At 60.7% G+C, this 230,686-nt stretch carries 211 protein-coding genes (1 of these 211 cut by a window edge); 54 read left to right on the forward strand and 157 right to left on the reverse strand.

All coding sequences use genetic code 11. The features are described 5' to 3' along the window. Nucleotides 1-278: 278 nt before the first annotated feature. From BM413_RS02970 to BM413_RS02980, 3 genes are all read right to left on the reverse strand, one after another. A complete protein-coding gene (locus tag BM413_RS02970) occupies nt 279-1,508 on the reverse strand; it encodes a type II toxin-antitoxin system HipA family toxin (protein WP_091910366.1) in 1,230 nt (409 codons plus the stop codon). Then, nucleotides 1,501-2,091 carry a helix-turn-helix domain-containing protein gene (locus tag BM413_RS02975; RefSeq protein WP_091910368.1) on the reverse strand — a complete coding sequence of 197 codons (591 nt, stop codon included), beginning with the start codon at nt 2,089-2,091 and terminating at the stop codon, nt 1,501-1,503. The genes BM413_RS02970 and BM413_RS02975 overlap by 8 nt, the downstream gene beginning before the upstream one ends. Before the next feature lie 352 nt (nt 2,092-2,443). Continuing rightward, nucleotides 2,444-3,925, reverse strand: a complete 1,482-nt coding sequence (locus BM413_RS02980) for a MocR-like pyridoxine biosynthesis transcription factor PdxR (protein WP_091910370.1) — start codon at nt 3,923-3,925, stop codon at nt 2,444-2,446. 161 nt (nt 3,926-4,086) lie between these two features. Between BM413_RS02980 and tauA the strand changes: the two genes are divergently transcribed. From tauA to pta, 8 genes are all read left to right on the forward strand, one after another. After that, nucleotides 4,087-5,103, forward strand: a complete 1,017-nt coding sequence (gene tauA, locus BM413_RS02985; protein ID WP_091910372.1) for a taurine ABC transporter substrate-binding protein — start codon at nt 4,087-4,089, stop codon at nt 5,101-5,103. A gap of 79 nt (nt 5,104-5,182) precedes the next feature. Next, on the forward strand, nt 5,183-5,995 hold the full coding sequence (locus tag BM413_RS02990) for a taurine ABC transporter ATP-binding protein (RefSeq protein WP_091910374.1): 813 nt from the start codon (nt 5,183-5,185) through the stop codon (nt 5,993-5,995). Continuing rightward, on the forward strand, nt 5,988-6,815 hold the full coding sequence (locus BM413_RS02995) for an ABC transporter permease subunit (protein WP_091910375.1): 828 nt from the start codon (nt 5,988-5,990) through the stop codon (nt 6,813-6,815). The genes BM413_RS02990 and BM413_RS02995 overlap by 8 nt, the downstream gene beginning before the upstream one ends. A gap of 155 nt (nt 6,816-6,970) precedes the next feature. Then, nucleotides 6,971-7,357 (forward strand): nuclear transport factor 2 family protein, encoded by a 387-nt coding sequence (locus tag BM413_RS03000; RefSeq protein WP_091911067.1) that lies wholly within the window; start codon nt 6,971-6,973, stop codon nt 7,355-7,357. A gap of 23 nt (nt 7,358-7,380) precedes the next feature. Beyond that, on the forward strand, nt 7,381-8,781 hold the full coding sequence (locus BM413_RS03005) for an NAD(P)/FAD-dependent oxidoreductase (protein WP_091910377.1): 1,401 nt from the start codon (nt 7,381-7,383) through the stop codon (nt 8,779-8,781). 45 nt (nt 8,782-8,826) lie between these two features. Beyond that, on the forward strand, nt 8,827-10,602 hold the full coding sequence (gene xsc / locus BM413_RS03010; protein ID WP_091910379.1) for a sulfoacetaldehyde acetyltransferase: 1,776 nt from the start codon (nt 8,827-8,829) through the stop codon (nt 10,600-10,602). Between the two features lie 82 nt (nt 10,603-10,684). Then, nucleotides 10,685-11,722 carry a YeiH family protein gene (locus BM413_RS03015; RefSeq protein WP_091910381.1) on the forward strand — a complete coding sequence of 346 codons (1,038 nt, stop codon included), beginning with the start codon at nt 10,685-10,687 and terminating at the stop codon, nt 11,720-11,722. Then, on the forward strand, nt 11,722-12,756 hold the full coding sequence (pta, locus tag BM413_RS03020; protein ID WP_091910382.1) for a phosphate acetyltransferase: 1,035 nt from the start codon (nt 11,722-11,724) through the stop codon (nt 12,754-12,756). The genes BM413_RS03015 and pta overlap by 1 nt, the downstream gene beginning before the upstream one ends. Before the next feature lie 81 nt (nt 12,757-12,837). On the opposite strand, the gene BM413_RS03025 is transcribed toward pta, so the two are convergent. Together BM413_RS03025 and BM413_RS03030 are read right to left on the reverse strand one after the other, a co-directional pair. Beyond that, nucleotides 12,838-14,124 carry an ATP-binding protein gene (locus BM413_RS03025; protein ID WP_091910384.1) on the reverse strand — a complete coding sequence of 429 codons (1,287 nt, stop codon included), beginning with the start codon at nt 14,122-14,124 and terminating at the stop codon, nt 12,838-12,840. Then, nucleotides 14,121-14,846: a response regulator gene (locus BM413_RS03030; protein WP_091910386.1), complete on the reverse strand. Its 726-nt coding sequence runs from the start codon at nt 14,844-14,846 to the stop codon at nt 14,121-14,123. Before BM413_RS03030 ends, BM413_RS03025 begins: the two co-directional genes overlap by 4 nt. Before the next feature lie 217 nt (nt 14,847-15,063). On the opposite strand from BM413_RS03030, the gene BM413_RS03035 reads away from it, so the two are divergent. The 4 genes from BM413_RS03035 (at nt 15,064) to BM413_RS03050 (ending at nt 20,283) form a co-directional block, all read left to right on the forward strand. Then, complete coding sequence (locus BM413_RS03035) at nt 15,064-15,735, forward strand: hypothetical protein (RefSeq protein ID WP_091911069.1); 672 nt, start codon at nt 15,064-15,066, stop codon at nt 15,733-15,735. Between the two features lie 108 nt (nt 15,736-15,843). Continuing rightward, nucleotides 15,844-16,044: a hypothetical protein gene (locus tag BM413_RS03040; protein WP_139238548.1), complete on the forward strand. Its 201-nt coding sequence runs from the start codon at nt 15,844-15,846 to the stop codon at nt 16,042-16,044. Beyond that, entirely contained in the window at nt 16,022-17,179 is a 1,158-nt protein-coding gene (locus BM413_RS03045; RefSeq protein ID WP_091910390.1) for an efflux RND transporter periplasmic adaptor subunit, read from the forward strand. Before BM413_RS03040 ends, BM413_RS03045 begins: the two co-directional genes overlap by 23 nt. Beyond that, on the forward strand, nt 17,176-20,283 hold the full coding sequence (locus tag BM413_RS03050) for an efflux RND transporter permease subunit (RefSeq protein WP_091910392.1): 3,108 nt from the start codon (nt 17,176-17,178) through the stop codon (nt 20,281-20,283). The genes BM413_RS03045 and BM413_RS03050 overlap by 4 nt, the downstream gene beginning before the upstream one ends. A 42-nt stretch (nt 20,284-20,325) precedes the next feature. On the opposite strand, the gene BM413_RS03055 is transcribed toward BM413_RS03050, so the two are convergent. The 8 genes from BM413_RS03055 to BM413_RS03090 form a co-directional block, all read right to left on the reverse strand. Further along, entirely contained in the window at nt 20,326-21,162 is an 837-nt protein-coding gene (locus BM413_RS03055) for a sulfite exporter TauE/SafE family protein (protein WP_091910394.1), read from the reverse strand. Between the two features lie 151 nt (nt 21,163-21,313). Next, nucleotides 21,314-22,057 carry a pyridoxal 4-dehydrogenase, SDR-type gene (locus BM413_RS03060; protein ID WP_091911070.1) on the reverse strand — a complete coding sequence of 248 codons (744 nt, stop codon included), beginning with the start codon at nt 22,055-22,057 and terminating at the stop codon, nt 21,314-21,316. 39 nt (nt 22,058-22,096) lie between these two features. Further along, nucleotides 22,097-23,275 (reverse strand): pyridoxamine--pyruvate transaminase, encoded by a 1,179-nt coding sequence (locus tag BM413_RS03065; RefSeq protein ID WP_091910396.1) that lies wholly within the window; start codon nt 23,273-23,275, stop codon nt 22,097-22,099. Nucleotides 23,276-23,299: 24 nt separating this feature from the next. Next, nucleotides 23,300-24,106, reverse strand: a complete 807-nt coding sequence (locus tag BM413_RS03070; RefSeq protein ID WP_091911072.1) for a 4-pyridoxolactonase — start codon at nt 24,104-24,106, stop codon at nt 23,300-23,302. A 55-nt stretch (nt 24,107-24,161) separates the two neighbouring features. Beyond that, nucleotides 24,162-25,097: a putative B6 ABC transporter permease subunit 1 gene (locus BM413_RS03075; RefSeq protein WP_091910397.1), complete on the reverse strand. Its 936-nt coding sequence runs from the start codon at nt 25,095-25,097 to the stop codon at nt 24,162-24,164. A gap of 4 nt (nt 25,098-25,101) precedes the next feature. Next, nucleotides 25,102-26,175: a putative B6 ABC transporter permease subunit 2 gene (locus BM413_RS03080; RefSeq protein WP_244537732.1), complete on the reverse strand. Its 1,074-nt coding sequence runs from the start codon at nt 26,173-26,175 to the stop codon at nt 25,102-25,104. Between the two features lie 17 nt (nt 26,176-26,192). Continuing rightward, on the reverse strand, nt 26,193-27,761 hold the full coding sequence (locus BM413_RS03085) for a putative B6 ABC transporter ATP-binding protein (RefSeq protein WP_091910401.1): 1,569 nt from the start codon (nt 27,759-27,761) through the stop codon (nt 26,193-26,195). A gap of 79 nt (nt 27,762-27,840) precedes the next feature. After that, on the reverse strand, nt 27,841-28,869 hold the full coding sequence (locus tag BM413_RS03090) for a putative B6 ABC transporter substrate-binding protein (protein WP_091910403.1): 1,029 nt from the start codon (nt 28,867-28,869) through the stop codon (nt 27,841-27,843). Nucleotides 28,870-28,982: 113 nt separating this feature from the next. Between BM413_RS03090 and BM413_RS03095 the strand changes: the two genes are divergently transcribed. After that, nucleotides 28,983-29,402 carry a hypothetical protein gene (locus BM413_RS03095; protein ID WP_091910405.1) on the forward strand — a complete coding sequence of 140 codons (420 nt, stop codon included), beginning with the start codon at nt 28,983-28,985 and terminating at the stop codon, nt 29,400-29,402. Nucleotides 29,403-29,415: 13 nt separating this feature from the next. Here the strand turns inward: BM413_RS03095 and BM413_RS03100 are convergent, their stop codons facing one another. The 9 genes from BM413_RS03100 to BM413_RS03140 form a co-directional block, all read right to left on the reverse strand. Beyond that, nucleotides 29,416-30,435, reverse strand: a complete 1,020-nt coding sequence (locus BM413_RS03100; RefSeq protein WP_091910407.1) for a TRAP transporter substrate-binding protein — start codon at nt 30,433-30,435, stop codon at nt 29,416-29,418. Nucleotides 30,436-30,455: 20 nt separating this feature from the next. Beyond that, complete coding sequence (locus BM413_RS03105; RefSeq protein WP_091910409.1) at nt 30,456-31,727, reverse strand: TRAP transporter large permease; 1,272 nt, start codon at nt 31,725-31,727, stop codon at nt 30,456-30,458. After that, entirely contained in the window at nt 31,724-32,278 is a 555-nt protein-coding gene (locus tag BM413_RS03110) for a TRAP transporter small permease (RefSeq protein ID WP_091910411.1), read from the reverse strand. The genes BM413_RS03105 and BM413_RS03110 overlap by 4 nt, the downstream gene beginning before the upstream one ends. A gap of 3 nt (nt 32,279-32,281) precedes the next feature. Further along, a complete protein-coding gene (gene fhmpcd1, locus BM413_RS03115) occupies nt 32,282-33,211 on the reverse strand; it encodes a 5-formyl-3-hydroxy-2-methylpyridine 4-carboxylate 5-dehydrogenase (RefSeq protein WP_091911073.1) in 930 nt (309 codons plus the stop codon). Continuing rightward, nucleotides 33,211-33,834, reverse strand: coding sequence for a glutathione S-transferase family protein (locus BM413_RS03120; RefSeq protein WP_091910413.1), 624 nt, complete (start codon nt 33,832-33,834; stop codon nt 33,211-33,213). Before BM413_RS03120 ends, fhmpcd1 begins: the two co-directional genes overlap by 1 nt. Nucleotides 33,835-33,862: 28 nt before the next feature. Continuing rightward, the gene (locus tag BM413_RS03125; protein ID WP_091910414.1) at nt 33,863-34,273 is read right to left on the reverse strand and encodes a RidA family protein; all 411 of its coding nucleotides are present in this window, start codon (nt 34,271-34,273) and stop codon (nt 33,863-33,865) included. Nucleotides 34,274-34,282: 9 nt separating this feature from the next. Beyond that, nucleotides 34,283-35,410, reverse strand: a complete 1,128-nt coding sequence (locus BM413_RS03130; protein ID WP_091910416.1) for an LVIVD repeat-containing protein — start codon at nt 35,408-35,410, stop codon at nt 34,283-34,285. A gap of 79 nt (nt 35,411-35,489) precedes the next feature. Next, nucleotides 35,490-36,641 carry a cupin domain-containing protein gene (locus tag BM413_RS03135; RefSeq protein WP_091910418.1) on the reverse strand — a complete coding sequence of 384 codons (1,152 nt, stop codon included), beginning with the start codon at nt 36,639-36,641 and terminating at the stop codon, nt 35,490-35,492. A 302-nt stretch (nt 36,642-36,943) separates the two neighbouring features. Beyond that, nucleotides 36,944-38,572, reverse strand: coding sequence for a GMC family oxidoreductase (locus BM413_RS03140; RefSeq protein ID WP_091910419.1), 1,629 nt, complete (start codon nt 38,570-38,572; stop codon nt 36,944-36,946). Nucleotides 38,573-38,798: 226 nt separating this feature from the next. Between BM413_RS03140 and BM413_RS03145 the strand changes: the two genes are divergently transcribed. Beyond that, complete coding sequence (locus tag BM413_RS03145; RefSeq protein ID WP_091910421.1) at nt 38,799-39,476, forward strand: FadR/GntR family transcriptional regulator; 678 nt, start codon at nt 38,799-38,801, stop codon at nt 39,474-39,476. A 52-nt stretch (nt 39,477-39,528) separates the two neighbouring features. Next, nucleotides 39,529-41,058 carry a GMC family oxidoreductase gene (locus BM413_RS03150; protein ID WP_091910423.1) on the forward strand — a complete coding sequence of 510 codons (1,530 nt, stop codon included), beginning with the start codon at nt 39,529-39,531 and terminating at the stop codon, nt 41,056-41,058. Here the strand turns inward: BM413_RS03150 and BM413_RS03155 are convergent. The 12 genes from BM413_RS03155 to BM413_RS03210 all read right to left on the reverse strand — a co-directional run bounded on the left by BM413_RS03155 (nt 41,045) and on the right by BM413_RS03210 (nt 50,094). Beyond that, nucleotides 41,045-41,872: a D-glutamate cyclase family protein gene (locus BM413_RS03155; RefSeq protein WP_091910424.1), complete on the reverse strand. Its 828-nt coding sequence runs from the start codon at nt 41,870-41,872 to the stop codon at nt 41,045-41,047. The genes BM413_RS03150 and BM413_RS03155 overlap by 14 nt on opposite strands. A 149-nt stretch (nt 41,873-42,021) precedes the next feature. After that, a complete protein-coding gene (gene sctT / locus BM413_RS03160; RefSeq protein WP_091910426.1) occupies nt 42,022-42,834 on the reverse strand; it encodes a type III secretion system export apparatus subunit SctT in 813 nt (270 codons plus the stop codon). Nucleotides 42,835-42,841: 7 nt separating this feature from the next. Beyond that, a complete protein-coding gene (locus BM413_RS03165; protein WP_091910428.1) occupies nt 42,842-43,111 on the reverse strand; it encodes an EscS/YscS/HrcS family type III secretion system export apparatus protein in 270 nt (89 codons plus the stop codon). 18 nt (nt 43,112-43,129) lie between these two features. Continuing rightward, on the reverse strand, nt 43,130-43,783 hold the full coding sequence (gene sctR, locus BM413_RS03170; protein ID WP_091910429.1) for a type III secretion system export apparatus subunit SctR: 654 nt from the start codon (nt 43,781-43,783) through the stop codon (nt 43,130-43,132). Next, entirely contained in the window at nt 43,776-44,717 is a 942-nt protein-coding gene (sctQ, locus tag BM413_RS03175; protein WP_175544230.1) for a type III secretion system cytoplasmic ring protein SctQ, read from the reverse strand. The genes sctR and sctQ overlap by 8 nt, the downstream gene beginning before the upstream one ends. 190 nt (nt 44,718-44,907) lie before the next feature. Further along, entirely contained in the window at nt 44,908-45,396 is a 489-nt protein-coding gene (locus BM413_RS03180) for a hypothetical protein (protein WP_139238549.1), read from the reverse strand. Then, on the reverse strand, nt 45,383-46,741 hold the full coding sequence (locus tag BM413_RS03185) for a FliI/YscN family ATPase (protein ID WP_091910435.1): 1,359 nt from the start codon (nt 46,739-46,741) through the stop codon (nt 45,383-45,385). Before BM413_RS03185 ends, BM413_RS03180 begins: the two co-directional genes overlap by 14 nt. Continuing rightward, a complete protein-coding gene (gene sctL, locus BM413_RS03190; protein ID WP_091910437.1) occupies nt 46,738-47,358 on the reverse strand; it encodes a type III secretion system stator protein SctL in 621 nt (206 codons plus the stop codon). The genes BM413_RS03185 and sctL overlap by 4 nt, the downstream gene beginning before the upstream one ends. Beyond that, nucleotides 47,355-47,990, reverse strand: a complete 636-nt coding sequence (locus BM413_RS03195; protein WP_091910439.1) for a hypothetical protein — start codon at nt 47,988-47,990, stop codon at nt 47,355-47,357. The genes sctL and BM413_RS03195 overlap by 4 nt, the downstream gene beginning before the upstream one ends. Continuing rightward, complete coding sequence (gene sctJ, locus BM413_RS03200; RefSeq protein ID WP_244537734.1) at nt 47,987-48,757, reverse strand: type III secretion system inner membrane ring lipoprotein SctJ; 771 nt, start codon at nt 48,755-48,757, stop codon at nt 47,987-47,989. Before sctJ ends, BM413_RS03195 begins: the two co-directional genes overlap by 4 nt. Nucleotides 48,758-48,835: 78 nt before the next feature. After that, nucleotides 48,836-49,471 (reverse strand): hypothetical protein, encoded by a 636-nt coding sequence (locus BM413_RS03205; RefSeq protein WP_091910443.1) that lies wholly within the window; start codon nt 49,469-49,471, stop codon nt 48,836-48,838. Between the two features lie 20 nt (nt 49,472-49,491). Beyond that, nucleotides 49,492-50,094 (reverse strand): type III secretion protein, encoded by a 603-nt coding sequence (locus BM413_RS03210; protein WP_244537735.1) that lies wholly within the window; start codon nt 50,092-50,094, stop codon nt 49,492-49,494. A 407-nt stretch (nt 50,095-50,501) separates the two neighbouring features. On the opposite strand from BM413_RS03210, the gene BM413_RS03215 reads away from it, so the two are divergent. Both BM413_RS03215 and BM413_RS03220 read left to right on the forward strand, forming a co-directional pair. Further along, entirely contained in the window at nt 50,502-51,107 is a 606-nt protein-coding gene (locus BM413_RS03215; RefSeq protein WP_091911076.1) for a L,D-transpeptidase, read from the forward strand. A gap of 45 nt (nt 51,108-51,152) precedes the next feature. Beyond that, nucleotides 51,153-52,097 (forward strand): LysR family transcriptional regulator, encoded by a 945-nt coding sequence (locus tag BM413_RS03220; protein WP_091910444.1) that lies wholly within the window; start codon nt 51,153-51,155, stop codon nt 52,095-52,097. Nucleotides 52,098-52,101: 4 nt separating this feature from the next. On the opposite strand, the gene BM413_RS03225 is transcribed toward BM413_RS03220, so the two are convergent. Both BM413_RS03225 and BM413_RS03230 read right to left on the reverse strand, forming a co-directional pair. After that, the gene (locus tag BM413_RS03225; protein ID WP_091910447.1) at nt 52,102-61,338 is read right to left on the reverse strand and encodes a LysM peptidoglycan-binding domain-containing protein; all 9,237 of its coding nucleotides are present in this window, start codon (nt 61,336-61,338) and stop codon (nt 52,102-52,104) included. Nucleotides 61,339-61,410: 72 nt separating this feature from the next. Then, the gene (locus BM413_RS03230; protein ID WP_091910449.1) at nt 61,411-62,271 is read right to left on the reverse strand and encodes a MurR/RpiR family transcriptional regulator; all 861 of its coding nucleotides are present in this window, start codon (nt 62,269-62,271) and stop codon (nt 61,411-61,413) included. A 212-nt stretch (nt 62,272-62,483) separates the two neighbouring features. Between BM413_RS03230 and BM413_RS03235 the strand changes: the two genes are divergently transcribed. The 7 genes from BM413_RS03235 to BM413_RS03265 all read left to right on the forward strand — a co-directional run bounded on the left by BM413_RS03235 (nt 62,484) and on the right by BM413_RS03265 (nt 68,614). Further along, the gene (locus BM413_RS03235) at nt 62,484-62,666 is read left to right on the forward strand and encodes a hypothetical protein (RefSeq protein ID WP_091910450.1); all 183 of its coding nucleotides are present in this window, start codon (nt 62,484-62,486) and stop codon (nt 62,664-62,666) included. Between the two features lie 122 nt (nt 62,667-62,788). After that, nucleotides 62,789-63,796 (forward strand): SctD/MshK family protein, encoded by a 1,008-nt coding sequence (locus BM413_RS03240; protein ID WP_091910452.1) that lies wholly within the window; start codon nt 62,789-62,791, stop codon nt 63,794-63,796. Further along, nucleotides 63,793-64,233 (forward strand): hypothetical protein, encoded by a 441-nt coding sequence (locus BM413_RS03245; RefSeq protein WP_244537736.1) that lies wholly within the window; start codon nt 63,793-63,795, stop codon nt 64,231-64,233. Before BM413_RS03240 ends, BM413_RS03245 begins: the two co-directional genes overlap by 4 nt. A 17-nt stretch (nt 64,234-64,250) precedes the next feature. Beyond that, complete coding sequence (locus BM413_RS03250) at nt 64,251-64,562, forward strand: tetratricopeptide repeat protein (protein WP_244537737.1); 312 nt, start codon at nt 64,251-64,253, stop codon at nt 64,560-64,562. Then, the gene (gene sctV, locus BM413_RS03255; RefSeq protein WP_244537738.1) at nt 64,559-66,703 is read left to right on the forward strand and encodes a type III secretion system export apparatus subunit SctV; all 2,145 of its coding nucleotides are present in this window, start codon (nt 64,559-64,561) and stop codon (nt 66,701-66,703) included. The genes BM413_RS03250 and sctV overlap by 4 nt, the downstream gene beginning before the upstream one ends. 87 nt (nt 66,704-66,790) lie before the next feature. Further along, complete coding sequence (locus BM413_RS03260) at nt 66,791-68,149, forward strand: type II and III secretion system protein family protein (RefSeq protein ID WP_091910453.1); 1,359 nt, start codon at nt 66,791-66,793, stop codon at nt 68,147-68,149. A gap of 15 nt (nt 68,150-68,164) precedes the next feature. Next, complete coding sequence (locus tag BM413_RS03265) at nt 68,165-68,614, forward strand: hypothetical protein (RefSeq protein ID WP_091910455.1); 450 nt, start codon at nt 68,165-68,167, stop codon at nt 68,612-68,614. A gap of 85 nt (nt 68,615-68,699) precedes the next feature. Here BM413_RS03265 and BM413_RS03270 read toward each other — a convergent pair whose 3' ends face one another. After that, a complete protein-coding gene (locus tag BM413_RS03270; protein WP_091910456.1) occupies nt 68,700-69,503 on the reverse strand; it encodes a tetratricopeptide repeat protein in 804 nt (267 codons plus the stop codon). Nucleotides 69,504-69,588: 85 nt separating this feature from the next. On the opposite strand from BM413_RS03270, the gene BM413_RS03275 reads away from it, so the two are divergent. Then, nucleotides 69,589-70,629 (forward strand): EscU/YscU/HrcU family type III secretion system export apparatus switch protein, encoded by a 1,041-nt coding sequence (locus BM413_RS03275; protein ID WP_091910458.1) that lies wholly within the window; start codon nt 69,589-69,591, stop codon nt 70,627-70,629. 20 nt (nt 70,630-70,649) lie between these two features. Here the strand turns inward: BM413_RS03275 and BM413_RS03280 are convergent, their stop codons facing one another. The 10 genes from BM413_RS03280 to BM413_RS03325 all read right to left on the reverse strand — a co-directional run bounded on the left by BM413_RS03280 (nt 70,650) and on the right by BM413_RS03325 (nt 79,487). After that, entirely contained in the window at nt 70,650-72,251 is a 1,602-nt protein-coding gene (locus tag BM413_RS03280; RefSeq protein WP_091910460.1) for a 5-guanidino-2-oxopentanoate decarboxylase, read from the reverse strand. Between the two features lie 23 nt (nt 72,252-72,274). After that, nucleotides 72,275-72,994 (reverse strand): HpcH/HpaI aldolase family protein, encoded by a 720-nt coding sequence (locus tag BM413_RS03285; RefSeq protein WP_175544231.1) that lies wholly within the window; start codon nt 72,992-72,994, stop codon nt 72,275-72,277. Next, nucleotides 72,987-73,682 (reverse strand): RraA family protein, encoded by a 696-nt coding sequence (locus tag BM413_RS03290; RefSeq protein ID WP_091910462.1) that lies wholly within the window; start codon nt 73,680-73,682, stop codon nt 72,987-72,989. The genes BM413_RS03285 and BM413_RS03290 overlap by 8 nt, the downstream gene beginning before the upstream one ends. Further along, nucleotides 73,679-74,812 carry an ABC transporter ATP-binding protein gene (locus BM413_RS03295; protein WP_091910464.1) on the reverse strand — a complete coding sequence of 378 codons (1,134 nt, stop codon included), beginning with the start codon at nt 74,810-74,812 and terminating at the stop codon, nt 73,679-73,681. The genes BM413_RS03290 and BM413_RS03295 overlap by 4 nt, the downstream gene beginning before the upstream one ends. An 84-nt stretch (nt 74,813-74,896) precedes the next feature. Next, complete coding sequence (locus BM413_RS03300) at nt 74,897-75,931, reverse strand: ABC transporter substrate-binding protein (RefSeq protein ID WP_091910466.1); 1,035 nt, start codon at nt 75,929-75,931, stop codon at nt 74,897-74,899. Nucleotides 75,932-75,958: 27 nt separating this feature from the next. After that, nucleotides 75,959-76,756: an ABC transporter permease gene (locus BM413_RS03305; RefSeq protein ID WP_091910467.1), complete on the reverse strand. Its 798-nt coding sequence runs from the start codon at nt 76,754-76,756 to the stop codon at nt 75,959-75,961. Beyond that, nucleotides 76,753-77,589, reverse strand: coding sequence for an ABC transporter permease (locus tag BM413_RS03310; protein WP_244537739.1), 837 nt, complete (start codon nt 77,587-77,589; stop codon nt 76,753-76,755). Before BM413_RS03310 ends, BM413_RS03305 begins: the two co-directional genes overlap by 4 nt. A 22-nt stretch (nt 77,590-77,611) precedes the next feature. Then, complete coding sequence (locus BM413_RS03315) at nt 77,612-78,295, reverse strand: GntR family transcriptional regulator (RefSeq protein WP_091910471.1); 684 nt, start codon at nt 78,293-78,295, stop codon at nt 77,612-77,614. 164 nt (nt 78,296-78,459) lie between these two features. Next, nucleotides 78,460-78,660, reverse strand: a complete 201-nt coding sequence (locus BM413_RS03320) for a hypothetical protein (RefSeq protein ID WP_091910473.1) — start codon at nt 78,658-78,660, stop codon at nt 78,460-78,462. Between the two features lie 8 nt (nt 78,661-78,668). Continuing rightward, nucleotides 78,669-79,487: an alpha/beta fold hydrolase gene (locus BM413_RS03325; RefSeq protein WP_091911085.1), complete on the reverse strand. Its 819-nt coding sequence runs from the start codon at nt 79,485-79,487 to the stop codon at nt 78,669-78,671. Between the two features lie 192 nt (nt 79,488-79,679). Between BM413_RS03325 and BM413_RS03330 the strand changes: the two genes are divergently transcribed. The 5 genes from BM413_RS03330 to BM413_RS03350 are packed head-to-tail and all read left to right on the forward strand — an operon-like array spanning nt 79,680 to nt 84,314. After that, entirely contained in the window at nt 79,680-80,933 is a 1,254-nt protein-coding gene (locus BM413_RS03330) for an ABC transporter substrate-binding protein (protein ID WP_091910475.1), read from the forward strand. 3 nt (nt 80,934-80,936) lie between these two features. Further along, the gene (locus BM413_RS03335) at nt 80,937-81,674 is read left to right on the forward strand and encodes an ABC transporter ATP-binding protein (protein ID WP_091910477.1); all 738 of its coding nucleotides are present in this window, start codon (nt 80,937-80,939) and stop codon (nt 81,672-81,674) included. Continuing rightward, nucleotides 81,671-82,384: an ABC transporter ATP-binding protein gene (locus BM413_RS03340; RefSeq protein ID WP_091910478.1), complete on the forward strand. Its 714-nt coding sequence runs from the start codon at nt 81,671-81,673 to the stop codon at nt 82,382-82,384. The genes BM413_RS03335 and BM413_RS03340 overlap by 4 nt, the downstream gene beginning before the upstream one ends. A gap of 11 nt (nt 82,385-82,395) precedes the next feature. Further along, the gene (locus BM413_RS03345; protein ID WP_091910480.1) at nt 82,396-83,271 is read left to right on the forward strand and encodes a branched-chain amino acid ABC transporter permease; all 876 of its coding nucleotides are present in this window, start codon (nt 82,396-82,398) and stop codon (nt 83,269-83,271) included. Further along, the gene (locus BM413_RS03350; RefSeq protein ID WP_091910481.1) at nt 83,268-84,314 is read left to right on the forward strand and encodes a branched-chain amino acid ABC transporter permease; all 1,047 of its coding nucleotides are present in this window, start codon (nt 83,268-83,270) and stop codon (nt 84,312-84,314) included. The genes BM413_RS03345 and BM413_RS03350 overlap by 4 nt, the downstream gene beginning before the upstream one ends. A 46-nt stretch (nt 84,315-84,360) precedes the next feature. Here BM413_RS03350 and BM413_RS03355 read toward each other — a convergent pair whose 3' ends face one another. From BM413_RS03355 to BM413_RS03385, 7 genes are all read right to left on the reverse strand, one after another. Beyond that, the gene (locus BM413_RS03355; protein ID WP_091910483.1) at nt 84,361-85,677 is read right to left on the reverse strand and encodes a M20 family metallopeptidase; all 1,317 of its coding nucleotides are present in this window, start codon (nt 85,675-85,677) and stop codon (nt 84,361-84,363) included. Nucleotides 85,678-85,761: 84 nt separating this feature from the next. Next, nucleotides 85,762-86,646, reverse strand: a complete 885-nt coding sequence (locus tag BM413_RS03360; protein WP_091910485.1) for a MurR/RpiR family transcriptional regulator — start codon at nt 86,644-86,646, stop codon at nt 85,762-85,764. A 163-nt stretch (nt 86,647-86,809) separates the two neighbouring features. Further along, complete coding sequence (locus BM413_RS03365; RefSeq protein WP_348272871.1) at nt 86,810-88,033, reverse strand: alpha-hydroxy acid oxidase; 1,224 nt, start codon at nt 88,031-88,033, stop codon at nt 86,810-86,812. A 140-nt stretch (nt 88,034-88,173) separates the two neighbouring features. Then, entirely contained in the window at nt 88,174-89,949 is a 1,776-nt protein-coding gene (locus BM413_RS03370) for a dipeptide ABC transporter ATP-binding protein (protein ID WP_091910486.1), read from the reverse strand. A gap of 18 nt (nt 89,950-89,967) precedes the next feature. Beyond that, the gene (locus BM413_RS03375) at nt 89,968-90,903 is read right to left on the reverse strand and encodes an ABC transporter permease (protein ID WP_091910488.1); all 936 of its coding nucleotides are present in this window, start codon (nt 90,901-90,903) and stop codon (nt 89,968-89,970) included. Further along, nucleotides 90,900-91,883, reverse strand: coding sequence for an ABC transporter permease (locus tag BM413_RS03380; RefSeq protein WP_091910490.1), 984 nt, complete (start codon nt 91,881-91,883; stop codon nt 90,900-90,902). The genes BM413_RS03375 and BM413_RS03380 overlap by 4 nt, the downstream gene beginning before the upstream one ends. Before the next feature lie 114 nt (nt 91,884-91,997). Further along, nucleotides 91,998-93,629, reverse strand: coding sequence for an ABC transporter substrate-binding protein (locus BM413_RS03385; protein WP_091910492.1), 1,632 nt, complete (start codon nt 93,627-93,629; stop codon nt 91,998-92,000). Nucleotides 93,630-93,813: 184 nt separating this feature from the next. On the opposite strand from BM413_RS03385, the gene BM413_RS03390 reads away from it, so the two are divergent. Genes BM413_RS03390 through BM413_RS03400 form a run of 3 tightly spaced genes read left to right on the forward strand, consistent with a single transcriptional unit; the run spans nt 93,814 to nt 96,815 of the window. Next, on the forward strand, nt 93,814-94,695 hold the full coding sequence (locus BM413_RS03390; RefSeq protein WP_091911088.1) for a MurR/RpiR family transcriptional regulator: 882 nt from the start codon (nt 93,814-93,816) through the stop codon (nt 94,693-94,695). Next, on the forward strand, nt 94,679-95,524 hold the full coding sequence (locus BM413_RS03395) for an N-formylglutamate amidohydrolase (protein WP_091910494.1): 846 nt from the start codon (nt 94,679-94,681) through the stop codon (nt 95,522-95,524). The genes BM413_RS03390 and BM413_RS03395 overlap by 17 nt, the downstream gene beginning before the upstream one ends. 10 nt (nt 95,525-95,534) lie before the next feature. Beyond that, nucleotides 95,535-96,815: an NAD(P)/FAD-dependent oxidoreductase gene (locus BM413_RS03400; protein ID WP_091910496.1), complete on the forward strand. Its 1,281-nt coding sequence runs from the start codon at nt 95,535-95,537 to the stop codon at nt 96,813-96,815. Between the two features lies 1 nt (nt 96,816). Here BM413_RS03400 and BM413_RS03405 read toward each other — a convergent pair whose 3' ends face one another. From BM413_RS03405 to BM413_RS03520, 24 genes are all read right to left on the reverse strand, one after another. Then, a complete protein-coding gene (locus BM413_RS03405; protein WP_091910497.1) occupies nt 96,817-97,884 on the reverse strand; it encodes an ABC transporter ATP-binding protein in 1,068 nt (355 codons plus the stop codon). Next, complete coding sequence (locus BM413_RS03410; RefSeq protein WP_091910499.1) at nt 97,884-98,672, reverse strand: ABC transporter permease; 789 nt, start codon at nt 98,670-98,672, stop codon at nt 97,884-97,886. Before BM413_RS03410 ends, BM413_RS03405 begins: the two co-directional genes overlap by 1 nt. Then, entirely contained in the window at nt 98,672-99,541 is an 870-nt protein-coding gene (locus tag BM413_RS03415) for an ABC transporter permease (RefSeq protein WP_091910501.1), read from the reverse strand. The genes BM413_RS03410 and BM413_RS03415 overlap by 1 nt, the downstream gene beginning before the upstream one ends. A 23-nt stretch (nt 99,542-99,564) precedes the next feature. Further along, nucleotides 99,565-100,626 carry an extracellular solute-binding protein gene (locus BM413_RS03420; RefSeq protein WP_091910502.1) on the reverse strand — a complete coding sequence of 354 codons (1,062 nt, stop codon included), beginning with the start codon at nt 100,624-100,626 and terminating at the stop codon, nt 99,565-99,567. A 20-nt stretch (nt 100,627-100,646) separates the two neighbouring features. Continuing rightward, a complete protein-coding gene (locus tag BM413_RS03425; RefSeq protein ID WP_091910504.1) occupies nt 100,647-101,615 on the reverse strand; it encodes a PfkB family carbohydrate kinase in 969 nt (322 codons plus the stop codon). Beyond that, on the reverse strand, nt 101,612-102,637 hold the full coding sequence (locus tag BM413_RS03430; protein WP_091910506.1) for an ADP-ribosylglycohydrolase family protein: 1,026 nt from the start codon (nt 102,635-102,637) through the stop codon (nt 101,612-101,614). Before BM413_RS03430 ends, BM413_RS03425 begins: the two co-directional genes overlap by 4 nt. 18 nt (nt 102,638-102,655) lie before the next feature. After that, nucleotides 102,656-103,381, reverse strand: coding sequence for a GntR family transcriptional regulator (locus BM413_RS03435; protein ID WP_091910507.1), 726 nt, complete (start codon nt 103,379-103,381; stop codon nt 102,656-102,658). A 148-nt stretch (nt 103,382-103,529) separates the two neighbouring features. After that, nucleotides 103,530-105,134, reverse strand: coding sequence for an FGGY-family carbohydrate kinase (locus tag BM413_RS03440; protein WP_091910509.1), 1,605 nt, complete (start codon nt 105,132-105,134; stop codon nt 103,530-103,532). Nucleotides 105,135-105,184: 50 nt separating this feature from the next. Then, nucleotides 105,185-105,913 (reverse strand): SDR family oxidoreductase, encoded by a 729-nt coding sequence (locus BM413_RS03445; RefSeq protein WP_091910510.1) that lies wholly within the window; start codon nt 105,911-105,913, stop codon nt 105,185-105,187. A gap of 25 nt (nt 105,914-105,938) precedes the next feature. Continuing rightward, complete coding sequence (locus tag BM413_RS03450) at nt 105,939-107,198, reverse strand: sugar ABC transporter permease (protein ID WP_091910512.1); 1,260 nt, start codon at nt 107,196-107,198, stop codon at nt 105,939-105,941. Beyond that, nucleotides 107,195-108,013 carry an ATP-binding cassette domain-containing protein gene (locus BM413_RS03455; RefSeq protein WP_091910514.1) on the reverse strand — a complete coding sequence of 273 codons (819 nt, stop codon included), beginning with the start codon at nt 108,011-108,013 and terminating at the stop codon, nt 107,195-107,197. The genes BM413_RS03450 and BM413_RS03455 overlap by 4 nt, the downstream gene beginning before the upstream one ends. Nucleotides 108,014-108,085: 72 nt before the next feature. Next, entirely contained in the window at nt 108,086-109,153 is a 1,068-nt protein-coding gene (locus BM413_RS03460) for an ABC transporter substrate-binding protein (RefSeq protein ID WP_175544250.1), read from the reverse strand. Nucleotides 109,154-109,351: 198 nt separating this feature from the next. Further along, complete coding sequence (locus BM413_RS03465; protein ID WP_091910517.1) at nt 109,352-110,236, reverse strand: helix-turn-helix domain-containing protein; 885 nt, start codon at nt 110,234-110,236, stop codon at nt 109,352-109,354. Between the two features lie 229 nt (nt 110,237-110,465). Beyond that, complete coding sequence (locus tag BM413_RS03470) at nt 110,466-111,173, reverse strand: ribonuclease activity regulator RraA (protein ID WP_091910518.1); 708 nt, start codon at nt 111,171-111,173, stop codon at nt 110,466-110,468. Next, nucleotides 111,166-112,107 (reverse strand): aldose epimerase family protein, encoded by a 942-nt coding sequence (locus tag BM413_RS03475; RefSeq protein ID WP_091910520.1) that lies wholly within the window; start codon nt 112,105-112,107, stop codon nt 111,166-111,168. The genes BM413_RS03470 and BM413_RS03475 overlap by 8 nt, the downstream gene beginning before the upstream one ends. After that, on the reverse strand, nt 112,104-112,910 hold the full coding sequence (locus BM413_RS03480; protein WP_091910522.1) for an NAD-dependent epimerase/dehydratase family protein: 807 nt from the start codon (nt 112,908-112,910) through the stop codon (nt 112,104-112,106). Before BM413_RS03480 ends, BM413_RS03475 begins: the two co-directional genes overlap by 4 nt. A 1-nt stretch (nt 112,911) precedes the next feature. Then, complete coding sequence (locus BM413_RS03485) at nt 112,912-113,784, reverse strand: SMP-30/gluconolactonase/LRE family protein (RefSeq protein WP_091910524.1); 873 nt, start codon at nt 113,782-113,784, stop codon at nt 112,912-112,914. Beyond that, on the reverse strand, nt 113,784-114,986 hold the full coding sequence (locus BM413_RS03490) for a mandelate racemase/muconate lactonizing enzyme family protein (protein ID WP_091910526.1): 1,203 nt from the start codon (nt 114,984-114,986) through the stop codon (nt 113,784-113,786). The genes BM413_RS03485 and BM413_RS03490 overlap by 1 nt, the downstream gene beginning before the upstream one ends. A 49-nt stretch (nt 114,987-115,035) precedes the next feature. Beyond that, nucleotides 115,036-115,875 carry an ABC transporter permease gene (locus tag BM413_RS03495; RefSeq protein ID WP_091910527.1) on the reverse strand — a complete coding sequence of 280 codons (840 nt, stop codon included), beginning with the start codon at nt 115,873-115,875 and terminating at the stop codon, nt 115,036-115,038. A gap of 5 nt (nt 115,876-115,880) precedes the next feature. Next, nucleotides 115,881-116,777, reverse strand: coding sequence for an ABC transporter permease (locus tag BM413_RS03500; protein WP_091910529.1), 897 nt, complete (start codon nt 116,775-116,777; stop codon nt 115,881-115,883). Nucleotides 116,778-116,784: 7 nt separating this feature from the next. Continuing rightward, on the reverse strand, nt 116,785-117,852 hold the full coding sequence (locus tag BM413_RS03505; RefSeq protein ID WP_091910530.1) for an ABC transporter ATP-binding protein: 1,068 nt from the start codon (nt 117,850-117,852) through the stop codon (nt 116,785-116,787). A 79-nt stretch (nt 117,853-117,931) separates the two neighbouring features. Further along, on the reverse strand, nt 117,932-119,113 hold the full coding sequence (locus BM413_RS03510) for an extracellular solute-binding protein (protein WP_091910532.1): 1,182 nt from the start codon (nt 119,111-119,113) through the stop codon (nt 117,932-117,934). A 78-nt stretch (nt 119,114-119,191) separates the two neighbouring features. Continuing rightward, nucleotides 119,192-120,103 (reverse strand): dihydrodipicolinate synthase family protein, encoded by a 912-nt coding sequence (locus tag BM413_RS03515; protein ID WP_091910534.1) that lies wholly within the window; start codon nt 120,101-120,103, stop codon nt 119,192-119,194. Next, nucleotides 120,100-120,789 carry a GntR family transcriptional regulator gene (locus BM413_RS03520; protein WP_175544232.1) on the reverse strand — a complete coding sequence of 230 codons (690 nt, stop codon included), beginning with the start codon at nt 120,787-120,789 and terminating at the stop codon, nt 120,100-120,102. The genes BM413_RS03515 and BM413_RS03520 overlap by 4 nt, the downstream gene beginning before the upstream one ends. A 98-nt stretch (nt 120,790-120,887) precedes the next feature. Between BM413_RS03520 and araD the strand changes: the two genes are divergently transcribed. After that, complete coding sequence (gene araD / locus BM413_RS03525; protein WP_091910536.1) at nt 120,888-122,624, forward strand: L-arabinonate dehydratase; 1,737 nt, start codon at nt 120,888-120,890, stop codon at nt 122,622-122,624. Between the two features lie 105 nt (nt 122,625-122,729). Here the strand turns inward: araD and BM413_RS03530 are convergent, their stop codons facing one another. The 8 genes from BM413_RS03530 to BM413_RS03565 form a co-directional block, all read right to left on the reverse strand. Further along, complete coding sequence (locus BM413_RS03530; RefSeq protein ID WP_091910538.1) at nt 122,730-123,974, reverse strand: Gfo/Idh/MocA family protein; 1,245 nt, start codon at nt 123,972-123,974, stop codon at nt 122,730-122,732. A 13-nt stretch (nt 123,975-123,987) separates the two neighbouring features. Further along, nucleotides 123,988-125,013 carry a LacI family DNA-binding transcriptional regulator gene (locus BM413_RS03535; protein ID WP_091910539.1) on the reverse strand — a complete coding sequence of 342 codons (1,026 nt, stop codon included), beginning with the start codon at nt 125,011-125,013 and terminating at the stop codon, nt 123,988-123,990. A 2-nt stretch (nt 125,014-125,015) separates the two neighbouring features. Then, complete coding sequence (locus BM413_RS03540) at nt 125,016-126,008, reverse strand: ABC transporter permease (protein ID WP_091910541.1); 993 nt, start codon at nt 126,006-126,008, stop codon at nt 125,016-125,018. Continuing rightward, entirely contained in the window at nt 126,005-126,991 is a 987-nt protein-coding gene (locus BM413_RS03545; RefSeq protein ID WP_091910543.1) for an ABC transporter permease, read from the reverse strand. Before BM413_RS03545 ends, BM413_RS03540 begins: the two co-directional genes overlap by 4 nt. Beyond that, nucleotides 126,991-128,493 (reverse strand): sugar ABC transporter ATP-binding protein, encoded by a 1,503-nt coding sequence (locus BM413_RS03550; RefSeq protein ID WP_091910545.1) that lies wholly within the window; start codon nt 128,491-128,493, stop codon nt 126,991-126,993. The genes BM413_RS03545 and BM413_RS03550 overlap by 1 nt, the downstream gene beginning before the upstream one ends. Nucleotides 128,494-128,655: 162 nt before the next feature. Continuing rightward, a complete protein-coding gene (locus BM413_RS03555) occupies nt 128,656-129,681 on the reverse strand; it encodes an ABC transporter substrate-binding protein (RefSeq protein ID WP_091910547.1) in 1,026 nt (341 codons plus the stop codon). 280 nt (nt 129,682-129,961) lie between these two features. Beyond that, nucleotides 129,962-131,539 (reverse strand): ABC transporter substrate-binding protein, encoded by a 1,578-nt coding sequence (locus BM413_RS03560; protein WP_091910548.1) that lies wholly within the window; start codon nt 131,537-131,539, stop codon nt 129,962-129,964. A gap of 122 nt (nt 131,540-131,661) precedes the next feature. Further along, nucleotides 131,662-132,807 (reverse strand): serine hydrolase domain-containing protein, encoded by a 1,146-nt coding sequence (locus BM413_RS03565; protein WP_091910550.1) that lies wholly within the window; start codon nt 132,805-132,807, stop codon nt 131,662-131,664. Between the two features lie 218 nt (nt 132,808-133,025). Between BM413_RS03565 and BM413_RS03570 the strand changes: the two genes are divergently transcribed. Beyond that, nucleotides 133,026-134,219, forward strand: coding sequence for a serine hydrolase domain-containing protein (locus tag BM413_RS03570; RefSeq protein WP_091910552.1), 1,194 nt, complete (start codon nt 133,026-133,028; stop codon nt 134,217-134,219). Between the two features lie 53 nt (nt 134,220-134,272). Here the strand turns inward: BM413_RS03570 and BM413_RS03575 are convergent, their stop codons facing one another. The 5 genes from BM413_RS03575 to BM413_RS03595 all read right to left on the reverse strand — a co-directional run bounded on the left by BM413_RS03575 (nt 134,273) and on the right by BM413_RS03595 (nt 139,896). Next, entirely contained in the window at nt 134,273-135,652 is a 1,380-nt protein-coding gene (locus BM413_RS03575) for an aminotransferase (RefSeq protein WP_091910554.1), read from the reverse strand. A gap of 164 nt (nt 135,653-135,816) precedes the next feature. Next, nucleotides 135,817-136,716, reverse strand: coding sequence for a siderophore-interacting protein (locus BM413_RS03580; RefSeq protein WP_091910556.1), 900 nt, complete (start codon nt 136,714-136,716; stop codon nt 135,817-135,819). Beyond that, on the reverse strand, nt 136,713-137,504 hold the full coding sequence (locus tag BM413_RS03585) for a beta-keto acid cleavage family enzyme (protein ID WP_210188897.1): 792 nt from the start codon (nt 137,502-137,504) through the stop codon (nt 136,713-136,715). The genes BM413_RS03580 and BM413_RS03585 overlap by 4 nt, the downstream gene beginning before the upstream one ends. A gap of 3 nt (nt 137,505-137,507) precedes the next feature. Next, on the reverse strand, nt 137,508-138,476 hold the full coding sequence (locus tag BM413_RS03590) for a 3-hydroxyacyl-CoA dehydrogenase NAD-binding domain-containing protein (protein WP_091910558.1): 969 nt from the start codon (nt 138,474-138,476) through the stop codon (nt 137,508-137,510). 4 nt (nt 138,477-138,480) lie between these two features. Continuing rightward, complete coding sequence (locus BM413_RS03595; RefSeq protein WP_091910560.1) at nt 138,481-139,896, reverse strand: aminotransferase family protein; 1,416 nt, start codon at nt 139,894-139,896, stop codon at nt 138,481-138,483. A gap of 244 nt (nt 139,897-140,140) precedes the next feature. Between BM413_RS03595 and BM413_RS03600 the strand changes: the two genes are divergently transcribed. Together BM413_RS03600 and BM413_RS03605 are read left to right on the forward strand one after the other, a co-directional pair. Further along, nucleotides 140,141-141,502: a glutamine synthetase family protein gene (locus BM413_RS03600; RefSeq protein WP_244537741.1), complete on the forward strand. Its 1,362-nt coding sequence runs from the start codon at nt 140,141-140,143 to the stop codon at nt 141,500-141,502. 2 nt (nt 141,503-141,504) lie between these two features. Next, nucleotides 141,505-142,458, forward strand: coding sequence for an alpha/beta hydrolase (locus BM413_RS03605; RefSeq protein WP_091910562.1), 954 nt, complete (start codon nt 141,505-141,507; stop codon nt 142,456-142,458). Here BM413_RS03605 and BM413_RS03610 read toward each other — a convergent pair whose 3' ends face one another. From BM413_RS03610 to BM413_RS03725, 24 genes are all read right to left on the reverse strand, one after another. Further along, nucleotides 142,459-143,163, reverse strand: coding sequence for a GntR family transcriptional regulator (locus tag BM413_RS03610; RefSeq protein ID WP_091910563.1), 705 nt, complete (start codon nt 143,161-143,163; stop codon nt 142,459-142,461). A 16-nt stretch (nt 143,164-143,179) separates the two neighbouring features. Then, a complete protein-coding gene (locus BM413_RS03615; RefSeq protein WP_091910565.1) occupies nt 143,180-144,832 on the reverse strand; it encodes an ABC transporter ATP-binding protein in 1,653 nt (550 codons plus the stop codon). 4 nt (nt 144,833-144,836) lie between these two features. Beyond that, complete coding sequence (locus tag BM413_RS03620; protein WP_091910567.1) at nt 144,837-145,670, reverse strand: ABC transporter permease; 834 nt, start codon at nt 145,668-145,670, stop codon at nt 144,837-144,839. Then, the gene (locus BM413_RS03625) at nt 145,667-146,608 is read right to left on the reverse strand and encodes an ABC transporter permease (protein WP_091910568.1); all 942 of its coding nucleotides are present in this window, start codon (nt 146,606-146,608) and stop codon (nt 145,667-145,669) included. The genes BM413_RS03620 and BM413_RS03625 overlap by 4 nt, the downstream gene beginning before the upstream one ends. A gap of 313 nt (nt 146,609-146,921) precedes the next feature. Further along, nucleotides 146,922-147,239: a hypothetical protein gene (locus BM413_RS03630; protein WP_091910570.1), complete on the reverse strand. Its 318-nt coding sequence runs from the start codon at nt 147,237-147,239 to the stop codon at nt 146,922-146,924. An 83-nt stretch (nt 147,240-147,322) separates the two neighbouring features. Next, nucleotides 147,323-148,156: an alpha/beta fold hydrolase gene (locus BM413_RS03635; protein WP_091910572.1), complete on the reverse strand. Its 834-nt coding sequence runs from the start codon at nt 148,154-148,156 to the stop codon at nt 147,323-147,325. 73 nt (nt 148,157-148,229) lie between these two features. After that, the gene (locus tag BM413_RS03640) at nt 148,230-149,084 is read right to left on the reverse strand and encodes a PCC domain-containing protein (RefSeq protein WP_175544251.1); all 855 of its coding nucleotides are present in this window, start codon (nt 149,082-149,084) and stop codon (nt 148,230-148,232) included. Further along, nucleotides 149,084-149,842: an SDR family NAD(P)-dependent oxidoreductase gene (locus tag BM413_RS03645; RefSeq protein ID WP_091910575.1), complete on the reverse strand. Its 759-nt coding sequence runs from the start codon at nt 149,840-149,842 to the stop codon at nt 149,084-149,086. Before BM413_RS03645 ends, BM413_RS03640 begins: the two co-directional genes overlap by 1 nt. Nucleotides 149,843-149,852: 10 nt before the next feature. After that, nucleotides 149,853-151,487: an acyl-CoA synthetase gene (locus BM413_RS03650; RefSeq protein ID WP_091910577.1), complete on the reverse strand. Its 1,635-nt coding sequence runs from the start codon at nt 151,485-151,487 to the stop codon at nt 149,853-149,855. After that, the gene (locus tag BM413_RS03655) at nt 151,484-152,653 is read right to left on the reverse strand and encodes an acetyl-CoA acetyltransferase (protein ID WP_091910578.1); all 1,170 of its coding nucleotides are present in this window, start codon (nt 152,651-152,653) and stop codon (nt 151,484-151,486) included. Before BM413_RS03655 ends, BM413_RS03650 begins: the two co-directional genes overlap by 4 nt. Beyond that, nucleotides 152,650-153,507, reverse strand: coding sequence for an IclR family transcriptional regulator (locus BM413_RS03660; protein WP_091910580.1), 858 nt, complete (start codon nt 153,505-153,507; stop codon nt 152,650-152,652). The genes BM413_RS03655 and BM413_RS03660 overlap by 4 nt, the downstream gene beginning before the upstream one ends. Before the next feature lies 1 nt (nt 153,508). Beyond that, entirely contained in the window at nt 153,509-154,312 is an 804-nt protein-coding gene (locus tag BM413_RS03665; RefSeq protein ID WP_091911094.1) for an SDR family NAD(P)-dependent oxidoreductase, read from the reverse strand. 79 nt (nt 154,313-154,391) lie between these two features. Beyond that, nucleotides 154,392-155,402 carry a TRAP transporter substrate-binding protein gene (locus BM413_RS03670; RefSeq protein ID WP_091910582.1) on the reverse strand — a complete coding sequence of 337 codons (1,011 nt, stop codon included), beginning with the start codon at nt 155,400-155,402 and terminating at the stop codon, nt 154,392-154,394. Nucleotides 155,403-155,449: 47 nt separating this feature from the next. Further along, a complete protein-coding gene (locus BM413_RS03675) occupies nt 155,450-157,318 on the reverse strand; it encodes a TRAP transporter large permease (RefSeq protein WP_091910584.1) in 1,869 nt (622 codons plus the stop codon). Nucleotides 157,319-157,854: 536 nt separating this feature from the next. After that, on the reverse strand, nt 157,855-159,231 hold the full coding sequence (locus tag BM413_RS03680) for a M20/M25/M40 family metallo-hydrolase (protein WP_091910585.1): 1,377 nt from the start codon (nt 159,229-159,231) through the stop codon (nt 157,855-157,857). Continuing rightward, the gene (locus tag BM413_RS03685; RefSeq protein ID WP_210188898.1) at nt 159,228-161,270 is read right to left on the reverse strand and encodes a hydantoinase/oxoprolinase family protein; all 2,043 of its coding nucleotides are present in this window, start codon (nt 161,268-161,270) and stop codon (nt 159,228-159,230) included. Before BM413_RS03685 ends, BM413_RS03680 begins: the two co-directional genes overlap by 4 nt. Beyond that, nucleotides 161,257-163,086 carry a hydantoinase B/oxoprolinase family protein gene (locus BM413_RS03690; RefSeq protein ID WP_091910590.1) on the reverse strand — a complete coding sequence of 610 codons (1,830 nt, stop codon included), beginning with the start codon at nt 163,084-163,086 and terminating at the stop codon, nt 161,257-161,259. Before BM413_RS03690 ends, BM413_RS03685 begins: the two co-directional genes overlap by 14 nt. A gap of 42 nt (nt 163,087-163,128) precedes the next feature. Then, nucleotides 163,129-164,124, reverse strand: a complete 996-nt coding sequence (locus BM413_RS03695; protein WP_091910591.1) for an NADPH:quinone reductase — start codon at nt 164,122-164,124, stop codon at nt 163,129-163,131. 35 nt (nt 164,125-164,159) lie between these two features. After that, entirely contained in the window at nt 164,160-165,071 is a 912-nt protein-coding gene (locus tag BM413_RS03700; RefSeq protein ID WP_348272883.1) for an ABC transporter ATP-binding protein, read from the reverse strand. Nucleotides 165,072-165,148: 77 nt separating this feature from the next. Beyond that, nucleotides 165,149-166,168: an ABC transporter ATP-binding protein gene (locus tag BM413_RS03705; RefSeq protein WP_091910595.1), complete on the reverse strand. Its 1,020-nt coding sequence runs from the start codon at nt 166,166-166,168 to the stop codon at nt 165,149-165,151. Further along, entirely contained in the window at nt 166,165-167,061 is an 897-nt protein-coding gene (locus tag BM413_RS03710; RefSeq protein ID WP_091910597.1) for an ABC transporter permease, read from the reverse strand. Before BM413_RS03710 ends, BM413_RS03705 begins: the two co-directional genes overlap by 4 nt. Then, nucleotides 167,054-168,031, reverse strand: coding sequence for an ABC transporter permease (locus BM413_RS03715; RefSeq protein ID WP_091910599.1), 978 nt, complete (start codon nt 168,029-168,031; stop codon nt 167,054-167,056). The genes BM413_RS03710 and BM413_RS03715 overlap by 8 nt, the downstream gene beginning before the upstream one ends. 114 nt (nt 168,032-168,145) lie before the next feature. Continuing rightward, nucleotides 168,146-169,801: an ABC transporter substrate-binding protein gene (locus tag BM413_RS03720; RefSeq protein WP_091910601.1), complete on the reverse strand. Its 1,656-nt coding sequence runs from the start codon at nt 169,799-169,801 to the stop codon at nt 168,146-168,148. A gap of 48 nt (nt 169,802-169,849) precedes the next feature. Beyond that, the gene (locus BM413_RS03725; RefSeq protein ID WP_139238550.1) at nt 169,850-170,605 is read right to left on the reverse strand and encodes an aspartate/glutamate racemase family protein; all 756 of its coding nucleotides are present in this window, start codon (nt 170,603-170,605) and stop codon (nt 169,850-169,852) included. A gap of 124 nt (nt 170,606-170,729) precedes the next feature. On the opposite strand from BM413_RS03725, the gene BM413_RS03730 reads away from it, so the two are divergent. Then, nucleotides 170,730-171,533: an IclR family transcriptional regulator gene (locus tag BM413_RS03730; protein WP_091910605.1), complete on the forward strand. Its 804-nt coding sequence runs from the start codon at nt 170,730-170,732 to the stop codon at nt 171,531-171,533. A gap of 245 nt (nt 171,534-171,778) precedes the next feature. Next, the gene (locus BM413_RS03735; protein ID WP_091911096.1) at nt 171,779-173,506 is read left to right on the forward strand and encodes a M28 family peptidase; all 1,728 of its coding nucleotides are present in this window, start codon (nt 171,779-171,781) and stop codon (nt 173,504-173,506) included. Between the two features lie 61 nt (nt 173,507-173,567). On the opposite strand, the gene paaG is transcribed toward BM413_RS03735, so the two are convergent. The 10 genes from paaG to BM413_RS03785 all read right to left on the reverse strand — a co-directional run bounded on the left by paaG (nt 173,568) and on the right by BM413_RS03785 (nt 184,144). Further along, nucleotides 173,568-174,365 (reverse strand): 2-(1,2-epoxy-1,2-dihydrophenyl)acetyl-CoA isomerase PaaG, encoded by a 798-nt coding sequence (gene paaG, locus BM413_RS03740; RefSeq protein ID WP_091910607.1) that lies wholly within the window; start codon nt 174,363-174,365, stop codon nt 173,568-173,570. Nucleotides 174,366-174,402: 37 nt separating this feature from the next. Next, the gene (locus BM413_RS03745) at nt 174,403-174,702 is read right to left on the reverse strand and encodes a hypothetical protein (protein WP_091910609.1); all 300 of its coding nucleotides are present in this window, start codon (nt 174,700-174,702) and stop codon (nt 174,403-174,405) included. Then, nucleotides 174,699-176,303, reverse strand: coding sequence for an SDR family oxidoreductase (locus BM413_RS03750; protein ID WP_091910611.1), 1,605 nt, complete (start codon nt 176,301-176,303; stop codon nt 174,699-174,701). Before BM413_RS03750 ends, BM413_RS03745 begins: the two co-directional genes overlap by 4 nt. Before the next feature lie 58 nt (nt 176,304-176,361). Beyond that, entirely contained in the window at nt 176,362-176,958 is a 597-nt protein-coding gene (locus BM413_RS03755; RefSeq protein ID WP_197716961.1) for a flavin reductase family protein, read from the reverse strand. 113 nt (nt 176,959-177,071) lie between these two features. After that, nucleotides 177,072-177,605, reverse strand: a complete 534-nt coding sequence (locus tag BM413_RS03760) for a nuclear transport factor 2 family protein (RefSeq protein WP_091911099.1) — start codon at nt 177,603-177,605, stop codon at nt 177,072-177,074. Between the two features lie 15 nt (nt 177,606-177,620). Continuing rightward, on the reverse strand, nt 177,621-179,729 hold the full coding sequence (locus BM413_RS03765) for an acetate--CoA ligase family protein (RefSeq protein WP_091910613.1): 2,109 nt from the start codon (nt 179,727-179,729) through the stop codon (nt 177,621-177,623). Next, nucleotides 179,729-180,637 (reverse strand): SMP-30/gluconolactonase/LRE family protein, encoded by a 909-nt coding sequence (locus BM413_RS03770; protein WP_091910615.1) that lies wholly within the window; start codon nt 180,635-180,637, stop codon nt 179,729-179,731. The genes BM413_RS03765 and BM413_RS03770 overlap by 1 nt, the downstream gene beginning before the upstream one ends. Before the next feature lie 88 nt (nt 180,638-180,725). Further along, nucleotides 180,726-181,958, reverse strand: coding sequence for an ABC transporter substrate-binding protein (locus BM413_RS03775; RefSeq protein ID WP_348272872.1), 1,233 nt, complete (start codon nt 181,956-181,958; stop codon nt 180,726-180,728). Nucleotides 181,959-182,050: 92 nt separating this feature from the next. Beyond that, nucleotides 182,051-182,806 (reverse strand): SDR family NAD(P)-dependent oxidoreductase, encoded by a 756-nt coding sequence (locus BM413_RS03780; RefSeq protein WP_091910616.1) that lies wholly within the window; start codon nt 182,804-182,806, stop codon nt 182,051-182,053. 24 nt (nt 182,807-182,830) lie between these two features. Next, entirely contained in the window at nt 182,831-184,144 is a 1,314-nt protein-coding gene (locus BM413_RS03785; protein ID WP_091910618.1) for an LLM class flavin-dependent oxidoreductase, read from the reverse strand. A 184-nt stretch (nt 184,145-184,328) separates the two neighbouring features. Here BM413_RS03785 and BM413_RS03790 point away from each other — a divergent pair, with 184 nt between their 5' ends. Then, nucleotides 184,329-185,108, forward strand: coding sequence for an IclR family transcriptional regulator (locus BM413_RS03790; protein WP_091910620.1), 780 nt, complete (start codon nt 184,329-184,331; stop codon nt 185,106-185,108). A gap of 45 nt (nt 185,109-185,153) precedes the next feature. Here the strand turns inward: BM413_RS03790 and BM413_RS03795 are convergent, their stop codons facing one another. From BM413_RS03795 to BM413_RS03835, 9 genes are all read right to left on the reverse strand, one after another. Further along, nucleotides 185,154-186,137, reverse strand: a complete 984-nt coding sequence (locus BM413_RS03795) for a branched-chain amino acid ABC transporter permease (RefSeq protein WP_091910622.1) — start codon at nt 186,135-186,137, stop codon at nt 185,154-185,156. Then, nucleotides 186,134-187,021: a branched-chain amino acid ABC transporter permease gene (locus BM413_RS03800; RefSeq protein ID WP_091910623.1), complete on the reverse strand. Its 888-nt coding sequence runs from the start codon at nt 187,019-187,021 to the stop codon at nt 186,134-186,136. Before BM413_RS03800 ends, BM413_RS03795 begins: the two co-directional genes overlap by 4 nt. A 6-nt stretch (nt 187,022-187,027) precedes the next feature. Further along, the gene (locus tag BM413_RS03805; protein WP_091910625.1) at nt 187,028-187,771 is read right to left on the reverse strand and encodes an ABC transporter ATP-binding protein; all 744 of its coding nucleotides are present in this window, start codon (nt 187,769-187,771) and stop codon (nt 187,028-187,030) included. After that, nucleotides 187,764-188,567, reverse strand: a complete 804-nt coding sequence (locus tag BM413_RS03810) for an ABC transporter ATP-binding protein (RefSeq protein WP_091910626.1) — start codon at nt 188,565-188,567, stop codon at nt 187,764-187,766. Before BM413_RS03810 ends, BM413_RS03805 begins: the two co-directional genes overlap by 8 nt. Nucleotides 188,568-188,633: 66 nt before the next feature. Further along, nucleotides 188,634-189,788 (reverse strand): acyl-CoA dehydrogenase family protein, encoded by a 1,155-nt coding sequence (locus BM413_RS03815; RefSeq protein ID WP_091910628.1) that lies wholly within the window; start codon nt 189,786-189,788, stop codon nt 188,634-188,636. Continuing rightward, nucleotides 189,788-190,564, reverse strand: coding sequence for an enoyl-CoA hydratase/isomerase family protein (locus BM413_RS03820; RefSeq protein ID WP_091910629.1), 777 nt, complete (start codon nt 190,562-190,564; stop codon nt 189,788-189,790). Before BM413_RS03820 ends, BM413_RS03815 begins: the two co-directional genes overlap by 1 nt. 17 nt (nt 190,565-190,581) lie before the next feature. Beyond that, entirely contained in the window at nt 190,582-191,712 is a 1,131-nt protein-coding gene (locus BM413_RS03825; RefSeq protein WP_091910631.1) for an acyl-CoA dehydrogenase family protein, read from the reverse strand. A gap of 101 nt (nt 191,713-191,813) precedes the next feature. After that, nucleotides 191,814-193,445 (reverse strand): 3-(methylthio)propionyl-CoA ligase, encoded by a 1,632-nt coding sequence (locus tag BM413_RS03830; protein WP_091910633.1) that lies wholly within the window; start codon nt 193,443-193,445, stop codon nt 191,814-191,816. A gap of 174 nt (nt 193,446-193,619) precedes the next feature. After that, on the reverse strand, nt 193,620-194,648 hold the full coding sequence (locus BM413_RS03835; protein ID WP_091910634.1) for an NADP-dependent oxidoreductase: 1,029 nt from the start codon (nt 194,646-194,648) through the stop codon (nt 193,620-193,622). A gap of 306 nt (nt 194,649-194,954) precedes the next feature. On the opposite strand from BM413_RS03835, the gene BM413_RS03840 reads away from it, so the two are divergent. Beyond that, the gene (locus BM413_RS03840) at nt 194,955-196,139 is read left to right on the forward strand and encodes an NADH:flavin oxidoreductase/NADH oxidase (protein WP_091910636.1); all 1,185 of its coding nucleotides are present in this window, start codon (nt 194,955-194,957) and stop codon (nt 196,137-196,139) included. A gap of 132 nt (nt 196,140-196,271) precedes the next feature. Here the strand turns inward: BM413_RS03840 and BM413_RS03845 are convergent, their stop codons facing one another. From BM413_RS03845 to BM413_RS03890, 10 genes are all read right to left on the reverse strand, one after another. After that, entirely contained in the window at nt 196,272-197,039 is a 768-nt protein-coding gene (locus BM413_RS03845; protein ID WP_091910638.1) for an amino acid ABC transporter ATP-binding protein, read from the reverse strand. Nucleotides 197,040-197,060: 21 nt separating this feature from the next. Next, nucleotides 197,061-197,759: an amino acid ABC transporter permease gene (locus tag BM413_RS03850; protein ID WP_091910639.1), complete on the reverse strand. Its 699-nt coding sequence runs from the start codon at nt 197,757-197,759 to the stop codon at nt 197,061-197,063. 31 nt (nt 197,760-197,790) lie between these two features. Next, complete coding sequence (locus tag BM413_RS03855) at nt 197,791-198,627, reverse strand: ABC transporter substrate-binding protein (RefSeq protein WP_091910641.1); 837 nt, start codon at nt 198,625-198,627, stop codon at nt 197,791-197,793. A 125-nt stretch (nt 198,628-198,752) separates the two neighbouring features. Further along, complete coding sequence (locus tag BM413_RS03860; RefSeq protein ID WP_091910643.1) at nt 198,753-199,046, reverse strand: DUF4286 family protein; 294 nt, start codon at nt 199,044-199,046, stop codon at nt 198,753-198,755. Beyond that, a complete protein-coding gene (locus tag BM413_RS03865; protein WP_091910644.1) occupies nt 199,043-200,011 on the reverse strand; it encodes a dihydrodipicolinate synthase family protein in 969 nt (322 codons plus the stop codon). Before BM413_RS03865 ends, BM413_RS03860 begins: the two co-directional genes overlap by 4 nt. After that, a complete protein-coding gene (locus tag BM413_RS03870) occupies nt 200,008-200,442 on the reverse strand; it encodes a MaoC family dehydratase (RefSeq protein ID WP_091910646.1) in 435 nt (144 codons plus the stop codon). The genes BM413_RS03865 and BM413_RS03870 overlap by 4 nt, the downstream gene beginning before the upstream one ends. A gap of 4 nt (nt 200,443-200,446) precedes the next feature. Further along, on the reverse strand, nt 200,447-200,860 hold the full coding sequence (locus BM413_RS03875) for a MaoC/PaaZ C-terminal domain-containing protein (protein ID WP_091910647.1): 414 nt from the start codon (nt 200,858-200,860) through the stop codon (nt 200,447-200,449). Between the two features lie 9 nt (nt 200,861-200,869). Beyond that, nucleotides 200,870-202,033 carry an acyl-CoA dehydrogenase family protein gene (locus BM413_RS03880; protein ID WP_091910649.1) on the reverse strand — a complete coding sequence of 388 codons (1,164 nt, stop codon included), beginning with the start codon at nt 202,031-202,033 and terminating at the stop codon, nt 200,870-200,872. A gap of 33 nt (nt 202,034-202,066) precedes the next feature. Then, nucleotides 202,067-203,278 (reverse strand): CaiB/BaiF CoA transferase family protein, encoded by a 1,212-nt coding sequence (locus BM413_RS03885; RefSeq protein ID WP_244537744.1) that lies wholly within the window; start codon nt 203,276-203,278, stop codon nt 202,067-202,069. Next, nucleotides 203,275-204,465 (reverse strand): CaiB/BaiF CoA transferase family protein, encoded by a 1,191-nt coding sequence (locus BM413_RS03890; RefSeq protein ID WP_091910651.1) that lies wholly within the window; start codon nt 204,463-204,465, stop codon nt 203,275-203,277. Before BM413_RS03890 ends, BM413_RS03885 begins: the two co-directional genes overlap by 4 nt. 208 nt (nt 204,466-204,673) lie before the next feature. Here BM413_RS03890 and BM413_RS03895 point away from each other — a divergent pair, with 208 nt between their 5' ends. Together BM413_RS03895 and BM413_RS03900 are read left to right on the forward strand one after the other, a co-directional pair. Beyond that, nucleotides 204,674-205,579: a LysR family transcriptional regulator gene (locus BM413_RS03895; protein ID WP_175544233.1), complete on the forward strand. Its 906-nt coding sequence runs from the start codon at nt 204,674-204,676 to the stop codon at nt 205,577-205,579. 155 nt (nt 205,580-205,734) lie between these two features. Further along, complete coding sequence (locus BM413_RS03900; RefSeq protein WP_091910653.1) at nt 205,735-205,983, forward strand: hypothetical protein; 249 nt, start codon at nt 205,735-205,737, stop codon at nt 205,981-205,983. Between the two features lie 133 nt (nt 205,984-206,116). Here BM413_RS03900 and BM413_RS03905 read toward each other — a convergent pair whose 3' ends face one another. From BM413_RS03905 to BM413_RS03935, 7 genes are all read right to left on the reverse strand, one after another. Beyond that, a complete protein-coding gene (locus tag BM413_RS03905) occupies nt 206,117-206,419 on the reverse strand; it encodes a DUF982 domain-containing protein (protein WP_091910655.1) in 303 nt (100 codons plus the stop codon). Nucleotides 206,420-206,440: 21 nt separating this feature from the next. After that, complete coding sequence (locus BM413_RS03910; protein ID WP_244537745.1) at nt 206,441-206,641, reverse strand: hypothetical protein; 201 nt, start codon at nt 206,639-206,641, stop codon at nt 206,441-206,443. 173 nt (nt 206,642-206,814) lie between these two features. Further along, the gene (locus BM413_RS03915; RefSeq protein ID WP_119921184.1) at nt 206,815-207,078 is read right to left on the reverse strand and encodes a hypothetical protein; all 264 of its coding nucleotides are present in this window, start codon (nt 207,076-207,078) and stop codon (nt 206,815-206,817) included. 65 nt (nt 207,079-207,143) lie between these two features. Then, complete coding sequence (locus tag BM413_RS03920; RefSeq protein ID WP_091910659.1) at nt 207,144-207,482, reverse strand: putative antibiotic biosynthesis monooxygenase; 339 nt, start codon at nt 207,480-207,482, stop codon at nt 207,144-207,146. Continuing rightward, entirely contained in the window at nt 207,479-209,362 is a 1,884-nt protein-coding gene (locus tag BM413_RS03925; RefSeq protein ID WP_091910661.1) for a TRAP transporter large permease, read from the reverse strand. Before BM413_RS03925 ends, BM413_RS03920 begins: the two co-directional genes overlap by 4 nt. Before the next feature lie 26 nt (nt 209,363-209,388). Next, nucleotides 209,389-210,426 carry a TRAP transporter substrate-binding protein gene (locus BM413_RS03930; RefSeq protein WP_091910662.1) on the reverse strand — a complete coding sequence of 346 codons (1,038 nt, stop codon included), beginning with the start codon at nt 210,424-210,426 and terminating at the stop codon, nt 209,389-209,391. Between the two features lie 44 nt (nt 210,427-210,470). After that, complete coding sequence (locus BM413_RS03935; RefSeq protein WP_091910664.1) at nt 210,471-211,907, reverse strand: FAD-binding oxidoreductase; 1,437 nt, start codon at nt 211,905-211,907, stop codon at nt 210,471-210,473. A gap of 157 nt (nt 211,908-212,064) precedes the next feature. Here BM413_RS03935 and BM413_RS03940 point away from each other — a divergent pair, with 157 nt between their 5' ends. After that, nucleotides 212,065-212,832 carry a GntR family transcriptional regulator gene (locus tag BM413_RS03940; protein WP_139238551.1) on the forward strand — a complete coding sequence of 256 codons (768 nt, stop codon included), beginning with the start codon at nt 212,065-212,067 and terminating at the stop codon, nt 212,830-212,832. 20 nt (nt 212,833-212,852) lie between these two features. Here BM413_RS03940 and BM413_RS03945 read toward each other — a convergent pair whose 3' ends face one another. Both BM413_RS03945 and BM413_RS03950 read right to left on the reverse strand, forming a co-directional pair. Beyond that, nucleotides 212,853-213,578, reverse strand: a complete 726-nt coding sequence (locus BM413_RS03945; protein WP_091910667.1) for a GntR family transcriptional regulator — start codon at nt 213,576-213,578, stop codon at nt 212,853-212,855. Between the two features lie 74 nt (nt 213,579-213,652). Continuing rightward, complete coding sequence (locus tag BM413_RS03950) at nt 213,653-214,963, reverse strand: MFS transporter (protein WP_091910668.1); 1,311 nt, start codon at nt 214,961-214,963, stop codon at nt 213,653-213,655. 173 nt (nt 214,964-215,136) lie between these two features. Between BM413_RS03950 and BM413_RS03955 the strand changes: the two genes are divergently transcribed. After that, nucleotides 215,137-215,904 (forward strand): SDR family NAD(P)-dependent oxidoreductase, encoded by a 768-nt coding sequence (locus BM413_RS03955; protein ID WP_091910670.1) that lies wholly within the window; start codon nt 215,137-215,139, stop codon nt 215,902-215,904. Nucleotides 215,905-215,930: 26 nt separating this feature from the next. Further along, nucleotides 215,931-216,806: an isocitrate lyase/PEP mutase family protein gene (locus BM413_RS03960; RefSeq protein WP_091910671.1), complete on the forward strand. Its 876-nt coding sequence runs from the start codon at nt 215,931-215,933 to the stop codon at nt 216,804-216,806. 62 nt (nt 216,807-216,868) lie between these two features. Here BM413_RS03960 and BM413_RS03965 read toward each other — a convergent pair whose 3' ends face one another. From BM413_RS03965 to BM413_RS03980, 4 genes are all read right to left on the reverse strand, one after another. After that, nucleotides 216,869-217,624, reverse strand: coding sequence for an IclR family transcriptional regulator (locus tag BM413_RS03965; protein ID WP_091910673.1), 756 nt, complete (start codon nt 217,622-217,624; stop codon nt 216,869-216,871). A 109-nt stretch (nt 217,625-217,733) separates the two neighbouring features. After that, entirely contained in the window at nt 217,734-218,825 is a 1,092-nt protein-coding gene (locus tag BM413_RS03970) for an extracellular solute-binding protein (protein WP_091910675.1), read from the reverse strand. A gap of 32 nt (nt 218,826-218,857) precedes the next feature. Further along, the gene (locus BM413_RS03975; RefSeq protein ID WP_091910677.1) at nt 218,858-220,651 is read right to left on the reverse strand and encodes an ABC transporter permease subunit; all 1,794 of its coding nucleotides are present in this window, start codon (nt 220,649-220,651) and stop codon (nt 218,858-218,860) included. Beyond that, entirely contained in the window at nt 220,648-221,799 is a 1,152-nt protein-coding gene (locus BM413_RS03980; protein ID WP_091910679.1) for an ABC transporter ATP-binding protein, read from the reverse strand. Before BM413_RS03980 ends, BM413_RS03975 begins: the two co-directional genes overlap by 4 nt. A 296-nt stretch (nt 221,800-222,095) precedes the next feature. Between BM413_RS03980 and BM413_RS03985 the strand changes: the two genes are divergently transcribed. The 8 genes in view from BM413_RS03985 to BM413_RS04020 are tightly spaced (at most 33 nt apart) and all read left to right on the forward strand, a layout consistent with a single transcriptional unit that may run on beyond the window. Continuing rightward, nucleotides 222,096-222,905 (forward strand): CoA transferase subunit A, encoded by an 810-nt coding sequence (locus tag BM413_RS03985; protein ID WP_091910680.1) that lies wholly within the window; start codon nt 222,096-222,098, stop codon nt 222,903-222,905. Further along, nucleotides 222,902-223,669, forward strand: a complete 768-nt coding sequence (locus tag BM413_RS03990) for a CoA transferase (protein ID WP_091910682.1) — start codon at nt 222,902-222,904, stop codon at nt 223,667-223,669. The genes BM413_RS03985 and BM413_RS03990 overlap by 4 nt, the downstream gene beginning before the upstream one ends. Nucleotides 223,670-223,683: 14 nt before the next feature. Continuing rightward, entirely contained in the window at nt 223,684-224,889 is a 1,206-nt protein-coding gene (locus BM413_RS03995) for a CaiB/BaiF CoA transferase family protein (protein WP_091911106.1), read from the forward strand. Between the two features lie 8 nt (nt 224,890-224,897). Continuing rightward, nucleotides 224,898-225,947 (forward strand): 2-hydroxyacid dehydrogenase, encoded by a 1,050-nt coding sequence (locus BM413_RS04000; RefSeq protein WP_091910683.1) that lies wholly within the window; start codon nt 224,898-224,900, stop codon nt 225,945-225,947. An 8-nt stretch (nt 225,948-225,955) separates the two neighbouring features. Further along, complete coding sequence (locus tag BM413_RS04005) at nt 225,956-226,630, forward strand: L-fuculose-phosphate aldolase (protein WP_091910685.1); 675 nt, start codon at nt 225,956-225,958, stop codon at nt 226,628-226,630. Nucleotides 226,631-226,663: 33 nt separating this feature from the next. Then, nucleotides 226,664-228,169, forward strand: coding sequence for an FGGY family carbohydrate kinase (locus BM413_RS04010; protein ID WP_210188902.1), 1,506 nt, complete (start codon nt 226,664-226,666; stop codon nt 228,167-228,169). Further along, complete coding sequence (locus BM413_RS04015) at nt 228,169-229,722, forward strand: acetolactate synthase large subunit (protein ID WP_091911107.1); 1,554 nt, start codon at nt 228,169-228,171, stop codon at nt 229,720-229,722. Before BM413_RS04010 ends, BM413_RS04015 begins: the two co-directional genes overlap by 1 nt. A 28-nt stretch (nt 229,723-229,750) precedes the next feature. Then, nucleotides 229,751-230,686: the 5' portion of a molybdopterin-dependent oxidoreductase gene (locus tag BM413_RS04020; protein ID WP_091910689.1), read on the forward strand. The gene runs 1,374 nt beyond the window's last position; the window shows 936 of its 2,310 coding nt (coding positions 1-936); the start codon lies at nt 229,751-229,753; its stop codon lies off the right edge, out of view.

Here is a 230,686-nt window from a genome sequence, read left to right on the forward strand (position 1 = left end):
AACAACCGACCCATCCAAGCCTCCAATCCGTTGATCGGAAATCCTGAATCTGATTTGCTACGCCAAATCAACGCGATAAATGGGTTTGAACCCTAACCCTTGTCGCATCTCAACCTGGACACTCTGCATCGATATTGCCGCCACCGACAGCAGGCACTGCACAGCGTACAGATGCTGAAAAAGGAAGCCGCGATGTACGGCTTCGATCCGAACAAGCTGGGCCGGATCCAGTACATTGGCTGCTCGCGGCACGGCTTGGGTTAAAACAATCCCTCCGCCTATCCGAGTTCGCTATAGAGCGGCACGGTCGGGGCGTGTGCGTCGATCACCTTGACGACAGCGGCGGCGAGAGGAAGATTCCTCTTCTCAGCCTCCCACGCTTGCCGAAATCGTTGGACAGTTTCGGCGGCGGTGTCGATGACAAGCTTTTCTGGGAGTAGTGCCTTCGCCGCCATATGTCGAAGCTCATCAGCGTTGAGCTCAGCCATCTTCTTTGTTCGCGAGAAATTGAGGGCGGCCGTATCCTCGCCCTCCATGTAACGAATGGTCGACACCAGGTCGTAGGCCGGCGAGAGCGCAGCCGTTCGTCGATCCGGATAGATCAGCGACCAGTTCTTGAGGTGCATGTCGCCATTGCCAATCAGCGCACTGAATACCAAGCGCCGGATAAACTCGGCGGCGCCGGCGTCTCCCGCTTCTGTGCCGATGACGTGTGCGATGTTTGCGTAGCTCGCACGCTTGTACTTGTTGTCTGGAAAGACGCCAAAAACCTGCGCGAAATCCTCGGTGTGGACAGGACCGTCGACGGTTCGGTCGAAGCGGCTGACAGCAAGCGCCTGTCCCTTTAGCTCGCCGATACCGTCTGGAATGCCGGCGATCGCATCGAGATCGATTAGGTTGATGATCGGCACCTCCATGCCGATCATCCCGGCGATCGTCATCATCGAAAACTCGTTTTCGGGAACGCCGGCGAACTGCTGAGACGGCAGCTTCACGATCCAAGAGCCACCGACTCCTTCGGCGGGAATGGTCAGGCCCCCGCCCTTGCCGGCATTCTGGAATGCGGAGAACTTGAGTTGCACGCCAGCGAGCGAAAAGCGCAGCGCATTGGGTTTGGCATTCTCCGGCAAATCCTCGCCGGCGCCAGGTGGCAGGGCGTCATCGGCCGCGGGATGAATCGACAGCGCTCCCGGCAGGTCTAGGCCTAGCACCCAGAGCAAGAAGAATTCGCGTTGCTGATTGACCCCGGCCCGCTCGGCGAGATAACGCCGCAGCCCTCCCTCGGGTAGAAGGTTCGAGAAGAATGGCGGCACAACCCGCTGTGTCGGGCGAATTTTGGTAATGAGGCCGCCCAGATCGTCTTTGAACGAGAGACTGAGGGTCGGCCGGTCCGGGTTTTCGACATAGTGGTCGTTGAAGGCAAAGATCGTCCGGTCGCCCTGCAAATGGGTTAGCGTGCCAATGGGCTCACCGTAGAGCCGCACATCGAGAACCGAGACGTCAGGCATCGTCGTCACCTTCGTCGAGCGAGTAGGCAGGCCTTGGTTCGGTTGAACCGCCATGGGCGATCGAATTGCGTAAGCGTTGCAGGTTCTGCGCGATGTCACGGATGATGGGCGCCGCTTGGTCGCTCGCCTGGTAGCGCTCTAGCCGAGCGATGAGTTCGCGCACGAGCTGCATCTCCTGATCGGCGAGATTCATTCGCCGCAGGAAACGGAGCGTATCCTCGACGCGATCGAGGTCGGCCGAGCTTCCGTAAAATTCCTTCATTTTCTTGACCAGCCGTTCGGCGCGGGCGAAGCGCTTGTCGTTGGGCTGACCGGCATGAATATGCATGTCGGGCGTTGCTTGCGCCTTGACCAGGCCTAGCACTGCGGGCACCAGTTTCTTCGGCACGAGCATGAGTTCGAGATCGAGCGCGCGGGTTATGTCGATGAAACTCGACAGCCCAGGCTCCATCTTTCCGCTCTCGATTTGGGAGATATGGCTCTGCGTCAGCCCGGCGCGCTTACTCAGGGCGCGCTGACTAACCCCGGAGGCCTCACGGACCTCGCGTGTTTGCGCGATCAGGCTTTCGCTTTGGTAGGCCATGATACATAGTCCTAGATCAAATGGTCCGAACGATCAGGATGATGTATCTACCTTGACATACCACCGCCGTCAACGGTTGATTTAGGATAGTGATCATCACACGTCCTCCGATATAGGACTATGCATCACACTACATCCCGTTGGCCGAAATATGCGGCATTCTTCGGACCGGCGAAGGCATCGCTGCCAAGCCAATGGCATGTCGCACCTGAAAATAGAATGTACCTGCTACAACTGTAAGTTGTACATTATGGAACTGTTACGAAACATATCGCTCAATCAAATGTTATGCCTCAATACGCTTCGATCTGCTGGATGAACGATCGATCCATCAGCGCACAAAGCCGGCACTCTATTGCTCGCTTACGCGCTGCATGTGCCTAGCGGTACGCGAAACGCCTTCAGCGATCCGGTTGGCGGGTATCGATGAATAGCCCATTCGAAAGAAGCGGCACGGGCCGTCAGCACCGGGAAAGAATGGAGAACCGGATTCGATCAGCACGCCATCTTGGCGTAACTCGTTCATCAGCAGATCGGCGTCGAGCCCTTCGGGCCCTTCGATCCAAAAGGACGTGCCGCCGAAGGTTGAAGACCCTGCGATGGTGAAGCCGTTCTGCTGCAACGCTTCGGCCATCACGATATGGCGGCGATGATACTCCTGGCGCATCCGATGGATCACCGCGTCATAGTGGCCAAGCGCCAGGAAATAAGCGGCGGTGCGTTGCAGATGACCGGGCGGATGACGCAGCATCAGCGCCCGCAATGCCCGCGCCTCGCGTATCACCGGAGCTGGCGCGACCAGATAGCCCAGCCGCAGGCCCGGAAACAGCGACTTCGAAAAACTGCCGATGTAGAAGACGCGGCCACTGCGATCGAACGCCTTCAGCGCCGGCGATGGCGGCGCCAGAAAACTCATCTCGAACTCATAGTCGTCCTCAACGATGATGAAGTCCTTCGCAGCAGCGGCCTCCAGCAATGCTGTCCGTCTCTCGATCGGCATCGTGGCGCCGGTCGGAGAGTGATGGCTGGGTGTCACAAAGACGGCGTCAACCTCCTGCGGCAGCGAAGCCGGCCGCAAACCTTCCTTGTCGACATCGATGGCCGTCACTTCGGCGCCGCTCAGCCGCAGCGATGCACTCATGTCGGGGTGACACGGGTTTTCGCAAACGGCATGGGCACCCTGCCCCAGCAAGAGCTGGGTGACGATCCACAGAGCGTTCTGGGCACCCACAGTCACCAGAATCTCATCCTGGCTGGCGCGGATGCCCCGGCTGGGCAGTGTGCGCGAGCAGATGTAGTTGACCAGCTGGACATCATCGGCGGCGGCGAAGTCGCCGGCCATCAGCTCGAAATCCTCGCGTCCAAGCGCCCGCCGCGCACAGTCGCGCCACGCACCGAGATCGAACAGCGACGGGTCCATCTGGCCATAGAGGAACGGGTATGGGTAACGACGCCAGTCGAGCGGCTTTTGCATCTGTTTGGCGACGATAAAGGTCGAACGGAGCCGCACAGACCAGTCGATGTGATCAGCCTCTGCCGCCGGCATCGCCGCTTCCAGCGCCAGGGTCGGCGGATTGCCGGCAATACGATAGGCGCTGCGGCTTGCAGTCTCGACATAGCCTTGCGAGGCCAATTCCTGATAGGCCAGCGTCACGGTGATGCGCGAAATGTTCAGGTATTCGGCAAGCTTGCGCGTCGAGGGCAGTTGCGCGCCCGGCAGCAGGCGGCCCGACAAGACGGCCGAGACGATCGTTTCGCGAATCTGCGCCTGCAGGCCGATCCGGCTATTTTGGTCGAGAAAGAAGATCGTTTCCGAAACGGTCGCGTGCGCCATTGGCTCTGCCTGCATCGCTCAAACTGGATTCATTCAACTTCCTATCTGGATATAAGGCAATTGGTCTTACTCAATTATCCCTTTAGACAGAACCAAGACCGGCACCAAAGCCGGCAAATTCCCGGAACAACCGGTGGCACAAAAACAAGAGGGAAACGACGATGCATTTTATGTCTTTCAAATATATGGCCGGCACCGCAACGGTAGTCGCCGGTCTGTTCAGTTCCACGTTAGCTTTCGCTGAAACCACGGTTGTGGTCGGCTATCAGCAGATCGTGGGTCCATTCATCACCGCAATCGCCGACGGCCGCTTCGATGCGGCGGCCAAGGAAGCCGGTTACACCATCGACTGGCGTCAGTTCAGCTCGGGCGGCGACATCTCGACCGCTCTGGCTTCCGGCAATGTGCCGATTGGGGTCATCGGCTCCACCGGCACCACCGCCGCCGCCACACGCGGCGTCGACCTCGAACTGTTCTGGATCCTCGACAATATCGGCAAGTCGGAAGCACTGGTTGCCCGCGAGGGTTCCGGCATCGAAAAGCCGGAAGACCTCAAGGGCAAGAATGTCGGCGTGCCTTTCGTCTCGACGTCGCATTTCCATCTGCTGGTCGGTCTCGAACAAGTGTGGAAGGTCGATCCGCGCGAGGTCAACATCCTTAACATGAAGCCGCCGCAGATCATCGCCGCCTGGCAGCGCGGCGACATCGATGCCGCCTATGTCTGGCCACCTGCTCTGTCCGAGCTCATGAAGAACGGCAAGGTCATCGCCGACTCCGAAACCATCGGCGCCGCCAGCGTGCCGACTTTCGACGGCCTCGTCGCCGACAAGAACTGGGCCGCCGAGAACCCGAAATTCATGACCGCCTTCACCAAGGTGCTGGCCCAGGCCTATTCCGACTACAACACCAACAAGGCGGCGTGGACCCCAGACTCCGCGCAGGTTCAGGGCATCGTCAAGCTTATCGGCGGTGACGGCGCCGGTGCAGTCGAAGCGCTCAATCTCCTTTCCTTCCCGAACGCTGCCGAGCAGGCTTCAGACCTCTGGCTGGGTGGCGGCGCAACCCGCGCCCTGGTCGAAAGCGCCAAGTTCCTTGCCGCTCAGAAGCAGATCGACAAGGCACTCGACGACTATGCGCCCTTCGTCAACGGTAGCTACGCCAAGGCCGCGTCCGAGTGACGTAGGAAGCGCTGCCGCCAGTGTCCTGGCGGCGGCGCGTCTTGTCATTCGAGTGAACAGTCTTTCGAAAGGTCGCGAGATGGAAACCCTCAACGTCAGTAATGTCAGCCTGACTTATCCAGGCCTCTATTCAGATCAGGCGGTCATCGCGCTCAAGGGCGTCAACCTTGAGATCAACAGCGGCGATTTCGTCGTCGCGCTCGGTGCGTCGGGCTGCGGCAAGACCACGCTGCTCAACCTTATGGCCGGCTTCATGGCACCAAGCGCCGGCGACATCACACTGGGCGGCCGCGCCGTCGTCGGCCCAGCAGCCGATCGCGGCGTGGTGTTCCAGAAACATGCACTGCTGCCGTGGCTGAATGTCATCGACAACACCGAATTCGGATTGAAGCTGCGCGGGGTCGACAAGGCCACGCGGCGCGAGATCGCAACCAAGAACCTCGCTTTGGTCGGGTTGCAGGATTTCCACCGCCACATGATCTATCATCTGTCGGGCGGCATGCAGCAACGCGTCGGCATTGCCCGCGCACTGACCTGCGACCCGGCGATGCTGCTGATGGACGAGCCGATGGCGGCGCTCGACGCGCTTACGCGCGAAACCATCCAGGAGCTGCTGCTCAAGGTCTGGCAGCTCACCAACAAGATGTTCTTCTTCATCACCCATAGCGTCGAAGAGGCGCTGTTCCTGGGCTCGCGGTTGATCGTCATGTCGCCACGGCCAGGCCGGATCACCCACACTTATGAGCTCGATTTCAATCGACGCTTCCTGGAGGAGGGAAACGCACGTGCAATCAAATCCAGCCGCGATTTCATCGAGATGCGAGAGCAGATCCTCGGCATTATCTATGGCGACGAACTCCAGTCCGGCAGCCCGGAACACCTCCATGCTTGAGCGCCTCTCGCGAGCCAAGTCCGCAAGCCCGGGCAAGATCTATGGCGCCCCCGGCGAAGGCATGAGCGGCTATATCAGCCTGGTCACCGCGCTCACGCTTTTCGCGCTGTGGCTGCTGGTCACCGAGATGGGCTGGGTCAAGCCGTTGTTCCTGCCCTCGCCGCTCGCCGTCTGGGACAAGTTCGTCATCGCCATGACCGAGGGCGTGTCGAACTCGACCCTGGTGCAGCACACCATGGCCAGCCTCGGGCGCGTGCTCGGCGCTTTCGTCCTGGCACTGCTCACCGCAGTACCGATCGGCATCCTCATGGGCGTCAACCGCGTCGTGCGCGGCCTGTTCGATCCGATCATCGAATTCTACCGGCCACTGCCGCCGCTCGCCTATCTGCCGCTAATCATCATCTGGCTCGGCATCGGCGAATTTCCAAAAGTGTTCCTGATCTACCTGGCCATCTTCGCGCCGATGGCCATCGCCGCCCGCGCCGGGGTGCGCTCGGTGTCGACCGAGCAAATCCACGCCGCCTATGCGATGGGCGCTACCCGCACTCAGGTCATCAGCCAAGTCATCCTCAAGGCCGCATTGCCTGAAATCTTCACCGGCATGCGCATCGGCATCGGCGTCGGCTGGACAACGCTGGTCGCGGCCGAAATGGTCGCCGCCCACCGCGGCCTGGGCTTCATGGTGCTCAATGCCGCCGAATATCTCGCCAGCGATACCGTCATCATGGGCATTATCGTGATCGGCATCTTCGCCTTCGCCTTCGACCTTCTGATCCGCTACCTGGAAAAGGTGCTCATTCCCTGGAAGGGCAAGATCTGATGACAGCGCTCACTCATCCGGCGACATCGCCACCCGGCTGATCCGCCGAACCGACCAGACCAACACATCGTGACGAACAGCCGGCTTGTCCCGGCCACGGCGAAGCTCTGCCTGAATGGCGCCGCCGCGAAAGACATGAGGACCGAGAAATGTCGATGACTACCGAAGATCTTGCCCGTCTCTTCGACGCCTTCAACCGGCACGACATTGACGGCGTCATGGCCTTCTTCGCCGAGGATTGCGTCTTCAACGCGATCGGCGGTCCGGAAGTCTACGGCACTCGATTCGAAGGCCCCGGCCCCATCGCAGCCGCCTTCAGCGGCGTCTGGAAAGCTATGCCTGACGCGCGCTGGGATCATCACAACCACCTGGTCCATGGCGACCGGGCGGTTTCGGAATGGACCTTCTCCGGCACCAATGCCGACGGCAGCCGTGTTGAGGCCGAAGGCTGCGACCTGTTCAAATTACGGGACGGCAAGATCATCGGCAAGCAGGCGTTCCGCAAGAACCGTCCGCTTATTCCGGCGCCGGCCAAGAGCTGAGCAGAAGCAGAAAGGAACGGCAGATGGAACATCAGCTGACACGGCCGACAGCCCAGCGCAAGCCGTTCGACCCGGCCTACGATCCGGTGCATGCGGCCAATCCCGGCGATGGCAAGGATTATGCGCCGACCTACTGGATCGCCACCGCCGGCACGCCGCCGGAAGATGATGGCCCGGTGACGCAGGATGTCGACGTCGATGTCGCCATTGTCGGCTCCGGCTACACCGGCCTGTCCTGCGCCATCCACCTGGCGAAGGAACACGGCATCAAGGCAACCGTGTTGGAGGCCAATGGCGTCGCCTGGGGTTGCAGCACCCGCAATGGCGGCCAGGCCCAGCTTTCGTCCGGCCGGCTGAAGCGCTCGCAATGGATCGAACGCTGGGGTGTCGATGTCGCCAAAAAGCTTCATGTCGAGATCAGCGAGGCGTTCGATGTCTTCCGCGACCTGATCCGTTCGCCCGAAATCGACTGTGACGCGCAGGATGGCGGCCACCTCTACATCGCCCACCGCGACAAGGTGATGCCGGCGCTGGAGAAGGAAACGCGCCTTCTAAACGAAGTATTCGGCTACCCGGCCCGTATCGTCGGTCGCGACGAGGTCTATCAAGACTTCGTCCGTGATGCCGAGGCTAAGGGGGCGATGTTCGAACCGGACGGCATGGGCATCCACGCCGCCAAGCTCGCCTTCGGGTATCTCAAGCTGGCCCGCAAGCTCGGCGCCAAGGTGCATACGTCTAGCCCGGTGCTCGATTGCCAGCTCAAGGGTGGCGTCCATCATCTGCGGACGCCAGGCGGCACGGTGCGCGCCCGCGTCGTCTGCATCGCCACGGCTGGCTACACTTCGCCGGGTCTGCATGCACTCACCAGGCATCGACTGATGCCGATCTTGTCGAACTCGATCGTCACGCGGCCGCTGACCGATAGCGAGCGCGAAACACTGAATTTCCAGACGCGCATCCCGCTCACCGACACCCGCACCCTGCGCCACTATTACCGCATGCTGCCGGACGGCCGGGTGCAGATCGGCAGCCGCAGTGCCATCACCGGCCGCGACGCGACCAACCGCAAGCATCTCGATCTGCTGCTTGAAGGGCTCTACCGCAAGTTTCCGGTGCTGCGTGGCATCGAGGTCGACTACTCCTGGTGGGGCTGGGTCGATGTCAGTCACGACATGATGCCGCGCATCTTCCGGCCCGACCCCAAGCAGCAGCTGTTCTACGCCATGGGCTATGGCGGCAACGGCGTCATGTACTCGGCCCAGGCCGGCCGGCGCATGGCCCAGATGGTCGCCGGCAAGGGTGGCGGCCTCGACCTGCCGATCTTCACCTCGCCATTGCCGAGCCACGGACTGCTGACGCCGTTCAGGCGTCTCGGCCAGTGGGGCATGTACCGCTGGTATTACCTCAAGGACGAAATTCTCTAGCCCGCCAGGGCACGACACCGACCCGAAATCGAAAGGAACAAGACCATGAAGATGACGACGGAAGAAGCATTTGTGAAAGTCCTGCAGATGCATGGCATCGAGCATGCATTCGGGATCATCGGATCGGCGATGATGCCGGTCTCCGATCTGTTCCCGAAAGCCGGGATCAAGTTCTGGGACTGCGCGCACGAGACCAATGCCGGCATGATGTGCGACGGCTTCAGCCGCGCCACCGGTACGATGGCGATGGCGATCGGTCAGAACGGCCCCGGCGTCACGGGCTTCATCACCGCCATGAAGACCGCCTACTGGAACCACACGCCGATGCTGATGGTGACGCCACAGGCGGCCAACAAGACCATCGGACAGGGTGGCTTCCAGGAAGTCGACCAGATGGCGATGTTCGAGGAGATGGTCTGCTACCAGGAAGAGGTGCGCGACCCTTCGCGCATTCCCGAAGTGCTGAACCGGGTGATCGAGAAGGCGTGGCGCGGCTGTGCGCCTGCGCAGATCAACATCCCGCGCGATTACTGGACCCACGTCATCGACGTTGACCTGCCGAGCATCGTGCGGCTGGAACGTCCATCGGGTGGACAGCAGGCGATCGCCGAGGCCGCGAAGCTGCTGTCGCAGGCAAAGTTCCCGGTCATCCTCAACGGCGCCGGCGTGGTGATCGGCGAGGCGATCGCGGAATCGATGGCGCTAGCCGAGCGGCTCGATGCACCGGTCTGCTGCGGTTACCAGCACAATGACGCCTTCCCCGGCAGCCATCGGCTTGCCGCCGGCCCGCTCGGCTACAATGGTTCGAAGGCGGCAATGGAATTGATCGCCAGGGCCGATGTGGTGCTGGCGCTTGGCACCCGCCTCAACCCATTCTCGACGCTGCCGGGCTATGGCATCGACTATTGGCCGAAGAACGCCGCCATCATCCAGGTCGACATCAATGCCGACCGCATCGGCCTGACCAAGAAGGTCTCCGTCGGCATCTGCGGCGATGCCAAGCAGGTGGCGCGGCAGATTCTCGATCAGTTGTCACCATCGGCAGGCAACATCGACCGCGACGCACGCAAGGCGGCGATCCACCAGACCCGTTCGGCCTGGCTGCAGCAGCTGTCGTCGATGGACCACGAGGATGACGACCCGGGCACCGAGTGGAACGCCGGTGCACGCCGCCGTGAGGCGGACCGTATGTCGCCGCGCCAGGCCTGGCGGGCGATCCAGGCAGCGCTGCCGAAGGAGGCGATCATCTCCACCGACATCGGCAACAACTGCGCCATCGGCAATGCCTATCCGAGCTTCGAGAAGGGCCGCAAATACCTGGCGCCCGGCATGTTCGGCCCCTGCGGTTACGGCTTTCCGTCGATCGTCGGCGCCAAGATCGGCCGACCGGATGTGCCCGTTGTCGGCTTCGCCGGGGACGGCGCCTTCGGCATCTCGATGAACGAGATGGGTGCGATCGGCCGCGAGGGCTGGCCGGCCATCACCATGGTGATCTTCCGCAACTATCAATGGGGAGCGGAGAAGCGCAACACGACCCTTTGGTATGACAATAACTTCGTCGGCACCGAGCTTAACCCCAACCTCAGCTATGCCAAGGTGGCCGAAGGCTGTGGGCTGAAGGGCGTCGTCGCGGACACGCCGGCTGCATTGACCGAGGCGCTTGCCAAGGCGCTCGAGGATCAGGCCAAGGGCGTCACCACCTTCGTTGAAGTGATCCTCAACCAGGAACTCGGCGAGCCGTTCCGCCGCGACGCGATGAAGAAGCCGGTGCCGGTCGCCGGCATCGACAGGGCCGACATGCGCACGCAGCAACTGGCCTGAGACACCACGCCTGCACGGCCCGCCCTGCCCGACGGGCGGGCCGCTAGCGCCAGCATCCCATGGCAGTAACTGGAACGAAAACATGAACACAAACGCCGCTGCACAACCGTACCTCCAGGGCCTGCCATCCGTCTTTTCGAACTACTGGCCGGGCCTCGCGGTGACCGCCGCCGTCGCCATCGCGGCGCAGTTCCTCTCCGACCACTACGGCGCACCGGCCATGCTGATGGCGCTACTTCTCGGCATCGCCTTCCACTTCCTGTCCGAAGAGGGCCGCTGCGTCGCCGGCATCGAGTTCTGCGCCAAGAAGGTGCTGCGCATCGGCGTGGCGCTGCTCGGCATGCGCATCAGTGTCGACCTGCTTATCGGGTTAGGCGCCAGCACCATCCTTCTGCTGGTCGCGGCAATCGCCGCTACCGTCGGCTTTGGCCTGATCGCGGCAAAGCTGCTCGGTCGCGGCTGGCGGCTGGCGCTTATCACCAGTGGCTCGGTAGCCATCTGCGGTGCCTCAGCTGCGATGGCCATTGCTGCCGTGCTGCCCAGGAACGAATTCTCCGAGCGCAACCTGATCTTCACGGTATTGTCGGTAACCGTGCTCTCCACGCTTGCGATGATCGCTTATCCGATCATCGCCCAGACCCTGGGACTGGATGCGCGCGCCACCGGCATCTTCTTCGGCGGCACCATCCACGATGTCGCCCAGGTGGTCGGTGCGGGATTCTCGGTCTCGCCGGAAGCGGGCGAAACGGCGACGCTGGTCAAGCTGATCCGCGTTACCATGCTCGCCCCGGTCGTGCTGATCTTCTCCATTGCCCTGCGCAACGTGCCGCAGCAAGGCGGCGAGACCGGCAAGCGTCCACCGTTGCTGCCCGGCTTTGTCGTCGCTTTCCTGATCCTCGCCGCCGTCAACTCCTTCGGCCCCATCCCTGAAGTTGTCGCCAAGGCCGGCATGGAGGCCTCGCGCTGGGCGCTACTCGCCGGCATCGTTGCCGTCGGCATGAAGACCTCGCTGCGCCGCGTGCTCGATGTCGGCGGCGACGCGGTCGCTCTGATCGTCGCCGAGACGATCTTCATCGGCCTGTTCATACTCGCCGGCATCTACTATCTGGGGCATGCCTGATGAAACCGCTCGACCGCATCATCGAAACAGCCCGGCAGGCACCGAAGCGCATCGTGCTGGCAGAGGGAGAGGATCCACGCATCATCGAGGCAGCGATCCGCGCGCAGCGTGAGGGGATTGCCCAGATCATCCTCATCGGCAACCGCCAGATCATCGAAGACAGGCTCGCCGCCGCCGGCGTACAGACAGCGACGTTCCGCATCGAGGATCCAGCGATCTCGCCGCTTGGGCCTCGCCTTGCCGCCGCCTATCATCAGTTGCGCAAGGCCAAGGGCGTCGACGAGGCTGCGGCGACTGAAGCGTTGCGTTCGCCGCTCATCTTCGCTGGAATGATGGTGCGTGAAGACGAAGCTGACGGGACGGTCGGCGGCGCGGTTGCCACCACCGCCGACACCGTGCGTGCGGCCCTGCAGACCATTGGCCGCGCGCCCGGCGTCAGTCTCGTCTCAAGCTTCTTTCTGATGATGCTGTGCGAGCCGCATCATGTGAAGAAAGGGGCTTTCGTCTTCGCCGATTGCGGACTGGTCGTCGACCCGGACGCCGCCGGTCTCGCCGACATCGCCCGCATGTCGGCGCGCTCCTATACGGCGCTGGCCGGCGCGCCGGCCAAGGTAGCGATGTTGTCTTTCTCGACAGCCGGAAGTGCTGCGCATGAGCGCGTTTCCAAGGTGGTCGAGGCGACCCGGCTGGCCCATGCCGCCGACCCCGGTCTCGTCATCGATGGCGAGTTGCAGTTCGATACCGCCTTCGTCGAGGCGGTCAGCACCGCCAAGGCACCCAACTCGGCCCTGCACGGCGAGGCAAATGTCTTCGTCTTCCCCAATCTCGACGCTGCCAATATCGGCTACAAGATCGCCCAGCGCATCGGCGGCGCAACCGCCATCGGACCAATCCTCCAGGGCCTCGCCAAACCGGCCAACGACCTCTCCCGCGGCTGCTCGGCAGATGACGCTTTCCACATGATTGCGGTGACGGTGGTTCAGGCCCGCTCTAGCGTCTCGAAAGGCATCGACGTCCGACTTCTCTCATATTAGCCGCGTCTGCGATTTGAACCGGTCGTTTTCCGCGTTCTGGGTTCCACGGAGCGGCTTCTGTAAACTTCAAGCACGGCAGATTCAGGCGGAAGCAGCTTTGTCAGGCGCCCCGGGACGTTGAGAGACGGCGTCGAAAACGATCCTCTGACAAAGCCCTCCTCCGTCACGGTTTTGCAGGATCACGGTACCGCCGTAGCGCTCGATAATTTCCTTGGCGATGGCGAGACCGAGGCCGGCGCCAGGCACGGACTGTCTGCGTCCGGGATCAACCCGGAAGAACGGCTCGAACGCCTTGTCCAGCAGTTCCGGAGGAATGCCCGGCCCCCGATCGGTCAGGCCAAGCATTGCTTTCCCGTTGGAGGCGGTCAGCGTAACGCTGCAACCGGCTCCATGGGTGGCGGCGTTGATCATAAGGTTGCGAATGGCGCGCCGCAGACCAAGAGCGCCGGCCCGCACCGAAACCGCCTCAAGGCGTTCTATCGTCACGCGATGCCCGAGCGATTCCATTTCGGCGACAATGTCGCGGACCAGTTTCTCAAGCTGGACGGTTTCGACATCATCCTGATCGACTTCCTCACGCACCAGGCGGATAGCGCTGTCGGCAATGCGGTCGAGTTCATCGAGATCGTTGAGCCACTTTTCGCGTTCGTCTTCGTCGAGGAACTCAACGCGCAGGCGCATCCGCGTCATGGGCGTGCGCAGGTCGTGACCGGCGGCTGCAACCAGCCGCATGCGGCTTTCCATGGCTGTCTTCAATCTGGCAGAGAGCTGATTGAGTGCGTGTGCCGTTGCCCTGACCTCGCCTGAGCCATCCTCCGGCAGCGGGGCGAGAACGCCGTCCGGTCCAATCTTGGTTATTGCTGCCTCCAGCATTTCCAGCGGTCTCGTAAGAACTGCCGTAAAATAGAGAGATACCGCCGTCGCACCAAGCACGATCAACGTGATCCAGCCCGCCAGAACAAGCCAGCCACGAGGCGGAGGCGAGAAATTCGGGACATCCACGATCATCCATCGCCTGTCGGGCAGGTTGACCGAAGCCTCCATGCCGCGTTTGCCGATGGCCCGTGTCACCACCGCCTGAAGGTTGAGGCCGTCACGATGCAGAATGTCATTGAGCACGCTCGTGTGCTTCTGGTCTTTGATCCCGTCTGCCGGATGATCGTACAGGTCTATAGGAACACGCTTGATGCCCGGAACCTCATCGGGAATGAGCTGCGCCAGAAGCCGTATCTGGCGCGCGACAGGCTCCATCAGCACTTCCGGACGCGGCCCGCCCATGACGCTGATAGCGGCGGTCGTCGCCAGAGCGACAACGCCGACGATCGAAGCGACCAGCAGCAGTATGAGCCGCTTGCGCAGAGAAGTCATACCGGCTGCTCCGAGGTTTCAACGCGAGCGGTGAGCTGATAACCACCATTGCGGACGGTCTTGAACAACGGTGCGTCTGGGGTTTCGCCAAGCTTGCGGCGCAGCCTGCTCATCAGCACGTCGACGGAGCGATCAAGTGGATCGCGTTCGCGACCCTGGGTCAGATCGAGCAACTGGTCCCGTGACAAAAGCCGGCCGGGCCGTTCCAGAAACACCTGCAGCAGATCGAATTCCGCACCGGTGAGATCGACGGTCGCACCTTGCTCATCGATTACCTCGCGGGTGTCCGGCTCCAGGGTGTGGTTGGCAAACCGGTAGATACGCGCGCGCGGCGCAACGGCTTCTTCCGGCCCCGATCGACGCAGTACGGCCCGGATACGAGCTGTCAATTCTCTTGGGTTGAAGGGCTTACCGAGATAGTCATCGGCGCCAAGTTCCAACCCGATGATGCGATCCACATCCTCCTTGAGCGCCGTCAGCAGAATGACGGGGATATGCGGTTTGCGATCACGCAGGCCGCGGCAGATGTCGAGCCCCGAACCGTCGGGCAGCATGACGTCGAGAACGATCAGGTCGAACTGGCCGGAGCCGAGCTTCTGTTCGCATTCGCGCCGGTCCGCCGCCGTGGTGACCCGGAAACCCTGACCATCGAGATAGCGCCCGAGAAGTGTGCGGATCTCGCGGTCGTCATCAACGACAAGGATGTGAGGTAGTGACTGCATGATATGCCCAGCGCCGTTTGGTGTTCAGTGCTGATTATAGGGAGAGCAGACGGCGAGAGGCACGAAAATTTGCAACTAAGTGTTTCCAGCCTCGAAACGGAAACCTTCGGAAACAAATCTCTCCTTTGCGGAAATCTTCGGCAACACGCCGACGCATAACGGAAAAAAGTACTTCCTATCTTCCTGCCATCCGAAGCACGCAGGAAAGGATTACATCATGCGAAACACGCTTTTTGCGCTCGGTCTCTTCTCCGTCGCTGCCATTCACCCTGCATTGGCGCAGCAGGCCGATTTTGCTCAAGCACCGGACGATGACCTGCCGGTCGTTGCGCTTCAAGGTGGCCTGGACAATTCTCCCATGCATCCGCCTGCGCCAGGGCGACCGATGAGGCATGGACCGGACGGTGCCGACGGTTGGCGCGGTCCGGGGAACGGCCATTTTGGCCCAATGCGTATGGGACCGCCGCGCGAGTTCATGCTTGCAGCAAGGCTTTCGGCGGTTGAGACCCGTATCGGTATCCGGGCCGAACAGCTTGATGCTTGGCGCGATTACACCAGCGCACTACAAACCGTCCTGGCACCGCCGCGCCCCGGCGATTTCGTTCGCGGCCCACAACCGGGAACGGAAGCCCGGAAAGATCCGTTCGCCCGCGACGAAAGGCTGGCCGACGAAATCGGCAAGCGTGCCGCAGCGGCCGAAAAGCTCAAGGCAGCGATCGCAACGTTGCGCACCACTTTGACACCCGAACAGCTCGAACAGCTTGCCTCGGCGAACCGCATGGACCGGCCGCATGGTCCGCGTGCCGGTTTTGCCGAGGGAGCAGCAGGTCGACCGGATGACGGCGGGCCCTCCCCAAGCCCGGTCCCGCCCACCGACGGTCAGCCCTGACCTGCTGCGCCGGCCGGTCCGCGGGGCCATTGGCGGGCCGGCCGGCATCAATCCGAGCCTTCACCATTGGATGGATGAAAGAGGAATCTCCCCATGTGGGAAATGTTCTTGATGCTGCGTCTGCTCATGGCGGTCGCGCCCGGTTCGCCGCGTCGCGGTTCCAGCCGGGCATTTCAGCCTGTGCAGGGTTTTACCGGTGCGACGAGGCTCGCCTTTGGCGCGTGGCGACTTTCACTCGATATATCCAATCACCAGCAGCCCCAATCAGCGGACGGCAACGAGACCCATGACCACAAGATCATCGCGTAAAAGATATCTGGCGCTGGCAGCTGTCGTCCTTGCAGTCGCGATCGTTGCCATCATCAAGGCTTACGGCCGCGGCAACGCCGATGTGACTGAAGTTGCATCGCCAGTTCCGGCCCAGGCAGCATCTCTGACCGTCGCGGTTGAAACGGTGAGCAAGGATAAGATCACCTCGTCCATCACCGCTACCGGTACCGTGCAAGCCTGGCAGGAAGCTATCATCGGCTCGCCGGCCAGCGGCCTGCAACTGGTTGAAGTTCCGGTCAGCGAAGGCGACCAGGTCACCAAGGGCAAGATTATTGCGAAACTGGACGATGCCCTGCTCAAGGCTCAACTTGCCGAGCAAGAGGCCGCGGTTCAGCAGGCGCGCGCGACGCTGGAGGCGGCCAAGAATGCCGAGGCGCGCGGCCAGAAGCTGCTCGCCAGCAAGGCGATCAGTGCCGAAACCGCAGAAGAACGAGCTACCACCGTCAAGACCGCCGCGGCTCAACTCGCGCAGGCAGAGGCCGCAGCCAACCGCATTGCCGTCTCTCTGGCCCAGACGGAAATCCGCGCGCCTTTTGCCGGCACGGTTTCGACACGACCGGCGGTCGCTGGCTCCATTGTACAGTCCGGCACGGAACTGATGAGAATCGTGCGCGACGGCAAGGCTGAGATCGCCGTCCAGGTTCCCGACAAGGACCTGTCCAGGATAGCGGTGAACAATCATGCAACCATAACTGACGCTTCGGGAAACACCCTGTCGGGCACGGTTTCGTCCATTGCGCAGAAGGTCGATGCAACCACGCGGCTAGGTCTCGTCTATGTCACGCCTGGAGACAATTCCGGTCTCAGGCCCGGCATGTTCGCTCGCGTATCGATCACCACATCTTCCACGGAAGGCCTGAATGTTGCTGAAAGCGCGCTGATCTGGCGCGACGGCAAGCCGAACGTCTTCATCGTTGGTGAAGACGGTAAAGTGCTGGCGCGTCAAATCGAAACCGGAAACCACAGGGACGGCCGTGTTGTTGTGACCGATGGTTTGGCTGGCGGGGAGAGCGTCGTCGTCTCCGGTGCGGGCTTCCTCAACGATGGCAATGTTGTCCGCGTCGCAACCATTGACGGGGAACAGATCGCGTCCAGCACCGGAGCAGCCCAATGAACGCCATATCATCCTGGTCGATCCGCAATCCGGTGCCGACCATCGTCCTGTTCCTGTCGCTGACGATCGCCGGGCTCTACGGCTTCATGCAGCTTCGCACCAACAATATGCCCGACATCGACCTGCCGACCGTCACCGTCACTGTTTCCCAATCGGGAGCAGCGCCGAGCGAGATGGAGGTGCAGGTCGCACGCGTCATCGAAAATACGGTGGCGAGCCTGGAAGGCGTGGACGACGTGTCGACCTCGATCAGCGAGGGCTCCTCCACGACGACCATCCAGTTCACCCTCGATACCGATCCCGAGACGGCCACCAACGACGTTCGCAACGCCGTTTCGACCGTGCAGTCCAGCCTCCCGGCGGGCGCGACGGAGCCGGTCGTGTCGAAGGTCAACGCCAGCGGCAGTTCGGTGCTGACCTTCGTGGTCGACGCCCCTGCAATGTCGCCCGACGCATTGAGCTGGTATGTCGACAACGATGTCGCCAAGGCATTACTCGGCGTCGACGGCGTCTCAAAGATCACGCGTTCCGGCGGTGTCGACCGGGTCATCCGTGTCGAACTCGATCCCGACCGATTGGCCGCCCTCGGCATCAGCGCCGGCGATGTCAGCCAGACGCTTGCCTCCATTAACGTCAATCAGCCCGGCGGCCGCACCACCATCGGCAGCCAGGAGCAGTCGGTGCGCACCCTTGGCAGCGTCTCGACTGTCGAGGCACTGGCCGATACCCGCATTCCGCTCACTACGGGCGGCAACGTCAGGCTGGCCGACCTCGGCAAGGTGACCGATAGCTGGGAGAAACCCCGCCAAGCTGCCTATCTCGGCGGCAAGGAGATCGTTGCCTTCAACATCTACCGGTCTGTCGGTTCGAGCGAGGTCGATGTGGTCAAGGCCGCGCGCGCTTCGATCGCCGAGATAGGCAGCGCGAACCCGTCCGTGAAATTCACGGAAGTCACATCCTCCTCCGATTTCGTGCTGGAAAGCTACGATGCCGCGTTTGAAGCCCTGTGGCTCGGCGCGCTGCTGGCGGTGGGCGTGGTCTGGCTGTTCCTGCGCGAAATCCGCGCGACGCTGGTTTCAGCTGTCGCCATGCCGCTGTCGTTGATCCCGACTTTCGCCGTCATGGCGCTCTTCGACATTTCGCTCAACAACATCACGCTGCTGGCGCTTTCGTTGGTGGTCGGCATTCTGGTCGACGATGCCATCGTCGAGATCGAGAACATCGTCCGCCATATGCGAGAGACCGGCCAGAGCGCCTATCAGGCAGCACTTGAGGCCGCCGACGAGATCGGTCTTGCCGTGGTGGCAACAACCGCGACGATCGTCGCCGTGTTTCTGCCGGTTGCCTTCATGCCGGGTATTCCGGGCAAGATATTCTTCAGCTTCGCGGTCGCGGTTTGCGTTTCGGTTCTGTTTTCGCTGCTTGTGGCGCGCACGCTGACGCCGCTGATGGGCGCCTATCTGGTACGTGCCGGCGGCCACAGCGAAGACGATACACCAGCCTGGGTGCCGACCTATATCTGGCTCCTGCGTGCAGCACTCAACCATCGCTGGATCACGCTTATCGCCGGCATCGCCTTCTTCGTTGGATCGATGTCGCTGGCGACGCAACTGCCGACGGAATTCATGGCGGCGACCGATCGCGGCCGTTCGATGATCTCGGTCGAATTGCAGCCAGGCTCTACAATCGAGCAGACCACCGCCGTGGTGAAGGAGATCACCAAGCGTCTCGAGAGCGAGCCGGCAATTGAAAGCATCTTCGCCACGGTAGGCACGGCTGCCGAGTCCGGTGGCGGGCCGAACCGCAGCTCTTCCTCGGCGGAGGTCCGCAGCGCCAATGTGACGGTCAATCTGAAGCCGCGGGACGAACGGAGCGTTTCCCAGCAGCAATTCGAAGCGGAAGCCTCGCCTAAGCTCAACGACATTCCCGGCGCGCGGATCCAGTTCGGAGCCGACGGCTCCTCTGGCGCCAAGGTGTCGATCACACTGGTCGGTGACAATGGCGATGTGCTGCAGAAGACAAGCGATACGCTGATCGACCAGATGAAATCGGTCCCTGGCCTGATGAACCCAACTTCGACGGCTGCCGCGACCAAGCCCGAGCTGATCGTTCGCCCCGACGACGCCCGCACCGCCGAGCTTGGCATTACGGCGACCGAAATTGCCCAGACGGTGAAGATCGCGACGATCGGCGACACCGACACAAGCCTGCCGAAATTCAATCTCGGTGACCGGCAGGTCTCGATCGTGGTCACTTTGCCGGATGGCGCGATAGACAATCCCGCCAAGCTTGCCATGTTGCCGTTGACCGGCACGAAAGGCACCGTGCCACTGGGTTCGGTGGCGGACATCAGCTTCAACGCGGGTCCCAACAGCATCACGCGGGTAGACCGCAGCCGCAGTGCCACCATCGAGGCCGACCTTTCCGGCATCACGCTCGGCGAGGCGACGGTCGCCATCCGCGCGCTGCCGGTGATGCAGAGCCTGCCAGATGGCATTCACGAACTGGCACGCGGCGATGCGGCGCGCATGCAGGAACTGTTCACCGGCTTCGCCACCGCCATTGTTGCCGGCATTCTGCTGATGTATCTGACGCTGGTGCTGCTTTTCCGCAGCTTCGTTCAGCCGGTGACGATCCTTGTTGCGCTGCCGCTGTCTGTTGGCGGTGCGCTCGGCTTCCTGCTGATCGCCGGAAAGGCGCTCGGTCTGTCGGCCCTGATCGGCCTGCTGATGTTGATGGGTATAGCCGCCAAAAACTCGATCCTGCTGGTCGAATACGCGCTGATCGCCGAGAAGGAGCGCGGCATGAGCCGCATCGAAGCACTGCTGGATGCAGCCAGAAAACGGGCACGGCCGATCGTCATGACTTCGATCGCCATGGGTGCCGGCATGCTGCCGATCGCGCTCGGCATCGGCGCCGACGCCGAAACACGCGCGCCGATGGCCATCGCAGTCGTAGGCGGATTGCTATCCTCTACGGTGCTGAGTCTCGTCTACGTGCCGGTGGTCTACACCTTCATGGACGACATCCAGCGTTTCCTCGGCCGGCATCTCGGCAAGCTTCTGGTGGAAAACCCCGGCGAGCCAGTCGAGGGCAATGGCTGACAGGTCTCGGCCAGCGCGGTCCCCTGCCCTCCTGATGTACCCTCAGGAAAGCAACATCCTCGCTGACGTGATCGCCAGGAAGAAAGCGAAGGCAAGCTTCAGGTAACGCGGATTCAGCGCATGAGCGAGGCGGGCGCCCAGCGGAGCAAACAGAAAGCTGACCGGCGCAATGATGGCGACCGCCGGCAGGCTGACATAGCCAAGGCTGAGTGGCGGGCGCCCGGCGATCTCCAGGCCAGCCCAGATGAAGCCCGCGACACCCGGAAGAGCAATCAGCAGCCCAAGTGCTGACGACGTGCCGACGGCGCGGTGGACCGGAAAGGAAAAGCTGGCGAGCGTCGGCACCGAAAGCGTGCCGCCGCCGATACCCATCAGCGATGAGATGAAACCGATGACAGTGGCGATCGCCCGGTTGATCCAGCCGCTCTTGGGAAGATGATCCGAAATCACCAGGGTCTTCGGGATCGCCATGTTGATGGCGACCAATATGCCGACAACACCAAAGACGAAGCGCAGCCCGGAACCGGGGATATACTTCGACATGATGCCGCCGATCAGCGCACCGATGAAGATGGTCGGCCCCCAGAGCCTCAGCAGCGATCTGTCGACGTTGCCGCGCTTGTTGTGCGCCCGCATCGAGGAGATCGAAGTCGGAATGATGACCGCCAACGAAGTGCCAACCGCAAGGTGACTGATGACGGCGGGAGAAAACCCGAAAAGCGTCAGCCCCCAGAATAGCACCGGCACAATCACAATGCCGCCGCCGACACCGAGCAGCCCGGCCAGTATGCCCGAAATCACGCCAGTGGCAGCCAGGCCGGCAATCAGCGCAGCGATGGTCTGGCCGTCGAGCAGTGACGGATCAAGTCCTGTTCCCAAAATGATGTTCCCTAGGCTAGCCGACCGATCTGGACTCTGAAGGCAATAAGCAGGTCCCGTGAAATTGGCAACTGCAGTGATGGATTAAGCAGTTCATGCAAAACATGAACTGCGCAGCACCTGACCCACAAAATCGAGGTCCAGCCTGACGCTAGTGCCGCACCATGCCAGCGTCGACATTCAGTGTCTGACCGGTGATCCAGCGCGCATCGTCGGAAGCGAGAAACGCCACGACATCGGCGATGTGCTCCGGCTGGCCCTTGCCCTTCATGGCCTGAAGCATCTCGACGAAACCGAAGGCCTCGTTGTGCGGGCTGGCCTTGACGCCGTCACTTTCGATGAGGCCCGGTGTCACGGCATTGGCGGTGATATTGTATTTGCCGAGCTCGGTGGCAAGCGCCCGGGTGAAGCCGATGACACCACCCTTGGCCGCGACATAGGCGGCCATGTTCGGCGTGCCGGCAAAGAAGGTATTTGACGAGATGCTGATAACCCTGCCCGCCTTTTCCACCGCACGCATCTGGTCGGTTGCAGCACGCGTGACGATGAAGGTGCCGGTCAGGTTGACGTCGATGATCTTGCGCCAATGATCGAGGTCGACGTCGTCCCAGGCGACAAAGGGAACGATGCTGGCATTGTTGACCAGGATGTCGACACCGCCGAGTTTTTCGATCTCGGCAAATAGTGCTTTTACGGACGCCGGATCCGACACGTCGGCAGCGACCGCTTTAGCCTTGCCACCGATGCCGGCAGCTACCGTCTTGGCGCCTTCGCCATTGATGTCGCTGACGATAACGGTCGCACCGTCGGCGGCCAGTCGCGCCGCGATGGCCTTGCCGATACCTTGCGCGGCCCCGGTAACCAGAGCGATCTTTCCTGCGAGCCGTTCAGTCATCGACATGTCCCCTTTGGTCTTTTGTTTGTGGAATTCATTTCAGGCATCCGCATCGATCACGGCGAGTGCTGCCTCGATACCCTTGCCAACCTGAAGCTTCCGGCCGGCCGCATTCAGCGCACCGCCCAAAGCCGTCAGCGCTGCGATCGCGTAGATCGGCTGGGCCGTTGGCCCCATGTGGCCAATGCGCGTCAGTTTGCCGAGCGTTTCGCCCCGGCCGGAAGAAAACACCACGCCGTAACGCTCACGCGCGGCCTGACGCAGCGCCTTTTCATCGACCCCGTCCGGCGTGCGGATGGCGGTTGTTGTCGGTGAGGCGATCTTTTCATTTGCAGCCCAGATCGACAGGCCCATCGCCTGAGCCCCGGCGCGTGTCGCCTTGGCGGTCAGGGCGTGCCGCGCCCACACCGCTTCCGGCCCCTCGTTGAGATAAAGGTCGAGCGCGACATCCAGGCCGTTCATTTCGGCGACGGACGGCGTAAACGGAAACGGCTTTTCCTTGGACCATGCATGCTCCCAATCGAGAATGCTCAGAACCGATGCGCGAGGTGCTGCAGAGTTCGCTTTCATCCTGGTCCAGGCACGGTCGCTCACGCTCATCAGCGTCAGTCCGGGAGGTGCGCCAAGGCACTTGTTCGGCCCGGTCACATAGATGTCGGCCTTGCAATCCTCGGGATGCGTTTTCATGCCGCCGAAGGACGAAACGGCGTCGACGATCAGATAGCCGCCATGCGCCGAAACGATCGCTCCGATCTCATCGATCGGGTTGATCGTGCCTGACGGCGTGTCGTGATGGCAGACCGAAACGACGGTGATTTCGGGATGCGATTTCAGCATGTCCGCGACGGACTGCGGATCGATCGCCTCATTGTAAGGAACCTCGATCTCCAGCAGGTTCGGCGAATAACGCTTCGCCCAATAGCCGAACCCCTTGCCGTAGACACCCGATGCCAGATTGAGCACCACATCATCCCTAGAGATGAGCGACGCCGCGGCGGCCTCCAGACCCATCACCGGCTCGCCATGCAGGACGACCGGCTTATTCGACAGACGCATGGCCTTCTGCGCCTTGCCGATGACCTTCTCGTAGAAGAGCTGGAACGCCGGGTCGTAGTCGTAAAGCACCGTGCGCCCGAGCCCCCGTAGCACATCGGGATAGGCGTTGACGGGACCGGCGGTGAGTGTGATCACCGGCTCAGTGTGGTCGGGATATCGCATGATCTGCCTCCGAAATGCCGGCCGTCAGCCGTAGAACTGCGTGCCGGTTTTGTAGGTTTTGAAGTTTTCCATGTCGTGGGAGTACATCAACTCGGCCTCGTTCTCCTCGGCCAGCTTCTGCACCCGGCGCATTGAGTTCACGCCCGCCACCGGGTCGATATGGAAGGCCGCCTGACACAGTGTCTCAAGGCTTTTTTGTGTGTAGGCAGCGTCGATCGTGAAAAGGATTGGCTTGCGCTTGGGAAAATTGACCATCAGGCTGTAATGGCCGATGGAATGGCCCGGCGTTGAAATCAGCCTGACGCCCTTGGCGAGTTCGATATCGCCATTGATCCCCTCGAAGGTTGAGTTCGCACGCGTGGTGCCGTCGAGCAGTTGGTCCGTTGCCCCGCGCGCTTCGGCTGCCTCTGCCGAGAAGCTGAGATCCGAATAGCCGAGATGCTCGAAGGGCTGCGGATTGCAGGCCTGCGGCACTTCGGTCTTGTGGCAGATCTTCTTGGCGTGCGGGAAATATTTGTTGCCGCCGCAATGGTCGAAATGGAAATGCGAATTGATGACAACGTCGATGTCTTTCGGCTCCAGCCCCAGAAGCGCCAGCGCGCCGGGTATCGTCTGGTCCTTGCTCTGGATCGGCTTTTCGAAAGGCAGCACCTTCATGACATGGTCATAGTCATAACCGGTGTCGATCAGGAAACGGCCTTCGGCATGTTCGATCAGGATCGAATAGACGGGAAAGCGCACCTCGCCACCCGGACCACGGTTCCAGAACACATGATAGCCGTCGAGAACGAGAGAGCCGCCGTCGAGCAGATAGACCTTTGTGTCCGACATCTTTACCTCCTGTTGTCGCGGCTCCCCATTTGCCGCCTTGAATTCTTGTTCAGCGTCAGCGCGCGCCGCGCTCATATGGAATGCCCAGTGCTGCCGGCAGGCTGGCGCGCCGGCCGAACAGAATGAGCATGATCATAACCGCCAGGAACGGCAGCATCTGAATGACATCGGTCGGGATGTTGATACCGGCAACCTGCATGGCGGTGGTCAGCGACAGGCAAACGCCGAACAGCAGCGCGCCGAACAGTACCCAGACCGGACGGCCCCGCGCGAGCATCGCCAGCACGATGCCAAGGAAGCCGGCGCCATTGGTGATGAACGGAATAAAGATGCCCGCCCCGACATTGGCGAGATAGGCACCACCGAGACCGGCCAGCGCGCCGGTCGTCAGGACTGCGATCGTGCGGGTTCGCACGACATCGATACCGGCCACGTCGAGGGCTGCAGGCTTGTCGCCGGCGGCCTGAAGATTGAGGCCAAGTTGTGTGCGGCGGTAGATGTAGCCCGTCACGAAAACCAGCGCGACGGCCAGATAGACGATAAGATGCTGACGAAAAAGCGCAGGCCCCAATATGGGGATATCCGCGAGAAATGGGATCACGGTCCTGTCCGCCGCCGGCAGGCGCGGATAGCTGCGCGAAAACTGGAAATGATGAAGCAGCGCCGTCAACCCCTCGAGCCCGAGCGTCAACCCGATGCCGATGACGATTTGGTTGAGGCCCAGCCGCACACATAGCAGTGCCATGAGAAGCGCCACCGCCATGCCGCCCACTGCACCGGTGAGAAAGCCGAGCCACAGCGACCCTGAATAAAACGCGCCGACGAAACCGAGATAGGCGCCGAAGATCATCATGCCTTCGATGCCGATGTTGAGCACGCCGGCCTTTTCCGACATCTGCTCACCCAGCCCGGCAAGAAGCAGCGGAATGGCGGCGGTTACGGCGCCGAACAGGAGCGCGCCGAGGAAGACTTCGCTGAACAGGCCCGTCATGACGTCACGCCTTTCGCGACTGGTTGTAGCGGTGGTCGATATATTCGGCGAGCGCCAGCATGATCAGAACGATGGAGACAAGCACGAGGGTGAAGTGATGCGGCACGCCGAGCCGCCGCGCAGCGCTCTCGCCACCGATCGACAGAACTGACAGCATGAACACGAAGCCGATGGCCGCGATACCGTTCATGCGGGCCAGGAAGACGACCGGGATTACCGCCATCGCATAGGCCGGGTTCCAGTCGGCCCGCACATTGCCCTGAACACCGAGGATGTCGACCGCACCGGCCAGGCCGGCCAGACCGGCCGAGATGGCAAAGACGGCGATGGTGAGTTTCGGCACGCCGAGACCGGCATGGACGGCAGCACGCGGATTGGCGCCGACGATCTGCAATTTCAGGCCAAACGCCGTGCGGGTCATGACGAAATGCACGATGAGGATGGCGGCCAACCCGAGCAGGAGCCCGCTGGTGATGGTCGTGTCAAACAAGCGCGGCATTCGGTCCTCCACCGGCAAAGTCCGTGTCTGCGGCACGGTCGTTGTCGGATCGAGGAAAACAAGCTTCACCAGAACATTGGCAAGCGACGTGCCGAGAAATGTCATCATCAGCGTGGTGATGATTTCGTTGACGCCTTGATAGGCGCGCAACAGCGCCGGCACGAGCGACCACAGCATGGCAACTGCCGTTGCGAGCAGGAAGGCGCAAAACAGTGCCAGCCACGCCGGCAGCACCTGCACAAGCAGCGGCCCGCTCGCAGCCGCGGTGACAGCGCCAAGCAGGAATTGGCCGTCGCCACCGAGATTCCACATGCCGGCGCGAAACGCGACGATGAGACCTGCGGCGAGGAAAAGCAGCGGCGCCATGCGCGTCAATGTCTGCTGGACGCCGAGCGGTGACAGCAGCCCGCGCTCGAGGACAAAACCATAATAAGTCAATGGGTTGACGCCGACGGCTAACAGAATGCATCCGGCGATTATCAGAGCGGCCAGGATAGGACCGAGCGTCATGATAATGCGGCGCTGGATATCGCGCCGTGCGGGAGTGTGATTCGACGTATCGAGAGCGGTCGCGCTCATGGCCTGTGTCTCCGCGCTCATGCCGCCAGACCGATCATCAGACGGCCAACCCGTGTGCGGGCATCACCGGTGTTTTCGATCGTACCGACCAGCCGGCCGCTCGAAATCACGGCAATCCGGTCACACATGCTCAGCAGTTCCTCAAGGTCTGTCGAAATGAGCAGGACAGCGAGACCCCGCGCGGCGATTTCACGAATGCGCTGGCGCGTGGCCAAGGTGTTGGCGAGATCGAGCCCATAGGTCGGCTTGTTGAAGATGACGGCCTTGGCGCCTTCAGCCAGTTCGCGCGCCAAAAGCACCTTCTGGATGTTGCCGCCGGATAGGCGGCCAACCGGTGTCTTCAGGCTCGGCGTGCGCACATCGTATTCGCGAACCAGTTCGCCGGCGCGTTTTTCGATCTCGGCGCGCTGCTCGATGCCCGAGCGCCAGAAGGGAGCAGCCCCCACCTGCTTGAGGAAGAAATTGATCGACACGGGGAATGAACCCACGGTGCCCTCGCCCAGCCTGTCGTCGGTCAGGTAACGCAGCCCGCTCTCACGGCGTTCGCCGACGCTCAACCCGTCGAGCCGCCTTCCTTCCAGACTGATCGTTCCGCCGCAAGTCGGAAGCTGGCCGGCCAAGGCTTCTGCGAGTTGCTTCTGGCCGTTGCCGTCGATGCCGGCGATGCCGAGCAGTTCGCCCGGCCGAATGTCGAAGGATATCGCGGAAAGGCCGGGCGTGTTTGCGGTTGCGGGCACTTCGATATCGTGCACCTCCAGCAGAGGTGCAGCGCCAGCAGGCAGCACACGCGGTGCCTTTTCTTCGGCTTCGGGATCGTCTTTGCGCTTGCCGAACATCAACTCAACGATTTCCGAGATGATCTCGTCCTCACCGAGCGCGCGAAAACGTTCCGGCGGAATCTCGCCAACTTTGCGGCCGAGCTTCAGCACCGAAATGCGGTCACCAAAGGCTGCCGCTTCCTTGAGCTTGTGGGTGATGAAGACAATTGCCAGGCCCTGTTCGACAAGGCGGCGCATCAGAGCGCCCAGTTCGTCGATGCCATTCGGCGTCAACATGGAAGTCGATTCATCCAGGATCAGCAGCCGGCTGTTGCGCACCAGTGCGCGCAGGATTTCGACTTGCTGCTGCTCGCCCAGCGAAAGTTCGGATATTCTGGCGTGGAGATTGATCGCGATGCCGAGCGTACGGCTGATCTCGGCGACACGCGCTTCCAACGCCTCGGTCTTGGGACGCTGCCACCACGATCCCCCAAGCAAAAGATTTTCCGCCACCGTCAGCGTCGGCACCAGCATCATGTGCTGGAAGACAGTCCCGACGCCGAGCGAAAGCGCATGGCGCGGTGACGTGATCGGCGTCGGAACGCCATCGACCAGAATGCGTCCCTCGTCCGGCTGCTGGAGGCCTGACAGCATGCCGATAAGCGTAGACTTGCCGGCGCCGTTTTCGCCCAGCAATACGTGGACCTCGCCGGGCCGGATCGCCAGGTCGACACTGTCATTGGCGACGATGCCGGGAAACCGCTTGGTTACCCGATCGAGCACGACGATGTCCGGCGTTGCCGCCGGCGGTATTGAAGCATTGGTCATGATACGCCCAGCATCAGAGCATGAAATCAAACTGGAGGGGCAGCGCGTTGCGCCCCTCCAGCGTCTATGGCGCTCGAGGCTATTCGCTCACATTCGTCATCAGAGCACGGACGGCCGTCGCTTCGAACACCGGCTCGACCTTGATCTTGCTGGAGATGACGTCCTCGCGCAGCGCCTGGACTTCGGTCCAGACATTGTCCGGGATCGCCGCCGTCTTGAGCAGCTTGACGGAATCGTCCTTCAGGCCGATCGAGTAGCTCTTGGTGCCGAAGGTATCGGCCTTCAGGTCGTTGATCATCGCCGTGTAGACGGGCGTGATGTTCCAGACCACCGAGGAGAGCAGGAAGCCCTTGTCGATGGGCGTCTTGTCACCGATCACGTCAATAAAAAAGACCTTGCCGCCATCGGCCGCTTTGGTCGTTTCAACCGCCTGCAGCATGCCGAAGCTGGAGCCGTTGCCCTGACCGAAGATTATGTCGGCACCCGACGCGATCACGCTTTCGGTCACGCGCTTGCCGCCGGCAGCGTCGCTATAGGCGGCAGGTCCGATAACGGCATAGGTGACCTTCACATCCGGGTTCTCAGCCTTGACGCCCTGTGCGAACGCCGCTGACTGCGAATTCCAGGACGGCGGTTCGCCGGAAACGACGATGCCAACGGCTTTGGAACGCGTCATCTTGGCGGCAAGACGGCCGGCGAGATATGCGCCTTCATGGCCGCTCAGCGTATAATCCGCAACGAGGCCCTTCTTGAGCGCCGACGGCGTGTCGACGATCGCCACCGGCACCTTGAGTTCATTGGCGATTTCGGGTGCCGACGTATTGTAGCCGCTGGCATGGGCGATGAGGAGGCTTGCGCCCTCTTCCGCCAATTCGCGAAGCGTCGGGCGAACGTCGCCATAACCGAGACCCTGGGCGACGACGACCTCGACACCGGTCGCGGCAGCCGCTGCCTTGGCCGCATCGACGCCTTGCTGGTTCCAGCCGTAGTCGGTGCCTTCTTCAGGCGTCAGGATAGCAATTGATTTTACATCGGCGGCAATGGCGCCGCTCAACATGAAACCGGTCAATAGAATTACACTTACACTGCTCTTCAGTACGCGTAACATCTTACCCTCCGTTGGTTTATATTTTCCAATCATTCAATAATTATTCTTATTATTGTTGCGCAAAAGCGATATATACTTATAACTCTCCTTGCTGTTGGAGCGAGACAAGATCGATGTTGAAAGTTTTTCTGCCCCTGATGCTGACGCTGGCCACTTCCGCCCAGGCCACCGAGTTGCGGCATATCACCGTCAGAACGGGCACGGACGGGCTCACGCCGGTTTCCTTGACCGTCGCCAACGCAGGCAAGGAAACCCTCGCCTGCAACGCCGACATCGCCCACTGGTATTCGATCGAACTCGCAGCCGTCGCACCCGGCAAAACCGCCAGCCTCGAGCTCTGGTTCGACCCCAAGACCGGCACATATGCGGCTCTCAACGACAAGCGCGAAAACCTGCCGGTAGAGCGCCTGTGGTGCGGCATTGAAGGCCGCGCATATGCCACACGCTCACAGATCGCGCTCGACCACGGCGCGGCACCCGCCACCCGGCAGCTGGCCTGCTCGGACGAAACCGGCCGCCTCGTCTGCGAGTGAGCGGTGGCGCGTTTCATTTCGTCGCCTTCGCATCCACCAGCGTCTTAAGGCGCTGATATTCTTCCTTCACGGCCGGATCGGCATCGACAAGCGTGCCGGCGAGCGTATGGAATTCGCTTTCCATCTTCGCCTGGTCTTCGTCGGACAGCTTGTTGATCACACCGCCATTGTCCGCCCAGACCTGATAGGTCTTCTGGACATTGTCGACGCCCCATTTGAACACCGAAGTCTCGGCGGCGCGACCCGCGTCTATGATAGCCTTCTTGACCTCGTCGCTTTGCGACTGGAACCAGTCCTCGTTGACGACGGTGACCGAGACGATCTCGGCGAAGCGCAGGTCGGTGATGTTCTTGCCGACATCGTAATATTTGAATGCCGTCAGGATCGGCATGCCGACCAGCATGCCGTCGAGGCCGCCGGCCTCGAGCTGCGGAATCACCTCGGTCAGAGCCAGCGGCAGCGGCGTGGCGCCGACCAGTTCCATCGGCTTGATCTGCATCGGCGATGCGAACGTCCGGACCTTGAGGCCCTTCAGACCGTCCAGCGTCGTCACCGGCTTCATCGTGAAAACGACGGTCGGGCTGTTGTAGATCGCGCCAATCACCCGCAAACCCTTGTCAAGGAACATCTCTTCGAGGCGCGCGCGGTATTCCGGATCGTGTATCGCGTTGTCGACATCCTGGGGCGTCTTGAACAGGCCCGGAACATCGAAGGCCTGGAAGCGCGGATCGACATTGGTCATGAACGAGGTTGGCGTGGTGAACGCCTCGATGGTGCCCAGCAGCACGCCCTCGGCCATGCGGGGGATCGCGCCGAGCTGACTTGCCGGATAGATCTCGGTCTTCACCGCATCGCCGACACGGGTTTTCAATTCCTCGGCGAAAACCTTCTGCCATTCATGCTGAACATCGTTGATGGTCGCCGATGCCAGTTTCATCGTGCTTTGTGCGGCAGCCGGCTGAGATGCCATCGCCAGTGGCAGCATGACCAAGGCCGTGGAAAAAGCGGCGGCCTTGAGAAGTTTCGAAAGCATCACGTTCCCCATTTTCTTTTTTAAAGTGATTGGCCGAGCATTAAGGAAAGCGCCGGCACATAGGTGATGATCAAAAGTGCAGCGACCTGCACTGCAACGAAGGGCAGAACTCCTTTGTAGAGCGAGTGAGCGGGCAGACCGGTGACCGACTGCGCGACGAAGATGTTCAGGCCGAAGGGCGGAGTGAACATGCCGATCGCCAGGTTGACTGTCATGATGATGCCGAAATGGACCGGGTCGATGCCGAGCGAAATCGCAATCGGCACCAGAAGCGGCGCGAACACGAGGATCGCGGATGTCGGGTCGAGGAAGCAGCCGATGATCAGCAGCACGACATTGACCGCCAGCAGGAATGTCATCGCGTTCATGTCGAGTGCCTGGATCCAGGCGACGATGGCCTGCGGTACGCCCTGTGTCGTCAGCACCCACGTCATGACGCCGGCAGTGGCAACGATGATGAGGATCTGCGCCGACAGCATCGCCGAGTTTCCGGCAGCGCGGATGATGTCGGCCCAGTCCATGGTGCGGTAGACGAAGCGTGCGACGATGATTGCGTAAAGGCAGGCAAAGCCCCCGGCTTCAGTCGGAGAAAACCATCCATTGTAGATGCCGCCGAGCACCAAGACCGGCATCAGAAGAGCGGCAACAGCGTTCTTCGTCGCGAGCCAGGCTTCCCTGGGATCGAATCGACCGACTACGGGAATTTTCAAAATGACGGCAACCGCTATGACGAAAATGCACATCATCAACGCCATCAGTAGCCCGGGGATAACTCCCGCCATGAACAGCCGCGGTATCGATTGCTCGGCCGCCAACCCGTAGAGGATCATGGCGATGCTGGGCGGTATGACGATGTCGATGGCGCCACTGGAAGCGAGCAATCCGGCGGAGCGCTCCTTACCGTATCCCGAGCTTACCAGCTTGGGATAAAGCGTCTTGCTGAGCGCGGCGACCGCCGCGACACTGGAGCCGGAAATAGCGCCAATGACGGTCGAGGCACCGACAGTGGAAACCGCGAGGCTGCCGGGCAGACGCCCGACCAATGCCAGCACCCAGGTGATCAGCCGCGAGGCGATGCCGCTCGTTCCCATCAATTCGCCGGCAAAGACAAAGAAAGGGATCGCCAGCAGGGCATAATTGTCGAGCCCGCCAAACAAGACCTGATGCAAGGCGACCGGTGGCGTCGGCAGCACGAAGAAGAAGGTGACCGCGACAGCCGCCATGAAGACGAGGAATACCGGCGTGCCGAGCGCCAGGAGAAGAACCGGAAGGATGGCCAGGGAAGCGGTCATACGCCTGGCTCCTTATGCGGATCGTTGCGGACAAACGCATCAAGATCCCGCGCCAACATGATTGCTGCCGTGATCGTCAGCCCGGTAGAACCGACGAGCAGCGCTGCATGCGGGATGGTCATGGGAATGCCGAGCCCCATGCTCGTGGTTCCGAGCCGTCCGATCTTCGTGACGAAACCGTAGGAGGCATAGGTTGCGTAGGCGCAGGCCAGAACGCCGGCAAGGTCATGGATGATGTGAAGCAGATGCCTGAAGCGGCCCTTCGCATAGGACGGCAGGAGATTGACACTGATGTGGTCGCGTTTCGCCAACGACAGGATCGCGCCGGCCATAACCACCCAGATCACGGTATAGACCATGAGCTCGTCGGTGCCTGTCATCGAGAATCCGAACAAATAACGTCCGGTCGCATTGACGACATTGATGCCGACGACGACCAGCAACGCGACGCCGAGAATCCAGTGCAAGGCCTTGCCGGCGCGTTCCGCAGTGTGCGGCAGGCCCTCCCCTAATCTGCTACGGCCATGTGTCTCCCTCACTGCCGATTGCATCGCTCACTCCCGGCCTTCGAGGATGCGCCGCACGGCGACCAGTTTTTTTGCTCTTTCGCCCTGCAAGGCGCTGATCTTCTCGGGCGTGTAGGAGAACATTCCCTCGCCGGACTTGATGCCGAGCTTGGAGGCGCCGGTCCTTTCGAGAACGATGGGCGCAACGTCGTCACGGTTGGACAGGTCGGCGTTGAGGAAAGACGAAACAGACTTGTAGATATCGAGGCCCGCCATATCGAGCAGCGCCATCGGGCCAATGACGGCAATCTTGTAGCCGATACCCCAGGAAACGCAGGTGTCGAGATCTTCCGGCTCGATCACCCCGCGCTCGACCAGATCGACCGCCTCGCGCAACAGCGCATAGAGCACGCGGTTTTCGACGAAGCCGGGAACGTCTTTCTTCACCACCACCGGCAGCAGGCCGATGGAGCGGATCAGGTCGCGGATGGTCGCAACTGTTTCCGGAGCGGTCTTCTCGCCGCCGATCACCTCGATCATCGGCACGATATGCGGAGGGTTCGACCAATGCATGCCAACCATGCGCTCGGGATGCGAAATATGCGCTTGGAGCTTGGTGATCGGAATGCCTGACGTGTCGGACGCGACGATAACGGAGGGGCCGATCAGCGGATCGATCGCGCGATAGGTTTCGGCCTTGATCTCGATGTTTTCCGGTACGTTCTCGATGACGAGATCAGCGCCTTCGACGGCCTCGGCAATGCTGCGCACGAAGCGCACGGCGCCGGTGCCTTCGGCAGGCGCCTGAATGTCGAGACGGTCGAGAACGCCGCCGGCGATATCGAGCATGCCGCGGGCACGCTCGATCGCCGCTTCTGAAATGTCATACGCCGCAACCTCCAGCCCGCCTCGCGAAAGTCGCGCGGCGATGCCGGGGCCCATCGTTCCCAATCCGATGAGGGCGACGCGCTTGATCATCATGCAGCCTTTGTCGACTGTGCCGCACCCGTGGCGACGAGGAACGCCGGACGCTTGGCGATGGCGGCAACCCAGCGCTCCAGATTGGGCAGCGAAGGACGCTCGATCTTGAAATCGACGCAGCGCTTGAGGATCGGGGCGCAGGCGATATCGGCAATGGTCAGCTTGCCGAGCGCCAGGAAGTCCTTGCCCTCGAGATGACCGTCGACGATCTTGAGCTGGGCGACGAGGTCGCGAACCTGCTCCTTGTACTCTGCCGTCTGCTCTTCAGGCGGAAGCTTCGCGCCCTTGAACGCGGCGAGATAGCCCGGATTGACCGCGGCCAGCAGGAAATCCATCCAGCGTTCGACCTCGGTTTTTTCGGCAGGCGTAGCACCCGTCAGATGCTCGCCTCCGAAGGCTGCGAGGTAGCGCAGGATCGTGTTCGATTCCCAGATCACTGCATGGCCATCGACCAGCGTCGGCACCTTCGAAGTCGGATTGAGCGATTTGTATTCGGCCGTCTGGGTGTTCTCGAACTGCCGGCCATAGTCCTCGCGCTTGTAGCGCGCGCCGAGCTCTTCCAGCATGAAAAGCACTTTTTGAACGTTGCCCGAAGTCTGGCGGCCTAGAAGTTTGTACATTGTTGCGTCTCCTCGATGGTTTTTTGGCTTACGCCTTGCCCGCCGCGAGCGGTTTGTAGACGATGGCGTCCATTTCAATCTTGGTGTTGATGACGGCTCTTGCCTCGACCGTCGTGCGAGCCAGCACGGCGTCGCCGATGCCTTCGAGAAAGGCCTTGTTGTAGCGACCGAAGTCGCGCGTATCCTCGAGATAGGTGGTGATCCGCACGATATCCGAGAGCGTTGCGCCCTCATGCGCGATCACGCGCTCGATCGTCTTCAGCGTGGCCAGCGTCTCTTCCTCGATCGTGCCCGAGATCATGTTGTTGTTCTCGTCCTTGGGCACCTGGCCGGACACGAAGATATAGTCGCCGGCGCGCACCGCCGGATGAAACGGCAGGTTCGGGTTCTTCTTGCCGATGGCGTAGTGGGTATCGGATTTTCTTGTGCTGTCGGACACGCAAATCTCCTAGAGAACGCTTGTTTCGATGATGTCGACGCCACGGATGCGGTCGATGAGGTAGACAATGCCGCGATCATCGATCGTCACGTCGTTGGACGAGGCACGATCTGCGCCCGCAGGTGCATCCGGCATGAAATGCCCGACTTCCTTCGGGGCGAACGGGTCGGCGATATCGACCAGCCGAAGCCCCTGCGCAAACCAGGCAAACGGAATGACGGCCCCGTTGAACCTCTCCGAAGGCTGGTGACAACCCGTCATCGGTGGCTGCGGCGCCCCGTCTGGATCGAGACCGGGAACCTGGAAGGTCGAGATCGGCAGCGGATTGGTCTCGTCGGTGATGTCGTAAATCCAGCTGAAGGACGGCGCCGAAGGCCGCAGCTTTGCCACATCCTCATCCGCGACAACCATCACGTTGCGCCCCTTGAGCGGCTGCGGGATCGGCATGCAGGTATGGGTCGGGTGCGGGAAGCTCGGGCTCGAATTCACATGGCTGATGAGCGTTGGACGGCTCATATCCGAGATGTCGAGAATGAACATGCCGTGATGCCAGTAGCTGACATAGAGCCGGTTGCCCATGCGGATGGGGTGATGGCAGCGCGGTGTCACGTAGTCGTGCCACGGGTATTCTTCACCACCACCCGTCCACTGCCCCGGTATCCACCAGCGCCCGACCTCGACCGGATTCACCGGGTCGATCAGATCGAGGATCATGACGATATTGCCGACATAGCCGTCCGCGGTCGGCGAGATATAAGCGTAGCGGCCGTCATAATCGTAACGGTGGACGCCCTTTCCGCCGGTCATCCATTTGGAAATGAGCTTCGGCTGTTCGGGTCGGGTCGTATCGTAGATTGCCAAGCCGCCGCCGAAATTGGCCGGCCCCTCACTGCCGAAACGCTCGTGGTTGATGATCATCAGACCGTCCTGGGCGCGTACTTTGTGCGAATGCCAACCCGGCGGCACATCGACGGTTGCGATCTTCTTCGGATTGCGCGGATCGGAAATGTCGACCAGCGTGGTGCCACTCGGCGGCCGCATGTGTCCGATGTATAGAATGTTGCCGTCGACCCAGACCTGACCGCCGCCGGGACAATCCACATGGCCGATATGCTTGGTGTTGAACGCGGATACCAAATGCGTACGCCTTCTTGCTGGTGCGTCACTTCACTGCCGGCGCGCCGTGACGGGACGGCGCGCGGCTATGCTTACGGGATCAAACGAGGCGCAGCAGATCGCCGGCCTGGTTGCGGCCCCAGCGCTTGTAGAGAAGCAGCGACTTCTGCGTCGGAGCGTCGGTTGCGCCGAAGAAGATTACCGGCTCGGTCGAGGAACCGTTTACATGTTCCACCCAGCAACCGCCGGGAATGGCAATCGTATCGAACTGGTTCCAGTCATAGCGCTTGCCGTCGATGATCGAGTGGCCGTTGCCGCGGAACGGCGCCAGCAACAGGCTGGCGGTCTCCCGCTGAGGCAGCGTCTTTTCGCCGGGGCGCAGCATCTGGACATAGAAATTGATCGTGTGGAAAACCGGCCCGCCGGTGGTCGGATCGACATAGTCGATCACGATGCCCTCATGCGGATCCCCGTCCCAATCCTTGTGGGCATCCAGGATGGCTTCCATCTTTTCCCAGCGATAGACATACATGGGTGACGACAGGCCGCCGCCACGCTTGTGGTCGACAAAGCGCGGCATCAGGCCGCCTTCGCCGTAGATGCGCTGGGAATAATCGCTTGGGAAACGGGCGGTCTGCACCTTCTTCTCGACTTCCTTGCCGTCCACCATCTCGGTGTACTTGTGGTCGAAATGGACTGCATGCAGCGTCTCGACCAGCGGCAGGTCGAGAACGGAGAGGTTGACCGCCTGCTCGCCGCCGACAGTGCCGTGGTTGTGCCAGGCATCGTTCGGGGTCAGGACCATGTCGCCAGGACCGAACACAACGTCCTCACCCTCCACGCCAGTGAAATTGCCCTTGCCGGTGAGGCCAAAGCGGATGGCGCTCGGCGAATGCTTGTGCGGCGGCATGATCTCGTCGGGATCGTTCAACCGATAGGCCGTATACATGGTGCTGACCGAGGCGCGCTTGGGCGCAAGACCCGGATTGACGAGGATCAACGAGCGGCGCTCGCTGTCGTCCATTGTGACGAGTTCGGCGGCGCGCTGCAGCAGCGGTTCGATATCCGTATAGGACCAGACGAAGGGGATGGCCTTTGATGTCGCCATGAGCTGCTTGATCTCGTCGTGGTCGACACCTTCGCTGGTTGCCCAGAAGGGGAACATGTTCTTCGAGTAGAGATCGTCGTAAAGGCCCTTGAGGGCGGCTTTCTTGTTGGTGATGGTATCGTTTGCTGGTTGCGCCACGGACATTTCAGACACCTCGGAACTGGAAGACAGATCGTTTAACCAACTCAACCGTAGTAGGATTGGTTTTCGTCCACAATCCCTAATTTAGCAATTTTCGGATTTTTTGGTTGAGCCAGATATTAATCAGGAGGCCGGTTAAAATACGTGCATGGAGATCAAAAATTTGGCTATTATTGCCAGAAATCGGCGAATTTTTGGAAAAATGCGTGAATCAACGCACGCGCATCAGGCTGCCCTGATGCGCCAACCAAAGAGTCGAATATATCAACCAAAAACACGTTTGGTTGAAAACCAAATACCAACCGCTAGGCTGCGACGCTCTGCTCGACTCGTTGTCGGATCAAATCCGACGCCTTTTCGGCGATCATGATGACCGCTGCATTGATGTTGCCGCAAACGAGATCCGGCATCACCGATGCATCGACCACCCGCAGCCCGCCGATACCGCGAACGCGTAGTTCCGGATCCACGACCGACTGCCGGTCGACGCCCATACGGCAGGTGCCGGCGGGGTGATGCACGGTGATCGACGTCTTGCGGATGTGTTCGTCGATCTCGTCGTCGCTCTGGCAGTTGGGCCCCGGAAAGAACTCGGCTGCGATATATGGCTTCATGCAGGACTGAGCGGCGAGATCGCGCGCGACACGAAAGCCGGCGCGCAACGACTGCCAATCACGCGGCGAAGAGAGGAAATTCTGGTGGATCAGAGGCGCGGCCAACGGGTCAGCCGAAGCGAGTTTTACGCTGCCGCGGCTTTCCGGCTGCACTGCCACGATGCGTGTTGCGAAACCATCGGCAAAAGGCGCCTTGAACGGCGGCATATAAGGCCAGGCGGCGAGCGGCGCGGCCGTGAAGAGCAGTTGCACATCCGGCAAGGGCCGGCTGGCATCGCTTTTCAGGAAGGCGACAACACCACCCGGCACATCTGCTGAAAAGCCTCGTCCGGTCAGATAGGTCTTCACGAAATCCAGGCCGATCCTGTCGGCACGCATCATCTTGAGGAACGGCCCCGGCTCCTTGCGGCGATACATCAGGATGACCGAGACATGATCCTGTAGGTTCTTGCCAACCCCCGGCAGATCGACCTTCGTTTCGATGCCGAAAGAAGAAAGCGCCTCACCGCCTCCAATGCCGGACAGCATAAGGAGTTGCGGCGTGTTGATGACACCACCGGCCAGCAAAACCTCGCGCCGCGCAAAGACCTGGAAATTTGCACCCTCACGGCTATAGGCAATGCCTGCCGCCCTGCCGTCCTTCAGCAGAATTTTCGTCGCCATCGCCTTTGTCAGCACGGTGACATTGCGGCGACGCATGGCTGGACGCAGGTAGGCCGAAGCCGTCGAACAACGGCGGCCGTTCTCGATCGTCATCTGCAGGCGGCCAAAGCCCTCCTGAGTAGCACCATTGTAATCGTCGGTCTGCGGATAGCCAGCTTCGCGGCTGGCCGTTGCGAAGGCTTCGATCAATCCGTCCTTGTAACGGCAGAGCTGGGTGTTCAGCGGGCCATCGCCGCCGCGATAATCGTCCGCGCCGCCCTCCCAGCTCTCCTGCTTCTTGAAATAGGGCAAAACCCGCTCAAAGGACCAGTCGAGCAGGCCGTTCGCAGCCCAGCGATCGTAGTCGCCCCGATTGCCGCGCACATAGGCCATGGCATTGGTGGATGACGAGCCGCCGATGACCTTGCCGCGCGCGCATTCCACCTTGCGTCCGCCGACATTGGCTTCCGGTTCACAGAAATACATCCAGTCATGCCGACGCTCGGTGAGGATCTTGCCCCAGCCGAGCGGGATATGGATCATCGGATCGCGGTCCCAGTCCCCAGCCTCCAGCAGCAGCACAGAAGCCGAGGGATCTTCGCTCAAGCGGTTCGCCAGCACGCAGCCCGCCGACCCCGCTCCCACGATGACATAGTCATAGCTCTCGCCTGCTTGCATGCTTGGTCCCCGAGAATGATTGGATCGCCCTCTTGCCGGGGCGCATCGGCCATTTGCCGACCAAGGCAGTCAACCACTGCTCAACTGAGGTTGTCAACCACAAGATATCCAGCTAATTTGGTTGAATTGGTTGAACAAGGGTTTCCTTCATGTGCCGCGTTATATTATAACCGGAGTGCCTCTTCGCTGGCGGTCGTCCGCACAAACGGATTCAGGAGATTTTGTTTTGACTGCATTTAAGCCAACCATCGTCCCATCCGAGGTCGATGACATCATCGCGGCTATTCGGCAAATTCAGGAAGAGAGCGGCAAGCTGCCTTCTGAGCGCGACCTCGCCGACCTCCTGAACGTTAAACGTCACCAATTGCGCAAGGCGCTCGACGCCATGCGGCGTGCCGGCGACCTGCAGCCGATACGGGCAAGGCGGGCCCCGACCGCGATGCCGAAATATGGCGAGGAACTGGTCCGGGTAACAAATCCGATCGAGGTCATGGAATTACGCCTGATCATGGAGCCCGGCCTGGCGCGACTGGCGTCGCTGCGCGCTTCCGCTTTCGAGATCGCGCGTATCATGGAAGCGGCCACAACGCCGGAGAATGCTTCGTCCGGCCAGATCGACCTGACGTTTCATCTCGCGATCGTCGGGGCTGCACGAAATCATCTGGCCAGCGAATTTTACAAGATGCTGCGGCAGGTCGGCGTCGATGCCCGCATGAAGATCGCCCGCACCGCAGAACCCACCTGCCCCAAGCGTATCGCCCAGCGCGATGCCGAACACCGGTTGATTGCCGAGGCGATTTCCCAGCGCGACCCTGAAGCCGCAGAGACCGCCATGCGCGCGCATCTGCTTTCCGTGCAGAAACAGATCACTGAACGCTCGAACGCCGGCGCCTTCGCCGCATAACCTCATCTCAAGTCTGAAATAGCGATCCGGCTTTCGCGCGGAAGGGAAACTCGTGGCCCAGCACTTCGATGTTTTGGTTATCGGCGCAGGTTCGGCCGGCTCAGTGATCGCCAGCCGGCTGAGCGAAGACGAAACCTGCAAGGTCGGCCTGATCGAGGCAGGGCACATGCCCTCCGATGCCGATATCGCCGACCCGCTGAAGTGGACGATGCTGCAAGGCCGTGACTATGACTGGGCCTATCGCACGGTTCCGCAGCCATATACTGCGAACCGAATTCACGAATGGCCGAGAGGACGGATCGTCGGCGGGTCGAGCTGCCTCCACGCCATGGCCTATGTGCGGGGGCACCCTTTCGATTTTGATGCCTGGAAGGACGCCGGCGGCGAGCGCTGGTCCTATCAAGGCTTGCTTCCCGGTTTCATACGCAGCGAAGCTTTCACCGCCTTCGACGCACCGACGCGTGGTGGCTCCGGCCCGCTCGATGTCTTCCTCCCGGACGAGGAGGTCAGCCCTGTCGTTCGTGCTTATATAGCGGCCGGCAATTCGCTCGGTATCCCCTCGCTTACCGACCACAACAGCGGCGAACTGATCGGCACGACGCCCAACTCTCTCAACATCCGCAACGGCCGTCGTCTCAGCGTTGCAGACGCTTATCTGACAGCCGATGTGCTAGCCCGCAAAAATCTGATGCTGCTGACCAGCTATGAGGTCGAGCATCTGGTCATAGAGGGCGCGCGCGCGAAGGCAGTTGTCTGTGTTGTCGATGGCGTGACGGAAAGGGTATCAGCGGATCGGATCGTGGCCTGCGCTGGCGCGGTCTCAACGCCACTCATCCTGATGCGATCGGGCATCGGTGACCCGGCAGTTCTGAAACAGGCGGGCATCGCCTGCATCAGTGAACGCAGGGAAATCGGCGCCAATTTGCAGGATCATCTCCTGGCGCTCGGCAATGTCTATCGCTCGAAGAAACCGGTGCCACCGTCCCGGCTCCAGCATTCGGAATCGCTGATGTACCTGAACAGCGAGAACCTCTCCGATTCAGCAGGCGTACCGGACATCGTTCTGGGCTGCGTCGTAGCACCATCGGCGGCAGAAGGCCTGAACGCACCAGCTTATGGCGCCGCCTATACGATTCTGTGCGGAGTAACGCATCCTACAAGCCGTGGCCGCATCCTGCCTGGTGGACCCAACCGTACCGCCCGTCCAATCATCGACCCGCATTATCTTGAGACGGAACATGACCGCCTCACTTTCCGTAAAGCGCTGAAGATCGCCCGCCAGGTCGGCAGGCAGCCGGCCCTAGACGAATGGCGCGACGCAGAAGCGCTCCCCGGTTTGGACGTGCAATCGGATGCCGAAATCGACGCATTCATCGCCAAAGCCGCCTCCACCCATCATCATCCCGCCGGCACTTGCCGAATGGGTATGGATCAGGATGCAGTCGTGAATTCCGATCTGCAACTGAACTGCATCGACAATGTCTACATCGTCGACGCTTCGGTAATTCCTCGGATTCCGAGCGGGCCAATTAATGCGGCTGTGGTTGCGATTGCCGAGACGTGGGCTGCTAATAGACTTTGAAAGTCCCCGCGTCCGCTCGTGCATCCACATCGGTAATCATCATGTGCCCTGGAGAAACCATGATGGAAATGGCGAGTTCCGCGCGGGCAAGCGCGTCCTGTGCGGTTATGCTGCTCGCCCAGAAAACCGGCACCTCATTCTCCATGATTTCGACAGCGTCGCCCCAGTCGGGGGCCATCAGATCGTCTATCCCAATAATAGAAGGTTCGCCGACATGAACAGGCGAGCCGTGGGCATGCGGAAAACGCGCAGTGAGGACGCGAACCTTGTCGACATCGCAAAGTCTTATCGGACGCATCGAAACAACCATTTCTCCACCGAAAGGTCCGACGCGGCTGGTCTTGATTCGAGTTCGAAATTTGGGAGAGGCTTTGCCGCGACCAAGGCGGCGGAGTTTCACGCCCTTTTCTGCAAGCGTAGGCTCGACGGTAAGCGAACTGCCAAGTGCAAAGGCCGCAAAATCATCCTGCCACAAATCGATAATATCCGTTTTCTGACGGATCAGTTCCCCGAAATGATAGATATTGTACTGTGGGGCATCCGTTCGGACGTCGATGTCGCCGAGCGCCGGAACCAACGGACTGCCGGCGCGGCTCACGCCGACCAGCGGGCAAGGTTTCGGATTGCGAACGCAGAACTGGTGGAAATCGCAGGCAAAGCTTCGCGGCACGACAACGACATTGGCTTGAAGCTTGCCGCGCGCAAGTCCTCCCGTATGGCCCTCATAGGCACCCATCCTGACCAGCCTGCGCAGCCTGTCCGCATCGACCAGCCGCAAGTCCTCGTGGATCGGTGAAGTTGTATGGCGGGCCATGGCTTCCTGGGATGTCTACATTAGAGAGGAACATCGGGAGGCGTAAGATCGTTGCCAGTCCGGCCGCCTGTCAAATTGTCAGAATCTTCACTCAACGATAAATTGTATTTATTAGCTGACTAAACACGCAATGTTGCATTCAGTAACATTTAGCACCCACGACAACTCAACGCCTCTATCTGCCGTACTGCTTCATTGAGGAAACCCAGATCACGGTTCATGTAAAAAAGCAGGAAAGCTGAGTAAAGTACGAATATCAGGCTGAAAACCAGTGTCTTCACGACCAGCGAGAGGGCGAAGACGTTCAGGTGAGGCGAGGCACGTGCGAGAAAAGCGAGCACGATATCGGACAGCAGCATGGCCACGATAAGCGGAAAGACAAGGGTCAGCGCCATCATGAGAATGCGGTTGAGAAGTCCTAGGAAAATCTCCGCTGCGTCCTTGCTGAAAACAGGCATGAGTTGGTCGATCGGCCAGAGCCCATAGCTGTCATATAGACCGGTCAGGGAGAGTTCGAGCCCGCCGGCTGCGAGATAGATGGTGACCATGATGATGGCAAGAAAGGTACCGGTGGCACTCGTCTCATGCGTCATCATCGGATCGATCAGCGTACCCATCGTCGAGCCGCGCTGCAGGTCCAGAATGTCGCCGGCCGCTTCGGCGGCCCAAAACGGTATCCCCATCGCCAAGCCAAGCGTTACCCCAACGACCACCTCCTTGAGCATGTAGACGACTATCATCGTTGTGGTGATATCAGTGTTTGTCAGTGTGGTCACGATCATCGGAAAGACCGGAACCGCAAGTGCGAGTGCGACGCCATTGCGCAAAAGTCCCGAAAGCGGAACACGCGAGAAAAGCGGCATCAGCAGCATGAAGCCAGTCATGCGGGCGAGCACGAAAGCGCCCGCCAGAAGAAAGAGCTGAAGTTCCTTGAGCGAGGCGAAGAGTGGCTCGACGGGCATCGTCGCCTCAACGCGTGACGACGGGGAATTCGTCCAGCACCGTCGAGGCCTGCTCCGCGATCTGCTGACCGATCAGCGGGCCGAATACGAGAATGACCAGCAGGATCACGACAAGCTTTATCGTCTGCGGCAGCGACTGGTCCTGAATTTGTGTCAGCGCCTGCGCAAGACCAACAAGCAGACCAACGGCAAGGGCCGCGATGATCGCTGGACTGGAGGCGAACAGCACAGTCAGAAGTGCGCTTTGAACCTTGGCCAGGACGAAATCATTGCTCATGCATGCCTCCCGACAACGTCAGACATAGCTCAGGATGAGGCCGTGCATGAGCCGCGACCAACCGTCTATGGCGACAAAAAGGAACAATTTCAGCGGGATCGAAATAAGCACCGGCGAAACCATGATCATGCCGAGCGTCATTAGGATATTGGCAACGACGATGTCGATGATAAGGAAGGGAAGGTAGAGCAGGAAGCCGATTTCGAAGGCCCGGGTCAGCTCTGACGCGACGAAGGCCGGCACGAGTATCGACAGGTCATCATCCCTGAGATTCTGGCGCGCCTGTTCCGGCCAGAGACGGATTGTTCCGTCAAGAAAGAACTGCCGCTCTTCCGGCTGCGTGAATTTGATAAGGTGCTGCTGCAGGGGTTCCTTGACAATCTGTGCCGCCCTAGCAAGGTCGTCGGTGGTCTGGAACTGGACTTGACCTTCCTGCAGGCGGCTCGACATATCACTCAACAACGGTGTTGTGACATATACCGTCAGCACCAGCGCTATGCCGTAAAGCACCAGATTTGGCGGCATCTGCTGGACGCCCAGTGCGTTACGGATAAGGAACAGGACCACCGAGATCTTGAGGAAGCCTGTCATCGTGACAACGGCCAGCGGAAGAAGGCCAACGAAGCCGACGGCTACCAGAATTCCGAGGAGATTTGGCGATCCGTCAAGCATTGTCGAACATGCGGTCAATCCGCACGCCAAGGCTTTCTCCGATACGAACGATTTCGCCGCGGCCGACCCGCTTGCCGTTGGCGACGATATCGACGGTCTCCCGGGTTACATCGGCGAGCTGTACGATAGCGCCGGGCGCAAGCTGCCTCACCTCCCCGAGCGGCATCGCCGTCCGGCCGAGTTCGAAGACCAGTGCGACCGGCAACTCATCCAGGCTGGATTCTTCCAGGGTCTGGCCGGCCGGCGGCGGCGTATTCTGATTCATGGTCCACTCCCATTTCGATCCGGCAATTGCAACCGGAGCAGCAAGCAATTGGGGGCCTTCCGCTGTCAGATCGACAGGGGCGTAGAAACGATCTGCTATGACGAGCATCGTTGCGGCGCCCTGCTCCTCAAAAAGCACCACGTCATTGGGCTGAAGGCTCTGAAGGTCACCGAGGCTGATCATGAGGACGTCGCGCCAAAGGCAAACAGGCAAAGGGAACTCGGCCGGTATCTGCCGCCTTTCTTCACCCAGCTCGTCCAGAAGATGACCCAACCGCACGATGGCGGCAGTGTCTTCGATGTCGACGGCAACGTTCAGTGCGGCCTGGTTGCCCGCAACGACAAACGAGAATGATGGCGCGGCGGCAGAGGCATTTCGTCTTTCGACCGAAGCGATCTCGATTCTCTCCCCAAGCCTGCCTTCCAGCCACTCGAGTTCCTCAGCAAACGCCAACTCCAGCAGCAACGCAGCATGAGCCGGCGTCAGCTGCCGCGCGTCTGCGGCCTCATCAGCCTGTGCGATGCCTGCGTCGATGGCGGAAATTGGAATGCGCAGTTCGCCTGGCACGCCTCCGATGGTGAATGCGACTGTGCCCAGCCGTTGGTCCACAGGATTTGGTGGGGACCAGACTGCGTCGATCGAAAAGGCCTGGCCGGCAATCTCGATCATCGCAGGCGCCCGGCGGCGATAGAGCGCGTTGAATGCCTTGACGCGATCGGACGAAACGAGCTCAAGCGCCAACGGCTCCCCAGCGGCCATTGTCGTTGCGTTACGCCTCGACGGCTTGCTGCGCAGTTTTCTCTTTGCCGATGCCAGGACCTGAGGCATCACACTCCCTAAATCATCGTCTTCGAATGGATTAACGTTCCGCAGGCAGGCGCGCTGGGCCGCGCTCTTCTTCCTCGGAGAGCTCAGCAAGAGCGACCCGACGACGAGCGCTGCGTTTGGCGAGGTTCTCCATCAGCATGTCCAGCTTCATCACAGCCTTCATGCTGGTTTGATGGTCGCTGCGAGCCGAGGACAATTCCAATTTCCGCTGGTGCTCGACGAGGCTGGCCCTTTTCTCCGTTTCCCGCAGCTCATCGGTTTCCCTCGCGCTCACTTCGAACCGACCTTGAAGCCGGTAAAGACTGACGGCCTTCACTGGCTGCCCGACAAGCGAACCGAACGCGGCCTCTTCAGCCTCGGCCGTACGCTGGAGGTGCTCTGACACTGCGGCAGACGCTTCCTCAACCTTCCTCGCAGCGCTGCGGGCCGCGGCGTGGCTGCGCATAACGATCTCCTTAGCGTACTCTTCGCGCCGCCGCCTGAGATCACGCAATCGAGCGATCATGTCACGATCCTTCACTGACGATCTCCCGCATGCGTTCGCGTGTCTTTTCGATGGTCTCGCGGGTAGCGGACGCCTGTTGGAGAAAGGCGTTTATGCTGTCTATCTTCGCCACCGCTTCGTCCGCAGTCGGATCGCTGCCCTTTTGGTACTCCCCAACACGCAGCAGCAGTTCGACATCGGCATAGCGGGCAAGCAGCTCGCGCAGACGGCCGGCGTCGGAACGATGCGCCGGCGGCACGACCGTATCCATGAGGCGGCTTCGGCTGCGAAGTACATCGATGGCGGGAAAATGGTTACGCTGGGCAAGGTCGTTCGAGAGAAATACGTGGCCGTCCAGAAGCGCCTGGATCTCTTCCGCTACAGGATCCAGCGTGCCGTCGCCTTCCAGGAGAACGCTGTAGAGGCTGGTAATCGAGCCGACGCGACCAGGCCCCGAGCGTTCCAGCAATCTTGGAAGAACCGCGAACAACGAAGATGGAAACCCGCGACGCGTCGGGGGTTCGCCGGAAGCCAGGCCGATCTCGCGCTGCGCCCGGGCAAATCGTGTAATGTTGTCCATCGCAAGAAGCACATGCTTGCCCTGGTCGCGAAAATACTCGGCAATGCTGGTCGCCACATAAGCGGCCTTGACGCGCTCGATGGCAGGACGGTCCGATGTCGCGACGACGATGATCGCGCGCGCCAGCCCCTCGGGGCCAAGCTGGTGTTCGACGAACTCGCGCACCTCGCGGCCACGCTCACCTACAAGGGCAACCACCGCGACGTCCGCATCGGTGCCGCTGACGATATCGGAAAGCAGGATCGACTTGCCGACGCCGGGCTCTCCGAAGATTCCAACGCGTTGCCCGCGCGCGCAGGTTAGCAGCCCGTCGAGGGCGCGAATTCCGAGCTGGATCGGTTCGGAGATAAGAGCGCGCTCCAGCGGCGACGGTGGATAGGCGTTGACCGGATAGCTGGCGGCAATGCCGTCGGGCGAAAGCGGCTTTCCATCCAGCGGCTCGCCAAGCGCACTTATCACCCGGCCGAGCAGGCCGGGACCGACAGGCACTTGCTGATCCTTGCCGGTGGGGATGACCTCGGTGAGACTTGAAAGACCGGTCAGGTCACCGAGCGGAACCAGGATCGCCATCTCGTCCATCAAGCCGACGACTTCAGCTTTCGTTGTCCTGCCGGTTCTGGGGTCGATCAGTTCGCATATCTCGCCGAGACGTACCTCTTCGACCGTCGCGTGGATAACCGTTCCTGTTACCCGCCGCACACGGCCTTTCCTCGGCCGACTGGCATCGTCTCGCATGCCGGAGCGCAGGTTCGGGACGATGGACGCCAGACGGCTCTCGATACTGGTAGCGGGACCTGTCATGCCGGCGCCTCGGCCTTTGATGCGATCGCGGCGGCTATCGCATTGAGTTGCGCGTCGATGCTCGCGTCAACGACAGCGATATCGGTAGAAAGGATGCAGGCGCCCGCCAGGAGCGTATCATCGGCATCGATCTCGACAGTCATGCCCAGATCGCTCTCGCGCAAAGCCGCATCCAGCTCGTCCCGAACCTTGGTGATGGAGCCGGGATTGACACGAATCTTGAGATACCTGGCACGCCGGATTTCAGTTATGGCCTGTCTCGCCGCTTTGGCGACAAGCGTGCTCACATCGAACTCCCCGAGCATTCGCCTGACGACATCCAAGGCAAGGTTGACCACCTCGGTCTCCAGCCCGCTCAAATAGCGATCCACCTTGATCGTGGTTTCACTCACCAATCGTGCAGCGTCGGCATCGCCTTGGGCCTTGCCGTCCTCATAGCCCTGCGCATATTCAACCGCGTAGGCTCGCCGCCCGGCATCACGCAATTGCTGCGCATCCTGTCTGGCTTCATCAAGAAAGGCGTATCCGTCCTGCCAGGCACGCGCTTCGGCAGCGCGCAGGATGCGGGCGTAAGGGCGCCTCGACATATCCTTGGCTTCTGTGCCCGCTTCGATCATTCGGTATAGTCCATCGCTCTTCGAACAATTACCGGACCAACCTCGTCGAATGGCGAGACGACGGCGCCGTCGATAATGTCGTGCGGCATCAGCTTCAGGCGAACCCGCATGGCTGTTTCGTCGGGCATCGTCTGACACCAGGCGCTGAGGCAACGCAGGCCGTCCGCATAGACGCGCTCATGAATATCTTCCGCCGCCTCAAACAATTGCATCGAGCCGGCCAAATCACGATTGGCGACAGCGAGGGCGCAAAGATCCGCTCCCAGCGCCGCCTGCAAAGCGGCCGCTTCACGTCCATCGATGACGGCCGCTATTCTGCCAGCCCAGTAGATCGCGCCCGAACGAAGCGCGAGTTCTTCCAGTTCCTCGAGGGACGACAGGACGATCGCCCGATCCACCTTTTCATCAGGTTCATGGGAGACGGCAGAGGCGAGCCCGTAGCGGTCGAATAGAAGCGCTGACACTCGCTGATGCAAGCGTGGCGATCGCAGCATGCGCTCACACGTTGCCTCACTGATCGCGCCGTCAAAACACGCCACAAGCCGGGCAGCGTCCGCGTAGCCGGCAGGATTGGTCATGAAAGCTTGCCAGTCCGTGCTGCCAGGGCTCTTAGCGTCGGCTTGCTGGCTCATGTCTTCTTCACAGGGATTGCTGAAGCATCGAGTGCGTACACACCGGGGCGTCGATACCATTGAAGGTAAGCCAGCCGGGTAAGCAGCGCGAGTATGGCTGCCGCCATTCCGTAAAACAGCCACATAGCGGCAGCGACACTGTCCGGATGCAGCCAGAGGCCGAAGAAGGTTGTGAAACCGGTCTCGCCGGCTCCCTGCTCGGGAGCGGTTGCAGCAACCGGAATGAGCGTCACGGACACATTGTCGTAGGTCAGTCCCGCAATACCTTTGGCCACCAGCATCTTGACCTGCGGGATCAGCTCATTCATCGGAACGGATGCGCGATGCCGGATGAAGACAGAAGCGGACGAAGGCACGAGCCGCTGCCGCAGCGGGTCGTTTTCCGGCAGAACGAGGTGAACGCGCGCCGAAAGCACGCCGTCGATGTCCGAAATCGTCTGCGACAGCTCCTGGCTCAGGCCATAGATCATCGTCGCTCGCTCTTCGACCGGCGAGGATACGAGCCCGTCTCGCTTGAAGACATCGCCGAGCGTCTGGAATTCCTGTTTGGGCAATCCACTTTCGTCGAGGATCGCCATGGCTTCGGCAAACCGGCCTTTCTGGACCGAGACCGACATATTGCCGTCCTTGCCGGCCTCGCGCTGGGCCGGAATTCCATGACGCATCAGCGTCGCAACGATCTCGTTGGCCTGACGCTGGTTGAGATTGGAATAAAGTTCGACCGAGCACGCCTGGAGCATAAGCATGCAGGCGACGACAAGCGTCACCCGGCACCATGAGCCGTATCGATGCAAAACTTCTGACCGCCACTGCAGGGGTAATGTGTGCACGAACACTCCGTATCGCTATTGCTGCTTGATCAGCGTGCTGGTGGAGGAGGTGACGGCGGTCACACTGCTCGTCACCACCTCGAGATTTGCGGCCGCCCACATCACGGAAATGGACCGTTCGAGCAATTGCTCGGCATTCTTGGCCGGGGAATTTTCAGCATCTGTACCGGGAGCAGCCGTGTTGCCGGCGGCGCCATCCTGTACCGCGTCGGTTTCAGCCTTCGCAGACATATTCGCCTTGCCGAGCGCTTCCTGGACCTTTTGCATGGTCCCCTCCAGAGACTGAACAGCGGAACCGAAGAGCGCGGAAGGGTTCGAAATCATTCCGCCTCCCGCCTTCTCGACTTCGGCCAGGTAATCGAAGAGTTTGCGCTCTACGATGGGCTCGGCCTTTTGCGAGCCGGAGGACTGCGTGGCCGTTGCCGAATTTGCATCCGGTGACGCTTGCGCAACTTGCTGGCCGGCTCGTGTCGCGACATCCGTGCGCTCAGGCATGCTTGCCTTTGAAGCGTCGTGCTTTTCCTGCTTGGCGCCCACCATGCGATTGCCTGGCTGAGCAGCCGCACCAGCTGCGATCTGCTGTTGCGAGGTCAGACTGGTGGTCAAGTTTGCAAGCGTTGCCTCCAGGGCTCCAATCGGCGCGATTTGCATGAATCTGCCCTCCTGCTTCTCTAATTTGCTTTGGCGGAGGGGACATTCTGTGCCTCCGCCTGCCTGCCACGGAAAACGCGGACCGGAACGACCTTGCCGTCACCCGGCTTCGCGCCCGGCGCTGCGGGAACGCCTAGCGTCTTCCTGACGAGTTCGACATAGGATGGCGGCCCGGAGACCGACACCACGTCATCCTTTTCCGAAACCTTGACGGGAAACCTCGGATCGATAACGCCCAACCGCGAAAGCCGGTCCTGCGCGCCGGCAGCAGCATTGGCATCCAGCGGGATCATTTCCGTCTGGACTTCCGCCTCAGTTGCCACGTTCATGACGATACCGTCGAAATGCCAGACCAAACCGTAGCGGTTGCATATCTCTTTCAGGAATTCGTGGGCCGTTCCAACCGGCATGCCGGCGCTCAGGCGCCCTTTAACGAGTTTGCTCACGCGTACAGGCACACGCATGTTTCGTCCGAGTTCAACCAGCGCATCGGGTACCGATTGATCGACCGTGATGTATTTATAGGGGCCGGACGGCCAGCGCGGCTCCGCGGCAATGGCCTGCAACGAGGCAAAGCCAAACACCAGGCCAAACGTCAGGGCTGCCGCAAGGTGGCGGGCCAAGAATGCAGCCGACCTAGCTCCCGACAACCGATCCGCATTGCAGGTACCGCGTCCTGTCAACATTGGTCCTATCGCAGAGAGACGCCTGCCTGATGGCCGATGTCGCTCGTGTCATGGTTTGCCCGCCGATTCATTCTATCGCGCACATCACGAAATTGAAAGTCCAATTGGATTTTACATGAGGATTTGGTGCCAAATGTTGCGAACGTCCAGCAAAGCGATATGGTGCGCTGGAATCAGATGATCACTGGTTCGTGATCGCCAGTTCAACGCCTGGATGCGGAAAGGCACCGGTCTCGATGATAGCAAACAAGATCCTGCTAGCGTTACCGGCATTTCCCGGCAGCGTTCCAGGCGGCTTGGTCGCATGCCGTGAGCGTCTCATCCGGCAACTGGTTTTGATTGCAATGGCTTTTACCGTTACCATCGTGCCGGCATGGTCCCAATCGAACAGCGGTTACGACCCGAGAAGCTGGACATACGATCGGGCGACAAATGTGCTGGTTGCCCCCTCCGCCCCCGACCAGCCGTCGAGCAACGAAATCCAGCCGGGATGGTCCGTTATCCCAAGGGAAGTGGTGCTTTTTAGCGAAGCCCAGCCGAAAGGAACGATTGTGATCAACACGACGGAGCGGCGCCTCTACTACGTGCTCGGAGACGGCAAGGCTTTGCGCTATGCGGTGGGGGTCGGAAAGGAAGGCTTCGAATGGTCAGGCCGCGATACGGTGTCGAGCAAGAAGGACTGGCCGGACTGGCGCCCACCAGCCGAAATGCGCAGCAGAGAGGCGGCAAAGGGGCGCTTTCTACCGGCACATGTGAAGGGCGGGCCGAACAATCCGTTGGGAGCACGGGCGCTCTATATCGGCAATACGCTCTACCGGGTCCATGGCACCAATCAACCCTGGACCGTCGGGCAGGCGAATTCTTCCGGTTGCATCCGCATGACCAATGAGGATGTTATCGACCTGTACGATCGAGTAAAGCTCGGAGCACGGGTCATCGTCAGGCATTGATGGGCGGATAACCGTCCGAATGCCGTAGATAAATGGTCGACCATCATGATCCCGTTCAACATCAAGCAACTCGAAACCTTTCTCCTGGTCGCGACCTTCGGAAGCTTTCGAAAGGCTTCCGAGCGGCTGAATACCACGCAGCCCGCCGTATCCACCCGTATTGCCGGGCTGGAAGAGGCCCTAGGCGCCAAGCTGTTCGAACGGCAAAGCAGCACGGTTAGGCTGACCGCCGAAGGACAGCAACTCCTGCCGGCAGCTCAAAGAGTGCTGCGTGTGGCGGAACGGCTTCAATTGACCGCAAACTCGCTTTCAGAAACGACAGGGGTGCTGAGGCTTGGGGTTGCCGAAACCATCGTGCACACTTGGCTTCCGGATTTTCTGAAGGAACTTCAAACCAATTATCCGCTTGTCGACACGGATATCGTCGTCGACGCGACGACGACCCTTCGCAACGAACTCATGTCACATCGGCTCGATCTTGCGGTGCTGATGGGCCCGATCCTGGAGTATAGCATCGAGAATATCGAATTGCCGTCCTATCCGCTTGTTTGGGTCTGTTCGCCGCAGTTGGACCTGCCCAGCCGACGCAAGGCAACGCTGAGCGACCTGATGCGATTTCCAATCATCAGCTATGCGCGCACCACGAGGCCCTATAGCGAGCTCTACCGAAAACTTACCGCCGAATTCGAAGAAACGCCGCGCGTCTTCCCGGCCAATTCGCTTGCCGCATCCATCAAGATGACACTGGATGGAATTGGGATAGCCTCCCTCCCCCAGGAGGTCGTCCAGGATTACACCGCAAGCGGCAAGTTGCGCGTCGTCGAATGCGAATGGCATCCGTCCGACCTGCAATTCACCGCTTCCTATTCGTCCGAACCTTCCAATCCGATAGCCGAGCGGGCAGCCAAGCTGGCTGTCTGCGTTGCGCACGCCTATGCCGCGAGCACCGGCAAGGCCGAGGAAACCTCAGCCTTTAAAGATAGCCGGTGATCTCTCAACCGATCGCGGTGATCGGAAGATAGATGCGGTCGCCTGAAAAGACCATATCCGGACTCACGATGTGATCCATGTTGAGCACCACCGTCTCCGCCACGTCAGCAGAATGCGTCTTGGCGATGAGGCGAATGCTGTCTCCATCCTTGACCTCAACCCACTCGTAGCCGTTCTTCTCCAGGGTCGGGTTCGTCCGACCGTCCGGATTGCTGTCGCCTGCGGGATGAGGCTCGACGTAGTTGCTGGAAACCCAGCCGCCATGCATTTCGCCGTCCGGCCCGAAACCCTCGACAGGTATCCATGCCTCGCCTGACTGATCGGTCGAAGGCTCCGCGGTTTGCTCGACATATGTACCGGGCTGAAGGACCGTCACCACGGTTGCATCCCCGTCGGCTTGCGCTCGCAGATTCAAGCCGTCGTCTGCCATAACGACGAGCTGCGGAAAGTCCGTCGGCGGGGTTTGTGTTCCAGGTTCGGGGGTCTCTGCCTTGTCGTCCGGCGGCGTTTCATTCACACCGGAGGGGTCGTCACCAGGCCTGGTCGGGTCATTATCCGGCGTCGGGCTCGCGACATTCCACGGCTGATCATCCAGTGCATCCCAGGCAAACAGAAACATGCCTACGCCGAAGGTCACGCCAAGGGCGATACGGTCGGCATAACCCCAACGCTTGTCGGATTTGGCACGCGCGCTGACATCCTCGTCCGTTCTCGGAATCGACTGGCGATTGAGCCTGTCAGTGCGGATTGCCGATGCCCAGAATTCCGCGCTTCCGACAGTGAAGAGAACGCCGGCCGAGGCGGCCAGCGGCGAATGCAGATTCTGGACGGTGTAAGCTGCTGAGCCAACCAGATAGCCCGCGTTCCCGATATGATCGGCCATGGTTCGGAAAACCGGCCTGCCCGTGACCGACTGCAGGACCGATTTGGGACCGTAGATGACATTGCCCAAGGCAAATGTGCCGTTCACCACCAGGTTTTCGCCGTGCAGCATACCGACGGTCGAACCCGGAGATGAGAAGATGAACGACGTTCCGCTGGCAGCGTTAAGGGCGCGACCCAGCGGCTTGTGGCTTGCGGTGGCATTCGGGAAGACAGACTGGGCGCTGAAGACCACACCGCGTACACCGAAAGCGACGCCCGCTGCGGTTGCCGCCCAATGTGGTGGCAGCATCTGCCACACCGTGTAGGACGATCCTGCCATCGGCCCGAATGTTGCGACCAGCTGCGCGTTTTCCTTTATCCGGGCGTGAATCAGGGCAGCCTCAACCGCAGCCGCCTGATCCGGCGTCATGGTCTTCTTGTGGGTTGCGCGATAGGTCGTCAGTTGCAGCACCGAAAGCGCATTGGTCTGTTCGGTCGTCATCCAGGCGAACTGCTTCGGCGTGAACTTGCGCAACTGGCCGGGGCTCAGTTCGCCAAGTTGCGTCGGCGTCAGCGCCAATACCTGCTGCTTCGTCAGTGCCTCGATCTGATGAACAGTCAGGGAGCCAAGCTGTTCACGTGTGAGCGCTGCAATGTGGTCCGGCGACAGTTTTGCCGTGGTCACCGGATCACGTGCCGCAACCAGGTCAGGATTCAGCGCTGCGAACTGCGTAGCATCCAGATGGCTGAACTGGGCTGGCCGCATGGCCGCGAACTGCTCGGACGTCAGGGCATTGCGCTGCTCGTCGCTGAGCTTGGCTATCTGGTCGGGAGTCAGCTTGCGCACTTGCTCCGTTGTCAGGGCTGCCAACTGCTCGGGCGAGAAAACCGCCACCTGATCCGGCCGGAGGGCAGTGATGCGGCCCGGCGCAATCGCCTGCAGCCGGCTCGGCCGGATCGCCTGAAGCTGTTCGGCACTCAGCGCCCGCAACTGCTTCGGTTTCAGCCCTGCCAGTTGATCAGATGTAAGCCGCCCGACCTGGTCAGGACCAAGCGCGCCAACCTGTTCCGGCGTCAGCTTGGCGATGTGCTCCGGCCTGATCGCGTGAAGCTGTGCGGAGGTGAGCCCGGAAATCTGCTCCGCCGACAGTGCGTTGACTTCCTTGCCGGTAGGCGCCCGGACTGATTCCGCATATCCCGGCTCGGTCGCGTAGCTTGGCGGAAGTTCGAGACTGACGATCCTGCCGGTCGTTGCGTCGAAGACTGCCCTGCCCCGGTCGGGCGCCGGCGGCCATGTCGCTGCTGAAGGCTGCGTTTCGGCGGCAATGTTCACCACCTGCGGCGTCTCGCCAGTCACAACCGGAGTTTGGTTGCTGACCTTCTCGGTCACCGGCGGGGCTGGCGCTTCGGTTTCCGCTGGCGCGCTGATATCCCAGAAGTCGTCGGCCGGCCTCAGGATGACCTGTGGGCGTTTTGGCGTCGAACCTGGCGCAACCGCATCCGGGTTCAGCGTGAATTCGCCGACGAAATTGCCGTCCGGGTCCATCATCCGCCAGCCATGTACCTCGCTCCACGGTATGCTGCCGTCGACTGCGGTCTCGTCGACACGGGCCATCCTTTCGCCGACCGGCATGCCCATTGCCTCAAATTCGGTCGGGACATGGAGGCGCGGCCTGCTCGGGTTCAGCGTATAAAGGTAGGTATAACCTTGCTGCCGCGCGGCTCGTGACTCTTCCGAAACGAAAGCCTTGGCTCCCGAGATCGACTGGCTGGTGCCGACGAAACGGCCATGGGTATTGCCCATGACATAGTTGCTTAGCGTGATGCCTTGCGGGTCGCCCACCCAGATTCCGGTTGGCGGCGGTGGCGAGAAGCCTCCCGCATCCCTGACCTCGGCCGGTGTGCGGGTATCTGCTCGGAATACGTAGGGACCGACATTGCCGCGCAATGGTCTTGTGGGCTCGCCCGCACCTTGGACAGGTTGATTACCCTCTTCCGGATGCCCGAGGCTTCCCGGCACATGGTCGTCGGAAGCACCGCGTATCCAGGGCAACACCGCGGGTTCGCCCGTATTCGGGTCGTAGACCAGGATATGCGTCTTGTCTGCGATCTCCGGCGCGTCAGCCGGCGCGCGCGGCCCGTCAGCAGGCGGCACGTACACCTGTTCCGGGCTCCTTGGCTCGGTGCCCAGCATCGCAGCGACGATCACCTCGCCGTTCTTGTCCCGGAGTTGAATGGTCCGGCCCGAGCCGGCTTCCAAAACAACAGGCTGCGGCTGCGATTTTGCAGCAGGCGTTTTGTCGTGCCCGAAAATATTCCCGACGATCCGCGCCTTGTCGAGCGCGCTCTGCAGTTCCGCTGACGGTGGTGCATCGAGGAAAACCCAGCGCGGCTCATAAGCTGGGTTTTCGTTCCGCAGCGCTACGTCCTTGTTGATCTGCTCCTGCAGTTTTGGCGTAAGCGGCACTTCGCGCATCTGCGCAACGCCTTTGATCGTCGTCCAGCGATGATAGGTCTTGACCTCGATCGCCTCGATCACGTCGTTGTCCTTGAAAACAGGCGCATCCACGTATCTTCCGCCTTCGCCAAAGACGGGGTGCGGTCCATTCGGGTTGGCTTCAACCGGGAAATACGCTTCGCCAGTCGAACCGTTGAGTTCGCGCGTATAGACCTCGCCGGCCTTCCACTTTTCGGGTTGCCGCAGGTTGCGGACTTGTTGGAGCGTGAAGCTGGTAGGAGGCGCCGGATCGATCATCTTGCGGACGGGAGCTGTTTCCGGCCGCACTGACGCTCCATCGTCATCTCCAAGACTGCCCGGCACATGGTCTTCGGAAGCACCGCGTATCCATGGCAAAACAACGGCCTCGCCGGTGTCGGGGTCGTGCACGAGAATATGCGTCTTGTCTGCCACGCTCGGGTCATCGCCGCGTGCCACCGGCCCGTCGACCGGGGGCACGTATACGTTTTCCACACTGTGCGGAGGAGGTCCGTAGTGGGTAGCGGTCACGAGTTGCCCGTTCTCATCCCTTATCTGCGTATAGCCTGCGCGTGATTGCGCTTCGTCAGACCCATAACCGAGCTGCCCGTCACGATAGACCGGTCCGGTCTGAGAATCCTTACCACTGGTATAGATGTATCCGCTGGTGTCGCGCACCGGCATGCCGGTGAAACTGCGCGTTTCCGGATTCCAGATGAGGCGTATAGAATCCTCCTTCGCAGTAGGCTGTTCCGGTACCACGATGGGATCGCCATCCGCAGGGGCGGTCTCCTCGCGGCTGGTCGAACCGTCCAGGTCGCGGCCGGGTAGCATCGCCGGTCCCTCGCCGCTTGTATCGCGAGCGTTGATCACTTCGCCCGGTATCACAGGATGGTCGGCGTCGTGGAAGACCTGTTCGTTGGTCGCACGGTAGACGCCGTCGTTGCCAGCCGCATAAACGGTCATCGGTCGGGACGATTGTCCGTCACCTGAAGGGTCGCCTTTGCCGCCTGTGGGTGGCGGCTGGTTGGGGCCCTTCGAAACACCGGCCGGCAGCGCGCGCAGGCCAGTTGGACCGCTGCCGTCTTGTGCGCCGTAGGAACCTTCCCGGGCACCGAAGTTAGTTCCCTGCTCGCCGGACGTTTCACCAATCACCTCGCCATCGACGATGATTTCGTCCGGGCTCGGCTTCACATACTCGCCGCTGGGTCTGTAAACACCGTCAGAGCCGGCTTCATACACAGCCCGTGGCCGCGTCGATGAATTTCCATCACCCATTGGAACGGAGCCGGCCCAGGAATGGGTGTTCTCGCCACCATGAGGACCAGCCCGTCCGGGAATGTTATAAAGCAGCCCTCGACCGCCCAGACCTGTGCCGACAGCGCCAGTACCGATGCTCATGATGGTGTTTGCGAGTTCGGCAAATGACATTTCGCCGCCGTGTATGGCCAGATCCTCGGCCGATTTGGCAAGCAGCGGAACACCGGTGACAACGCCCCCGGCATCAAGCCCCCACGCAACGTTGGTCAGCTTGCTGCCGCTTTGCATATAGCTCGCCACCTGCCCGGCATAAGGAGATTGCGTTACGTTTACGCGGAGTTTGCCAACGCCCCAGCTGGCGTCGCTCATGCGCGCCATTCCGAATCCGCCTGCGAACGCCTTGGAGGTGGTCAGGCCGGACCTTGCAAGGCCGAATGTGCGCAGGGCACCAGCTCCGACCGGCAGGAACGCGGTGACACCGGTCGCGATATTCCAAGCCGACTGACTGTCGAAATCGCCGCCCTGTAGAAGGTGCTCGCCTTCCTTGTAGAGAGCTTTGCTGCCAAGTGCTGCGCCGGAAGCGATCGCGATAGGAATGGCCCATTGGCCGCCCGGAACGAACGAGACGATGGTGGCGGCACCGGCTACGATGCCGAGGCCTATGTCGGTGGCCTTGTCCCAGAAATCCACCTTGCGGCCGTCAGCGACCTCCAGTTCATCTAGCGAAAATCCATCGGCGCCGAGCTTCATGTCGCCGCCCTTGGCCATGATCAGCTTGCCGCTGTCGCTGAAGATGCGGTTCTCATGCTGGAATTCGTCGAAGCTGCCGTAGTATTTGCCGGCGCTGTCGACATAGCCGATTTCCTTTTCATCGTCCTTGATCGCGAACAAAGCCGTCGACGATTCCACCCCGCCATCAAGCGAGAAGATCGGCACAACCTTGACCTCGCCGTTTTCGCCTGCACGGTCGATGATTTCATCGGTAACCTTTGTGACCCCTTCGCTCGATTCGTCGAGACCGAGTGTCCTGGCTACAGTGCCGCTGAGTTCGCCAGGCCCGTATTCCTCGTACTCGCCGGTGAAACCGCTGTCGTACAGCTGCTTGAGCTGGACCTGATAGCCGGCCAGCGCCTGATCCTTGTGCTCCTCAAAATATGTGTTTTTGAGACGCGCCTCATGCTCCTCGTTACCATATGTCAGAAGCTTGGGGTTGCTCGCATAGAAGCCATACCAGTCGCGCGCCGCGACCATCGCCGGGCGGACATCCTTTTCCCATGTCTCCAGTTGATTCTTTTCGGTTTCTGCCGAACTCCTGTTGATTTCGGCAGCTGCCACTTCGGGATGTACCCAGAGCAACTGGCCATCGATCTCGATCTGGACCGACTTGCCGCTGGCACCGATCGCACCGGGTCCTTCCTTTTCATAGGCAGCAGCAACCTCCGGTGCGACCCAGAGATCATGGCCGTTCACGGTGATCTTTACCGGCTGCTCACCTGGCTGAAGCGTGCCGGCAGGCGCCTCGACGGTCCCCGTGCCATGCTCGGTGATCGCATTGTCGCGAGCCGTCGTCGCGTCGACGAGCTTGGTTTTCGCATCTTTCAGCTGTGCATCAAACCGCTCGACCTGCACGCCGATGATCTTGGACTTGGCGGCCGCCAGCGCCGATTGCGAGCCTGTTCCATGAGGCGTGCACACCGGTGCCGAAGTCGAGTTTTGCGTCGACGCCAGCAGCTCCTGCCACTGCTTGTTGAGCGGATCGTTGCGGAAATCTTCCCTGATATTCTTGTCGTTGAGATCGTATGTCAGGGCATATTTCAGGACTGGCGTGTCATTACCGTTTTCATCGAGGAAATTATCGTTCTCATAGGTGTTGACGAGATAAAGCTGACCGTTCTCTTCGATCACTTCCTGTGACAGCAGCTTCCCGGTGTAGTCGCCCTCGGCATTCGTGTAACCGTTTGGATCGAAATGATGGGGATTTCTCTCCATCGCCTGCGCAAGCAATGCTTGTTTGATCGGCTCGACATCCACGGCAAGGTCGGCCGCATCCTTTTGCGCAACCCCAAATTCCTCATATGCCTCAGCCAGTGTCACCTGGCTGGCTGCAGCCTCTTGAAGTCCTTTCAACTCCTCGAGTCTGCCATTGATTTCGGTATATTCGGGACTTCCGGGTTCAGCCTCGGCAAGCTCCAGTTCCGTCGCACCGACCATCTGGTCGATTGTGGCCTTGTTGCCGCGTGCGGTGTGCAGCGCAGCGTTGATGAAGAGCCCCGCGACCTCCGCGTGTTCTGACTTGCCCTGCAGGTTGATTTCCGTGCTGCTAGGTCCGCCGCTCTCACCGGCCGACGGCAGGCTCGGATCGCTGAGCCCAGGCAAGGTTGCCTGCTTGCTGATAGCGTCGAGGAGGCTTGTCTCGCCCTGCTCGTATTCGGCCCTCGCATTGCTGGCACTTTCGAGCATGTTGTTGGCGGTGGTCAGCCGTTCTTGTGCATCTGCAAGCGTGCCTTTCGGCTCGGGTGCCTTCCACTCCAGCCCATAAGGCGCCAGGGTGTTGTTGAGTGTCGTTTTGGCGTCCTGCATGGCTCCCTGGTATTCGGGATCCAGCGCATAAACGTCGAGTTGCGCCGCGCTTTGCCCAGGCTGTGCCTGTGCTTCGCCAAGACGCGCTATCACGGCGTTCTCGGCGGCGATCGCTTTGGCGACTTCAGGGTCGAACCACTGCCAACTTCCGTCGACCATCAACGGCACCCATTTGCCACCTGACGGAGCTGTAGCCGATGGAGGCTCGCCGAACGGCCCGACCGATGTGACGTTGCCGTCGAGATTTGGCGTCGCAGCTATGCCGCCGCCATAGGTCTTGATGGCGTCCGATACGGCTTGCTGTTTGTCTATGACTTCTTGGGCAAGTTCGGGACTCGCCCCGCCGAGGACGCCTTCCAGGATAGTCTTGAGAACAGTATCGGCCTTGGCCTGCTCGATATCCTGGCTCTCCGGGTTGATCGCCAGCAGCAATTCGGCCAACGACTGCTGCGCCGTACCGACCTCGATCTTCAGCTCGCTGCCGGTCGTGTTGTTGGTCAGCGTTACCTTGCCGTCAGGATTCGTGGTCAGCGTGTAACCGTTGAAGGTCACCTCGACGGTCGTGCGCGTGCCGTTCTCGATCGTCACAGTCTCGCCGGGGTGAATGAGGTCGGGATCGCGGGGCGATTCGAAAAGCTCGGGATTCGATCCCCTCAGGTCATCCAGCGTGACGCCATATTGCTGCGCAATCAGGGTCAGGTTGTCGCCCGGCTGTACCTCGTATTCGACAGGCTCGCCACCGTTGATGTCCTCGGTGGTCGTCTTGGTGATGCGGCCATCCTTGTCGATGACGATCTTGGTTTCGGTTCCCGCCTTCGGGTCCACGATGGTCGTGGTGGTTTCTCCCGTCTCGAGATTGCGCTCGCTGTTGCGGGTCCTGCCGTTGCCATCCTCGGACACGGTCGTTTCGGTGCCGTCGGAGGTGGTCACTACCGTGCGCTCGTCATGCTGATAGTCATGGTAGTAGACGGTCTTGTCGCCGGTATTCGGATCGACGACCTCGGTCGACTGCACGTCGCCATTGTCGCTTGTCGGCCCGCGCGTCGTGACCTCGTAGCCGGCCGCTTGCAATTCGGCGATCACCTGGTCGCTGGTCAGGCCCCGCTCCTCTGCGATCTGATCAATGCTCTTGCCGTCGGCGAGATCGTCCTGGATGCCTTGCGTGGTCGCACCGCCCGGATCTTGGGAAGCATCGAGAACCACGTTCTCTCCGTTCGGCCCGGTCACGGTGGTGACAGGCAGAGCAGGACCGCCAGACGGCGTCACCGTCTCGACAGTCGTGCGGTTAGGCAAGGCAGTCCGCTCAGTAACGGTGCCGCTGCCAAGATCGTCCTCGTAACGGGTGGTGATGGCGCCTGTGTCGGGATTGTAGCTGCTGGTTTCCTTGCGCCCCAGCCCATCACGGATCGGCGTCGTCGTCGCGGTACCGTTGGGCGTTTGCTGGATTTCCGTATAATAGTTGCCGTGCTCGTAGTCGTAATGTTCCGTAACGGTCCGGCCGGTCGTGTCCGTTATCTCGGTTGATACCCCGACCTCGCTTTCGGTGGTCGACACCGTCATGCCGCCGGATCTTAGGGAAGCAAGCACCTGATCCTTCGTCATGCCGCGGTCGGACGCGATCTGATCGATGCTTTTGCCGCCGGTAACATCGTTGACGATGTTGCGGGCAGCAGTGGCTTCCGCCGGCGTCTCTTCCGCGGCACCGGTATCGAGCTTCACCGGCATCACGGTGGGGCTTGCCAGATTGGATGTATTAAGCGCCGGCGTTACGGTTGTACCGTTGCCCGATGTGCCGTTGCCCGCGTTCACGCTCGGCGTTGTCGACGCCACGGCCGGCGCGGCTGGGGGCTCCTGCAGTGAATTCAGCTGGGTGTTGACCTGGGTCAGTTCCTGGCGAGCTTGCGCCGCCCAGTCGCGCTCGCCCATCCTGTTGGCAAGCCTGATCTGCTCCCTGAGCTTCGTGGCCTGCGCCTCAAGCCGCGCCACCTCTCCGGCATTGGCAGTGGCGTTCACCTTTTGCGGTGGGACCGGTGGCTTGGTGAGCGTAATCGGGCGAACCATCTGGACGACCTCCGGATATCGTTCTTGACGGCAGTCGCCGCCAGGCCCCCTGCCCGATAAGCGCTTCCGATCTTATCGAGGGGGCTTCCAATAGATGCCGAAAGCCGCAAGTTGCTCTTCCGACTGCTTCACTCTGTCTGCAGCATTCACTTCCGAACGCGCGGCGGTCAGTGCCACGAGAATCTCAACAGCGGCAAATGCCGGCGCCATGCTGCGGAAGAACGACTGCGAATTCGACGTAACGATGATCGCTTCCTGGGCGATGCGGGCAAGCGGCGACACATTGCTGTCGGTAATTGCGATCACCGCAACCCCCTGTCGTGCCGATTGCCGCGCTACCTCGATCGTCGTTCGCTCGTAAGGCGGCATGCTTATCGCAAGCAGAACATCGCCTTTGCCTGCGTCCTGCAAGGCATCCAGGCCATGCCCGGTCATATCGCCCACGAGATTCACCTTGCGGCCATCCGCAGCCAAAAACGACATCACATTGACGAAGTGATTTGCGACAGAATGCCCGGAACGAGAGCCGAGGCTGTATATATTGCGCGCCCGGCCAAGGACATCTGCGGCAGCAATGAACTGCGCCGCGTTGCCGTATTCGCCAAGGCTTGAAATCTGGGCCGCGAGCGCGTCGGCCACGATGCCGGCGGTCGAGTATCCCGGATCCCCGTCCTGCTCCCTGCCCTGCCGCACAAGACCGCCAGAGCCAGGTTCACGCAGCGCCTGAGCATAGAGGCTGCGCATGTCCTCATAACCCTCAAGGCCTAGCCAACGCGCCAGCCGCATCATCGTACTGTGCGAGACGCCGGCCTGATGGGCCTGCTCGCGCATCGACATCAGCGCGACATCCTTAGGATGATCCAAAACAAAACGCGCAGCGATGCGTAGCTGCGGCGGCATATTCTCGAACCGTTCGACCAACAGCTCCGCCAACGGACCTTTTTCCATTTTCAAATACCCCATTCACCCCGTTTGAAGATTACCCTGTGACAGCGCGCAATGCAACACTTGGAACTGCATCCTCTCATATGTTCCAAATGGACTTCCATTTTCGTTCCTGCTGCCTTAGAGTGACCCTGCAAGCTGACGGAATCGCATTGCCATTCTGAAGTTTGCAACTTGAATCGTCCCTCAAGGAGACAATCATGGCTACTACCCCTCCCATTACATCCGGCTCTGCGGGATCGCCTGAGCAGAATCTGGATAAGATGATCAAGCATCAGGAACGTATGTTCGGTCTCGAGATCACGAAAGAGATGGCGAAATCACAGCACGATATGCTGATGAGCACGGCGAGAACACTCGGCCAATCGGCTGAAAAGGCCTAAGGCTTGGGATTCTCAATCCCTTGCGCCGCCGAAAGCGACCGGCGGCGTACTCACATGGCGGAATGTTTGCGCGCTGCTGTCAGGCTGCATCTGAAATAGTCATCGGCGGGAGATGAAGTGGTATGACCGCTAATTCTATCGGCAGATTTTGGGATGCGGCGCTCGTGCGCCAGCTTCGGTCGGTCATCATCGGCTCAAACGACCAGGCAGCCGCGCAGGCCATTGCGCTCAGCGTTACGCACGGCTTCCACGCCGGTGCCGAACTCAATCTGACCGAACCTCAATACACAGTTGGCTCCAGCACCGATTCCGATATCGTTCTTAGGGACGAAGGGATTGCGCCGATCCACGCCAGGTTGCGCCGCAAGGGTGGCCAGATTGAAATCGAAGCCGTCGGCGGCGATGTCACACTGGCCAATGGCGAGACCATCCATGAAGGTCATGGCAGCCGCTGCAGGTTGCCGGTCAGGATATCCGTCGGCGATGCCAATATCCAGCTAGTCGGCCCGGAGCGCCCCGCAAGTCGCTGGTCCGTTTCCAATCGCCCATTGCTGATCGCCGGCAGCGTGTTCTTTGCCGTGTTTGCGGTTTCCGTTGCCGCCAACGGACTCTCCTTCGCCAAGCCTGATGGCGGCGGTGAACCTGCCTCCATTAACGCGAAACTGACGAAGGTGGCCTACGCCGGTGAAGCTGGGCAGGATGTGCTGGACGATTCATCGCCGGCACAAATACAGAATGCCGCCGAGGCAGAGAGCCAGCTCAGGCTCCGCCTTGAGCAGTCCGGGATAAGCACACTGGCCGTCGAACGTTCACCTGGACGTCTATTGGTCTCGGGAATGATCCCGAATGAAAAAAGCGGCGTCTGGACGGAAACACAGTCCTGGTTCGATCAGGCTTACGGTGCCCATATTCCCCTTGTCTCAAATGTCATGATCGGCAACGCCGAGCAGGCTCCCCGCCTGACATTGCAGGCAATCTGGTATGGCGAGCGGCCTTACGTCATCGCAGCCGACGGCGCGCGTTACCATGAGGGCGCATTCACGAATGATGGCTGGACCATCAAGCAGATCGGCGAGACGGAACTTCTCCTGACGAAGGGCGGCGCCACGGTCGCGCTGAAATATCCGTGAACCGCCGGCTCGAAGGGCCGAGATTCGATACAGCAAGGTTGGATTCAGCCGGGCGCGAGGTGCGGCAGGCGCAGGATGTCCGCGGCCAGGCGATCAACCGGCGGCGGATGAACGGCATCGACAAGGCCTCGAGCCGCGCACAGGGAACAAAATCAACCGCCAGCGCAGAAAGGCCTGAGACCACAGAATTCCAGCCCTCCCAGGGTTCGACCGGCAAATCGCTTGACGAGATACTCATCGACTTCGTCATGCCAAGCATTCCCGAACCTGCGATCCTGCGCCGCTCCGTGTCTATCCTTCAGCATTTCGTCACGCATCAGGTTCCCGATCTCGATGGCGGTGAGCAACTCAAGACACTCGCCAGAACGCTGATGGAGGATGAAATAGAGCGTCACCGCAATCTGCTGGGCCGTATGCAGGAAGGAATCGAAACCTGACCGACCAGCACGACACGGTGCATCTGCTGCATGTCTTGGGCTATCTCTACGGGTGTCATGGGCAGGCAAAGCGGGGTGCGGCGTACCTGCTTATCGCAGCACAGCTTTCTCCGGGAAATGCCGGCGTCCTGCGGACATTGGCGCATCTGCTCATACTCGATGGCGAAGCCGACAAGGCGCTCGCCACGATTGCCAGGCTGGAAACCTTGGACGGAATGGATCACCCCACGCTTGTATTGCTGAAGAGCCGCGCCTTGCTGGTCGCTGGCCGCAAGGCTGAGGCGCATACCGCTCTACGGAGCTTCCTGTCGCAGAGAGGCGCCGAATGATTGCGTTGTCTGAGCGACTTCTCCAGTTCCTTTCCAAGCTCTCACGGCGCGGCGATCTGGTCATAGCAATCCTGATGCTCGTCGCCGTGGTGATGATGCTCATTCCATTGCCGACATTCCTCGTCGACATTCTCATCACCGCAAACATCGCCATCAGCGTGCTTATCCTGCTGGTTTCGTTTTATGTCTCCCACCCACTTCAGTTTTCGTCGCTACCGTCGGTCATTCTGATCGCCACCCTGTTCAGGCTGGCGATCACGATCACGACCACCCGCCTTATCCTCTTGCAAGCCGATGCCGGCGAGATCATCACCGCGTTTGGCAGTTTCGTCGTTGGCGGCAGTATTGCCGTCGGCCTCGTCGTCTTCCTGATTATCACGCTCGCGCAATTCATCGTGGTGGCGCGAGGCGCAGAGCGTGTTGCGGAAGTGGCCGCGCGGTTCACGCTGGATGCACTGCCGGGCAAGCAGATGAGCATCGATGCGGAACTGCGCAACGGCGATATCGATCAGGCGGAAGCGCGTCGCCTGCGCCAGCAACTCGAACGGGAGAGCCAGTTGTTCGGCGCGATGGACGGGGCGATGAAATTCGTCAAGGGAGACGTCATCGCCGGCATCGTGATTATCCTGGTCAATCTGATCGGCGGCTTTGCGGTCGGAACGCTACAGCACGACATGTCGATGGGTGAAGCCGCATCCACCTACTCCCTTTTGACAGTCGGTGACGGTCTGGTCGCGCAGATACCGGCACTGCTCGTCGCGGTTGCCGCCGGCACGATGGTGACGCGCGTCGGCAGCGCAGACGGCACGACTGACCTTGGCCGCCAGATTACCGGCCAGCTTCTGCGGGACTCCCGCGCGCTGGCGCTCGCCGCTGCGGTGATGGTCGGCCTGGCCATCGTGCCAGGTTTCCCGTCCATTGCGTTCCTGATACTCGGTGCTGCCTTCGGGCTGGGCGCCTACGCCATCAATCGTCGCGCCGGGCAGGAAACGGAGCCAAAAGACATCGGGCAGATCGCAATGCCCGAACAGCCAGGCAATTCCGCACCGCTTTCAGGCACCCCCGTCGGTGCATTGTCTTCTTCCCAGCGTATCGTCGTAAGCTTCGGAACCGATCTCGGAAAGGTAATCCTGGAAACCGATTTCGCTTCACTCGCCGATGGCGTGCGCCGCGAGCTTTTCAGTGACCTCGGCGTCGACGTGCCGGCGATCGGCGTGCAAATCGATGACAAGGCGCTCTCATCGCGAAGCATTCGCATCGATTTGGAAGGCGCACCCATCCTGGATACCGAGATTCCCGCAGACCGCGTTCTGGTCGAGGCGGATGTAACGAATCTCGATCTTCTTGACGTGACTTATGAGAAAGGCGCAGCAATCGCCGGCCAGCGCAAATTCATGTGGGTCGACGACCATCAGATATCGGCGCTGAAAGAAGCCGGCCTCGCCTTTTCGACACCGGCGGAGACGGCTGCCAAATGGATGGGAAATGCGCTTCGGCTCTATGCCGGCCATTTCGTCGGCATACAGGAGACACGCAGGCTGCTGTCGGACATCGAGCCCGATTACGCGGATCTGGTCAGGCAGGCGCAGGAGATCGTGCCGCTGCAGAAGATCGCCGAGGTGCTGCGCCGGCTGGTTGCCGAGAACGTGCCGATCCGCAATCTGCGCCTGATTCTTGAAGCATTGATCGAGTGGGGTCAACGCGAGCAGGACGTCGTCATGCTTACGGAATACGTCCGCACCTCCCTGAAACGCCAGATCAGTTTTCGCTCCGCCGACCGCAACAACATCATCGCTGCCTATGTTCTGCAACGCTCGGCCGAAAACATCCTCAGAGGCGCGGTGCAAAACAACTCGGCCGGCACATTCCTGAACCTGTCGGATGACGATGCGCAGGCTTTGGTTACGGAAATAGAGCGCGCCGTCCTGCAGACGTCAGCCGACGTCTCGCCGGTCGTCCTCGCGGCGATGGATGTGCGCCGCCATATGCGAAGCCTGCTCGCCCACAACGCCATCGAGCTTCCGGTTCTGTCCTTCCAGGAACTCGCACCCGAATTCAATGTCCAGCCTCTGGCCACGATAGCCGGGCGCTCGGACAAGCGCGGCACGCGCAATATCTCTCAATCTCTCCCCGCAGCCTGAGCAGAAGTGGGGCAACAAGCTGCCTCATGACGCTGGCGAGATGGATGGGGACAAAAGGGGAATTTACATGCTCAGGAGAGGGACGGCATGACAATCCACGATAACACAGCAGGCATCCGGGCCACCGCTTTCACCGGGCGGAAGGACGCGCGCTGGCTCGCTGTCGCGGTTGGCTTTTTGCTGGCGCTTTTTTTCACGCTTGCCGATGCGTCAGCGCAGAACGTGTCGCCATTGCCGAGCCAGCCAACTGTGGACCTGCCGGTCGGGCAAGGGCGTATTTTGCGGTTCAATGAACCGGTCGAATCCGTTTTGATCGCCGATACGACGATCGCAGACCTGCAGGTCGTGTCGCCGGGCATGGTCTATGTCTTCGGTCTCAAGCCGGGCCTGACCAATCTCATTGCTGTCACCGCTGACGAGCGGATCGAGGCGACAGCCCAATTTCGCGTCACAGCCGATGTCACGCCTGCCCTCGAAGCCAAGCGCGCAATGCGGCCGAACTCAGCGACAAACCTCTCCATCTTCGGAAACCGCATCGTAGCGACCGGTGAAGCACGCGGCGTCGAGGAAGCGACGGAAGTCGACAATATCGCACGGACCTTCTCGCCGCCGGAACAGCCGCCGATGAACAACATGACCGTGCAAGGCTCGCAGCAGGTCAATATCAGGGTTCGTTTCGCCGAAGTCTCGCGCACGGAGCTGCAATCCTATGGCGTCGACTGGTCCGTCGGCTACCGGAGCGGTGGCTTCGAATTCAACATGTTTCAGGATAATGGCGTGCCTTCCGGCCGCGACGGAAACTTCGGCCTCAGCATGGACCAGACGCATGGCGTCAATTTCGACATTCTGATCGAAGCGCTGCAGCGCAACGGCATCGTCAAGATACTGGCCGAACCGAACCTCACGGCGGTAACCGGCCAGACGGCGAGCTTCCTTGCCGGCGGCGAGATTCCGGTTCCGATTCCGCAAGGGACCGACGTCGTTACCGTCCAGTACAAGCCCTTCGGCGTATCCCTGGGCTTCACGCCCACGCTGATTGGCCGCAATCGCATCGGCCTCCATGTCCAGCCGGAAGTCAGTTCACTGTCGGAAGCAGGATCAGTCAGCGCCAACGGCTTTGCCATGCCGAGCTTCGTCGTGCGCAAGGCAGACACCACGGTTGAGGTAGCGAGCGGACAGACCTTCGCAATCGCCGGGCTCTTTCAGCAGCGAACATCGCGCAACCTGGAAAAGTTTCCGGTTCTCGGCGACGTGCCGGTTCTTGGCGCGCTCTTCCAGTCTCAGCGTTTCCAGCGCGAAGAGACTGAACTGGTCATCCTGATCACGCCCTATCTGGTCGAGCCGGTGCGCGACAGCCTCGCCACGCCGCTCGATCGTCCGGCCGCCAAGCGTCCCCATCGCAAGCGCACCAAGGATGCGTCAGCGATGGGCTTGATCATCAAGTAGCGGGGAAACGAACCCATGACCTTACCCATCGCTTTCCGTTCGCTTCTTCCGATTCTGCTTCTAGCCGGCTGCGCGAACAACCCTCAACAGCGGGCCGACTATTCGCCTGGCTACAGCTATGTCTCTACCGACACGGGTGGGTCCGAAAAGAGCATCGGCGGTTCCGTCCTGGCGCCCAACGCCTGTCTGGCCGAGCCGGTCGACGAAGACAATTCCGCCGCCTCGACCGATCTGACGGTCGTCTCGGGCGTCGGCGCGCATCTGCCGCCCGGTTGCGCCAATGCCTATAACCTCCAGCGCATGGCCGAAAGCCAGCGCGATCTCGTTGAAGGCCGTCGCATGGGACCGGCCCCGGCAGCACCGACCGCACGCGCAGCACGGCGCTATCTCGATGGCGAAGAGGAACCGATGGGCGGTGCCAATAGCGGGCCGTTGACACCGCAGACAACATCACCGATCGAGTAAATCGATGAGGAATTGCCCGCGCGCCCATGAGCAGGCATCGACAGATGGCACCGGGAACAGCGCGCGCGGCCTTGTTTCGCAGCGATTAGCCGAGAATGGAGCCGAGCGCGTTGGCTTTCGCCTGCGTGCTTCCCTTGGCGCGGATGTTTCTGGCACGCGCCAGCAAAGTGTCCACCTCCTTGGTCGTCAAGCCGATCGGCGGCGATGCCTTGACCTGATCGGCCTGGCCGAGAAGTCCGAAGACCACGACTGCATTGCGCTTGTGATGCAACTGCGCGTTAGAAGCTGCCGATATTTTCTGCGCCAGCGGCAGCGCGGTCGCCGCGTTACCCTCCAGAGCCGCCGCCAGCGACATGTTGGTCTCTATATCGAGATCGCCGGGCGCAAGCTTCAGCGCCTTGGTGAAGGTGGCTTGCGCCTCGCCCGTCTGGCCGGCGAAAGTCTGCGCCACGCCCAAGCGGTTGTAGGCACTGCTGGTGTTGACCAGTGGGGCAGCCTGAGCCAACGCGCGCATGCCGGCATCGATGTCACCCGTTTCCATCATGGCCGAGCCGAGCCCCAGCATCGCCTGGCCATCATCGGGAGCTTTCGCCAGTGCGGCCTGGTAGGCTTTGGCGGCTTCCGTCGGATAACCCGCCCGCATATAGGCCTCGCCCGCCTTGACGAGCGCACTCGGCTTGGCGTCGGGCATTGCAGCCGCACGCTGGTAGAGCGCCATTGCAGTGTCGCTTTCGCCGCGCGCGTCAATATCGTCGGCGAGCTTGATCAGACGTTCCGATTGCGTAGACGGGCCCTGGGCTTTCGCCTTTTCGGCATCGGTTTTGGCCGTCTGGCAACCGGCCGTCGCCAACATGGCAACGACTGGCAAGAACACGACATGAAGCCGCATATCCACCTCTCCGTATTCAAGCCCGCCCTCACCTTACACAGGGCATCGGTCCACTGGAACCGCAACAGTGCGGTAAGATTGCAACATGGCCGAAGAAGCTGAGGAAAAGAAATTACCGGCTTCCGAAAAGAAGCTCCGTGACGCCCGTCGTAAAGGCCAAGTTTCGCAGAGCCGTGACCTGGTCACCGGCTTTACGCTTCTCGCGGCACTGGCCTATCTCTATTTCATCTGGCCAACGGTTTCCGGACACCTTTCGGAACTCGTGCAAACGGTCACGGCTTCCAGCGGTTCGTTCCAGCAAATCAGCCTGCGGGCCATCCGCCATTCATTTTCGCTGCTCCTGCTTGTCACGGCACCACTGGTCGGGATCGTGGTCGTTCTCACCGTCGCCTTTGGCATGATCGGAACTTTCGGACCGGTCCTTTCCTTCGAACCGCTCAAGCCGCAGTTCGATCACATAAATCCGGTGAAAGGCCTGCAGAAAATATTCTCGCTCCGCAATGTCGTCGAATTCGTAAAGGGCGTTGCGAAGGTATTTTTGTTGGCAGGTGTTTTCGCATTCATTCTTATGGCGTGGCTCCAGCCGCTCTTCGACACGCCGGGCTGCGGCCCGACATGTATCGAGCCGATGGTAAAGGCTGTGCTGCTCCCGCTGGGCACAGCGGCTGCCCTGGCATTCGTGGTCATCGGCATACTCGACGTTCCGCTGCAGCGCTGGCTGTTCCTGCGCGACATGCGCATGACAACCACCGAGTACAAACGCGAGCATAAGGATCTGGAGGGAGACCCGATGATCCGGCATGAGCAGCAACGGCAACGGCGCGAGGCTGTGATGCAACCTGCCAAGCTAGGCGTGAAAAACGCGGTCATCGTCTTCGCTGCCGGCGACCGCGCGGTGGCGCTGCGTTACGTCAAGGGCGAAACCCCCGTGCCGACTGTTGTCGGCAAGGGTCAGGGCCGTATGGCCCACGATATTCTTGCACAGGCACGCGCGGAAGGCATTCCTGTGGTGGAGGACGCAGCGGTAGCCGAACCACTGTTCGAGACTTCCAACACCGGAACCTACATCGGGCAGGAAATGTTCTCACCTGTTGTTCGCCATCTCGTCCGACATGGCCTCACCTAAGGCAGACTCTCATTTCTGCTTCACGCAAGAAATCCGGCTGACTCCCGCACCTCGATCACGGTTGGCCGATCCGCTGTAAGAGCTGCGGTCACAGCCTTTTCCAGCGCCTCGATGGACTGCGGATTTTCCGTGCGGCAGCCATAAGCTTCGGCGAGCTTGATGAAATCGGGATTATGCTGATTGACGCCGATTGTCGGAATCTTGCGTGAGATCATGCCATCGCGGATTTGCGCGAGGCTGTCGTTGTTCCACAGAATGATTGCCATGGGCAGCTTCTGTTCGACGGCAGTGCCAAGTTCCTGCAGCGTGAACTGGAAACCGCCATCGCCCACGACCACCATGACCGGCCGCTCGGGTGCTGCGATCTTGCCGCCGATCCCCGCCGGCAGCGCATAGCCGAGCGTGCCGTAGCCAGCCGGGAATATCCATTGGCGCGGGCCAACGCAGGGATAGAACGCATAGCCGGTGTAGGCGAGTTGCGTCATATCGGAATAGACAACGCCATCGTCCGGCATGGCGCGCCGAAGGGCGTCCAGCACTTTCACATGCTTGCGCTCCAGCGGCGTCAAGGCTTCGCGTTCCGCCGCGCGTACGCGCGCAACCTGATTGTGGCTTTCTTTGCTCGGTATACTCTCGGGCAGCGCGGCAAGAATATCGGCAAGCGCCAAGGCTGCGTCAGCCTCGATGGCGACGGCGGCATCGTAGTCGCGAACCAGGATCTCAGGATCTATATCGATGCGGATCATCTTGCCGTTCATCGGTAGCAGGCCGTCGAGCCAGATATCGGGTTCGGCAAGTTCGGTGCCGACGCAAAGCACGACATCGGCCTCGGCGATCATCTCCTGCGTGGCCGGGCGGTCGAGCGTGGCTTCCAGCGCAAGCGGATGGGAATCGGGAATTATGCCTTTGCCGGCGATCGTAGGCACAACGGCCGCGCCCAGTCTCTCGGCCAAAGCAACAAGCCCGGCTGAAGCCCGGACACTGCCGCCGCCGGCGATGATCACAGGGCGTTTTGCCCCCGCAAGAAGTTTCGCGGCATCCGCAATTCCGGCGCTGGCGGGCGCACGGCTGCCTTGTGCGGTGCGCCGCGTGACCGGCTTGTCGTCGATCGCGGTCAACACGTCGAGCGGGATCGAGATGTGGACCGGACGAGAGCGACCGGACTCGAAGAGAGCAAAGGCGCGCGCCACATATTCGCGGACCTGATCCGGGCTGGTGGCGATGGCGGAAAATGCCGTCAGCGGCGCTGTCACCTGCGATTGATCAGTGATCTCATGCAGTCGGCCGCGGCCCATGCCGAGATCCTTGGTAGCAGCCACGCTCGAAATCATGAGCATGGGAATGCTGTCGGAGTAGGCCTGACCGAGAGGTGTCGCGGCGTTGGTGACACCAGGTCCGGAGATCAGCAGGCAGACGCCCGGCTTGCCCGACATGCGCGCATAACCGTCGGCCATGAAACCGGCGCCCTGTTCATGGCGCACGCCGATATGGCGCATGCCAGCCACGTCCATGCCGCGATAGGCCTCAAGCGTATGGACGCCGGGCATTCCGAAAAGCGTGTCGACGCCATAAGCGCGCAGCAACTGCATGAGCCGGCTGCCGCATGAGATTTTGTCTGTCATTTCAGGTGCTTCCTTGCATTACTTCAGCGGGCGGCGTCCATCAAACCCGACATAATTGAACCGAATTCATCAGCGACGACGAGCAATGATGCCCCCAACTCCGCAGCATGGCCCCGCTCGGCACGCGTCCAGGCCGGCATGATCCACGGCTTGCCGGCAGCCTTGGCGGCGGAAGCGATGCGGCGAATATCGGCCTTGTCCTCGTCCGTGTTGCGGTAGGCGCCGCGACCGCTGTCGAGCGAGAGATCGCTCGGCCCCACGAACACCCCGTCGACAGTCGGAAGGGCAAGAATGGCTTCGATATCGCGAAGGGCAGCCGCCGATTCAACCATCGGATAGCAGCGCGTGTTGGCGTTCTCGCGCTCATAATAGTCTGGCGAGACGACGTTGTATCGCGCTGGCCGCGTGCCCGAAAAACTGCGGTTGCCGAGCGGCGGGTATTTCGCAGACAGCGTCACGCGCCGTGCATGCTCGAGATCGCCGATATGCGGAATGATGACGCTGTCGCAGCCCATGTCCAGCGCCTGCTGGATCGGGATCGCTTCCGGCCCGAGTACCTTGGCGTGCATTTTCATGCCCAACGCCTTGCCGAGAGCCACAATGCGGTCCGTCGCTTCGAGGTCGAAAAGCCCGTGTTCGATATCCATCACGATATGGCGGAAGCCGATATCGTGGGCGATCTCAAGCATCGCCTGATGCGGTGTCGAAAGCCAGACCATGAAGTTGTCGATGTTGTCAGCCATGGGAAATCTGATCCTGCTTGTTGCGCTCAGCGATCATTGCGGCAACGTCGACGAGATCCTGCAGCTTCTCACCGGCCTCGATGCGCTTGATCCAGCCGCCCTCGTCTTCCTGGTCAGCAAGCGCGACGTCGGTCATGCCCGCCACCTGGTCGGGCGGCAGGACGAGCACACCGCAATCATCGGCAAGCACCGCATCGCCGGGATTGATCGAAATGCCACCGCAGGCGATCGGAATGTTGAAGCCGCCGCCGAAATTCAAGAGCTTGGTGGTGATCGGCGATACACCCCGCGCCCATGTCGGCACGCCTGCGGCGCGGATGGCGGCCGGGTCGGTGATCATCCCGTCGACGATAACGCCGGCCAGACCTCGTACCTTGGCGACCGCCGCCATGAAGCCGCCCCAAGGCGCATGGCGCTCGTCGCCGCAGCGGTCGATGACCAGTACGTCGCCCGGCCGAACGCGATCCATCGCATAATAGAGCAGCGTCGAGTCCGGCCCGGCGATGGAGACGGTTACGGCAGTGCCGGCTATCCGCACGCCATCAATCAGCGGCCGGATGTCCGTGCGCATGAAGCGGTCGTGCAGGTAATGGCCGACGGTCGCTGCTTCGACCTTGGCGAAGCGCGCAAGAAGTGCGGAATCGAGCTGCTCGCAAACATCGCCGATCCGGTAGGAGGTTATGCTCATTTTTTGTCCTGATCTGAGAGAAGATGGATGGCCGACAAAGGACAGAACATGCTGACCTTCTCGCCTATGCGCAGCACGCTGTCGGCCCGGCTGTTGCGGACCCTCACCGTCATTAACTCGCCCGTTTCAAGGCGAATGTTGTAGAGGCGATCCGTACCAACATAGACGGCGCTGTCGACCTTGCCGGAAAAAGCGGCATCGTCGGCGTCATTGCGCATGAAGGTCAGCGCTTCCGGACGCATGGCGATTGTGCAGTCTTTGCCCGCGCGCAGCTCAACATTGCTTTTCAGTTTCAAGCGTGTCTCGGCCGTCAGGACTTCGACGCTGGCATCGTAACGCTCCAGAACTGTCGCAGAAAGCATGTTCATGTCGCCGATGAAGCCAGCAGTGAAGCGATCGGTGGGCCGTTCGTAGATTCCGACGGGATCGTCAATCTGCCGGACCATGCCTGTACTCATCACGGCGATGCGGTCTGACATGGTCAGCGCTTCTTCCTGATCATGCGTGACGAAGATGAAGGTGATGCCAAGCCGGCGTTGCATCTCCTTGACCTCGATCTGCATCTCGCGCCGAAGCTTGAGATCAAGAGCGCCGAAGGGCTCGTCCAGCAAGAGAACGGAGGGCTCGTTGACCAACGCCCGCGCCAGAGCAATGCGCTGCTGCTGGCCGCCGGAAAGTTCCGATGGCTTTCTCCCGGCAGCGTGACGCATGCGCACCAGATCCAGCGCTGCCGCAACGCGGTCACCGCGCTCGCTGCGCGGCACGCGCTTGACCGCGAGGCCGAACGCGACGTTGTCTTCGACGGACAGATGCGGAAACAGTGCATAGCTCTGGAAGACGGTATTGGTGTTACGCATATGGGCCGGCAGCCCGGAAACATCATGACCTTCCAGCAGGATTTTCCCCGCAGTGGGGCTTTCAAAGCCTGCGATCATCCGAAGCGTCGTGGTTTTGCCGCAACCCGAAGGCCCGAGAAAGGTGAAGAACTCACCTGAGGCTATTTTCAGGCTGAGATGGTCGACGGCATAGGCTGGCGGCGTGGCCGAGGTGTCGAACACCTTGCAGACGTCGATCAGTTCCACGGCTGGGCGACCGGTTTTGTCCGGCTCGCTCGTTTTGTCGTTTGGCATTGGGAATGCTGTCCCCGATGGCGGGTCAAAGGAAGCCGCGACAGGTCAGCGGGCAGCCAACCTGTCACTAGCAGATTCAAGAGCTTACTGGGCGGTCTTCACCTTGGTCCAGCCGTCCTGATAGAGCTTCATGGCATCGCCGACATCGAGGATGAAGTCGACCTTCGTCAGCTTGTCTGCCGGCGGATAGATGGCCTGGTTTTCGGCGACTTCCTTCGGCAGAAGTGCCTTGGCCGCATCGACGACGGTGGCGGACTTGCTGAGGTTGGCAGCCTTGGCGGCAACTTCGGGCTTCATGATGTAGTCGATGAATTTGTATGCGGCATCGACATTCTTGGCGTTCTTCGGAATAGCGAAGCCATCGATCCACATCGAACCGCCTTCCTCGGGAATGACGTAGTGGACCTTCGGATTCTCGTCGAGGATCTGGGTGACGTTGGAGTTCCACGCCTGCACGATGCAGGCCTCACCGGAGGCAACGAGTTCACCGAAGTTGCTGCTGTTGTATCCGCCGAGAATTTTCTTCTGCTCGATAAGCGACTGGGTCGCCTTCTCGATTTCCTCTGGCTTGTCGGTGCCGGCATGCAGACCATTGACCTGCAGACCAGCAATATAGGCCGCCAGCATGTTGTCGAGCATATAGACGCGGCCCTCATATTGCGGGTCCCACATCGCCTTCCAGCTGGTTATCGGCTGCTTGACGCAATCCTCGTTGTAGGCAAGCCCGGTGGTGCCCCAGATATAGGGTACGCTGAACTTCTGGCCGGGATCGTAGGAAACGTCCTTGAAGGCCGCACCCAGATTGGCGAGGTTCGGCAGCTTGGCGTGATCGAGTTCCGTCAGCAGGCCCTGCTTGACCAGAACCTGCACCGTGTACTGACTGGGTTCTACGAGATCGTAGCCGGAGGCGCCCGCCGACAGCTTCGCCATCATGGTCTCGTTTGAATCGTAGGTATCCATCGTGACGGCGATGCCGGTTTCCTTGGCAAAATCGTCGACGATTTCCTGAGGCAATTCGCTTGCCCAGGCATAGATATGGAGCTCTTCGGCGGATGCGGTGAGCGCGGTTCCGGCAAGAAGCAGGCTCGTCGTGGCAAGAAGCATTCCGTATTTCAGCATTGCAGTTCCCCTTTTCTTATTGGGTCTTCATTGTCCGGTGCCCCGGACGGTCTTCAGGTAGCGTCCCATGACCAGCAGGATGGCCAGCACGTTGACGCCGATAAGCATCGTTCCAAGCGAGTTGATCTTCGGCGTGAGGCCGGACTTCAGCATTGCGTAGATCTGGATCGGAAGAGGCGTCGTGCCGACGCCCGAGACAAAAGTAGACATCACGAAATTGTCGAAGGAGATGACTGCCGACAACAGCGTTGCCGACAGGATCGCCGGTAAAAGCAGGGGCAGTGTCACCCGCATAAAGGTCTGCCCGCCATTCGCGCCAAGGTCTGCGGCAGCTTCGTCAAGCCGCGGATCGAGGGCGGCGGCGGCCGCTCGAATGATCAGGAATGTAAACGGCACGGAAACGAGCACATGACCGGCTACAAGCGTCAGATAGCCGAGCGCGAGGCCGGACCAGACGGTGGCGACCAGCAGCCCGACTGCCAGCACGATTTCCGGCAGAACAAGCGGCGCAATCAGAATGGTCGAGAACAGGTTCTTGGCCGGAAACGGGCGCTTGATGACGGCGAGCGCCGCACTCGTTCCTATTGCCGTGCTGATGACTGCCGACAGCACCGCAACGAGGGCACTGACCTGAAGGCCGCGCTGCAGGCCCCGGTCGTTCAGGGCTTGTGCATACCAGTCCATCGAGAAGCCAGTCCAGACAACGGTCGAGCGGCCGGCGTTGAAGGAATAGATGACCAGCACAACGAGTGGCGCGAACAGAAAGACGTAGCCAAGGATCGTGACGACGGGCACGTAGAGGCCGGCAAGGCGGGAAAGCTTCATGCGTGCGCCTCCTCGACCCGGCGCAGAACGCGCATGTAGAAGACGATGATGACGGATGACAGCACGAGCATGACGACCGAAACCGCAGCCCCCAGTGGGATGTTTCGGAAATCGAGGAAGAGCTGAACGATCAGGTTGCCGAGTATGAGGCTCTTGCCGCCACCGAGGAGCACGGGAATGGCATAGACGCCCATCGCCGGCACGAACACGAACAGCATCGCCGCCATTACACCCGGCAGCGACAGTGGGAATGTCACGCGCCAGAAGGCCTCGATCGGCCCGGCGCCGAGATCGTCGGCAGCCTCGAGCAGACGCCTGTTGATGCCGCAGAGCGCGGCATAGATCGGCAGCACGGTAGTCGGCAGGAAGGCATAGAGCATGCCGACCATGACGGCGGGATAGGTGCCGATCATCCTGATCGGTTCATCGATTATTCCGGAACCGGTGAGAGCGCCGTTGATCGTGCCGTTTCGGCCCATCAGGACCATCCAGCTCGACATGCGGATCATGAAGTCGATCCAGAAGGGAATAAGCAGCAAAGCAAGCAGTAATCCCGAATGCCGGCCGGCGCGGAAGGCTATAAAATACGCAATGGGATATCCGATGAGGACGCAGACAGCCGTGGACATCGCCGCAATCTTCAGCGAGTTCACGAAGATCGGCAGATAAGCCGGCTGGAACAGCTCGATATAGCTTTCCAGTGTGAAGCCGGTCACCGCGCCGCCATAGGCGTCCCGCCCGGCGAAACTGTAGGCGATCACCACCAGCAACGGGATGGCGAGCAACAGCACTGCCATCACCAGCGAAGGCGCCAGCAGCAAAAGCGTGACCACGTCCTGCCGCCGGTTCCTCATCTCACAGGCCCGCCGTCTTGGAAGAAGGCACGCCCGCCGGCCGAACCATTTGCACGACGCTTACCGTCAGATGGTCGCGCATCGCGATCTCGGCGCGATCGGGATCCCGCGCCGCGAGCGCGTCGCGGATGGCCGCGAAATTCTCGAGTTCATCGAAAATGAGAGTGACCGGCACACGCGCGACGTAAAGGCTGCGCACTGAAAGCGCGTAGAGCCTGTTCAAGGACTGAGCAAGGTATGGATTGCCGCTCGCCCGGGCGACCAGCCGATGCATCCGCTCATCGACGCCGAGATGCCATTCGATCTCCATGCGACGCGCGGCTATGCCTGCGCGCGCCTCGTCCATCAGCGCATCGAATTCCAAGAGCTGAGCATCGTCGATCCGCATCGCAGCCATGCGGGCCGCCAGCGCTTCGGAATGAAGACGGAATTCATTGAGATGGAAAAAATCAGCAGCCGAGGTCGATGAAACGAAATAGCCGCGCTGGGGCACGGCAAGCAGCAGATCTTCCTGCGCAAGCCGCTGCAGCGCTTCGCGCAACGGTGTTCGGCCCACTCCGAGCATCTCCATGCACTGACGTTCATCGATCGCCGCGCCGGGCATCAGCTCAGCCTTGATGATGGCGGCTCTAAGGCCATCATAGGCGGTGTCGCTTTGCCGTTTCTTCGGTTCGCCGAGCTGCATTTCACGCTCATATACGAGAAATATATTTCTAATATTTATCGTCTGCACGCATGAGTCAAGCCTCAAATCCGTCGCCGAAAACGAAAGATTTTACATGGCCCATGAACAGGGATCGAACGGCATCGAACCGATCAGGCACCACTGCATATCGGTGAAGAGTTCGCCTATGCCAGCGGCTCATGCGGTGTCCGCGACACCACGACCGACGGCGCGGCCGAGCGGGCGAGAGTGTTCGATCTCTTGAGAAAATCGAACACTTTCGTTTGCGCAAGTTGCTGTGTTTCGAATGTCCGGTCTGTTCGCGCCTGCGTTTTCAGATCGCCGCCGGAAGGTTCGACGCGACCACTGCCAATCAGCAGCCGCATCCAGATTGCTATTTCTGGTCCACGCTTTCCAGGAAGCGGGCGAAGATAGGATCGAATTTTTCCTGCGCATCCCAGAAGGGCGCATGACCGGAATTTTCGATCAGATGAGTCTCGCCTTCCCACAGATTGGCGTATTTGACCTTTGAAACAAAATCCGTGTTTACGAAAGGCTCGTCTATGCCGTTGACGACGGCCAGTGGCACTGTTGCGGTGGCTGCGACAACGCTTTGGTCCTTGCCGGTCCCGGCCGAGAACTTCTCGAACATAAGGCGTCGCGCCCTGCCGTCAGTGCGCGCAACGGTGTCGAGCATAAAGGGCTCAAAGGGTTCGCCACAGGTGCTGTGCGCATAGTTCTCGACGTCCTCGTCCGTAAAGTCCTGCTTGGCGGCGAGGCCCATATGCGGGCTCGGCTTGAACCCGTCACCGACCTCTGCGGGCGAAACCGGCGGCGTGCCGGTGATCATCAGCCCGAGCATGCCGGGAAAGCGGTCGATCATTTCCAGCCCGATATGCCCGCCAAGCGACCAGCCGAAGACGATCGCCTTCTCTACGCCGAGCTGACCCAGCACCTCGGTCATCGCGTCGGCATAGCCCTCCATGCTGTAGCTGCGATCGGGGTCGATGGCATCGCCGGATTGGCCGTGACCGGGCAGATCGGGCGCAATCATCCGGTAGCGTTCGCCAAGGGCCCCTTCCATCTGATTGCGGAATACAGCGCTCGAGCTGGAGTTGCCGTGAATGAAAAGCACGGGCATTCCAATGCCCGACGTTTCACGGACATGGATGGATCCATGGCTGGTTTCGATTGTCTTCGCCGTCAATGTCATCGCATTCCCCTGATTCTTGCGCTGCGAAAAATGGCAGGTGCACAAAGCATTGTCACTCCTGCCGAAATGCTCACGAAAATCGCCCTTATGAGCACTTTCGAATGAAATTATCTTTTCAAAGAAGATCGTATATGCATAAATTGTCAATCATCAAACGCCGGCAAGCCGGAACAAGAAACAGGGGTTGGCAGTATGAATTCGAGTTTTGTAACGAGTAAGCGCTTCCGTAGCGCGTTGATGGCGACCGCTTTGACGGCCCTTGCCATGTCGCCTGTTTCGGCACTCGCCGATGTCGTCAAGATCGGCCTGCTGGCGCCTCTGACCGGCCCGGCCGCAGCCGACGGGCAGGAATATCAGCGCGGCGCCCAGATGGCGATCGATGAGATGAATGCTGCCGGTGGCGTCGATGGGCATACGTTCGAACTCGTCACCGGCGACGTAAAGGACATGTCGGCCGGCAATGTCACCAGCGCGGTGGAGCGCCTCATCGGCGACCCAGACGTGCATTTCATGCTGACCGGCTATGCCAGCCTGACCAATTTCGAGATCGACAACATGGCCGAGGCGGAGATGCCCTACATGCTGGCCGCGACCTCGCAGCAGACCAAGGACATCATCGCGCCTGAGCCCGACAAGTACAATTGCTGCTGGTCGTGGACGCCGTCCTTCGACGCCTACAACACCGATGTCACATCCTTTGTCGAAAAGCTGGCGGCCGACGGCAAGGTCACGCTGCCAAACAAGAAGGTCGCTATCGTCTCCTCCGACAACGCCTACTCTAAGACCATCTCTGAAGGCATGAAGAAGACCTTCACCGAGAAGGGCTGGACCATCACCGTCGATGAGATCGTGCCATTCGGCGAAGTCACGGACTGGCGCTCGATCCTCGCCAAGGTTCGCGCCGACGTTCCGGATGTGGTCATCAACACCGACTACCTGCCCGGCAATTCGGCTTCCTTCCTCAACCAGTTCCTGGAACAGCCGACGAAGAGCCTCGTTTTCCTGCAATATGCGCCGAGCGTGCCGGAATTCATCCAGCTGACGAAGGAAAAGTCGAACGGCGTCATCTACAACCTGCTTGGTGGTCCGCTGGTTTCGCCGAAGAACCCGAAGGCCGCAGAAGTCGGCAACAAGTTCAAGGAAAAATATGGCGTGGAAAGCGGCACTTACGGCGTTGCGCTCTACGAAATTATGAACGTCTATTTTGACGCGCTGAAAAAGGTCGGCGATCCGAGCGATCACGCCGCAATCATGAAAGCGCTTGGCGAAACCGACAAGCAGACCGTTGCTGGCCGCCTCAAGTTCGATCCGGCAACGCATCTCGCTATGCAGGGCGAGGACTACATCCCGATCACCTTCTTTCAGATCTGGGACGGTGAACGCACGCTGATCTCGCCGGAGAAATACGCGACCGGCGAATTCAAGCTCCAGCCCTGGATGCAGTAGGGTATGGCCCTTCTCGAAGTCGAGGACGTATCGAAGGCCTTCGGTTCGCTGAAGGCCGTCGATGGCGTGTCTTTCAAGGTCGAAGCCGGTGAAATCTTTGGCGTTGCCGGTCCCAACGGCAGCGGCAAAAGCACGCTATTCAACGTTATCACCGGCATTCCTTTCGGTCCTGATCGTGGACGCGTAAGACTCGATGGCGTCGAGATACAGGGCAAGTCGGGCAACGAGATCGCCCGGCTCGGCCTGGCCCGTACCTTTCAGCGCGAAACGAGCTTCGACGGTTTGACTGTGTTCGAAAACGCGCTGATGGGCGCAGGCTATGGCAAGCCCGGCCGAGCTGAAAGCGAGGTGCGTGAGCGCGCCGCCGAAGCGCTTGAATTCGTTGGCCTGACTTCGGCGGGTTTTGGCCGCCTTGCCGGCGAGCTCTCCGTTTTCGATCGCAAATGCCTGATGCTGGCGACAGCCATCGCCATGGAGCCGCGCGTGCTGCTGCTCGACGAACCGGCATCCAGCCTGACCAAGCCTGAAATCGAAATTTCGATTGGCCTGATCCGCCGCACTGCCGAGCGCGGCATCACCATCGTGCTGATCGAGCATGTGCTGACCTTCCTGATGAGCCTGTCGCAGCATCTGATGGTACTGAATCAGGGCCGCGTTCTGGCTGCGGGTGAGCCGAAGACGGTGATTGCCGACGAACGCGTCGTGGAAGCCTATCTGGGAACGCGGAGACCGGCAGCGTGAGTGTCATACTGACTGTCGAGGGCCTGACCGCCGGTTATGGTCGCGTCACCGTTTTGCACGACCTGTCCATGGAGGCTGGGCGCTTCGGCAATGTAGGCCTGTTCGGGCCGAACGGTCACGGCAAATCCACGCTGCTGCGCACCGTCTCGGGCCTGCTGAAGGCGAAGAGCGGCAGCATCACCTTCGATGGCGAGGATATCACGCGCGAAAGCGCACGCGCCATTGTCGGGCGCGGGCTTATCCATGTGCCGCAGGGCAACCGCCTGTTTCCCGATCTCAGCATCGCCGACTGCATGTCCCTCGGCGCTTTCTCGCCCCGCGCCCGGCCGCATGAGGCCGAGAACCGCGAGAAGGTGGTGAAGATCTTTCCAAAACTCGCCGAGCGCTGGCGCCAGCGCGTGCGCACATTGTCGGGCGGCGAGCGCCAGATGGTGTCGATCGCCACGGCTCTGATGAGCCATCCGCGCTTGCTGATCCTCGACGAGCCGACGCTGGGCCTGGCTCCCAAGATCAAGGACGAGCTTTGCGCCTCGGTGCAGGAAATTTCCAAGGGCGGCGTGCCGCTCATCGTGGTCGAGCAGGACATCGAGTTCCTGCTTGAGCTCTGCCCGCAACTCTATCTCGTCAATCACGGCACCGTCGAAACCGAGATCAAGCCCGGCCAGTCGATCGAGCATAGCGAGATCATGTCGATGTATTTCGGACATTAGGATTATTTGAGATGGGCGCATTCGCGGAAATCATGTTCGGCGGCCTGTTCCAGGGCTCGCTCTACGCCATGATGGCGGTGGGGCTGGCACTGGTCTGGACGACGATCGGCGTGTTCAACTTCGCCCACGGCGTCTTCATGATGCTCGGCGCCTATGTCGCCTGGCAGTTCGTGTCGCTCGGCCTGCCGATAGCGGTTGCGCTGCCGGTGGCGGTCGTCGTCATGGCTGGCGTCGGCTGGATCCTTCAGGCCAGCGTCGTGCGGCCTCTGATCGGCCGGCCAAACATCGTGCTCGTTGTCGTCATCACCACATTGGCCGCGGGTTCGCTGATCGAGAATGGCGTGCTGACGCTGTGGGGACCGCGCTCCAAGCAGCTTCCCAGCCTGTTCGAAGGCAACACAGTGATCGGCGGCGTCGGCGTATCGCTGCACCAGATCGCCATCATCGTCATCACCCCGCTCATCCTGGCAGCACTCTGGGCCTTTCTCAACCGCACGCGGCTCGGGCTCGCCTTGCGCGCAGTTGCCCAGAACGAGGATGCCAGCCAGCTTGTCGGGCTGAACGTTACAGCACTTTACGGGCTGGCCTTCGCCATCGCCGCTTCGCTTGCCGGTCTCGCCGGCATCTTCATGGGCGGCTATCGCTTCATGACGCCGGTGATGGGCAGCGACCCGCTTCTGAAGGCGCTGATCGTCGTCGTCTTCGGCGGCATTTCCAGCATTTCAGGCCCAATCTTCGCCGCCTATCTCATCGGCTTCTTCGAAGCCGCCTGCAGTTATTATTTCGGCCTCTACTGGACGCCGGCGCTGCTGTTTGCCGTGCTGATCCTGACGCTGATGGTGCGTCCCGAAGGCATCTTCGCCAGCCAGTCGAGGGGCCTCGCATGACCAGCCTGCCGTCTCCCGTCATCGGCGCGCCGGGCCGCCCTTCGTGGAAGAGCGAGGCGGTGGGCGTGGCTCTCGCCTTCCTGCTGATGGCACTTTTGCCGCTGGTCTTCGGCGATACCTATACGCGCCATATACTGATCATGGTGTTCATCTACGCCATCGTCGCGTCCAACTGGGACCTCAGCCTTGGCTATGGCGGCGTCTTTAATTTCGGCCACCTCGCGCTCTTCGGCATCGGCGTCTATGCCTATGGCTTGCTGACCAAGGTGGCGGGCGTCGATCCCTGGGTGTCGCTGGTGGCCAGTGGGGTCATCGCAACCGCTGCCGCCGTGCTCGTCACCATTCCGATCCTGCGGCTCAAGGGCATCTACATCATTCTCGTCACCTTCGGTTTCGCCCAACTGGTCATGCAGGTCATCCTCAGCCAGTCGGACGTCACCGGCGGCACGCAGGGCATGGTGCGCATCCCTGGCCTCTATCTTTTTGATCACAACATGATCCGCGACGGCAAGATCGGCTATTTCTACATAGCGTTGGCGCTGCTCTTCCTCAGCACTGTGTTCCTGCGCATCATCGTGCGCTCGCGCACCGGCGCCAGCATCGTGGCGCTGCGAGACAACGAGGAATACGCCATCAGCCGCGGCATTTCGCTGGCGCGCCAGCGCATGATCACGCTGGCTGCGAGCGCCTTCTTCACCGGCATAGCCGGCGCTTTCTACGCCGCTTATCAGCGCAACGCCTCGATCGATGTTTTCGGCATGAGCCTTGCGACCATCATCCTGTCGATGGTGCTGCTCGGTGGCACCAGCACGATCTACGGCGCGATCGTCGCGTCCTTCGTGCTGACGATCTTTTCGGAAGCCATGGCCGACTTCGGCCCATGGCGACCGATTATTACGGCAGTGCTTATCATCGTCGTGATGCTCGTCTATCCGAGCGGCCTGTCAGGGATGATCCGCTCGATCTGGAACGCATCGGCTGGCCGACTGAAGCGGCCCGATGCTGCGCTTGCTGGCAAGACGGAAGAACGGCCCGCAGCCTAACGACCGCTACCCTGCCGATCATGTGACCGGCAGGGTAGAAATGACCTCAGCGCACGCCGCACCAATCGATGACCGAGGCGGCGATGACCTTTGTGGTTTCGACCAGGGATTCGATGTCGACATATTCATCGACACCGTGAAATCCGTCGCCTGACGGGCCGAAGATCACGCCGTCAACGCCAGCACCGGCATAATGCGCGGCATCACAGACCGCGACGAAGCCTTTGATTTCAGGCGCTTTTCCTAGGCTGATCTTATGCGAGACGAGCGACTTCACCAGCGGGTGGTCGACGGAAGTGTTCATCGGCGGGAAATGCAGGCCGCCGAGTTCCCACTGGATCGTCGGCGGGTGGTCGCGCAGCCAGGCGTCGGTCTGGGCAAAGTGATGCACAAAGGCCTCGAAGTCGCGGCGATAATCTGCTGAATTCTCGTTCGGCAGGAACTTCATATCGAGATCGATGACAGCCACGTCGGGGATAATTGCCGGATTTGTCATCACCATCGGCAGGCCGTTCTCGCCCAGCCCCGCGCCGCCATGGACGACACCGATGTTGATCGTGTTCATGCCGATCGGCAGCAGCGGATGCGACTGCGCCCGCGTCCGGTCGAGTTCATAAAGCCGAAGGGCGGCGATGAAGCGGCTGGCGATCTCGATGGCGTTGACGCCCGGTTCCAGCCGGCCGGCTTCGTGTCGTTGCGGATAAATTTCGTTGTAGCGCCAGGCCGAATGTGCAGCGCGTCCGCGAATGGTCACGCGCGCCCATTCCAGCCCGCCTGCGGCGGGCAGCACATCGCCCCAGGTCGGCTCGGCTACAAGCACCGCCTTGGCGAGTTTGCCGCGCTTGACGGCGTCCATGGCGCCGAAGCCGCCGGATTCCTCATCGACCACCGAGTGGATCGCCAGCCGTCCGACGAGATCGATGCCGGCCTTGCGGATGGCGCGCGATGCGGCAATACAGGCGGCGACGCCGCTCTTCATGTCGATGGCGCCACGGCCGTAGATGCGGCCGTTCTTGATCTCGCCGCCGAACGGATCGATCGACCAGTCCTTGCGCGCGCCGACCGGTACCACGTCGATATGGCCGCACAGGATCAGGCTGCGCAACTCGTCGCCGGCCTTTTCACCGACGAGATTTGGCCGTCCGGGAAGCGCGTCCCATTGCTCCGTGGCAAAACCTTCTTCCTTTAGCACCGGCTCCAGCATCGCCTGTAAATCGGCTTCGCGGTTGATCGTTGCTCCGGTCTCGAATTTGGGATTGACGGTCGGTATCTGAACCATCTTTTGCGTCAATTCGACAACCCAGTCCCGGTCTGCCTCGATAGCGGATGTTACTGCGGCGATTGCCGTGGCATTTTCAGACATTTCCTGCTTTCTCCGTTTCAAAGCCGCAGGTTCGCTGCGGCCAAACCTTCTGAAAAAATTGTGGCGGCTCGAAGCGGCCGTTGGCTATGACGAGGTCTTGCCGCCTTTCGGCTCGAGCGTGTCCAGCGTGACGGAGTTCTTCGCGCGTATTTGCTCGATCTCCTCGATACGCTTGCGCGCACCTGGGCCATGTTCCGGAAGCGCCTGCGCGACCACGGCTTCCATCTGCGCGACCGCGGTCGCCAGCGTGTCGAAAGGGGAATCGGCGTCGATCGCCGCAGCCATGGACAGTTCCGCGAACTCCGCGATCGGCGACAGCCACGTATCGGTGAAGAGCAGGACCGGCACGCCACGTTCGGAGGCTTGCCGGGCGAAACTGACGACGTCCGATTGATAACGCCGATAGTCGAAGACAATGAGAAGATCGCGTTTGCCAAGGTCGATCAGAAGGTCGAAATCCACCGGTGTCAGCGAGCCGACATCGCGGATACCTGAGCGGAACTGCACGAGATAGCCGGCGAACATCGAGGCGATATGCCGGCTGAAGCGGCCGCCGACCAGCACGACCTGCCCCCTGGTTTCCCAGATCAGTTTTGCGGCGCGGCTGTAGGTCTGCGACGGCACCGACGTCCTGGTATTCTCCATGCTGTTTGAAACGGAATGGAAATAAGCCATCGCCGCGCTGGTGTCGGAACCGCCGGGGCGTTTCGCCTCCATCATCAGCAACGGTGAGTGAAGCCGCGCCTCGACCTCAGCAAGAAGCTTGGTCTGGAAGTCGGCGAAGCCGTCATAGCCGAGCTTGATCATGAGGCGCATGACCGTGGGATCGCTGACCCCTGCCCGGCGCGCCAGCCGCGTCGCCGTGCCCAGGCCCGACATCGGATAATCGGCTAACAATGCCTGGATGATCTTGGCCTCGGCCGAGGTCAACGCTGTGGTGGTATTGGCCAGATTCTCGCGGATCGACATCAGCTCGTCTTGCCTCCTCCCTCAATGGCAAAATACTTACAAGAACAAACTCTTATGTCAAATTTGAAAATCGCATTACAATCGGCAAGCGATCCAAGTACCTTGCACTCCGTTTACCGGACATAGCGAGGAAGCGAGGGTAAAAGGTGCGGCTGAACGAACCTCAGAAGGCGCGCCTGAGGAGGGATGGCGACAGCTCGGCCAATTCACGGACACCGAGCAGAGCCATGTCGCGATCGATCTCTTCAACGAGCAAATTGGCGGCGTGCGTGACGCCGGCCTCGCCGAAGACTGCGGCTGCATAAAGAAAGGGGCGGCCGACAAAAACAAAGCGGGCTCCGAGTGCAAGTGCCTTAAGGATGTCGGTCCCGCGCCGAACACCACTGTCGAGCATCACGGGCATCTCGCCGGATCGTTCGACAATTTCGGCAAGCATTCTCAGCGGCGATATCGCACCGTCGAGTTGGCGGCCGCCATGGTTCGATACGATAATACCGTCGACGCCTGCCTCGCGCGCCAGATGCGCATCTTCCGGTGACAAAATCCCTTTCACTACGAGCTTCCCCTTCCAGCGCGCGCGGATCAGGTCGACATGTTCCCAACCGAGCTGGTCGCGCTTGCCCAGAGCCCGCACCAGATTGCGCGACAGGATCGGCGGTCCACGGCCGGCATCCATGTTCTCGAAATGCGGCATGCCGTGACGTAGCAAGGTGCGAAGCGCGGTCCCAACCAGCCAATGCGGATGGGTGAGGCCCTGCCACGCCAATCCCAGGGAAGGCTCCAACGGAGCGTTAAAGCCGTTGCGGACGTTGTTCTCTCGATTTGCAGCAACCGGCACGTCTACCGTCAGCACAAAGGTCTCGAACCCTGCTGCGGCAACACGGTCGACCATGGCGTCGATTCGCTCGGTTTCGCCCGGAAGATAGGCCTGAAACCAACGGCTGCCCCCTTCCCGCGCAACTCGTTCGAGCTTGGTCAGCGAAGTAGCGCTCAGGATGGAAGGAATCCGCATCGTGCCGGCAGCGCGCGCCAAAGTCACATCACCGTCAAAGGCTGCGAGAGCACTTAGGCCCATCGGGGAAATGCCGAAAGGATGCGCGTAAGAGACATCGAACAATGAAGTCGCCTGCGAACGATTGCCGACATTCCGCAGGATGCGCGGCACGAAACTATGATCGGCGAAGGCCTTGCGATTATCCAGAAACGACGCGCCGGTTTCGCTCGTGCCGGAGACATAGCCGAAGACAGGCCGAGGCAGATATCGGCGTGCGGCCGCTTCGAAATCGTCCAGGGCCAGCATCTGGCGCATGGCGGCGGGAACATGTTTGGCGGCACGCTTCTCGACCGTGACTATGGCAGGCGATGCAACAACTCGATCGGTCTGCACGCGCTTCTCCTATCCTCCACAGCGGTGAGCGTCCTTGGGTGTCACCACCGACAAGTACGCCGCGCTCATACAGCGGTTCAGGACCATCGGCAGAAACGGCAGATTCACTAAAAACCATTAAAGCGGGTAAAGCGCAGCGTCTACTGTAATTGCGAGGACGCACCTATCCCCTTGTCGCGTTCACAGGCTGGAGCGCTGATCTTTGGCATCAGCCGCAGCAATTCGCGCGTATACGGGTGCTGCGGACGCTCAAACAGGTCATCGGTTCGCGCCAGTTCGCACAACTCCCCTTGCTTCATCACGGCCACGCGGTCGCACATCTGCCGCACCACCGGCAGGTCGTGGCTGATGAAAAGGATGGTCAGGCGAAGCGCTTCCTGAAGGTCCTTGAGCAAATTGAGAATCTGCGCCTGTATCGACACATCCAGTGCCGAAGTAGGTTCGTCGCAAATCAGAAATCGCGGGCGCGTGGCCAGCGCTCGGGCGATGGATATGCGTTGCCGCTGGCCACCGGAGAATTCGTGCGGGAACTTCCGCCCCGCGGCCTTGCCGAGGCCCACGAGTTCCAGAAGATCATCGACGATCGATTTTGTTTCCGCCGGACCTGATGCAAGATGGTGATGCCTTATCGGCTCGGCGACGATCGCATCGACGCGCATGCGAGGATTGAGCGACGAATACGGATCCTGAAAGATCATCTGGACCTGCCGGCGGATTGCCTGGCGATCGGAATGCCGGGTAAGGCCGAACACATCCTCACCATCGAAGGTCATGTTTCCCGAGGAAGGCTGATAGAGGCCGGACAGAATTTTGGCGACAGTGGATTTCCCGCTGCCCGATTCTCCCACAAGGCCAAGCACTTCGCCTTCACCGATATCGAGACTGAAATTCTTGACCGCATCGAAGGAAACCCGGTTGCGAGGCAGCAGCGAGCGCCGGACAACAAATCTCATGCCAAGCCCGTCTATCGCGACAAGGGGTTTTCCGGCAGCCACCGTCTTGCCCTGCAGGTCTGCCCGCGTCGTTCCGAGCCAATGGGTCTTCACGTTGAAATCGGGTCGTGTCCCGGCCTCGATGTAGCTGATGCGGGGGAAGCGATGAAGCTTCAGGTCCGCGCGCGGCACGGCACCGATCAGGCTTTTGGTATAGTCGTGACACGGCGCAGTGATGATCTGTTGCGTTTCGCCGGTTTCGACAATGCGCCCGCGATACATGACGGCGACGCGGTTGGTCGTCTCGGCAATCACGCCCATGTCGTGCGTGATCAGCACGACACCGATGTTACGTTCGGCCGCGAGTTTCTTGATCAGATCGAGAATCTGCGCCTGCACCGAGACATCCAGCGCAGTAGTCGGCTCATCTGCGATGATCAGGTCAGGATCGGTGCAGAGCACCAGCGCTATGACGACGCGCTGCCGCATGCCGCCGGAAAACTGGTGCGGGTACTGGCTGATGCGGTGTTCCGGGTCAGGGATTCCAACGGCGCGCAGAAGCTCGATCGCCTCTCGCTTCGCGGCAGTCGCCGACAGCGGCTTGTGTGTGCGGATCGTTTCCACCAGTTGCTGTTCGACCGTATAGAGCGGATTGAGGCTCGTCAGCGGATCCTGGAAAATCATCGACATGCGCTTGCCGCGAATGCTGCGCAAACCATCCGCATCGAGCGCGTCGATGCGTTGCCCTTCAAGATCGATATGGCCGGCGGTGATGCGGCCGGGCGCGTCGAGCAGCCCCATGACGGCACTGCCGATCGTCGATTTTCCGGCTCCGGACTCGCCTACAAGGCCCAGGATTTCACCACGCCGAACGACGAGATCAATATCCTGCACCGCGACAAAAGTGCCTCTGCGTCCTGGATACTCGACCTTCAGGCCGGTTATCTCTAGCAGCGGCGCCTGGTTTTCGGTGTCCCGTTTCATCTGTCAGGATCTCCCGTCTCAGCGCAGCTTCGGGTCGAGGACATCGCGCAACCAGTCGCCGAGCAGGTTGACCGACAGCACCAATAGCGCCAGCATCAAACCCGGAAACAGCACGATCCACCGCTCGCCGGAAAACAGGAAATTATTGCCGATGCGAATCAACGTACCGAGGGAAGGCTCGGATGCCGAAATCCCGACGCCTAGGAAGCTCAACGTAGCCTCGCCAAGGATTGCGACGCCGAGATTGATTGTCGCGATCACCAACACCGGTCCGAGCACGTTCGGCATCACGTGACGCAGCATGATTACCGGTGCTGAACGACCCATCACCCGGGCGGCCTGCACATATTCCCGGTTCTTCTCGACCATTGTCGAGGCGCGAACCGTGCGGGCTATCTGTGGCCAGATTGACAAGCCGAGTGAAAAGATGATGACGAAGATGGCGAGGCTGTCATGCTGATCCTTCGGAAGCATACTGCGGGTAATGCCGTCGACAAGCAAAGCGACCATGATCGCAGGAAACGTCATCTGGATGTCGACGATGCGCATAATGACGGTGTCGAGAACGCCCCCGATATAACCCGAAATCAGCCCCGCCATCAGACCTACGATGACGGCGAAGCCGACCGAGACGAAACCGACAAGGATCGAAATGCGCGCGCCATAGAGAATTGCAGACAAAAGATCACGACCCTGATCGTCGGTGCCGAGAATGAAATCCCAACTTCCATCCGATGACCAGACTGGCGGTATCAGCGAATTCATGAGGTCGATCGATTGCGGATCGAACGGATCATGCGGCGCAATCCAGGGCGCAAGCACAGCACAAACAATCATGGCAAGCGCTATGAGCGCTGCTGCCACCGTCAACGGCGACGCGGTGAATTTATACCAGACGTCGCTGTCGCGCAGCGCAGGCAGGAACTTCAATTTCTGGTTCGCGTCCATTGTCATGCGCCCCTCGCCACGCTGTCGGTGCGCAAGCGTGGGTCGACGACGTAATAGAGCAGGTCGACAATGAGATTGATCACCACGAAGATCAAAGCCACCAGAAGCAGGTAGGTGGACATGATCGGAATGTCTGCGGTGGAAATGGCCTGAAGGAAAAGCAGGCCGATGCCGGGCCACTGGAACACGCTTTCGGTGATGATGCCGAAGGCGATGATCGAGCCCAGTTGCAGGCCGGCGATGGTAATCACCGGCACCAGCGTGTTCTTGAGTGCATGACCGAAATTTATGGAGCGCTCGCTGAGGCCCCTTGCCCGCGCGAACTTGATGAAATCGGCGCGCATCACCTCAAGCATTTCCGATCGTATCAAACGCATGATGAAGGTGAGCTGGAACAGGCCGAGCGTGACAGCCGGCATCAGGATCGACTTCCAGCCGGAAACGCTGAGCAGTCCCGTCGTCCACCAGCCAAGCTGTACCGTCTCCCCACGCCCGAATGTCGGTAGCCAGCCGAGTTCAACGCCAAAGACCAGAATGAACATGATGCCGATGAAGAAAGTCGGCAGCGAAATGCCGGCCAGAGAAATTACCAGAAACAGCCGGCTGAGCCACCGGTCAGGATGAAGGCCGGTGTAGACGCCCATGGGCACACCGACGAGTGCAGCAAACAGCAAGGCCATGAAGCTGAGTTCGAGGGTTGCCGGCAACCGTTCGGCCAGCAGCGAGCCCACCGGTTGTCCCATCTGGTAGGAAAGCCCGAAATTGCCTCGCACGACCTGCCCGACAAAGCGTGCGAACTGCACTGGCACCGCATCGTTGAGACCGAGTTGCTCGCGAAGCTGCGCGCGCTCGGCAAGCGTTGTTTCCTGCCCCACCAACTGGGCAACGGGATCCCCGACGAAACGGAACATGAGAAACGCCAGCATGGCAACCGCCAGCATGACAATGCCGGATTGCATCAACCGGCGCAGGAGGAAACTGACCATTGTGGACCCGCTATTTCACCTCCCTGTGCGTCTCGTGAAGAAAGAGTGCCAGGAAATCAAGAGGCAGAGGCCGCCAGAAGCCTTCATTCGGGCGGCTGCGTGCTGAAGCTGGCGCTACTTCGTGATCTTCACGTAGCGCCAGTCGAAGACATCGTCGGCACGCTGCTTGACCTCGACGCCGTCACGCACGCCCCACGCCAGCCATTGCTGGTGCAGCGGCAGATAGGCGATGTCGCCGGTGGTGATCGTCCAGACCTGCTTGATCAGCGCGTTGCGCTTTTCCTGATCGGTTTCCGCCAGGATCTGACCGGCGAGCTTGTCCACTTCCGGGTTGCAGTAACCGCCGTAGTTCGATTTTCCGTTCGAGACCTTCTCGCGTTCGCCGTCGGCCCAGACCGCCGATTCCGGCGTCACGCGGGGGCATTCATGAAGGGAGTTAATCGGAGCCCAGCTATCGAAACTTGGCGGCGTGGAGCCGACGAGGCCAAGGCTGAAATCCAGATTGGGCGCAAACACCTTCTGGAAGAATTTCGACTTGGTCTGCGCATTGACCTTCACCTTGATGCCGACCTTGGACAGCATGTTGGAGACCGCAATGCAGATGGCTTCATCGTTGACGTAACGATCATTCGGGCAATCCAGGCCGATCTCGAAACCATCGGGATAGCCGGCTTCCTCCAGAAGCGCCTTTGCCTTCTCGACATCGTAGGGGATGCGCTTGAAATCGTCGCTGGCGCCATTAATGCCCGGCGCGACCATCAGCGCCGAAGGCGTGGACATGTCGCGCATGACCTTCTTCTTCAGCGTTTCGATGTCGATCGCGCGGTACAGAGCCTCACGCACCCGATGGTCCTTCAGCGGGTTCTTGCCCTTGACGTTAGAATAGAGCAGTTCATCACGAAACTGATCCATGAAGATATAGATGGTGCGCAGTTCCGGACCGACGATCATCTGCGTTCCGGGATTTGCCTTGATGCGCTCGATATCCTGAACCGGAACCGGGAAGATCACATCGAGCTGGCCTGACAGCATGGCCGCGACGCGGGTAGCCGAGTTCGGTATCGGCGTGAAGACCACTTCGGTGACATTGTCTTCACGGGTGGCTGCGCCCCACCAGTCGGCATTGGCGACCAGCGTGGTCTTGATGCCCGGCTCGCGCGACTTGAGCGTGAACGGACCGGTGCCGTTCTCGTTTAGCGTCGTATAGGCTTCCTTGTCTCCGCCGGCCTTTTGCGGGCCTGCGTCATTGTGCTTTTCGGCCCACGCCTTCGACATCATGTACCAGTTGCCCCACTGGTAATGGATGATCGGGTTGGGCGTGGCGGTGATGAAATCGACCGTGTAGTCGTCCACCTTCACAACCTTGGTGTCCGGTGCGAGCCGGTTCTTCAAATCCGAACCGCCGGAGCGTACGCGATCGGCCGAAAACAGGACGTCATCGGCCGTGAAAGGGCTGCCGTCATGGAATTTCACGCCCTTGCGCAGATGGAAGCGCCAGCGGGTCGGCTCGACCATCTCCCAGCTTTCGGCAAGCGCCGGCTGAATGGAGAGGTCGTTGGCGCGGCGCACCAGGCCTTCATAAACATTTCCGAGAAAACCGGAGCTGAACGTTTCGTCGATGACGTAAGGGTCGAACGAGGCGACGTCGCCCTGGGCGGCGAAGCGTAGCGTTTCAGCATTTGCCACGATCGACGATGCACCGAGCAATGCGGCGGTCAACGTCGTGTAAAGTGTCGCTTTTCGCATCCAGAATTCCCCTTATTGACTGCCGCAAACCGGATGACCGGCTCATTCGGACGGTTTTCTTATAAGCTTTGCGGTCATAGTATGAGAGTTTGAGCAAGCGTCAACGGATTTATGTAGTAAAAGATATCAAATATCATTGACGATGAAGAAATCTATCATATTGTACGGCCATGATGAGGCGAACGTGACGATCAGGGACATACTCGACAGCAGTGCGATCAAGTTGACGTCGGCGGAAAAAAAGGCCGTGCGAACCCTTCTGAGCAACTACCCGTCGGCGGGGCTGGGAACAGTCGCCGGATTTGCGAGCCGGGCCGGCGTCAGCGTCCCGACGATCCTTCGTCTGGTCACCAAGCTCGGCTATGCAGGATATACAGCCTTTCAGAAAGACCTGATCGAGGAAGTCAGCGAGCAACTCAACTCGCCGCTGTCGATGCTGGATACGCGCCGCGCGACCGCCGGAACTGAAAACACCTATGTCGGCATCATGCACAATCTTGCCGACGCGCTTAACCAGACGGCGGCGGCCCATCGCCAGCAGGAGTTCGATGCGATACTCGACCTGCTCGCAGACGAGCGCTCCAACATCTATTGCCTTGGAGGCCGCTTCAGTGCGGTTCTCGCTCTTCGCCTTTGGATGCATCTGAGCCAGTTGCGGCCTGGCGTGGCGGTCATCGAGAACCTGTCGTCGCGGCTGTTCGACCGCGTAGCCGATTTCAACAGCCAGACCACACTCGTCGTATTCGACTATCGCCGCTATCAGAATGATGTCATCGAGTTCGCCCGGCTCGCACATGAGGCGCGCGCCCGGATCATTTTGTTCACCGACCGATGGATGTCGCCGATCAGCAACTTTGCCGATCAGGTTCTGGTTTCCCCGATCGAAACGCTGTCACCTTACGATTCAAAGGTCGTCGCCTTTGCGCAATGCGAGGCAATCATCGCATCGCTCGTCAAACGCAGCCCGGACAAGATTCGCGAGCGCCTGGCCACGATCGAAGCCCTTCGACAGAAGGGCGAGTCCCAAGCCTATCAGACTGAAAATCGGCATGACGATAAAACATGACCTCGAACTCGTTGACAGCTCGGGGGATGATACGAGCGTGGAAGTGCTCAATCCTCAGGGCACGTTTCCGGGAATAATCCTGTGCGATCACGCCAGCAGCGCCATCCCGCCTGAATATGACAACCTCGGCCTCAGCGAGGCTGATCTCAACAAGCATATTGGTATCGATATCGGCATCGCGGAAGTCGTGCGGTTGGTAGCGCACCGGCTGAACGCACCTGCGGTTATGACCCGCTATTCGCGCCTCCTGCTCGACTGCAACCGATGGATCGCCGACCCTCGCCTCATTCTGGCTGAAAGCGACGGAATTGCTGTCCCCGGCAACAGGAACCTGAGCGAGCAGGAGAGGCAATGCCGTCTCGACACCTATTTCTGGCCCTACCATGCGGCGGTCAAAGCGACCATTGCACGACATGCAGCGCGTGAACCCTTTGCCTTCATAATCTCCTTGCACAGTTGCACGCGCCAGCTCGGCGCGGAATTTCGCGACTGGGATGCCGGCACCATCTGGCACGAAGGAGACAGCCTCTCACATGCGTTGCTTTCGGCGCTGGGACACAGAGGCGATCTCAAGCTGGGCGATAATGCTCCCTATTCCGGGATCGGTGGCTCCTTCACCATCGACTATCACAGTTGGGGCACTGGCATCCCTGCCTGCGGGCTTGAGATCGTCAACGATCATCTGGCGACAACTGATGGGCAGGCGAACTGGAGCGGGCGCCTGATCGATGCCTTGTCGAGCCTTGCCGCACAACGCCAGGCGCTCTGGACGCGGCACAACAGCACTTCGGCGGACGAGCCACAGCACGCTGCCGGCATCCGATCATGAAAGCCTGACGATGACGAAGATAGGCAGCCTCTACGAAGACACCGCGCCTGACGCCCCAGCGACCACCCCCCTCACCGGAGCGCAGGAAGCCGACTTCGTGGTGATTGGTGCGGGCTATACGGGCCTTGCGGCGGCAATTCATGCGGCCAAGCGCAACGTCAGGACGATCGTGCTGGAGGCTACCGAAATCGGCCATGGCGGTTCCGGGCGAAACCATGGTCATTGCGTTCCGGTATTCGGCTTCATCAATCCCGAGAAGGCGGTCGAAAAACTTGGAACCGAGCGCGGCAACCGCTTCACGCGCATTCTGGCGGATTCGGGCAATCGCGTCTTTTCGCTCATTCGCGAATATAACATCGCCTGCGAAGCCGCCCCCACTGGCGCGCTGCAACTGGCGCATAGTCCGCAGGCCATGCCGAAGATGGAGCGGCAGCATGCCTTCTATGAACGCCTCGGCACGAAGCCCGCTCTGCTCGACCGCGACCAGGCGATAGCGCTCACTGGTTCGGAATGTTTTTATGGCGGCTGGATGCATTCCGGCGGCGGGCATCTCAACCCACTTGCCTACGTCCGCGGTCTGGCGCGCGCTGCAATGACGGAAGGGGCAGAGGTTCATACAAGCTCGCCGGTTGTCTCTTTGGAAAGGAAAAATGGCGGCTGGCTGGTGACCTGCCCGCAAGGCACCGTGCACGCAAAATGTGTCGCTATCGCCACTAACGCCTATACCGACAAGCTCCTGCCGCCGCTCGGCAAATCCTTCTTCATCATGTCTTCCTACGCGATCGCGTCTGAGCCACTCGATCCCGTACTGCGCGAGACAATCCTGCCCCAGAACCACAATTTCGGCGATACGCGCCCGGACGTCCGCTATGTCCGGTTCGACAAGCAGAACCGATTGATCATGGGCGGGCTGGTAGAGCCCATTATCGGAACCAATTTCGAGAAGACGACGGCCTTTATCGCGAAACGGGTAAGGGAAATGTTTCCCCGGATCGGGAAGATCGACTGGCGCTGGCATTGGTCCGGACAGATCGCCATCAACATGGATCGCGCGCCGCATCTCTACAATCCGGCCGAAGGCTTGTTCGCGCTGGTGGGTTATTCCGGGCGTGGCGTGCCGACCGCGACAGCGCTTGGGGAAGTGCTAGGTGAAGCGGGGTGCGGAATGCCGGCCAACGAACTTCCCATGGAAATTTCGGAGCTGAAATCGCTTGCCGCAGCACCAATCCTTTCAATCATGGTGCCGCGCCTGCGCGGACCTTTCAACCGTCTCCGCGCACGGCTCGAATAGTTCAGGCGGCGCTTATCAGCACGGTGCTTTCCGGCGACCAGTGCAGCACGACGTCGTTGCCCTCTTCGATCTTTGTGGCCCCGCTGTTCTGGACGTGAACCTTGATGATCTCGCCCATGCGATCGACGAAATAGGTGCTGCTGTTGCCGGCAAAAATGCGCTTGGACACCCGGCCTCTGAGCATGTTGCCTTCTGCTGCCAACGGCGATCCCGTGGCCCTGGCGATTTTGATCCGCTCAGGCCGCACGGCGCAGCACGCCTTGACCCCCGTGACATTGGCCAGGCTACCAGCCGCGATGATCGCCGTGCCGTCCGGCAGGCGAATGCCCTCGCCTGTAGCATCACCGCGCAGGATATTGGCGTCGCCGAGGAATGTCGCTGCGAACTCGCTTTTCGGGCTGTTGTAGATGTCTTCAGGCGGGCCCTCTTCTACCAGCCGGCCATCGCGCAGGATGCCGATCCGGTCACTCATCGTCAGTGCTTCCTCCTGATCATGGGTGACGAAAATAGTGGTGATGCCGATTTCGCGCTGGATACGCTTCAGCTCCACCTGCATGTCCACCCGCAGCGCCTTGTCGAGGGCCGAAAGCGGCTCGTCAAGCAACAGCACGCGCGGCTTGGTGACGATAGCCCGGGCGAGTGCGACACGCTGACGTTGGCCGCCGGACAGTTGATGTGGCCGGCGTTCACCGAGCTTGCCCAACTGCACGAGGTCGAGAGCCTGCCGCACTTCTATGGCAATGCTCGCTTTGGGTTCGCCACGAACCGAAAGACCGAAGGCGACATTGTCGGCAACGCTCATATTCGGAAACAGCGCATAGTTCTGGAAGACCATGCCGATGCGGCGTTTTTCGACGGGAACGCGCTCGACGCCCTCCCCACCAATAAAGATCCGGCCACTGTCGGGGAAATCGAAACCAGCGATCAACCGCAGCAAAGTCGTCTTTCCACTGCCCGAGGGACCGAGCAGCGCATAGAACCCTCCGTCCGGAAATGCGATCGAGACATCGTCGAGTGCCTTGTGTGCGCCGAAGCTGCGGGAGACGCTTTCGACCTGAACATCAGCCATTACTTTTCCCCTCCGAACCTGAAGAAGCGTGCGGTAACAAGCATCAGTCCCATCGAGACGGCTATGATGATGGTGGAGACCGCGTTGATTTCCGGCGTGAAGCCTTTGCGGATCGCGGCGTAGATCTCGACTGGAAGTGTCGCCTGGCCCGGAGTGGACAGGAAATACGATACGACGAATTGGTCGAAAGAGACTGCAAAGGCAAAGAGCGCACCTGCGATCACGCCCGGCATGATCCACGGCAGTGTGACACGGGTCGTCACCTGCCATTGATTGGCGCCCAGCGAACGCGCCGCTTCCTCCAGCTCAGGCGCGAAGGTCTGCAGGCGCGCTGAAACGACGACGATCACATACGGCAAAGCCAGCGCGACATGGCCAAGCAGAATGGCATGCAGCCCGCGCCCTATGCCGATGCCAAAGAAGAAGATCAGCATCGCCGTGCCCGTTATCAGCCACGGGATGGCAATCGGAGGAAACAACAGAGCCTGGAGGACTTTCTTGCCGCGAAACTCATATCGGAACAGCGCGAGAGAGGCTGCTGTGCCAAGCAACGTCGAAATGACGGTCGTGATCACTGCGATCTCAAGGCTGTTCCATGTCGCGGCGAGCAACTGCGTATTGCGCGAGAGATTCTCATACCATTTCGTCGTCCATTCGAACGGCAGCTGATAGAACGGTGAGACGTTGAACGACATCAGCGCCATGATGACGATCGGCAAATAGAGGAAGGCCAGCAGCAGGCCGATATAGATGCGGCCAAGCCCTTCGAGAATGCGGGTTGCCGACATCACGTCGCCCTCCTGAGAACCGGCGATGCTGCAGCCAGGATGACCAGAACGACAGCCAGCAGGATGTAGGAAAGTGCGGCTCCCAAAGGCCAGTTGAAGACGGCGACGAACTGATCTTCGATGACCGTGCCATAGAACGTGCCGGTGCGGCCGCCAAGGATGCGGGGCTCCATGAACGAGCCGACGACGGGAACGAATATGAGCACGGCACCGGCAATAAGACCCGGCATTGCGAGCGGGATGATCAACCGGCGTAACACCTGGAGCCTTGAAGCGCCGAGCGAACGGGCCGCCTCGACCAGAGAGTCATCGATCGCCTGCAGCGTCAGGTAACAGGTCAATACCATGTACGGCACATAGGAATGGACCAGCCCGATTATGACCGCCGGATATGAGTACATGAGGTCGACACTGATCTTGAACGGCAGTACGGCGTTCAGCATCACATCAAGAATGCCACCTTCCCGCAGCACCATCGCCCATGAGAAGATGCGCACCAGCCCATTGCTCCAGAACGGCAGGATGACGAGCAGGAAGATCGCCTCGCGGCTCCTGCCCTTCAGCACCTTGGCGAGCACGTAAGCTGCGGGAAATCCGATCAGTGCGCACCAAAGCGTCACCTCCAGCCCCAGCCGCAACGAGGACCAAAGCAGCGTTACATAGAGCCCGCTGGAAAAGAATGCGGCATAGTTCCGGATCGTGAATGACCAGTCCTTGCCCGACAGCGGCAGGTCGGTCATGAAGGAGAAGAAGGCCATGGCCGACAGCGGCAGGAAGATCGCCAGTGTGAGCCAGAGATAGGCCGGCGCCAGAAGCGGCAGCGCAGGCCTTATTCCACTACGCGAACCAGCCGCAGTGTTTCCTGCCATGACCTTCCTCCCTGGACGTGGCGTTACTTCACGTTGACCTTCAACTCCTGCCACAGGGCCAGATATTTCTCGCGCTGCCCATCCGTGATTGGTGCCTGGAATTGAATGCGCTTCGCAACCTCGGGATCGCCCATTACCTTGCGGTTGAAGGACTCTTCGGGAAGTGCAGCTACTGCCTTTTCATTGGCCGAAACCGGCGCCCCCACCTTGGTCACCCACTCGACGTAAAACTTCGGATCGATCATGTAGTTGATGAAGGCTTCGGCCCCCGCAACATTCTTGGAGCCTACCGGAATGGAAAAGGCGTCCAACCACGCCACAGAACCTTCCTGCGGGATGACCAGCGAGACAGGCAGCTTGAATTGGGTTTTGGCGCGGTCGGCCGAGCCGCTCCAGTAAGTGCCGACATCGATCTGGTTCGAGGCAACCATCTGGTTCCAGTCGTTCTCGGAGCTCCAGAATGTCCTGATCTGCGGCATAAGCGATGTCAGCTTCGCCTTGACGGCATCTATATCCTTGATGTCGTTGATGTTCTGTCCGGTGGCGATGGCTCCGAACTGGATCGCCTCCACGGCATCGTCGCGGATAACGACACGCCCCTTGCGGGCTTCGTCCCACATCACAGAAATGCTGGCTGGTGGGGTGTCGAACGACTTGTCGTTTATCGCAAGGGCTGTCAGTCCCCAAACCCATGGCACGCCGTAAGCTTTGCCATCGTGATTGAGCATCGGCGAACTCACCTTGTCGGGGCTGATATCGGCGGCATTCGGAATCTTGGACAGGTCGATGGGCTGGATCAGCTTCTCCGACATGGCCTGGTCATTGAAGGCCGCGTTGATCATGACGACGTCGTAGAGCCCGGGATTGGTCCTGAGCTTGGTCAGCATCTCCTGTTCGGAGTTGAAGAAATCATTGACGACCTTGTTGCCGGTGGCTTTCTCGAAAGCTTCGATGGCCCAAGGCTCGTCGGCGCCATAGCCCTTCCAGTTCAGCACGTGCACTTCATCCGCCTGGGCGGCAAACACGAGTATCGAAGCAAAGACAGTCGTGGCCGTCAGGGTTGCGATCAATCTGGTCATGCGGATGTTCCTCTCTGTTGACGTTGTCAGTCGTTGATCTTTTCTGCTTCCCGCTCTGGTGCTTCTGCGGCCCGCTCAGCGAGGAAGCCTTGAATTTCAAAATGGGTCGGCGCCGATGAACCACCGTGCCGGGTGACGGATATCGCGGCAGCGGCATTGGCGTATCGAACCGCATCGAACGGCGGCATGGCCCGCGCCAGCGCGCTGACGAACGCCCCTATATGCGTGTCGCCTGCACCATTGGTGTCGATGGCATTTACCGCGAAACCGGGAACATCTTGCGACGTGCCGTCGCGCAGACGTAGAAACGCCCCCGCCGCGCCGGATCGGATAACGACGCCTGCTGCGCCCGGGCAGAAGTCGCTCAACAGGCGCTCGGCATTCGTCGCGATCTCTGCTGAACCCGCAATTGCGGTTGCTTCAGTCGTATTGCAGCTCAGCCATGTCGTACGGGACAGGACGCGCGAGAGGATCGCGATAGGAATTTCGGAAACGACCGGAGTCGGATCGAAGACAAAGGGGATCGTCGCCGGCAGCGCCGCGATCCAGTCGGCAAGAGCTTTACGACTACCGGGATAGCTCAGCGTGTAGCCGGAACTGAACACCCAGTCATCGCCCTTGAGCGCAACGGGCTTCATCGCACTTGCATCCAGCCGTCCCTCTGCTCCCGGCCATGAGACGAAAGTGCGCTCGGCATCGTTGGTGATGATCACCACGCAGTTACCCGTGTCCAGTTCGGCCGAACGCGGTGCCAGCGTCTCGATCTCCTCCGCTGCAAGCGCAGCGCGCAGGAAATCGCCGTCGGGTCCGGTGCCGTGCTGTCCGACGAAGACGACGTTCATGCCTGTCCGGGCAGCAGCCACCATCATGTTGAAGCCGCCACCGGCGACGCGGGCATAGCTTGCCGCAACCTTCTCCGCACCCGGCATCGGAAGCGTGTCGATGCGATAGACGTAGTCGACCACCGCACTTCCGGCGTGAACGAGGCGGGTCATTCGGCCGTCTCCCTTTCACCAGAAATTCGTCCGCGTGCTGCCACCAGATCAGCGGCGAGCGATCGCACCTCTTCCATGTCGATGCCCTTCAACCCGGCAACATGATTTGCAGGCAGCCGCGTCATGCCCGCATGCGCTCCGGCCATTCCGGCGGCGATCGCGCCGATGGTATCGGTGTCGCCGCCGAGATTGGCGCCGATGACCGCAGCTTGCCACGGGTCACCCTGCGCGACTTCCAGAACGGCAAAGGCCGCCGGCACGGATTCCTGCGAGGCTACACTGGTGCCGACAAGATCGACGATCAGCCGGATCGCCTCGGCCTGGGTTTTGCCGCGAACCAGATCGCAGGCCCATGCGATCCGTGCCGCGATGTCGGCTCCGACGATCCAATGACCTTGCAGGGCGCCAAGACGTGCCGCTGTTACGGCTCTTGCGCATGCATCGCGCCAGTCACCGCCTTCGACACCGCTGCTGACAGCCGCCGCAACGGCCGCGGCAGAAGCAATGGCAATCGAGGTATTGTGGGTTGCCCGGCAGGTTTCGGCGACCTTGTTGACGAGTGCCTCGACCGGCTGTGTCGGCATCAAGATGCCGACCGGCGCGATGCGCATAGCCGCGCCATTCGTGTCGCCGCTGCGGCCCGCTTCCTCCGGCGGTTCGCCATTGTTGATCGCATCGATCGCACGTTTGGTCGAGGGTCCAAGCAGATCATAACTGCCGCGCGCCTTGACGTCCTTCTCCCAGTCGACCAGCGCGTTCACCCAGCGCCTGTGATCGAAACTGCCGCCGGATTCGAGCAGTATACGGCCAAGCAGAAGTGTCTGTTCCGTGTCGTCGGTAATGGTGCCGGCAGGCAGACCCTTCGACACGGGATGGTCCTCGGAAGGAGAGACAAAGCTATCGACGAAACCGTACGACGCTGCGATCTGGGCCGGCGACAAAAGCTGCGTCGGCATGCCGAGCGCGTCGCCGAGTGCGCCCCCTATAAGCGCGCTCATCGCCCGGTCCAGTTCTTGAGCCATTCCCCTCCCCGGCATGGCTCAGAACTCCAGGTGCAGCGCGAAGTGTGCGGGGTTGAGCAGGCTCGTTACATATTCGATCAACCGCCCATCGCTGGCGCGCGTCAAACGGCGTGTGCGCAGGAAGGGCGTACCTGTCGGGCAAACCAGTATGGCTGCGTCTTGTGCGCTCAGCATCTCGATATCGGCCCACTCCTCGCCATGGTCCGGCACCAGCCCCGCACCCCGAAGCGTTTCGTGCAGCGAGCCCTCCCGCAAGCCCTTCAAGGGCACTTCCTCAAGTTCGGGAGACAGCGGCAGCCGACTGCGTTCGATGGAGATCGCATGGCCATCACTCGCGCTGGTGCGGACACGGTCCACCGCTATGAAAGCCGGACTTTCAACTCCGAGCATTGCAGCAAGCCCGGCGTCTTCAATGACCTCCAGCCGCAATGTGCGCGTGGTAACATTTGCGCCGGCATTGGCGAGCGCACGCGACCAGCCGATGGCATCATCCACCGTCTTGCCGTCAAAGGTCACGAAGGAGCCGATGCCGACCTTAGTGGTTATCAGTCCGCGATTTGAAAGCTCTTCCAGGCCCTTGCGTACGGTATTGCGGCTAACGGAAAACCGCTGAACGAGTTCATTTTCACTTTGAAGCCGGTCGCCAAAGCCAAGCAGGCCGGAGCGGATTTCCTTCTCCAGAACCGTGGCGATCTGCTCTGGCTTGCCTGCTCCAGGCGCCAGACTACCCGCCGGTTTCATCATGTCCTACCTGTTCAGTATACCTGTCTAATCCTGTTCAATATCGGGCGCAACGACGTGAGTCAATAATGTGTGCTGTGTGCGGGTTGAATCGCGGCGGGACGCGGATGCATGCCCATCCTGGTGACGCTGCTTTGCGCGTGAGGACCGTCTAGCCCCTGATGGCCCTGCCGGCGGCCTGGAGGAGTTCGAAAGCTTCGAACCGCCTTGCGTGCCAGACAGCCAATGCCGGCTCGGGATGATATAACTCACCGAGTTCCGACATTGCCGACATGGCAGCTACTGTGTCTTGGTAGTGGCCGGCGGCAACTGCTCCAAGGATAGCCGATCCAAGCAACACCGGTTCCTGCGACGTCGAAGCCGCGACGACCATCCCTGTTGTGTCTGCAAGCAACTGACGAACCAGCGGGCTTTGCCCGGCACCGCCGCTGACAACGATAGTATCGATCGGCACGTTCTTCTCATGCAGGGCCCGCACGATCTGGCGCGCGCCGTAACCCAGCCCGCAAACGCCGGCGAGATAGAGGCCGAGCAGGCTGCCGAAGTCGAGTTCCATGCCGAGCCCGGCAATCAGGCCGCGTGCATCCGGGTCGGCGAATGGCGCACGGTTGCCGAGGAATTCGGGAACGACATGCACATCGCCGATGAGCTTGGGCGCTGACGCCGCGCCACCAAGCCGTTCGGCCTCCAGCGACAGCCAGCTGCTGAGGCTTTGCCCCTTTTCGAGGGCGGTTCCTGCGGCCTGCTCGGCAGCCGGGTGCATGCGCACCAGATGATCGATGGCAGCACCCGCCGCCGACTGGCCACCCTCGTTCAGCCACAAACCCGGGACCATGGCGGAAAAGTATGGCCCCCACACACCTTGCACGAAAACTGGTTCCGTCGTCGTCGACATGGTGCAGGCCGACGTTCCGAACACATAAGCCATGCGTGAGTTCACACTGCCGACGCCGCCGCGCGCACCGACGGTTCCGATGCCGCCGGCATGGGCATCGATCAGGCCGGCTGCGATGGGCGTTCCCACTGTTAATCCAAGGTCCGCCGCAGCTCTTGCGGTCAGGCCGCTGCCCAGCGGCGTCCCGCCGGGAACGACGTCTGTGCCGATGCGCCGGAAAGATTCATCAGCAAGAATGCCCAAACCGATCATCCTAAAATAGCTCTCATCCCAGCGGTTCTCATGCGCGAGATAAGTCCATTTGCATGTCGCGGTGCAAACGGAACGGGCAAGACTGTCCGTGCATCGCCAGGTCAGGAAATCAGTGAGGTCCATGAATTGCCATGCCTCGGCAAAGGTGCCGGGCATGTTCTGGGCAAGCCAGAGCAGCTTTGGGGTCTCCATCTCCGGCGAGATGGAACCGCCGACATAGCGCAGCATATTGTGACCCGCCTGGTTGATCCGGCGGGCCTGTTCGGTGGCGCGATGGTCCATCCACACGATGATGTTGCGCTCAGCGTCGCCCGAGCCGCTTACCGGCAGTGGCTTACCTTTCTCGCCGACCACCACCAGCGAACAGGTGGCGTCGAAGCCGATGCCTGCGACCGATGAGGGATCGACCCCGGATTGCTTGACCGCCTCTCGGACACTTGCGCAGACCGCCCGCCATATGTCGTTGCTCGATTGTTCGACGATGTCGCCGGCCTCTCGCCACACGGCAATGTCGGACTTGGTTGAGGCCAGCAGGACGCCCGTCTGGTCGAAGACGCCGGCCCGGGCGCTGCCCGTACCGACATCGATGCCGAGATAGTGTTTGGGCATGGCTATTCAGTCACTCCGCAATATGTTTCCAGCACCCTGCCGGCGGGGCCTCAGAGGTCGTTGCTCTGCGGCAGGATAACGAGATCACGGATCGTCACATTCCGGGGTCGGGTGAGCATGAACAGCACGGCGGCTGCCACCTCCACCGGTTCGATCAGGTCGCCGGCCGCCAGCGCCTTTTCAAGCTTCTCCTTGGGCCAGTCGCTGATCAGCGCGGTAACGACCGGACCGGGGGCGATGGCGCCGACGCGCAGCCCATGTTTGGCAACCTGGCGCCGAACGGTGTGGACGAAAGCCTGCACGGCATGTTTCGAAGCCGTATAGATCGGCTCCCAGACGACCGGAACGACACCGGCAACCGAGCTGGTGACGATGATATCGCCCGTCTTGCGCTCGACCATATGCGGCAGAACCGCGTGGATGGAGCGGAACACGGCGTTGATGTTCAGGTTCAGCATGCGGTCCCAGGCGTCGGGATCGCCGTCGACCACGTCGCCGCCGATGTAAGAGCCGGCATTTGCGTGGAAGATGTCCAGTTTGCCCGCCTTTTCCAGGATCTGCGGCATCATGGTGGCCACGCTGGCCGGATTGGTCAGGTCGATGACCAGCGGGATCGCCTTGGGGCCGAGTTCGGAGCAAAGCTTCTTCAGCATCTCCTCGGCACGGTCGACAAGCACCACGCTGGCGCCTGCCGCGAGAAGGCTTCTGGCGCATTCGAGGCCGATGCCCGACGCGGCACCCGTAATCGCCGCGACCTTGTCGGATAGATCCTGATCCATTTTCTGCATTTCCCTGTCGATTGATTCAAGCGCGGCCATGGGAGACGCGCGAACGGCGCGCGAGCGAGTCGACGATGACTGCAATGGCCAGTACGGCGCCGGTGATCATATAGCGAAGCGACGATGACAGATCGAGCAGCGTCAGCCCGCTGGCGATCGACTGGATGACGATGATGCCCAGCAACGCCGAATAGGCGCTGCCCCGGCCGCCAAACAGGCTCGTGCCGCCGATCACTGCCGCGGCGATCGCATTGAGATTGACGTCACCGGTGCCGGCCTGCTGGCTTGCAGATGCAAGGCGCGAAGCGGCGAGGATGCCGCCGGCGGCAGCAAGCACCGAACACATCACGAAGGCGCTGGTGTAGGTAAGCCGCACATTGATGCCGGCGCGGCGCGCTGCCTCGCGGTTGCCGCCGACAGCGTTCATCGAGCGGCCCCATTTCGTCCTCGTCAGCAGGTAGTTCATCGCAACGACCAGCCCGACGAAGAGGCCGAACATCCAGGGAATGCCGCGATCCTGATTGAGGTAGAAGACGATCAGTTCCAGCACGACGGTGATGACGATCGCGCGAAGGAGCAGGCTGCCAAGCGATTGCGAGGACAGGCCGGCTTCCTTGCGCCGAGCCGCCGTGCGGAAGCCAGTGATGAACGTCACGATGCCGGCGACGGCTGCCAGCGCGTAGGCGATTGCGTGCGGCATGACCAGCGTCTGGCCGAAGTTCACAACAGGTGAGCCGTAGGGCAGGTTGATCGAGCCGGTCGAGCCGAGGATATAGAGTTGCAGGCCAAGTATGGCGAGCAGTCCCGCCAGCGTCGAGACGAAGCTTGGCATTCCAAAGCGGTTGAACAGCATGGCATAGAGCGAGCCGATCGCCGCGCCGACAGCCAGTGCTGCGAGAATGGCGAGCAATACCGGCCAGCCCTGGTTGACCCAGAGCACGCCGACCATGGCAGAAGCAAAACCGCTGACCGAGCCGACGGACAGGTCGATCTCGCCAACCATCAGGATGCAAACGATCCCGAGTGCAATGACGCCCACCGTCGAGCAGTCGAAGAGCAGGTTGACGAGGTTGTTGCTCGAAAGGAAGATCGGATTGAGGCTCTGGAACACCGTCCAGATGATCACCAGTCCGACGATGACGGGCAGCGATCCGAGGTCGCCCGAGCGGACGCGGTCGAGAAAGGAGCTGACAGCACCCCCAAAGCCGGCCTGGTGCTTCACGCGTTCGTCGCTGCGGTCGAGCAGGGGTGCAGCCAGAGTGCGGTTTTCGATATCGTTGGTCATGGCTGCGTCTCCTGCCCTTGCTCGCGTTGGGCCTGGCGTCGTCCGGCGCGGCGGGAAACGGAATTGTTCGAAGCGCCGGTGATGGCGCTGACCAGATCCTGGTTGGATGCGTCGGGATAGAAAATGCCGTTGTTGCGCCCCAGCCTCAGCACGACGATGCGGTCGGCCACGGCGCGCACGTCTTCCATGTTGTGGCTGATCATGACCACGCCGAGCCCACGGTCGCGGACCCGCTCGATGAGATCCAGCACCTCGGCGGTCTGCGCCACGCCAAGTGCGGCGGTCGGTTCGTCGAGCAGAATGAGCTTCGGGTCGAGCAGCAGCGACCGCGCGATGGCAACCGTCTGGCGCTGGCCGCCGGAAAGCGAGGCCACCGGCTCGCGGACGCTGGGTATGCGGGCTGACAGCTCATTGAGAAGCGTCCAGGCCTTGATTTCCATGGATACCTCGTCGAGCCGCAACGGATTGAGCTCCTTGCCGAGGAAGATGTTGGCGACCACGTCGAGGTTCTCGCACAGGGCCAGATCCTGGAAGACGGTCGCAATTCCGAGCCGCAGCGCAGCACTCGGGTCGGGGAGCGTCACCTCCTTGCCGCGAAACGCGATCGTTCCCGAGCTCGGCTGATGCACGCCGGCGAGTACCTTGACCAGTGTGGATTTGCCGGCGCCGTTGTCGCCGACAAGTGCGACGACCTCGCCCGCATGCACGTCAAGATCGATGTCGGTCAGTGCCGACACCGCGCCGAAATTCTTGGAGATACCGCGCAGGCTGAGCACCAGTTCGCTCGTCGAGGTTCCGTCAGATGGGTCCGTCATGCGGGCAAGCCTTTTTGAGTGAACCGGACGTCTGGCCGCCTTGGGCGGCCAGACGGTGGCAGAGAGGAACGATCAGTTTCCGATGCCGAGCTTCTTGCAGCCCTCGGCGTAGCGGCCCGAGCAAAGCTCTTCGGCGGTCGCGATCTTTTTGTCGATGATCTCGGCCTTCAGGTTCTCAGCAGTGACCACTGCCGGAACGAAAAGCTGGGACGGGGTATCGTACAACGTCGTTTCGGCCTTGGGCGTCTCGCCGGCAAGCAGCTGCACGGCAACGTTTGCCGCAGCCGCAGCCACGATCTCGCTCGGCTTGGAAATGGTGTTGTACTGGTCGCCCGCGATGATGAGCTGCAATGCTGCAAGCGTCGCATCATTGCCGGTCACCGGCGGCACGGGGTCGACGCCAGCCGCCTTGAACGCTGCCACAGCGCCGCCGCCGGTGCCGTCATTGGCGGCAACCACGCCGAGGATTTTCTTGCCGAAGCGCGTAATCTGGCCGCCGGCCCATTGCTGCGCCTTCGGCGGCGCCCATTCCGGGGTGTCGTACTCCGCCAGGATCGGATAGCCGCTGTTGTCGAGCCCGGCGTGAATGCCCTTCTTGATAAGGCCGGCGGCAGCATCGGTAGGCGAGCCGTTGATCTGGAGAACGCCGCCGTCGCCTGCCTCGATGTTCTTCGATTTCAGGTGGGCCACCAGCGATTCCGCGATCGCCTTGCCGATCCCTTCATTGTCGAAGGAGACGTAAAAGTCGGCCGGCGTGGAGGGAATGGGCCGGTCATAGGCGATGACCTTGATGCCCTGGCTCTGGGCCGCCTTGACGAGTGAAGCCGCCGCCGTCGAGTCGACCGGGTCGAGAACGATCACCTTCGCGCCTTGCGAGATCACCGAGTTGAATTGCTGCTGCTGCCGCGAGGCATCCGCATCGGCGTTCTGGTACAGGACCTTGCAGGTGGAACACAGCTTGGTCATTTCGGCGACGAAGCCGGGATGATCATGCTGTTCGTAGCGCGTGGATGCCTGGTCCGGCATCAGAAACGCAACGGTGGCGTCAGAAACCTTCGCGTTTTGTGCAAACGCCGCTGACCCGCTCAACAGCGCCAATGCCAGCGCAGCCAAGCCAGTGGACTTCCATGAATATGTCATCATTTGATCTCCTCCGTTTCGAGATATTGTTGTAATGCTGCCTCGGACTCGCATGTCGCCTACCGGCTATTGCAATTCCTCGGCTTTGCCGCGGATTTGCGGCGGCAGATACAAGACAAAAGGCTCCTCTTCGCAGACCGCATGATGCGTGTCCGCGTTCTGTAATCGGCCTGCGGTGTTCCTCCCCGATCCTCCGTTCTATGCGGCTTTGGCCGCGTTGATATTGTCTGCCAACAGTCGTCTGAACCGGGATGGCGGCATGCCTTTCTCCGCCAGGAATTGCCGGTTGAAATTCGAAAGATTGTTGAACCCGACACCGAAACAAATGTCGGTGATCGAGGCCTGCTCGTCGCTCATCAGAAGCTGACAGGCCAGGTTGATGCGCAGCCGCTTGACGTATTGAACCAGCGACATGCCGGTATGGCGGCGGAAGGCTCGCGAGAAGGCGCTGGTCGATTGTCCCGCAATCGCCGCAAGATCCGCCTCGCCGAACGGCCGCGTGAGGTTCTCGCGGATAAAGGCCAGAGCCTTGTTGATGCCGGCGGACATATAGCCCGACGGATCAGGCAGATAGCCGGCGCTGGCAAGCACCTGCGCTCCCTGCGCGCGACTGAGCAAGCCCACGATCATCATGAACAGTTCGATGCGCCGCACCCCTTGGGCTTGCATCATCTCATCCATCATTGGCGACAATTGTCTGCTGGTTTCGCTGCTAAACAGAACACCACGTCTGGAGGATTCCAGAACCGGTCCCACTCCTGTGAGTTCAGGCAAAACCTTCATGGCATCGGCGATGAAATTCTCGCTGAACTGGATGATGCGTCCACGAAGCGGAATGCTGGATCCTTCCGGAATATCGCTTACCCAATTGTGCGGAAGATTGGGGCCCGTCAGCACCAGATTGCCGGGCTCGAACTCTCCTATGAAGTCGCCAACGAAGTAGCGCCCGCTGGTGGAGACGACCTGGTGGAGTTCATATTCCGGATGAAAGTGCCAGCGCACCGTGTGATACGGATAGCCGTGTGACCACGCCTTGAAGGATTCACCTCGTCGAATCTGGACGACTTCCAGGTCCGGTTCCATGTCCGTTTCCTCCGGGCGAACGCGGTCATTGCCGCAATACGCCCCTGCTCCCGGTCGGCCGAATTCGATCCGGCTCTGCACTTGGAGATAACGGTAACCCTTCGCTACATCGAGCGCCACCACGTTTCGAAGATGACTATGATACTTTTTTGACCGTGTAGGCGCCCATATTTGCGAGATTCGAAATGCGCTCAGCGCTGCCGGAGATGAAACGCCGTGACTGTCTTGCTTATCGGCGGGCCTTCCAGGCCTCAAACTTCGCTACGGCTTCACTGGTAGTCGGCGGATACAGGCCGAGAATGGAATGCCCTTGCAAAACCTGTTCCTGGACGAAGTCCTCAAACATCGTCATGCGAACGGCCTCATCGGCAATCTCACCCGCAAGATGCGCCGGGATGACGACGACGCCTTCTCCATCGCCGACGACGACATCGCCGGGATAGACGGGCACGTCGCCGCAGCCGATCGGATTGTTGATGTCGAGTGCGTGATGAAGCGTTAGGTTGGTCGGCGCCGAGGGCCTGCGGTGATAGGCAGGCATCTGAAGCTGCGCTATTTCGGGCGAGTCGCGAAAGCCGCCGTCCGTCACCACGCCGGCCACGCCGCGCATCATCATTCGCGAGACGAGGATGCCACCGGCTGAGGCGGCGCGTGCGTCCTTGCGGCTGTCGATCACCATGACGGCACCGGGCGGACATTCCTCCACGGCCTTACGCTGGGGATGCTCGCGGTCTTCAAAAACCTGAATGCCATCAAGGTCTTCGCGCGCCGGGATGTAGCGAAGCGTGAAGGCCTCGCCGACCATGTTGGGCAGGCCCGGATTGAGCGGCCGCACATCCTGAATAAACTGATTGCGGAAATTGCGCTTGAACAGGGCTGTCGTCAGCGTCGCGGTGCTGACGCCCTTCAACTTCTCGCGTGTGGCTTCGCTAAGCATTCGCGTCTCCTGTGGAACTGGTTTGGGAAGATTCAAACTGAGAAGCAGCGATCCGCATCAATCCCGAGAGGCTTTCTCCAGGTTCGAGCACGGTCAAATCGCCGAACCGGGCAAAAGCCGGTGTATTGCAGACATTCGGAACGTGGCTGACCGGTTCGATGCAGACCACGGCGCGGTCGTCCGGCGCAAAGACCTGCAGGTTGCCGAGGCAACCCGCTGCCGACAGCGTGATCCTGACGGCCATTTCGGGCAAATCCAGCACAGCCGCTCTGGGCGACCAGTTTGCAAAATGCGCGTCCAGCCAGCGCATGGACCCAAGCGCAACCGGCGCAGAAAAATCGTATATCTCGGCTGAATCGCAGGCAACTTCCGGCAGCCCGCGCTCGCTGCGCGTAAAACTCGTATCGGCGCGAAAGCTTAGCCTCGCCTTCGGCGTCCGCGTGAACCATGGGTGATAGCCGAGCCCGAACCGTAACCTTTTCGCGCTGCGATTGGTGATGGTCAGCGAAAAGTTGACGCCTGAAGCATCGATCTCGATGGTCTGCGTCAGGTCATAGTCATAGCCCGAAGCAGCGTCGCGGCATTCATCGCGTGTTGACAGGCGGGAGGCCGCTCTTTCCGTAAGCACCCACTTACGGTTTCGCGATAGCCCGTGAATTGCATTGTTCTCCGCCGGGCGGTTGACCGGAAAGTGGATAGTCCGCCCATCGAACGGGAACGAGCCGTCTGCGATGCGGTTGGCGAAGGGGGCCATGACGAAGCAGCCTGCCTTGAACGGAACACTGTCTGCAACCGAAGGCACGAGCAGAGCGTGGGACCGTCCGTCCGGTGCAGTCCAGTCGAGAGACAGCACCGAAGAGCCGAGCGTGACATCCATGGCGAGGGCATAGCTGCCATGCCGCAGCAACACTGGATCGAGGCCTATCGAACTCATGGCGTATCCCGTGAGAAACCCTGCGCGCAAAACACGCCGCCCTGATAGCGCTCGGTGATCGCATCGTCGGTTCGGATAGAGGCGATCTTTTCGGCGAAGTCCTCGGCGTTGTCCCGAGGCTCGTAGCCGATGCGTTCGCGGTCGTCCGCTTCCCACCAGGAGCGCGTATTGGCAGACGCTCCCCAGACGACAGCATGGCCAGTCTCGGGAGCATCGATCGCGGCACAGGCAAAACGAAAGAGATCATCGTGGGAGAGCCAGGTCGAAAGATGGCGCGCCTCGACCGGCTCCGGAAGGCATGACCCAATGCGGATATGCACGCTTTCCACGCCATGCTTGTCGAAAAACATCCTGCCAAGGAGCTCGCCATAGGCTTTCGACAGTCCGTAATAGCCGTCGGGCCGATAGGGCATATCGGTGTCCAGCATCGTTCCGCGCTCATAAAAGCCGATCGTGTGGTTGGAGCTGGCGAAGACGACACGCGCCTTCTGCCGGTGCGCGGCTTCAAACAGATTGATGATGCCGACGATGTTGGCCGGCAGAATTTCCTCGAACGGCTTTTCCACGCTAACACCGCCGAAATGCAGGACGCAGCCGATCCCGTCCATGATGCCGGCGACGGCTTGGGCATCGGACAGGTCGGCCCGCACGAACGACGCGTCCTTTGGCAGCGGATCGGGAAAGGGCATAATATCGGAAAGGCGCAAGGCATAGCCGGCAGCGGCCAGCCGCGGGGCCAGCATGCGCCCGAGTGCACCGGAAGCACCGGTCAGCAGGACGTTCTTCCGCGAATTGTCTGTCATTTCAGACGCCTTTCATGCGGAACACTGGTGTTCCGGCCACAGCGGAGCGGGCCGCAAACACACTGCCCGATTGTGGGAAGCGGCCCAGCAACTGCGGGTCGACCGCGCGATGGGAGGTGACGGCCAGCGTCTTCAGGTCCGGGCCGCAGAAGCATGGCATGGTCGGAGCCGGAGCGGGCACTTCGTGACGCTTGATGATGTTTCCGTCGCGATCAAAGCGGTTGAGCACGCCGGCGGAAACGCCGGCGCTCCAGTAGCAGCCGTCCGCATCGCAGGCACCACCATCGGGCCTGCCCGTCGCCTCGTCGAGATCGGCAAAGCGGTGCCGCTTGCCGAGAGCGCCGGCGGCGGGATCGAATTCGTAGCGGTCAATGGAAGGGCCGCGAGAGTCGGAATGATAAAGTGTCCTGCCGTCTGGCGACCAGGCAAGCCCGTTGGAGACCTTGAACCCCTGGGTCATGACCGCGTGGTTGCCTTGAGCATCAATCCTATAGAGGCGGCCCAACGTTTTCTTCTGCGGGCGGTCGTCCATGCTGCCGACCCAGAAGCAACCGTCCGGCCCGACCTTGCCGTCGTTGAGCCTATTGGTTTCCGGCTCGGGACCGGGCGTGCAAAGCACTTGCCGATTGCCGGTTTCGGGGTCGAAAAGGATCACCTCGCGCGCCAGCGCAATCACCAGCCTGCCGCTTTCGCAAAGGCCGAGCGAAGCGACTTCCGTCTCGAAATGCCATTGCCGCGACACGCCCTTTTCCAGATCGATTTCGTAGACTATGCGGTCGAGAATATCGCAGCAGAAGAGCATGCCGCGCCGGTCGTCCCAGACCGGGCTTTCCGTCAACGAACCGCGGATGTCGGCGATACAGTCGAATTGCATCAGGCGCCTTTCGCGTCCGTCTTGCGACGGATCACGTCCTTGTGGTTGAGCACGAATTCGCTCAGTTCCAGCCCCAGTCCGGCACCTGCGAAGGGATAGATCAGGCCATTCTCGATGCGCGGCATGACGGTGACGAGATCGCGGTACCAGGAGGTGTAGTAGGCGCGAACCGATTCCTGGAAGACGGCGTTCGGCACGTTCAGCGAGAGGTGAACGGAGGCGGCGAAGACCACCGGCCCGGTGCAGTCGTGGGGGGCGACGGGACGCTGAAAAGTCTCGGCCAGTGTGGCAATTTTCTTGGCTTCGCTCAATCCGCCGCACCAGGAAATATCGAGCATGACATAGTCGACCGCCTGCTGCCGCAGCACCTCGAGGAACTGCGAACGCGTGGCCAGCGTCTCGCTGGCGCAGACCGGCACGCCGGACCGCTCAGCAAATGTCGCAAGGGCTGCCGGGTCCTGCATCTTCATCGGATCTTCCAGCCAGAATGGGCGGAACTGCTTCAGCTCGCGGGCGATTGCCAGCGCCGATGGCAGGTCCCACATCGAGTGCATCTCGACCATCACCTCCATCCTGTCGCCGACGGCGTCGCGGATCTGGCGGAAGGCGTTGAGCCCTTTGTCGAGATCGCTGCGATGGATGAAATTGCCGCCGCTCGCCACCGCATAAGGGTCGAGCGGCCAGATCTTCATCGCGCTGATGCCTTCCGAAAGCAGGCTTTCAGCCAGCGCACCTGCATCCTTGTGGAAGGCGATCTGGTCTTCGTAGGGGCCTTCGGCGACGTCGTTGTCGCCGACATAGCGGCGCGCGCCCTGCTTGTTGTAGGTATAGCCGGCGCAGGTGTTGTAGGTGCGGATCGACTGCCGCGACAGGCCGCCCAGAAGCTGGTGGATCGGCTGGTTGGTGACCTTGCCGAAGATATCCCACAACGCGATGTCTATTGCCGATGCAGCGCGGATTTCCACGCCTGAAGAGCGGAACCCGACATAGGGTTCGGTCAGCAGCTTGGAGATGCGGTCGATCTCCAGCGGGTTGGTGCCGACGAGCAGATTGGCGACGTCGGAATGCAGATAGGCGGCAACGGCATTGGTGCCGCGAAAGGTCTCGCCGAGGCCGGTGATGCCCTCGTCGGTGTGGACCAGCACCCACAAAATGTTGTTCAGGTGCGGAAGCTGGACGGTTTCGATCGCTGTGATTTTCATGTCGGTATGCCTGCGAAAGGTAAACCCGGCGCCATGCGCCGGGCTTTGTTCAATGTGATATCTGCTTGGGCCGGGCGACGATCTGCGTCGGGTTGACGAAGCGCAACGCGACAAGCAGCCAGACGAGCGTCGTGACCATATAGATTACCGCCATGGCGTCGATCGACTGCACGGCGCGGACACCAGCTGCGAAGACGGAATAGTAGAGCGCGACCACCAGCGTCTGGCTCGTCGGGCCGGCCGTCAGGAAGGTCAGCTCGAACATCGCCACCGTGCGCACCAGCACCAGAAGCAACGAGGCGAGGATGCCGGGCAGAAGCATCGGCAGCAGCACGTGGATGAACAGCCGGAAGGTTCCCGCACCGAAGACGCGCGCTGCAGCTTCCACCTTGGGGTCGATCTGCTCTATGAAGGGTATCATCACCAGGATGACGAAGGGCACGGTAGGCACGAGATTTGCCAGCACCACGCCCCAGAAAGTGCCGCCGACACCGAACTTGTAGAGCACGGTGGCAAGCGGAATACCGAAGGTGATGGGCGGGACCAGAAGCGGCAGCAGGAAGATGAACATCACCAGCCTCTTGCCCGGAAAATTGCGCCGCGCGATGGCGTAGGCCGCCGTGACGCCCAGCAATCCCGACAGGATCACCACCATGAAGACGATCTGGAACGTCACCAGAAGGACGTGGCTGAGCTGGAACTCCTGCCAGGCGGCAAGATACCAGCGCGTCGTGAAGGCTTCCGGCAGCCATGTACCCAGCCAGCGCGTGCCGACCGACGACAGGACGACGGTGGCAATCATCGCCAGAACGTTGATGACGAAGAAGCCGACCACGGCCCAGACAGCGGTGATCCAAAGCTTCGCGCCAAGGGATGTGTCGCGGATCATCAGCCCTACCCTTTTCCGCCAGCGGTCGAGCCGCGATAGAACATGTTTCGGATCGCCAGAACGCCGAGCACCACGAGCAACTGGACGGCGGCCATGATCATGGCGATCGAGGAGGCCATGGAGTCGTCATATTGCTCGAAGGCGGCCTGCGCTGCAGCGATCGAGATCACGCGCGTTGGTCCCGAAGGCGCACCCAGCAGCACCGCTGACGGAAAGACTGCGAAGGCCTGCACGAAGGTCAGGCAGAAGGCGACCGCCAGCCCCGGCACCAGAAGCGGCAGCATGACGTGCCGGAAGCGCTGCCAGCTGCTGGCGCCGTGGGTCGCGGCGGCCTGCTCAAGTGCTGGATCGATGCCGGTGATGTAGGACAGCGTCAGCAGGAAGGTGAACGGGAATACCGTGATGACCAGCGAGACGAAGACGCCCCAGTAATTGTTGGTGAGCTTCAGCGGGCTGTCGACCATGCCGATGAACATCAGCGTTCGACTGAACCAGCCCTGCGGGCCGAGATAGTTGAGCAACCCTTCCGCCACCAGAACGGTGCCAAGCGTCACCGGCAGCACGAGGATGGTGGTGAGCAACCTTTGCCGCTGCAACAGCCTGACACGCAGAGCGATCGGTATGGCGAAGACGAGGCTGATTATCGACACCGGCACCGCAAGCCGCAGCGTGGCGGCGATGGTGTTGTAGAGGAACGGATCGGAGAAGAATTTCCGATAGTTGGCGAGCGCGCCACCACCTTCCAGCGGCTGGAACGACAGCACGAGGCCGTAAAGAAAGGGATAGACGAACACCCCCAGGACGAACAGCAGGGCAGGCAGCAGCATAAGCGTGACACCGTCGATGCCGTGCAAGGCGAGGCGCTGTCGGAGCGAATTTTTGTGGCGGGCAGGATCGGTCATGGCCGCCTCACGCCGCAAAGACCAGCGCGCGGTCGGCGTTCACCGAAAGCGAGATGCCGCTGCCGATTTCGGTGAATGTCGGCGAATGGAAGATCAGTTCGAGCCCGTCCGCAGTGCGCGCCGTGCCGACGAATTCGCGGCCGCGATATTCGATGGTCTCAACAGTGGCGGCCAATGTCTGCGGGCCAGCTTTTGCAGCCGCAATGTCATCGCCGCGCGCCATCAGGATCGCATCGTCGCCCGGTTTCACGTCCTGGCTCGCCATGCCGGCAATCGTCGAGCCGGCTACCGAAAGCGTGACACGGTCGCCTGTGCGGCCCGTCACCTTTCCGGGCATGTGGTTGCGGAAGCCCATGAACTCGGCAACGTCGATATGGGCCGGCTTTTCATAGAGCTCATGCGGCACGCCGACCTGACGGATGCTGCCTTCGCGCAGCACGACCACCCGGTCAGCCAGCGAAAGCGCCTCATCCTGATCGTGCGTGACATAGATGGTGGTCGCGCCCAACTGATTGTGGATGCGGCGGATTTCGGTGCGCATTTCTAGCCGCAGCTTGGCGTCGAGATTGGACAGCGGCTCGTCCATGAGCACCAGCGGCGGCTCAATTACGATGGCGCGGGCGATAGCGACGCGCTGCTGCTGGCCGCCCGAAAGCTGACCAGGAAGCTTGTGCCCCTGCCCCTGCAGCCGGACCAGAGCCAGCGCATTCTCCACCTTCTGGGTGATCTCGACCTTAGGAACGTTGCGCATCCTCAAGCCGAAGCCGACATTCTGGTTGACCGTCATATGCGGAAACAGCGCATAGTTCTGAAACACCATGCCGAAGCCGCGATCCTCCGGCTTGAGCTGATCAATGCGCTTTTCGTCGATGTAGATGCCGCCGTCCGTCGTGGCGAGCAGGCCGGCAATGCAGTTCAACGCGGTGGACTTGCCGCAGCCCGAAGGCCCAAGGAGCGCGATGAACTCGCCCTTGCGAATGGAAAGCGAAACGTCGTGCAGCGCATTGAACGCGCCGAAGGTCCGGCTCATCCTGTCAAGGCGGAGCTCTTTGAAGGGGTGTGATGCAAGCTGCATGATGGGTTATCCCGTCGGGCGGCCCGCGCGAGCGGACCGCCTATCGATGCTGTTATCGGTCGGGTGGGAAAAGGCGCGGTCAGCCCGCGGCCACTTCCTCGTCCCAGCGACGGAAGGCCGTCACCAGTGCTGCCGGTTCGAGCGGCAGTTCGATCGGATTGTTGGCGATCCAGTCCGCATATTCGGGACGCCCGTATTCGGCGATAACGTCCTGGCTTTCCTTCGGCGCCATTTCGAGCGTCACATCCTTCACCGCCGGGCCGGGATAGAAATAACCCTTGTCGTAGGTGTAGGCCTGCTGCTCGGGCTGCAGCGCGAACTTGATCATGTCGAGCATGACCGCGATCTTTTCGTCGGCCACACCCTTGGGAATGCTGAGGTAGTGAGCGTCGCAGACCCAGTGGAAGCCCTTCAACATGCCGACCTTGGCTTCCTTCGGCACGACACCGAGAGCACGCGGATTGATGTCCCACCCCGTCGTGGTGACGGTCATGTCGCGGGTGCCTTCGCCGAATTCCTTCATCAGCGCACCGGTGCCTGCCGGGTAGTATTCGATGTTCTTGTGCATTTCCTTCAGATAGGCCCAGGTCTTTTCCCAGCCATTCGTCGGGTCCGTAGGATCCTTGTCGCCGAGCAGATAGGGCAGGCCCATCAGGAAGGTGCGTCCGGGGCCAGAATTGGCCGGGCGCGCATAGATGAATTTCTGAGGGTTCTCCTTGGTCCAGGTCAGGAGTTCTTCAGCCGTGGTCGGAGCCGTCTTCACCTTTTCCGGCATGTAGGAGATCAACGGGCCGGACGGATAATAGGTGACTGTAACGCCCCTGCCCTTCGACAGGCCCTGCATGCGATAGGCTGGCTCCTGATAGATTTCCTTGAAATCGGGAAGGCCGGTGTCGGTCATCGAGCCGATGTCGACCCAGATATCATCGGCAAGCCCGGCCGAAAGCGCGTCCGGGCCGATGATGACCATGTCGATGTCGACGCGGTTGGCACGCTGCTGCGCCTTGATCTTGCCCGGCAGTTCCGGCGACGGCGCCTTATTGAAGATGATGTTCGATACCAGCTCAGGATGTTTGGCCACGTAATTGTCGAAGATCGGCTGCGTCAGCGCCAGATTACCGGCCGCATCGATGATGTTGAGGGTAACGGGAGACGACGGCAGCTTGAGGCCCTGCGCAAAAGCGGATTTGCCCAATACGGACATGCTGGCAACGGTGGCGGCGCCACCGAGAAAATGACGCCGTGAGATCGGGAATTTCATGTGTTCCTCCACAGTTTCGTTGTTCAAAATCCGACGAAAGTCCTCCCTTCCGCCGGCTCTCCTCCTGGCACTTATGCTTCAGGATGCCTTCCGCTCCTCCCAGCCGGCGAGGATCGCCGTGAGATGCGATCGATCGGCCGGATCGAGAGCGACAAGCCCCGGCAGGCGTACCTGACCGACCGGGAAATTCCGAATTTGCAGCGCTTCCTTCACGACGGTGACGTTGGCGCCATTGTTGTATTTGGTTCTGAGCTTCTCGAATTCGGCGATGGTCGCGACGAGCGCACGCGCCCTCGGATAGTCGCCGGCCTCGAGCGCCCGCCAGATGGCCAGCGAACGATAGGGATCAACATTGACCAGACCCGAGGTGAAGCCACGTCCACCCAGCGCATAGAAGGGTGCTGCCCATCCCTCAGCCAATCCACAAATCCAGATCGCATCGGTGCCCTCGGTCGCGCGCACGCATTCGGAGAACAGCTGGGTGTTTCCGGACGCAAACTTGACGCCCGCGATGTTTTCATGCGTCGCCATGCGGACGAGGTCGGCAAGCGGGATGGCATCTGACCGTACATAGGCGACTACAGGCAGATCGACGGCTTCGGCAATCGAGATGAAGTAATTCGCCTGCGCATGGGGTGCTGCGAAGGGATCGAGCGGATGGTGAACCATCACGCCATCGGCTCCCGCCTTCTTGGCGAGCGATGCGGTGGCGACCGCCTCGCGAATGGAACGGCCCGCTGCCGCGGTCACGGCGGCCTTTCCGTCCACTGCCTGAATGGCGATGGACTGAAGCCGCACCACTTCATCGAAGGTCAGGCTGTAGAACTCGCCCGTGTTGCCGCCCGAGACGATGTTGTGAATGCCTGCAGCCGCAATGTTGGCGACGATGCGCGTCGTCAGGGCCTGATCGATCTCGCCGGCTGTGTCGTAGGCCGTTACATGAACGCCAGAAATGCCCTGCAGCGCCCGACGGTATTCACTAAGGTTCATTTGCGTTTCTCCGCAGGGGTATAGCTGAAGACGGTGATCAGATGCTTCTCGCCGGCGAGCATGACGTGTTCGCGCATGAGGCGTTCGGCCTCGTCTTCATTGCGCTCGGCGATGGCGATCATGATCGCTTCATGCTCGGCGAAGGAGCGCACCCGCTCGTTCTCGTCGGCGAGCACTGTGATGCGCGCGGCGTGATCGTACATGCGCTGTCCGTTTTGCAGCCGGCGCAGATATTCACAGCTGGACGCATCGTGAATGGTGTCGTGGAAAAACTCGTTCAGCTCGATCAGGCGCGCGATATCTGGCGCCTGCAGGGCAGCGCGCATCTGCTCGATATGCGTCTTCATCAATGCGATTTGCGCGTCCGTCGCGTGCCTTGCAGCCTGCTGCGCCATCACGCTTTCAAGCGCGGCGCGGGCAAGCATCATTTCCTCGGCCTGACGCGCATTGAAGGTGACGTAGCTGCCCCGGCGGGCCTCGGTACGGACCAGCCCCTCCGTCTCCAGCTGCCGTAGTGCCTCCTTCAGCGGGGTGGTGCTGATGCCCAGCTCGGCGGCAAGCTGGCGCTCGTTGAGCTTTTCATCGGTACGGAAACGGCCGGATATGATCGCCTCGCGCAGCGTATCGTGGACGTGATCACGCAGGCTTTTCAGATGGATAGGCTCAAGCCGCCTTACGATGCTCACGCGTTTTGCCTCCCGACAGCGCCGAAAACGCCTTGACTTCTATCAGTTGAAATTTGATATATCAAGCTGTGAAATATCAGATTTCAGGGAGGAAATCCATGGCGGGGAAGCGTGACCCGAAGACGCTGCGCAGCTATCGCTGGCTGGGCGTCGACGATCTCCGAGCGTTCGGCCACAGGTCGCGCATGCGCCAGATGGGCTTCGACGCCCAGGACTGGGACCAGAAGCCGGTCATCGCGATCATCAACACATGGTCGGAGATAAACCCGTGCCACGCGCATTTCCCCGAACGTGTAAAATGGATCCGCAAGGGCATCGAGCAGGCAGGCGGCCTTCCCATCGAACTGCCGGCACTCAGCCTGTCCGAACCCTTCGTCAAGCCGACCACCATGCTCTACCGCAACCTCCTCGCCATGGAGTGCGAGGAACTGATCCGCAGCCATCCCATTGACGGCGTAGTGCTGCTCGGGGGCTGCGACAAGACCACGCCGGCCCTGATCATGGGCGGCGTTTCGGCCGGCCTGCCGATGATCTATGTTCCAGCCGGACCGATGCTGCGCGGCAACTGGCGCGGACAGACACTGGGCTCCGGTTCCGACACCTGGAAATACTGGGACGATCGGCGCGCCGGTGTCATCACCGATCGCGACTGGGCCGAGATCGAGAACGGCATCGCTCGTTCGCCCGGCCACTGCATGACGATGGGCACGGCCAGCACAATGACCGCCTTCGCAGAGGCGCTGGGCCTTTCCCTGCCGGGAGCAAGCTCCATCCCCGCCGCCGACGCCAACCATGCTCGCATGGCATCGCAATCGGGACGGCGCATCGTCGACATGGTCTGGGAAGACATCACCCCGGACAAAATCATGACGAAGGCGGCTTTCGAAAATGCACTGATGGTGCAGATGGCGATCGGCGGCTCCACCAATGCCATCGTCCACGCGCTCGCCATGGCGCGCCGCGCCAATGTCGACATGACGCTCGACGACATCGATGCGATCTCGCGCAAGGTGCCGGTCATCGCCAACATCCGGCCATCCGGAAAGACCTACCTGATGGAAGATTTCTACTATGCCGGCGGCATCATGGGGGTCTACAGCCGCCTGAGCGGCGTGCTGCACGCGGAGCCGGTGAATGTCAGCGGCGAGACAATGGGTGAGATCGCGGCGCGCGGCGGCGTCTATGAGGACGACGTCATCCGGCCGCTCGACAACCCCGTCTACAAGGAAGGCGCCACCGTCGTGCTGCGCGGCAACCTCGCTCCCGATGGCTGCGTCATGAAGCCGGCGGCATCGGAGCAGCGCTTTCTGAAACACACCGGCCGCGCCCTGGTCTTCGACAGCTATCCGGAAATGAAGAAGGAGATCGAGCGCGACGATCTGGACGTGACCGTCGACGACATTATCATCTTGCGCAACGCCGGTCCGCAGGGCGGTCCTGGCATGCCCGAATGGGGCATGCTGCCGATCCCGAAGAAACTGGTGAAGCAGGGCGTGCGCGACATGCTGCGCATATCGGATGCCCGCATGTCGGGAACCAGCTACGGTGCCTGCATCCTTCATGTCGCGCCTGAAGCCTATATCGGCGGACCGTTGGCGCTCGTGCGAACCGGCGACACGATCAGCATCGACGTTTCCGAAAGAACCATCCACCTGAATGTCCCGGACGAGGAACTGGCCTCACGCCGCGCAAATTGGAAGGCCCCGCCGCCACGCTATGAACGCGGCTTCGGCTGGCTTTCCGCCGGGCATATCACCCAGGCGAACAAGGGTTGCGATTTCGATTTCCTCGAAACGCAATTCGGTAAAGCCGTTCCGGAACCCGATATCTATTAAGGCCGGTGGAACAGTCGAGTTTGCGCTTGTATGGGTTTGTTCCACCCAAAGCGCAAGGGCATCGTCAATGCACACAAGGCCTCCAATAGACATCCAGGCCCATATCTAACTAACGTGTCGCGCCACGACCGGCACGTAGTCTTCGAGTTCTGGCGCCGGGAAATGCACGGTCTCGCCGATCTCGGCTGAGCGGTAAAGCGCCATCATGATCTCGACCACCGCCAGCCCATCTTCGAAGGTTTCCAAAGGCGTCTTGCCCTTGCGGAAGCACTCGGTCATATGGCGGTTCTCGTCTGTGTAACCATAGACGCCAGCCTCATCTTCCAACACTGGCATCAGGCCCTGTTCGGCATTCTGCTTTTCGACAAGGTCTTCGCCTTCGAAGCCGGTGACCGCGCGCGACATGAATATCTTCAGGCCGGTGTTCAGCGAATTGAACTCCATCGCATATTCGGGTCCGAGCAGTTCAAGCTGGATGCGCAGGCCCGCCCCGACATAGGCCCATGAAGTCGTCGCCTCGATCATCAAGTCGTTACCCTGCTCATCCTCCAACGTGACGGTCGCGCGGGCAAAATCCTCGGAAGGATGGTTGCGATAGTCGACGCCGCTGCCGTAGCGCTGCTTGAGCTGGTCGGCATAATGCGGCCGCGTCCATTTCAGATTGGCGACCGTGCCGTTGACCGACTTGACTGTCAGCGATTTGCGCGGGGCGCCCGGCTCGGTGAGAAGATGCCGAGACACCTCGACCGAATGGCACATCATGTCGGAAAGCACGCCGCCGCCCTGCTTGTCGCCCTGCCAGAACCAGGCTTCGTGCGGGCCGGAATGTTCTTCGGCCGCGCGCGCCAGATAGGGTCTGCCCGTGGCCGATGCAGCGCGGCGCCAGACGATCTCCTTGCCGCGCATCACCGGCGTCGAAAACACCTGGTTTTCGAGATAGCCGTGATTGAGCTTTGCATCGTTGGCGAGCCGCAGCATCTCGCGCGCTTCGGCAACGGTGCGAGCAAGCGGCTTTTCGCAGGCCACCGCGAAGACCTTGCTGCGGCCGGCCGTGACTTCGGCATGGATCGTCCGCATCACATCGAGGCGGGTGTAATTGGGCGAAAGAATCCAGATCGCATCGACGGTTTCGTCGTGCAGCAGGCTTTCCAAGCTGTCATGGCTTTTGCATGCACCGAGCCCAAGCTCTGCCGCCAGCGCCGAAAAATGCGCCCGGTTTTCAGCCTTGCGGCTGTAGACACCAACGACATCGATGTTGCGCACACCGACCAGGGACTTCAGGTGAAACTGGGCGATGAAACCGGTGCCGACGAAGCCGACGCGCAGCCTCTCTCTGGGCAGATTGCTCATGCGTTATTTCCTTTCAATTTTCGGATATCTTGGCCGGGCCGGTGGATCCACGGATTTGCAGCGTCGTCGGCATTTCAACCAGCGCCTCAACGCTGCCTTCGCCATTCATCAGCTTGAGAAGCTGTCCCATCGCCCGCTTGCCTATGTCGGCACGCGGCTGGCTGACGGTGGTCAGCGGCGGATAGAAGAAAGCGCTGAGAAACAAATCGTCGAAGCCGACGACGGAGACATCCTTCGGCACATCGAGACCAAGGCTCCGCAACTCGTTGATGGCGCCGAACGCCATTTCGTCATTGCCGACGAACAGCGCCGTCGGCTTGTTCTTACGGGAGAATAGTTCCCGGCAAAGGGCGGCGCCCGAGGGGATCGTGTAGTCGCCGATCGGCTCATAGCCATCCGGCACATCAAGCCCCGCCTCAGCCATTGCCGCGCGATAACCGTCACGGCGGCGAACGCTCATCACTTCGGGAACAGGCCCGCAAATATGTGCAATTCTTTTGTGGCCGAGCGAGATAAGATGGCGCACGGCATTCTTCGCTGCAGCCACATTGTCGATCTGCACATGCGGCAGGGCGCAATCTTCGATGACTTCCAGCGCCACCACGATCGGCAGCCGAGCTACCCGCTCGCGATCGTTGGCATGGCTCGACGGCAACTTGCCGTTCATCAGGATCATGCCGTCGGCATGGCCGTCGCGCAACATGTCGAAATATTCGAGTTCGCGGTCGGGATGGTTTTCGGTGTTGCCCATCAGCACGGAATAACCGGCCTCGCGCGCTGCCGTTTCCACGCCCTTGAAGATTTCGAGATAGAACGGGTTGCTGACATCGCGCACGACCAGCAGCACGGCCATGGATTTCTGCGTGCGCAGATTGCGCGCGCTGACGTTGGGTCGGTAGTCCAGCGACTGCGCGACTTCGCGTATCCGCGACAGCGTCGGCTCGGCAACAAGTCCGGAATCGGTCAGCGCCCGAGACACCGTCGCCGGAGAAACGCCGGCACGCAACGCGATATCCTTGATCTTGGCCCGGCTGCTCACGATCAGCCCCGCATCGCCCTGCCACGTCCATAAAACAGCATCAGCACCAAAAGCGTGGCGCCGAACACCATCTGCCGGCCGGATTCGTCGATATGGATCGTGGTCAGGATGCTTTGCAGGATGACCAGCAGAACCGCTCCCGCCATTGTGCCGGTGTAGCCGCCCTTGCCGCCGGCAAGCGGCGTTCCGCCGAGCACGACGGCGATGATGGAAGGCAGCATGTATTGCTCGCCGACATTGGAGAAGGACGAGCCGGAATAGCCGAGCAGGCACACGCCGGCGAGTGCCGCAAAAGCGCCCGAGAGCATGAACAGGCCGACGCGGATCGTCTTGACTGGCACGCCGGCCATGAAGGCTGCCTGCTCATTGGAACCAATGGCATAGATGCGGTAGCCGAACACCGTGCGCTTCAAAAGGAACGCCATCAACAGGCCGATCGCGACCCACAGCCAGATGATGCCGGGCAAGCCGAACAGAAACGGCTGCGTGACGAATTGCGACAGGCCGGGCGCTGCACGTCCGGAGGGAATGCCGTTGCGGATGACGACGAGCAGGCCCTGCAGGACACCGAGCATGCCCAACGTCATCACCAGCGGCGGGATGCGCAGCAATGTAACGCCAAGCCCGTTGAACAGGCCGAACAGCGCGCCGACGCCGACGCTGACCAGTATCGCCGGCAGGATGCCGCCATCGGCGCCGTTCATCACATTGCCGGCAAGGATTGCCGCCAGCGAGACGATGCCGCCGACCGACAGATCGATGCCCTCGCGCCCACCGAGGATGACAAGATTCTGGCCGGCTGCGACAATGCCCATGACCGAGGCGACGATCAGCAGCCGCAATATCTGCTGCGCCGAGGCAAACCCCGGCGACAGGGCTTCGCCCAGCGCGAGGAGAAGGACAATCAGGATGAGGGCGACGACCAGCGGCCGCTTCACGAATTCGACCACACGCGACGATGCGCCGTTCGTGGACACTGCGGTTTGAGTGTTCATGAGCGCGCTCCCCGACTGACGAGGATGCCGGCCATCAGCGCGATCAGTATGGCGAGGCCCTGTACGAGGTTCTGCCACTCCGAAGGTGTGCCGACGAAGAACACCAGCGAATTGATGAGGCCGATGATAAGTGCGCCGACCAGCGAGCCGGTGACCGTGCCGGCGCCTCCCGAAAGGGCCGAACCGCCAAGCACCACCGCAGCGACGCTGAACAGCGTCATCTTGCCTCCGACCAATGGGTCGCCGCTCGCCGTGTCTCCGGTGATGCAAAGTGCTGCCAGTGCCGAGAACAGGCCGCACAGCACATAGCCCTTGATGCGGATGAGCGTCACCGGCAGGCCTGTCTGGAAGGCAGCAATCGCATCGTCGCCGACCGACAGCATCTGCGTCGTCAGCCGCGTCCGCGCCAGAATGCCGAGCACGATGGCAACTGCCGCGACCACGTAGAACACGAAGGGAATGCCGAAATAGGTACCGCCATAGGTCAGCCAATAGGCTTCCGGCGCCGGCGTTCCGGCCACCGGCAGCACGTAGAGCGCAAGCCCGGTGAAGAAGATGCTTGTGGCAAAGGTCGCAACGATCGCCTGCAGCCTCAGCCCCGCGATCATGATGCCGTTGATTACCCCGCAAACCACACCGGTCAACACGCCGACCAGACATGCGGTGATGACGGTAAATCCGCTACCACCCCATTTTTCCATGAGGACGATGATGACGACGTTGACCAGCGAGACGATGGCCCCGACGGAAAGATCGATGTCGCCGGCAAACACCACATAGGTCTGCGCCACCGCCAGCAGCATCAATGCCAGATAGGTGCTGAACAGGCCTGTGACCGAACCAAAACTCAGGCTGCGCGGCTCGAAGAAACCGTTAAGCGCAACAAGGGCCACAAGAATGACAAGTGCCGGCACGAAGGGAAAGCGGTGGAGAACGTTTTTAAGGGACACGGCATTTGCGGAGGAGGAAACGGTCTGGTTCATCAGGCGGCCTCGTAGGCTGCGTGGTAGAGATTGTAGCGGGTACGGTCCGCGCCGGACAGTTCGCGCGTCACCGAACCGCTGTTGAACACAAGGATGCGATCGGCATTGTTGAGAAGCTCGGCGTCCTCAGACGAATAGAGAATGATACCCAACCCCTCCGCCGCCAGCTTGCGGATCAGCATGAAAAGATCGATCTTGGCGGCAAGATCGATGCCCTTGGTCGGGTCGTCGAGGAGGAGGATATCAGGCCGGTCGATCAGCCAGCGGGCAATGACTATCTTCTGCTGATTGCCGCCCGACAGCGAATTGATCGGCTGTTCCAGCCCCTGGAATTTTGTCTTGAGCGCCGTCAGCGGCTGCATGGCGCGCTCGCGCAGGCTGGCCGGACGCGCCAGCGCAAGACGGTTGCGCAGGAAGTGGATCGGGGTGACGTTTTCGAGGATCGGCCTTCCTTGCAGGATGCCGTCGCGGCCGCGATCGCCAGAGACATAGGCACAACCATGGCTGATCGCCTCGCGCGGCGACTTCATTGCCAGTTCCTTGCCGTCGAGTGTGATCGTGCCGACCTGATGCGGCGAGGCGCCGAAGATCGAGCGCATCACCGCAGACTGGCCCTGCCCGTGCAGCCCGCCGAAGCCGAGGATTTCGCCCTTGGCAACCTCGAAGCTGATATTGCGAAAACCAGGTCCGCTCAGGTTCCTGATTGAAAGCACGGCGTTGCTCGATGTTTCATGCGCCGGCGGCGCTACCGAAGGTGCAGCAAGATCGTCGCGGTCACCCACCATCTGGCGGATAACCGAAGCCTGATCCGTCTCTGATATCTTCGATGTTGCCACCGTCTCGCCGTCGCGGATGACTGTGACGCGGTCACCGATCGAGAAAATCTCGTCCATGCGGTGAGAAATGAAAACGATTGCGCGGCCCTTATCCTTGAGCCGCCGCAAAATCTCGAAGAAGCGATCGACCTGCGCCCGGTCCAGTGCTGACGTCGGCTCATCGAAGATCAGGATAGAGGCTTCCGTCGCCAGCGCCTTCATGATCTCGACCAGCTGGCGCTGGTCAGCACGCAGGGTGTGAACCGGCGCATCAGCGGAAAACCCCTCACCTGCAACATCCGAGAAATCCGCAATATAGCGCGCCGCTGTCGCTTCAAGTGCTGCGCGATCCACGAACACGCCACCCATCACCGGCAGAGCAGCAAGACAGATGTTCTCTGCCACGGTGCGGCGCGCTGACAGCGAAAGCTCCTGGTAGAAAATGCCGATGCCGAGTGCGCGTGCCTCCTGTGGGCCGTTGACGCTGACGGGCTCGCCGTTGAGTAGCACCTCGCCAGCGTCCGGCTTAACGCTGCCGGCAACGATCTTGCACAGCGTGCTCTTGCCCGAACCGTTCGAGCCGATCAGTACGTGCACCTCGCCGGGAAGAAGATAGAGATCGCCACGGCGCAAGGCGAGCGTCGCGCCATATGCCTTGCGCGCGCCGCGTATCAGCAGCTCGGACATTGTTTCTGGTTCCTATCGAGTGGGTTCATCCCGGTCAGGATGGCCTCATCTCTGTGTGTTGACCATGATCTTTTACGGATGCTCGAGGGCGGTCCGGCTTCACGGTCGTGCGGTCGGGAGAGCGCGTGCCGGACAAACCGGAACGCGCTCCCGAACGCAGGATTACTTGAACAGCGCTTCGGCGTCGCCGATGGAAAGCTGGCTGGTGTAGGAATAGTAACCCGGCTTGCCGTCGACTGCCTTCGACGCCTCTTCGAGGTTCTTGTTGTCAATGAAAGGAATCGGCAGGTACATCGCGTTACCATACTGGCCGGCCGTTGCAGGCTCCTTCAGTTCCTTGCCCTGCAGCATCAGCACGGCAACGTTGAGCGCGCTCGCCATGACGCCGGGAGGGTTGACTGACGCGCCGGAATTCAGCTTATCGGCCTTCCAGATGTCGATGAAGTCCTTGCGGATTTCGCCGGTTGCGGCAATCGACGACTCTCTCTTGGCATCCATGATCGACTTCCAGGCGCCGGCTGCCATGCCGTCCTGCACCCAGACGCCGCTGATGTCGGGATAGGTGGCGAGCAGGTTCTGCATGGCCTGCTGGCCCTGCGCCTGATCCCAATTGGCGTTCACCTCGTTGACGACCTTGATGTCGGGATAGCCCGCAAAGACTTCCTTGTAGCCGGAAACGCGCATCTCGTTGGCCGGATGACCAGCGACGCCGTTGATGGCGACGACATTGCCCTTGCCGCCCAGCGTCTCGGCGAGCCACTTGGCGCCAGCAGCACCCCAGGCCTTCTGGTCGATGCCGACATAGAGCGCATCCTTCGACGAGACTTCAGCATCTGTGGCAATGACGAGGATGCCCTGCGCCTTGGCCTGCTTGAAGATCGGATCGAAGGCCGTCGGGCTGTTCGGATTGATGATGATGGCATTGACGCCCTGGCTCATGAAGTTGCGCACATGGGCGATCTGGCCGGGCACGTCGACATTGGCGCTCTGCACCACGACCTCGACATTTACGCCCTTTTTCTTCCAGGCAGCGGCTGCCGCCTGTGCCTCCTCGATCATCTGGGTGCGCCATTCGCTGCCCACCCAGCCGTTGCTCAGGCCGATCTTGAAATCTTGCGCATGGGTCGAAAATACCGAGACGGCCAAAGCGGCGACGGTGGTCAAGGCAAGTGTCGTGAATTTCGTCATTTATTCCTCCCAGTGAATGACTGAGGCGACATTATCCAAAATGAAATCGATTTCAATAAGTTTTTTTGCCGAATGTTTGACGAAGACGTGACATTCACGGCAGGCGCGCACTTTCCAGCACCGCCACCTCGGTTCTGGGAAATCTGCCGTAGCTGGGTGCCTCGATGGTCTGCGGGACACCTGAACGAGGCGATCCGGCACTCAAACAAGATGCGACGGGCTAAGAAAAAGCCCGGGGCAAATACCCCGGGCCTGAGAAAATAAGTCTTGGGAGTACTATCTACTGCGTCTTGGAAACGCCCCATGCGCGGGGGCGGTCGAGCGGCCAGGATTCATAGCCGGTGATCTTGGTGGAGACGGCCTCGATGACCGGGAAGTAATAGAGACCGAGCATCGGCACCTCTTCGGCCATCAGGTTCTGCAAATCCTTCAGCAGAGCTTTGCGCGCATCGAAATCGGCGGTGTCGACCGCCTTGAGATAAAGCTCCAGCGCCTTCGGATTGCCGAACTGATAATTCGGTGTCTCGGTCTTGTCGCCGGTGAACATGCCGTAGATCACCATCGGATCGGGCCGCGACGAATAGCCGAAGGACTGCATCTGGAATTTACCGGCAAAGAAATTGTCGAGCTGTGCGGCCCAATCAAGCACTTCGAGTTCTACATTGATGCCGGCCGCAGTCAGCATCGCCTGGATAACGACGGCGTTGTCATACATGCCGATGTAACGCTTGTTGGTCTGAAGCTTGATCGGCTCGCCTTTGTAACCTGCCTCCGCAAGCAGTTGCCTGGTCTTTTCGAGATCATAGGCAGGCCAGCTGTCGACGAAGGACTGGTCGAAATAGGCGCTCGATTGGGGGACGCCGGACGGGTTGAATTCCGACATTCCGGCAGTCTGCGCAGTGGCGATCTGCTTGAAGTCGAGCGCATGGGCGATAGCCTGACGCATCTTCACATTGGACAGCAGCGGATCGTTGGTCTGGATCAGCATTGCCGTCAGCGACAGGCCCGGCGACGAAAGGATGGTGGCGCCATTGGCCTTGAGATCTTCCATGCGCGATGGCTGGATGGTCGAGACGACATCGACCTGACCGGCGAACAGCGCAGTCTCGGCCGCCGTCTTGTCGGGGATGATCATGAAGCGCGCCTCGTCGACAAGCGCTGTGCGGTCGCCACTCTGGCCGTCCCGCTTGCCGTTGCCCGGCACATAGCCGTCAAAACGGGCAAGCGAGATATATTGCTCGTTCTTCCACTCCTTGAGCTGGAAGGGGCCGCTGCCGATCGCCGACCCGGCGATCCACTTGCCATCAGCCCCGACATTCTTCGGGCTGGCGATCCAGATATTGCAGACCGGGTCGGCGAGTCGCACCAGGAACAGCGTGCTCGGCGCATCGAGGGTCATGACCAGCGTTCCGTCGTCAGGCGCTTCGACGCTCACGACTTTCAGGCCGCGCGAACCGTCGAAGGTTGGGATGCAGAGCCAAGGTGAGTCGGAACCGTCCTTGGAAGCCATGCGGCGCTCCCAGAGCCATTTGAAATCGCTGGAAACGACCTTGTCACCATTGTGATAGGTCACCCCTTGCTTCAACTTGAACGTATAGGTCTTGCCGTCGGCCGAAACCTCCCAGCTGTCGGCAAGCGCGGGACCGGCGGTCAGGTCGTTCTTGAAGGCGACCAGCGGATCGTAGATGTGGTAGAGGACCGAGTCCGTATTGTTGTCGGTCTTGCTCGCGTCCAGGCTGCGGATGTCGGCGCCAAGCACGATGTTGAGCGTGCCGCCCTTCTCCGGCGCCTGTGCATAGGCAGGCCCACCAGCGAGCATCGCCGCACCCAGCAGGGCTGATAACAGTCTTGATCTCATGGTTTATCTCCGAGTGTTCCTTCCGCATTTTTCCTTTGTGATCGAGCGTGCGGATTTCGCCCAAATTTGTTCCTCCCGGTGGTCTTTGCTTTTAGCCACGGAGCCGAAGAGTCCCTGCGGGATTACGTCGCCGATATTGTTTTCATCATTGCGATGACACGCTGATCGAGTTTGTCATCGATGGGGACGGTCTCCGAGGATTGCCGAACGATGACGGTTTCCGACGCCCGGTCGATCCAGACGCACTGCCCGAAGATCCCCATGCCTGCGAGTGCGCCCGTGCCGGTTTCGTACCAGTAGGCGCGGTAGCTTCCACCGGGATAAAGCAGTCGCTGGTCGCCCTGCGACCACACCTTACGGTCACCGCCGGCCCACAGCGTCTCGATAAAGGCTGCCGGCACGATGCCCTTGCCGCCCTGTCGGACGAGATCGCCGAGCCGCGCAAGGTCTCGCGCCGTGACCGAGATGCCGCCCGACGAGCGTGGATTGCCGGCACGATCAACAGTGATGAACGCGTCCGTGTGCGCGCCCATCGGCTGCCACAACGCGTTGCTGAGAAACTCGGCATAGCGCTGGCCCGATGCAGCTTCCACGACAAGACCCGCCATGTCGGCATTGGGCGAGCGGTAAGCGTGCTTCGATCCATGTGGATGTGGTGCGCGCGGCAATGAACACATGAGTTGGCGAAGCGTCGGCGTCGGATCGTCGGCGCGTTCCGGGTTCCACAGCATGGCGCGGCGGTAGCGATCGAAGTCACCGTTCTTGTCGAGATATACTTCTTCGAAATCGATAGCGACCGTCATGTTGAACAGGTCGCGCACGGTCAGGTCGTCATAAGCTGAACCAACTGCATCAGGGATGTACTTCGTCACGAGATCGGCGAAGGAGAGCTTGCCTTCGGCTTCGAGAATGCCTGCCAACAGGCCGGTAAAGGACTTGGAGATCGAAAAGACGATATGGGGCCGCGAAGGATCAGTGTGCGGCGCATGCCATTCGGCGATAACGTCGCCACCACGCATGATGACCAGGGAGTCGCTATTGCTGTCGCTCAGGAAATCCGGAAGAGCGAGCTCCGCCCCATTGACATTTGTCACTTTCACATCCGCGAACTTGCCCAGCGGTAGCGCGGCTGCCTCCTCCAGACGTGCGCTTCTGGCCTGAGCCGAAGGGACAAATTCCGACACGTTCTGGAAAGTCCAGGTTGAATAGGGCCTCTCGCGCCAGTTGGTCAGGTTGATGTCGGAACGCTTGAAGCTGCTGGCACTCATATGTGTCTCTATCCTTCATCGCAGGAACAACAATTTAATGAGTATATTGCGATCGCAGATCGCGCAATATAAAACCTGATCGTACACTCAATTTTGTCGTAGCGCTTGTGGTTAAACGATAATCCCAAGAAAACCAAAAGGACGAGGCTTTCAAAACTGCCAAATTTGATATCAGATAAAATTTCGTATTATGCCGCGATCATTCGAGGAACCAACCAATGCCCGACCAGCCGCTGAACCCGCGCGACCCGTTGAACCCCGGCGCGCCGATCATTCCGCGCGACACCTGGGACTGCCCGCCCCACAATCGCTGGACCTTCCAGCACATTCGGGAAATGACCGCGACCGCCCAGATATGGCGAGGCACCGACCCAGCGCGCGCCCTGCCCTCTGCAACGCAGGATCTCGGAGCGATCACCTTCGACGTCGGCGGTGAAAAGCGCAGCGTCGCACAATTCCTCGACGGCTCCTTCACCGACGGCTTCCTCGTCCTGCACAAGGGAAAGATCGTCGCAGAAGAGTATCGCAATGGCATGAAACCGCATGGCCAGCACCTCGCCATGTCGGTCACCAAATCCATTACCGGCATCGTGACGGGTATTCTTGCAGGCCGCGGCGTGATCGATGTCGATGCGCCGATCACCGACTATCTGCCCGAGCTTGCGGTCACTGGTTACAAGGGCGCGACTGTCCAGCACATCCTCGACATGACAAGCGGGGTCGTCTTCGACGAATCCTACACGACACCCGGCTCGCATATGCAGAAGATCGGTCAGGCCTGCGGCTGGTCCGTCTATGAGCGGACGGACTGGCCGCGCACCATGTGGCACCTGATCCTGTCGCTTGACGAAAGGGAAAGAGAGCACGGCGCGCTTTTCAAATATCGGTCGATCGAGACGGACGTCCTCGGCTTCGTCCTGGAGCGTGTGACCGCGACTTCGCTTGCCGATCTCATCAGTCGCGAACTCTGGTCACCGATGGGTGCGGCGGAAGACGCCTATATCACCGTCGATGACGGTGGCGCAGCACTTGCCGATGGTGGGCTTTGTGCAACGCTGCTTGATTATGGCCGCTTTGCGCAGTTGCTACTTGACGGCGGTGCGCGAGATGGAAGGCAGATCGTGCCGGCTGCCTGGATCGAAGCGACACGCAACGGCAATGGCGATCTCTATCAGGGTATCTATCGCACGGTTCTTCCGGACGGAGCCTATTCCAACAAATTCTGGATCGAGGACACCAGCCGCCGCGCCATGTGGGCGCGTGGCGTCTTCGGGCAGTCGATTTATATCGATCCCGATTCCGATTTCGCAGTGGTGAAGCTCTCCACCTGGCCGGAGCATTCCAGCCTGGATCGTTCACTGGAGCTGTTGGCAGCGATGCACGCCATTCGCAGTGCGCTCGGAGCGGACTGAGACGAAAGGTGCCGGAGATATCTCCGGCACCCTTGATCCTTCAAGCCGCGACGTCAGCCTGCGCGGCGCAAATCTGCCTCGGCGCTGTCCAGCGCTTTGGCCAGACGATCACAGGCCATGTCTACATGCTCGCGTGTCCAGATCAGCGGTGGCGCCATGATGATGGTGTCGCCCACCGAGCGCACCATGAAGCCGTTGGCTATCGACAGGTCCCGAACCTTGTCGCCTGACGCGCCACCGGCAAAGCGCTCGCGCATGCCTTTGTCCTTGACGATTTCGATCGCGCCCATCAGGCCGATCGCACGCGTCTCGCCGATCAGATCGTGCGTGCCGATACGCTCGGCAAGTGCTGCGGCGAAATAGGGACCGGTGTCGTCCTTCACCCGATCGATCAGGCCTTCGCGCTCAATGATCTCAAGGTTCTTGAGTGCGACAGCGCATGCGACCGGGTGCCCGGAATAGGTGTAGCCATGGTAAAACTCACCACCCTGGTCGACCAGGGTCGAAGCGATGCGGTCGCCCACCAGAAGCGCTGACAAAGGTTGATAGCCCGAGGTCAGCGCCTTTGCAGTCGTGATCGTATCGGCTTTGATCCCATAGGTTTCGGAGGCGAACCAGGCACCGGTGCGACCATAGCCGGTGATGACCTCGTCGATCATCAGAAGCACATCGTATTTGTCGCAGATGCGCTGGATCTCAGGCCAGTAGCTTGCCGGGGGTATCTTCACCCCGCCCGCGCCCAGAACCGGCTCGCCGATGAACGCCGCGACATTTTCCGCGCCAGCATCAAGGATTGCCTGCTCGACGGCGCCAGCCGCCCTGAGCCCAAAGTCATGATCGCTTTCGCCCGGCAAGGCCAGTTCGAAGGAATATGGCGGCATGACATGAACGATGTCCGGCACCGCGCCATAGAGCTGGCTGTGCATGCCATCCATGCCACCAAGCGATGCACCGGCAATCGACGAGCCGTGATAGGCTGACTTGCGTGAGATCACGATGCGCTTCGTCGGTTTTCCTTCCAGTGCCCAATAGTGCCGCACGAGCCGCAGCGCCGTGTCGTTGGCCTCCGAACCGGACGAGCCGTAGAAGACCTGATTGACATTGGCGGGAGCGAGTTCGGCGAGCTTCGCCGCCAGCAGCACCGGCGTCGGCGTGGTGCAACGGAAGAACGAGTTGTAGAAGGGCAGTTCCTTCATCTGGTCATAGGCAGCCTTGGCAAGTTCTTCGCGGCCATAGCCGACATTGACGCACCACAGGCCCGCCATTCCATCGAGGATCTGCGTGCCTTCGCTGTCATAGATGAAGGGGCCTTCTGCCCGTGTGATCATGCGTGCGCCGGTGCCACGGAGTTCCTTGTGATCCGTGAAGGGATGAAGATGATGTGCGGAATCGATCGCCTGAAGCTGTGCCCGGGAGAAATTCTGGTAGGTCATTTTGCTTGTCCTTGTGCGTGAAACAGATGGAGTCTCAGGCAGGTTGAACAGGCGGCGAGTAACCGATCCGGGCGCAAAGCTGCAAAAGCTCAGCGTGACGCGTGCGCGACGACGGGGTGACCGCGCAAAGCGCGACATTGCAGAAATCTGCGATAGCCGGCGGCCTAAGCACGGACCTTCCCGTGCCGCCAGTAGCCCATCATCGTGAGATGTCGGCGGTCTATACGCTTCTCCTTGATGAAGAGCGTTCGGATACGGCTGACGGCGGCGGTTTCACCGGCGATCCAGCCATAGAAGGCATTGTCGATGGTCTCGGCACGATCCCACAGTGTATCGTGATCGACATCGATCGCTTCGAGTTCCATTGTGTCCGCGCCAAGCACAGATGCCGGTATCACGGCAGCTCCCGCCGCCGCGATCATCTGCGCACCGTAAGCGTGATCGTCTTTCCCGCGTGGCAGCCAGGCCAAACTTAGCCCGTCCCATTGCGGCAGGTCGATCACATCGGCTTCACTCGGCACCTCGATGAAGGCCTGCGTGGCAGGCTTCGCGTTCCCGCCGGCAATCTCCTCAAGGATTCCGGCGGCGGCCGGGAGTGCAGTTTCATCGGCTATCAACAGAAGCTGCGACAGGCCCGCCGGTGGCTCCCAGTCAAAGCCGCCGATCACGCCATCGAAACGCCGGTTCGGCGCGGAGATCTGGATGCGATCGCCCGGCTCGGCATACATGGCCCAGCGTGAGGCAGGGCCGTTGTCGCCATGCATGACGAAATCGACGACCAGTTCCCGCGCGCCGGCGTCGAGCGAGCGGATCGTATAGGTCCGCATCGGTGCACGCTCGGCAGGTGATATGGATTTGTAGATCTCGTACCAATCTGCCCGATTCGGGATCGCGGGAGGCGTGCCATCAGCCTTCGGAAAGAAGAGCTTGATGCGCTGGTCCGGCGCGCGCGTCGTCATATCGGCGATCTGCTCGCCACCAAAAGTCAGCCGCGCCATATGCGGTGTCAACATGCGCTTGGAAGCAAGAAAAGCCTCAAATATCCGATAGGGCCGTTCGCTCATGCAGTGCCTCCCATCCGCCTGAGATTGGCAGCGATGCGATGGATTTCCGCGACCCGCTCTTCGTTGGAGGCGGCAGTTCCGCCATCTGCATTCCAGAGGCTGTTCTCGAAGCCGACGCGAACCTTGCCGCCAGCCCGCAGTGCCGCTTCGAGACATGCGGTCTCGCCGCGGCCGAAGGCGCAGACCATCCAGTCCGGCGCTTCGGACAGGTCTTCCGCCGCTGCAAGAAATGACGCAAGGTCGTCCGGCGTGCTCTCCTGATTCACCGAATAGCGCCCAAGCACATAGATCACCGACGGTGCGCCCGCTGGAACAACGCCACGCGCCATCAGCTCGCCGAGCCGCCTGACGTCGGCGGCATCGTAGAGGATGTGCTGCACGTCGATGCCTTCTCGCTCGCACCATGCGTAAAAAACCGCTGCCACCGCCTCGTCGGCCTGGGTAGGACAGAGTTCGCGCAACGCAGCTGAGATTGCTTTCGGCCTGAGCGTTCGCACCAGTTGCATCTGCTGTGGCGCCGAATAAAGCCCGACCGCTTCCGTCGATATCTGCACCACCATATCCGGCACTTTCTCTGCGAGGCGTTCGAGAAGTGCTGCGTAAAGCCCGGCGTCGAGAATATGGCCGCCATCGGCGCCACGCACATGGGCGTGGATCGCGCCGGCTCCGGCGCGTCGGCAGGCCAGCGCTGTCTGGATTATTTCGTCGATCGTCATCGGCAGGGCGGGATGATCTGCCTTGGTGCGGCGGGCGCCGTTCGGCGCGACCATGATGAGCGGAAGAGCCATGGATCACCCATCCTCCCTTGTATCGTCAGCGAGGGCCTTCAGCACGGTGATCATCAGCCGGTCGCGGCGCGACTTGAGTTTGTCGATGGAACGTCCATCCGCTTCGTCCGCGACCCCTTCGACAAGCTTTGTGCGGGTCGCGGCATCCAGCTTCGGTGTGCCCAGCGTTGCCCAACGCGCTTCCTGCGCCGGACCGAGATGGTTCAGATAGGCTTCGATGCCGCCCTCCCCGCCGCCAAGATGGTAAAGCATGTGCGGCCCGTCGATCGCCCAGCGCAGGCCCGGTCCGAAGCGTATCGCGCGGTCGACATCCTCGACGGAGGCGATACCTTCCGCAACGATGTGCACCGCCTCGCGCCAGAGTGCAGCACTCATGCGGTTGGCGAGATGTCCCACAGCCTCCTTCGTGACCCGAACCGGCGCCTTGCCGATCCGCTCGAAAAAGCGATAGGCCGCATCCTGAGCCGCAATGTCGGTGCGCTGTCCACACACGATCTCGACCAGTGGCACCAGATGCGGCGGGTTGAACGGATGTGCGACGACAACGCGCTGTGGGAACGAACAGCCGACCTGCAATTCGCTGGCCGGAAAGGACGAAGTGCTTGACCCGATCACGACATCGCAAGGAGCGACAGCATCGATTTCGCACAGCAACGCCTGCTTCAGCTCGATCTTTTCGGGCGCATTTTCCTGAACATAATCCGCGCCGGCAACAGCCTCGCCAAGTGTCGGGAAATAAGCCAGCGCGCCAGCGCCGCCCTTCGATCTTCCATCGAGCTGTGCGAGATCCGCAAGTGCCTCACGGACGATCTTGCGCAGGCGCGCTTCGCCATCGGGAAGCGGATCATAGGCCCTGATCACCAGCCCCCGGCTCAGGAAATATGCCGCCCATGCGCCGCCGATCAGGCCACATCCGATGATGGCGACAGTTCGGATTTCTTCACTGCGATAGGCAATCGGCGCTGTGCTCATTCGTTCAGATTAGTCCTTCACTGCGGAGTTCCTGCGTCACATCTTCGATCGCGTTGCGCAAGCCCGCGGCGATGAGCGCGACCTCTTGCTCGGTGACGATGAAGGGCGGCGACAGCGCAATGATGTCGGAATTCGGCAGGCCACGCACCAGAACGCCATGCCGTCGGGCGGCTGTTGCAACGCGGCCCGCGATTTTGGCCATGGCAGGCAGCCTGGCTTTGGTGTCCCGGTCGGCAACCAGCTCTACGCCCATCATCAGGCCGGCGCTGCGGATTTCCCCGACAATCGCACAGCCGCCGATCGCAACGTCGAAGGCTGCGCGGAAATCGCCTGCGATCGTGGCGACACGCTCGACAAGGCCCTCGCGTTCGATGATTTCAAGATTGGCGAGTGCGGCAGCAGCACAGGTTGGGTGACCTGAATAGGTGAAGCCGTGAGCGAAGACGCGCCCGTCCTTCGAGGCCTCCTCGAAGGCCGACCAGATTTCATCGCCGACGAAGACTGCCGACAGTGGCAGATAGCCGCTGGTCAGGCCCTTGGCGGTCAGGATCAGGTCAGGCTTCATGCCGCAGGCTTCCGACGCGAACCAGGTGCCGGTGCGCCCGTAACCGGTGATCACCTCGTCCGCGATGAGCCGCACATCGTGCAGATCGAGAACTTTCTGGATCTCCTGGAAATAGCCGCGCGGCGGCGGCAACACGCCGCCCGTTCCCATGACAGGTTCAGCCACGAAACCAGCCACAGTCTCTGCGCCTTCGGCGCGGATCATCCGGTCCAGTTCGTCGGCGAGATAGGCCGAATAGGCTTCCTCGGTGTGACACTGGCGCAATGGGGCATCGCGATAAAGATCAGGCCGCGAAACATGCCGGGCGAAATCGAGCGGAAGGCCGAAATTCTGATGCACCATCGGAATACCGGACAAACTGCCCGAGGCGACGGATACGCCATGATAGGCGTAGTCGCGCGAGATGATCTTGCGCTTTCCCGGCTTGCCCCGGCAGATGTTGTAATACCAGAGCATTTTCACGGCCGTGTCGTTGGCATCGGACCCGGACGAGCCATAGAAGACGCGCCGCATGGATTTCGGTGCCAGCGAAAGCAACTTCTCCGACAGGCGGATACTCGGCTCATTGCTGATGCCGTTGAAGGAATGGAAATATGGCAGCTTCTGTGACTGCGCAGCGATTGCATCGCTGATCTCGCGGCGGCCGTAACCGACATTCACGCACCATAGACCGGCCGCGCCGTCGATGAATTCCTTGCCACTCGCATCAACGATGCGCGAGCCCTTCGCCTCGACCATGACCAGCGCGCCATTTGCCTGCTGATCGGCGATCGCCGTGAAGGGGTGAAAGAAAGAGCCGCGGTCGGAAGCGACCAGAGCTGCATTGTCGAATTCCTGGCCGACATGTTCATTCATGCGCTCAGCGCCTCCCTGATCGTAGAACCCTGCTGCGTGATCATTTTGTCATTTCGATATTGCGATCGCAGATCGCATAATGTATTTCAGAAAAATACCTTTGCTGCCAATAAGAAATTTGATTTCCAACGATAAATTTTTTCGTCAAGCCAAGGCAGAGGGGCATAAACTGCAGTTTTTACAGGCAGTCGTAGGGCAATGCCTGCGCCACGCCTGGGCTAGCTACCACTAATGGGAGAAACAATTGGGATCGACCCAACCAATAGATGACGCTCTGACATGGCTCGCGAAGCATCCCGAGATCGACAGCCTGCGAGTTGCCGTCTGCGATCTGAACGGCGTGCTGCGCGGCAAGCGCATCGCCGCTGATCAGGCCCGCAAAGCGCTCGAAGGTGGCATGCGCATGCCATACTCCCTTGTCGGTCTCGATATCTGGGGCGAGGACATTGAGGGCAATGCACTCGTCTTCAGCAATGGCGATGCCGACGCGATCTGCCACTGGACCGGCAGGCATATTCTGCCGATCGATTGGACGTCGCATCCGACTGCGCTGGTGCCGCTTTCCCTGGCGCATGACGATGGTTCGCCTTTTCTTGGCGATCCGCGCCAAGCGCTTGCCGCGATCCTGAAGCGCTACGCAGAGCTTGGGCTGACGCCGGTCGTGGCGACGGAGCTCGAATTCTATCTCTTCGATCCAACGTCGAAGAAGCCGGTCGGTCCGGTTTCGCCCGTGACGGGCAAGCGGCTGGATTCCGACGCAGCCCTCTCCATCGACGAGATCGACGCGTTCGAATCTTTCATCCACGACGTTTACGCCTCGTGCAGGGCACAAGGCATTCCGGTCGATACGGCGATTGCCGAGAATGGCGTCGGACAATTCGAGATCAACCTCAACCATCTGCCGGACGCCTTGCGGGCTGCTGACGACGCGGTCCTGTTCAAGCGCACCGTCAAGGGCATCGCCCGCAAGCACGGCTTTGCCGCCAGCTTCATGGCCAAGCCTTATGGCGACCGTGCCGGCAACGGGCTGCATGTCCATTTCAGCCTGCTCGACCGTGATGGAAACAACATCTTCAACGACGGAACCGACAAAGGGTCGGATGCGATGCGTTACGCGGTCGGCGGATTGCTCTCCGGCATGGCCGAGAGCACGCTGGTCTTCGCGCCCCATTTCAATTCCTACCGCCGGCTGCGGCCAAACTCCTATGCACCAACGGTTGTCGCCTGGGGCTATGAGAACCGTATGGTCGCAATCCGCATTCCGGGTGGCCCAAACAAGGCACGCCGCATCGAGCATCGCGTCGCCGGCGCTGACGCCAATCCATACCTCGTGCTGGCCACAGTCTTAGGAGCGGCTCTGATCGGCATCGAGCGCAAGCTGGAACCAGGCGAACCAATCGTCAGCGATGTCGGCTCCCACAGCCTGCCCAAGCTGCCGCCGGACTGGGTATCAGGCATCAACGCGTTCGAGGCTGGTCCGTTGATGGCCGAACTCTTCTCGGCTGATTTGCGTGACGCTTTCGTCGCCTGCAAACGGCAGGAACTCAACACTTTTGCCAAAGAGGTGAGCGATTTCGAAATAGACACCTATCTGGAGAGCGTATAGCCGTGTCGCCCGTCGATCCCGAAATCCAGTCGATGCTCGACGCTCTCACGGCGGCACGCACCGATCCTCCGGCGCGCGTTACATTAGAGGAATCCCGCGGCATCTACCGACAGCAATATGTTGAGATGAGCCGTGGTCCGGACGGTCAGGTTGCTGAGGAAATACTGCCGCTACCCGGTGCGGCCACGGATGTAACGCTGACGCTATATCGGCCAGCCAGTGCCTCTGGGCCGCTCCCGCTGATCCTCTATCTCCACGGCGGCGGTTTTGTTCTCGGTGACGCGAAGGCCTACGCCAAGCAGTCAGCGCGGATTGCCGAGAATTGCAACGCCATCGTTGCCTTTCTCGACTATCGACGCGCACCGGAGCATCCGTTTCCAGCTGCACTCGACGATACGCTGCTTGCGGCTCGCTGGTTGACGGAAAATGCCGCCGCAATCGGAGCCGATGCAGGCCGTTTCGCCCTGATGGGCGATAGCGCGGGTGGCAATCTTGCCATCGCTGCCATGTTTCAATTTCGGGCAGAAAAGCACTTCAAGACTGTCACGCTGCTCTATCCCGTCACCGATTTCCGGCCCTATGCCGGGCTCGCCGATCACAGCAGATCGGACCAAAAATACGCCACCGGCTATTATCTGGAACGGCCGGCGATGGAATATTTTGGCCGCTCTTACCTCGGAACAGAAACCGCACTTGCCGCCGATCCTCGTGTCTCGCCTCTTGCCGCAGTAGATGTTTCGGGCCTGCCGCCGGTCGCGATCTATGGCGGTGAATACGATCTGTTGCGCGATCAGGGACGAGACTTTGCCGACAGGCTGAAGGCGGCGGACAATATCGTGAGCTACCGCTGCTTTGACGGGCTCATCCATAATTTCATGCAGCAGGCGGGCATTTCAAAAGCATCCGACGAAGCCTTCCGCATCGTCTGTCAGGAGACAAAGACTGCGCTGGCTTAGCTACGCTGCGGCTGGCGCATCGTGAAAGCGGGCCTTACCGAGAAGATAGGCCGCCCCCTCCCGCAAATCTCGCACGATTGCATCGCGGGCACGCGCGGCATCCTTGGCCTCGAGCGCCGCCACCGCATCCTCGTGATAGTCTATCTCGAGGATACCCAAAAGCGCTCCCTCGAACACACCGGCATAGCTGCGGAGAAATGGGCCGACCTGCATCCACAACGTCTCGATCAAGAAGACCATCTGATCGTTGCCGCAGTGGCGGTAGATGGAGAATTTGAACTCGTAGTTGCTGCGCAGATAAAGCCCGATATCGCTTGCCCGGGCCGCATTGGTAAGATCATTGCAGTTGCGCCTGACGGTACGCAGATTGTTGCCGTTTATCAGGCCTGCAGCCGCCTCGGTTGCCGCGCCTTCAAGCACGATGCGTGCCTCCATTAACTGGCGGAAACGCTCTGCGGTCATAAGCGGCACTTCCATGCTGCCATTGGGCAACGCGCTTAGTGCGCGCAGTGACTGCAGCCGGGACAGCGCGCTGCGCACCGGCATGTCGCTAGTGCCGAGTTCCGCGGCGAGCTTGCGCGACGTCAGCTTTTGACCCGGTGCGAAATGCCCCGACATCAGCGCCTCGACGAGCTCGAGATAAACCTTTTCGTGCAGCGGCACCGCGTCGATGGAAGAGAGGCCAAGGCCAGGTTTATCGGTCATAGCCAGTCTCGTCCCGTCATGCGGCCGGCTGTGCGGCGGCGCCATCGAATTTTCTGTCCAGCAGCATCGCCGCGTCGAGCAGACGGCGCGTATAGGGATGCCGCGGACGGTCGAATATGTCGTCGCGATTGCCCACCTCGACGATCTTGCCGTTTTCCATTACCGCCACTCGGTCCGACACCTGCTCGACCGCGCCGAGATCATGCGACACAAACAGGCAGGCAAAGCCATAGCGTTCCTGCAGTGTACGGATCAGTTCAAGAATCTGCTTCTGCACCGTCATGTCGAGCGCCGAAACCGGTTCATCCGCAACCACGAAAGCCGGTCGCCGAACGATGGCTCGGGCGATAGCAACACGCTGGCGCTGGCCACCGGAAAGCTGATGCGGCAGCCGCCTCAGGAATTCAGGGCCGAGCCCAACCTCTGAGAATACCTCGCGCACGCGCCTTTCGCGTTCGTCCTTCGAGATCGACGGGTCGAGCTTCAGCGGCTCACCGACGATATCTTCCACCCGTTGGCGCGGATTGAGCGAGGAATAGGGATCCTGGAAGATGATCTGGATGTCGGCGCGATGGGCCTTCGCCGTTTCGCCGCGTCCAAATTCGAGTGGCTTGCCGCGGAAGCGGATCGAGCCGGAAGTCGTCTGCATCAGTCCCACGATTGCACGGCCGAGCGTTGTCTTGCCCGATCCCGATGCACCGACAAGAGCCACAGTCTCGCCGCGGCCGACGACCAGGTCGACCGTATCGACCGCCCGTTTTGGCTGGCTGGTCCGGAAGAGATGGCTGCGGCCGGGGTAGTCGATGACGATATCGCGCATTTCAAGCAGTGGTTCCGCACGCGCTGAATTGCGCTTACCACCTGCCTGCCGCTTCGGAAGCGCATCGACGAGGCGCTTGGTGTAGTCGTGTTTCGGAGCGGTGAGCACGTCGTTGCTGAGCCCCTGTTCCACCGCCTTTCCCTTGTGCATCACCACGACATCGCGCGCATAATGCGAAACCATGCCGAGGTCATGGCTGATGAGAAGTACTGCCGTGCCATTCTCCTGGGTCAGTTCCATCATCAGGTCGAGCACATCGCGCTGGACCAGCGTGTCCAGCGCCGTCGTTGGCTCATCGGCGATCAGCAATTCGGGTTTCAGGAGCATGACCGAGGCCAGCATGATGCGCTGGCGCATGCCGCCGGAGAATTCGTGCGGATAGGCAGAAAGGCAACGTTCCGGATCCTTGATCTGGATTCGCTCCAACATGGCCAGCGAGCGATCGCGTATCTCGCTTTTGCCGAGCCTCTGATGAAGGGTCAGTCCTTCCGCCATCTGCTCGCCGATCGTCATGGACGGGTTGAGCGAAACCATCGGCTCTTGGAAAACCATGCCGATACGCGCTCCGCGAATACCGCGCATCACTTTCGACTGCAGACCAATCAGTTCCAAATTGCTGAAGCGGATGCTGCTACCCGCCGCAACGATCAGCGGCGTTGGCAGCAGGCCGAGTACGGCACGCGCCGCCATGGTCTTGCCGGAGCCGGATTCACCGACCAGCGCTAGCATGCCGCCGGAATTGATCGTGAAGTTCAGCCCATCGACGATCTTGGGGCCAACCGGTCCGATCGTGACGGTCAGGTCCTTGGCCGTGACGACCGGTGCCGTGCTGCTCGTGCCTTTGGTCATGTGCTCAGCCCTGCATCTTCGGGTCGAACCAATCTCGGATCGCATCGCCCAGCATGTTTATGCCCAGCAATGTGACCGAGATGCAAAGGCCGGGCAGAATGATGAGATGCGGTGCCTGGGTGATGAAAGGCCGGCCTGTCGCCAGCATGTTGCCCCAGGTTGGCGCCGGTGGAGGAACACCGAGGCCGAGAAAGGAGAGCGCACTCTCCGACAGGATCACCCAACCGAACATGGTGGTCGCCAGCACCGTCATCGGGGCGATGCAGTTAGGCAGGACGTGGCGCAGCATCGTTATCAGTTCGCTGTTGCCCATCACCCGCGATGCCTCGATATATTCGCGTTCGCGGATCGACATCACGCTGGCACGTGCGACGCGCACGACGGCGGGTGTATAGGCCAACCCTAGCGCGACCACGATCGCGTCGCGGCTGGCACCAGCGATTGCCATGATGCCGAGTGCCAGCAGCAGGCCAGGAAAGGCCAGCAGTGCGTCGTTGAAGGTCATGATAATGCGGTCGGTCCAGCCGCGCAGGAAGCCTGCCAGCACTCCGAAGAAAAGCCCGAACACCATGGCGAAGGCGACTGTGGCAAACGAGATCCAGACGCTGGTGCGCGCACCATAAATGAGCCGACTTAGTATGTCGCGACCAAATTCGTCAGTGCCCAGCCAGTGGCTCGCACTCAGCCCCTTCATGCGCGACAAGAGGTCGAGCGCCAGCGGGTCGTAAGGCGCGATCTGCGGCCCGAGCACGGCCAGCACGACCAAGGTAAGGACGATACCGCCGCCGATGGCCGCATTGGCGCTACGTCGCGGCAGGCGAAGGGAAAGGACGCTCATTGCGTGATCCTGGGGTCGAAGAGCGGATAGAGCAGGTCTACGACCAGATTAACCAGAACGTAGATGACAGCGACGAAGAGGATACAGCCCTGTACGACCGGATAGTCGCGCGCATAGATCGCATCGACCAGCAGTCGCCCGAGACCCGGAATGGTGAAGACGGTCTCGATGACGGCTATACCGCCGAGCAGGCTGCCGAGGATGAGACCGATAAGCGTCCAGGTTGGCGCGAATGCGTTCTTGAACGCGTGCCGCCACATCACCGCCGATTCCGACAAACCCTTGGCTCGCGCATGGGTGATGTATTCGAGCCTCGCCACCTCAATCGTGCTTGCCCGCGCCATGCGCACGATCGAGCCGATCTCGACCAGCACCAGCGTTAGCACCGGCATGGCGATGAATGACAAAGCCTTCAGGAAATCTTGGTCAAAGGAGACGAAGCCGACGATGGGGAACCAGTTGAGCTGCAGGCCCAGGAACAGCAGGATCATGAGGCCGAGCCAGAAGCTCGGGATCGACAGGAGCAAGGTCGACAGTGCCACGACGCTCAGGTCGGTCAGGCTGTTTTGCCGCCAGGCCGCGAACATGCCGGCCGGCACGGCAATCATCGCCGCTATTCCCACAGCCACGACCACGATCGTCGCTGAAACCGAAAAGCGCTCCAGCATCAGCGGCAGCACCTGCTGTGCCGAGGTGATGGAATTGCCGAAATCGCCACGGAAGATATTGCCGAGCCAGAGGAAGTATTGCGTGATCACCGGCTGGTCGAGCCCCATGCGATGCCGCAGGGCCTCGACCTGGTCCGGGCGAGCGAGGTCGCCCAGCATGAGCTTGGCCGGATCGCCGGGAATCAGCCGCACCATGACGAAGACTGCAATGGTGACGATGATCAGCGTCGGGATCGCGGAAGCCAGCCGGCCGAGCAGGAACTTTTTCATCGCCGCCCCGCCTCACTTTGAGAACGTGCCAGCGCCTCACCACCAACACTTGGTCGAAAGGGCAAGTGAAAATGCCGTTGCCTTGCGATCACGCGCGATGTTCCCCTTCGTCGCGATTATGGTTTTCCTATTTATTATAGTGCGATCGACGATCGCGCAATTGCAAATATCGAAAGGGTATTTTTATCTCTATTAGCTTGAAATCAATAGGGATTCTTTCTCTATTTCCCACGAGAAACTCAAATTCAGACAAAGTAAATTTCTGTTGCTGTTTTTTAGGCATTCAGCCTAAGCGGCAAGCATCGCAGCGGATCTATGCCGCCCCATGGGTGAAGAGTTCACAGCCTGCGATCGATTGCAGCATCAAGAACCGTGCGAAGGTTTTCGGGTCGAGCGGGGTCGGATTGCCGCCGGCCGATGGGTCCGCCGCCCATTTTGCAGACCCGCTCACGGTCGATATTCGCCAGACCCATTCAGGCAACGTGGCCCGATAAATGCTGCGCCGGACCAGATTGCCCTCAACGTCCTGACCGCACGCGAAATCGAGACAACGTCGCTGATATTGTTCGGCCATTTCAGCGCATCCATCGCAGCAGATATCGAGTGAGTCAGCACTCTTCTCGCCATTCATCAGCCACTTGCAGAAATACTGATTTCGGCAACCGCTCCGGGAGCCGGCACCGATGTCTGTGCCGGCGATAGATCGCCATCCGGTCAAGCCTGTATAAAGCACTCAAGCACCTTGTTGAAGGTGTCCGGAGCCTCGAGGAAGGGGAAATGCGCACCGCCCTCATGTTCCTCGAAGATGACAAGCTCGGAATTCTTCATCTGGGCGTGAATCCACTCCTGCGATCTCGGATCGACGTGGCTGACCCGGCCGCCGATGATGAGAGTGGGTCGGTCGATACGGGCGAAGACTTCGCTCCAGTCAATCGTGCAATGATTGACGAACAGGGCCGCAACATCCTTGGGAGCGACGCGGAGATTTTCAGCCAGAAGCCATGCCTTCAGGTCTTGCGGGATGTTTTTCGTGACCATCGAGTCGAGGAACGCGCCCCGTGCCGCATGACCATTGGGGCCGATGATTTCGGCAGCTATCGACAGCATCGTAGCGCCGTCGAAAAGCGCGCCCGCATTGATCACGTCCTGGTCCGACATGCCCGGCTGACGCATGACAGATGCCGGTTCGTCCACGAAAATCAACTTGTTCAGGCGCCCGGTGCCAAAGAGATCGATATATGCCCACAGAACGGAAGTTCCCATCGACCACCCCAGCATATCAGCCCGCTTGATGTTTTCGCAGTCCATCAGCTCAGCGACATCGGCAGCAAGGCGATAAATCCTGTAGCCGTGCCCGGTATCCGGCGAGGCTCCATGCCCGCGGAAGTCCATGGCGATGACGCGCCTGGACTTGCTGAAATGCTCGATCTGATGACGGAACATCGCCGCTGATTGTGACCAGCCATGCAGAAGGATCAGCACATCGCCCGACCCCTCATCCATGTAGGAAAGCGTCGTCCCGTCCGTCGTGTTGAATGTCTTATTCATTGCACTTCTCCTCCGCTTGTAAAATTACAGTTTCGAGATGGTGTCCGACGAAACAATCACGACAACCTTCGCTTCAGCCTTCGACGATCAGCAATTCGAAGGTAACGCAGACAGAGTTTGCGCCACGGGCAATCTCACCCTCGAAAATGTTTCCGTCGATGTCGACGATGGCGATATCCAGTTTGCTGGCAGGCTTGCCTTCAACGTTTTGCAGCGCCCCATTGCGGATGAAGAGTTCGGACGCGATGGAAGCCATGTGCTGACCCTCGACGAAGTCGCAGCCGACGAGGCTGCCGATGCCGTGAAGCGAGGCTCTTTCGATGCCATGCTCGGCTGCGGTGCGCTCGATCGCGGCATTGATCTCCTCGTTCGGCCGAACGCGGCACAGAACTGCCCGTTGTCCGGAATTCGGATTGGCTGACCGAAGTTCCACCGGCGTGAAGAGCTTGAAATTGGTTTCTGAATCTTCAAGCTGGTCCAAGATCGCGCCCGAGATCGCCCAGACATCAGCCTCCACCGGTTCCGCGAACTGCGCATCATGCGGCATCAGATGACCCGCGCCGCGAAAGCCATCGGCGTGACGCCATATGCCATGACAGTGGAGAAACGGTTCACCGTCGCGGCGGCCGAAAGTCAGCACCAGCTCTTCGATCTCGGCGCGGCCGGCCGGCGAATGCGTATCGCTGTACCAGGCGGCGTGGGTGTCATCGTCCGAGAGAGCCGGCATGACATATACGAGCGGCAGAAATGCCCCGTCCTTGATATGCACCACGGCGCTTTCGTAGCCCCGATCGCGCAGGGCTTCTTCGACAGCCGCCAGGACGCTGACGCCCGACCGCAAGATCAGGCGCATTTTCTCCGCCCGGCAGGGAAGCGAAATCACACGTGGGTCGAGCTTTGCTCCCGGATGCTTGATGGTCCGCATGATCAGCCTTTCAAAGCGAGGCCAGCATTCACAAAGCCACCATCGACGGCCAGCACTTGTCCGTTGATGTAGCTTGCCTCGTCGGAAACGAGGAAGGCGACTGCCGAGGCAATTTCCCTCGACGTGCCATAACGCTGCTGGGGAATGCGCTTGTGCCACTGGGCGCGGACGTCGTCGGTGTGAACCGCGCGCGACATCGGAGTGTCGACCGCGCCCGGTGCGACGGCGTTGACACGAATGTTGTCGGGACCGAGTTCGGTGGAAAGGATTTGGGTCAGCAGATTGACCCCGCCTTTCGAGGACCCATAGGCGCTCCTGCCCTTGTTGCCGATCATGCCGGAGACAGAGGAGATGTTGACGATCGCGCCGGGCGTTTTCATTGCCAGCCAATGTCGGGCTGCAGCACGGGCGACGATGAACGTGCCCGTCAGATTGACGTCGACGATCCTACGAAATTCCTCAACGCTGGTCTCGACTGCCGGTTTGTCCATGCCGATGCCTGCCGAATTGACGACGGCAGCAAGTACGCCGGTTTCTGCAGCCTTTGCTATCGCCGCCTCGACTTCGGCCTCGTCGGTGACGCTGCAGGCAATTCCGCGCGAAGTATCGATAGACAGTGTCTTGCAGGCCTCCGCCAGCGCGTCTGCATTGCGGTCGAGAAGGAATACGGCCCAGCCACGTTCCTGCAAAAGGCTGGCGATTTCAAAGCCTATCCCCGATGCGCCGCCTGTTATGACGGCGCATTTGTTTTCCTCAGTCAAACCATGCCTCCTATGCGCTCAGTTTCTGGCTGTTGCCTTCGATCTCGCCGCGGCGCTCGAGTTCTTCGCGGATGAGTTTCTTGGCGATCTTGCCGTAGGCCGATTTCGGCATCTCTTCCCAGAACAGGATCTTCTTGGGCAGCTTGTAGCGGGAGACCTTGCCATCCAGCCAGGATCGCAGTTCCGCGCCGTCCAATCGTGCATCTGGCTGCAGGACACATATGGCAATGCCGACTTCACCCCAGACGGGGTCCGGCACGCCGACGATCGCCACCTCGCTGACAGCTGGATGCATGAGGAGCTTTTCCTCGATCTCGCGCGGATAGACGTTTGAGCCGCCGGATATGTACATGTCGGAGGCGCGGCCGGTGATGTAGAGGAAGCCCTGCCCGTCGACATGGCCGAGATCGCTGGTGCGGAACCAGCCGTTGCGGAACGACTTCGCATTGGCCTCGGGGTTCTGATAATAGCCGGCGAACACGGCGGGGCCGATCACGCAGATCTCGCCGGTCTCGCCTGGTGCGAGCTCATTGCCGGCGTCATCCTGGATTTGAACCTGCATGCCCGTGCGCTCGAAACCGCAGGTGCCGATCCGCGCCAGTGGGCCGTCCTCGAGGCTGTGGAGGACCGGCGGCAAAACGGTGATGGCGCCTGTGACCTCACCCAGCCCAAAATACTGCACCATCACAGCACCTAGCTTTTTCAAGGCCTTTATCTGGTCGGCCCGGTACATCGGCGCGCCCGCATAGATGACATAGCGCAGGGAGGAGTGATCGTATTGATCGACCACCGGGTCTTCGATCAGCATCTTGACGATGGTCGGAACGGTGAAGAGGTTGGTTACCTTCCACTCTTCCACCAGCGACCAGAACCTGCCGATCTCCAGCTTATCAGACGGCATCAGGATGGTGGTCACGCCATGCGCGACCTGGCAAAGCTGGTGAACGCCGGCGCCATGCGACAGCGGCGCGACGACGATCGAGCGATCTCTTTGGGTCGTGCCCGGAAACAGATCGCCGTGATGATTGTTGATGACGAACGCCATCTGGCCATGTGTGAGAACCGCCGCCTTCGGCCGGCCGGTCGTGCCGGAGGTGAAGAAGTACCAGCAGGGATCGTCCCGGTCGACGGCTTCCGGCTTGAAAACCTTGCCGAGATTGCGCGCAACGATCGCGTCGTAGTCCTCACCTATTTCCGATGTGCCGATCGAGATGAACTTGCGAGGCCCCGTGCTCAGTGTGCTGCATTCGCGGGCGTGATCGGCGAAGGCAGCCTGACAGATCATCAGCGTCGCGCCACTGGCCTCAGCGAGATAGGCAACCTCGCCGGGCGTCTGGCGGAAATTGGTCGGAACCCAGACCGCGCCAACGCGGAAAGTCGCGAACATGGATTCGAACATTTCATTGCAGTTCGAAGACTGCACGAGAATGCGATCGCCCTTTTTGACGCCGAACTCAGTCACCAGCGCATGGGCCATTGCATTGACGCGAGCTTCCATCTCGCTCCAGCGCCATTGTTTCTCACCCCAGACGAGGGCAAGTTCCTGCGGATAGCGTCGCGCCGCCTGCGTGAGAAAATTCGACAGGTTCATCACCCGTATCGAACAGGGTGCCACGCCGCCCTTTGGACTGGCGGCATCGTTCATTTTGCTCGCTCCATGATGGAAACGTAGTTGGCGACGGCAGCACCGCCCATGTTGAAGACGCCGGCAAGATTGGCGCCGGGTATCTGCATGTCGCCGGCATCTCCGGTGAGTTGCATGGCGGAAATGACATGCATGGAAACACCCGTCGCACCGATCGGGTGCCCTTTGGATTTCAAGCCACCCGAAGGGTTGATGGGAAGTTTCCCGGTTTTCGTTGCCGTACCGTCGCGCACGACCTTGTAGCCCTCGCCGGGAGCTGCCAGGCCCATCGCCTCATATTCGATCATCTCGGCAATGGTGAAGCAGTCATGGGTCTCGACGAAGGAGAGGTCGTCGAGCGTGACACCGGCATCCGCCAACGCGGCGCTCCAGGCGCGGCGCGGGCCGTCGAAAGCGACCATGTCGCGGCGGCTGAGGGCGAACACGTCGTTGACATGCTGGCGCGCACGGAAGGCGATCGCCCGCTGCAGGCTGGCTGCTGTTTCGGCATCGGCGAGCACGAGTGCTGCAGCGCCATCCGACACGAGGGAGCAGTCGGTGCGTCGCAGGGGTGCTGCAACCAGCGGGTTCTTCTCTGAGACCGTGTTACAGAAATCGAAGCCGAAATCCTTGCGCATATGGGCGTAGGGATTTGCCACGCCGTTGGCATGGTTCTTGGCGGCAATCATTGCCAGTTCCTCGGAACGGTCGCCATACCGCTGGAAGTAATGCTGGGCGATGCGGCCGAAAATGCCGGCAAAGCCGCCTTCGACATCGGCCTCTTCCTTGCGGTAGCTGCCGCCGAGCAGGATGTCGCCAACCTGAGCGGTGGGAACAGCCGTCATCTTCTCTGCACCAACGACCAGCGCGATACGGCCTCGTCCGGATTCGATGAAATCCATTGCCGTATAGATTGCGGCCGAACCGGTCGCGCAAGCGTTTTCGAGACGCACGGAGGGTGTGTGTGCGAGGTCGCTGCTGCCCATGCCGACCAGCGCACCCTGAAACTCCTGCTTGGAAAATCCGCCATTCATGACGCCAACGAAAATGCCGTCCACGTCCTTCGCCTCCACGCCGGCATGTTCGAGCGCCGGCATTGCAACGGCTGCCATCAACTGCTCGGTGTCTTCATATTCGGTCTTGCCGAACTGCGAGTGGGCCCAGCCCACGATCTGTGCTTTTGTCATCTGGACGATCTCCTGCTGCTTGGCCCCAGAATTGCTGCTTCGCGGGCCTTACCTTTTTCGGCAAACATATCGACGAGCTTGGCCTCGACCTTTGCTGCTTCCTCGCGAAGGATTTTTGAGAGTTCGACCTGCCGGGCTTCCTGCATGCGGCTGTCGATCGCGGCGATGCTGAGCGCGCCGGCGAGCTTGCCATCGGGGAAGCGTATAACGATGCCGAGGCCCCACGAACTGGCGTAGATCAGCCCTGGATTGACCGCATAGCCACGCTCACGGGTAGCGGCCACCTCCCTGCGCAACTGCTCAGGTTGAAGCAGTGGATACTTTTCACGCAGCACTGACGCGTTCTGGTCCAGAACGATTTCTATCTCGTCGTCCGGTAGCGCCGACAGCATGGCGAGCGAGCCCGCACCGACACCAAGCGGATGCTCAAACCCCGCCTGAAGCGCATGCGTGCGAATTGGGAACGTGCCTTCCTCGCGATAGAGACAAACCGAATAGGTGTCGCGGCGAACCGAGAGAAAGCTCGAATCTTCGGTCTTGCGCGAGATGCGGATCAGGCTTTCCATCGAAAGCTGCAGCAGGCCGTAGCGGCGCGATGCCAGCGAACCGAGCACATAGGCCTCTTCGCCGATATAGTATCTGCGTTCGACGGGGTCCTGCTCGACCAGCCCCGCGCGGATCAGCGCGAGCAGCAGGCGCCGGGTCGTCGGCTTGTTGAAACCGCTCTGCTCGACGATTTCGCTGAGCGGCATTCCCCGCTCGGCCTGGCGACCGACAAGCGACAGCAGCTTGAGTGCGCGATCGACACTTTGTGCGCCTGTCAAATCCTTGTCGGGTTCCGCCGCGACGTTCATCTCAGCGCGGTCCCATCACTGTGCAGCTCTGGCCGCCATCGACCGGCAGGCAGACGCCGGTGACGAATTTGGCTTCGTCGGAAGCCAGAAACAGCGCGGCATAGGCGATGTCCCAGGCATCGCCCATCTTGCCGCCGGGAATGGCCGCGTTGCGCGCTGCCACCATTTCTTCGGTCGACGCATACTGGGACGATATCTGCTTGTAGATCAAAGGCGTGTCGATCATGCCGGGCATGACGCAATTCGCGCGTATGCCCTGCCGGGCATATTGCATGGCAATCGCAACGGTCGCCTGGTTCACTGCAGCCTTGGTCGCGTAATAGGCGAAATAGGGATAGCCGGTCCAGCGGATGCCGGCGAGCGAGGAGATGTTAACGATCGCGCCGCCGCCCGCTTCGAGCATATGCGGGATGACGGATTTGGAGGTGCGATAGACAGACCCGATGTTGAGATCGATGGATTGCTGGAACTGGGCCTCGTCGAGTTCCACAGGCCCGCCCATATGCGTGACGCCAACATTGTTATGCAGAACCCCGATCGAGCCGAAGGCGTCAACCGTTTTACCGACTGCCATGTCGATGGATTCGAGCTTCGTGACGTCCGCAGAGACGGCAATGGCTTCGCCGCCTTCCTCGGTGATGATGTGCGCGGTTTCTTCGGCGGCTTCCGCGCTGAGATCGACGCAGGCAACTTTGGCGCCTTCGCGTGCATAGAGGACGGCAGCAGCCTTGCCGTTCCCCCAGCCCGGGCCTGACGAGCCGGCGCCAAAGACGATTGCGGTTTTGCCGTTAAGACGTTCTGGCACTTTCACCTCGGATGCATTCGGAAGGCCGCCTTTTCGCGGCGGCCTTCATTCAGATTTGCGAGCTTGACCCCGCATGGCGTCAGGTCAGGCTGGTGCCAACCGCCTTTTCAAGAATGCCCCAAGCCTCGTCGCCGAACTTGCCCTTCCATTCATTGTAGAAGCCCGCCTGCTTCAGCACTTCGCGGAAGGCTGCCTTGTCCGGATCGGTGAAGGTCATGCCCTGCTTGGTCAGTTCCTCGCGGACCGTGTCGTTCAGCTTTACCGTGTCCGCACGCTGCGCGATGGCCGATTCATTGAGGTGCTTCGCGGTAATCGCGCGAATATCCTCGGGCAGTGCCTCCCAAGCGCGCTTGTTGGCAAGCGGCCAGAAGCCGTCCCACATGTGGTTGGTCATGGCGCAATGCTTCTGCACCTCGTAGAGCTTGGCCGTGGAGGCGATCGCCAGTGGATTTTCCTGGCCATCGACGATGCCGGTGCTCAGGGCCGTATAGACTTCGGCAAAGTTGATCGTGGTCGGAGCCGAGCCGAAGGCAGTGAACATCGACTGCCACAGCGGGCTCGGCGGGACACGGATCTTGAAGCCCTTCAGGTCTTCCGGAGAAGCGATCGGCTTTTCCGAGCTGGTGATCTGGCGGAAGCCGTTGTCCCAGATCTTCTCCATGGGCACGAGGCCCTTCTTTTCGATTTCGCCGCGCGCATAAGCACCAAGCTCGCCGTCCATCGCCTTCCAAACGGCATCGTAATCCGGGAACGCAAAGCCGATGCCGCTGATGGCAGCGTTGGGAACCAGCGTCGACAGGATCAATGGCGACAGCGTGAAGAATTCCGTCGCGCCGCTGCGCAGCTGCGACAGCGTTTCGGTGTCGTTGCCGAGCTGGCTGCTCGGGAAGATGTTGATCTGGAACCGGCCACCCGTCTCCTCAAGAATCCTGTCGGCAGCCTCTTTCAGGCGGATGTTCAGCGGGTGTGTCGTCTGCAGATTGTTCGCAAACTTGTAGGTGAAATCCGCAGCATGGGCTTTCGTCCGGATCGTCGCACCGAGCGCAAGCGCCCCGGTGCCAAGCAACATTGTACGACGGCTGATATTCATTGTTCCAGGTCTCCTCCAGGTTGTTTTGAACAAGCGATTTTGGTCGGTTAAAGAAGCGCGGTTGAGAACCACGGCACGGCGGCGATCGCCAGCAGGCCGAGGATCATGGCGCCGATATAGGGCCAGATGGCGCCCATCGCTTCGTCCGGCGACACGTTGCCGATCTTGCAGGCAATGTAGAAGCCGACGCCGATCGGCGGCGCCATCAGGCCGATATTCATCGCCGTGACGATGACCATCGAATAGTGGATGTCGTTGATGCCCATGGCGTGCGCGATGGGAAACATGATCGGCGCGAGAAGCACGATGGCCGGCAGGCCTTCGAGCACACAGCCGAGCAGCATGAAGAGCACGATGGACACCAGCATGAAGGTGAACCAACCGCCAGGCAGGCCGCTCAGCATGTCGCGAAGCTGGAAGGCAAAACCCGTCTGCGTCAGCGCCCAGGCCATGGCTGCCGCCGTGCCGAGGATAAGCAGGATGGCGCCGCTCATCGCCGCGGTCTCGACCAGCATGCGATAAATCCGGGGCAGGCCGATGCCACCATAGAGCACCACGCCAATGATGAAAGCATAGAGGACCGCGATGGTGGACACTTCCGTTGCCGTTGCGGCGCCGCTGGCAACCGCGCTGCGGATGATGAAGGGCAGGACCAGCGCCGGCGCTGCGACCAGGGCGGTCTTGCCGATCAGCTTGAGCGAAGGGCGCCGGAAGCCGTCGACATTTTCGCGCGACGCCTTGATGCGGGCGAGAATGGCCAGAGCAATGAGCAGGACCATGGCGATCGCGAAGCCGCTGGTGAACAGCGCTGCGATCGATACGCCCGCAACTGAGCCCAGCACGATCAGGACAATGCTCGGTGGAACCGTGTCTGCCATCGCAGCGCCCGTTGCCAGAAGCGCGATCATCTCTTTTGGCTTGTGGCCGCGGCGCTTCATTTCCGGAAATAGTGCAGGCGCAACGGTGGCCATGTCAGACACTTTGGAGCCAGAAATACCCGACACCAGAAACAGCGATCCCAGCAGCACGTAGGACATGCCCGCCTTCACGTGCCCCAGCATGGAAGCCAGAAAATCGACGATCGCCTTGCCCATGCCGGTGGCGTCGAGAATGCAGCCGAGCAACACGAAAACCGGGACGGAAAGCAGGATAAGGCTCGACATGCCTTCATCCATGCGGCTGACCACGACCACCAGCGGCATCGTGGTGGTGAAGCCGAGGAAAAGCAGCGTCGAGATGCCGAAGCAGAACGCAATCGGCACGCCGAGTGCGAGGCATATCGCAGTAGCGCCGACAAGAAAGATCAGGATATTGGCATTGCCAAACGATTTCAGGACAGGCGTCAGGAACCAGAGCGCAGCGACGATCACAATGGCGATCGCCGCTGCAATAATGAAATCGCGGAGCTTTGCCGTCTTGAACAATTGGGTCACGACCAGGCAAAGCATCAGAACCATGCCGATCGCGATGGCTGAAACGCGGTAGCCGACCGGAATGTTCAGCGCTGACGACGTGATGTCCATTTCGCCTAAGGCATATTCATAGGCTGCCGGCAACATAACGAGCAGGAAAGCGGCCATCAGGATCAGGCCGAATGTCTCGGCGAACTCCCGCTTTCGCTCCCCAAGCGTATTCAGGAAAACCGTCAGGCGCAGATGTTCACTACGGTCGATGGCAATCGCCGTCCCGAGCATCGCCAGCCAGAGAAATGCGATCGAAGATGCCTCGTCGATCCAGACGATCGGCCTGGAAAAGATGTAGCGCGATACCACGCCGGCAAGCAGCATGCCGATGATCGACAAAAGCAGTATTGCCGATATGACCTCGATAGGCCGCATCCAGTTCGAACCGGGCTTCGCCTCGAGCGTCTCGGCCGGAACCACGAATTCATGGACCTCGTCGGTGGCAAGGGTCATGCGCTATCCTCCCATTTTCGGCTGGCTCATCGTTTGACATAAGCTTCGGGTGCCTGGTTGCAGAACCAATGCGGCCCAACCCGAACAGCCGCCGATCCACAAGGATCATCCGGCCTGCCGTCACACGGTGAATTCCTCCGAAACTCCTCCAAAATCACCGCGAAATATCCCGACCCTCCAGCCGAAGCGAATTCCGCAGCGTCCTTCACCTACAGGTAACTCTCGAAATCCTGCAGGTTTCTAGCTCCATAATATGGAACAGTTTTTACAATCGCATATTCTGTTACACAGCTCCTCATCATTATCAATAAAAAATTCCCACATTATGATCCATATTGTGGAACTACTATATTCCAGCCTTGAATGCGGTCGGGACAAAACCGATTTTCTTCGATCAGGCGAGCGCCATCGATCTCCAAACGCCTGAATGGAGTTCGCGCAGGATGTGAGGACAATTGCGGGAATCAATTTGGGCAGAGGCCACCCTAGAGCGGCCGTCTGCCCGGATTCGGTCGTCTTGGGTTTACCCCGGAGCGCTAGGCGATCTTCAATTTGCCGAGTTCGGCAAGCAGCGCACAACCCGTCCTTATACCGTCGATGAAACGCTCGATCTCGAGGTTCTCGTTTGGCGCGTGGTTTGCTTCGTCGGCATTGGCGTAGGGAACGACGAAGGCGGGCAATCCCAGGATCTTGGTGAAGACATAGTCCGGCAGACTGCCGCCGACGGTCGGGTAGAGCAGCGGCTCCACGCCGCGCGCAGCGACAACCGCCCTGCGGATAGGCTCGGCGAAGGGCGAGTCCATCGACGTCTTCGATGGCAGCATGCCGTTCAGCGGCACGAACTCGACATCGGGTGCATGGCGCTCGACGTGAGCTGCAACCTTTTCGAACACATAGTCAGGTGTCAGCGGCTCGACGAGACGAATGTCGCATTTGACGAAGGCCTCGCACGGCAGGACGGTTTTCATGCCCGGCCCGCCGTAACCACCATGGAAGCCGTTCACCGTAAGCGTCGGATGGAACATGAGCCGGTCGAAATAGCCACGGTCTTTGGGGGCATCGAGTTCGGCCAAGCCCAGGTCGGCCTTGATCGCGTCCAAGTCGAGCGGGAGCTTCGCCACAGCATCGCGCTCGCGATTGGTGGCAGGTATGACCGGCTCGGTCAGCCCTTCGATGGTGATCTCGCCCTCCGGGTTTTTCATGGTCGCGAGGAGATGGACGAGCTTCCAGATGGCATTCGGAACAACGCCGCCGAAATTGCCGGAATGGACGTCGCGGCTGGCCGTTTGGGCGCGCAGTTCAAACCCGGCAACGCCGCGTACGCCGAAGGTCACGACGGGCAGGCCGGATTCATGAAGGGGCCCGTCGGAGGTAACGACGAGGTCGGCCTTCAGCCGGCCGGCATGTTCGCGCACGAATTCGGCGATATGCGGGCTGCCGATCTCCTCTTCGCCTTCGAGCAAGAAGATAATGTTGCAGGGCAGTTCGCCATGAACCCTGAGATGCGACTCGATCGCCAGCAGTTGCGCGAAATGCTGCCCCTTGTTGTCGCCGACGCCACGGGCATAGATGCGACCGTTGCGAATGGTCGGCTCGAAGGGCGGGCTCTCCCACAGTTCCAGTGGGTCCGGTGGCTGCACGTCATAGTGGCCGTAGAGCAGAACGGTCGGCTTGTCGGGCGAGACATCGCGCCGTCCGAGCACCATCGGATGGTTCTTCGTCGGCACCGTCTCCGCATCCATGCCGAGCCCCTTCAGCATCTCCACCAGCATGGCGGCGACTTCGCCAATGCCCTGATTGTGGGCGCTGATGCTGGGATGACGCACATAGTCCATCAGCCGGGCGACGAAGACGTCGCGGTTTTCCTCGACATGCGCAAAAATCGGGACGAGATCGTTTTCAGCAGCACTCATTGGGCCGCTCCTTCATGACGGGTAAGGATGATGGCGCCAGATTCATGCACGCTGCCGTGCCAGCCCGGCGGCACAAGCGTCGTGGTGTCGAGCTGGGTCAGGATCACCGGACCTTCGAACACAACGCCGCTGCCAAGTCCGGCGCGATCGACAAGCGGCACATTCAGCGTCTCGTCTGCGAAATGCACCGGCGTGCTGTCATAGGGCGCGAAGGCGTTGGACGCTTCGAGCCGGATACTCGGCGGCTGCGCAGTCATGCCTGTTGCCTCAACGCGGAGCGTGACCAGTTCGATCGACGCATCGAGCGTGAAGCCGTAGAGCGCCTGATGCTCGGCGGCGAAGGCCTGTTCCACTGCTTCCCGGGTGCCTGCCCAGGCAATGGCGATCTCACCCCCCTGCCCGTGATAACGCAGCAGCGCGACGCGGGCCTTGCGACGCTTTTCCTCGGCAACGCCCTCGACGACGAGCCAGGCTTCGGCCTGTGCTTCGAGTTCGGCGAAAATTGCATCGGCCGCCTGAACATCGATCGCGCCCGCCTTGGGAAGCGTGCGGCTGAACTCGGCCTTCAGGTCTGCGGCAAGCAGGCCGTCGGCGCACAGCACACCTGGCGCAGGCGGGATCATGATGCTCGATATGCCGAGCAGATCGGCCAATGCGCAGCCGTGAAGCGGGCCGGCTCCCCCGAAGGGCACGAGCGTGAACCGGCGCGGATCGTGGCCGCGCTCGACCGAAACGACGCGCACGGCCCCGACCATGTGATTGTCGACGATAGCAAGAACGCCACGCGCGGCAGCCTCCAGCGACAGCCCGAGCGGCGCTGCCACGCGATCTTCGATGACCCGGCGCGCCGCCCCGACGTCGAGGCTCATGCGCCCGCCGAGAAGCTTTGACGGCAGGTGACCGAGAACGACATGCGCGTCGGTGACGGTCGCCTCCTGGCCACCGTGACCGTAGGCGGCAGGCCCCGGCCGGGCACCGGCACTGCGCGGCCCGACGGTCAGCGTCGCATCCTCGACGGCGGCGATGGAGCCCCCGCCCGCGCCGATCGTAACCATGTCCACCATCGGCAACGGCAACGGCCATTCGCCGACCTTACCGTGTTGGGTCAGGCCGATCTTGCCGTCCTTGATGAGGCAGATATCGGCGCTGGTGCCGCCAATGTCGACGGTGATGAGATCGTGAATACCGCAGGCCGCAGCGATCGCACGCGCGCCGACGACGCCGGCGGCAGGACCGGAAAGCGCCGTCAATGCGGGCGCCTGGCGGATCGCCGACGCACCGGCGACACCGCCATTGGACTGCATCAGCAGAAGTGGGGCGGTGACTTTCTCGGCTTCGAGACGCTGTTCGAGACGACCGACATAAGTGGTCACGCCGGGCATCACCGTGGCGTTGAGCACCGTGGTCAGCGTGCGCTCATATTCGCGCACCACAGGCAGCACGTCGGTCGAGATGGTGACCGCAATGCCGGGAAGTTCGGCACGCAGGATTTCAGCCACGCGCCGCTCGTGGGCGGGGTTGGCGAAGGCATGCAGCAGGCAGATGCCGACAGCCTCGATGTCCATTTGCCGGATCGCCTCGGCGGCCTTGAAAACGCTTTCCTCGTCGAGCGGCGAAAGCACAGCACCTCCGGCAGCCACGCGCTCATCGACCTCGACGATGCGGGACGCAGGCACGGGACGTGCTGGCTTGACCCAGGTGTAAAGATTGGCCTTGCGCGGAATATCCTGCCGGCCGATTTCCAGCACGTGGCGAAAGCCCCGCGTCGTCACCAGCGCAGCGCGCGCGCCCTTGCCTTCGAGGATCATGTTGGTGGCGACGGTGGTACCGTGCAGTACCTGTCCCAGCGCCGATGCCGGCGCGCCGGCATCGGCAAGTGCAAGCTTGATCCCGGCGAGGAAGGCTTCGGAAGGATCGGATGGCACGCTCGGCGTCTTGGCCCGCCAGACCTGCCCGCTGGCACGGTCGAGCAGCGAGATGTCGGTGAAGGTCCCGCCGATATCGACGGCGATCGAGAGGGCGGAATCAAGCGAGGACATCGACATACTCCTGACGATGGAAACGACGGACGGATGGCCGCGAGGCGCGCGCCCTGGCGGTGGCAGCTTCGTCGAGGCTGTTGCCGGCAAGCACGACGCCGTAGAGGCGCTCGGCAGCTTCGCGGCTGACATAGCCGCCAAGCACGTCTTCAACGACGGCCTGTATCGAACGGTCGAAGGGATGGCCATGGCCGCCCCCTCCTCCGGTTTCGATCCGCAGGATATCGCCGCGCACAAGGCGGTTGCCGTCCGACAGCGGTGCAAGCATGCGTTCGCGCTCGGTGCCGGGATTGACGACGGCGCGGCCGGTGCCGCCGGACATGCCGCCGTCGATGCCCCAGGGCGGGTTCTTCACGCTGTCGATGCGCACCGCCAGGATCGCATCCTCGGCCATGACTTCATATTCGCGAATGATGCCGCAGCCACCGCGATAGCGGCCCGCACCGCCAGAATCCTCGACAACGCCGTAGCTTCTTAGACGAACGGGATAACCGACTTCGAGGAACTCGACCGGATAGTTCTCCTGCGCGACGAAATAGACTGCGTCAATGCCATCCGAGTCCGGCCGCGCACCATAGCCGACGCCGATGCCGTCGGCGAGCAGGAAGCGCTCGAGATCGCCTGCCTCATTGCGGAAATTGCCGCGCATGATGCTGATGACATAGGCCGAATTGGCAGCCGGTGCGCCGCCACCGGCGACGTTGACCAGACCGTTCATGGCCGAGATGACGCGCATCGTGGTCAGGCCGCGCATGCCGAGTGGGGCCGGAAAGCGCGGCGCCAGGAACGAGCCTTCGCGCAGGTGCACTTCATCGATGGCGTTGGGGCCGCCGGCATTGCACACCTGCCCCGGGTCGCCGCCGAGATAATAAAGCCCCAACGCCATGCCGGGCACGCCCGGATTCATCAGATAATTAACCGGTCCCGGCGCCTGGTCGTCGCTTTCGGTGGCGTCGAAGATGAAGCGGTCCTCGCCGTCTTTGCCCGCCTCGCGTGTCAGCGCGAAGCGCATCTTGAATGGGCCGTTGCCGTGACCGTCGCCGTCGATCGCGTCGGTAAAACGGTGGGTGCCATAGTCGAAGGTTTCCGCCAGCTTGGAGCGGACCAGGCGGCGCGTGCGGGCGAGCAGTTGGGAGAAGGCGTCGGAGACAACTTCCGCGCTGAACCTGTCGAGGATTTCGCCGACACGCTTCACGCCGAGATCGACGCTTGCCATCAATGCGCGCATGTCGCCATTGCTCTGCGCGGGAAAGCGCGAATTGCGATGGAAGATCGCGAGCGTCGCTTCGTTGGTCTTGCCCTCGTCAACCAGCTTGGTGACGGGAATGATTATACCTTCCTGGAAGATTTCGGTCGCATCCGGGCTGATCGAACCCGGCCGGATGCCGCCGATGTCGGCAAAATGTGCCCAGCTCATGACGAAGGCGCAGCGCTTGCCGTCCTTGAAGACCGGAGCCAACAGCACCTGATCATTGGAATGCGAAACCGCGCCGCGTGAACCGTAGCAGTCGTTGTACCAGTAGAGATCGCCGGGTTTCATCGTGTCGGCGGGAAAACTCTCGAAGACCGGGCTAGTCATGTCGCCGAATATCGGCACCATGGAACCAACTGCCATGACGCCATTTTCATCGAAGAGCGCGGTATAAAAATCCTTCTTCTCGCGGATGAAAGCCGAAATGGCCGTGCGCTCTAGAAGAGCCTCCATTTCCGATTGCGCCGCAGCGATCGCGCCTCTGATTATTTCCAGCGAAACCGGATCGCAAAGCGGCCCTTCGGCGTCTCCCAAGGGAAGAGCATTGGTGATGGATTGAAGCATGGATTCTCTCTTGAAAGTACTCATTTGCAGTCTTGGGATTCGCTAGATGGTGACGACGACGTTGCCGAGACTGCCACGCTCGACGTGCTCATGCGCGCTGGCGATATCGGCGAGCGCGTAAGCTCCGGCGATGGCGACCGAAAGCCGGCCCGCCGCCGCCAGTTCCGCCAGCATCGCCTCACCGGCCCGGCGCGCCTCGGCCGGAATGCAGAAGCCCTGGATGAAACGCAGGTTGGCGCCCTTGTTGGCGAAAGCGTAGTAGGGAAGAACAGGCTCCGGATCGCTGCTCGACGAATAGGAGGCGATGGTTCCGTTGAGCTTCAGCATGGCGATATCGGCCTTATGGTTGGCGCCGAAATCGACTTCGACGATGCGATCGACGCCGACACCGTCGGTCAATTCCAGCACGCGCGCGACAACGTTCTCGGCCTTGCGGTCGATTCTGGCAAAAGCACCTGCCGCACTCGCATGGGCGGCTGCCGCTGCGTTGCCGGCCGTGCCGATGACGCGAGCGCCGCCGGCAACGGCGAGCTGTACCGCGAAATGGCCGACGGCACCTGCCGCGCCATTGACCAGGATCGTCTGTCCCTCGACGGGACCGTCCGAAAAGATCGCCCGGTGCGCCGTCATTGCCGGCACGCCCAGGCAAGCGCCCGCCTCGAAGGGCAACGCATCGTCAAGCCTGACCGCCTGCCCGGCGGGGATGGCGACGAGCTCAGCCGCCGTTCCGAAAGCGCGACCGGCAGTGCCGTAACCACCTTGCGCATTGTAGAGCCAGACGCGTTCACCGACGCGCGAGCGGGCAACGCCTTCGCCGACCTCGACGATCTCGCCCGCGCCGTCGGTGTGGGGTACAACGAGCGGGTGTTCCATCTTCATCCCGCGCCAGCCCGCACGGCGCTTGACGTCGGCAGGGTTGATGCCGGACGCACGCACCCGCACCAGGACCTCGCCGGCGGCGAGACTTGGATCGGGCTGCTTACCGGTTGCGAGCACGTCTCGCGCGGGGCCGGTACGGGTGTAGAAGGCGGCATGCATTGTGTTCGTCCTTGGGCTTCAGGCTGAGCGCTCTTTCAAAAGAGATGGCAGGCGACCTTGCGCGTTCCGACCTGCCGCAGTTGCGGCACCTCGCTCGCACAGCGGTCGAAGGCGCGCGGACAGCGATCACGGAAGACGCAGCCGGACGGCGGATTGCGCGGGTCGGGCGCGCCCCGGCCGATCGGCAGCGGATCGTGGCTCTGGTCGGGATGCGGAACCGGCACGGCGGCGACGAGTGCCTTGGCGTAGGGGTGGAGCGGTTCATGCACGATGTCCTCGGTGGGGCCATCTTCCATGATGCGTCCGAGATACATGACGATGGTGCGCTCGCAGACATAGCGGACCAGCGCCAGGTCGTGACTGATATAGATCGCCGTCAGCCCGAGCCGGTCGCGCACGTCGCGGAAGACGTTGAGCACGCCGGCGCGCACCGAAACGTCGAGCATCGACACCGGCTCGTCGGCCACCACGAAATCCGGCTGGAGGATCAGCGCGCGCGCCATGACGACGCGCTGCAACTGCCCGCCTGACAATTGGTGCGGATAGCGGTCGAGGAATTGCGCCGGCTGCGGCAGCCGCACCAGCTCCAGCGCCGCGATGATCCGCGCCTCGCGCTCGCCAGCGGGAATGCCGGCATTCTCCAGTGGCTCGGCTAGCGTGGCGCGAATGGTGAAGCGCGGGTTCACCGCGTCGAACGGGTTTTGGAAGATGAGCTGGGCCTTTGCCCGGTAGCGCTTCAGCGCAGCGCCCCTGAGGCCCGAGATGGGCTCGCCGGCAAAGACGATCTCGCCCCCGGTCGCCTCCTCGAGTTTCATCAACAGCCGCCCAATCGAGCTCTTGCCGCAACCGGATTCGCCGAGCAGTCCGACGCTCTCGCCGCGATGAATGTCGAAAGAGACCCCGTCGACCGCCTTGACGACGGAGGAACGACCGCGCAATGCCGACAGCGCGCCACCGACACGGTAATGGAGCTCGGCGCTGCGCAGCGAAACCAGCGGTTCGTTCGAATATGTCACGGCGGGTCTCATGCGTGTGCCAGCCATGTCTCGGTCCGGGCAGCGATTTCGCGCAGAACGGGCGCTTCACTGGCGCGATGGCAGGCGACGCGATGGTCCGGCACGATCTCCGCCAGAGGCGGCGATTCAGTCAAGCACAGCTCGATCGCAAACGGACAACGCGGGGCGAAACGGCAGCCGGGCGGCGGCTCGGCAAGATTGGGCGGCGCGCCGTCGATGGGCGTCAGCGTGCCCGAGGCAGCGCCTGCCAGATCCGGGAAGGCGTTGCGCAGGCCCATCGTATAGGGATGGGCGGGACGTGTGAGCACGGCCTCCATCGGCCCTGCTTCAGCAACGCGCCCCGCATACATGACAACGGTGCGGTCGCAGATATAGGCGACGACAGAAATGTCGTGCGTGACCAGGATCACCGAGATGCCGAGCATCGTCTGCAACTCGCGCAGTTGGTCGAGGATCTGCCGCTGCACGATCACGTCAAGCGCTGTCACCGGCTCGTCGGCGATGACCAGCTTGGGGTTGAGAGCGAGAGCAAGCGCGATTGCGACGCGCTGGCGCATGCCGCCCGAAAACTGGTGCGGGTAATCGCGCAGCCGCCCCTTTTCTATGCCGACCATCTCGAACAGAGCCTCGCAGCGCATGCGCGCTTCGCGCGCACTCAGACCGCCGCGGCGGCGGAGCACTTCGTTGAGCTGGTATTCGACGGTGTAGACCGGATCGAGCGAGTTCATCGCACTTTGCGGGATGAAGGCGATATCCCGCCAGCGCAGAGCGTTCATCTGCCGCTCGGGGATGGCAGCGATATCCTTGCCGTCGAAAAGGATCTGGCCACCGGTGATGCGGGCATTGTCGGCGATCACCCGCGTCAGGGCACGCGCCACGGTGGTCTTGCCGCAGCCGGATTCGCCCACGAGCCCGACGATGGAACCACGCGGAACGTCGAAGCTTGCGCCGTCGACGGCATCGATATGGCCGTTGCCGACCTTATAGCTGACCTTGAGGTCGCGCACGGAAAGCAGGTTGGCAGTCATCGACCCAACTTCGGAAAAAGGAGGTTTTCATAACCCCGCGTGATGAAGAACCCGGCGGAGACGACGAGGATGATGCAGATGCCCGGCGGCACGAACCAGTAGTACGCCTGCTTGGCCAGCGCCTGGCTGGCGAAGGCGTCCTGCAGCATGTAACCCCAGCTTATCGACTGCGGATCGCCAAAGCCGAGGAAGGAGATCGACGCCTCGGTCAGGATCGCCCAGCCGATCGCGATCGATCCATAGAGGAAAGAAAGCGGCAGGATGTTGGGTGCGATATGGCGCAGGATGATCTTGAGATCAGACGATCCGCACACACGCGCCGCATCGACATAACCGCGCGAGCGCAGTGTCAGCACCTGGCTTCGGATCACGCGTCCAGTATCGCGCCAGAGCACCAGCGCCATCGCCAGCACCACGTTCCAGATCGAGGGCTCCAGAAACGCCGCCAGCACGATGACGAACGGCAAAAAGGGAATGCCGAAGGCAATATCCGCCAGCCGCATCAGCACCGCATCGACCCAGCCGCCGAAATAGCCCGAAACCAGCCCGACGACCGAGCCGATCAAAGCTACCATGAAAGCCGCCGTGATGCCGATGATAAGTGCCGAGCGCGTGCCGTAGACGATCTGCGAGAAGATATCCCGGCCGAGGCTCGTCGTGCCGAGAATAAAGCCCTGCTCGCCGGGACGCAGGTCGGAGGCAAGCTCATATTCGGGCGTGTAGAGTATCTCCGTCGGGTCGTATGGCGCGATCGCGTCGGCAAAGATCGCCGTCAGAAGGAAGGTCGCGTAGACGGCCAGACCGAAGACGGCAAAGGGGTCGCTGAGCGGCAGCTTGAGACTGCGAAACAGGCGGCCGACGAGGCCGGGTTTCTGGATTGCGAGATCATGCATGGCTGATCCTCGGGTCAAGCAGGGCGTAAAGCATATCGGCGATGAGGTTCATCAGGATCACGACGACGGCGATCATCAGGAACGCACCCTGTGCGAGCGGGTAGTCTGAAGCCGAGACGGCATTGACCAGCTCTCGCCCCAGCCCCGGCCAGGAGAAGATCGACTCCACCACGACATTGCCCTGCAGCTGATAGCCGACCGCAATTGCGAATGAGGTCATGACCGGCAAGAGCGCATTGCGCGCGGCATGGCGCACGACCACGGTCCAGTTGGACAGGCCCTTGATGCGTGCCATGGTGACGAAGTCCTCCTTCATCACATCGAGCATGTTGGAGCGCATCAGCAGCAGCGGCAGGCCCTGGCTGTATATCGCCAGCGTCAGCGCTGGCAGTGCAAGGTAGCTCAGGAAATCGCGCGAGGTGTAAAGCGCCCAGAGGCTGTCATAATCGGCGCCGGCCGGCCGCGTGCCGCCCGCGGGAAACCAGCCGAGCCAGAAGGAAAAGACCGCAAGCAGCACCATGCCCAGCCAGAATTCAGGCATGGCGCGCGTCATCAACACCAGCGGTATGGCCGCGTTTTCCACCGCGCTTCCGCGCCGCCAAGCAAGATAGGCTCCGGCAAGGATGCCAAACGCATAGGCAACGAAGAGCGACGAGAAAGTGAGAATGAGCGTGTTGGGCAGCAGCGCAAAAATGCGCTCGGCAACCGGCTCGCGGTAGCGAAAACTCTGGCCCAGCTCTCCCTGCAGGAGATTGCCGAGATAGATGAAATACTGTTCCCACAAAGGCTTATCCAGCCCGAACTGGGCCATCAGCGCCTGCTGCTGCTCGACCGTGAAAGTCGGGTCGATATAGGCCGCCATGGGGTTGCCGGGCATCAGGCGGAACATCAGGAAAAGTATCGTGACGACCGCCCACAGCACCAGGGCAAGCTGAAGCGTTCGGCTGGCCACCGCCTTCAGATGGGACATGAATTCATATTCCTTGGCCTGACACGAAACGGGATGAACTGCATTCCACGTCAGGCTCTTCAAATGAGTCCTGGACGGGCGGCGCGTGGCATATCCGGCGCGCCGCCCTGCAATCTATTTCGCCAGCGTTTCCTTGGTGTCGCCGGGATAGTGCAGCTTTCCGCCGTCGAGCGTGTAGCCTGCCTCCTCGAGCATCCCGGCTGCAACATCGTGGCCGGTCTTGAGTTCGGCCAGTGTCTTCGGATCGTACCAGAATTCGAGCGACGGCGAGATGACCGAGTTCGACGGCACGGCAAAGCCGCGATAGGCGGCGTTGACGATCAGACGACGATCGACGGCTGCCGACAGGGCACGGCGGAACGCCACGTCGTTGAACGGGGGACGGCGTTCGTTAAAGGCGACATAACGGAAGCCCATCTCGACGGTCGACACGACCTCGAGATCGCCATCCTGTTGGGCCGCATCGATCAGCACCTTCGGATCGCCCGAGAACTCACCGAGAAAGTTGAGTTCGCCCGAACGCAGCATGCCGAGGGCTGCCTCGACATTCGGCACGATGCGCAGGATCCAGCGATCGGCCTTCGGGGCATTGAAATGCTCCTTGTTGGCGCTGAGCACGATCTCCTCATTGGTCAGCCAACGTTCGAACTTGTACGGGCCGGAACCGATCGGCGTCTTTTCCTGATAGCTTTCGGCGTTCGCCTCCTTGGTCTTCAGGTCCTCGATGATCGGCTCCCAAATGTGCTTGGGTATGAGATTGACCTTGGCCAGGCTGGAAGTGACGAAGGATGCGGCAGGCTTCTTGAGCGTGAAAGTGATGACCTGCCCATCGATCGCGATGCTTTCAATGTTGCTGCCGAACGGCGCATACATCGGCGCCTCACCGCTGACGATCGCCTCGAAGGAGAATTTGACGTCTTCGGGCGTGACCGGCTTGCCGTCATGCCACTTCATGCCTTCGCGCAGCTTGACCGCGACGGTCTTGTCGCCCTTCCATTCGTAGCTTTCGGCTACCCATGCCTTCGGCAGGCCGTCCGGCCCGACGCGAATGAGCCGGTCATAGACCAGTTCGAACACCCAGCTGTCGACACCGCCGGAGATATAGAGCGGGTTGATGGCCTTAACATTGTCGCTCGAGTTGAGGACGATGTCCTTCTTTTCGCCCAGAGGTTCAAGCGCCATGAACGTCCAGGTATTGCGGATGCCGATGCCGCTCTGGTCGACGACGGACTCCGGCTTCCACACGGTCTTGTCGAAGGCGAAGGTCTGCTTGGGGTGGACCAGCATCATGTTGGGCTGGTCGCGGGCAAGCAGTTCCTGCGCCTCGAACACCATCGCCTTGCGCTTTTCCGGATCGATCTCACCGCGCTGCGCCTCGGCCACCGCATCATACTCCGGGCTCTGGTAGCCGATGAAGTTGTAGCCCTTCTCTGCCGTCGAGGAATGGAACAGGTTGTAGATGATCTCATCGGGATCAGAACGCTCCGGACGGCCGACCATCTGCCAGGCGGTCGAGTCCCAGTCCGCGCGCTGATACCAGACGACGTCCGACATCTGCTCCCACGGCATGACCCGGACGTCTACAGTGAGACCAAGCTTGCGCCATTCCTGGGCAATGAGCTGGATTGACTGGAATTCCTGCGGCTGGGATGCCTGCGGGCGGCTTAGTATTTCAATGGTTCGGATGGGATCGCCGGCCATGGCCGGCGAAGCGGCGGCGGCAAGCGCCAGAAACGCGGTCGCCATGACCGCCCTGTAGGTGGATTTCATGCGTATTCTCCTCTGGAGTGGTTTCTTGTTTTCTAGTTGGCGCCCGGCTCACGCCACGCGCATTGCCTCGAAAGACTGGCCGGCCAGCATTTTCGCAGGTGTCGGGAAAGCGGTCTTCGAATGGGAAAGCCCCATCGAAACCAGCATCTCAGCTTGTTTGAGCGCGGCCTTGCCGGCATTGACGGCAGGCGCCCCGACGGCCGCAGAAATCTCATCCGCAAGATCGAGGAAGGACATCGTCATGCAGCCGAAAAGAAAAGCGTCCGCGCGGTCCTGCTTCACGCACAGCCCAGCTACCGCGATGAGGCGCGCTTTCGTCTTCTCCGGATCCTTCATCAGCTCCAGCACGGGAATCCCGGTGGCGCGGACGGAGGCTAGCTTGTCACGGACGCCGGCCTTGTAGGCGAGCAGTTCCTGTCCGGCGATCAGACTGTCGAAAACGGTCAGGACGGAGAATTTGTGCCCAAGGCTCGCCGCGAGAAGGAGCGAGCTCTCGCACGGCCCAACGACAGGCATCGTCACGAGTTCGCGCGCCGCCTCAAGGCCCGGATCGCCGAAGCAGCCGATGATGGCGGCATCGAAGCCTTCCCGTTCGCACTTCATGATGAGGTCGATGGTTGCCGGCACGCATAGTGCTTCCTCATAGGCCGACTCGATCGATGCCGGACCGCTCGCCACGTCGACGACCGAGACTTCGGTACCAGTGAAAGCCCAGGAGTTCAGCAGCGCTTCGCGCCTGCGCATCTCCTTGAGGCCCATTGGACCTTTCGACATCGGACCTGGAACCACATAAGCGATGCGCATTGACGACCCCTCATTGTTTTAGTAGGTGAAACAGTGTTTCCTTTTGTAGATTGAGTAAATCACAAATCTGCAATATTGCAACAGCCGAACAGACAACGATAATCAGCCAGGAGGAGCACCATCGATGAATGACACCAGTTCCAACGATTACAAGATCGCGGCCGTCGATCGCGCGCTGCTCGTTCTCGAGGCGCTGGCCGACAAACCGGGTCAGGGAGTCACCTCCTTGTCGAAGTCGATGGGATTGACCAAATCGATCGTTTTCCGCCTGCTGCAGACGCTGGAAGACCGCGGCTTCGTCTTTCGCGATCCCGAACAGGCCGTCTATTCGCTCGGCTATCGCATAGGCGTTCTTGGCGAGCGGGTAGGCCGCGACGGCAGCCTGCTCTTTGCCGCGCGTCCGGTGATGGACATGCTGCGGGACCGCACGTCCGAAAACGTAAATCTCGTCATTCGCGAGGGTTTGCGCTCGCTTGTCCTGGCAACCCGCTCCGGCCATCATTCGATCAGACTCTTCGCCCAGGCCGGCCGCAATGGACCTCTGCATGCCGGAGGTGGATCACTCTGCATCCTCGCCTATTGCGACGAGTCAGTCATCAACGCAGTTCTGGGAAGTCCGCTCGAGGCCTTCACGCCCTACACGATCACGGATCCCGAAAAGCTGCGCCAGACCTTGAGCCGCATCCGTACCAACGGCCACAACATCGCATTGAACGATCTTGACGACGGTGCTTTCTCGGTGGCGGCGCCGATCGTCGGCGCGAACGGCGAAGTGATCGCGGCGATCTCGGTGGCGGGCGCGATGGTGCGCTTCGACGAAGAACGGCGCGAGACTTATATCCGCGCTGCCATGGATGCAGCTGCTGAAATCTCCTCCAAGCTGTCGCTGCATCGCATTGAAACAGCGGCCCTGCCTGTCGCCTCTTAGAACGGCATCAAAGCTACCCGCACTTCTTTTTCGGCTGAAAGCCATCGCGATCGACCCGGTCTCGGCTCTGCCAAGCCCGTGGCCTCGCGCATCCGCGAAGATGATAATCGCTCGTACTCCAGCGCTTTGATGATCGCCCCTGCCGCTTCAACGAGATGCGGCTTGCGAGCCGTAATCTCCTCTGTTAGCTTTCGGCTTCTAGTGAAACACTGTTTCGCTGAGTAAAACAATTGGGAGCCATGCCGATGAACAAACTCGAAACTGAGATTCTTGCAGCCGTATCGCTTGATGAGCCTTGGGCTCTTGTCGAAAGCTTTTCGACCTTCAAGCGCGAACACCCGAACGATGTGAACCGAGGCATGGATGAGGTGGTATCGCGCCTCAGGAAGCATGGCGTCGAAGTGACGGTTCATGAACCGAGCCTCTATCTCAGCCTGCCCGGGCTCGCCCGCGTCGAAGCGAGCGGCAAGACGTTCCGCGCCAAGCCACCGGCATACAGCCTCGATGCCCGCAACGGCCTCGAAGGCCAGATCGTCTATGTCGGCGCGCGCCATAACGTGATGATCACAGACATGTTCGAGCAGAAGGTCGAGTCCACCCTGGAACTGGCCGACCGCGTTCGCGGCAAGATCGTGATGTCCGAAGGCTTCGCCAGTCCCGGCCTGATCTCCCAATACGAAGAACTCGGCGCCATCGGCGTCATCGGCATCAACCCCGGCATCGATGTTCACTGGGGCATCTGCACCACGGTCTGGGGCACGCCCGATCTGGATGATCTGCCACGTAAGCCCAACATCCCGACGGTTGCAGTCAACAAGCCAACAGGCGAAGCGCTGATCGAGATAGCCAATGCTGGCGGCAAGGTTACGATCTTCACCGAGATGGAAGAGGGCTGGTTCACCTCCAAGCTGCCGGAAGTCTTCATCAAGGGCACGGAAGAGCCGGAAAAATATGTCTTCCTGCATGGGCATCTGGATAGCTGGGACGTCGGCGTCGGCGATAATGCGACCGGCGATGCGACAATGCTGGAGATCGCGCGCGTGCTCTGGCAGAACCGCGGCAGCCTGAAGCGCTCGGTGCGCATCTGCTGGTGGCCGGGCCACTCGACGGGACGCTATGCCGGTTCGACCTGGTTCTCCGATGCATTCGCGCTCGATCTGGAGGAAAACGCAATCTCGCAGGTCAATTGCGACAGTCCCGGCTGCCGCTGGGCGAGCGAGTTCATCAATCTTTGCCGGATGAGCGAAACCGAAGATTTTCTCTCCGATGTCATCCAGGAAGTGGCTGGCAAAGTGATCGAAGGCGAACGCCCGCACCGCGCCGGTGACTATTCCTTCAACAATATCGGCATCTCGAGCTACCTGATGCTGTCGTCAACGATGCCGGACGTTCTGCGCGAAGAGAAGGGCTACTACACGGTCGGCGGTTGCGGCGGCAACATTGCCTGGCACACGGAGAACGACATCCTGGAAATCGCGGACAAGGATATTCTTCTGCGCGATATCAAAGTCTATCTCCTGGCTGTACTGCGCAACGCCAATGCGGAGTATCTGCCTTTCGATTGGCGGGCGACCACGCGCGAATTCGCCGACACGGTTGCCGATTATCAGGCGAGAGCCGGCACGCGGTTCGACCTGTCGCTATCCAGCAAGGCTGTTGCCGAACTGTCCCAGGCACTTGAGGCCTTCTATGCTCGCGTAGCAAACAAGAGCATCGACCCGAAGGCAGCCAATACCGTCATACAGGACCTTGCTCGCATCCTCGTGCCGATCAATTTCACGCGGGTGAACCGGTTCCGTCATGACCCGGCACTGACGATCCCGCCGCTGCCTTCCATCGCAGCCGCTGCCGATCTCGACAGCCATGACGAGGTGACGCTCGGCTTCGCCAAGACCCAACTGGTGCGAGGTCAGAACCGCCTGATATCGGCCTTGCGGCAGGCACGCCGCCATATCGAACTCGTGGCAGGTTGATATGCCAGTGGCCCGCCCGTGACAGCGGGCGGGCCACTGATCTCTTCAGAATGATTTGTATCTATCGCCCTTCAAAAACGGGCGACTGCTTCGCCCGAAACGCAGAGACCGCTGTTCGATAATCTTCAGTCCGGCCCGCCTCTCCTTGAAGCTGCGCTTCCAGATCGAGCTGCTGGTCAAACGTTTGAACTGCTGACTGCAGGAAGGCCTTCTTCATCAAGGCGAAGCTGCGGGTCGGCTGACTGGCCAGATGCGCGCACAGTTTTCTCGCTTCCGTATCTAGTAATTCGTCTTCGACCGCTTTCCAGATCATGCCCCATTCAGCAGCAAGTTCGGCATCGATCGGCTCTGCCAGGAAAGCCAGCGCCCGCGCCCGCGCATCGCCTATCAGGCGGGGCAAGGTCCAGGTTCCTCCCGAATCGGGAAGAAGGCCTATCTTGGAGAAGGATTGAATGAAGCGAGCCGATCGCGAGGCGATAACGATATCGCAAGCGAGAGCGATGTTCGCTCCCGCTCCGGCCGCTACGCCGTTGACTGCCGCCAACACCGGCTTTTCGAGCTCCCTGATCGTTCGTACCAGTGGATTGTAGTTTTTCTTGAGGCTCTCGGAGAGATCAGGCGCGACACCATCTTGGAAGACGCGTTCGGAAAGGTCCTGACCTGCCGAGAAGGCGCGCCCTGCCCCGGTCAGCATGACCGCACGGCATTCCGGATCCTCGCCTGCCTTCGTCAGCGCGGCAAGCAGAAGCCGATGCATCTCGCCATTGAAGGAATTGAGCTTGTCGGGCCGATTGAGCGTAATGATGACAACGCTTGCGTCCTGCTCAACCAGAACCGGATCCTGTTCTGTCGTAGCCATCACTGCCCCTCATTTTCCAACGAATGCCTGGACGCAATCAGTCCTGCCGCTCCACATGGGCGCGTATGGCGTTGCTGTCCACATCGATCCAGCCGTGTTTTGCGGCGGCGGCTACCATCTCGTCAAATCGGGTACGCCATTGCACACTCGCCGCCGTGCCAGCCAGCGCCGGAACCACCTCCAATCCGACCAATGCGTTGTCGTCGTCGACAAAGGTCAAGCCGTCGATATAGGGCCGCGTTGTTCCGAAGGCGCCTTTGAGGAGAACCTTGAACTTGCGGAAATCTTCCGGATCCGTCAGGCGTAATCCGTCCCGATTGGAGTACTCGACGATCATTCGGCCGCTCCCTGAAAGTCCTCTTCCGCGATTTCGCTGGCGTCTCCGGCATTGCCAAAGGCAGTCCAGCCACCATCAACATAGAGGATCGAGCCGCTGATGTAGGAAGCTTCGTTGGAAGCCAGGAAATAGGCGGCCTCGGCAATATCCTCCGGCCGGCCCATATCGCCGAGTGGAATGCGCCGGCGGATCGCTTTCGTGTCGATCTTGCCGGCAGCTTCAAGAGCCGCAACCCCCGGAGTGCGAATGTAACCCGGCGCGATCGTTGCGGTGCGGATGCCAACGGGGCCGAGTTCAGCCGCCATGCACCGCGTCAGTATGTCGATTGCCGCTTTTGAAGCGCCATAGGCGTGGCGAGGGGCAAAGGGGAGGAAGGTGTTGATAGAACCGAGATTCAGAATGACGCCGCCGGCATCCCCCATCAGCCTCACCGCTTCGCGCGCGCACAAAAAGGCACCCGTGACATTCACATCCAGTACCTTTTCGAGATCGGCCGAAGTTTGCTCGAGCGCGGGCAGAAAGCCGTCGGCGACTGCGGCATTGTTGACCAGTATGTCGAGCCTGCCGAAGCGCTGCTTTATTGTTGCGAACAGGTCCAGCACCGCCTCTTCGGAGGCGATATCGAGAGCATGGGAAAGATGCTTCGGCCCAAGAGACCGGGCAACGCGTGCTGCACCGTCGGCGTCCTTGTCGGCGACAACAATGGTATCTCCCGAGGCCGCGAACTTTCGCGCCAGTGCCTCGCCTATGCCCTTGGCAGCCCCCGTCACCAGCACGATGCGCTCACGTCGCTCAACTGCAGGCTTCGCAAGTTCGGTCTCAGGCGTGCCGCTGACGGGAGGATGCGCATCGCCAGGTTGATTGAAGGAGAGCCAACCGCCGTCGACCGACAGGATCGAACCGGTCACGTAGCGCGCAGCCGGAGATGCAAGGAACCGAGCAGCGGAAGCAATCTCGTCCGGGCGCGCCATGCGCCCCATCGGCACGCGGCGGCGAACGAGATCGAGATTGGTCTTGCCGGTTCGCTCCAGTTCCGCGACCATCGGCGTGTGCACATAGCCTGGCGCTACTGCTGCGACCCGGATACCTCGCCCAGCCCATTCGCAGGCCAGAGACCGTGTCACCGAAATTAGGCCAGCCTTGGAAGCCGCGTAGGCATTGCGCTTGGGATTGCCGAGCACGCCGGCAAGCGAGGCAATGTTGACGATGACCCCTCCGCCGGTCATCCGCTTCGCGGCCTCTCGCGCCAGCACGAAGGGGCCGAGAAGATTGATGCTCAGCGCCTTTCGGAACGATGTCACATCGGTGTCCACAGTCGCGGCCATGGTGGGCCCAAGTGCTGCATTGTTGACCAATGCGTCTATTTTGCCGAAGCGGGCTTCGATCTCCGCGAAAAGCGCGATGATCTCCGCCTCCGATGAGACGTCGCAGTGAAAGCCGGCATGCTGGGCACCGAGCGCGTTGGCGAGTTCGATTACATTCGTTCCAGCAAGGTCAACTGCCGCGATCGTGTCGCCATCGCGATGGAATGCGTCGAGCAGCGCCTTACCGATACCGCCGGCAGCGCCCGTGATGACAACGACACGCCCCGAATTCTCCATCAAACTACTCCTCCCGCAAATATTCTCGGCCTGGTCTCAGAACGTGTGACGAGCCGGCTCAGCCAACCGCTGCGAGGCGGCGGAACGAACCGTCACGATAGAGAAGCGCATCCTGATCCAGCGACGTTACCGCCAGCACGCGGCCGATATAGATGTGGTGCGTCCCTGACAGGATACGGTCCTCAACTCGGCAATCGAAGCTCGCAACGGCGCCGTCGAGTATCGGCGCACCGGTAACCATGCTCAACCATTTTCCTTCACGAAAGCGCTCGTCCGAGCCCAGTTTCGAGGTCGAGAACAACCGGGCAATGCCGTGCTGTTCCTCGGTCAGGAAATTGATGGCGAAGCTGCCGCTGTCGGCAATGATTCCTTCGGCAGTCGCGCTGCGGTTGACGCAAACCAGCATTGTTGGCGGCTCGGCCGACACCGAACAAACCGCGGTCGCGGTCAGGCCGTTGCGCTGCTTGCCCGCACGCGCCGTGATAACCGCGACTGACGAGACGACCTGCCGCATGACGGTCTTGAATTCCGCGTCGCTGACAAGCCCATTCTCTCTCATCTCGACCATCTCCGCGGATGCTTCAATCGCGCGGGGCATGGCGCTGGCCATCCGTGACTGCGAAAGTTCCGGCGCGTGAGCGTTCTGAACGGCCATGATCTTCAGTCTCCATATCGGCGCTGTCGTTTTGCGCACCGGTTGTGAAGATCATTGTGATGCAACGCTTTCCTGGTTCAACCCCTTCAGTTGTGTGAAGGAGAATTTCACATTCATGAAGCATTGGAGCGACCGAGCAGCTCGTAGATCGGATCGGCAGGGAAGTTCGCGCCGACGGGCTGGCGCACCCCGAAACGGGCCTCCTCGGAGCCTTCCAGTACTGGCTGCTCTTCGACCCAATCATAGGCGACGACACGTTGCGCGACACGCCACTCCCCGTCGCGTTTCTCGAACAGATCGGCGTAACGCCCGGCAAGCAGGAACTGCCGCACAACACCATCCCGCCCGGCTCCACGCTGAAGCGCGTTGAAATAGGTCTCCACCACTGCGGACGTCCTGCCCGTGAACTCGATCAGGATGTTGCTGACCTGATGGATGTTGCGTGGATTGCTCTTGAAGGCTTCCAGCACCCATTGGAAAAAGCCTTCCACAGGCCCCGAATAGGCGCCGTGCCGATCGGTCGCGTCCGGCCAGTAGGAACTGCGCAACGACGCTTCATCGGCACGGTCGATGCCACGGCAATAGCGGTAGATACAGTCGCGGATGGCCTCGCGGTCGAGGAGTTCGGTCAGCCTTTTATCTTCGATCGCCATTATCTTCCCCTAATCTTTGCGCAGAATCAGAAGCGCATCGAGCGGCGCGACACCCTTGCCTTTCGGCATCACCAGCACTGGATTGAGATCGATGCTTTCGATCATATCGGCGTTCGCCGCAGCGAAACGCGACAGCGTGGAAAGCATCTCGGCCAGTGCGTCGACATCGGCAGGAGGCGCACCCCGCACCCCTTCCAGCATGGCAAAGCCCCGGATCTCACGGATCATGCGCTGCGCCTCGACGGCCTCGAAAGGCGCGGCCCGGAAAGTCACATCCTTCAGCACTTCGACGAAGACGCCGCCAAGCCCGAACATAACCACCGGGCCGAAGACAGGATCGCGGACAACGCCGGCAATGGTCTCCACGCCGCCAGTAATCATCGGCGACACAATCAGCCCTTCAATCAACGCGTCCGGACGTTTTTCGCGAACCCGGTCCAGAATGGTTTGGGCCGCCTGGCGCGCTTCGTCCTCGTCCTTCACGCCGACGATAACACCGCCGATTTCCGTCTTGTGGGCGATGTCGGGCGAGGAAATTTTCAGGACAACCGGAAACCCGATTGCAGCGGCGGCCACACCCGCATCCTCGCCCGGCCGCACCAGCGCTTCCCTGGGAAAGGCGATACCGGCCTTCGCCAACACCGACTTTGCGCCATGCTCGCTCAGCGTATCGCCGACGAGCGACAGGCGTGGTGCTTCCTCCAAAGTTTCCGTCACGCGCTTCACCGCATCGAAACTCTTGCGGAAATGGACGAGCGCACCGAGAGCGTTGACCAGCGCGGAACCATCCTCGAAGACTAGAAACCCCTTCTCTTCATAAGAACGGACAACCTCCGGCGAGGCTGACATGGTGAGGGAGAGGATACAACCATCCTGCCCGGCGGTTGCTCCTTCCAGTGCCTGGCGTAGCGAAACAGCAAAGGTCGAACTCGCCGGACCGCTGCCGAAAATTCCGGCGAACATGTCGTAGCCACCTTCTTCCAGCATGGTGCTGATATAGCTCGTCATCAGCGGGAGGTCGGTCAGCGCCTGGGCGGTCGCATCGACCGGATTGCGCGGCGAGGCATAGGGTAGCATCGCCTTCAGCTCTTCCTGCGCTGCATCGGGCATCGGCGAAACATCGAGCCCGGCAAGCGCTGCATCATCTGCCATCTGGATGCCGAAGCCCCCGGAGAGCGTGAAGATGCCGAACTTGTCTCCAGCCGGATAGATGCCACGCGAGCAAGCATAAGCCACATCGAGTTGCTCGGCGGTGGTACTTGCCCGATAGACGCCATACTGGCGGAACACTGCATCGAAGATCGCATCGGAGCCGGCAAGGGCAGCCGTATGCGAACTCACCGCATGCGCACCGACTTCCGACCGACCGACCTTCATGAAGACGATCGCCTTTTCCTTCGCCCGTGCAGTGTCCAGCGCTTCCAGGAAGACATCGCGGTTGCGGATGCCCTCGGCATAGGCAATGACGACATTGGTGTCTGGTTGGTCGACTACCCATTGCAGTGCTTCAGCGACGTCGATGTCGCACTCGTTGCCGGTGGTGATCCAGTGGCTGATGCCAAGACCGCGCTGGCGGGCGAGATGGGCGATGTGCGAGCCATAGGCGCCGCTCTGCGAGACGATGGCAACCGGACCTGGATTGACGAATTCGGTGTCGAGGATCGCTGAGAATGTACCGTAGTAGCCGGACGCCGCATTGAACACGCCAAGGCAGTTCGGGCCGAGCACGCGCATGCCGCTTTCGCGCGCGATCCCGGCAATTTCGTCCTGCATCGCGCGGCCTTCGTCGCCGGTTTCGGCAAAGCCTGCCGAAAAGATGATTGCCGCCTTCACATGACGCTCGGCGCATTCCTTGAGGGCTTGCACGGTGCCGCTGGCCGGAACGGCAAGGATCGCCACATCCGGTGTTTCCGGCAACCCACCGACAGAGGCGTAGGACTTGAAACCCTGCACCGTCTCGCGATTGGGATTGACCGGGTAGACGGCGCCCTTGAACCCCGCCTCGCGCAGATAGCGCAGCGGACGCCCGCCGATGCGTGCTGCATTTTCGGAGGCGCCGATGAGCGCGATGGACCGCGGCGCAAGAAGTGGCGACAGGGAATTGCTGCGGCGAAGCATCACTGAACTTTCATTTCGGTTCGCGCGACGGCGGCACTGCCGAAGCGTGTCTCCCGAATCCCCGAAACGCCGAGGCCTTCGATGGCGAAGAGATATCCTCCGTCAGCGTGACGCGAGATAGCGCGGCCGGAACCGGAATCCTTGATCGAGGTCACATAGAGCGTCGACATGTCGGCGCCTCCGAACGCTACGCAGGAAGGCATGTCGGTCGGCGCATCGATCAAGCGGTCAAGTTCGCCTTGCGGTGTAAAGCGAGCGATCTTGCCGACCTGTACCAATGCCACCCATAGGCAACCGTCGCTGTCGACCGTGGCGCCGTCGGGGCCGGAGTTGAAAGGTTCGGTATCGACCAGGACGCGGGCCTCGCTGATGGTGCCTTCATCCGCGTCATAGCGATAGGCACGGATCGCGCGATCGAGGCTGTCGGCGAAATACATCGTCTCGCCATCAGGGCTTAAGCACAGCGCATTCGAAATGCGAATACCCGTGGCAAGCACGGCACCGGAGCCATCGGCTCCGACGCGGAAGAGCTGACCAAGCGGGTCTGCGTGGACGCCCATGCTGCCGCACAGAAAACGGCCTTGGCGGTCAGTCTTGCCGTCATTGAAGCGAATACGGGCATCTGCCGGTATCGGCTTGAAGACCGGCAACACTTCCCCGGTGGTCAGGTCAAGTACATAGATGCCGTCGGCGAGCCCCACGACCAATGTGTCGCCTTTGCCCAATGCAATGGAGCCCACCATGGACGGCACTGCCCATTCGTCAAATTCGCCCGTCGATGGATCGTAGCTGCGGACAAGCCGCGAGACGCCGTCCACCCAATAAAGACGCTGGCGCTGCCAATCCCAAACCGGGCTTTCGCCCAGCTGATCGGGCCTTGTCGATATTCGACTCACACGCAGCGACATCAATTGTCCTTGAGGGTGGCTTTAGGTTGGCGTGACACCAAGCGGTGCGGCGGAGAAAATGGAACTCTCCGCCGCATTCTTGGGAGGGTTACTGCGATTTCAGGAGGTCACAGGAGCTTTCCGAAACTGGACGCCAGGCGTCTTCGGCAGCAACAGTCTCGGTAATCTCATAGTAGTCGTAAGGATATTTCGACTCATCCGGCGACTTGATGCGGACGGCATAGAGCGGCCGCATCACCTGCCCGTCGGCCCGGATTTTCACATCCTTCATCTCGAAATCATTGACCGGGGTTTCCTTCATCTTGGCCATAACCGCGACGCCCTCGTCGGTGCCTGCCGCGGCAATCGCCTTGAGGTAGTGGTTGACCGCGCTGTAAGTTGCAGCCTGCGCCTCATTGGGGATGCGGTCATTGTAGACAGCTTGAAAACGCTTGGCGAAAGCACGGGTCTCGTCGGTGCGGTCCCAGTAGAAAGGCGTCGTCAGCCGCACGTTCTGCAGGATCTGCAATCCGATGCCGTGGGTCTGGTTGATGAACAAGCCGAGCGGCGCGAGCTTCTGGCCACCTTCCGACAGGCCGAATTCCTGCGCCTGCTTCATGGCATTGGCAAAGTCGGAACCTGAATTGGCGAAGGCGACGACCTTCGCGCCACTCGCCTGCGCCTGCAGCAGATAAGACGAGAAATCTGTGGAGTTCAGCGGATGCAGAACGGAGCCGAGAACTTTGCCGCCGCCTTGCTCGATGAACTTCGTCGTATCCGCCTGCCAGGCTTTGCCGAACGTGTAGTCGACAGTGAGGAAATACCAGGTGTCGAGGCCTTGCCCAAGAAGTGATTTCACGGTCGCCTTGGGAAGCGCATAGGTATCCTGGACCCATTGCGTCGCCATCGGCGAACAGGCGCTGTCGGTCAGGGCCGATGCGGCGGTAGCGACAAGCATGTAGGGCTTCTTGCGCTCCTTCATGATGTCCTGGATGGCGAGCGCGATGGACGAGGCAGAACCGCCAAAGATAGCATCGACACCCTCTTCATCGACCCATTTCAGAGCCGCAGCGACACCGACATCGGGCTTGTTCTGGTCGTCGGCAACAACGATCTCGATCTTCTTGCCATTGACTGTACCACCGGCATCCTCGATCGCCAGGCGCGCGGCAGCCACAGCACCCGGGCCGGCATTGTCGGCATAGGGCCCCGACTGGTCGTTCATGATGCCTATCTTGATGACATCGCCGGAAATGCCGTCCGCATGCGCCGTCAAGGCGGCGAACATCGTCGTTGCCGCAAGAAACGCCGCATAGGCAGTCCGTTTTGTCGATATGACCATGTCTATTCTCCTCCCATTTTTAGCTCCGATGATCCTCCGCGGACCCTCTTCACGGAGCCATTCCTCCCGAATGGCATTCGCGCCGGTTGCAGTCACGAAAATGCGTAGGTGATACCTCCATCGACGAAGAGCATGTCGCCGGTGATGAAACTTGCTTCTTCGCTGGCGAGAAACACGGCGGCGTTGGCGATGTCTTTGGGTTGACCGAGCCGGCCGATTGGAACACGCGCGCGGCGACGCTCCCAGGCCTCTTCGGTCACGACGAGATTTGCGCCATCCGTGGGTGTCGGTCCGGGTGCGATTGCGTTGACACGGATGTTGCGCGGCCCGAATTCGGCAGCACCTGAGCGGGTCACGCCGAGCACGCCGGCCTTTACGCCGCTATACATGATGCCGTGGTTCATCGCGAGAACGGCGGATGGCGAAGCGATGTTGACGATCGCACCGCCGCCGGCCGCCGTCATGCCATCGAGAACGGCCTGATAACCCCAGATCACGCCTTTGAAACCGACGTCGATCATCCGGCCGATCATTTCTTCCGTCTGATCTTGCAGTGGGCCGTATCGGTTCCACATCGCATTGTTGACAAGGATCGTCACGGGACCGAAATAATCCTGCAGCTTGGAAACCGCATCGAACACTTCGACGCGCTTGGCTGCATTGCCGACAAGACCGACTGCCCGCCCACCAGCTTCATTGATGGCGTTCGCAGCCTCCTCGGCGATTTCGGCCTTGAGGTCGAATATGCCGACGGATGCGCCCTCGCGGGCAAAGGCCTCGGAAATGGCGCGGCCAATGCCGCGCCCTCCACCGGTTACGAGCGCGACGCGCCCTTCAAGTCTTCGCATTGCAATCCTCCCGACACCAATCGCTCAGCCTACTTTCGCCGCCTTGGCAAAGGTGGCACGCGACGCCATGGGGATCGCACCACCACGCGTCGGGTCGGCGTAAACGCCGCCGGCCGTCGCATAATCCTTGCCGGCGCGGCGCTCCAGCACAATTCCGATCGATTCGACATTGGGAATTTCTTCTTCAGTGAGTTCGGCCATGCGCGGCTTCCGGGCAAGGGCAGCCTCAATGAAAGGCGCCAGTTCCTCTTCCTTCTTCTTGACGCGCTCGTCTTCCCGCTCCTTCAGCTCAGGCATCACTTCGCTGGCGAAAAGCTCCATCGCCTCGCAGATGTGCTCATGCCTGTTCATGCCGGATTGCTGGATGAAGATCATTTGGTCGACACCGACATCGGCGTAGGTCTTGAGATGCTCACGCACGCTTTTTGGCGTGCCGATGCTGCCCGAGCCCGGGGTTTCCTTCATGTCGTCCTTGATCGTCTGGAAACGCTTCCACAGGTCGGTGCGACCCGGACGATGCTCGCCATAAACCGCGTAGTGGGCGATCGAATAGCCAAAGAAACGGAACCCATCGAGGCCACGGCTTACCGCCTCGTCATGATTTTCGTGCACCATCATACCGTTGAGCGTGGCGAAATTGGCGTTCACCGTATGGCCGATCGGCACGCATTCGTCGGACTTGATGATCGCATAGTACTCATCGCGCCATGCCTTAGCCTGTGACGCCTCAACAAAACCGAATACGAGTGCGCCGACGCCGTTGCGCGCGGCGCGCAGTATGCTCTCGCGGCGCGAGCATGCCATCCAGATCGGCGGGTGCGGCCGCTGCACCGGCTTCGGCACGATATTGCGTACGGGCATGGAGAAGAACTGCCCTTCATAACCCGGGTAGGGGTTCATCGTCATCATATTGGCGGTCTGCTCGACGCCCTCGCGCCACATGGCAGTCTTCTGCTCCGGCTCGATCCCGAAGCCATGCATCTCGATCAGCGAGCCTGATTCACCCGTACCCCATTCGAGCCGGCCGCCTGACAGAATATCGAGCGTCGCCAGACGCTCGGCAACGCGCGCCGGGTGGTTGTAGTTCGGCGAGGACAGGCAGATGCCATGACCGATGCGTATATTCTTGGTCCGCTGGGTGACCGCACCAAGGAAAACCTCAGGTGCGGACGAGTGCGAATATTCTTCGAGGAAATGATGCTCGACCTCCCACATATGGTCAAAACCAAGACGGTCGGCCAGTTCGATCTGGTCGAGCGCGTCGTTGAACAGTTTCTGTTCGCTGCCCTCTTCCCAGGGGCGCGGCAGCTGATGTTCGTAAAAGACTCCAAGCTTCATGAATTTCCTCCTGCAACGCCGGTAGCCGACTAAAGCTCCGCGTCTTCTTTGCCGTGCTTGAGAACTACATCGGCCTTGACTGGAGGCACCATGTCATGCGCAGTTGGAGCGCGCCAAATACATTTCGTACGTGCTGTACAGTTTCACATCCGTGAATAATGGCGACGCTCTGGGAGGAGCTTACATGCAGTTGTCACAGGTCAAGTCGGCGACGCGCGCCGTCGAAATTCTTGAATTTTTCAAAAGGGTTAGGCAGCCACACGCGATGTCTGAGATCGCGCTATCGCTGGGCTATCCGCAGTCTAGCACGACCGTTCTTCTCAAGACGCTGATCGCTCTCGGTTACCTGAATTTCGACCGTCGCGAGCGACTCTATTTTCCGACGCCGAAAGTGACTTCCCTGGGTGACTGGATCCCGCGCGCGCTGTTCGGCACGAGCCGCATTCTGGAGACCATGCACGATGTCCATGCTGCGACCGGCGAGACGGTTTCGATCGGCACCAAGAACGACGTTTACCTGCAATATATCCAGATCATCCAGTCGGTCCACGCCCTGCGTTTTCATGTCGACGAGGGCACGCTGCGTCCCCTCACTCAATCCGCGCTCGGCTGGCTCCTGATGTCGACCATGCCCGACGACAAGATCGACAACATTGTCCGGCGCGCCAATATCGCGACCGAAAAAACGTCGGAACGCGTCAAGATTCCCGAGATGATGGAACACATCCGCCAGATCCGTGGCAAGGGTTATTGCTCGGCCGAGAATGTACCGTTTCTGGGTGGCGGCACCATCTGCGTCCTGTTGCCGGTGACCATACAGAACCAGCCTGTGGTCCTGGGTCTCGGGGGTGCTGCCGAACGGATCCGTCTGAACCACGACCGCTATCTTGCCGTGCTTCAAAGGGCAGTGAAGTCCGTGAAGCCGAACAATCCCTTCGATCAACCGATCGACATCGAATTCTGATCGCAAACTATGCCGTTAAAAATACCCGCGGCAGGGAACCCAACTTCAACCGTTGGGCTCCACCACCGGCTTGGCGGTGACTGGTGCAGATACCGGCCGTTTCCCGCGACGTGCGAGATATTTGACCAGTGCGCCGATCTCGCCGACGAAGCCTCGCCTGAAGAAGACGATGACCACAAGCAGGATGACGCCCTGAGCGATCAGCGCCCACTCACCAAAGCCGGCAAGATGATCGTTCATTAGGATGATGATTGCGGCACCGAACATCGGACCCGTGAGTGTGCCCAGCCCGCCGAGCAGGGTCATCAGGATGACCTCCCCGGAAACCGGCCATGATACGTCGGTCAGGGTTACAAACTGGAAGACAGTCGCCTTCATCGCTCCGGCGAGGCCAGCCATCGTCGCCGACAGCGTGAAGGCGATGAGCTTGAATTTTTCCGGATCGAAGCCGAGCGACTCCACGCGTGCCTCGTTGTCGCGGATAGCCTTCAGCACCTCGCCGAAGGGCGAATGCACGATCCGGTAGAAGGCAAAGACCGCTGCCACCGAAAGACCCAGGATCACATAGTAGAAGCTGAAGCTGTCGCGCACCTCGATGAAGCCGAAGAGCGGATTGCGCGGAATGCCCTGCATGCCGTTTTCGCCGCCGGTGAACTCCATCTGCAGCAGGACGAAGTAGACGAGTTGCGAGAAGGCGAGCGTGATCATTGCAAACTGGATGCCTTGCCGGCGGATCGAAAGCTGGCCGATGACCAGACCGAGCAACCCGGCAGCCAGCGCGCCGCATAGTATGGCAGCTTCCACTGAGACGCTGGTCGTCTTCAGGATTTGCCCGGTGATGTAGGCAGCCCCGCCGAAAAACATGGCATGGCCGAAGCAGAGCAGCCCCGTATAACCCAGCAGCAGGTTGAACGAGCAGGCGAAGATGACGAAGCACAGGATCGTCATCAAAAGAACCGGATAGACGAAAAAGGGTGCCGCGACCGCAAAGGCAGCTGCAACGAGAATTATGATCAGTCTCGGGTTCATCGCGCCCCCTCACTGCGGCCGGAGAAAATGCCCGAGGGTCGCATGAACAGCGCGAAAATCATGAACAGGAAGATCACCACGCTGGCAGCCTCGGGATAGAGAACCTTGGTCAGGCCTTCGACAATTCCGAGCATGTAGCCAGTGGCCATTGCCCCGACGATAGAGCCCATGCCGCCGATGACGACGACGGCGAAGACGACAATCATCACATTCGACCCCATCGATGGAGATACCTGGTAGATTGGTGCGGCAAGCACACCGCTGAGTGCCGCAAGGCCAACGCCGAAGCCGTAGGTGAGCGTCACCATCTTGGGAACGTTGATGCCGAAAGCCTCGACGATGTTCGGGTTCTCGTTGGCCGCCCGCAGATAGGCGCCGAGTTTGGTATGCTCGATCAGAAGCCACGTGCCGATGCAGGTAAAAAGCGAGAACACCACCACCCAGACGCGGTAGTAAGGCAGGAACATGAAGCCGAGATTCATCCCGCCAGGCATGGGATTGTCATAAGGGATGCCGGTAGAGCCATAGCGCTGCCGTATCAGGCCTTCAACGATCAGCGATACGGCGTAGGTGGCAAGCAGGCCGTAGAGATGATCGAGATTCTGCAACCGCCTGAGCAGCAGGCGCTCCATCAGCATGCCGAGAAGTGCCACCGCGATCGGCGCGATGACCAATGCACCCCAATAGGGCACTCCAAGGAATGTCAGCAGCAGCCAGGCGACGAAGGCGCCAAGCATATATTGCGCGCCATGGGCGAAGTTCACGACATTCATCAGACCGAAGATGATCGCCAGGCCCATGCTCAGCATGGCATAGAAGGAGCCGTTGATGAGCCCGAGCAGTATCTGGCCGAACAGAAGCTGCGATGTGATGTTCTCGAACATGATGCCTCACACGCCCAGATAGGATTGAACACGGTCCATGCCGCTTTCGAGGTCGGCGGCGGTCAGCACATCGGCCACCTTGCCGTTCTCCACCACGACATGGCGATCCGCGACCTTTTTGGCGAAGCGTAGATTCTGTTCGACAAGCACGATGGTGAATCCTTGTTGCTTGAGGCGCAGGATAAGCTCGCCGATCTCTTTCACGACCACAGGGGCCAACCCTTCGCTCGGTTCATCGAGCAGCAGCAGCCGCGATCCCGTGCGAAGGATGCGGGCGATCGCCAGCATCTGCTGCTCCCCGCCGGAAAGCTTCGTGCCCTGGCTTGCCGCGCGTACTCGCAGATTGGGGAATGCCTTGAAGAGCTCTTCGTCCGACATGCCGCCTGAACGCAGGACCGGTGGCAGCAGAAGGTTCTCGCTCACCGAGAGCGAGGAAAAGATCGCCCTCTCTTCTGGACAATAGGCAATGCCAGCCCGAGCGATCTCGTAGGTGCGCTTGCCGATAAGTTCTTCCTGACCAAGTCTAATGGAGCCGGTGCGCTTGCGCACCACGCCCATGATGGAGCGTAGCGTGGTTGTCTTGCCGGCGCCGTTACGGCCGATCAGCGTCAGAACCTCGCCTTCGCGAACATCAAACGAGATGCCGTGCAAAACGCGAGACTCGGCATACCAGGCATTCAAATTCTCCACACGAAGCAGCGCTGTCGCCACGCGGTTGTCCTGAATCACAGCGGCAACGGGGCTATTCATCGATGCCTCCCATATAGGCTGAGATCACCGCCGGGTTACCAGACACCTCGGCGTAGGAGCCCTCGGCAAGGGTCTGTCCGTGCTGCAAGACGGTGATACGATCGCACAGATTGGAGACAACCGAGAGATTGTGCTCGACCAACAGCACCGTGCGCCCGACCGCTGCCGCCTTGATCAGCCTGGTGATCGGCTCGATGTCCTCATGGCCCATGCCGGCGGTCGGCTCATCGAGAAGCATGACGGCCGGTTCGAGCGCCAGCGTGGTCGCGATCTCCAGCGCGCGCTTCTTGCCGTAGGAAAGTTCCGCTGCAGCAACGTTGCGGCTGTCGGCCAATCCGACCTGTTCGAGCAGTTCTTCGGCTTGGCTGTTCAGCGGCGCAACAGCGGTGAGCGACCGCCAAAAATGATAAGCTGCACCGAAGCGCGATTGCAAGGCGACCCGCACATTCTCCAGCGCAGTGAGGTTCGGGAATGTCGCTGAAATCTGGAACGATCTCACCAGCCCACGCCGCGCCACCTGCGAAGAGCGCAGCGCCGAAATGTCCTCACCATCGAACAGGATACGCCCGCTGCTGGGCGACAGCGTCTTGGTCAGCAGGTTGAAGCACGTCGTCTTGCCCGCACCGTTCGGCCCGATCAGCGCATGGATAGACCCCCGCCGCACCGACAGGTTCACATCCTTCACCGCCGCAAAACCGGCAAAGAACTTGGTCAAGCCCTCGGCAACCAGGACATTGTCCGCTTGCTCAAGCTTTGCAACGTCCGGCGCTCTTATCACCTCGGCGTGTATGGACATCCAACTCCTCCCTTCAGACGCATCCCTCACCCCCAGGGCAACTGCGTCCTGCAACTCTTGCCGCTGTCAGCCCGGCAATTCCAGCACCGCTTTCGCGAGAATATTCTTCTGGATCTCGTTCGATCCGCCGAAGATTGCTGGCGCGCGCGAATCCAGGAACAGGTTCATGGCATCGACCTGGCCGTTTCCTGCATCGAGATCGTCGGCGAAACGTGCTTCTTCTCCCGCGACCAGCAGCATCTCTTCAGTGATGCGCTGGTAGAGCTCCGTTGTGAAGATCTTCAGCATCGAAACATCCGCCCCAAGTTCACCGCCGGAACGCAGCACCTTGGCGAAGCGCTCGAAGCTCGATCCTAGATCGTAGAGGTCGAGGCGAAGCTTCGCATAGCGCGAGACGAATGCAGGATCATCGAACGCTCCGCGCGCTTCCGCCAATCGTTCCAGCCGTCCCAGCGCATATTCAGGACGGGTCGGCGCGCCGAGGAAGATGCGCTCGTGACCGAGCACGGATTTGGCCACCGTCCAGCCTTCATTGACCTTGCCGACCAGGTTCTTCGCCGGCACACGCACATTGTCGAAGAATACTTCGCAGAAATCCGCCTCGCCGCGCAGATTGGTGATAGGCCGCACGCGAACGCCGGGCGACGTCAGGTCGGCTAAGAGAACGGTGATGCCTCTCTGCGGCTTGGCTTCCTTGTCGGTGCGCACCAGGACGAAAATCCAGTTGGCGCAATGCGCAAGCGTCGTCCAGATTTTCTGACCGTTGATGACGAACTCATCACCGTCGAGCACAGCTTGCGTCCGCAGGCTCGCCAGATCGGAACCGGCGTTTGGTTCCGAATAGCCCTGGCACCAGACATGCTCGCCAGAGAGAATTCGCGGCAGGTAAACCGCTTTCTGCTCCTCGGTACCGTATTGAATGAGCAGCGGCCCGACGAGACCAATGCCGTGATCTGGGATGCGCGGACAACCGAGCCGGCCCCATTCCTCGACATAGATCATATGCTTGGCAGGGCTTAGCCCCATGCCGCCATGTTCCCGCGGCCAAGTCGGCGCAAGCCAGCCCTTGGCCGCCAGAGCGTGATACCACTCTGCCACCTCGTCGAAGAGCGGACGCTGCTTGCGCATGTAGCGCAGATGCGGCGGACAATTCTCGTCGACCCAGCTGCGGAAGACTTTCCGGAATTCCTCGTCTGAAAGCTCGTTCCAGTCTGCCGCCATCACAGGCTGTCCTTGAATACTGGCTCGCGCTTCTCAAGGAAGGCGCGCATGGCTTCCTTGGAATCTTCGTGCTGCGTCATCTCGACGGTCAGGTTCTGCTCAAAACGATAGCCGTCCTTCAGGCTCATCGTCTCGACCGTGTTGATGGCGCGCTTGGCGAGCTTAAGCGCCGCCGGGCTCTTCCTGGCGATCTCATTGGCGATCTTCATAGCCTCGTCCATCAACTGATCGAGCGGCACGCAAGCCTCGATAATGCCGCGCCGATAAAGTTCAGCCGCCGGCACGCGGTAGCCGGAAAGCACCATGCGCCGCGTAAGAGAATGCGGGATAAGCCGCATCGTGTGACGCACGCCGCCCATCAGGCCGATATCGATCTCCGGCAATCCGAAGACGGCATTGTCGGAAGCGAGAATGATGTCCGAGCAGATCGCGAGCCCCATGCCGGCGCCGAGCGCTGGGCCGTTGACCGCAGCAATCACCGGCTTGTTCGATTCCATGATGCAGAAGCCTACTTCCCGGGTACGGCGAAGATGCCGATAGGTGTCGCCGGGAACCGCGCCGACTTTGCCGCGCGACTTGATGTCGGCGCCGGCCGAAAATATCTTGCCGCGGCCGGTTAGCACGATGACGCGGACGGTCGGTGTTTCGTTCAGTTCGTCAAAGACCGAGATGAATTCCTCGACGAACTCCCGCGACTGGGCATTCACCGGCGGCGCGTCCATCGTCACGACAGCGACGTGATCCTTGATTTCCGTCTTGATCAGATTGTTTTCCATATTTTCCTCCCAGTCGCTCAGGCTGCGCGCTCAAGTTCGACGAATTGCAGCCGCAGCGCTTCCGACTGGCCAAGCGTGGCATTGAGATTAATCGCGCGCTTCAGGTAGAGGCCGATGTCGCACTCATCGGTGAAGCCCATCGCGCCGTGAAGATGCAAGGCGCGGCGGCAGATCGAAAAGGCGGCATCGCCGGCCCGCGCCTTGGCTGCGAGCACTGCAAGTTGCGCGGCGCGCACGTCGCCAGCCTCAAGCGTTTCCACTGCATTGACGACAGCCGCACAGGCGAATTCCGCATCTGACCACATATCGACCAGCCGGTGCTGGATTGCTTGGAAACTGGCGATCGGTTTGCCGAACTGCACGCGGTCCTTGGTGTAGGCGATGGTGATTTCGAGTGCGCGCGAGGCAATGCCAGCAAGCTCGGCAGCCAACGCCAGCCGCGAGCGAAGAATGGGAGCTTCGAGCAATGCATCGGCGCTTTCGGCGCGTGAAAGCACCTGGCTTTCCGGCACCTCGCACCCGGCGAACGACAGGCTGGCAATCATCGCACCGTCGATGCCCGGCCGCTGGTTGATGGCAAGGCCGGTAGTTGCCGCAGGCACGCTGAGCAACAGGCAACCTTCCGTCGAATCTGCCACGACCAGAAAATCCGTCGCCGAAAGCGCAGCATCTACGAAGTGCTTTTCGCCCGTCAGTGCAAAACCACCCGCAGTCACTGCCGCGACGACCGGCCTTGCATGGCTTGATTTCGACGGATTCTGCCATGCGGGAACCGCGATAATGCTTCCATCGGCAATGCCGGCGCAAAGCCGCGCGCGCTCTTCGGAGGCTGGAGCTTGTGCAAGTAGGACGCTGGCAAATACTGTCGCCATGGCTAGGGGTTCGGCAATCAGCGCCCGGCCGAGCGCTTCGCTCAGCACCGCCTGTTCGCGCATGCCGAGCCCTGCCCCACCGATATCCTCGGGCAACAGCAAACCGGTCCAGCCGGCCTCGGCCATCGCCGTCCATGCTTGCTTGTCGAGATCGCCGGCGCTTGCCCGCTTGTCGCGGAGCGACTTGGTGCCGGAATGCTGTGCAGCGAAACCTTCAGCGCTTTCGCGCAGCATCGCCAGCATGCCGTCCGTATCGTCAAACATTGCCTGCGGCATCATTCCTCCCTTGATGCAGAGTGGTGACGCTAGGCGATACCGCCAAGGCACACAATCTCTGCATAACCGTGCTGTTGATATTCACAGATGTGAAGTCGCCTTCACGCTGGCAGCGCGTGATCCCTGAACTGCTCGCGCAGTTTCGTCTTCTGCAGCTTGCCCGTGGCGGTATGCGGCAGCTCTTCAACGAAGGTCACATCGTCCGGCAGCCACCATTTCGCGACCCGCGTAGACAGGAAGTCCAGCAGCTCCTGCCGCGAAGGATCGGTGCCCGGCTTCTTCACCACGATCAGCAACGGCCGCTCCTGCCATTTCGGATGTGGCAGACCGATGACCGCCGCTTCTTGAACGGCCGGGTGCGCCACCGCGACGTTTTCGAGGTCGATCGAGCTGATCCACTCGCCGCCCGACTTGATGACATCCTTGGAGCGGTCAGTGATCTGGATGTAACCGTCGGCATCGATCATCGCCACATCGCCCGTCGCGAACCAGCCATCCGCGTCAAGAACATCGCCGCCTTCGCCCCTGAAGTAGCCGGAACTGACCCATGGTCCGCGCACCATCAGATCGCCGGCGACAGATCCGTCATGGGGAAGCGATTTTCCATCCTCCCCTGCGATCCTCAGTTCGACACCATAGATCGCCCTGCCCTGCTTGGCCTGGATCGTCACCTGCTCAGCCAGCGGCAAATTGCGATGCTTGGGCAGGAGATTGCCGATGGAGCCGAGCGGGCTTGTCTCGCTCATCCCCCAGGCATGGATGACGAAGGCGCCAAATTTTTCGTGGAATTTTTCGATGATGGCGCGAGGTGCCGCCGACCCGCCAACAACTACGCGCTCCAGCTTGATCTGCGAAAGATCGAGATCGGGGTTCTCCTCGATATGCTTGAAGAAACCGAGCCAGACGGTCGGTACGCCGAGCGAGAAATTGCACTCTTCGCGCACGGCAAGTTCATAGACGCTTTTGCCGTCGAGCGATGGGCCCGGCAGTACCAGCTTGGCGCCGCACATCGCCGCCGCATAGGGAATGCCCCAGGCATTCACATGGAAAAGCGGCACGACCAGCAGTACGCTATCGGCACTCGACAGCTTCAGCCCGTCACTGGAACAGGCGGTGAAGGAGTGTAGCACCGTGGAGCGATGGCTGTAGAGAACGCCTTTCGGATTGCCGGTGGTGCCGGAGGTGTAGCAGAGCGACGAAGCAGTTCTTTCGTCAAACAACGGCCACTCGAAATCGTCGTCCTCCGCTTCGACCAGCGTCTCGTAGCAAAGGCAGTCAGCAACATTGCTCGGCACATGCGCTGCGTCGGTCATGGCCACGAATTTTTCGACGCTCGCCAGCTTCGGCTGCAGCTTCGCCACCAGATCGGCGAATGTGATGTCGAAGAACAGCACGCGGCCCTCGGCGTGGTTGACGATGTAGTCGATCTGCTCGGGGAAAAGCCTGGGGTTGACCGTATGCAGCACGGCACCCAAACCGGAAACGGCGAAGTAAAGCTCCATATGGCGATGGGTGTTCCACGCCAGCGTCGCGACGCGGTCGCCCGGCTTCACGCCGAGCCGCACGAACGCCTTGGCGAGCTTGGCGGCGCGTGACCTGATGCCGGCATAGTTGGTGCGGTGTTCCGGCCCCTCGCAGGTCTTGCTGACGATTTCAACACCTGCGTGATAGCGTGCCGCATGCTCGACAAGGGTCGAGATCAGCAGCGGGCGGTCCTGCATCAAACCGAGCATAGGCATTTCCTCCAGCGCAACCGCGCTTGCCCGGTCTCCTCCGGCAGCGGTGCTCTGTAGGGAGAGTTCTCGACCGCCGGGCTTCCTGTCAAACAAAACGCAATTGCGAAGGGAAGTTTCACATCCATGAAACTGGCAGGCGTTACCTAAACTTTTGAAAGCTTCCTACTCCCCTCAGGCGAGCGGCGATGGCTCTGCAATCCTCACGATCGATTTGCCAGTGTTTTTTCCACCAAGCAGACCCAGAAATGCCGGGACGATACTGTCGAAACCTTCGGACAGATGCTCGCGGCTGACGACCAGACCTTCGTTCAGCCATTTCGTCATCTCACCTTCGAAGTCGGGGAAGTTGGGCGCGATGTCATAGACGATGAACCCGCGGATCGTTATCCGGCGAACCAGTATCCAGCGCATCAGTTCGGCCAATGCGCGAGGATCGCCAGCCCTCTGGCCGTCATATTGCGAGATCAGCCCGCACAGCGGCACGCGCGCAAAGTTGTTGACCAGCGGCAGAACCGCTTCCATCACCGGCCCGCCGACATTGTCGAAATAGATATCGACGCCGCTCGGGCACGCTTCCTTCAGTGCGCGGGCGAAATCCGGAGCGCGATAATTCACGCAGGCATCGAATTTGAGCTCTTCAGTCACGAAACGGCATTTTTCCTGCGAGCCGGCGATACCGACCACGCGACAACCCTTGATCCTGCCGATCTGGCCGACGAGCCCGCCGACTGCGCCGGCGGCGGCAGACACGACCAGCGTCTCGCCCGGTTTCGGCTTGCCGATTTCCAGCAGGCCGGCATAGGCGGTCTCTCCGGTCATGCCGAGGGGCCCAAGATAGGCAGTGGGACGGGACGTGCGTGGTGGAAGGCGCTTGACCGCCGTCGCCGACACAGCAACGAAATCCTGCCAGCCGCCCGCTATGGCCACCAAGTCCCCTCTCGAAAATCCATCGGCGCGTGTCTCCACGATCTCGGCAACGCTTCGCCCCGGGATCGTCTCGCCGATCTGCAAAGGCGGCGTATAACTCTCACGGTCATGCATCTTCAGACGTAGATAAGGATCCACCGAGAGCCATAAGTTGCGGCACAGGATTTCACCTGCTTCGAGCACCGGCATCGGCGCTTCACGCACGGTGAATGTATCGGCCTCCGGCCGTCCTTCCGGCCTCGCCGCAAAGGCGATTTGTCGGTTCGCTATCAATTCATCCTCCCACAGCCGACAAACGACATGAATACAACCTACTATCGCCGTCTTCGGACAATTTGATCGGGCCGGGCGGAACGGTCAAAGCGATAAGCTCTCATCGGCCCTGTTTCACCCTTGTGAAATTCGATTGTTCGTCTGCCCTTTTGAGCGGCGCCGGCCGACGTCGCCCATCGAGCCCGATCTTCGGCAATTCACATCCGTGAAACTGACGCTGCCTCCCCCAGCAGGATTGCGGCGTTGCCTCGTTCATCCATTATGCCGGCCTCTGAAAAGTCGCCGAAGAGAGCCGGGAGAAGCATAGTGAGCCAGTTGTTCGGCGAGGGCAGAATTGGCGGCCTTCAGGTCGAAAACCGCATCGTCGTCTCGCCGATGTGCCAATACAGCGCCGTCGAAGGCACGGCACAGCCATGGCATCTGATCCACATCGGCAATCTCATGATGTCGGGAGCAGGTTTGGTCATCATGGAGGCGACAGCGGTCGAGGATATCGGCCGCGGCACGCTCGGCTGCCTCGGAATCTACAGCGACGAGAACGAGAGAGCCCTGGCAGACCTCGTCGCGACTGCGAAGAAACTTTCGTCAGCCAAACTGGGTCTTCAACTGACCCATGCCGGCCGCAAGGCAGCAACAAGAACGATTCCGGAGCGCTGGCGCGGCGAGCCTCTACCGATGGACGAAGGCGCCTGGAAGCCAATTGCTCCATCGGCCATCGGCTTTGATAAGCACTGGCAGGTGCCCGAAGAACTCGATGACGAGGGTATCCTGCGCATCATCGATGCCTTTGCCCGCTCCGCGCAACGCGCCGACCGTGCCGGCTTCGACCTCATCGAGGTTCATGGCGCCCATGGATATCTTATCCACAATTTCCTTTCGCCGCTCTCCAACAAGCGCTCCGATAAATGGGGCGGCTCGCTTGAAAACCGCATGCGCTTTGCGCTGGAAATCGTCCGCTCGGTACGCAGCGTCTGGCCAAAGGAGAAGGCCTTCGGCTTTCGCGTCAACAGCACCGACTGGCATCCCGAGGGCTTCAGTCTCGATGATGCAGTCATCTTTGCGCAGGCACTGGAAGGAGCGGGTCTCGACTATGTCGTGATGTCTGCCGGCAATATCGCACCCGGCATATCCATCCCTCCCGCGACGCCCGGCCATCAGGTGCCGTTCGCCACGTCGATCAAGAAGAACACCGGCCTGGCGGCCATGGCTGTCGGCATGATCGGGCGCTTTGAACAGGCCGAAGCCATCATAGCCAATGACGAGGCCGACTTTGTAGCACTGGCCCGGCCGATGCTGGACAATCCGCGATGGGGTTTCCATGCCGCCGCAGCACTCGGCGCCGACATAGCCTATCCACCGCAATATATCCGCGCACGGCCCAACAACTGGCTCGGTTTCACCTATGTCCATCCGGAGGCCAAGCCGCCGGCATCCAGGTTACAACTCGACCGGCCACCCAGTGTGGCCTGGGACAGACCGAAGGATGCCTAGCTAGATGAGGTTCGTCCTTGCGGACTAGACTCCTCAGACAAACAGGAAGTCACTGTGCGAAAGCGTAGAGACGTGTGTGGTGTTGCCGGTCAGGATTACGATAAGCCCGGCCTCAGCGGTCCAAACCTTTGGTCAATGAATGATTTGGTCGAGGAAATACCGGGCACGGTCGGTCTGCGGTGTCGTGAAGAATTGCTCCGGTTCCGCCTGCTCCATGATACGGCCCTTGTCCATGAACACAACACGATCCGCCACTTCGCGTGCAAAGCCCATCTCGTGGGTCACGCACAACATGGTCATGCCATCGTTGGCGAGGCCCTTCATGGTTTCGAGCACCTCTTTCACCATCTCAGGATCGAGAGCGGATGTTGGCTCGTCGAAGAGCATGACCTTGGGTTGCATGCAAAGCGCCCGCGCAATGGCAACGCGCTGCTGCTGGCCGCCGGAAAGCTGGATCGGATACTTGTTTGCCTGATCGGGAATCTTCACGCGCTCAAGGAAATGCATGGCGCGGTCGACAGACTCCTTGCGTGAAAGGCCCCCGGCAGACATGGGCGCGAGAACGCAATTTTCCAGTATGGTCATATGCGGGAAAAGGTTGAAGTTCTGGAAGACCATGCCGGTTTCACGCCTGACCATATCAACTGATTTCTCATCTTGCGTCAGCTTGATGCCATTAACGAAAATCTCGCCGCCATCATGCTTTTCGATGTGATTGATGCAGCGGATCAGCGTGGACTTCCCGGACCCTGAAGGTCCGCAGATCACAATCCTTTCGCCTTTTGACACCGCGAGATTGATATCGCTCAGTGCCGTGAAATCGCCGAACCGCTTCTCGACCATCTGCATACTCACCGCGAGAGGCGTAGTGCCGTCCTTTTGAATACCGGAATTGTTCATTTTGATTTCTGCCTCCGATGTTCAATGGCGGACGGCTGCCGATTTGGCATTTCGCGATACTGAGCGCCCGAAATGCCGTTCGAGCTTTTGCTGTACGAGATCCCACGCGGAGACAAGGAACAGGTAGTAGACCGTCGCCGCGGCATAGACTTCGAGAATCTGGAAGTGCTCCTGCATCAGCATATCGCTCCGGCGCATGATCTCCTCGACGGAAATCACTGAGGCGAGTGACGTGGCCTTGAGAAGCGAGTTCACGGAATTCCCGAAAGGCGGAATGATAAGACGGAACGCCTGCGGCAGTGTCACGCGCCAGAAGATCGTTTTCTTTGGAATACTCAGAGCCCACGCAGCCTCACGCTGCCCATCGGGCACCGCCATGAAGCCGCCGCGGATGATCTCGGCCAGATACGCTGCCTCATGCAGGATGAGACCGATGAGTGCCGACCCGATGACGCCGAACTTGATGCCGAGCTGGGGCAGGCCCGTATAGATCACCACGAGCTGGATCAGCAGCGGGGTTCCGCGAAAGAACCATACATAAACCTTCGCGAAACCGTAGAGCAGACGGTTGCTGGACATCCTCATGAGAGCGATGACCATACCCAGGATGAGGCCGCCAAGCACACCCGCCACCGTCAAGCCGACGGTGATAAGGACGCCGCCCAGCAAGAAGTGATTGAAGAGGTAATCCACGAAAGCGGCGGGATCGAAGTAGCGCACGGCTTATCTCCTTACCGAGTGAGGCGGACGATCAGACCGGTCCCGGACCGACGATTTCGAGAGGCTGATCCGGCAGCAGTGCCGTTAGGCCGAACTTATCAAAAAGCGCCTGATAAGTGCCATCGTCCCTCATCTCATTGAGTGCCTTCACGACAGCCTCGGCAACAGTCCTGTTGCTGAAGGCAAGCGTAGTTCGTGCTGCGCCTAAATCGGTCAGGGCCTCCTTGACGCGCCCCTTGCTCACGACTTCACGGGCAACACTGTCCACCAACAGCGCATTGTCGACCTGTCCGGCGAGCAGTGCACTGACAACGTTCGTCGCGGTCGGGAAGGTCCTCATGTCGACAGCTTCGCCGGTGGCGGCAGCATGCTCGTCGCTGAACTTCTTAAGCCAGTTCATCTGGTATGAGCTCACCTCCACAGCAGAAACCTTGCCCAGCAGGTCTTCCGGCTTGGTGTATTCGCCGTCGCTGTCCGGTGCGACGACGATCGACACCGACTGACGGCCGTAAGGGACCGTGTACATGAGCTTGGAGCGTTCCTCGGTCCAGAACATGCCGGTGTTGAGACCGTCGATACGGCCGGCATTCATGGCGGGGATCATTGCCGGAAAATCCATACGCACGAGTTCGACCGGCATGCACAGCCGTTTGCCGATCTCGGCGGCTAGTTCGACATTCAAGCCTTGGAGGTTGCCGTCCTTATCGATGAACTGTTGCGGAGGGTTGGTCGGGTTGATCGACAGGAGGAGCTTGCCCGCCTCCGTCAGGTTCTTGTCGGCGACGGCCGGAGCGCATTGGGCGAAAGCGGCAGCAGGGAATAGAATGAAGGCGGCAACGGTGCCCGCCTGGATGATTTTCGTGAACATGTTCTTACCTCTGAAGTTTTCTTGTTTGATTCATTCATGTGAGTTTTTCTTATTGGACGTCCGTCGCGCCGAAAGCCGCTCACCGCACGTCATTACCACAAGGTTCCCCGCCCGGAACAAGGAGCTCACCCGATGGAGCGCAACTGTATCCGGGTGAAATTTCGCACATAAGGCTCGAAGGGACCGAAGCCTTTCACTTCGAGAAATTCCGGCGTCTCGAAAGCCCATTGCCCTGCGACTTCATAGACCGCCGCATATTTCGGACCGTCGCCGATCGAGACGAATCGTTGCGCCGACAACCAGCCGGGACAGGCGAGCAAGTCGGGGAAATGGGTATCGAGATACCAGGCGTTGAACGCTTCTTCATGGTCGGGATGGATGTCGACCCGCACAATATGGGTGAAAGGTTCATCGGTCATCTCGCCGCTCCTGGAAACCCTCGGACGTCACCAGCCCTGCCGGCAGCGGCAAGAACCTTCGCGATGTTCGTTGCTATATCCGGCAAAGCCAACATCATCGGCGGACGCGGCGCTGCGTTGTGGATCACGCCGAGAGCAGCAAGGCCGGCCTTCATGCGGGTATGCATATCGATCAGCGGTGACGGCCCATAGATTGCCCGGACGATCGGAGTGAGCCGATCATTGACGGCGCGCATGGCCTTCAGATCCTCTGCAACCGTCGCCGCCCATAGCTCCACGAAGAGATGCGGCGCGAGACTGCCGAGCCCGGAGAGAATGCCGTCAGCGCCGACGGCCATTTGCGGCAGCATCCAGTTGTAGTTCGATGCCAGAACGGCGACGTCGGGGCTGTGCTGCTTGATTGCACGCCAGTTATCGTCATAGGCAAGCATGGTGTCACTGCCTTCCTTGATGGCGATGACTCCGTCGATCGTCGCAAGCTCACACAGTGTCTGCGTCGAGTAGCCGAAACCGGAAGTCACCGGGTACTGGAATAGCGAGACGGGAATGTCGATCGCCTCCAACACCGCCCCGACATAGGCCGCAGGTGCGCGCGCGGTCACTGACGCCCCGCCGCCGAGCGGCCCGGGCGGAAAGAGAACCGCGCAATCTGCGCCCGCTTCCTGTGCGAGCCGCGCTTCTGCAACAGCTTCCGCGGTGGAGGTCGCGATGATGCCTGCGAGAAGTGGCTTGCTACCGATATGAGCGCGTGTTCGCTCGATGACCTGCCGGCGCTCGCCCTGCGTCAGCAAACCGCCCTCACCCGCGTGACCGTTGACGAGAGCGGCCGTCACGCCATCGGGCACGACACAATAGTCGAGCACCCTGGCGTAGTCGTCCCAGTCGATCGACAGATCGTCTCTGTAGGGCAGTAGCGTAGCGACCGTTACGCCGCGAAGATCGGAACCGTTGATCGGCCGGCTCATGCCGCCACCTTCTTTCTCGGAAACTTGAGGGTGGCACGCGCTTTCAGAACCTCGAGGCCATCCTCATTGCGGGCGCTTGCTTCCCAGACGATCGTGCGGGTCTCGTCGTATTGCTCGGCGATCCAGACCTCGAAGGTGATCGTGTCATTGTAGAAGACCGGCCCGGTGAACCAGAACCGATCCTCGATCGAGACGCCGATCGTTCCGACGAGTTCGCTCGTCAGAATGCTGGTGCACAGGCCAGCCACCATGATGCCGGGGGCAAGGCGGCGACCGAAGCGGGTGGCGCCGGCGTAGGCCTCATCGACGTGGACGGGCCCGAAATCTCCCGTGGCGGCAATGTAGAGAGCCCCGTCCGCTTCCGTGATGGTCTTTGACAGGGCAACCCTGTCTCCAGCCTTGAGGTCGTCGAAGGATTTCGGTTCGTACATCTCGTCACTCCTTCATTTCGAAAGGGACGAGGCGTGCAGTGCCGGACACGACGGTTTCACCCGAAACGGAATTCTTGCAGGTAATGCTGCAGGTGACCTCCTCGCCATCGATCACGGTGATCGCAGCACTTGCCTCGACGGAATCGCCCACGATCACCGGTGCGGCGAACGACAGAGCTATGTCACCGATGCGGCGCGTCGGGCCGCCGAGCTGCGCAAGGCAGGTCGTCGCTAGCGCCGAGACCGCAAGTTCGAAGGAGACCAGATTGGCAGCGCCGACCTTGCGGGCCTTGGTGGCGTCCACATAAAGCGGGCCGAGATTGCCGCTGATGCCGGTGAACATCGCCTGTTCGGCGACGGTCATCGTCTTGCGGAACGAGAAGCTTTTGCCGATCGTCAGGGGAGCGTGTGCATTCATGGCTTGTCCTTAGAGAGTGAGGCCGTTCTTGATGGTGCTGCGGGCGACCAGCATGCGATGGATTTCTGACGTGCCGTCGTAGATGCGGGTCACGCGGGCATCGCGGTACATCCGCTCCAGGGGCAGCTCCTTGGTGAAGCCCATGCCACCGAAGACTTGAATCGCCCGGTCGACTACGCGGCCCTGCATCTCGGAGGCAGCAACCTTGACCATGGAAACCTTGTCGCGCGGTTCGAGGCCCTGGTCGATTTCCCACGCTGCGTTCATCACCATCATCTTGACGGCGAAGATCTCGATGGCGCTGTCGGCGATCAGCTTCTGAACCATCTGGAATTCGCCAATCGACTGCCCAAACTGGCGGCGTTCGCCCGCATAGCGCCGCATCATGTCGAGCGCACGGGTCGACATTCCGACCGCGCGTGCACCGATATGGGCTAGCCGGATTTCCAGAACGCTCTTCATGATCAGCTTGAATCCGTTGCCGACTTCCCCGAGCACGGCATCGGTCGGAATACGGCAATTGTCGAACACGAGTTCGGCGTGACCATACCCGCGATGCCCCATCATGGGCTGCGTACGGGCAACCGTAAAACCCGGCGTGCCCTTGTCGACGAGGAAGAGCGTGATGCCACCGCGAGCCCGCTTCTCGGAATCCGTCAGCGCCATGACGATGACATAGTCGGCGATGTCGCCGTCACTGATGAAGTGCTTGGTGCCGTTGAGAACCCAATAGTCGCCCTCACGGCGTGCCGACGTGCTGATGGAAGCTGCATCGGACCCGGCGCCTGGTTCGGTGATCGCCATGGCGCAGATCAGGTCGCCTTGAATGGTCGGCAACAAGTACTTCTCGATCTGCTCGCCTTCGCATGCCATCAGCATCGGATAGGCTTGGCCGAAAACACGACGGATCAGCGCATCAGACGTCTTGCCGAACTCTTCCTCAACGAGGCAATGATCGATGCAGGAAAGGCCACCACCGCCAACTTCGGCCGGCATGTTCATCGCAAAGAGACCGAGCTCCTTGGCTTTCGCCTTGACGCGCTTCAAAGCCTCCGGCGGGATTACCGCGTTCAGCTCTGTCTCGTCCTCCAGCGGCTGCACCTCGGTCTCGACGAATTTGCGGACAGTCTCGACCAGCAGCCGGCTTTCATCCGACAGGGAAAAATCTACCATATTGTTGCATCCAGTATGCCCGAAGGCGTTGCGTCAGGCGGCAGCCGATGTTCTTGGAACCCCGACCACTCCCCTCTCGATTAGTTCGGCTTGCCTTCCCGCGGGCAGGCCAAGTTCGGTCATAATGTCCTCGCTGTCAGATCCGGCGTAGAGTGGCATCGTGCGCACGCCAGGTGCCGCGCCATCATATCGAAGCGGGTGCGTGACAAGCGTCACCGTCTTGCCGTTCACGACCGCGTCTTCGAACACGCCATTATGATTGGCCTGCGGATCGGTTCGCAGATCCTCATAGGACTGAACGCGCTCGTACCAGATGGCGTGCTCGTCGAAACGGGCGCTGAGTTCGGCGAAGAAATAGCCGCTCAAGACGTTGGCCATCACCATCGCATAGCGATCACGCTCCCGGTAACGGTCAATCGATTCGATCGCTTGCAGGTCGGCATTGTCGAGCGCGGCGGCCAATTTACGCGCATCGTTCATCGACAGCACGATGGCAGCATCTTTCAGGTGATAGAGCCCGTAAGGAGCATCATGATACCAACTGCCGACATTCGGGCCTCGCTCTAGCAAGGTCTCGCGTCCTGGCGCAGCGTAGTATTTGGTCAGTGCCTCGACCTGCAGGTCTATGGCTGCCGAAAAGAGGCTGCTTTCGATCCGCGTGCCTTGCCCTGTCTGCAGACGCCGGACATAGGCGCCGAGTACCCCCATCGCGAGCAACGAGCCACCGTGCTGGTCGACGACGGCCGCGCCGACGACACGCTGTCCTCTTTCACCGCCGCCGGTTGCAGCCACAAGGCCTGATCTTGCCTGCATCAGAAGGTCCTGGCCGGGTCTGCTGGCCGCCGGACCCGTCGCGCCCAGGCCTGAAGCGGACGCATAGATAATTGCGGGGTTGAGTTCGCGAACGGCTTCGTAGCCCAGACCAAGCCGCTCGAGAACACCTGGCCGATAATTCTCGACAACTACATCTGCTTCCGCAATGAGCTGCCGGGCCAGCTCGAGCCCCTCGGGAGATTTGAGGTCGAGGGCAATACTGCGCTTGTTGCGATTGACTGCCAGCGAAAAGGCGCTGACATCCGTGACCCAGGAATTTCCGCCAGACCAGTGACGCTCGAAGGCTCCCTGGAGGGGTTCGATCTTGATGACATCGGCGCCCATGTCCGCAAGATACTGGCAGCAGGCCGGTCCTTGCAGATAGTGACAGAAACTGACCACTTTCATGCCTATGCCGAGCGGATTGTTCACGATCTCGCTCCAATGGCTTTATCGGCGATCAGGCGTTCGATCTCATCGGGCGCATAACCGATCTCCGACAGAACATCGCGGCTCTGCGCGCCAAGCGCCTGGGGAACCAGCCTTATTTCCGGTGACCGGCCGTCATATCGCGCCGGATGCATGACCATGGTGATGGGTTCGCCGCCTGCGCCTTCGACGGTCTGGAACACGCCCGCATGCGCGAGCTGGGGATCCGTCTTGAGGTCGGCATAGTCTTGTACCGGGGCATGCCAGATCTTTCCGGCCTCCAGGACGGGTAGCCACTCGGCAGTAGTCTTTTCGGAAAGACGCGTGGCAACGAGATTGGTTATCTCCTCACGCCGCGAGAAGCTATCTGCCTCCCCGAAATCTGCCATTGCCTCGATCTCCAGCGATGCCGCCAGCACTTTTGGAGATGCCATCGATATAGCGAGATAGCCGTCTGCCGTCGCATGGATGCCATAGGGGCCAGGGCTAAACCAGGATGCGATGCCGGCGGGACCACGCGTCGTCGGCGACGGAGCGCCATTCAGCCAAGCCGTAAGCGGTTCGACCTGAAGGTCGATCGCTGCCTGATAGAGATTGACCTCGACCAATCGGCCCTCACCGGTCTTCGCCTTGGCAAGGAGCGCAGCCAGAATGCTCATTGCGTAAAGGGTTGCTGCATGCTGGTCGACGATTACCGCTCCGACCGGCGTCGGCGCGCCGTCCGCCCGGCCCGTACGTGCCGCAAGCCCGGACATAGCCTGCAGCAGAAGATCCTGACCGGGGCGATCCCTGTACGGTCCATCGCCTCCAAAGCCGGTCGCGACCGCATAAATCAGCGTCGGATTGATCTTCTTTAGGTCCGTGTAGCCGACACCCAGCTTATCCATGGTGCCCGGACGGAAATTCTCCATGACCACGTCGACGTCCTCGACAAGCTTCCGCACGACCGCGATGCCGTCCGGGTGCTTCAGATCGATGGCGAGGCTGCGCTTGTTTCGGCCTGTGGCGAGGTGGTTGACGCTGTCGCCGGCCACGAAATGGTTGGCCACGGCCCAATTGCGCTGAAAGGCGCCTTCAATCGGCTCGATAGCGATAACGTCAGCACCCAGATCTGCAAGAGTCTGGGCCGCCAGCGGCCCTGCCAGATAGTGATTGAAACTCAAGATCTTCACGCCTTGCAGTAGTGTCATTGTGCAGCCATGCCTTACCGTCGACGCCCTGCGCGCTTTTTAGCCACAGATCGCCCTTGCTCATTGATTGAGCAATCATACGGTCGGATTTTCGAATGGCGCAATATGCGGATCAATTATATGATGACGTGACTTCATAATTGATATGTATAAAAAATGCTGTTTTTATTGTCAAAAATCACACAGCGAATCACTAAGGTTTCAGCCCATGAATCTTCGACAGCTTGAAGTCCTTCGCTCGGTCATGCGCACTCGTTCGACCATCGCAGCAGCTCAAGATCTGGGGATGTCGCAACCAGCCGTATCGAACGCCATCAAGAATGCCGAGGCTTCACTTGGCTTTCTGCTGTTCGACAGGGTCAACAAAAGGCTCATCCCAACCCAGGAAGCGCATATTTTGCTGGCTGAGGCTGAACCCTTGTTCCTCATGCAGGCGGTTGTAAACCAGACGGCAATGGATCTGCGCAGCGGGCACAAGGGCCGGATGAGAATTGCCGCAACCTCAGAACTTTCGGAATCCCTGCTGCCGCAGGTAGTCGCTCATTTCAGCAAGATCCACACCGGCATCGACATCTCGCTTGAGACACAGCGACTGGACAACCTTCTCGAATATGTCGAGACAGGCATTGCCGACGTCGGCTTCGCGATGGAGCCACACCCCCGCCCCACGCTTGAATATTTGCCGCTGGCAACGCTCGACATGGTCTGCGCCTGCCACATCGAAAGCCCGTTGAGCAGTCTGCCGTTCGTTACACCCACCGATCTCAGAGATCTTCCGCTCATCAATGCACGCACGAGCAGCCGCATCAGTGGACTCGTCGAGGCGGCCTTCCGCAGTGATAAAGTCTCCTACAATCCAACCATTGATGTCCGCTTCATGAATGTCGCAGGCCACTTTGTCGAAGAGAAGCTGGGCGCCACGATAATGGACGAATTGACCGCTTCTTCGCGGCGTTACACCGCTCTCAAAAGTGTACCGTTCAAACCGCTGACACAGGTGACAGTGTCAGCAATAGTCTCTTCGAGTCGGCCTCAACAACGTCTTACAAGATCCCTGGTAGGCACTGCCCGCAACGAGATTCAGCGCCGTCTGGGCCGGAAGCCAACAGCTTAGAGAATCGGAAACGCTTGCTGGATCAGTCCGGTACGTGGGGGCAACCCTTCGGCACGGTTCCTACCGTGCGCGTCGGGCAGGGACGCGCGTGCTTGGTTTCGGCATGACGTTTCAGTTCTAATTTGACGAGCGAGTGCTGAGCGCCGCGGAATCGGATGCTCGATCCGAAGATCTTTGCCGAATTTTGCGATGCCTACGCGCGGGAGACCATGGAGAGCCGTGTGAACATCGAGGCTGCCCAAGCGCAACTGAGCCGTATCGGCCGCGAGGAGGAGAAGCTGATGGACCTCCACCTCAAGGATGCGCTTTCGCGGCGACAAGCTTCGAGCGTAAGTTTGAGTGCAATCGAAGCCCTAAGCCTTCAACTGCTGGCGTCGAAACCCGCTACCCTAGGAGGTGCTTAAATCTGCTCGTTACCTTGATGTCCACGCGAAAGAGCCGGAGGCAAGGGTTCCGACATGTAGCCCTTCACCGAAGCCGAACGCGGATCATACAGCGGCGCATCGCCTGATTCTGATCGCAATAGGCGTAGTACTATTACTTCGGAACGGGCTTCAATCCATCATCGCTGTCCGAAACGGACGAAGGGGCATCGTCCTTCGCCAGGATGCCGGCGATATGAGCAAAACTGAGAAAATCCCTTCGCGCTTGTTCAGCCGTCACCTCATCGACCTTGGCCGCAAAGCACGAGTTCATGGCAGTCTGGTACAACGGACCAAGACGGCCGGACTCCCAATTCTGAAGAAACGTCAGGGCATCGTCGACATCATAGATTTCCGACACATGCGCGGTGGGGTCAGCCTTGATCCGTACCGGAACTGTGAACTGCAGCTTATCCATCTGCGTTCTCCCTTGGCCCGACTAGTGTTTCACCGCTGGCTCCAGGAATATCTGCTCTGGCGTGCGGCCCATTTCAAGAAGATCGAGCTGGCGATTGTCGACATCATAATATTCGCCATCGACCAGGACGCGCGTCGTAACCTGTCCACCGGAGAACTTCTTGTCGACGATAACGACTCTATGGCGATCCAGCGCACGCTTGACGGCGTGCCGGGATGCCAAGTGCCTGCCAGTATCAAACCGTTGCTTCGGCATGGTTTCGGCCCGGATCAGTCCTCGTTCGTCGTAAACGCAGAACACGAGAGGAGGTTGCTGGTGACTGCAAAAAAACCACCGCTGCGCAGAACGCTCACTCGACAAACGTGCAGGGCCGCGGCCCGAATGCTTGAGGAGCGTCAGTTCAACCCGAATGATTGTTCACCGGAGAACTCCATGCGTTCAGTCGGGGGAAGCTGGAGAGCATTCAGGATCGCTGTGCGGCTCTCGCGGACCAGCACCTCACCATGGGTATGCACCAATAAGGTGTAGTCGCCGTGATCCTTGAGCGAAACGAGATGTTTGGCTTCGAAGGCAATCTTTTCGCCGTCGCCGCCGGTGAGTTGTATCCACATGATGAGCTCCGATCGGCGGCCAATGTGCGCCCTCAGTTCCAGAGCCACAACTACCTCTTTCGACGGAGCCCACGGCTGCTAGGCAGAGCCGGATCTTCGCGAAAGGCTCCAGATCAGCCTGCTTTGGCGAGAAGATCGTCTCCATTGAAGGTGATATGGAAAACCCGCCCGTCGAACAGGCTTTTGAGAATGTTCGACGGTTCGCGGGTCGCCTCGCGAATATCCGAAGACAGAGCCCTATCCATCGTAGCCAGATCCGGATAACGGGTCGCCAGTACGAGCGCATAGGTCGGCGCTCCGTCATCCATAACTGCCGGCCTCAGAACGCTGACGTCCTCGGCACCCGGAAACTGCCGCCACAAAGGGATCAGCGTATCTTCGAGAAGGCTTTCGAATGCGGCTTCGTTGCCGGGACGAACCACCCCCTCAAAGAAAGCCGTGCGGACGATCAATTGACCATCCCCATCTGCCGCGGCAGCCAGAGGGAGATTTCCGGGACCAATGATAGAACGATCAACGACACGGCCAGTACCGCCATGTACTTCATCATCGGACGTGCAACATTGTGCATCTTGGTTCCGGTCATGGCGTTGGTAACGAATAGGCCGACACCGATCGGCGGCGCGAACAGGCCGAAGCCCATGGCCACGACCATGACGACGCCGAACTGCAGCGGATCGATGCCGAACTGGACGGCGATGGGCGTGAGCAGCGGTCCAAACAGGATCATCGCCGGTGCGCCCTCCAGCACCATGCCGAAGAAGATCATGATACCGACGCAGATGAGCATCAGGCTGATCGCCCCGTAGTTATGGCCGAAGTCGACCATGACGGTGGAGATCTGGTCGGGAATGCGTTCTATGATCAGCGCATAGGAAAGGCTCGATGCAGCAGCCACGATGAAGAGAATGCTGCCGGTCATGGCAGCTGCGCGCATGAATAGGCCGACGACCGCCCGCCACGACAATTCGCGGAAGAAAACCGCACCGATGACGAAAGCGTAGACCACAGCAAAAGCCGAAATCTCGGTTGACGTCGCGATGCCCGTCGCAACGCCGCGCCCGATCATGATGATCATCGCTAGCGTCAGGCCGGCGCCACCGATCAGCGGCAGGAGCGGACGGCGCGGCGTGTCGACGAACACCTTTTCCAGATCGACCTTCTTTCCGTAGATGATCGCCATGACGACGAGCGCTGCCGCCATCAGGATCGAAGGCACGATGCCGGCCATGAACAAGCCCGCGATCGATATGTTCGAGACGAAGCCGAAGATGATCAGGTTAACGCATGGCGGAATGGCTTCGGCCATTACCGCGGTGCAGGCGAGCAAGCCAGCGGTTTCATTTTCGTCGCTCTCGGTTTTGCGCACCGCCGGCATGATGACGCCGCCAACGGCCGCAATGTCGGCGAATTTCGAACCCGAGACGCCTGAAAATAGCGCCGTTGCCATGATGACGATGACGTTCAGGCCGCCGCGAAGGTGCCCGAAGCAGCGCAGCAGAAGCTCGATCAGCCGGGAGGACATGCCGTTGATCTCCATGGCGAGGCCCGCAAGCACGAAGAATGGAATTGCCAGCAGCACGAAATGGTCGGCACCGGACGTGACCTGCTGGGCCCAGACATAAATGGGCAGCGACGGGTCAAGCATGAAATAAATCAGCGCTCCGAATGCCAGCGCAAATGCGATCGGCGTTCCGAGCACGATGCCGAAAATCGCACCAACCGAAAGCATCGCCAGCGGCGACAGGCCATCCTCCAGATTCTCGTTGAGATAATATGCAACCGCAGCCACGGCCAGGCAGGTTGCCAGCGCACAGAACGCTAACGACGCCGGGGAGCGCAGCGCATGCAGGATCGACAGCAGCGCCATGCAGAAGGTGCCGACGAACACCGGCAACAGGAACCACCAGCGTGGCAGACCGGTTGACGTCGTCTGGCCCTGCGTGTCCAGCAGAAGAGTGTAGACACCATAGCAGAGCGCCACCGAAATCAGCACCGTCAGCCACGAACCGATCGATTCCAGGAAAGGCTGCCAGCGCTTCGGGAACAGCGCCACGATGATATCGATGCCAATATGGTTGGAGCGCCCGATGGCCGATGCTGCTCCAAGAAAGATCATCGTCGACATCAGGCCGCTTGCCACTTCCTCCGCCCAGTCGAAGGGCTGGTGGAAGAAATAGCGCGCGACGACAGATGCGAAGACGATGGCGACGTCAATCGCCAGAATTGCACCACCCGCATACTCGATCAGAGCAAGCAGTCTCTCGGTGAATTTTTCCGACGAGAAAGCCGGATTCTCCGAGACTGGTATGGCGGAAGACACAAGTTTCATGACGTCACCTCAGGTCCTGCGTCTGCTCAGAGCGACGTCGAAAGCTGCATGATGTGCTTGAACATGGGCTCCGTCGACGGGTACTGCTTGAGGAACGACGGATAAAGCTCTGTTTCCATGCGCTTGTGCAGGTCGGCCATTTCGGCAGCCGGCACTTCCGTATATTCGAGCCCCTCGCCTTTCAGTCTGTCCATCGCCTCGGCCTCGACCTTCGGAACCTCAGCGCGGATAGCCTGGGTTGCAACGGCCGCGGCTTCCAGGAAATCCTTTTTCAGGTCGTCCGGGATCTTGGACATGCCGAGCTTGCCGATATAGGCCAGAAGCGGAGTGTAGATGTGGCGCGTCAGGAAGCCGTATTTCACCACCTCGTCCCACTTGTAGGCGAGAACCGTTCCCGGGTCATGCTCCATGCCGTCGACCACGCCGGTCTGGGCCGCAGTGTAGCACTCGTTGATCGGGATCGGCGTCGGTGTGGCGCCGATGATATTGAAGGTCTCGATGAAGGTCTTGGTCGGCAGCACGCGCAGCTTCACGCCGTGCAATTGCTCGATCGAGGTGATCTTCTTCTTGGTGTAGATGCTGCGCGAACCGGCCTGGAATCCCCATCCCAGGATGCTCACGCCGGTGCGCTCCTGCAGAAGCTTGTCATAGGCATCGCCGACGCCGGCATCCAGCGCTTTGGCGCAGTGATCGTAGCTGCGGAACAGGAAGCCAAGGTCGAGCATGCCGAATTCCGGCACCAGATTGGCCCATATCGACGTGCCGGTGATGATCATGTCGACCGAACCGGCACGGACCTGGTTCACCACGTCGGCTTCCTTGCCGAGCTGGGCATTGGGGAAATATTCGAGCACGATCTTATCGCCAACCCGACGCGCGAGTTCGTCCTGGAACGGCTTGAACCAGAGATAATGCGAGCCGAAACGCTCCGGCGGGGCCGAAGACGAAACGCGAAGCTTGATCGCGCGGGCTGCAATGGCCGGCGTGGACAGTGCTCCTGCAGCGAAGGCAGCAGCCGTGCCCTTCACAAAGGTGCGGCGTGAAATCGATTGGATGGCAGACATGGTTCCTCCCGTTCGTCTGAATGCGTTTGCAGTTCGGTGAATTCTCAATTTTCCGGGCTTGCGCTCGATTGCGGTTCCGGGATGATTTTGCCCGGGTTCAGAATGCCCTTTGGATCGAGCGCTTTTTTGATCGCGCGCATCACCTCGACGCCGCGCCCATGCTCGAGCTCCATGAACTTCATCTTGCCGGTGCCAACCCCGTGCTCGCCGGTGCAGGTGCCGCCAAGCGCAATGGCACGCTTCACCAGGCGAGTGTTCAGCGCCTCGGCCTCGGCCAGCTCATCGGGATTGTTCGGGTCGATCACCAGACCGAGATGAAAGTTTCCGTCGCCGACATGTCCTACGGTGGAAATGAAGAACGATGCGGACGCGATATCCTTCTGTGTCTCGGCAATACAAGGGCCAAGGCTTGAAATCGGAACACAGACGTCCGTGCTCCACACCTTTGCCTGCGGGCGCATTGCCTGAACCGCATAATGGACATTGTGCCGCGCCTTCCAGAGGGCTGCGCGCTTATCCGGATCGTCCGCGCTCTCGAAATCGAGCGCGCCGTTCTGCTCGGCAAGTTCCCTTGTGAGCGCGACCTGCTCAGCCACTCCGGCGGGCGAGCCGTGAAATTCCATGAACAGCGTCGGCGTCTCCTTGTAACTGAGCCCCGAATAACGGTTCGTCGCCTCGATCGTGCGCGAGTCGAGCAACTCGACACGCGCGATCGGAATGCCGCACTGGATAATGCCGACCACCGTGGCGATCGCTTCGTCGACGGTATTGAAAGGGCAGATCGCCGCCGAAACCTTTTCCGGGATGCCATAAAGACGCAGCGTCAGTTCGGTGATGATGCCGAGCGTGCCTTCCGAGCCGACCAGAAGACGGGTGAGATCGTAGCCCGCCGACGACTTGCGCGCCCGCCCGCCGGTGATCACCACGCTGCCGTCCGCCATCACCGCGGTCAGCGAGCCGACGTTCTCACGCATCGTGCCGTAGCGCACCGCATTGGTGCCGGAAGCGCGGGTAGCAGCCATGCCGCCAAGCGTGCTCTCGCCACCCGGGTCGACGGGAAAGAACAAGCCCGTATCGCGCAAATGATTGTTCAGCTGTTGCCGGGTAACGCCCGCCTCGATTGTTACATCGAGATCTTCCGGACGAACGGCGATGATGCGGGTCATGCGGCTGAGGTCGAGACTGACGCCACCCCGAAGCGCACAGACATGACCTTCCAGCGACGTCCCTGCCCCGAAGGGAACCACCGCAACCCCGTGATCGGCGCAAATGCGCACGATCCTGGAAACCTCCTCTGTCGTCTCGGCATAGCACACAGCGTCGGGAGCCTGAACGGCGTGATAGGATTCGCCGCGCCCATGATGTTCGCGATCGGCGAGACTGAGCGTAAATCTCGGGCCGAGGAATGCGGCCAGCGACTCTGCAACTGCCTGAGGCAGGCCAACAGACCTGCCGCCATCGCTCGACGCGTGAAAACCCATGAATTGTCCTCCCAGACGGCATCGATACCGATCGATCGCCGCAAGCTGCGGTTCCACTAGCAGCAAACTTGTCACAGGGCAATACACTGTGCCTTGGATACCGTATACTGAATGTGCAAAAATAATTGCCTTGGTCAAAGCGCCGGTTTTCTTGTAGGTGGAACTGGATGATGGACGTTCCCTTCGCGGTCGAATCGTATGGGGAGCACAATTTCGCCGAATACAACCAGGTTGCCGCAGCATGCTCCCCGATCTTCAGATCGATTTACCGAAATCGCTTTCCTCGATAGTCGAGGACCGCATCCGCAACGCCATCATCAATGCAGAACTCGCTTTCGGGCAGGCTCTGCCAGAAGACAGCATGGGCTTGTCGATGGGGGTCAGCCGGACACCGATGCGCGAAGCGCTGACGCGCCTGCAAACGCAGGGACTGGTGGTCATCGTGCCGAAGAAAGGCACCTTCGTCTTCAAGCCTACGCTTGCCGATGCCGAGCAGCTGGCCTCATTCCGCCTGACGCTGGAGATGGAGGCCGTGCGCCGTTGCCACACGCATGCTCCAGAAGCCACGGTGAAGTCGATGAGAGCAGCAGTGGAGGCGATGCGCGCGGCACGCTCTGCCGGAGACGGAAAAACCTATGCGCGTGCCGACACCGAATTCCATGAGAGCTTTTTCGCCAATTGCAACAACGCTTACCTGGCGAACGCCTACCATACGGTTTCTGGCCGAATCGCAGCCCTGCGCGCGCGCCTCTCAGTTTCCCATGCTAATGAGCAGGCGACCTCATTTGAAGAGCACCTGCAGATGGTCGGGGCCTTCTCGGAGGGAAAGCTCGCCCAGATGAACAAGACGCTCAGGCAGCACATATTGCGTGCTGCATCCGCTTATGAGAATGCCCTGCGCAGGATGGGCGTCGACGACGCCTGATCTTCCATCAACTCTAAGGGTCAGTTGGCGATTGCCAGCCGCCGCCGCAGCCGTGCTGTACGACCATTGCCTCGATCTGCGGCAAACCGCACGAAGGCATTGATGTAATTGTCCTTCGTCCGAAGGATATGCGCCTGAAGCATCGTGGCCAGCTCATCGCGCTTATCGTCCGCCAGCAGTTCGATCATCGTCGCATGATCCTTGAATGAGCGGTCGGGTTCGCCTTCCGCCCTGATGGCCAGATGCGTCCGAAGTGCCGCGACGCGTCCCAGAATCATATTGTAAGCCTGTTGCAGATAGCGGTTGCCGCAGCTGTGAAAGAAAGCTAGGTGGAACTCGGTATCGGCGCGGCCGTATGCCTGCATATCCTCTGCAGCCACCGCATTGGTCATGACCGACAGCTGTTTTTGCAGATAAAGGATCGTCTCTGCGATGTCGGATGCCGGCGTCAGGGCGATGGCCTGCTGCTCCAGTCCGGTACGGTAGTCGCAAAGTTCCGCGATATCCTCCAGCGTCGGGGTGAAAACATACGTGCCGGATTTTGGGACGATATTCACGAGGCCTTCGACCTGCAGCAGGTTGAGCGCTTCGCGAACCGGGGTGCGGCTGACCTCGAACGCCGTGGCCAACGTGTCCTCCGACAGGTTCTCGCCAAACTCGAATTCCGCGTCGACGATGGCAACGCGGATTTTGTCGGCGATGGTGACCGCCAGCCCCGGTTCGGATTTCGCAGTCGGTCTTCGCATTCCACTCCCGCTCGATCAAGTGTTCATAAGAGTTGTGCCAGCCGCCTCTCGTAGCCGCTGGCACCAACGATCGTCTAGTCTCGCCGCGCCTTCAGGCTCATGCAAACAAAGAAGCCGATGATCGGGAACACCGCCAGCGTGAGGAGTGCCAGCGAGAAGCTGTCAGTTGACGTCTTCACCCAGCCAACGATATACGGGCCGGTGAAGCCGCCGATCTGCGCGAAGCCGTTGATCGCAGCCAGCCCGCCTGCCGCGGCTGCGCCGCTCAGGAACTGGGTAGGCAGCGTCCAGAAGACACCGAGATACGACCACAGGAAGAACGCGCAGGCGCAGAGCAGAAGCAGGCCTATATAGGCATTCGGCGCCAGCGCGGAGGCGGCCAGAAACAGGCCGCCGAAGAGACCAGCGATGGCGGTATGGATCTTGCGCTCGCCGGTTCGATCGGAATTTCGCGAAATGACGACAAGGCCGATCGCGGCGAACACAAACGGGATCGCCGAGACGAAACCGGCCTGCACCGTGGTCAGATCACCAATGCTCTTGACTATCTGCGGCAGCCACATGATCACGCCATACACGGCGATACCGTTGAACATGTAGACGATGGTCAGCATCCAGATACGGTAGTCTCTGAAGATCTCGCGCAGACTGTGACGTGTGTCTGCCGGCGCATTCTTCTGGTCGGCCGCGAGTTCGCGCAGCAGCCAGGCCTTTTCGTCTTCAGCTAGCCACTTGCTGTCCTTTTGCGGAGAATCGACCAGGTAGAAGAAGGTGAAGATGCCAAGCAGCACCGCAGGCAGGCCTTCAAGTATGAACATCGCCTGCCAGCCATGAAGGCCGAAGAGCCCCTCGCCGGCATCGATCAGCCAACCGGAAATCGGTGCGCCGATAACGATGGAAAGAACCGTGGCCGCCATGAAAAGCGCTGTTGCACGCCCCCTCTCCTTCGCCGGATACCAATAAGTCAGGTACAAGAGCACGCCGGGCGCAAAACCCGCCTCGGCGACACCAAGCAGAAATCGCAGAATGTAGAAGGAGGTCGGGCCCTGGACGAAGGCCATGGCGCAGGAAACGATGCCCCAGGTCACCATGATGCGGGCAATCCAGATGCGCGGACCGATCTTGTGCAGGATCATGTTGCTGGGAATCTCGAAGGCGAGATAGCCGATGAAGAAAATGCCGGCGCCAAGACCGAACATATAGGGCGTCAGCCCGATATCCTCGTTCATGTGAAGGGCCGCGAAGCCGATATTCACGCGATCGAGATAGTTGACGATGAAGCAGATAAAACAAAACAGCACGATCCGAAGGTTCAACTTCTTGATGGTGCGATCGCGAAGACTCGTATCGCTCGACGCGCCTTCGGCGTGAATGGCATTGGCCATTGGCAACCTCCCTTAAAAAACAAACAGGCCTGCCCGGCAGACCTCTCCCGGTGCACGCTATAGGTCCAAAAATTGAAACGCACAAGTGGGGTACATAAACTAGAACCCTAGTTGACATTTGGCAGGCTGTGCCGTTTTGTGCGGCCAAATTCATTCGGCATAGGGAGAAGCCAATGCAGCATTTGCAGCCGCATGCAGTGCAATCTGCTTTCTTCAAGGATCGCGTAGCTTTGGTAACCGGCGGCGCGTCGGGCATCGGATATGCGGTTGCAGGCAAGCTTGTCAGCCTGGGCGCCAAAGTTGCCATCTGGGATATCCAGAAGGAACGCCTCGACGAATGCCAGGCACGCTACGGCGACCGTGTTTTGACGCGATCGGTTAATGTTTCCGACAAGGCCGCTGTCTCGAAGGCTATGGACGAACTCACCACGGCCTGGGGCGGCGTTGACCATTTGCTCAACAATGCCGGCATCATCGGCCAGCGCATGACCGTCCAGGATTTCGATGGCGACGAGCTCGATCGCGTTCTTGCGGTCAATCTCAAGAGCATGTTCTACGTTTCGAGTGCCTTCATACGCGCATCGGGCGCAGAGTCAGGGCGGTCTATTGTCAATTTGTCGTCGATCGCGGCCCGCACAGGCGGCATGGTCGGCAACATCGCCTACGCCACGACCAAGGGAGCGGCCGCGTCCTTTACCTACGCGCTGGCAAAGGAACTCGCCCCCCATGTGCGGGTAAATGCGCTGGCGCCGGGCGTCATCAACACGGAAATCCAGAAGGATGTGTTCGCCGATCCGGCCAACATCGAGGCCATGGCCAATCTCATTCCGCTGAAGCGGCTGGGAACGGCCGAGGAAGTCGCCGATGCCGCCGTCTGGCTGCTTTCTGATGCTGCCGCCTACATTACCGGCGTGGTGCTGGACGTTTCAGGCGGCCGATAAGAACACGCAAGGGAGAGAACCTGATCATGAACAAGGCCCTCGAACTCAAGGCACTCATCGACAGCGGCACCATCGTCCAGGCTCCGGGCGCGCCGGACCCGCTCGTCGCCCGGCTGGTACAGTGCGCCGGTTTCCCCGCCGTCTACATGACCGGTTTCGGCGCCACCGCTTCCCGGCTCGGATTGCCGGACATCGGCCTGCTCAGCCAGACGGAAATGACCACCCATGCGCGCGATATGGCCCGTGCGGTCGACATTCCGATCATCGCTGACGCCGACACCGGCTATGGCGGTCCGGCAAACATCATGCGTACGGTCGAAGAGTACATCCAGGCCGGTGTTGCCGCGATCCATCTCGAAGACCAGCAGCTTCCTAAGCGCTGCGGCCAGCGCGCCGGCGTTCGCGTCATTTCGGCCGAGGAGAATGTCCGCCGGCTTCAGTGCGCCGTAGAATCGCGAAAGCAGAATCCGCTTCTGATCATCGCCCGCACCGACGCGATCCAGAGCGAAGGCATCGACGAGGCCATCCGTCGGGCAAAACTCTACCAGGGTGCCGGCGCAGACCTCGTCTTTGTCGACGGTATCAAGAAGATCGCTGACGTCGAAGCTGTCGCGAAGCATGTTTCTGGCCCGAAGGTCGTCAGCATCGTCGACGGCAACGAAACCATCGCGCTTACCGCTGCCGATCTGCAGGAAATGGGCTTTAACGTTGTCTTTTATGCACTGTCGGCCCTGTTCAGCGCTGTCAAGGCGGTGGAAGACACGCTTGCCGCCATGAAGCGCGACGGCACGCCCAAGAACCGTCAAAGCGACATGGTAACCTATGCGCAGTTCAGCGACCTGACCGGACTCTCGGCCTATGACGCGCTTGATGATCGCTACGGCTGGTCGACGCAACGATAAGCTCTCAGACGGCGACGACTTTGAAAGGTCGCCGCCTGTTCCCTGGCTCAGCGGCTGGATGATCAACGATGGTCGCTGTAGCCGAGAGCAATGCCGATGGTACGGGCAGCCTCCATCACATCGACGGAGAACTGTCTTAGCTGTTTGCGTTTGATGCGTGAATCGGGGCCAGACATGCCGATCGCGCCGATGAGCTCTCCCGAACGGCCGAGGACGGCACAGGCGACGGCTGCGATGCCATCGCGCCATTCGCCGTGGAGAACTGCCGCATAACCCTGCTGGCGCACCAGCTCGATGTCCTGCTTCAACTCTTCGATCGTTGTGCGGGTCGTATCCGTATAGTGCTTCAGATGCGGCTGGAAGCGATCGAGATAGCTGTCGGGCATCTGGGCGAGCATCGCCTTGCCGGTGGCGACCGTGAAGGCCGGCGCGCGCGATCCAACACTGGTATGGGCGCGGATATGATGGGCGCTCTCGATCTTGTCGAGATAGATCACGTCGGTATCCTCCAGCACCGACAGGTGTACGGTCTCGCCGGTAATCTCGGCGAGCCTGGTCATTGCCGGCCGTGCGACCTTGGTCAGATCCATGCGGCGAATGACGTGACTGCCCAGTTCCCAAAGCTTCGTCGTCGGCTCGTAGGTGCTGTAGGGCGGGAGTTGACGAACATAGCCCTGCTGCTGAAGCGTCACGAGCAGCCGGTGGACATTGCTCTTGGTAAATTTGAGCTCGGTCGCGAGATCGGTCACGCCGCGAGGTGCCTCGCTGACCGCAAGGGTCTCCAGCAGGCGCAGTCCCTTGATGAAGGCTTTGTCCATTCCGCAACCGTTGAGTAACTCTTCCCGCTTCGCTCTATCACGGTGGTCGAATGGTTCCAACCGCAGTGGCCGCAGCAATGTTTTTGCTGCGGCCACTGGTTTTCAGGTCTTACTGAGCAAGAAGTTCGTTCAGCTTTTCCTGGCCGTATTCCTCGTTGGTCGACTTGCCGTCAGGTGACGGTGCGCCCCAATAGTCCGGGCTCCACTCGATAGCCTTGGCGACGTTTTCCGGATTGTTGGCCCAGTAGAGACTGACTTTCGGATCCGCGGCTGCGAAAACGAGCGGCGAAGGAACAGCCACAGGGTAGAGCGTGGTGAGTTCCGCAGCGCGTTCGGCGTCGAGACGGTAGGACAGCAGCTTCAGCGCGTTGTCGTAATGCGGCGAGCCCTTCGGGATCGAGAAGAAGTCGTAATAGACGAAGCCCTCGTTCCAGGTCATGTTGACCGGAGCACCCTCGACAACGATGAGGTTGTTGATGCGGCCGGCATAGGCCATGCACATGTCGGCTTCGCCGTCGAGCAACAACTGCGGCGCCTGGGCGGCGGTCGTCCACCACTTCGAGACATGCGGCTTGATTTCGGCGATCTTCTTCAGCGCGCGCTCCATGTCGATCGGATAGAGCTTTTCCTTCTCGACGCCATCAGCCATCAGGGCAGCCTCGAACACGAAGCGCGGCCATGCCGGCAGGCAGCGCTTGCCCGGAAACTTCTCGACATTCCAGAAGTCGGCCCAGTTCTGCGGCGTCTCGCCCGAGTATTTTTCCGTCTGATAGGCCAGCGTAACACCGATGACCTGGAGCGCGACGCCCTTCGGGCGCTTCAGATTGTCAGGCATGGAAGCGAGCGTCTTTTGCGCGCCTTCGGAAAGCTTCGAATAGTCGATGTCGGCGAGGCAGCAATCGCCGAGCAGCTTCGTCTCCTGGTCGAAAATGAAGGTCAGGTCCCATTCGGTCTTGCCTGCATCGACCTGCGCCTTGATGCGCGGCCCGCTGCGGGCTTCCTGCACGGTGACCACCTTGATACCGGTCTCTTTCTCGAATGGGTCATACATGACCTGGCGCAGGGCTTCGCCATAAGCGCCGCCCGGGTCCTGCATGATGACGACATTGTCCTGCGCCAGGGCGGCACCAGCCGCCATGGTCAAAAGCGCAGTGCCGGCAATGCCGGATGCGAGGCGCTTCCATCTGCTTGTAAAAGTCATGTTTTCATTTCCCTCCGATTGAAATACTTCTCTCAAATCGCCCCGCGAGACCGTGCCAGCACAGGTCGCGCCAGGGCGATTCCACCCACCACCAGCAACACCTCGAGCGTCGAGACGACAGCCAGAACCGGGTTGAGCTGATAATTCACATCCGCCCAAAGCCTGAGCGGCAACGTCTTGAGCTGCGCGCTCGACAAGAAGAGCGAGAGCACGAGTTCGTCGAACGAATGCAGGAACGCAAAGAAGGCGGCAGCGGCCACACCCGGCGCGATCGCAGGCAGCGTGACCGTGCGAAACACCCGCAACGGTGAAGCGCCATGTACCGCGGCAGCCTGCTCGAGCTTGGGGTCAACGCCCTGCAGAGATGCGGCGATGATCACCACCACGAGCGGAATGCCGCCAATCGCGTGAGCCGCCGCCAGGCCCCAGGTGGTGCCGACCAGGTCGAAGCGCAGGAACAGGCTGTAAAGCGAAAGGCCGAGCACCACCGGCGGAACGATAACCGGGCTGACCAGAAGCAGCATGACAGCCGTCTTGCCCTTGAAGGTACCGCGAACAACGCCCATCGCCGCCGCAGTGCCGAGCATCACGGCAAGAGCAGAAGACATCAGCGCGATCGTCAAGGAATTGAAGAACGCTGCCATCCATTCGGGATCCGAGAAGAACTTCTCGTACCAGCGCAACGAGAAGCCGGGCGGCGGAAAGGTGAGAAAACTTGCCTTGCTGAAGGAGATGATCATGACCACGATGATCGGCACCATCAGGGCCAGGACGACGAAGCCGCCCATGAGACGGACCGTCCAGGCCCCGAAACTCGCGGGAAGCTGCCCGACGAGACGCAGAAGCGGCCAGCCGATCGCATCGGCGAAGAATGTGCTGATGGAACGCTGGCGGTTGCTCTTCTCACGCCCGCGGGTTTCGGATGGTCCGGGTGTCGCCTCGACGAGCTTGCCGCCGCCCCAGATGAACTCGTAGCCGAGGAACTTTCCGGCAACCGCCACCACAAGGAGCGTGATCGTGAGAAGCACGACGGCAAGCGCCTGCAGGAAGCCTTCGCTCGTGGCGAAGTCGGCCTGCTGCGTGATGTGCATCGCAAACATCTGGTCGGCAGGGCCGCCGAGAAGGGTCGGCGTGATGAAGAAGCCGAGTGCCGTGACGAACACGATGAGGACGCCTGCGCCGATGCCGGGAAGCGTAAGCGGTAGCAACACGCGCCAGAATACCGCTAGCGGGCCGGCGCCGCTTGCAAGTGCGGCGCGCGTAAGGCCCGGATCGAGTCGCGAGACGCTCGAATAGATGCTGAGAACCATCAAAGGCAGAAGGACGGCAGTCATGCCAAGGAGCACGCTTCCGCGGTTGAACAACAGCTGCGCAGGCTCGTCGAAAATTCCGAGCCAGATCGCGAGCTTGTTGATCGGTCCGTTGCGGCCGAGCAGCACCATCCAGGCGTAAGTGCGAATGAGGATGGCGATGAAATAGGGAAGCACAATCGCGGTTGCGATCAGAACCTGCGCAATGCCCTTGCTGCGATGGATCAGCAGCGCCGTTGGATATCCGAACAGCAGGCACAGGAAGGCGACCGTCGCCGATATCTTGATCGTGCGGACGAGCGAGTCCCAATAAAGCGATACCGCGAAGACGCGCTCGAAATGCGTCGCCCAGCTTGGTCCGCTGAGGCTGATACGAACGAGATCGAACAGCGGAAGCAGGTAGATGAAGGCGAGGAAACAGGCGGCAGGCAAAAGCAGCCATGCCGGTTTCCTGAGCTGGTCCGAAAGGGACGTAAAGCGCGCGCCGCGCAACGAACCCGCGACTGCCGTGCTCATGCGAGCACCCAGCAGTCTTCCGCACCCCAGCTGACATGAATGGTGTCGCCCGGCGATGGCATGGCGCGGCCGGCGATGTCCGTGCAGCGGATGAGCAGCGTCTCGCCGCTTTCCGTCTTCGCTTCGATGCGAAGGATCTCCCCCAGGAAAATGGCAGAGTTGACGGTCGCCTGCGTGGTGTTGGACGCAGCCTCGTTTGAAATGGCGATCCGTTCCGGCCGGACCAGAACCGTCGCGCGGCCGACATCGATCGCGTTGCGGCTTTCGGCGCTGAAGACGTATCCCGCCTTATTCTTCAAGGTCATGGTCGAACCGCGCTTCTGGACGATCTCGGCTTCGATCAGGTTGGATTCGCCAACGAAAGATGCGACGAAACGCGTCGCCGGATGGCGGTAGAGCTCAACCGGATCTGCGACCTGAACGATCTTTCCGGCGTCGAGCACCGCGATGCGATCGCTCATGGTCAGCGCCTCGCCCTGATCGTGGGTAACGAAAAGAATGGTGCTGCCGATCGTTTGGTGGAGTTCGCGGATTTCGATCTGGATCGACTCCCGCAGACGGCGGTCAAGCGCGCTGAGCGGCTCGTCCATAAGCACCACCTTGGGGCGCATCACGATGGCACGCGCAATGGCGACGCGTTGCTGCTGGCCGCCGCTCATCTGCGAGGGCGTCTTCAACGCATGTTCGGAAAGGCGCATGATCTCCAGCGTCTCGGCAACGCGGCGGTCCGTCGTCTCACGGTCCATGCCGGCCATGCGAAGCGGGAAGCCGACATTCTGCGACACCGTCATGTTGGGAAAGAGAGCATAGCTCTGGAAGACCATGCCGAATCCACGCTTGTGGGTGGGAACATGATGGATCGGTTTGCCGTCGACCAGAATCTCACCGCTGTCGAGCTTCTGGAAACCGGCAATCAGGTTGAGCAGCGTGGTCTTGCCGCTGCCGCTTGGCCCCAGAAGGGTGATGAATTCGCCAGGCTGAATGGTTAGGCTAATGTCGTCGGCGGCACAGAACGGCCCGTAGCGCTTGGTGACGTTCGCAACCTCGATGCTGCTGCCGATTGCCTGGAAGGCACGCCCAGAAGTGTTGCCAGCCTGTTCGGCAATATGCTGCCGGCGCTCTGCGCGCCCCGCCAATCCGTCCGTCATCTTTTCTCCTCCCAGTGTTCTATAATATAGAACACAGTTCCGCATTTATCTTCAGGGCGGACGATCAGCTTGTCAAGCGGGGTCTGCAATCCATCGAGTACGAGGGAATTTCTCAATTGAAACAATGGCATTCACTGTGGCTCCATCGATACCGTGTTTACGGCCCCGATTGCCCGATTGACAGAAAGCAAATGCTACAGCTATGCTATTTTTCAGAATAGCGTTCTATATTATAGAACAAATTGATGTTAGGCTCGGATGAGCCGCGGTGAGTCTTTAGGGCTCGGGAGGAAATCGTGCACACTGACCTGGAGGCTTTGGCCAGGCAGATCGAGCCTGGGATGCGCATCGCGCTGCCGGTGGATTATGCCGGTGTCTCGATGGCGATGACCATGCCGATCATTTGTCATGGCGCGGGCGAGCTTGATCTCGTCTGTGTGCCGACCGGCGGCCTGCAGGTCGATATGCTGGTTGGCGCTGGCCTGGTGCGTTCGGTGGAGACAAGTGCGGTGTCGCTTGGCGAAGCCGGAGGCGCACCGCGTTTCAATCAGGCCGTGAAGGATGGGGCCATCGGCCTGCGCGACGCGACCTGTCCTGCCATCCACGCCGGCCTTATGGCGGCACAGAAAGGCAGCCCGTTTACGGCCATGCGTGGGTTGATTGGCACGGACGTGCTCAAGAACCGCGAGGACTGGCGCATCATCGACAATCCCTTTGCCGAAAGCGGCGATCCGATCGTGCTGATCCCGGCAATCCACCCCGACATCGCCATCTTTCACGCTCCAATGGCCGATCGCTTCGGTAATGTCTGGATCGGCCGACGTCGCGAATTGGCTGCAATGGCATATGCCTCGAAAATGACCTTTGTGACTGTGGAGCGCATCGTCGATGAAAGTCTGCTCGCCAGCGAAACCTTGGCCGCCGGCACGCTTCCCGCGCTTTATGTGAGCGAAATCGCCGTCGCGCCGCGCGGTGCCTGGCCTTACGGCCTGTGGGGCGAGTATTCGACCGATACGGTCGAACTCCTGCGCTATGCCAAGGCCGCGCGCACTGCCGAGGGCTTTGCGGCCTATATGAGTGGTGCCGCTGCGGAGCCGGCAAAATGACGGCGCCCGTTTCTCCCCGCGAAATCCTGATCTGCTCGATCGCCAAATTGCTGGACGGCAGCCGGCACGTCGCCGTCGGTGCATCCTCCCCCATACCGGCTGCTGGCGCGATGCTCCTTCGCGCCCTCAAGGATGAGAGGCGCGCCGAAAAGGTGCGTGTCTCGATACTGGGTTCGGTCGAGCACAATTTCTTCACCAACGGTTCGGCCGAACTGTTCGACTGCGCAGGGCAAGGGCGTATCGATGCCTTCTTTCTCGGCGGCGGGCAGATCGACGGCGTGGGCAACATCAACCTTGTCGGCGTCGGCGATTACCCCCAGTCGAGTGTGCGCTGGCCGGGGTCCTTCGGATCGGCCTATCTCTACTTCGTCGTGCCTCGCGTAATCCTGTTTCGCGAAGAGCATACGCCCCGTGTCTTCGTCGATCGCGTCGATTTCATCAGCGCGCCCGGCATCAGTGAACCTGGCGTCCATCGCACCGGCGGACCCTATGCCCTCCTGACGGGCAAAGGCCTGTTTCGTTTCGATCGCGACCGCCCCGGTTTCAGCCTGGAAAGCGTCCACCCCGGCCACTCGCTTCCGGAGATCAAGGAAGCGACCGGGTTTGACTTTACTCACGACGACGATCCTTCGATCACCCCTACCCCGGATGCGGTTACACTAAAATTGTTGCGCGGCCGGGTGCTGGACGAGCTTCACGAAACCTATCCGGATTTCGCCGCGCAGATGCGCCGTGAAATCTCGGCTGGGGCCACCCCTGCCTGATGACTGGAATGCATATGACGCCTAACCCCGGTTCCCTAGCCAATCTCAAGGTGATCGATGCCAGCCGTGTACTGGGCGGTCCCTATGCCGGGCAAGTCCTAGCCGATCATGGCGCAGACGTCATCAAGATCGAACCGCCGGCAGGTGACGAGACGCGCGGCTGGGGGCCGCCCTTTCTCGACGAGACGGCAAGCTATTTTCTTGGCCTGAACCGCAACAAGCGCGGCATGGCGCTCGATATATCCCAGCCGGCCGGCCTCGAACTGCTGACGCGCATGCTCGAAGGTGCAGATGTCTTCATCGAGAACTTCAAGACCGGAACGCTTGAGCGCTGGGGTCTCGGCCGCGAGGAGATCGAGCGTCGTTTTCCGCGCCTCATTCATTGCCGCGTATCCGGCTTCGGTGCCGATGGGCCTCTTGGCGGCCTGCCCGGCTATGATGCGGCCATCCAGGCTTCCTGCGGCATCATGAGCGTCAATGGCGAACTGGGCGGCACCCCGCTCCGCGTCGGCCTGCCCGTCGTGGACATGGTGACGGGCCTCAACGCCGTCATTGGCATTCTGATGGCACTCAACGAGCGTGCAACCAGCGGCAAGGGCCAGTTCGTCGAAACCACGCTCTACGATTGCGGCGTGTCCCTGCTGCATCCCCATCTGCCAAATTACTATCTGTCGGGCAAGGTCGCGGCCCCCTCGGGCAATGCGCATCCCAACATCTGCCCTTATGACACTTTCGCCACGGGCACCGACCCGATCTTCCTGGCAGTCGGCAACAACCGACAGTTTTCGACCTTATGCCGTACCATCGGGCGTGAGGATCTGCCGGAGGACCCCCGATTTGCCTCGAATGGCGAGCGCAATGTCAATCGCGATGCCCTCAAGATCGAGCTGGAAAAAGCGCTCGCTGCGCATGAATGCGATGTTCTGGCCGATACGCTGATCAAGGCCGGCGTGCCGTGCGGTGCGGTGCGCAGCATCGATCAGGTCGTCGCCGACCCACATACGAAGCACCGTGAAATGGTCGTCGACATCGGCGCCTATCGCGGCACCGGCAGTCCAATCAAGCTGTCGCGCACCCCGGCAAGTTACCGCATGGCGCCGCCACGTTTTGCAGAGCATACCAGCGAGATTCTCGATGCACTCGCCATCGACCACGACCGCTATAGCGACGTGCTGCCGGGACATGACCCGGTCAAGCCGGCCCGCGCCAAGACTGCCTGAGGAAGAAAATGGCTACCGAAACCCTGACTATCGGCACCATCGGCGACGGCTTCATGCAGCCACGCTTTTTCGAGGAAGCGCTTCAGCGACGCCTCGGCGATCGGCCCGTCACCTACAAGAACATGATCCTCGACTGGCCGCTCAAGGTGCAGTCGACCAAGCGCGACCCGGTGCTGCCGGTGGCGGAGTTCGTCGGGCGACCGGAACATTATTTTGACTTCCTCTCCGACCTCGACGTTCTCGTCACCCATCTGGCGCCGATCACGTCGGATAGCCTGCGCCATGCGCCAAAGCTGCAGATCATCGCGGTGTCACGCGGCGGGCCAGTGAACATCGAGATGCCGGCAGCGCGCGAGCGCGGCGTCACCGTCATCAACACGCCCGGCCGCAACGCCTCGGCGGTTGCCGAGTTCACCGTCGCCTCGCTGCTTGCCGAAACGCGCAATCTCATCCGCGGCCATCTGTCGGTGGCGTGCGGCGAGTTCAAGCGCGATTTTTATCATTTCGACCACACCGGCCCGGAACTGTGCGAGCTTACCGTCGGAATCGTCGGTTATGGCGACATCGGCACCCGAGTCGCCCGCCTGCTTCGCCCGTTCGGCTGCAAGATACTGGTGTCCGATCCATTCAAGCAGCTTACTGACGAAGACCGCGCCGCCGGCATTGAGAAGGTGGAACTCGACGATCTGCTGCGCAGCGCCGACGTCGTCACGCTTCACCCGCGTGTCACGCCCGAGACGAAGGGCATGATCGGGAGGGCACGGATCGAGATGATGAAGCGCGGCGCATATATCGTGAACACGACGCGCGGGCAGGTTCTGGATTACGCAGCACTTTATGACGCCCTCGTCTCCGGTCATCTCAAGGGTGCAGCGCTCGACACGTTCGATCCCGAGCCGCCGCCCGCCGATTTGCCGCTGCTGAAGCTACCGAATGTAACGCTGTCGCCGCACATCGCCGGCGCGTCCCGCTATTCCATCATCAAGGCCGCCGATATGATCGCCGAGGACATCGGCCGCATCCTCGACGGCGAACCGCCTCTTTATCCGACCAAGTGAGCAAAGCCATGAGCGAAGAACTTTCCCTGCGAACGGAGCTGATCGAAGCCTGCCGCAGCATGAACCGTCTGGGCATCAACAAAGGCACGGCCGGCAATATCAGCGTGCGCCATGGCAACGGCTTCCTGATCTCGCCAACCGGCATTCCCTACGAAAAACTGACGCCGGACCACGTCGTTGCCATGAACTGGGACGCGACCTACGAGGGCGACGTGCTGCCGTCGAGCGAATGGCGATTCCATCGTGATATCCTCAAGGCGCGGCCGGATCTTAATGCGGTGGTTCATACGCATTCCGTCTACGCGACCAGCGTCTCGATCCTGCGCAAGGACATACCGGCTATCCACTATTCCATCGCGGCCGCCGGCGGTCCGACGATCCGGTGTGCGCCATACGAAATCTTCGGATCGCAGGAACTGGCCGATCAGGTCGTGAAGGCGCTTGAGGGCCGCAGGGCTTGCCTGATGGCGCATCATGGCGTGATTACCGCACATGTCTCCATCGCCCGCGCGCTTGCGCTGGCGGTAACCGTCGAGCAGCTGGCGCAGGAATACCTGCTCTGTCTGCCTCTCGGCGAGCCGCCGGTCCTGTCCGACGCAGAAATCGCGGACGTGCTGGAGAAATTCAAGACCTATGGCCAGCAAAGCACGAAAGCGCTTGAGGGACTGCGTCAGGCCTCCTAAGCGAGGATAAGGCAAGCGATTCGAGGACCATCCGTGCTGATCTGTCTCGACTCCGGAACGACCGCGGTCAAGGCCGCCGCCTTCGATCGAGAGGGCCGTCTTGTCGCGACAGCGCAGCGTGAGAACTCTGCGTTGCGCCGGGATGGCAGCCGCGTTGAGCAGGATATGCTTGCGACGCGCGACGATGCGTTTGCCGCAATTGTGGAATGCGCTGCAAAGGCCGGCGGCAAGGTCAAGGCGCTGATCCTCACCGGTCAGGGCGACGGCCTCTGGCCGATAGGCGCTGATAGTCTACCGGTCGGAAACGCCATCACCTGGCTCGACGGCCGTGCCCGCTCGCTGGCATCCGAACGCAGGCGCGACGGCAGCTTTGAGGCCATCGAAGCCGTCACCTTTTCGCAGCCCACCGCCGCCTCGCAAAGTCTGCATCTTCTATGGCTGCAGCAGAACGATCCCGAAAGACTGCGCCGCATAAGCCATGTTCTGCGCCTTAAGGAATGGCTCTTTCTTTGCCTCACCGGCACCCTCAAGGCTGAGCCAAGTGCTGTCCTGCCGGTCTGGGGCGATTGGCGGACGGGCAAGCTTACGCGCACTGCGCAGGAAACACTCGGACTTGAGCGCGGCATCGAGCTTCTTCCCGAGCTGGAAGAGGTCGGTCAATGCTCTGCCGGTCTGGCAGTCGCTGTCGCCGCCACGTTGGGACTGCCTGCCGACCTGCCCGTGCTGCTCGGCCCCGGCGACGTGCAGGCGACGCTGATCGGGCTCGGCCTTGGCACCCGACCGGGTGTTGCACGTGCTTCGATCTTCGGCACCAGTGCAATCCACGCCCGCCACCTCCTGAACCCGCTTGCAATGCCGGAAAAACCGGCTGGCGCGATGGTCCAGAAATTCGTCCTCGGTGAAGGCTTTCTCTGCTTTCACCCCAGCTTCAACGGCGCAACGCTCTTTCGCCATGTCGCCAATCTTGTCGGCCAGGATGGCGCCGGCAGCGGCAAGCCCGCCTATTCCAATATGGTGCTTCACCCTTTCTTCGAGCCCGGCGGCGAACGCGCGCCCTACACGTCGCCATATGCAAGCGGCGCTGCCTTCGGTCTCTCCGCCGCTACGCGTCCGGAAGAACTCGCCTGGGCTGCGCGAGAAGCGCTCGCCTTCGTTGCGCGCAAGAGCCACGACATGATGGGACATGCGGACGGTGAGCTGGCGCTTGGCGGCGGGCTTGCCGCCGACCCGGACTTTGGCAAATTCCTGGCCACGACCATGAAAGCCCGCGTGCAAACGATGGCGGGCGCTCATGCCGGCCTGCGCGGTCTCGGCGCTATCGCTGCCGTAACACTCGGCTGGGCAAACTCCAGCGAAATCGCCTCGCTCTGGATCGGCGTGACGGACGCGCGGATCGAACCGGATATCGGTCGGGTCGCGGACTATGCGGCACAAAAATTCGACATCTTCTCGCGCCTTGTCGACGCCGTGTCTCCCCTGTGGGAAGAGCTTGGCGTTCTCGGCGACCGGGCAACGGAACTTCGAAAGGAATGCGCCTGATGAACGGTGCCGATCTTCTCTGCGAGACGCTGCTCGCCAACGACATCGATGTCTGCTTCGCCAATCCGGGCACTTCGGAGATGCATTTCGTGGCGGCACTCGACAGGCAGCCGCGGATGCGCTGCGTGCTCGGCCTTTTTGAAGGCGTGGTGACCGGGGCGGCCGATGGCTATGCGCGCATGGCTGACAAGCCTGCGGCCACCTTGCTCCATCTTGGACCCGGCCTCGCCAACGGCCTTGCCAACCTGCACAACGCCAGGCGCGCGCGGACCCCAATGGTGAATGTGGTCGGCGAGCATGCCACCTATCACCTGAAATACGATGCGCCCCTCACCTCCGATATCGAGTCGCTGGCGCGGCCGATGTCGCACTGGGTCGGGCGCGCTACGGACGCCGACTCCATTGGCAAGGTGACCGAGGACGCCATCCGCGCGGCCCGCAAGCTTCCGGGCGGCATCGCGACGATGATCCTGCCTGCCGACGCCGCCTGGACCGACACGACCTCCTCGGACATACCTGCTGCAATTACACATGACCGGCCGCAGCCCTTCGATCAGGCGCAAATCCAGGCTGCTGCCGAAGCACTTCGCAATGCGCGCAAGCCGACGATTCTGGTAACCGGAGCCGCTCTGCGGGACGCGCCGCTGCGCGCCCTCGACCGGATCGCGCAAAAGACGAATGCGCGACTGATGGCACAGCAATCCAACGGCCGCATGGAGCGTGGTTCGGGACGGGTTCAGGTCGACCGCGTGCCCTATGTGGTCGAGCACGCTGTCGCTGCATTCGCAGATACCGATCTCGTCGTGCTGGTCGGGGCCAACGCACCGGTCGGCTTCTTCGCCTATCCGGGAAAGCCGAGCAGCATGCTGCCGGACGATTGCCAGGTCATCGATCTCGCTGAACAGGGCGCGAACATCGTCGAGGCAATCGATGCCCTTGCCGACGAAACCGGCGCCGGCGCAGCCATCGAGCCGCGGCTGGCGGAACGCTGGAAGCCGGAAACCGTTCGCGGCAAGCTCACGCCCGAGGCGATCGCCGTTGCGCTGGCACACCACATGCCGGCGAATGCAATCATCTGCGACGAATCCGTTTCTTCCGGCCGCGACTTTTTCCGCAGCACCTACGGCGCGGAGCCGCATGATTTCCTGCAACTGACAGGCGGCGCGATCGGCATCGGCCTTCCGCTTGCCACGGGCGCTGCCATCGCTTGTCCCGACCGCAAGGTCATCACCCTCCAGGCAGATGGCAGCGGCATGTATACGGTCCAGGCGCTATGGACACAGGCGCGCGAGCGGCTTGATACGCTTACGATCGTCTTTGCAAATCGCCGCTATGCGATCCTGCATGGCGAGCTGCGCCAGGTCGGTGCCGGAACGCCAGGCCGAAACGCCAGCCGCATGCTGGACCTCGACGATCCCCATATCGACTGGGTAAAGATGGCGGGAAGCATGGGCGTTGAAGCGGCGCGCGCCGAAACTGTCGAAGCCTTCGCAGATCTTTTGAAAATGGCCTGCGCAAAGCGCGGCCCATTCCTGATCGAGGCTGTCCTTTGAACCGCGGCTCACCATCAGCGAGGGTGAAATGACCACAATTCGACGCGTCCCGCATTGCAGCCATTGGGGTGCCTACACGATCCTCGTCGACGGGAACCAGATCGTCGGGGTGGAACCCTTTGAGCACGACCCCGCGCCCTCCCCGATCATTCATTCGATTACTGAATGGGCCAATCCCGAACGCCGCGTCCTGCAGCCGATGGTGCGCTCCGGATGGCTGGAAAAGCGCGAGGCCAGCGACGGCCGTGGGCGCGGGAATGAAAAATTCGTGCCGGTCAGTTGGGAAGAGGCCTTTTCCCTCGTCGCCGGCGAGATCACCCGGGTGAGCCAGACTTACGGCAATGCCTCGATCTTCGCGGGTTCCTATGGCTGGACGAGCTGCGGCCGATTCCATCATGCTTCGTCGCTGCTCAAGCGAACCCTCAATCTCGTCGGCGGCTTCACCGGCCATGTCGACACATACAGCATCGCGGCGGGTCCGGTGATCCTGCGGCATACGCTCGGCAGCGAGGCCGCCTGCGGCGGGCAGGCGAATACACTCGATTCCATCGCCGAGAACACCGAAACCCTCGTTATCTTCGGCGCGCTGTCGCCCAGAACCGCCCAGACCGAAGCTGGCGGCATCGGCGCTCATTCGCTGGAGGGTTATCTCCGCCGTATCGTCGAACGCAAGGTGCGGGTCATTCTCGTATCGCCACTGAAGGACGATCTGCCGGGGTGGGTCGGTGCCGAATGGTGGCCTATCCGTCCCAACACGGATACCGCCCTGATGCTCGGCCTCGCCGGCGAGATCGTCAAAGCTGGCAGGCACGATGCCGATTTTCTGGCGCGATGCTGCAGCGGGTCCGACGAGTTCCTTGCCTATCTGAAAGGCGAGAATGACGGCACGGCGAAAGATGCGGCCTGGGCAGCAAAAATCGCAGGTCTGGACGCCGATAAGATCGCCGAGTTGTCGCAGATACTT

This window comes from Mesorhizobium sp. YR577 (genome assembly GCF_900116595.1).
Classification (GTDB): domain Bacteria; phylum Pseudomonadota; class Alphaproteobacteria; order Rhizobiales; family Rhizobiaceae; genus Mesorhizobium_M.

Excerpts from the sequence above, each read along its gene's own strand:
- BM413_RS02970 (WP_091910366.1), bottom strand. The coding sequence starts at position 1,508 with ATGCCTGACGTCTCGGTTCTCGATGTGCGGCTCTACGGTGAGCCCATT.
- BM413_RS02975 (WP_091910368.1), bottom strand. The coding sequence starts at position 2,091 with ATGGCCTACCAAAGCGAAAGCCTGATCGCGCAAACACGCGAGGTCCGT.
- BM413_RS02980 (WP_091910370.1), bottom strand. The coding sequence starts at position 3,925 with ATGGCGCACGCGACCGTTTCGGAAACGATCTTCTTTCTCGACCAAAAT.
- tauA (WP_091910372.1), top strand. The coding sequence starts at position 4,087 with ATGCATTTTATGTCTTTCAAATATATGGCCGGCACCGCAACGGTAGTC.
- BM413_RS02990 (WP_091910374.1), top strand. The coding sequence starts at position 5,183 with ATGGAAACCCTCAACGTCAGTAATGTCAGCCTGACTTATCCAGGCCTC.
- BM413_RS02995 (WP_091910375.1), top strand. The coding sequence starts at position 5,988 with ATGCTTGAGCGCCTCTCGCGAGCCAAGTCCGCAAGCCCGGGCAAGATC.
- BM413_RS03000 (WP_091911067.1), top strand. The coding sequence starts at position 6,971 with ATGACTACCGAAGATCTTGCCCGTCTCTTCGACGCCTTCAACCGGCAC.
- BM413_RS03005 (WP_091910377.1), top strand. The coding sequence starts at position 7,381 with ATGGAACATCAGCTGACACGGCCGACAGCCCAGCGCAAGCCGTTCGAC.
- xsc (WP_091910379.1), top strand. The coding sequence starts at position 8,827 with ATGAAGATGACGACGGAAGAAGCATTTGTGAAAGTCCTGCAGATGCAT.
- BM413_RS03015 (WP_091910381.1), top strand. The coding sequence starts at position 10,685 with ATGAACACAAACGCCGCTGCACAACCGTACCTCCAGGGCCTGCCATCC.
- pta (WP_091910382.1), top strand. The coding sequence starts at position 11,722 with ATGAAACCGCTCGACCGCATCATCGAAACAGCCCGGCAGGCACCGAAG.
- BM413_RS03025 (WP_091910384.1), bottom strand. The coding sequence starts at position 14,124 with ATGACTTCTCTGCGCAAGCGGCTCATACTGCTGCTGGTCGCTTCGATC.
- BM413_RS03030 (WP_091910386.1), bottom strand. The coding sequence starts at position 14,846 with ATGCAGTCACTACCTCACATCCTTGTCGTTGATGACGACCGCGAGATC.
- BM413_RS03035 (WP_091911069.1), top strand. The coding sequence starts at position 15,064 with ATGCGAAACACGCTTTTTGCGCTCGGTCTCTTCTCCGTCGCTGCCATT.
- BM413_RS03045 (WP_091910390.1), top strand. The coding sequence starts at position 16,022 with ATGACCACAAGATCATCGCGTAAAAGATATCTGGCGCTGGCAGCTGTC.
- BM413_RS03050 (WP_091910392.1), top strand. The coding sequence starts at position 17,176 with ATGAACGCCATATCATCCTGGTCGATCCGCAATCCGGTGCCGACCATC.
- BM413_RS03060 (WP_091911070.1), bottom strand. The coding sequence starts at position 22,057 with ATGACTGAACGGCTCGCAGGAAAGATCGCTCTGGTTACCGGGGCCGCG.
- BM413_RS03065 (WP_091910396.1), bottom strand. The coding sequence starts at position 23,275 with ATGCGATATCCCGACCACACTGAGCCGGTGATCACACTCACCGCCGGT.
- BM413_RS03070 (WP_091911072.1), bottom strand. The coding sequence starts at position 24,106 with ATGTCGGACACAAAGGTCTATCTGCTCGACGGCGGCTCTCTCGTTCTC.
- BM413_RS03075 (WP_091910397.1), bottom strand. The coding sequence starts at position 25,097 with ATGACGGGCCTGTTCAGCGAAGTCTTCCTCGGCGCGCTCCTGTTCGGC.
- BM413_RS03080 (WP_244537732.1), bottom strand. The coding sequence starts at position 26,175 with ATGAGCGCGACCGCTCTCGATACGTCGAATCACACTCCCGCACGGCGC.
- BM413_RS03085 (WP_091910401.1), bottom strand. The coding sequence starts at position 27,761 with ATGACCAATGCTTCAATACCGCCGGCGGCAACGCCGGACATCGTCGTG.
- BM413_RS03090 (WP_091910403.1), bottom strand. The coding sequence starts at position 28,869 with ATGTTACGCGTACTGAAGAGCAGTGTAAGTGTAATTCTATTGACCGGT.
- BM413_RS03095 (WP_091910405.1), top strand. The coding sequence starts at position 28,983 with ATGTTGAAAGTTTTTCTGCCCCTGATGCTGACGCTGGCCACTTCCGCC.
- BM413_RS03100 (WP_091910407.1), bottom strand. The coding sequence starts at position 30,435 with ATGCTTTCGAAACTTCTCAAGGCCGCCGCTTTTTCCACGGCCTTGGTC.
- BM413_RS03105 (WP_091910409.1), bottom strand. The coding sequence starts at position 31,727 with ATGACCGCTTCCCTGGCCATCCTTCCGGTTCTTCTCCTGGCGCTCGGC.
- BM413_RS03110 (WP_091910411.1), bottom strand. The coding sequence starts at position 32,278 with ATGCAATCGGCAGTGAGGGAGACACATGGCCGTAGCAGATTAGGGGAG.
- fhmpcd1 (WP_091911073.1), bottom strand. The coding sequence starts at position 33,211 with ATGATCAAGCGCGTCGCCCTCATCGGATTGGGAACGATGGGCCCCGGC.
- BM413_RS03120 (WP_091910413.1), bottom strand. The coding sequence starts at position 33,834 with ATGTACAAACTTCTAGGCCGCCAGACTTCGGGCAACGTTCAAAAAGTG.
- BM413_RS03135 (WP_091910418.1), bottom strand. The coding sequence starts at position 36,641 with ATGTCCGTGGCGCAACCAGCAAACGATACCATCACCAACAAGAAAGCC.
- BM413_RS03140 (WP_091910419.1), bottom strand. The coding sequence starts at position 38,572 with ATGCAAGCAGGCGAGAGCTATGACTATGTCATCGTGGGAGCGGGGTCG.
- BM413_RS03155 (WP_091910424.1), bottom strand. The coding sequence starts at position 41,872 with ATGGCCCGCCATACAACTTCACCGATCCACGAGGACTTGCGGCTGGTC.
- sctT (WP_091910426.1), bottom strand. The coding sequence starts at position 42,834 with ATGCCCGTCGAGCCACTCTTCGCCTCGCTCAAGGAACTTCAGCTCTTT.
- BM413_RS03165 (WP_091910428.1), bottom strand. The coding sequence starts at position 43,111 with ATGAGCAATGATTTCGTCCTGGCCAAGGTTCAAAGCGCACTTCTGACT.
- sctR (WP_091910429.1), bottom strand. The coding sequence starts at position 43,783 with ATGCTTGACGGATCGCCAAATCTCCTCGGAATTCTGGTAGCCGTCGGC.
- sctQ (WP_175544230.1), bottom strand. The coding sequence starts at position 44,717 with ATGATCGAGATTGCCGGCCAGGCCTTTTCGATCGACGCAGTCTGGTCC.
- BM413_RS03185 (WP_091910435.1), bottom strand. The coding sequence starts at position 46,741 with ATGACAGGTCCCGCTACCAGTATCGAGAGCCGTCTGGCGTCCATCGTC.
- sctL (WP_091910437.1), bottom strand. The coding sequence starts at position 47,358 with ATGATCGAAGCGGGCACAGAAGCCAAGGATATGTCGAGGCGCCCTTAC.
- BM413_RS03195 (WP_091910439.1), bottom strand. The coding sequence starts at position 47,990 with ATGAGCCAGCAAGCCGACGCTAAGAGCCCTGGCAGCACGGACTGGCAA.
- BM413_RS03205 (WP_091910443.1), bottom strand. The coding sequence starts at position 49,471 with ATGCAAATCGCGCCGATTGGAGCCCTGGAGGCAACGCTTGCAAACTTG.
- BM413_RS03215 (WP_091911076.1), top strand. The coding sequence starts at position 50,502 with ATGGCTTTTACCGTTACCATCGTGCCGGCATGGTCCCAATCGAACAGC.
- BM413_RS03220 (WP_091910444.1), top strand. The coding sequence starts at position 51,153 with ATGATCCCGTTCAACATCAAGCAACTCGAAACCTTTCTCCTGGTCGCG.
- BM413_RS03225 (WP_091910447.1), bottom strand. The coding sequence starts at position 61,338 with ATGGTTCGCCCGATTACGCTCACCAAGCCACCGGTCCCACCGCAAAAG.
- BM413_RS03235 (WP_091910450.1), top strand. The coding sequence starts at position 62,484 with ATGGCTACTACCCCTCCCATTACATCCGGCTCTGCGGGATCGCCTGAG.
- BM413_RS03240 (WP_091910452.1), top strand. The coding sequence starts at position 62,789 with ATGACCGCTAATTCTATCGGCAGATTTTGGGATGCGGCGCTCGTGCGC.
- sctV (WP_244537738.1), top strand. The coding sequence starts at position 64,559 with ATGATTGCGTTGTCTGAGCGACTTCTCCAGTTCCTTTCCAAGCTCTCA.
- BM413_RS03260 (WP_091910453.1), top strand. The coding sequence starts at position 66,791 with ATGACAATCCACGATAACACAGCAGGCATCCGGGCCACCGCTTTCACC.
- BM413_RS03265 (WP_091910455.1), top strand. The coding sequence starts at position 68,165 with ATGACCTTACCCATCGCTTTCCGTTCGCTTCTTCCGATTCTGCTTCTA.
- BM413_RS03270 (WP_091910456.1), bottom strand. The coding sequence starts at position 69,503 with ATGCGGCTTCATGTCGTGTTCTTGCCAGTCGTTGCCATGTTGGCGACG.
- BM413_RS03275 (WP_091910458.1), top strand. The coding sequence starts at position 69,589 with ATGGCCGAAGAAGCTGAGGAAAAGAAATTACCGGCTTCCGAAAAGAAG.
- BM413_RS03280 (WP_091910460.1), bottom strand. The coding sequence starts at position 72,251 with ATGACAGACAAAATCTCATGCGGCAGCCGGCTCATGCAGTTGCTGCGC.
- BM413_RS03285 (WP_175544231.1), bottom strand. The coding sequence starts at position 72,994 with ATGGCTGACAACATCGACAACTTCATGGTCTGGCTTTCGACACCGCAT.
- BM413_RS03290 (WP_091910462.1), bottom strand. The coding sequence starts at position 73,682 with ATGAGCATAACCTCCTACCGGATCGGCGATGTTTGCGAGCAGCTCGAT.
- BM413_RS03295 (WP_091910464.1), bottom strand. The coding sequence starts at position 74,812 with ATGCCAAACGACAAAACGAGCGAGCCGGACAAAACCGGTCGCCCAGCC.
- BM413_RS03300 (WP_091910466.1), bottom strand. The coding sequence starts at position 75,931 with ATGCTGAAATACGGAATGCTTCTTGCCACGACGAGCCTGCTTCTTGCC.
- BM413_RS03305 (WP_091910467.1), bottom strand. The coding sequence starts at position 76,756 with ATGAAGCTTTCCCGCCTTGCCGGCCTCTACGTGCCCGTCGTCACGATC.
- BM413_RS03315 (WP_091910471.1), bottom strand. The coding sequence starts at position 78,295 with ATGCAGCTCGGCGAACCGAAGAAACGGCAAAGCGACACCGCCTATGAT.
- BM413_RS03320 (WP_091910473.1), bottom strand. The coding sequence starts at position 78,660 with ATGCGGCTGCTGATTGGCAGTGGTCGCGTCGAACCTTCCGGCGGCGAT.
- BM413_RS03325 (WP_091911085.1), bottom strand. The coding sequence starts at position 79,487 with ATGACATTGACGGCGAAGACAATCGAAACCAGCCATGGATCCATCCAT.
- BM413_RS03330 (WP_091910475.1), top strand. The coding sequence starts at position 79,680 with ATGAATTCGAGTTTTGTAACGAGTAAGCGCTTCCGTAGCGCGTTGATG.
- BM413_RS03335 (WP_091910477.1), top strand. The coding sequence starts at position 80,937 with ATGGCCCTTCTCGAAGTCGAGGACGTATCGAAGGCCTTCGGTTCGCTG.
- BM413_RS03345 (WP_091910480.1), top strand. The coding sequence starts at position 82,396 with ATGGGCGCATTCGCGGAAATCATGTTCGGCGGCCTGTTCCAGGGCTCG.
- BM413_RS03350 (WP_091910481.1), top strand. The coding sequence starts at position 83,268 with ATGACCAGCCTGCCGTCTCCCGTCATCGGCGCGCCGGGCCGCCCTTCG.
- BM413_RS03355 (WP_091910483.1), bottom strand. The coding sequence starts at position 85,677 with ATGTCTGAAAATGCCACGGCAATCGCCGCAGTAACATCCGCTATCGAG.
- BM413_RS03360 (WP_091910485.1), bottom strand. The coding sequence starts at position 86,646 with ATGTCGATCCGCGAGAATCTGGCCAATACCACCACAGCGTTGACCTCG.
- BM413_RS03370 (WP_091910486.1), bottom strand. The coding sequence starts at position 89,949 with ATGAAACGGGACACCGAAAACCAGGCGCCGCTGCTAGAGATAACCGGC.
- BM413_RS03375 (WP_091910488.1), bottom strand. The coding sequence starts at position 90,903 with ATGACAATGGACGCGAACCAGAAATTGAAGTTCCTGCCTGCGCTGCGC.
- BM413_RS03380 (WP_091910490.1), bottom strand. The coding sequence starts at position 91,883 with ATGGTCAGTTTCCTCCTGCGCCGGTTGATGCAATCCGGCATTGTCATG.
- BM413_RS03385 (WP_091910492.1), bottom strand. The coding sequence starts at position 93,629 with ATGCGAAAAGCGACACTTTACACGACGTTGACCGCCGCATTGCTCGGT.
- BM413_RS03395 (WP_091910494.1), top strand. The coding sequence starts at position 94,679 with ATGACGATAAAACATGACCTCGAACTCGTTGACAGCTCGGGGGATGAT.
- BM413_RS03400 (WP_091910496.1), top strand. The coding sequence starts at position 95,535 with ATGACGAAGATAGGCAGCCTCTACGAAGACACCGCGCCTGACGCCCCA.
- BM413_RS03405 (WP_091910497.1), bottom strand. The coding sequence starts at position 97,884 with ATGGCTGATGTTCAGGTCGAAAGCGTCTCCCGCAGCTTCGGCGCACAC.
- BM413_RS03410 (WP_091910499.1), bottom strand. The coding sequence starts at position 98,672 with ATGTCGGCAACCCGCATTCTCGAAGGGCTTGGCCGCATCTATATCGGC.
- BM413_RS03415 (WP_091910501.1), bottom strand. The coding sequence starts at position 99,541 with ATGGCAGGAAACACTGCGGCTGGTTCGCGTAGTGGAATAAGGCCTGCG.
- BM413_RS03425 (WP_091910504.1), bottom strand. The coding sequence starts at position 101,615 with ATGACCCGCCTCGTTCACGCCGGAAGTGCGGTGGTCGACTACGTCTAT.
- BM413_RS03430 (WP_091910506.1), bottom strand. The coding sequence starts at position 102,637 with ATGGCTCAAGAACTGGACCGGGCGATGAGCGCGCTTATAGGGGGCGCA.
- BM413_RS03435 (WP_091910507.1), bottom strand. The coding sequence starts at position 103,381 with ATGATGAAACCGGCGGGTAGTCTGGCGCCTGGAGCAGGCAAGCCAGAG.
- BM413_RS03440 (WP_091910509.1), bottom strand. The coding sequence starts at position 105,134 with ATGCCCAAACACTATCTCGGCATCGATGTCGGTACGGGCAGCGCCCGG.
- BM413_RS03445 (WP_091910510.1), bottom strand. The coding sequence starts at position 105,913 with ATGGATCAGGATCTATCCGACAAGGTCGCGGCGATTACGGGTGCCGCG.
- BM413_RS03450 (WP_091910512.1), bottom strand. The coding sequence starts at position 107,198 with ATGACCAACGATATCGAAAACCGCACTCTGGCTGCACCCCTGCTCGAC.
- BM413_RS03455 (WP_091910514.1), bottom strand. The coding sequence starts at position 108,013 with ATGACGGACCCATCTGACGGAACCTCGACGAGCGAACTGGTGCTCAGC.
- BM413_RS03460 (WP_175544250.1), bottom strand. The coding sequence starts at position 109,153 with ATGACATATTCATGGAAGTCCACTGGCTTGGCTGCGCTGGCATTGGCG.
- BM413_RS03465 (WP_091910517.1), bottom strand. The coding sequence starts at position 110,236 with ATGGAACCGGACCTGGAAGTCGTCCAGATTCGACGAGGTGAATCCTTC.
- BM413_RS03470 (WP_091910518.1), bottom strand. The coding sequence starts at position 111,173 with ATGCTTAGCGAAGCCACACGCGAGAAGTTGAAGGGCGTCAGCACCGCG.
- BM413_RS03475 (WP_091910520.1), bottom strand. The coding sequence starts at position 112,107 with ATGAGTTCGATAGGCCTCGATCCAGTGTTGCTGCGGCATGGCAGCTAT.
- BM413_RS03480 (WP_091910522.1), bottom strand. The coding sequence starts at position 112,910 with ATGACAGACAATTCGCGGAAGAACGTCCTGCTGACCGGTGCTTCCGGT.
- BM413_RS03485 (WP_091910524.1), bottom strand. The coding sequence starts at position 113,784 with ATGCAATTCGACTGTATCGCCGACATCCGCGGTTCGTTGACGGAAAGC.
- BM413_RS03490 (WP_091910526.1), bottom strand. The coding sequence starts at position 114,986 with ATGAAAATCACAGCGATCGAAACCGTCCAGCTTCCGCACCTGAACAAC.
- BM413_RS03495 (WP_091910527.1), bottom strand. The coding sequence starts at position 115,875 with ATGATCCGCGACACATCCCTTGGCGCGAAGCTTTGGATCACCGCTGTC.
- BM413_RS03500 (WP_091910529.1), bottom strand. The coding sequence starts at position 116,777 with ATGACCGATCCTGCCCGCCACAAAAATTCGCTCCGACAGCGCCTCGCC.
- BM413_RS03505 (WP_091910530.1), bottom strand. The coding sequence starts at position 117,852 with ATGCAGCTTGCATCACACCCCTTCAAAGAGCTCCGCCTTGACAGGATG.
- BM413_RS03510 (WP_091910532.1), bottom strand. The coding sequence starts at position 119,113 with ATGAAATTCCCGATCTCACGGCGTCATTTTCTCGGTGGCGCCGCCACC.
- BM413_RS03515 (WP_091910534.1), bottom strand. The coding sequence starts at position 120,103 with ATGAACCTTAGTGAATACCGTCGGGCGCTGCAGGGCATTTCTGGCGTT.
- araD (WP_091910536.1), top strand. The coding sequence starts at position 120,888 with ATGGCGGGGAAGCGTGACCCGAAGACGCTGCGCAGCTATCGCTGGCTG.
- BM413_RS03530 (WP_091910538.1), bottom strand. The coding sequence starts at position 123,974 with ATGAGCAATCTGCCCAGAGAGAGGCTGCGCGTCGGCTTCGTCGGCACC.
- BM413_RS03540 (WP_091910541.1), bottom strand. The coding sequence starts at position 126,008 with ATGAACACTCAAACCGCAGTGTCCACGAACGGCGCATCGTCGCGTGTG.
- BM413_RS03545 (WP_091910543.1), bottom strand. The coding sequence starts at position 126,991 with ATGAACCAGACCGTTTCCTCCTCCGCAAATGCCGTGTCCCTTAAAAAC.
- BM413_RS03550 (WP_091910545.1), bottom strand. The coding sequence starts at position 128,493 with ATGTCCGAGCTGCTGATACGCGGCGCGCGCAAGGCATATGGCGCGACG.
- BM413_RS03555 (WP_091910547.1), bottom strand. The coding sequence starts at position 129,681 with ATGACGAAATTCACGACACTTGCCTTGACCACCGTCGCCGCTTTGGCC.
- BM413_RS03560 (WP_091910548.1), bottom strand. The coding sequence starts at position 131,539 with ATGAGATCAAGACTGTTATCAGCCCTGCTGGGTGCGGCGATGCTCGCT.
- BM413_RS03565 (WP_091910550.1), bottom strand. The coding sequence starts at position 132,807 with ATGAGTGCCAGCAGCTTCAAGCGTTCCGACATCAACCTGACCAACTGG.
- BM413_RS03570 (WP_091910552.1), top strand. The coding sequence starts at position 133,026 with ATGCCCGACCAGCCGCTGAACCCGCGCGACCCGTTGAACCCCGGCGCG.
- BM413_RS03575 (WP_091910554.1), bottom strand. The coding sequence starts at position 135,652 with ATGACCTACCAGAATTTCTCCCGGGCACAGCTTCAGGCGATCGATTCC.
- BM413_RS03580 (WP_091910556.1), bottom strand. The coding sequence starts at position 136,716 with ATGAGCGAACGGCCCTATCGGATATTTGAGGCTTTTCTTGCTTCCAAG.
- BM413_RS03585 (WP_210188897.1), bottom strand. The coding sequence starts at position 137,504 with ATGGCTCTTCCGCTCATCATGGTCGCGCCGAACGGCGCCCGCCGCACC.
- BM413_RS03590 (WP_091910558.1), bottom strand. The coding sequence starts at position 138,476 with ATGAGCACAGCGCCGATTGCCTATCGCAGTGAAGAAATCCGAACTGTC.
- BM413_RS03595 (WP_091910560.1), bottom strand. The coding sequence starts at position 139,896 with ATGAATGAACATGTCGGCCAGGAATTCGACAATGCAGCTCTGGTCGCT.
- BM413_RS03610 (WP_091910563.1), bottom strand. The coding sequence starts at position 143,163 with ATGACCGATAAACCTGGCCTTGGCCTCTCTTCCATCGACGCGGTGCCG.
- BM413_RS03615 (WP_091910565.1), bottom strand. The coding sequence starts at position 144,832 with ATGACCAAAGGCACGAGCAGCACGGCACCGGTCGTCACGGCCAAGGAC.
- BM413_RS03620 (WP_091910567.1), bottom strand. The coding sequence starts at position 145,670 with ATGAGCGTCCTTTCCCTTCGCCTGCCGCGACGTAGCGCCAATGCGGCC.
- BM413_RS03625 (WP_091910568.1), bottom strand. The coding sequence starts at position 146,608 with ATGAAAAAGTTCCTGCTCGGCCGGCTGGCTTCCGCGATCCCGACGCTG.
- BM413_RS03630 (WP_091910570.1), bottom strand. The coding sequence starts at position 147,239 with ATGAATGGCGAGAAGAGTGCTGACTCACTCGATATCTGCTGCGATGGA.
- BM413_RS03635 (WP_091910572.1), bottom strand. The coding sequence starts at position 148,156 with ATGAATAAGACATTCAACACGACGGACGGGACGACGCTTTCCTACATG.
- BM413_RS03650 (WP_091910577.1), bottom strand. The coding sequence starts at position 151,487 with ATGAACGATGCCGCCAGTCCAAAGGGCGGCGTGGCACCCTGTTCGATA.
- BM413_RS03655 (WP_091910578.1), bottom strand. The coding sequence starts at position 152,653 with ATGACAAAAGCACAGATCGTGGGCTGGGCCCACTCGCAGTTCGGCAAG.
- BM413_RS03660 (WP_091910580.1), bottom strand. The coding sequence starts at position 153,507 with ATGAACGTCGCGGCGGAACCCGACAAGGATTTGACAGGCGCACAAAGT.
- BM413_RS03670 (WP_091910582.1), bottom strand. The coding sequence starts at position 155,402 with ATGAATATCAGCCGTCGTACAATGTTGCTTGGCACCGGGGCGCTTGCG.
- BM413_RS03675 (WP_091910584.1), bottom strand. The coding sequence starts at position 157,318 with ATGACCCTTGCCACCGACGAGGTCCATGAATTCGTGGTTCCGGCCGAG.
- BM413_RS03680 (WP_091910585.1), bottom strand. The coding sequence starts at position 159,231 with ATGAGTGCTGCTGAAAACGATCTCGTCCCGATTTTTGCGCATGTCGAG.
- BM413_RS03685 (WP_210188898.1), bottom strand. The coding sequence starts at position 161,270 with ATGTCCTCGCTTGATTCCGCCCTCTCGATCGCCGTCGATATCGGCGGG.
- BM413_RS03690 (WP_091910590.1), bottom strand. The coding sequence starts at position 163,086 with ATGCTTCAATCCATCACCAATGCTCTTCCCTTGGGAGACGCCGAAGGG.
- BM413_RS03695 (WP_091910591.1), bottom strand. The coding sequence starts at position 164,124 with ATGCATGCCGCCTTCTACACCCGTACCGGCCCCGCGCGAGACGTGCTC.
- BM413_RS03705 (WP_091910595.1), bottom strand. The coding sequence starts at position 166,168 with ATGACTGCCAACCTGCTTTCCGTGCGCGACCTCAAGGTCAGCTATAAG.
- BM413_RS03710 (WP_091910597.1), bottom strand. The coding sequence starts at position 167,061 with ATGCATGATCTCGCAATCCAGAAACCCGGCCTCGTCGGCCGCCTGTTT.
- BM413_RS03715 (WP_091910599.1), bottom strand. The coding sequence starts at position 168,031 with ATGTCCCATCTGAAGGCGGTGGCCAGCCGAACGCTTCAGCTTGCCCTG.
- BM413_RS03720 (WP_091910601.1), bottom strand. The coding sequence starts at position 169,801 with ATGAAATCCACCTACAGGGCGGTCATGGCGACCGCGTTTCTGGCGCTT.
- BM413_RS03725 (WP_139238550.1), bottom strand. The coding sequence starts at position 170,605 with ATGCGCATCGCTTATGTGGTTCCAGGTCCGATGTCGAAAGGTCCAATG.
- BM413_RS03730 (WP_091910605.1), top strand. The coding sequence starts at position 170,730 with ATGAATGACACCAGTTCCAACGATTACAAGATCGCGGCCGTCGATCGC.
- BM413_RS03735 (WP_091911096.1), top strand. The coding sequence starts at position 171,779 with ATGAACAAACTCGAAACTGAGATTCTTGCAGCCGTATCGCTTGATGAG.
- paaG (WP_091910607.1), bottom strand. The coding sequence starts at position 174,365 with ATGGCTACGACAGAACAGGATCCGGTTCTGGTTGAGCAGGACGCAAGC.
- BM413_RS03745 (WP_091910609.1), bottom strand. The coding sequence starts at position 174,702 with ATGATCGTCGAGTACTCCAATCGGGACGGATTACGCCTGACGGATCCG.
- BM413_RS03750 (WP_091910611.1), bottom strand. The coding sequence starts at position 176,303 with ATGGAGAATTCGGGGCGTGTCGTTGTCATCACGGGCGCTGCCGGCGGT.
- BM413_RS03755 (WP_197716961.1), bottom strand. The coding sequence starts at position 176,958 with ATGGCCGTTCAGAACGCTCACGCGCCGGAACTTTCGCAGTCACGGATG.
- BM413_RS03765 (WP_091910613.1), bottom strand. The coding sequence starts at position 179,729 with ATGCTTCGCCGCAGCAATTCCCTGTCGCCACTTCTTGCGCCGCGGTCC.
- BM413_RS03770 (WP_091910615.1), bottom strand. The coding sequence starts at position 180,637 with ATGTCGCTGCGTGTGAGTCGAATATCGACAAGGCCCGATCAGCTGGGC.
- BM413_RS03775 (WP_348272872.1), bottom strand. The coding sequence starts at position 181,958 with ATGGTCATATCGACAAAACGGACTGCCTATGCGGCGTTTCTTGCGGCA.
- BM413_RS03780 (WP_091910616.1), bottom strand. The coding sequence starts at position 182,806 with ATGCGAAGACTTGAAGGGCGCGTCGCGCTCGTAACCGGTGGAGGGCGC.
- BM413_RS03785 (WP_091910618.1), bottom strand. The coding sequence starts at position 184,144 with ATGAAGCTTGGAGTCTTTTACGAACATCAGCTGCCGCGCCCCTGGGAA.
- BM413_RS03790 (WP_091910620.1), top strand. The coding sequence starts at position 184,329 with ATGCAGTTGTCACAGGTCAAGTCGGCGACGCGCGCCGTCGAAATTCTT.
- BM413_RS03795 (WP_091910622.1), bottom strand. The coding sequence starts at position 186,137 with ATGAACCCGAGACTGATCATAATTCTCGTTGCAGCTGCCTTTGCGGTC.
- BM413_RS03800 (WP_091910623.1), bottom strand. The coding sequence starts at position 187,021 with ATGTTCGAGAACATCACATCGCAGCTTCTGTTCGGCCAGATACTGCTC.
- BM413_RS03805 (WP_091910625.1), bottom strand. The coding sequence starts at position 187,771 with ATGAATAGCCCCGTTGCCGCTGTGATTCAGGACAACCGCGTGGCGACA.
- BM413_RS03810 (WP_091910626.1), bottom strand. The coding sequence starts at position 188,567 with ATGTCCATACACGCCGAGGTGATAAGAGCGCCGGACGTTGCAAAGCTT.
- BM413_RS03815 (WP_091910628.1), bottom strand. The coding sequence starts at position 189,788 with ATGGCGGCAGACTGGAACGAGCTTTCAGACGAGGAATTCCGGAAAGTC.
- BM413_RS03820 (WP_091910629.1), bottom strand. The coding sequence starts at position 190,564 with ATGGAAAACAATCTGATCAAGACGGAAATCAAGGATCACGTCGCTGTC.
- BM413_RS03825 (WP_091910631.1), bottom strand. The coding sequence starts at position 191,712 with ATGCCGCAGGCAATGTTTGACGATACGGACGGCATGCTGGCGATGCTG.
- BM413_RS03830 (WP_091910633.1), bottom strand. The coding sequence starts at position 193,445 with ATGCTCGGTTTGATGCAGGACCGCCCGCTGCTGATCTCGACCCTTGTC.
- BM413_RS03845 (WP_091910638.1), bottom strand. The coding sequence starts at position 197,039 with ATGAACAATTCCGGTATTCAAAAGGACGGCACTACGCCTCTCGCGGTG.
- BM413_RS03855 (WP_091910641.1), bottom strand. The coding sequence starts at position 198,627 with ATGTTCACGAAAATCATCCAGGCGGGCACCGTTGCCGCCTTCATTCTA.
- BM413_RS03860 (WP_091910643.1), bottom strand. The coding sequence starts at position 199,046 with ATGACCGATGAACCTTTCACCCATATTGTGCGGGTCGACATCCATCCC.
- BM413_RS03865 (WP_091910644.1), bottom strand. The coding sequence starts at position 200,011 with ATGAGCCGGCCGATCAACGGTTCCGATCTTCGCGGCGTAACGGTCGCT.
- BM413_RS03870 (WP_091910646.1), bottom strand. The coding sequence starts at position 200,442 with ATGTACGAACCGAAATCCTTCGACGACCTCAAGGCTGGAGACAGGGTT.
- BM413_RS03875 (WP_091910647.1), bottom strand. The coding sequence starts at position 200,860 with ATGAATGCACACGCTCCCCTGACGATCGGCAAAAGCTTCTCGTTCCGC.
- BM413_RS03880 (WP_091910649.1), bottom strand. The coding sequence starts at position 202,033 with ATGGTAGATTTTTCCCTGTCGGATGAAAGCCGGCTGCTGGTCGAGACT.
- BM413_RS03890 (WP_091910651.1), bottom strand. The coding sequence starts at position 204,465 with ATGACACTACTGCAAGGCGTGAAGATCTTGAGTTTCAATCACTATCTG.
- BM413_RS03895 (WP_175544233.1), top strand. The coding sequence starts at position 204,674 with ATGAATCTTCGACAGCTTGAAGTCCTTCGCTCGGTCATGCGCACTCGT.
- BM413_RS03900 (WP_091910653.1), top strand. The coding sequence starts at position 205,735 with ATGCTCGATCCGAAGATCTTTGCCGAATTTTGCGATGCCTACGCGCGG.
- BM413_RS03905 (WP_091910655.1), bottom strand. The coding sequence starts at position 206,419 with ATGGATAAGCTGCAGTTCACAGTTCCGGTACGGATCAAGGCTGACCCC.
- BM413_RS03925 (WP_091910661.1), bottom strand. The coding sequence starts at position 209,362 with ATGAAACTTGTGTCTTCCGCCATACCAGTCTCGGAGAATCCGGCTTTC.
- BM413_RS03930 (WP_091910662.1), bottom strand. The coding sequence starts at position 210,426 with ATGTCTGCCATCCAATCGATTTCACGCCGCACCTTTGTGAAGGGCACG.
- BM413_RS03935 (WP_091910664.1), bottom strand. The coding sequence starts at position 211,907 with ATGGGTTTTCACGCGTCGAGCGATGGCGGCAGGTCTGTTGGCCTGCCT.
- BM413_RS03945 (WP_091910667.1), bottom strand. The coding sequence starts at position 213,578 with ATGCGAAGACCGACTGCGAAATCCGAACCGGGGCTGGCGGTCACCATC.
- BM413_RS03950 (WP_091910668.1), bottom strand. The coding sequence starts at position 214,963 with ATGGCCAATGCCATTCACGCCGAAGGCGCGTCGAGCGATACGAGTCTT.
- BM413_RS03955 (WP_091910670.1), top strand. The coding sequence starts at position 215,137 with ATGCAGCATTTGCAGCCGCATGCAGTGCAATCTGCTTTCTTCAAGGAT.
- BM413_RS03960 (WP_091910671.1), top strand. The coding sequence starts at position 215,931 with ATGAACAAGGCCCTCGAACTCAAGGCACTCATCGACAGCGGCACCATC.
- BM413_RS03965 (WP_091910673.1), bottom strand. The coding sequence starts at position 217,624 with ATGGACAAAGCCTTCATCAAGGGACTGCGCCTGCTGGAGACCCTTGCG.
- BM413_RS03970 (WP_091910675.1), bottom strand. The coding sequence starts at position 218,825 with ATGACTTTTACAAGCAGATGGAAGCGCCTCGCATCCGGCATTGCCGGC.
- BM413_RS03975 (WP_091910677.1), bottom strand. The coding sequence starts at position 220,651 with ATGAGCACGGCAGTCGCGGGTTCGTTGCGCGGCGCGCGCTTTACGTCC.
- BM413_RS03980 (WP_091910679.1), bottom strand. The coding sequence starts at position 221,799 with ATGACGGACGGATTGGCGGGGCGCGCAGAGCGCCGGCAGCATATTGCC.
- BM413_RS03990 (WP_091910682.1), top strand. The coding sequence starts at position 222,902 with ATGACGGCGCCCGTTTCTCCCCGCGAAATCCTGATCTGCTCGATCGCC.
- BM413_RS03995 (WP_091911106.1), top strand. The coding sequence starts at position 223,684 with ATGACGCCTAACCCCGGTTCCCTAGCCAATCTCAAGGTGATCGATGCC.
- BM413_RS04000 (WP_091910683.1), top strand. The coding sequence starts at position 224,898 with ATGGCTACCGAAACCCTGACTATCGGCACCATCGGCGACGGCTTCATG.
- BM413_RS04005 (WP_091910685.1), top strand. The coding sequence starts at position 225,956 with ATGAGCGAAGAACTTTCCCTGCGAACGGAGCTGATCGAAGCCTGCCGC.
- BM413_RS04015 (WP_091911107.1), top strand. The coding sequence starts at position 228,169 with ATGAACGGTGCCGATCTTCTCTGCGAGACGCTGCTCGCCAACGACATC.